Source organism: Bradyrhizobium sp. AZCC 2176, from assembly GCF_036924645.1.
Taxonomy (GTDB): Bacteria; Pseudomonadota; Alphaproteobacteria; order Rhizobiales; family Xanthobacteraceae; genus Bradyrhizobium.
On sequence record NZ_JAZHRX010000001.1, the window covers coordinates 3,608,646 to 3,831,880 of the forward strand.

Here is a 223,235-nt window from a genome sequence, read left to right on the forward strand (position 1 = left end):
CCCGATCATCGGCAGGTTCAGCACGAGCAGCATCAGATTGCCGATATACATGCTGGCGACGATGCCCCAGAACAGGCCCGGGTTCTGCGTGATCATCAGAGGTCCAGGCTGCAGCCCGTGAATGACGAAGGCGCCGAGCAGCAGCGCCATCACCACGTTCGGCGGAATGCCGAGCGTCATCAGCGGAATGAAGGCGCCGCCGGCGGCTGCGTTGTTGGCGGCTTCGGGTCCCGCCACGCCTTCGATCGCGCCGTTGCCGAAGCGCTCCGGTGTCTTGGACAACCGTTTCTCCAACGCATAGGACGCGAACGACGAGATCACCGCGCCGCCACCAGGCAGAATGCCGAGGAAAAATCCAAGGACCGTTCCGCGCGTCATCGGACCGGCGCTGGTTTTCCAGTCCTGCCTGCTTGGAAGCAGGTGCGTGATCTTGGTGTTGATGATGTCGCGCTTGATGACCTGCTCGGTGTTGAGCAGCACTTCGGCGATTCCGAACAGGCCCATCACCACGGGGACGAGGCCAATGCCGTCAATCAGCTCCACCCGGCCGAAAGTCAGGCGCGGCTGCGCGGTGATGCTGTCGAGCCCGACCACGCCGAGCACGACCCCGATGCAGGCCATCAACAGCGCCTTTGCCATCGAGCCCTGCGTCAGGAAGGTGAGGACCACAAGGCCGAGCACCATCAGGCTGAAATATTCGGCCGGTCCGAATGCAATCGCGACGCTGGCGAGCTTGGGCGCCACCAGCATCAGCGCGATCAGCGCGAAGGTGCCGGCGAAGAACGAGCCGAATGCGGAGATGCCGAGCGCAGGTCCTGCGCGGCCCTGCTTGGCCATCTGGTGGCCATCGATACAGGTGACGACGGACGCGGCCTCGCCGGGAATGTTGACCAGGATCGAAGTGGTCGAGCCGCCATACATCGAGCCGTAGTAGATGCCAGCCATCATGATGATGCCGGACTCCGGCGTGCCCGACAGCGTGATCGGCAATAGCAGCGACATCGCCGAGATCGGGCCGATGCCCGGCAACACGCCGACCAGCGTACCGATGAACACGCCGATGAAGCAGTAGATCAGGTTGATGGGTTGAAGGGCGACGCCGAAGCCATGGGCAACATTGACGAGTGTGTCCATGGTGCGATCAGCCGATTTCGAAAATGCCAGAGGGCAACTGGATCAGGAGCAGGCGTTTGAGGATCCACCACATCCCAAGCGGAACCAGCACTGCAATCGGGACGGCCAGCGGCCAGCGCACCGGATCGACCACGCGCAACAGCAGCAACATCAACGGAATGGAGGACAGCAGAAAGCCGAGCGGGTTGAGGGCGAACGAAAAAGCGACGAGGCAGACGATCACCAATAGCGGCTTGGTCCAGCGCGTGTTCACCCAACGCGAGCCAAAGGTCGGCCCGCCTTCGGTCAATGCGGCGATGATGATCGAGGCGGCGAACAGGCACATCAGGATGCCGGTATAGAACAACACGAAGCCGGAGCCGGGGTCGTTGATGGTGCCGAGCTTGAGCTTGAGTCCGGACCAGATCACGAAGCCGCCCAGCGCAAGCCCGATCAGCCCGCCCCACAGTTCGGAATTGTTGAGGCGGAATTTGACGTTGGTGTCGTTGCTCATGCGTCTCTCTCAGCCGTTCCCCGGACGCTGTGCAGCACCATCAGCGCGTTTACGCGCGTCTTGACGCGCTATGGTGATACGCTGCACAAGCCGGGGTCCATGGGTGTCCGGGCGCAGTGTTTGCGGATGCAGTGGGTCCCGGCTCTGCGGAGCAGCGTAAAGAACGCTGCACCGCGTCCGGGACACGGCCGAAACTAATTCGTCTTTTTCGCCAGCCCGAGCCTGTCGACCACCTTGCGCTCGGACTCGGTGACCTCGACGACGAACTTCTTGTAGTCCTCGGTGCTCTTGTAACTGGGCACCATGTCGAATTTGGCCAGCGTGGCGATCACGGCCGGATCTTCCAGGGCCTTCTTGAAGGCGTCGTGCAGCTTGGCGACGATCTTCGGGTCCATGCCCTTCGGACCGGCGATGCCGAACGGTGAATCATAGACCATGGGATAGCCGAGCTCCTTCAGCGTCGGAACATCGGGATAGTTCGGCGAGCGCGCCGAGGTCCACACCATCAGAAGCCTCAGCTTGCCGGCGTCGACCAGCGGCCGCCAGCCGGTCGAGTCCGCCTGCAGCATGGTATGCTGCCCCAGCACCGCGGCATTGGTTTCCGCACCGCCCTTGAACGGCACCTGGGTCAGCTTGATGCCGGCCATCGAGGCGATCTGCTCCATGCCGATATGCAGCGACGTACCGGCGCCCGGGGTGGCATAGGTCACCTTGCCGGGATTCTGCTTGGCGTAATCGACAACGTCCTTCCAGGTCTTGAACGGCGACTCGGTGCTGGTGGTGACGCCGAAGGTGTAGCCGGTGAGGTGGACGATATAGGTGAAGTCCTTGTCGGGATTCCACGAGACTTCCTGCATCAAGGGCAGGCGGAACACGGTGATCGGAATCTGGGCGATGGTATAGCCGTCGGGCTTGGCGCCTGCCGCCATGGTGGCAGGGCCGACGGTGCCGCTGCCACCGGCCTTGTTGTCGATGGCGATCGGCTGTCCGAGCACCTTGGAAGCGCTTTCGGCGAGCGCCCGCATCGAGATATCGGTCGAGCCGCCCGCGGGCCACGGGACGATCAGCGTGATCGGCTTGGTGGGATATTCCTGCGCGCCCGCGGCTGCCGATAGCAGCATGCCGATGGCAGCGACAGCGATCGTCAGGCGGCTGCGTCGAACCATATCAAATCCTCCCCGGCCTCCTTAATGGCGAGGCGCGTTTTTTCTTTACTGTGCCCGATCTTCCCTGAAATCGGCGTGGAAGAAAAGCTTATTGACCTGGAGCCGCTCGCGCCGCCTGGGCCGCAATCGGCTGGAAACGACATCTGCGACAATTGGTCTGCCACGGTCATCCCGAGGTGCGGAATTTGGCTGTCGCTGTGCCGGGGATGTTTGGGGCAGTACGGTATGGACCGGATGGGCCGGTTCCATGCGTTCGCAAACACTTGCCGTTACGCCGCGCGTCGCAGCGCAAACGCCCCGGTCTCGGTGGCCGGGCGCTTGCGATCAATCATGTCCGCCGTCAGCCGCGCACTGCCGCAGGCCAGCGTCCAGCCGAGCATGCCGTGGCCCGAGTTGATGAACAGCCCGTCGAGCGGCGACCAGCCGATGATCGGCCGGCTGTCGGGCGTCGTAGGGCGAAGCCCGCACCAGGGCTCGATGTTGCCGGCAACGTCGATGCCGAGCAGCTCGGTCGAAGCGCGGCGCAGGATATCGACGCGTGCGGCATCGAACGTGTTGTTGCTTTCGAGATCGGCGATGCCGGCGACCCTTATCGCCGTGCGGGCATCGCGTGCGAGTGGCGCGAATACCAGCTTGCGCTCCATATCCGTCACGCTGTGCCTGATAACGTGCGTATCGGGGGCCGGCGTCAGCGTGATGCTGTAACCCTTGAGTGGATAGATCGGCAGATAGAATCCGCATGCTCTGGCAAATGCGCTCGATGCCGCTCCCATACACAGAACGAAGCGGTCCGCCTGCACATGTCCGTTTCCGGTGTCGATGGCGACCAGGCGGCCGTCGGATCGCACCGGCCCGACAACGGGCGTATTGAGCAACCATTCGACGTTTCGCTGCCGTCTCAGGCGGAACGTAAGCCCCGCGCAGAATGCCGCGCAATCTCCGACCTGTTCGGAGGCTGTGAAGATGCCGCCCGCGAGTTCGCCGGCATCGAGTCTGAGTGCAGGCTCCAGCGCCAGGCATTCGGCCGGCGTCAACACCTGCTGGCTGTCCTCGCCAGTGATCACGCGCCGCGCGGCATCGAATGCTTTTCTGCTGCGGAACACCACAAGCTTGCCGGCGGTCTGCAGTCCGAACGACAGATGCAGGGTTTGCGTCAGCCGCGCCAGTTCGCTCCGGCTCAACGCAGCGAGCGCGAGCTGTGCTGCAATGGTCTCGCGCACCGCTGCCGGCCGGCAGGCGAGCAGGAATCGCGCGCCCCAGGAGATCAGGGCGGGATCGAGGCTGGCGCGGATGCGCATCGGCGAATCCGGCGATAGCAGCAGCGATGGCAGCTTCAGCAAGGTTGCCGGAGACGCCAGCGGCGCCACGAACGCGTAAGAAAGCTGGCCGCCGTTGGCGGCGCTGGCGTCTTTCGCGGTGGAAGCATGCCGGTCGACGATGATGACGTCGTGCCCGGCCTCGGCAAGGCACCATGCGGTCGTCAGTCCGATGACGCCGGCGCCCAGTACACAGATTTTCATCTCTAGGTCTCGCCTTGGGTGATCGCCCGATCTAAACGCGAGAGCCGACCTGGCGAAGGGTTATCGCGCGCCAGGCTAAGGGTTCCGGACGCGGCCATTGATGCCAAGTCTGCATGATGCAAAATTTGCATAACCTGCCCACGGCGTGGCAAGCTAATGAAGGCGTGACCTCATGGGCGAGCGCGGACCGGCTTATATGACAAGGCCAGGAATGATCGGGATCGTCGCGCTGGTGACGGCAGGGTGTAGCGATGCAAAGCTTGCATTGGCCAGCCTGCCGGCCGCTCCGCTACGTATTCCGGCATGGGCCTTCACATTTCGTATCGAGAACCAGCGCCGGTTGGCGTCCACGGCCATGTGCCGCCCCGAGGCGGGCTTTGCGGCCGCGCGTCGTCCGCGGCCTGCATCAAGGCGGGGAGTGTGATGGAGCTTCGCTGGCTTCAAGATTTCCTGATGGTGGCCGAGACCGGCAATTTTACGCGCGCCGCCGAGAAACGAAACACATCTCAGGCGGCGTTCAGCCGCCGCATCAAGTCACTGGAGGCCTGGCTCGGCTTCGACCTGATCGACCGCAGTGTCTACCCGACGCAGCTCACGCCGCAAGGCGAGCGTTTCCGCGAGCATGCCGGCGAGTTGCTGCGGCAGATGCTCGACAGTCGCGGCGAGCTTGGCGGCAAGCCGCTTGGCCGCAACGAACATATCCGCATCGCCCTGCCGTTCGCGATGGCCACTGCACGGCTGCCGCATTGGTGGCAGGCCTGGTCACAGGAGCGGCGGTTGAGTTGCTCGGTGGTGGTGGGCAACATCCACGATCTCGTCACCTCGCTGGTGTCAGACAATGTGGACCTGATGATCTGCTATCACCACGCCCAGCAGCCGATCCATCTCGATCCGGATCTTTACGAGTCTGTGACGCTCGGTACAGAATTCCTGCGGCCCTATGCCAGCGAAGCGCTGGTGGCCAAGGGTGGTGCATCGCTGCCTGGCCGGGCGGCGCATCCGGTCCCCCTCTTGATGTATTCGCCCGGTGTCTATTTCGCCCGGTTGGTCGATCTCATCCTGGAGAATGCCCCCATTTCCGGCGTGCGGGTCATCGAAAGCGACATGTCCGACGTCCTCTGCGGGATGGCGCTGAGCGGCCGCGGCGTGGCTTGGTTAACGGAGGGCACCGTCGCGGCTTCGGGCCGGAAGCGGCTGACCCCGATTGGCGGCGACAAATGGGCGCTGCCTTTGTCTTTAGTCGCATTCAGGGGTCGAATGCATGATGGTCAACGGGCACTAAATCTGTTTTGGTCCGAATTGTGCAGGCATAGTGTCGGGCACGCCGGGGGCGGTCTTGCAAGAACAGGTTCGAGACTGCCGGCCAAACGGCCCGGCAAGTTGCTGAGTTAGGGTGGATGAGCAATCATCTGAAACCTTTTGAGGGAGAAGTTACGTGAAACACCGTCAGATTATCGGCTGCCTGGTCGCGGGTGCGTTGTGCACCACCCCGGCAATGGCGCAGGAACTCACCGGGACGCTGAAGAACATCAAGGACACCGGCGCCATCACGCTCGGATTCCGCGACTCGTCCATTCCGTTCTCCTATCTCGACGACAACCAGAAGCCCGTCGGCTACGCCATGGACATCTGCTACAAGATCGTCGATACCGTGAAAAAGGAGCTCAAGCTCGACAAGCTTGAGGTCAAGCTCAATCCGGTGACGTCGTCGACCCGTATCCCGCTGCTCGCCAACGGCACCATCGATCTCGAATGCGGCTCGACCACCAACAACACCGAACGTCAGAAGCAGATTTCCTACACCAACACCCACTTCCTGACCGCGAGCCGCTACGTCACCAAGAAGGCGAGCAAGATCAATTCGATCGACGACCTCAAGGGCAAGTCGGTGGTCTCCACCGCCGGCACCACCAACATCAAGCAGCTCACCGAAGCCAACGCTGCGCGCAGCCTCAACATCAACATCATCCCGGCCAAGGATCACGCCGAGGCATTCCTGATGGTCGAGACCGACCGCGCGGTGGCCTTTGTGATGGACGACATCCTGCTGGCGAGCCTGATCGCCGGCTCGAAAGCGCCGGGCGACTATGTCATCTCCAAGGACGCGTTCTCCAAGCCCGAGCCTTACGGCATTATGCTGCGCAAGGACGATCCGGCCTTCAAGAAGGTGGTCGACGCCGCGACCGCGGCGCTCTACACCGGCGGCGAGGGCCAGAAGATCTACGACAAATGGTTCACGCAGAAAATTCCGCCCAAGGGGCTGAACCTCAACGTGCCGATCAGCTCCGAGCTCAAGAACGAGTTCGCCAAGCCCTCGGACTCGCCGGATCCGGACTCGTATAAGTAGACCCACATCGTGAGGCGCCGCGCCATGCGCGGCACCTCCAGCAATAGCGGCGAAGCCGTTATGCAAGGGTGAGGGGCAATAGCTGGTCCGGCCATTTTTCAAGCGGAGAATGGCCGGACTTTTGCATAAGTGTCGTGACGGATAAGCGTTAGTGATACACAGGCGTTAGTGACCAAGAGATTTTCGGCACTTTCGGGCGGTGCAGCGTGAACTACAACTGGAATTGGCACATCTTCTTCGAGCCGAACCCGACCGGGGCCGGCACCTATCTCGACATGCTGGTGTCGGGACTGCTGCTGACTATCAAGACGGCGCTGCTGGCCTGGATCATCGCGCTGATCTTCGGCACGATCATCGGCATCCTCCGCTCGTTGCCGTCGAAGACGGCATCCTGGATCGGCTTTGGCTACGTCGAATTCTTCCGCAACATGCCGCTCTTGGTGCAGCTATTTCTCTGGTTCTTCGTGCTGCCGGAACTGCTGCCGCGTGGCGCGGGGTTGTGGCTAAAACAGCTTCCCAATGCGCCGTTCTGGACGGCGGCGATCGGGGTCGGCCTGTTCATGTCGGCGCGCGTCGCCGTCCAGCTTGCCGCCGGCATTGCCTCGCTGCCGCGCGGGCAGAAGCAGGCGGCAACGGCGCTTGGGCTGACGACAGGACAAGGCTATCGCTACGTGCTGCTGCCAATCGCGTTCCGCATCATCCTGCCGCCGCTCACGTCCGAATTCCTCAACACCATCAAGAATACCTCGGTCGCGATCACCATCGGCCTGATCGAACTGACCGGCCAGGCGCGGGCGATGCAGGAATTCTCGTTTCAGGTGTTCGAGGCTTTCACCGCCGCAACCGTGATGTATCTCGCGATCAACATCATCGTCGTCACCGGCATGCGCTTCCTCGAACGCAGCCTGGCGATCCCCGGCTACATTGCGGGGAAATGACCATGTTTGACAATCTCGATTTCGACGTCATCCGCCGCTCGCTGCCGTATCTCTTCCTCGACGGCATGAGCTTCACGCTGATGCTGACGGGACTCTCCGCGCTGGGTGGCCTGGTCTTCGGCACGCTGATTGCGCTGATGCGGCTGTCAAGCTACCGGCTGCTCGGCCGTATCGCCGGGTTCTATGTCGACTTCATGCGTTCGCTGCCGCTGGTGCTGGTGATCTTCTGGTTCTATTTCCTGGTCCCCTATATCGGGCAATGGTTGACCGGCGCGTCGCGGCCCATTCGGGTCGGCGCGTTCACTTCGTCGCTGGTCACCTTCATCATGTTCGAAGCGGCGTATTTCTCCGAGATCATGCGCGCTGGCATCCAGTCGATCTCGAGGGGGCAGCCGGCGGCCGCAAGCGCGCTCGGCCTGACCTACAGCCAGTCCATGCGCTACATCGTGCTGCCGCAGGCGTTCCGGAATATGCTGCCGGTGCTGCTGACGCAGACCATCGTGCTGTTCCAGGACACCTCATTGGTCTATGTGCTGTCGATCCCGGATTTCCTCGGCGCCGCCAGCAAGGTGGCCCAGCGCGACGGGCGGCTGGTCGAGATGTACCTGTTCGCGGCCGCGGTCTATTTCGCGATTTCCTGTTTCGCGTCCTACGGCGTTCGGCGCCTGCAGGCACGCATTGCCATTGTACGGTAGCGAGCATGATCCGGAAAAGTGGAAACCGGTTTTCCTCGGGACAAACGCCAAGCGTTTGCCCGGAGATCATGCTCAAAAGGAAGAGTTCATGATCGAAATCAGCCACGTCAATAAATGGTATGGGCCGAGCTTCCAGGTGCTGAAGGACTGCAGCACCAGCGTCGCCAAGGGCGAGGTCGTGGTGGTTTGCGGCCCGTCGGGTTCGGGAAAGTCGACGCTGATCAAATGCGTCAACGCGCTGGAGCCGTTTCAAGAGGGCCAGATCATCCTCGACGGTATCAAGGTCAACGATCCCAAGACCGATTTGCCAAAACTGCGCGCCCGCGTCGGCATGGTGTTCCAGCATTTCGAACTGTTTCCGCATTTGCGCATCATCGAGAATCTGTGCCTGGCGCAGGAGAAGGTGCTGGGCCGCTCGCATGACGAGGCGATGGCCAAGGGCGAGAAATTGCTCGAGCGCGTTGGGTTGACCGTGCATGCGAAGAAATATCCGGCGGAACTGTCCGGCGGGCAGCAGCAGCGCGTCGCGATCGCGCGCGCACTGGCGATGGACCCGATCGCGATGCTGTTCGACGAGCCGACTTCGGCGCTCGATCCCGAAATGATCAGCGAGGTGCTCGACGTCATGGTCGATCTCGCCCACGAGGGTATGACCATGATGGTCGTTACTCACGAAATGGGCTTTGCCAGCAAGGTCGCCAATCGCGTGATCTTCATGGACAAGGGCGAGATCGTCGAGGACGCGCTGAAGACCGATTTCTTCGGCAGCCCGCGCAGCGAGCGCGCGCAGAAGTTCTTGTCGAAGATTCTGTCGCATTAGGCCCCGCCGTCGTTCCGGGGCGCCTCGCAGAGGCGAACCCGGAATCTCGAGATTCTCCGGTGCGCAATTGCGCACCATAGTTCGATACTTTGCATCGCCCCGGAATGACGTGGCGAGAGTTCCTCGCCATTACAAATAACCCATAAGATCAACCACCGACATCGCTACCTCCAGGAGACTCTGCTTTGGAACAGATCGCTTACGTCAATGGTTCGTTCGTGCCACTTTCAGAGGCGAAGATCTCAATCCTCGACCGCGGCTTCCTGTTTGCCGACGGCATCTATGAGGTCGCGGCCGTGCTCGAGGGCAAGCTGATCGATAACGCCTCGCATCTGGCGCGGTTGGAGCGCTCGGTCGGCGAGATCGAACTGGCGCTGCCGGAAACGACGGCGCGCATCCAGGAAATCCAGCAGGAGCTCGTCAAGCGCAACAATCTCGTCAACGGCATGGTTTATCTGGAAGTGACGCGCGGTGCCGACACCGGACGCGATTTTGCGTTCCCCAAGGGCGTCAAGCCGACGCTGATCATGTTCACTTCGACCAAGGACATCATCAACGCGCCGTCGGCCAAGACCGGCATCAAGGTGATCACGGTGCCCGACCTGCGCTGGGCGAGGCGCGACATCAAGAGCGTGGCGCTGCTGGCGCAGGTGCTGGCCAAGCAGGCTGCCGCAGCGGCCGGCGCCGGTGAGGCCTGGATGATCGAGGACGGCAAGGTGACCGAGGGCGGCTCGTCATCATGCTTCATCCTGACCCAGGATGACGTCATCGTGACGCGGGAGAACGGCAGCGAGATCCTGCCCGGCTGCACCCGCAAGGCCGTGGTCGCGCTGGCCGAAGAGCGCCAGCTTCGCGTCGAGGAGCGGGCATTTTCCGTCGAGGAGGCGCTCGCCGCCAAGGAAGCCTTCGTCACCAGCGCCAGCGTTTTCGTGCAGGCTGTGGTGTCGATCGACGGCAAGAACGTCGCCGACGGCAAGCCCGGTCCGATGACCAATCGCCTGCGCGAGATCTATGTCGAGTTCGCCAAGGCGACGGCGCTGTAGTACCCCAAGATGTCGTCGCCCGGCTTGAGCCGGGCGACCCGGTATTCCAGAGACGAATTTGCTTGAACGGAGATGCCGCGCCGTACCGGATGCCCCGCTTGAAGCGGGCATGACAGCGGAGGATTGCTGAGGCTTATGCCACCGCCGCTTTCGCCTTCACCGGATGTACCGCGCGAAAAGCGATCGCCAGCCGGTTCCAGGCATTGATGGCCCCGATCAGCATGGTCAGATTGACCGTCTCCGTCTCCGAGAAGTGGGCGCGCACGTCTGCGTAGAGATCGTCAGGCGCGTGGGTTTCGGCGATCAGCGTCAATGCCTCGGTCCATGCCAAGGCGGCCCGTTCGCGGTCAGTGTACAGCGGCGATTCGTGCCAGGCGTTCAACAGATACAGCCGCTGCTCGGTCTCACCCTGCTTGCGGGCGTCCTGGGTGTGCATGTTGATGCAATAAGCGCAGCCGTTGATCTGCGAGGCGCGCGTCTTCACCAGTTCGATCAGCGACTTTTCGAGGCCGGAGGCGACGATCTGGGCCTCCAGCGCGACGAGTGCCTTGATGGTGTCAGGCGCGGCCTGGTAGTAGTTCATCCGGGGCTTCATGTAATTCTCCTCTTACGTTTTCAATTTGAGGCCGAATGTCAGCGTATCCTGAGCTGAACGATAGTTACCATCTGGATCGATATTGCCAGATACAATAAAGTGATCCGACGCAACGGGGGAGGCGGCGGATGTTATCGCGCAAGTCGGTGTCGACAGGCCACTGTGCGCCGCCGCTGGTTGCGATGCTCGCATGGGTCTTGCTGAGCGTCCCACTGTCCGCGGCCCAATTCGGCCCACGGCCGAATGCGCCGTTGTCGGTGGAAAAGCTTTCGCGGATCGACAATTTTCTCAACGATCAGGTCGCGCAAAGTGAAATTCCGGGTGCCGTGGTCTTGATTCAGCGCCGCGGCAAACCGGTGTATTTCAAATGGTTCGGCAAGCGTGACGTCGATGCCGGCATCGACATGACGCTGGATACGATCTTTCCGCTGCATTCGCTCACCAAAACCGTGACCAGCTTTGCCGCGATGATGCTGATCGATCGTGGCGCGATCAAACTCGACGATCCCGTCAGCAAATACATTCCCTCTTTCGCCGGCATGAAGGTCGGTGTCGAGCGCAAGGATGAGTCCGGCATGGCCGTGCTCGATCTCGTGCCGTTGCGCCGGCCGGTAACGATCGAAGACCTGCTGCTGCATGCGTCGGGGATTACCTATGGTTTCTACGGGCCGCGGGGGCCGGTGAAGGCAGCGTATGACGGGATCTATCTCGGCGATTTCGACAATGCCGAATTTGCCGAGCGGATCGCAAAACTGCCGCTGGCAGAGCAGCCGCGCACGCTGTGGGATTACGGGCATTCCATCGATGTGCTCGGCCGCGTCATCGAAGTCGTCTCCGGCCAATCGCTGTACCAGTTCGAAAAGACGGAACTGTTCGACCCCCTGGGCATGACGACGACCAGGTTTTTCCTGACCGATCCGGCCGAGCGGTCGCGCTATGCGCAACCGCTGCGCAAGGATCGCCATACCGAGCGCAATTCGCTCGATGTCACCCGTTGGGAATCGGGCGGTGGGGGATTGGTCTCGACGGTCGCCGATCTTGCGCGCTTTGGGCAGATGCTGCTGAACGGCGGCGCGCTCGACGGCAGGACTTATCTCGCTCCCAAAACATTCGCGGACATGACGACCGATCACATCGGTCCGGGTTCGGGCGTCGAACGCAATTACTTCTATTTCCCGGGCGACGGTTTTGGGTTCGGCTATGGCTTCGGCGTCCGCACCGATCCTGGCAATGCGATGCCGCCGCCGCCGGGTTCGCCCGGCGAAATCAAATGGGACGGTGCCACCGGCGCCTATCTGGTGGTCGACCACGCGCAGGACATGTTCTTCGTCGTGCTGGAAAACGCGCCATCAGGCCGGCAGCATGTGCAGGTGAACGTCAAAAAACTGATTTACGACGCGTTCGAGAAATGACTGGGCGCAGGCTCGATGGGAAGTAACGAGATGCTGCGCAAGACCGATCGGAGCGACCGGATCGTCAAGGTGAGGGGGCGCATCGTCGCGCTGGACCGTGCCCGCACATTCATCACGCTGTTGGTCCTGATCCATCATTCCGTGGTCAACTATACCCATTTCGGCAGCGGCGACAAAATGCGCTGGCTGGGGTTCGACCTCGTCGTGCTGTTCAACGACAGTTTCTTCATGGCCTGCATGTTCCTGATCTCGGGCCTGTTCGTTCACGACAGCCTGATCCGCAGGGGGGCGGCGGACTTTCTGCGCAACCGTGCATGGCGGCTCGGCATCCCCTTTCTGATTTCGATCCTCTTTCTGATGCCGATTGCGTATTATCCGACCTTCCTGCGCTATCATCTGCCCGGCACCACTGATTTCAACTTCATTCATTTCTGGTGGCGCACGCTGACGGTTGGTCCCTGGCCGTCGGGTCCGGCATGGTTCTTGTGGGTGCTGCTGGCGTTCGACATCCTCGCCGCAGTTCTGCTGGCGCGGGCGCCGCGGATGCTGAAGATGTCCGGCCTGCTGGTCTTTTCGCTCCGCGACCGGCCGTGGACAGCGTTTACGGCCTTCCTCGTCGTTTCGGTCGTCATCTACGTGCCGATGCGGCTGGTCTTTGGCGATGCAAGCTGGCTGGAGCCCGGCGGCTATCCGCTGCCGATCCAGACCAGCCGGATTTTGCTCTATGGCGGCTATTTTCTGACCGGTGTCGGCATCGGCGCGGTCAGCCTTCGCTCCGGAATCCTGAGCGGGGAGGGGGCGCTGGCGCAGCGCTGGCCGCTCTGGCTTGCCCTTGCGTCGTTGTTCTACGGCGCGATTCTGCTGCTGGTCTATGCTCACCACAACTGGATTGCGGATGTCGATTCGCCGCCGCTATCCTGGCAGGCCGGCTATGGCCTTGCCTTTGCGCTGTTCAGCGCCGCGATGACGTTCACTGTGCTGTCCGTGTCGCTGGCCTTCGCCTCATCGCGCATGAAGCTGCTCGATGCCATGCGGCCATCTGCCTATGGCATCTTTCTCACGCACTATATCTTCATCATCTGGCTGCAATACGCGGTCTACGACTATTCATGGCCGGCCTTCGTCAAGTTCGCTTTCGTTTTCGGCGGCACGCTGGCGCTGAGCTGGGCGGTCACGTGGTTGCTGCGGAAAATTCCGATGGTGGCGCGGATGATCTAGAATGGATCCGTGCATCTGATGGGATTGGATCATGCAAGTTCGGCATAAAGGGGAAACGTCTGGCCGCGCTGTTCGTGCTTGCAACGGCCACGTTGCTTTCCGGCATGCCCGCCTTTGCCGCCTATCCGGACCGCGTCATCAGGATCATCGTTCCGCTTGCGCCGGGCGGCTTACCCAGTGCTGGTGCCCGTACCCGTCCTTGTTTCTGAGGACGTCAAACCTTCTCCCTTACAAACCTGTTCCGCAGCGTGCCGATCCCGGTGATGTCGATCTCGACGACGTCGCCAGCTTTCAGATTGGGCGAGGCGCCGTCGGTGCCCATCCAGATCACGTCGCCCGGCGACAGCGTGAAATACCTGGTGAGCTCGACGAGGAACGGCACGATGCCGAAGATCATGTCGTTGGTGCGGAAGCGGCCGGTCTCCTCGCCGTTGACCCGGATCACGGTTTCCATCTTGTCGAGATCGACTGATGTTTCGATCCACGGCCCCATCGGCTTGAAGGTGTCGGCGTTCTTGGAACGCCACAGGCTGCGGTCGGCTTTTTGCCAGCTGCGCTCGCTGACGTCGTTGCCGATGGTGTAGCCGAACACGCAATCCATCGCGTTGGCTTCGGTGAGGTGCTTTGCCCGCTTGCCGATCACGACCACGAGTTCGCCCTCGTAGTGAATCTTCTCGGTCGCGGTCGCCGGAATCACCACGTCCTCGTCGTGCGCGATCAGCGCGTTCTGGGCGCGATAGCCGATCTCGGGGCGATCGGGCACGTTGGGCACCGTGCCGGCCTTGTCGGCGGCCTCTTTCAGATGCTTGAGATAATTCAGTCCGACGCAATAGAAGGTGCGCGGGATCAGCGGCAGCTCGACCTTGACATCGTTCAGCGCATGCGACTGCGGCCCGCGCTGCCATTCGCCGAACGGATCGCCGTCGACGGCGATCACGCGCTCGCCCTCGACAATGCCCCAGGACGTTTTGCCGGCGGCGGTGAATTTCAACCAACGCATGTGGTTTCCTCTTATTCGGCCGCGGCCTGCGGGCTGGTTTTCCAGGCGCCGGCAGCAGGCCGCGCCAAGCCGAGATTCTCGCGCAGCGTCTTGCCGGCGTAATCCTTGTGAAACAGACCGCGGCGCTGCAATTCCGGCACGATGTGCTGGACGAAATCGGCATAGGAGCCCGGCACGATGGTAGCTGCGATGACAAAGCCGTCGCAGCCGCGCTCGACGAACATCTCCTCGAGCTTGTCCGCGATCTCTTTCGGGCCGCCGACGATCGCGTCCTGCACCTGGCCGCGGCCGGAGAAGGTGACGAAGTCTCGCGCGCTGGGATTGGTCTTGCCTGAATTCTTGAGCACGCCGTCGCGGATCCCCAGGATACCCTGCATGCTCTTGAGCTCTTCTGTTGTCAGCGGCTCGTCGAGCGGTTTTGACGCGAAGTCGTAGTTCAGGGCCTCCGCGAGCAGCGACAGCGCGTCGATCTGCAGCGGCAACTTGTTGATGACAGCCATCTTGTCCTCGGCCTCGGCCTTGGTTGCGCCGCAGACGGGCGTGGTGAGGTTGCAGAGGAACATCTGGTCGGGATCGCGGCCGGCTTTCGCCGCTTCGTTGCGGACCGCTGCATAGCCCTCCTTGGCAGCGGCCACGTTGCGCGCGGCGGTGAAGATCACCTCGCCCCATCGCCCCGCAAAGCGCTGGCCGCGGCCGGACGCGCCGGCCTGAATGATAACGGGATGGCCCTGCGCCGAGCGCGGCACGGTGAACGGACCGCGCGACTTGAAGAATTGGCCCTTGTGGTCGAGCCGCTTCACCTTGGACGGATCGGCGAAGCGGCCGCTCTTCTTGTCCATGATCAGCGAGCCGTCTTCCCAGGTGTCCCAATGGCCGAGCACGACTTCCATGAACTCGTCGGCGCGATCGTAGCGAAAGTCGTGTTCGAGATGGGCATCCTTGCCCATGTTGTGGGCCTCGCCGTCATTGAGCGAGGTGACGACATTCCAGCCTGCGCGTCCGCCGGACATCAGATCGAGAGTGGCGAAGCGGCGTGCGACGTCGAACGGCTCGTAGTAGGTGGTCGAGCAGGTCGACCCCAACCCGAGCTTTTCGGTGACCATGCCCATCGTGGTCAGCACGATCAGCGGGTCCATCTTCACGCAGCGGATGCCGTATTCGACGGTATGGGCGTGGTCGTTGCCATAGCGGTCCGGCATCGCCAGGCGGTCGTCGAAGAAGGCCATGTGAAACTTGCCGGCTTCGAGAATCCGGGCGATCTCCTGGTAGTAGTCGGCCGACATCGAATCGTCGCGCGATTCCGGATGCCGCCACGAACTCGGCAGATTGGTGCAGTTCTGCGCCTGCAGGAATCCCACCAGCGCCATTTGCCGCGTCATGCCGTTCTCCTTGTGGGCGTGGATTCGATTTCATTTCAGGTCGAGGTCAGTGGCGAGCTTGTAGTCGGTGGCGAGCGCCTTCAATTTGTCCCAGGTGGCGTCCTCGACCTCGATGCCGTCGCGCCGGCGCTGTTGTTCGCGGATGTGCTCGATCTCGCCGGGGTAGAACACGCCGGGCGAACCTTCGGACGGCGGCGTCGATTTCAAATAGCGCGCGAACTCGCCGACCTCCTTCTCGAAATCCTTCAGGGGACGGAAGGCGGCGACGTTGAACACCGCCATGAAGCATCCGTCGTTGTGACGGCCGGTCGGCTCGACGCCAAAGCCTAAGCCCGTGAGCAGGCCGCACAGCACCTCGACCATGGCGGCGAGGCCGCTTCCCTTGTAGCCCTCGCTGCCGCCTAGCGGCAGCAGCGCGCCGCCCTTGCGATACTGCGTGGGATCGGTGGTGTGCCGTCCTTCCGCGTCGATGATCCACCCCTGCGGGATCTGTTCGCCACGTGCGACCGAGAGCGCGATCTTGCCGGCCGCGACCGCCGAGGTCGCCATATCCAGATAGAACGGCGCCTCGAGATCCGATGGCACCGCGATCGAGATCGGATTGGTGCCGAGCCTCGCCTCGCGGCCGCCGAACGGAGCGACGTGTTTCGGCGAGCGGCCGGAATCGGCGGTGGCAATGCCGATCATGCCCGCCCGCATCGCCATCAGCGGGTAGGCGGCGAGCCGCCCGACATGGCTCTGCCGGAACACCGTGCAGGCGGCGACGTTAGCTGTTTTCGCCTTTTCGATCGTCAGTGCCATCGCCTTGGCATTGACGTGGAAGCCAAAACCCCAATGACCGTCGATCACCGTCGTAGTTGGCGATTCCTGGACGATGGTCCATTTGGCGCCGGGCACGATATGGCCGGCCTTGATGCGGTCGATATAGGTCGGGATCGCGATCACGCCGTGCGAGTCATGGCCGGCAAGGTTGGCGTTGACGCAGCCGACCGCTACCGCATCGGCTTCCTCCTCCGACGCGCCGGCGGCCTTGAGCAGCGCCGCGCCGATGCGCGTGAGACGGTCGGCCTGGACCATCGGCATGGGAATTTCCTCTACCTTCTGATGCCCGCGCGACCGGCGGGTCTTGCTTGGTGTCGGCATGCTCTCAAAGCGGCGGCGGCAGGGCAAGCGTGGAAATATCCTGTTAGCCATGCCGCCGGCACGGTCCTCGACGGCCCGGAATTTCATCCTGCAAAATTCGAAAATGCCTTCGGCAGGCCCGCATCGCGGCCGGTGCATGCCGGCGGTATGGCTGACAAATCGTGAAATGAACCGTAGTTCTCCTGTGCGTCGCTGGCCGTTGGTCCGACATTTACTCTGAATCGCAACTCCCGGTCGCCAATAACGGGCATTTAGGCCTCCTGCACGCATAAAATCCGCAAGGGGGCAGCCCGGCGCTGCCGGCAGGGAGCTTGGGGACGGTGAAGACCGATATCGCGCGCACGTTTGCGGCGTTGAATGCCACCAACGAAGCGATTCTGTATGCCAAATCACCCGACGAACTGTACGCAAAGGTCTGCGAAGCCGCGTTCTCGGTCGGCGACTTCCTGGCTGTGGCGGTCTTCCTGCTGGAGCCGGAGACCAACCTCCTGCGCTTCGCCGCCGGCTGTGGCGATGACGTTCCCAGGCTGCGCAGTATCGACATCTCCATCCTGGCCGGTACGCCCGAGGGATCTGGGGTTGCCGGGCAAGCCTTCCGTGACCAGCGAATATGCGTCAGTAACGATTTTCTGAACGACCAGCGTTCGCTGGCTTGGCGCGAGGGCGCCAAGGCCAACCAGGTAGGCGCGGCGGCGGCGCTGCCGCTGATCTGCAACGGCGAAAGGGTCGGCGTGCTGCTCGTTTCGCGACGTGAGGCGCATTCGATCGACGAGCGGCTCGTCTCGATGCTGGAGCGCGTGTCGGCCAACGTTTCATTTGCGCTCGACAATTTCGAACATGAGGCCGCGCGCAAGAACGGCGAGCGCGTGATGCGGCGGTTGAACCGGATGTTCGGCGCCATCAGCGCAACCAACGAAGCCATTCTGCGTGCCAAGACTGAACAGGATCTCTATCAGCGCGTTTGCGATGCGGCGGTATATAGCGGAAAATCCGCAGCTACGGTGGTCCTGCTGGCGGAGCTGGACTCGATCTGGTTGAAGCCGGTCGCAGGCACCGGCGCAATCGTCGAACAGATCATGCGGGCGCCGTTCTCGATCGACGCCGGCAATCCGTATGGAACGGGCGTCTGCGGCAGGGCATTCCGAACGCAGCAGCCGGCCATCAATAACGATATCCTCAACTCGACCCAGGGGCAGCCCTGGCATCAGGCCGCCCGCGAGACCGGCGTCACCGCCTGCGTGGCTGCTCCGCTGATCAAGGCCGACGAGAGCGTCGGCGTGTTGCTGTTCTTTGTTGGAAAGCTATGGGCGGAGGATGAAGAGATCGTCGCTCTGATGGCGCGGATCGCGGAGAACGTCTCGTTCGCGCTCGACAATTTCGATCGCGCCGGCGAAAAGGCCAGAGCCGACGCCCAGAAGGAACGGCTGACGCGCATGCTGGCGGCGCTCAGTGCGACCAACGAGGCGATCGTTCGCGCGACGTCGCGGACGGAGCTGTTCGAACTTGTGTGCGAAGCCGCCGCGAAGGGCGGCCGGTTCAACTCGACCAGCATTCTTCTGGCCCGATCGGACAGCGATTACACCGACCTGGTGGCCGTGGCGGGACCGACGGCCGAGAACATGCGCCGGGTGAAGGTATCGACCAACGCCGACCATCCGGAAGGACGCGGGCTGTGCGGCAACGCTTTCCGCTCCAGCCGAGCCTGCATCGCCAACGATTTGCGCGCTGACCCGCGTGGGTCGGCGTTTCAGCAATTCATCCACAGCGACGGCGCCATGTCGGGCGCGGCATTTCCGCTGCTGGTTTGCGGCCGGGCAGTTGGGGTCATGTTCTTCATTTCCTCCGAGAGGAATACCTTCACGCCCGAATTCGCCGAATTGCTGCAGCGGCTCACCGAGAACGTGTCGTTTGCGATCGCGACCTTCGATCGGGCCGACGAGAAGGCGAGAACCGAAAGCCAGAAGGAGCGCCTGACGCGGATGTTCGCGGCGCTGAGCGCAACCAACGAAGCCATCATGCGGGCCAAATCACGCAATGAACTTTTCGATCTGGTATGCGATGCCGCTGCGAACGGCGGCAGGTTTACCTCCACCACCATCGCATTGGCCGATTCCGGCAGCGACCTGCTCCGGATCGTCGCTGCCGCGGGCCCGGCTGCCGAGACGACGCGGCACGTCAGGTTGTCGGTGGATGAAGCCCGTCCCGAGGGCCGTGGGCTCAGCGGAACGGCATTCCGAACCCGGCGGCCCTGCATCACCAACGACTATGTGACCGACCAGCGCGTCGCCGCCTTCCAGGGCATCGTTGGTAGCTACGGGGCTCAGTCGGGCGCTGCCTTTCCTCTGCTGGTTCGCGGCGAGCCGGTCGGCGTCATGATTTACATGTCCCTGGACAAGGACACCTTCACCTCAGAGTTTTCGGAACTGCTGCAACGACTGGCCGACAATGTGTCGTTCGCGCTGGAGAATTTCGACCGCGCCGACGACAAGGCGCGGACCGAAGTCCAGAAAGAGCGCCTGACGCGCATGCTGGCGGCGCTGAGCTCAACCAACGAAGCGATCATCCGCGCCTGCTCTCGGGCCGAACTGTTCGAACTGGTGTGCGAAGCGGCGGCGAACGGCGGCAAGTTTACCTTGACCTCCATCGCGCTGATAAAGCCCGACAGCGAATATCTCGACGTCGTGGCTGCCGCCGGCCCGACCGCCTCGAGCGCGCGCCGGGCAACGATATCGAGCAGCGAGGCGCAGCCGGAGGGACGTGGGCTCTGTGGTTCGGCGATACGTTCGCAGCAGGCCTGCATCATCAACGATTACCTTGGTGATCCGCGCGCCGAGGCGTTTCACGCCACCGCGCGCAGCGATGGCACGAATTCCGGCGCTTCATTCCCCCTGTGGGTGCAGGGCCAGGTCGTCGGCGTGATGTCTTTCATGTCGCTCGAAAAGGACACGTTCACGCCCGAGTTCGCCGAACTGCTTCAGCGGCTCGTCGACAATGTGTCCTTTGCGCTGGAGAATTTCGGCCGTGCGGACGAAAAGACCAAGGCCGACGAGCGGATCGAATATCTGGCGTCGCATGACAGCCTGACCAACCTGCCGAACCGGGAAATGTTCAACGGCATGCTTCGCCGCGCGATCGATGCGGCCGCGCGCTACCAGCGGCAGTTCGCGCTGCTGTTCATCGATCTCGACAGGTTCAAGGTCATCAACGACTCGCTTGGACATGACGCGGGCGACATGCTGCTGGTGGAGATCGCCGGCCGGCTGCGCCGCGCGCTGCGTTCGAGCGATGTCGTGGCGCGGCTCGGCGGCGACGAGTTCGTGGTCATTCTGGAGGAGACCGCCGAGCGCCGCGAGGTCGAGCGTGTTTCCGGCGAGCTTCTCTCCGTGCTGAGCCAGCCGCTGCAGCTCAGCGGGCACGAATGCCACACCACCGCCTCGATCGGGATCGCGATGTATCCGTCCGACGGCACCGACATGCAGACGCTGACCAAGAACGCCGACATGGCGATGTATCTCGCCAAGGAAGACGGCAAGAACGGCTTCCGATTCTTTACCAAGGAGATCAAGACGCAGTCGATCGAGCGCCTGACGCTGGAGAGCGCCTTGCGCCGCGCGCTGGAGCGCGACCAGTTCTCGCTGCACTACCAGCCCAAGATCGACATGGCGAGCGGCCAGATCACCGGCGTCGAAGCGCTGCTGCGTTGGAATCATCCCGACCTCGGCACCGTATCGCCGGCGCAGTTCATCCCGCTGGCCGAGGAGACCGGACTGATCGTTCCGATCGGCCGCTGGGTGCTCAAGGAAGCCTGTGCGCAGAACATGGCCTGGCAGCGCCGCGGCCTGCGGCCGGTGACGATGGCGGTCAACCTGTCGCCGCGGCAATTTGCCGATCCGCATCTGCTGCACGATGTCGACGAGGCGCTGCTAGCAAGCGGCATGTCGCCGGTGCTGCTGCAGCTCGAAGTCACCGAAAGCATGGTGATGCGGAATGTGTCGCGCGCGATCAAGATACTCGACGCGATCCAGGCCCGCGGCATTCGCCTTGCGATCGACGATTTCGGTACCGGCTATTCGTCGATGTCGCTGATGAAGCAGTTCCCGATCGATACCATCAAGATCGATCGCTCCTTCGTTCGCGATTTGCCCGTCGATTCCGAGGACCAGGCCATTGCGCAGGCAATCATCAGCATGGGCAAGGCGCTTGGCATGACCGTCATCGCGGAGGGCGTCGAGACCGTGGAGCAGGAAACCTTCCTGCGCAACCACGCTTGCGACGAGATGCAGGGCTTTCTGTTCTCCAGGCCGTTGCCCGCCAAGCAAATGGCCGATCTGCTGCGCGCCGAACCGCGGCTCACCTCGCCGCCATTGCAGCCGGAACCCGGCTCAGGGTTGAAAGGCGCCATCGTCTGACGGCTGCGGATGCAGCTCGCGGACCGCCGGATCCGGAATTTCAGTCTTGCGGGGAAAGTCGTAAGGCCAGGGCAGGGACGTCTGCCCGGCGAAGGTCTTGAGGAAGACTTCCGCGCCTGCCGCATACGTCGCCTGATCGGGAAGTCCGAGCTCGGCGCACCATTCCGCCGGCAGGGATTGCGGCGTATTGCGCAACTCCATCGCCGGTCCCCACCACCACGCCGGGGCAGGTGATCGTTCGCCTTCGGGAACGGCATGCCAGCGAACGTATTCGCGGATCATGCGTTCAAATTGCAGTTGCGCCGCCGGATGCATTCAATCTCCTGACATCAGATGATATCCGCATCCGCGCGCCGCGCAAAGCGCGCCAGCCGGGCTACTGCCGGCCATGCTGCCAATGCGAGGTTACATCGGCACCGGACTTGTTGAGGTGGACATGCTGATCGACGTGGTCGACCCAGGACACCGGAATGAAGTGATGGTGCTCCCCGTCGGGCGAACTCTGCTTGGTCAGCTTGATCTTGTCGGTTCCTTCCATATGGTCGACCTTTCCGACCGTCTTCTTGTCCGACGAGATGACGTCCATGTGTTCCTTGATCTGTGCGCTAACAGCCATGTTTCATATCCTCAATTAATTGGAAACATGAAACGCGCCGCCGTTGAAATGGTTGCCAAGATGGTTGTCGCGGCTATTTCTCCTCTGCTGCAGTCGAGGTCGCCGGACCTTCGCCCATGATCAGGAGAACGGCGTCTTCATCCTTGGCACCGTCCCAATGCACCTGCTTGCCGAAATGCGTGACGAAACTGCCGGCCGGCATCGGCGTCGTGTTGGCCGGATCGAATTTCGGTCCCGAGCCAACCCACCACGTGCCCTGCAATACGACGATGTAGCGGTCGTTGGGATGGAAGTGCGGTCGGCTGAAATGATTGCCTTTGGTCCACTTGTTGTAGACCATGTAGAAGCCAGGCTTGGCCGGATCGCCGACGACAACAGCGCTTTGCGCGCCGGCTGCATTGACAGGGCCCCAGGGAATCTGGTCGGGCAGTTTGTAGATGACCGCGGCCGGATTGAGTTCCGCAGCAGCGCCGATCCCCGTCATCGTCGTGAGCGCGAGCAGCGTCATGAGGGATCGCCAGGGCCGTCTTGCAACCTGCTTTGCCACCTTCATGGATTCCTCCGTCGATCGCTCGTGGGCCGGAGCCCCTCCCTTGGGTTGCTGACATGCTAAACGGTCCTGTTCTTGCGGGACAATGCACCGCAATGCATGCGTGACCGGCGGCTGCGACACGCACGAGGCGTATGACGCAACTGCAGCATGAAAAACGGATTTACGCCGCGCGTCGCGGTGATAGGTTGCCGCCAACTAAAAGCAGCCATGGGAGGGCTACGTTCATGAAGCGTTTGTCGATACTTGCGGCCGGTTTGCTTGTCGGCGCCGCCGCACTTCAATTTTCCAGCGTGGCATCCGGTCAGAGCGATGGCTGGGTGACGCTCGTCGACGGCACCAGGATGGGCGACTGGACCGAGGTCGGCAAAGCCAATTGGGCGATGAAGGACGGCGCGCTGGTCGCGGACAAGATCACCGAGGGCAAGGACCCCTCCTATCTCGTCAGCAAGGAGTCCTACAAGGATTTCCAGATCAAGGCGGAGTTCTGGGCCGACGATGACGCCAACAGCGGCATCTTCATTCGCTGCGACCAGTCGGCCAAGATCGACGCCAAGATCTGCTACGAGGTCAACATTTTCGACAAGCGGCCGGATCCGACCTACGGCACCGGCGCGATCGTCGATGTGGCCAAGGTCGATCCGATGCCGAAAGTGGGCGGCAAATGGAATACCTACGAGATCACGGCCAAGGGCCCGCATCTCGTCGTCATGCTGAACGGCCAGAAAACGGTCGACGTCCAGGATTCAAAACACGCCAGCGGCCCGTTCGCGTTGCAATACGGATCGGGCGTGATCAAGTGGCGCAAGGTGCAGATCAAGCCGCTGTAGGTCGCTGAGCGCTCTCCTGCGAGGTTGCCCGCGTCACCCGCGAGCCGGTGTACCCGTCTTCAGCGGATGAGCCTTCCTGTGCCACGCCCAGGCGGTCCGGATGATCGTCGCCAAGTCCGAATGGGCGGGGCGGAAGTTCAATGTCGCGCGTGCGGCGGAGGGATCGGCGACGAGATAGGTCGGATCGCCTGATCGCCGCGGCTTGACGACGTGCGGGACTTCGCGGCCGGTCTCGGCCGCGATCGCGGCGAGGATTTCGCGCACCGAAAAGCCGTTGCCGGTGCCGAGATTGAACGCGCCGCCTGAATGTCCGTCGAGCAGCAGCTTGAGCGCCAGCACGTGGGCCGCTGCAAGATCGGTGACGTGAATGTAGTCGCGGATCGCCGTTCCGTCGGGCGTGTCGTAATCGTCGCCAAACACGGCGAAGTCAGGCACATGCCCCTGCAGCGCCATCATGGCGCGCGGGATGAGATGTGTCTCTACGTCACGCAGTTCGCCGATGCCGCCGGCGGGATCGGCGCCCGCGGCGTTGAAGTAGCGCAGCGCAAACGAGCCGAAGCCATAGGCTGCGCGATAGTCCGCCAGCACGCGCTCGATCATCCATTTCGAGGCACCATAGGGGTTGATCGGCGCGCACGGGTAGTCCTCGCGCAGCGCCTTGCTGTCGGCATTGCCATAGACGGCGCCGGTCGACGAAAACACCAGGCGATGGCAGCCGGCCTCGCGCATGGCTGCCAGCAGCGACAGCGTGCCGGCGAGATTGTTGACGTAATATTTCTGCGGATCGGCAACTGATTCGCCGACCAGGCTCGAGGCGGCGAAATGCATGACGGCCACGATGTCATGCTCGGCAAAGGTCCGTGCCAGCGTGGCCTTGTCGGCGATGTCGCCGACCACCAGCGCGCCCGCCGCGAAGCCGCGGTGGCCGGTCGAAAGGTTGTCGTAGGTGATGGGCTGATAGCCCGCCGTCTCCAACGCCCTGCAGCAGTGCGAGCCGATATAGCCGGCGCCGCCGGTGACGAGAATGGCTGGACGGCTGCTCATTGGTTCTGTGTCCCGCTGATGTCGGTCGAGCGGCTTCTGTTCAGCAACAGATAGAGCGCGCGCGGATTGGTGGTCAGATAGCGCCAGAACAGGCGGCGCGGCTCCAGCCAGATGCGCCACGCCCATTCGAGGCCGGCATGCTGCATCCACAGCGGCGCGCGGACGCGGCTACCCGAAAGGAAGTTGAACAGCCCGCCTGACGTCTTGATGACGCCGACCTTGGAAAGGGCGGGTGCATACTCCTCGACGAAAGCCTGTTCATAGGGAACGCCGAGCGCGACCCAGAGATAATCGGGCGCCAGCGCGTTGATTTCGGCGACCTTGGCACGCAGGGCCTCGCCCCGCAGAAAGCCGTGGCAGCGGCCGACGATCTTGAGGTCAGGATATTGCTTGCGAACGCTGGCGACTGCGGCGGCGTTCTCCGCCTCGTCCGCGCCCAGAATGTAGAAGGTCAGCCCGGCCGCTTGCGCCTTGCGGGCAACGGCGTGAAACAGGTCGGTGGTCGCGACGCGCTCGGGCAGCGGTGTCTTTGATTTGAACCGCGACACGGTCACCAGCGGTTGGCCGTCGGCATTGATCAGGTCGGCGGCGCGAAACAGCCGGTCGGTCATCGGTTCGGTCGAGCAGCGCGCCAGCACTTCGCCATTGGCCGAGGTCAGATAAAGCGGACGATTGACGCGGCGTTGCGGGAACACCATGTCGATCATGAAGTTCGCGGTCTGCTCGAGATCGAGCACGGCGAGCCGTAGCCCGCCCAATGTGATGCGGGGTATGCTTGCCGTGGCGGCTCGCCCGACGGGATTTGCGCGACGCTCACGCATATTGCTTGTCTCGCTGCGGGCTTGCGGCCGTCGGGTTGACTTCGCTGAGGACAACACCGACCAGCTTGTGCTCGTCCCCGCCGAGGGCTGCGATGATGTCTTCCATGCTATCGTTGATGTCGAGATGCACCGGGAGAATCGCAACGAGCCCCCCGGCGATATCGAGCAGTTTGCGGCCGGTCGGGCTCCAGGGCATCGCCGGCCCGTCGAGAATCACGAGGTCATAGCCGCCGGCGGAACGAGCCTGTGCAATCGCCTTTCGGATGGCATCACCGGCTTTCGCCTCAGTGACATTGGCGGCCGGCAGGATCGAAATTCCGTTGGCAGTCGGGATCGCGCGGGCGGCCTTGGCGGCGATGCCGAGCCAGCCGAAGCGGCTGGGCTCGCTCTTGGCCAAGTGGCTTACCTTGTCCGACAACGCGCGTTGCTCGAGGTCGGCATCGATCAGCAGCACCTTGGCGCCGTCACGCGCCGCGGCGAGCGCAATGTTCAGCGCGGCGATGCTGCGGTCCTGATCTGCTCGGGCGCCGATCACGGCCATCACGGGGGTGTCCGCGCCGGCGCGTCTGGCTAGCGCCGCGCGCATCTCGCGCAGGGTATTGAGGACGGTCATCAGCGGAAAGCCCGCACGCAGCGTTGGCCAGCCCAGCCGCGTGACGTCAGAGGTGCTATCCGTTGCGAGGATGCTGCCGAGCGTGCGTATCACGTCGGTTTCCTGCAGCCGCGTGATCAGCGGCTTTTCGATCAGGCTGACCGCAGGTTGCGGCTGAGGTGGAGCGGCAGCAGGCGGTTGCCTGGCCGCTTCGGGAGCAGCTGGCTCCTTCGGAGTTTCTGCCGGTGCTTTATCCCGTGGCTGAACAGGGTTCGTGCCCGACACCAAATGGTTGGCTGCAACGAACCAGCCGGCGGCCGCGAGCCCGCCAAAGACAAAGCCGATCATCGCAAGCAGGCTCATGGCCGGCGGGAAGGTCCGCCGCTGCGGCACGGTGGCCTCGCCGATGACGCGGGCGTTCGAGGTGTTCAGGCTTTCCTGCTCCTCGGTTTCGCGCGATCGCTTCAGGAACGACTGATAGACGTCGCGGCTTGCCTCCACCTCGCGTTCGAGTTCGCGCAGACGCACCGAGGCCTGGCTCATCTGGACGCTCTGGCGCTTCTGGGTTTCCAGCGCCTTGCCGAGCGAGGCTTCATAGTCGCGGGCCCTGACCAGGTCGTTCTTCGCGGCCTGTGCGAAGCGCTCGACCTCTTCGTTGATCGCGCGGCGCAGATCCTGCACCTGCTGTTCCATCTGGCGCAGCGCCGGATGACGCGGTCCCAGTTCGCTGTGCAATTCCGCCTGGCGCTTGCGTGCTTCGGCATATTGCGCGCGCAGATTGGCGATGGTCTGCGACTGCAGCGCCTCAGGGATGGCGCCGGCATCGCTTGACGCCTTGCGGCTGGCTTCGATCTGGTCGAGTTTGGCCTGCGCGTCGAGCGTTAGCGCCCGAGCGGCAGCAAGCCGCTGGTTGCTGGCGGAGAGCTGCTGGTCGCTGATCAGCGTGTCCTGGGTGCCGACGAAATTATTCTGCGCCTTGTAGACTGCGAGCGTGTTCTCGGCGTTGCGAAGCCGTTCCTGCAATTCCTTCAACCGGCCGGAAAGGTCGGTGGTTGCGCGCCGCGCGGCGGCAGCCTGCGACTGCTTGGATTCGGCGAGATAAGCCTTCGAGATCGCGTTGGCGAGCATCGCCGCCTTGGCCGGCTCATACGACCAGACGTCGATATCGACGATGAAGGTGCGGTCGGTCTTCTTGACGTTGATGTGACGATTGAGCGCTTCCAGCGCGCCCATCTGGATCTGCTTCTGCTGCTCGGCGGTGGGCCGCATCTCGATCCCGAACAGGCCGAGCAGCGATCCCAGAATGCCCTTCGAATCGCCGCCGCCGAACTCCGGATCCTTCTCCAGATGGGTGTCGCGGATCACCTGCAGCAGCACATTGTTCGAGGTGATCACGCGCGCCTGGCTCTCCACCACCATCGCGAGGCCGGACATATCCTGGGCGCGCGGCGTCAGTTCGCGATCGACCAACTGCAGTTCGCGGGGATCGACATAGAGCTGGGCGGAGGCGGTGTATTTCGGCGTCAGGCTCTTGCCGATCGCAACCGCGACGCAGGCGAAGATCAACGCCGCCGAGACGATCGCGACCTTCCGTTGCCACAGGAGCTGGGTCAGATCGAGCACGCTGAAGCCCGCCGGCGCGGCTGTCGCCGCGGGGCCGGCCTCGGGCTTTGCCCGGTCCATCGGCTGGTCATAGATAAGCATCGACCCCAGCTTTCATTCGAACTGCCGCACGCATCGGCTGAGGGGTTACTCTTCGGGTCACGCCACGGGCGCTGAAAAAAAGCGCTGAACAAACGCAACAGGGAAAATTAACCATACTCACCAAGGGACTATTCCCCGAATTGGCAAACAAAGCGTTTAAGCGCGGGCGCATCGCATCGCCTCCGCCATGGTCAGGGCCGGAATATTCCGCTTCGCGGCCGCTCGAAGCGCATGCGCCAGCAAAGCGGGCGAACAGCCATAGGGGCTCGGCCGGTCGGTGACGTCGTGGCCGTAGAAAATTAACCATCCATTATTGATCTGCGCTTCGTCGAACGCGCGGTCGATTCCGTCGCAATCCATCTCGCGATCGATCAGCGGAATGGCGCGCAGGAACTGCAAATCGACGCTGCCGGCGTTGACGCCCTGCACGATGCTGCGGCAGGTCTGGAATTCCTTCCTGAGCTGATGTTTCCGGGCGTAGGAGCCGTATCCGAACGGATAGGCAAAACTGTCGACCTGTATCGAGGGATCGAGGGCGCGAAGGTAAGCGCGGTTGTGGATGATTTCCCGGCGCATCGCCGCCTCGCCGAGGTCGCAGGCGCGCTGATGCGAGAACGTGTGGCAGCCGATCTCGTGACCCCTGCGGTGAAGCGAGACCACGTCATCGGCATTGCCCGCCACCCAGTCCGGCGCGTCGGCGCCGACCAGGCTGCCCGAGACATAGAACGTCCCCCGCGCGCCATGTGCTTCGAGCATTCCGGCGCCGGTCGTCACCGCGCTCTTCGGCAGATCGTCGAAGGTGAAGCTGACCATCGGCGTGCTGTTGCGCAGCCGGAACAGATCGACGCGTAGATGCATCGCCAGCCGGTGGCCGACCTTCGCCCTTGCCTCTGACAACATCGCGTTCATCGTCTCAACGCTTTCGCAGGATCACGTGGTAGTCGCCATGCCGCACGTCGGCGCGGCCGGGCAGGAAGAAGTTCATCACGCGCGCGGTGGCATCGACGAGGGCCGCGAACGCGGGCATGCGCAGCCGCATCTCCGGATAGCGCGGGCTCTCATATTGCTTGCGGTAGATCATCTGCAGGCCGTGCCGCTCGGCGAACGCATCGAGGTTCGAAAGCGTGACCAGCGGGTGAAACAGCGTCGGGAACGGCGCGTGCCCGGGCAGGCCGGCTTTCTTGTCGCCGCGGACGTGGCGGTAGAACCAGACATGGAACCAGTGCGGCGAATACTTGGTGACGACGCCGGACAGCGACCTCGGATTGGGCGCGCCGATCAGGATCATGCCATTGGGCTTCAGCGCTTCGCAGAAGTTCAGCAGGGCTGCTTCGACATCGGGCACGTGCTCGATCACGTTGTAGCAGATCACGAGATCGAAGCTGTTGGGCTGGAAGCGATGGGTCTGGATGTCGCCGAGGATCGCTTCCTGCGCATAGTCGTTGTTGCGGATCTGGTCCTCGTCGATGTCGACCACGGTGACGTGGGCGCGATGCAGCACCTTGAGCGGCAGGAAGCTGGTCGAGCCGCCGCCGGCTTCGTAAATCGAGAGTTCGCCCTCAGGCAGTCTCGCTTCGAGAATGCCGTGAACCGTCAGCAAGCTCTGCCGCGCCTCGCCATGTGCCAGCGCGAGCAGGGCCTGCGGATGTTGCATCGGCTCGACTGCCGCCTGCGTGCGGCCGATCGTGACTGCCTTGTTCATCGGCTTCATCCATTCTGACGTGGGGGTTGCCTTGTTCATTCTAATTTCCCCAATCGACGCGCTGAAAAGCATCGATCAATGCCCGGTCTTCCCGGTGAATCGAAGGATCGAACGGCACGCGGTTGGTGCGCTGGTATTTCCAGTTGCTGCCGATCTCGCGGAAGTGCCGAAACGAAAAGTTCCTGGTGCAGAAATAAGACGCCCACCAGGAGAAAATCGAATGGACATGCCATTGCGCATGCGTGGGGCATCGGGCGGGAACCACCGTCCATTTCGGCAGGCACTCATTCGCGTCGCGCCGCATCACAAGTCTCGAGCGCTCGTATTTCGGCGGCATGAGGATCGAGAAGTCGGCGTGCCGATGCGGGGCTTTGCTCGCGCTGTCGCGCACGCCCTCATCGATGCCGATGATCCATCGTCCGCGATACCGGACGAGGCCCGTCCATGATTGTTCTGCGGCTTCGAACGCCGATTGTCCCGTCTTTGACAGGACCAATTCGTCGATGTCGGAGTTCATGACGCTTCGGGCATGCCGCAGGAAGCGCCATCTTGCGTGCTCCCAGGCTCCCAACTGGCAGAAATCGGAATCCCAGTGGTCCCAGCTATTGGCGCCCTGCGGGCCGTATTTGAAAGGCCACTCCATCACGGCCGAGCATTGGATGCCCGGGACCGACCGGAGCGCGGCGCTCAACGCGGCGCCGTCATAGGCGCTGGAGCCGTTGTCATAGATGACGACGGCATCCGCGCCGTGAATGTCCCGGTTGAACCTCACCCAATCGAGGATCCATTCGATCGGATTGTCCTTCGACATCGTGAAGATGACGCGGCGGTCGCGGAACATTTCCGATTCGTTCGGCGACACCGAAAACGTGAAGCTTCCCAGTTCGCCCAATGCCTGGATCGGGCCGGTATTCTCGGGACTGTCCAGCCACAGTTGGGCGTGGCGGTCGAGGTGTCTTGTCCGTGCCTTGCGGGTCCCGGCGCCGCTGATGAAGTTCGTGGTCGCAACGTCGCGCGCGAGGTTGAAGAATGGCGGTGCAAACAGGGCAACCCTCGATTTGCTCACCTGTACCGCGTCGTAGAACAGCGTATTGTTGTCGAAGTCCCGTTCGAAATTCTCGCCCCGAAATTCCGGCGGGCGCGTCGCCTCGCGCCGCTTGTCGGTGAAGTCCGATAGCGAAACAGAATTGGTTCGACAGATGACATGTCGATTGTCGGCCGCAACGAGCTGGTTCTTGCTGGCTAGCCGCATCATGGTTCTCTTGTCGACATGCTGGGTAGTCCCGTGGACGGGGCGGTGATGGATGGCGCCGGAAGATTGCGCCGCGCGGCATAGGCGATCACGGCCTTGCGCAAACCGGCGATGTCGAAGGCGAGAGCTGCGGCGAGGTAGACGACGCAGCCGGTCACGGCCAGCACGCCAAACGAGACGATGCTGATCGGAAGCAGCGGCTTTGCGAATGTCAGCACCAGCGCCATGATCGCCGTCGCCGCGACAATGCGCATGACCTGGAATGCGTTGAAGGGAAGCGGAAAGGCCCTGCGCGTGAGGTACCAGCCGAAGCCCGCGCCGCATGCTTCCACGATGACGAGGCTCGAGGCCGCGCCGGCCAGGCCAAATCGGGCGAGCAGGACGGGCATGACCAGCAGGTTGGCGATCAGCATCGCGATGCTCTGTGTCGTCATCATGAACGGCGTCTTGGCGAGATGAAAACTCGCGTGGATGTAGGATTGGGAAATCGACTGAAACAGCCAGGCAAAGGCCAGGATCGGCATGATCTGCGCCGCGGTTTCCCTGAACTCGCTGCCGAGGATCACGCCTGCAATATAGCTGCTCGTCAATGCCACGCCGGCGACGGCCGGCAGGACGGCGGCCAGCAAAATTTCGAGGCTGAATTCCAGATGCGGCCGCGCCTCGGAGGCGCCGCCGGTGGCATACGCGCGCACTGCCAGCGGGATCGTCGCCGATGCAATGCTCACCGCCGGAATCAGGATGATTTGCCGGACGAGATCGGCGGACGCGCCGTACTGGCCGGCCGCGTGGTCGCCCATGAAATGAAACACCAGCATCCGGTCGAGCGCAGCGTGGATCGCAAAGACGATGCCCGACAGCGTGATCGGAATGCCGAAGCCCGCGAATATCCGCAGGTCGGCAACCTTCGGTCCGGCGACGGGGGATCGCAGGACCGTGCTCGCAAACAGCATCGTCGTGACGAAGTAGGTGACGGTCACCATCGCTAGCTGGCACAGTCCGCCGCCGCCGAGTACCGCCGCGGCCAGACACAGCATGAACGCCAGGCAGGCGCGAATGATCGACGCAGACATGAACGCGAACGATTGCAACCGTGCCTTGAGCAGCTCCTGTCCCAGTTCAAACAGGCCGAGCCCCAGCGCGAAGAAGATCGCTGCGAGATTTCGCTCCAGCGACACCGACGTCGTCAGCGTGGCAACGAGAAGTGCGATCGGCGCGGCGAGGGCGGAGATGAGATAGGCGACGAAAATGGTCTTCCTGACGTCGACCGCGCCGCCTTCCGACTGGAAACGCAGGGCAGAGACGCGCACCCAGGTGAACAGTAGCGCCGAGACGATGCCTGCGGTACTCAGACCGACGACGTAGACGCCATATTCTTCGGGTGAGAGCAGCCGCGTGAATACGATCGCGCTCAGCAGGCCGATCGCGGCCGATACGACGCTCGCAACCGAATAATGGAACGTTTGGCTGAGCACTATACTTTCGGCCTCTGAAGCGCGGAACGTCGCTTCGGCAATGGGTTCAGGGTTAACGAGACGACACTATTCATCTCAACAATCCGCCGGAGGCTCGCCGTTGTCAGGCGCAGAACTTCCGCGATGCCCATGGAGCAAGATCGGTGCCGAACCGGCGAACTGCGTTTTGCGGTGCGTCGGCGTGGTTAACTTGCCGTGTTTTCCCACGTATCTCCAGGCTAGAGCGCCGCGGCCCCGCGAGCCGGCAATTTCCGATACATCCGCTCCGTCCACGGTGTCCGCATTTGCGACAGGCCGACGCCGATCCGGCGCTGCGGTAACCATGGCGAACGCGCCATTGGTGCGTGTGCCGGTGCTGGACTCGATATTGCAAAGCCCATCGCCGTAATCGTCGACCGCGTCGACGAATGGATTGCTGATGTTACATTTTCGACGAAAACCCCTTTCGCAAGAAGCGGGCTGCACACCTCCCGTTCGTTTTGATACAGCCACCCTGTCCGGCCTGTATCCTTTTGCGACGGCGACCGCTCATTGTCGCGACGGCTTCTTGCTCTCGGCCGTCTTTGTCAGAAAGCATGCGAGGGCAAGCGATGTTTCGAACTGATCCGAGGCGGCGCAAAAAGAAGGGTGTGAAGCGGCTGGTGCTGTTTCTGGCAGCCTTTGTGCTCACCGTGCTGCTGCTCGCTCACGTCGACAGCAATGCCGCCTCGCGCGCCGTCTCTACCCAAGCGAGGTTCGCGGGCGCCTTCGTCAATTGGGGTCCGATAGGTCGCGAGCATACGCTGCGGGCGTGGGAGAAATGGCTGAAGCAGAAGCCGTCCTCGGTATTGGGAGTCGACTTCTATGGCCAATCCACCTGGGAGGATTTCTCCAAACTGAGCTGGGTCCCGGGCGTTTGGAAGAAGCTCAATCCGGCGCGCAACATGGTCTGGTCGATGCCGCTGACCATGAAAGGGACGCCGCTCGCCGACGTGGCCGATGGACTCCACGATGCCGAATTCGAAGCCGCCGCCCGGGCGATTTCGGAAGCGCATCCGCGGGCGATCATTCGGCTCGGCTGGGAGATGAATCTGTCTGAAATGGCGTGGTTCGCCAAAGGGCATGAAGCCGAGTACATCACGGCGTTCCGGCGCGTCGTGGAAATATTCAGGCGTCACTCCACTACCTTCAAGTTCGATTGGTGCCCGGGCTGGGGGCCGCAGGAGATGCCGGCGGACGCGAGCTATCCCGGCGACGACGTCGTCGATTACATCGGCCTCGACGTCTACGACTTCAAGCATGAAGGTTCTGCGGAAGAGCGCTGGAGCACCTTCTACGTCAAGGCGCCATTCGGCCTGGAATGGCACCGCGAATTTGCGCATCTGCACGGCAAGCGGATGAGCTATCCCGAATGGGGGGTGGGCAATGCCGGCGACAACCCGTTCTTTATTCAGCAGATGCATGGCTGGTTCATGAAGAACGAAGGCCGCATTGCCTACGCCGCTTATTTCGACGTCGACGGCGCGTGGCCGACCCAGATCGACAACGGCCGGTTTCCGAGTTCACAGCGATTGTTCCGCAAGCTGTTCGGCCGCTGATCCCACGCGCTGATCTTGGGTCAGCGTTCGTTCAGCGCGGATTAACCCCGTCCATTAACCGTCGTCCGAGTTCGCTGCTTCACGTTTCGCCGCCGGACCGGATATTGCAACGCTGCGCGCGTTACGTTCGCAGCGGCCGGATCAACCCTGGAACGAACGCCCTTATCGAGACGGAAATGTCCCGGATTACGCCGGCCATCCCGTTTCGGGACGATGAGACATATTCGTGAACGACCTGAGCGTCATGGCAGAGTTTTCGACCAGCGATCGCCGGATGGACGGGCCTGATCCGTCGGCCAGAGCTCTGCGCGCGCTGGTCGCGGTGTCGCCGGCGCTCGACCCTGCGATTGAAACCGTCGTCTGCATTCCCTGTTTTCGTCGGCCCCAGTACCTGCGCCGGACATTGGACTCGCTGGCAGCTCAGCGCACCAGCCGCCGCTTCGCCGTCGTCATGGTGGAGAACGATGCGTCGAAGAGCGAGAGCGTTCCGGTTGCCACCGAGTACCTCGCGTCGGGGAAATTCGCAGGGCTATGCGTGATCGAGCCGCGGCAGGGCAATTGCTATGCGATCAACGCCGCCTTTGAGACCGCGCTGCGGATGTTTCCGGCCGCAACCAGCTTGCTGATGATCGACGATGACGAAATTGCGTCGCCGGACTGGCTGGAGCAGATGGTGAGGACGGCAGACGCGAGCGGCGCCGAGATCGTCGGCGGTCCGGTATTCCCCGAGTTCGACGACGCGCGGAAGCGCGGCTTGCGGCGCCACCCCGCGTTCGCGCCGGCCTACGACGCCTCGGGCCCGGTGCCGGTGATCTATGGCTGCGGCAACTGCCTGATCCGGCGCTCGGTGTTTGAGCGGCTGGGCATGCCGGCGTTCGACCTCCGTTTCAATTATCTTGGCGGTGGGGATACCGATTTCTTCTACCGTTGCATGAGGCTCGGCCTGCGCTTTCATTGGGTGGCCGAAGCCGTGATCTCGGAGACCGTGCCGCAGAGCCGCACCAGCCTGAAATGGCTTGTCATGCGCGGCCTGCGGATCGGCGCGATCAACTATCACGTCCAGCGCAAGGCAACGCCGACGCTCCGGCTGCGGGCGAAGCTGACAGTCAAGCTGCTGGCCGCCTTGCCGTTGTCGCTGATCTACGCGGTGTGCGCCATCCTGACCGAGCGTGAGCGCACCATTGCCATGCATCCCGTGACGGTTGCGATCGGCAGCGCGCTGGCGGCGCTCGGTCTCGAACCGCAGCCCTACAAGGCGTCGAAGTTCGTCTCATGAGCCAACTCGTCGACGCATCCGAAATCCGTAAGCTGGCCGCCGGGATCGAGCGCCAGCAGGTGATGGATATCGTCCGCGGCGCGACGTTTATCGGAACGCTGCTGCTGGGCTGGATATCGCTGCATCCGTTCGTCAGTCTCGGCGATTTGCAGATCGGCGACGTCGGCACCGGAAACGAACTGGCGACCTATGCCGTGTTCGGCGCCCTGAGCGTGCTGACGGTTGCGCTCGCCATGCGAAATGACGCGCGGGGGCTGGCGACATTGTTGTCGCCGGCGTTTGTCCTGTTCGGCGCCTGGGTGCTGGTAACCGTCGTGTTGTCGTTCGATCCGGGCACATCGATCAAGCGTCTTTCGCTGACGATCTGCGTTGTCGCAGTGACCGCCACCCTTATGCTGCTGCCGAAGTCGCAGCAGGAATTGATGCACTGGTTCACGATCTCGGCGCTCGCATTGCTGGCGGTCTGCTATCTCGGAATATTGCTGGCCCCCGATCTTTCGGTTCACCTGGCGAGCGATCCGCAGGAGCCTGGCCTCGCCGGCAATTGGCGCGGCGCGTTCGGCCACAAGAACCAGGCCGCGGCCATCATGGTGATGGTGCTGTTTCTCGGCGTCTACATCATCCGCTCCGGCCTCTGGATATCCGGTGCCGCGATCATCGCGCTTGCCTCGCTGTTCCTCTTGTTTTCGGCCGGAAAGAGCTCGCTGACCCTGTGCCTTGCGGTGCTGTTGCTGACGTCGGCAACGTCAGTCATCCGCGCGTTCTGGCTTCGCGCGATCATATTGCTGACGCCATTGGTGTTGCTGAACCTGCTGAGCGTCGGCACCGTGATGTCGGAGGGCCTTGCCGGGATTTCCAAGCTGCTGCCGTTCGATTCGACCTTCACCGGCCGCACCGATATCTGGGCGTTTGCGCTGCAGTCGCTCCATGCGCGATTGCTCACCGGCTACGGCTTTGCGTCCTTTTGGGGCAGCAGCGCCATTCAAAATCTGCCGGAGGGCAAGGAGTGGGCCGGCTTCGCCGCGCACAGCCACAATGGCTATCTCGACACGGCGCTAGGCATGGGCCTGCCTGGGCTTGTCTTGCTCGTCCTGGCATTGGTGATCGTACCCTTGCGAAATTTTCAGCGGGCGGACGAGGGCGGCAACAACGGTCCGCTCGCCATGATGCTGCTGCGGATCTGGCTATTCGGTCTCTATCTGTCGGCGATGGAAAGCTTCTTCCTCGACCGTTCCGATCCGCTGTGGTTCACGTTCCTGATGGCGGTATTCGGCCTGCACTATCTCGCGCGGTTCCGGGCGCGCACCTGAGGCTCAGAGCTGCGCCCGTACCGCTTCGGCGACGTCTTTCCACCAGCCATCGAAATCGAACGGCAAGTGTACCGGCGGCCGTTTGACCACGGCGGCGATCCGGTCGGCAAAGGCCTCGTTGTCCGAGCCGCGCGCGACCAGCACGACGGCGCCGCGGCTGATCAATTCCTTGAAACGCGGATGATGGTCGAATTCCTCCGGCAAAACGGGGCCGGCGACGATCAGCGGACGGCCGGATTGCACGCAGGTGAGAATGCTGGAACGCCGCGCGGTGAGCCCCTCATCTAGCGGATAGCAGAATGCGTCGATCTCGCTGAACAGGCCGAACACCTCGTGATCGGAGGCGACGAAGCCGGAGACGATCACGTCCTCGGCGATGTCGAGTTCTCTGGCGCGGGCATGAAATTCCTGCTCGACCTTGTCGACGCCGCGAATGAACGAGCCGATATACACGAGCAGCGGCTTGAGCCCGCGCTGCTTCAGAATGGCGCCGATCTCGAGCAGCGCATTGGGCTGCTTGCCCGGATAGATCGATCCGAAATGACCGATCAGCAGCCGCCCGTCGCCTTTCGCGGCGATGAGCCGATGCCGCAACTTCGAATCTTCGATTCCCACCGGCGCCTCGATGTTCGGCGGCAGCGGCGCCAGCACGCTCTTTCTGGCGGTCCAGCCGAGCAGCGGGTCGCTGGCCAGCTCGCGCCGCACCAGCGGCGAGAACATGACGATGGTATCGGCCAGCAGCAGCGCCGGCATGTAGGTGATGCGGCGCAGCCAATGCAGCCCGCGCCATTCATGCTGGATCAGCACGACCTTGCGCCGGCGCAGCTTGGCGATCGCCATCGCCGCGAGCGGCGCGAACATCACGCGCTTCCAGGCCACGATCGGGAAGTTGCAAACCACGCTTTGCGCCGAGCCGACCACGCGCCAGATCTCGGAAAGCGAGCCTTCGCTGCGGATCAGGGTTAACGTCGCGCTGGTTCCAGGCTCGAGCTTTTCGATCGTCTCCTGCAACAGGCGCGTGAACTGGCCGACGCCGCAATGCATTTGCGGTCCCGCGCCGAGAAACAGCGCCCGATATCGGGTTTCTCCAGTCATCGTGCGGCGGCGGGTTTCCAGGAACTGTCGGCGTTAGCCATACATGCCAGACATTAGCTTCCGGTAAGCGGCGGCGTTCGCCCGGCACCGTTCTTGCCAATCCGACCATGAAGACCGTCCGGCCGTCTCATAACGGGACATCGGGCGGTAATGCAATTGGCGGCAAGCCTCGATTTCGGGACAGCCCGAACGGGCAAGCGGCCTGGGCAACGGAAAGTCAGCAGGAGCGCGGACGATGACCGGCAAGATCTTCAGCAAATGGGATGAGACCCATTCCGAGCTTTGGAGCCACCAGCCGATCCGGCTCGAACACGAGATGCACAAATCGCCGGCGTTTTCGATGGACGAGCTCGCCCAACTGATCGAGAGCTACCCGCGCGAGCATTACAGTCTGGTCAAAACGGGCGCCAAAGGATCCAGCCGCGTCTGGCGCGAGGGTGATATCGGCAACCTCTCCGGCCGGCAGGTAATCGAAGCGATTTCCCGCGGCGGGCTCTGGCTCAACATGCGCGACGTCGGCGCGGTCGACAGCCGCTACCGCAAGCTGATCGACCGGATGTTCGAGGAGATCGCGGCCAGGGTTCCGGGCTTCGTAGTGCCGAACCACCAGGCCGGCATTCTGATCTCCTCGCCGGACGCGCAGGTCTATTATCACGCCGATCTGCCGGGGCAGGGCCTGATCCAGATCGCGGGCCGCAAGCGGGTCTACGTCTATCCAAACACTGCGCCGTTCATCAGGCCGCAACACCTCGAGGACATCGCGCTGTTCGACGTCGAGGTCGATCTGCCTTACGCGCCCTGGTACGACGCGCATGCGCAGGTGTTCGACCTCGAACCCGGCCAGATGCTGAACTGGCCGCTGAATGCGCCGCATCGCGTCGAGAATCTCGGCACCGTCAACATCTCGATGACGGTATCCTACGGCAACGACGATATCCGTCGCGCCCAGATCATCCACCTCGCCAACGGCCTGCTGCGTCATCGCTTCGGTTATACGCCGAAGACCAGCAATCTGCGCGGGCCGTCTTTCTTCGCCAAGAAGGTGCTGCAGAAGCTCGTGCGCGACAGCAAATGGGTCAAGCGCGAGCGCAACGCCCGTCGCGCGATCGATTTCCGCCTCGACGCCACTGAGCCCGGCAGAATCGTCGATCTGCCCAAGGCGGCATAAGTCGCAACGCCGATGACGGTTCTGACGACCAGTGCGGGGCAAAAGGCGGCGCGGTCAACGCGCCGCGCGGCCGGATTCCATGTCGAGCTCGTGCGCGACTGGCAGCAGGCCGTCGCGCGCTGGCATGACATCAGCCCGTCGACGCCGTTCCAGCATCCGCAATGGTATGACGCCTGGTACGCGGCCTTCGCCGGCGCTAAAGGTATCGAGCCGCTGATTGCTGTTGTCACTGACACATCGACCGGCGAACCGGCGGTGCTGCTTCCGCTGATCCGCCGCCGGCAGAACAACATCGTCATCGTCGAATTCGCCGATCTCGATCTGACCGACTACAACGCGCCCGTCCTCGGTCCCGCGGCGCCGCGCGATGCCAAAGCGGCGCGCGCCCTGTGGCGCAGCCTGTTGTCGGCGCTGCGCCAAATGCCCGAGAAGGCCGATCTCATCCGTCTTCGCAAGGTGCCTGTCGAACTCGATGGCAAGCCGAACCCGCTGGCGCTGCTCGACGCTGCCGGTACGTGCTCGCTCAATGGCAACCTCGTCGCAACCGGCGAGGATTACGACGCCTGGCGCTACACGCTGGAAAAGACCGTGCGCAAGGAGCTGGAGCGGAGCTGGCGCGTGTTCACGCGCGATCCGGCGGCGTCGTTTGCGATCATCACCGATGCCAACGAGGCGTTGCGGATTCTCTCGGCCACCGAGGTGCAGCAGGGCACGCGGATGCAGAGCCTCGGGCTGAACTACATTCTCAATGACGAAACCTGCGCGGCGTTCTATCGCAACCTGGTTCGCGACGGCGTTGGCAACGGCTACGCGCTGGTCTCGGCGCTTACGGTCGATGATGAGGTCGTGGCGACGCTGCTCGGCGTCAGGACCGGCTCACGCTACGTGATGATCCGCATCAGCAATGCCGGCGAGAAATGGTCGAACTGTTCGCCGGGCCGGCTGATCATCGAGCGCACCATGGCGGCCCTGCACAGCGAGGGCGTTCGCGAGTTCGATTTCTCTGTCGGCAATTACGCCTACAAGCGCCGTTTCGGCGTGACGCGGCTGCCGCTGATCGACATCAGCGCCGCCTTGAGCTGGCGCGGATGGCCCTTTGCATTGCGCGATCGCGCCGCGCGCGAATTGCGCAACTATCCCCGGCTCGACGCCCGGCTGAAGCGCGCACTCGGTAAGCCGCCATCACGCGAAGAGAATTGACACATTGTTGCCGCACGGGAACAAGCGTGCAAATTTGCAACACATGCCAGGATTGTGCGGCTGTTCTTCCTGTGTTCACGAGAGTTGATGATCGCCTTTGCGGCAGCGGCGTATGGTCGGCGTCAGGTCAGGGGGCCACCGGTGAATGCTTTCTTGAAAGCTTTCTTGGGGAGAGCCGACATGCCAGCCTATATCCATCAGCACGATATCGAACCAGCCTTCGTCATCTGTCCGAGTTGCGTCGGACAGCCGATGTTTGTGCGCGACGTCGAGCCGCATTGGAGCATGGCGAGGATCGACTTCACCTATGAATGCGCCGACTGCGGCGCGGAAGTCCGCCAGACCATCGTGAAGCCGGAATTGCAGCATTAGGTGATGGACCCGTGGGGTGGGCAAAGGCGCGTTTGCGCCGTGCCCACCATGTTTTCGCAAGTCGAAGTAAGATGGTGGGCACGCGGAGCCTGTCATCGGGCGCGCATTCGCGCGACCCGGTGGCCTTGCCTACCGTGCGCAGCATCAAACCTGCCGCACTACGCCGGGCTGGCCTGGATTGCATTCCAGCGCGTCGCGATCCCATTTTGCTGCGATCGCCGCGGCTTCATAGGTGCTTTGCAGGAAGTCGAGCAGCACCTTGTCCGGATCGTCAGCCGTGCGTACGGCGTCATAGGGCAGGATGAACTCGCCGACTGCTTCGCCGAAGAACGCTGCTTCCGGCTGCACCTTCGCCGCGCGAAAACCGGGCGGTTCGGGATAGGCATAGGAATAGAATGCGGGATAATCGATAGCGCCGCCGCCTGGCCAGAAGCCCGCGCTGCTCACTTCATGCGAATAGGCTTCGCTGGCAACCGCGTCGGGCAGATTGGGCACGCCGCCAGGATGGCGCGGCGCACGGCGTCCCGAGAAACGCGTCACCGCGAGATCGAAGCTGCCCCAGAAGAAATGCACCGGACTCGCCTTGCCGAGAAAGCCGGTGCGGAATTGCTTGAAGATGCGGTCGCAGTTGACCAGGATTTGCAGCAGACGTCGGATGGCCTCGGGGTCGTAGGAGGCATGCGCCGTGTCCAGCGAGAACCGCACCGGATCAGGCAGTTCATTCGGCATCTCGTCGATGGCAACGGCAATGCCGAGCTCGGCAAGCGCGGCCATCGTGGCGGCGTAGAAGCTGGCGACGGAGTGACCCGGCAGCGCGAAGTGCCGCTCCGTGCCGTCGCTGGTCGAGATGTGTAAGCGATGGTCGATGAAATCGAAGTCGATCTGGAAGTTTCTCGTGCCGTCGGGCACCGGCGACGTTGTCAATCCGTGAGGCGTGACATAGAGCGCCACATGCCAGGAATGATTGAGCCAGGGGGACTTCGCCAGCCGGATCTTGCCGACGATCTGGGTCCAGAGCTGAACCGTCGCATAGGTGTCACGCCACGCCGCGGTCGGCAATTCCGGCCATGCCGCTTGCAAGCTGTTGCTCATGTCAAAACCTTGCGCGTGCCAACCGGGAAAGCAAAACGCATATCACGAGTTCAAGGGGCCTCTAAAAACCGCGGCTCACGATTTCGTGCATTCTGGGCAGCGCCGCTGTCCGCGCGAGGCGCGGTAGAGGCTTCTGCACCACCAGCGCCGCGCCAATACCTGCAGCGGCCGGCGCGTCAGTTGAACGATAAAGAGAATTTCCACCATAGCTCGATCCATCGTCCCCTGAAAAACGAGATAGGGCGGCATTCCCGAATGAGAATGCCGCCCACATCGCATCAGCCATGCAGCTTGTTCGCGGTCTCCGCGATCACGCGTCCTTGATAGCGCGCGCCGGCGAGTTCGTTTTCGCTCGGCTGGCGGCTGCCGTCGCCGCCGGTGATGGTGGTGGCGCCGTAGGGCGCGCCGCCGGTCACTTCGTCGAGCTTCATCTGGCCGGCAAAGCCATAGTTCAGGCCGACGATGGTCATGCCGAAATGCAGCAGGTTGGCAATGATCGAGAACAGCGTAGTTTCCTGCCCGCCGTGCTGGGTCGCCGTTGATGTAAAGGCGCCGCCGACCTTGCCGTGCAGCGCACCCTTGGCCCAGAGGCCGCCGGCCTGATCGAGGAAATTGGCCATTTGCGACGCCATCCGGCCAAAGCGCGTGCCGGTACCGATGACGATCGCGTCGTAATTGGCGAGGTCTTCGATCTTGGCGATAGGGGCTGCCTGGTCGAGCTTGTAGTACGACGCTTTTGCGACTGCTTCGGGTACCAGCTCCGGCACGCGCTTGATATCGACGGTGGCGCCGGCCTTGCGTGCGCCTTCAGCGACGGCATTCGCCATCGCCTCGATGTGACCGTAGGCGGAATAATAGAGCACGAGTACTTTGGCCATGATGGCTTCCTTTGAGTTTGAAGTGGGTTCTTCGAGATAAAAAGCGGTCGTCATGCCCGGGCTTGTCCCGGCCATGACGGGGGAAGGGGGCGGCGTTGCCGTTACGCCGCGTCGACCAGCACCAGTTCGGAATCTTCCAGCGCGGTAATCGTCAGCTTCGCCTCGTTGCGGATCGCAGCGCCGTCGCGGGCATTGACGCGCACGCCGTTGACCTCGACGCTGCCGGCCGCCGGCACCAGATAGAGGTGCCGCGCCTTCTGTGCCTCGTATTCCGCGCTCTCGCCGGCCTTCAGCGTGGTGGCGAGCACGCGCGCATCGGCGCGGATCGGCAGCGCGTCCTTGTCGCCGTCCATGCCGCTCGCAATCGTCACGAGCTTGCCGGAGCGATCCGACTTCGGAAACGGTTTCGCGCCCCAGGTCGGCTGGCCGCCCGTCGTCGTCGGCACGATCCAGATCTGGAAGATCTTGGTCTTCGCGTTTTCCAGATTGTACTCGGAGTGACGGATGCCGCTTCCGGCGCTCATCACCTGCACGTCGCCGGCTTCCGTCCGGCCCTTGTTGCCGAGCGAGTCCTGGTGCGTGATCGCGCCTTCGCGGACATAGGTGATGATTTCCATGTTGGCATGGGGATGAGCGGGAAAGCCGGTGTTCGGCGCGATCTCGTCATCGTTCCACACCCGCAGCGCGCCGTGGCCCATATTGTCAGGATCGTAATGGCCGCCGAATGAGAAGTGATGTTTTGCTTTCAGCCAGCCGTGATCGGCGCTGCCGAGTTTTGCAAAAGGTCTGAGTTCGATCATGGGATATTCCTTCTTTTGAAAGCTTTTTTGAATGAGGAGGCCGGCCGCGCACGGCCGGCCTCGCTGGATTGAGTTAGGCGCCGAAGCCGCCATCGACGTTCAGCACCGTGCCGGTCACGAACGAGGCTTCGGGACTCGCGAGGAACAGCACGCCGGCTGCGATTTCTTCCGGCTTGCCGAAGCGCTGCAGCGCGTGCTGCTTGCGCTGGAGGTCGGCGAAGTCGCGGTCGTCGTCCGGGTTCATGTCGGTGTCGATCGATCCCGGCTGCAGCACGTTGACGGTGATGCCGCGCGGCCCGAGGTCGCGCGCCGCGCCCTTGGTGTAACCGACGACCGCGGCCTTGGTGGCGGCATAATCGGCAAGGCCGGGGAACGAGGCGCGGGTTGCGATATCGGAACCGATCGTGACGATTCGGCCGCCTTCGCCCATCAGCTTCGCCGCCGCGCGGATCGCGGCAATGACGCCGTGAACATTGACAGCGTCCTGCCGGGCCAATGCCGCTGTATCGGCGTTGGGATCGTCGACCGCGCCGCCGACGGCAACGCCGGCATTGTTGACGAGGATGTCGAGCCGGCCGAAATCCTTGGCGACGTTCTTCACCAGCTGGTCGACGTCGACGGAGGACGCCTGATCGGCCTTGTAAGCGCGGGCGTTGATGCCCTTGGCCTTCAACTCGGCGACGACGGCTTCCGCCTTATCGGGGGATGCCACGTAGCTGATCGCGACGTTGGCGCCTTCTCCCGCAAGGGCGCGGGCAGAGGCCGCGCCGATGCCGCGCGAACCGCCGGTGACGAGCGCTACCTTGCCTGAGAGCTTCTTGGTCATGGGATTTCTCCGTTGCTTGAATTCCGATGGCCACTGGATATGCCGTCCGGCGTGGTATAGAAATAGAAACTATTGAAACTCATTGTTTCCAAAATTAGCCTTGGAGGCAGCCCGAATGTCAAAGCTCCCGGATTTCGAGGCGCTCGCGATTTTCGCGAAAGTCGTGGAGTTACGGTCGTTTGCGGCGGCCGCGACCGAACTGGCACTGTCCAAGGCCACGGTGTCCAAGGCGGTCAGCCGACTCGAGCAGCGGCTGGGCGCGCGGCTGTTCAATCGCACCTCGCGGCGGCTGGCGCTGACCGATGCCGGGCAGAGGCTCGCCGAGCGCGCCGCGCGCCTGCTGGCCGATGGCGAGGACGCCGAGAACGAAGCGTTGTCGCAATCGATGGCGCCGCGCGGGCTGGTGCGGCTCGCGGTGCCGATGACGTTCGGGGTCAAAGCCGTGGCGCCGATCTTGCCGGAGTTTCTTAGCGCTTACCCGGAGGTCTCGATCGATCTTCATTTGAGCGACGCAACGGTGGACCTGATCGGCGAGGGTTTTGATGCCGGCTTGCGCATCGCGCGGCTGCCGGACTCTTCGCTGATCGCGCGGCGGCTGTGCGCGATGCCGCGCTACACCGTGGCGGCGCCATCCTATCTAAAGCGCCAGGGCAGGCCGACGCATCCGATGCATCTCGCCCGGCACAAGTGCTTCGGCTACGCCTATCTCTCCACACCCGGCGTCTGGCACTACACCAACGCGGCCGGCGAGCAGGCCAGCGTGCGGCCTGCGGGCCAGCTCCGCGTCAACAATGGCGAGGCGCTGCTGCCGTCGGTCATTGCCGGGCTCGGCATCGCCGACCTGCCGGACTTCATCATCGGCGACGCGATCGCCTCCGGCGACGTGGAGGTGATCCTGAAAGGCTGGCACCAGCCGGAAGGCGCCGTGCATCTGGTAACGCCGCCCGGCGGACCGCGGCCTGCGCGGGTCGAAGTGCTGGCGGAGTTCTTGGCGAAGCAGTTTTCGAAGGCGAAGAAGCGGTGAGGTCTTGTAGGGTGGGCAAAGCGAAGCGTGCCCACCGATGACGCGCACGGACGGAAATTCGCTCAACGCACGCGATGAGCGCCAAGGCCGAAGAATGGTGGGCACGCTGCGCTTTGCCACCCTACCGTTTGAGGCTAGGCTGCCCCCAAACAATCAAAACAAAAGCACCGGGGAGAAACTACCAATGAACCGCCGCGAACTCCTGAAAGCCGCCGCCGCACTGCCGCTTGCGCAAACCGCGCTCTCCAACGCCGCGTTCGCTCAAAGTCCATACCCCTCGCGCAACATCACCATGATCGTGCCGTTTCCGCCCGGCGGCCAGGCCGATCTGGCGGCGCGTCCGATTGCCCAGGCGCTGGAGCGGATTCTCGGCAAGCCCGTGATTGTCGATAACCGCGCCGGTGGTGGCGGTGGATCGGTCGGCAATGCGGCGGCGGCGCGCGCCGAGCCCGACGGCCATACGCTGCTAATGACGCTGTCCTCGCTCGCCGTGCTGCCGGAAGCCGACCGGCTGTTCGACCGCCCGGTGGCGTATGAGGTCTCGCAGTTCGCGCCGATCGCACGCGTGCTCGCCGATCCGACGCTCTTGGCAGTGCCGGCTTCGGCGCCGTGGAAGACGCTGCAGGAATTCGTCGACGATGCGAAGAAGCGTCCCGGGCAAATTCCCTACGGCTCGTCCGGTCCCTACGGCACGCTGCATGTGGCGATGGAAATGTTCGCGGCGAGCGCCGGCATCAAACTGTTGCACGTTCCGTTTCGCGGCGCCGGGCCGGCGCTGACCGCGCTGTTGAGCGGCACCGTACAGGCGATGGCATCCGCACCGGGTACGCTGAAGCAGCAGGTCGATGACGGCAAGATGCGCGTGCTTGCCAACTGGGGCGCCGAACGCGTCAAGAGTTTCCCCGATCTGCCGACCTTCAGAGAGCTCGGCTACAGGGACGTCGAGTTCTACATCTGGGCCGGACTGTTCGCGCAGGTAGCCTTGCCGGCGCCTATCATGACGCAGTTGCGTGAAGCGATGGCGCAAGCGGTGAAGGCGCCGGAGGTGGTCAAGACTTTCGAAACCGCCGGAAGCCCGGTCGCCTATCAGGACGCCCCCGAGTTTGCGAAGTTCGTTGCGGAAGACAGCGCGCGGCTGGTCGCGGCGGTGAAGAAGATCGGCAAGGTGGAGTAGCGGAACCCGCTTCACGTTTTTTTGTTCGCACTAACGTCGCGTGGCCGCATTCACTCGGCAGGCTGAACGCTGCCGCCGCGCGGAGTTCCGCGCCAACTCGAAGATCGAAAGAAAGGACTTGATCCATGCAAACGCAACGGATTGTCCTGGGCCTTGCCGTTGCGATCGCCGGCATTGGCGCTGTCGTCCCCGCATCTGCCCAGGAATATCGCGGAACCTGGGAACAGCAGATGGCCTGCACCCCCGACGTCTGGCGGCTCTGCGGCGACCAGATCCCCGATGTCAATCGGATCGTGGCCTGCTTGCGGCAGAACACGCCGCAGCTCTCCAGTGGTTGCCGCGCGGTATTCGAATCGCAGGCCAATGCACAGCAGCAGCGTGTGCCGCAGCAGACGGTGCCTCGTTCGCGCACGCCGCAACAAGTGCAGCCGCAGGCCGTGCGGCCCCAGCCGCGACCGTTCTATGAGGAAGACGAATAGGCCGGCGCTTCAGGCACGCGCCTGTGCTCGCAGACGTCGACCCATTCGGCCGACGTCAGTTCCGCCATGCGCGCGGGCGTGATTTTCACCGCGCTGTGAGTCGAGCCCGCGGCCGGCACCACGATGTCGAATGCCTTCAGCGATACGTCGCAATAGACCGGCAGCGGCGTCTTCAATCCGAACGGACAGACGCCGCCGACTTCGTGTCCGGTGATCTCGGCGACTTCCTCGAGGCCGAGCATCTTGGGCTTGCCCCCGAACAGCGTCTTGACCTTCTTGTTGTCCATCCGCGACGTGCCGGCGGCCACGATCAGCACCACGCGCTCGCCGATCCGCAAGCTCAGCGTTTTTGCAATCCGCGCCGGCTCGACGCCGTAGGCTTCGGCGGCCAACGCGACAGTGGCGGAACTGATCTGGGATTCGATCACGGCGATATCGGGCGCCTTTTCTGCGAAGAAGGCGCGGACGGACTCAAGACTCATTTCAGGACCTTTGGGCAGACACCAGGGCGGGAAGCTCGGCGAGACTGTGGATGCGGTGATCGGGCGCGACGCCAAGTTCATCCATCTGGGTGCGCAACGCCCAAAACATCGTCAATGGCGGCAGCGTCTCGCTTTCGAGGCAGGCCAGCGCCATCGCTTCCGGTGTCACCCGCTCGATCCAGGCGACGTTGAGCCCGAACGCCTTGGCGCCGCAGGCGTCCCACGGATTGGCTGATATAAATAGCACTTCGGCGGGCGGCACGTGCAGCACCTCCTCGATCAGCATGTAGGCTTCGGGGCTGGGCTTGAAAATCTTTTTGGCATCGACGCTGATGACCGCATCGAGCACGCGGTCGAGCCCGCTGTTGCGCACCAGGGCGTCCAGCATGTCAGGGCTGCCGTTGGACAGGATCGCGAGTTTCCGATCTTTCACCGCCGAAAGCGTCGCCAGCGCATCCGGATAGAGTTCGAGATGCAGATATTTGTCGATGATGCGCGCGAAAGCATCGTCGTCATATTGCAGCCCGAGGCTGCCAAGCGTGTACGCCAGCGAGTCGCGCGTCACTTCGGAGAAATCCCGATAGTGCCGCATCAGCGAGCGCAGCCAGGTGTATTCGAGTTGCTTGATGCGCCAGACCTGGGTGATGATTTCGCCGTAGCCGGGGAACGCGTCCTCGGTGACATCGGCCACCGACTGAATGTCGTAAAGCGTGCCATAGGCGTCGAAGACAATTGCTTTGATGGTCACCGAGCGTACCCTTTGTTCTGGCCTACTCTTTGTAGCCGATCGTCGCGTCGAGAAACTCATGCAGCGCCACGGCCGCTTGATCCGCCGCCGATTGGTTGAATTCGAAATGATGACCCGAGGTTTCCATCGGGGTCTTCAGGCTCGGCGCGTCGAATGCGTGATAGGCGTCGGGATACACGACGAGTTTGATCGGAATGTCGCGGTCCTTCCGGCGCGATATCCCCCAGCCGTCGCGTCCGGCCACCATGTTGCGGCACTCTTCCGCCGAATTCAAATCGTCGCGTTCGCCGATCAGGATCAGCGTGGGGACGGTCAGGTCGCCCTTCAATCCTGCGCAAGGCGGGTAGAACGCAACCGCGGCGTGGAATTTGTCCGCCGAGCCTTGCTCGATCGCGCCGCGTTCGACTGCGGCGAGAACCGACAGGCCGCCCCGCGAGAATCCGACGGCGGCAATGCGCGCGGGATCGATCGACGGATGCTGCGCCAGAAATTTCAGGGCCCGGTAGGCGTCGAAGTTGAAATCCTTGGAAGCGCTGTCGCGGCAGTTTTTGACGCCCCGCGGACCAAAGCTATCGACCGAGAGCGTTGCATAGCTCCAGGACGCGATCCGCTTGCCCCAACGTTCGTCGATGTGCCGCCAGTTTCCGTTGCAGCCATGCAGCAGGATGACTGCAGGCGAGGGACCCGTGCCGAGCGGACGTCTCAGATACCCCTGCAGTGGATGCGAACTCGCCAGCGGCGTTTCGAGTTCAACGGTGGTGCCGCCGGACTGAGATCGAGCCATCGGACATCCGAGCGCATGTCCGATCAAGAATGCACTTGTGAAGACAGCGATTTTGGCGAGCTTCATCACGCACCACTATCTTCGCTCTACGGCCCGCCGCCCCGGCGAAGCTAACTTATATACCCAAAATCTTCCGCGCGTTGGCCTTCAATACTTTGGGCCGGATCTCCTCGCGGATGTCGAGTTTTGCAAAATCCGCCAGCCAGCGGTCCGGCGTGATCACCGGCCAGTCCGAGCCGAACAGCATCTTGTCCTGCAAAATCGAGTTGATGTAGCGCACCAGGATCGGCGGAAAATATTTCGGCGACCAGCCGGAGAGGTCGATATAGACGTTCGGCTTGTGGGTTGCGACCGATAGCGCCTCTTCCTGCCAGGGGAAGGAGGGATGCGCGAGGATAATCTTCAGGTCGGGGAAATCCGCGGCGACATCGTCCATATACATCGGGTTGGAATATTTCAGCCGCATCCCCATGCCGCCGGGCATGCCCGAGCCGACGCCGGTTTGGCCGGTATGAAACAGCGCGATTGCGCCGCCGTCATTGATCGCTTCATAGAGCGGATAGGCCATGCGGTCGTTGGCATAGAAACCCTGCATGGTCGGGTGGAATTTGAAGCCGCGGACGCCGTATTCCTCCATCAGCTTCTTTGCCTCGCGCACGCCGAGCTTGCCCTTGTGCGGATCGATCGAGACGAAGGGGATCAGGACGTCGAGATTGTCGGACGCCACTTCCAGCATTTCGTAATTGTTGTAGCGGCGGAAACCGGTCTCGCGTTCGGCATCGACCGGGAAGATCACGGCCGCAATGTTCTTGGAGCGGTAATAGGCCGCGGTTTCCGGCACGGTCGGCGGATGCTTGTGCGGCGATTTGAAATATTCCGCCATGCGCTCCTGGAAGTCGTCATAGCCGTCGTCGCCATGCAGGCCGCAGGGCTCTTCGGCGTGGGTGTGGATGTCGATCGCGACCACTTTCTCGATATCGGGCAGCTTGAGCTTGGGCATCTGAGGTTTCCCACCGGCTTGATTTTTGGGTCTGGAAAATTGATTATACTATATAACGAATTCCGCAAGGCGGCAGAAACAAAAGGCGGAAAATAAGGGAGTGGACATGGCGCAGGCCGAGGCTTTCGAAACCGATTTCTGGAAAGACGCCAATCTGCGCAAGGTCTGGGACGACATCGTCCCCGGCGAGCCGCGCAAGACCATCCCGTACACGCTGACGAAAGAGGCGATCGAACTGTACTGCAAATCGGTCGGCGAGGATCACCCGATCTATTTCGATGAAGCCTATGCCAAGACCACCCGCTATGGCGGGCTGATCGCGCCGCCCTCGATCCACATCCTCCTGATGTTCTCCTGCACGCCGGCCGACGACTGGATGCGCTCGCCCGGCACCGTCAATGCCGGACAGTCCTGGAGCTACAACATTCCGGCGCGGCCCAACGACGTCATCACCTTGCAGGCCCGCGCGCTCGACAAGTTCATCAAGCGCGAGCGGCTGTTCGTGGTGCACGACAATGTCTTCTTCAACCAGAAGGGCGAGGTAATCTGTTCCGGCCGCGGCTGGACGATTCGGCCAATGTGAGAGGAGAGCGATCCATGACGACCACGTTCGACAATCTCTCCGCCGGTGACGTCATCGACGGCCCGAAATTCGCGGTCTCACGCGAATCTATCCGCCTGTTCTGCGATGCCTCGCTCGACTACAACCCGCTGCATCTCGACGACGACTATATGAAGGGCAATTTCGGCAAGACCAATTTCGGCGGCATCATCATGCACGGCATGAACAATTTCGGGTTGATCTCCCGAATGATCACCGATTGGGCCTGCCCCGCCGGCGCGGTCCACCGGCGGTTGGAGACGCGGTGGGTCAAGCCGGTCCGGCCCGGCGATACCATCCAGCCCACAGGGATCATCAAAGCCAAGCAGACGACTAAAAAATCCCGCTGGGTTTTGATCGATGTGGTGGTGAAGAACCAGCTTGCGGAAAAGGTCGCGACCGGCGAGGCCCTGGTCGAATTCCCGCGCGACCTGTTTTGCCAGTGATTCCGATGAGTTCTGCGAAAGCGATGGCTGACAGCGAGCAGCTATCAATCGACCCGGCGTTAGGTCCGGAACGGGACAGATGGGCCCGAAAACGGGCCCATTCCGATTGACATCCGGTCCCGCCATGGCTTAGAAACCGCCCAATCCCGGGCGGTAGGCCGCTTTCGGGATAAATCCCATTTTGCCACTTTCGGGTAGCTCAGGTTCGGCCTTCAACACGGCCTTTCAAAGCATCAGGATTGTCCCATGAAGGTCCGTAACTCATTGAAATCGCTGCGTGGTCGCCACCGCAACAATCGTCTGGTCCGCCGCAAGGGCCGGGTTTACGTGATCAACAAGGTGCAGCGCCGCTTCAAGGCCCGCCAGGGTTAAGCCCCAAGGCGCCTAGCCGGCTTTTCTTGCTCGTTTCACAGGTCTTTGACGACGTGCCGCTTTGCGGCGCGATTTTGCGCGTCTAGACTTGGTCCATGGTTTTGAGATTCCCGGGCGCCCGTAACTGCCGGATCGTGGTGACAGCCGCTGTAATGACAGCCGTGCCGGTGACCGCTTTTGCCCAAAGCAACATCCAGGTCGTTCCGCCGCCGAAAGCCGAAAAGAAATTGCCGGAAGCGCCGAGCAAGCTTCCCAAGGTCGGGGCCGATCGTACCCGCGGGCTGGATTTCCTGTTCGGCGCGCTGAAGGCCGCCCCCGACGAAGCCAGCGCCAAGCATGTCGAGGCGCGGATCTGGGCGCTGTGGATGCAGACCCCGAGCGACACGGCTGCGCTGTTGATGCTGCGCGCCAAGGCCGCCATGGATGCACAGAAGGTCGACGTCGCGCTGAAACTGCTCGATGCCGTCATCAAGCTGCGTCCCGACTATGTCGAGGCATGGAACCGGCGCGCGACGCTGCACTACCTGAAGAACGACTACACCCACTCGCTGGAGGACATCCGGCAGGTGCTGATCCGCGAGCCCCGGCACTTCGGTGCGCTGGCCGGGCTCGGCATGATCATGCAGGAAATCGGCGACGAAAAGCGGGCGCTCGAGGCGTTCCGCAAGGCACTTGCCGTCAATCCGCATCTCGAGAAGGTGCCGGAACTGGTCAAGACGCTGACGGAAAAGGTCGAAGGCCGCGATATCTGATACGAGCACGATCCGGACCCGAAGGGCCGCGTTAGCGCAAAGTGGACACCGGTTTTCCCGAGGCAAATGAGAAGCATTTGTCCGAGATCATGCTCGATCAAAAAAGATCCCGATTAACCTTCCCTACGACTTACTTCAGGCAGGAACGCCGCGCCGCCCACGGGCTATTGTCGGCTGACTGCGTGACAAGGAGCGAGCCATGAAATCATTGCTGCTGGCCGGCGCGATGATTGTCGCAACCGGAACCTGCGCTTTGGCGCAAGGTGGCTGTGGGGTGGTCGGCAACCGCGCCACCGCGAAATGCGAGATTGTCACGAGCAATCCCGTTATCAACGCTCAGGTCGGCGGAGACATCTGGTTCGGAACCGGACCCTACCGGTCGCTTGACGACGCCAAGCTGGCCCGTTCGAACATCCCGCAATGCCCTGCAGTAGAAGCACCGCCCGCACAGACGCCGGATGACGAGAACAAATCCAACTAGAGCAGCGTTTTCGAGCCGTTTCGCGTCAGGAAAACGCGTTGATCCCTGAGCGCCTTAGTGGACGGCGTTGCTGCCGCGCGCCATGCCGTCGAGACCTACCGCTGCATAGAACTGCGCCAGTTCCGCCTCAAGCTGCTCGTTGACCCGCAACAACGCCTTGAGGGCGCCGCGGATGTCGCCATTGCAACTCGCTACGATCTGATCGATGGCGGCTTCGCTTGCGTCGGAAATCATGGGGCATCCTCCGATGATACGCTGGAACAATTTGTAGTGAGCGCCCTTGTTCCTGTGGATGTTGGGTACAATGCAGGCGCCCGGCTACCCCCTAATCAGGCACGCGCACACATGGCGAAAGTGTCAGCGCCACTGTACAAATTTGCCGATGACAGCAGTATGACCCCGCTATCCACAGGTTCGCGGCCCTGTGGACAGTCCCGAAACCCGCAACCGATCCGGGCCGTAGCTCGCCGGTGCAGAAAACAGGCCGGAAACTCTCGATGGCGGTAGTGATTGTGGTGGCGGCGCTGGCGGTGCTGGCGCTGGTCACGCAAATTGGCGTTTTTCTCAGCGAACGCGCGCATCCGGCCCAGGGCAGGATCGTCGAGGTGGCCGGCGGAGCCCTCCACATCCTCGATATCGGGCCGCGCGATGCGGCCGGCCCGCCGATCGTGATGCTGCATGGCGCGAGTTCCAATCTCGAGGTGATGAGGCGGCCGGTCGGGGAACGGCTGGCCAGAAAGCACCGCGTGATCCTGATCGACCGTCCCGGGCATGGCTGGAGCACCCGCCTCCGGCTGGAGGATTCGACGCCCGAAATTCAGGGCCGGATGATCGGGGAGGCGTTGGCAAGGCTGGGCGTCGGCCGGGCGATCTTCGTGGTACATTCCTGGGCGGGCGCCCTCGGCCTGCGCATGGCGCTGGATGAGCCGCAAACTGTGGCCGGCCTCGTGATGCTGGCGCCGGTCGCCTATCCTTGGCCGGGCGGCGTCGGGCGATACAACAAGATCATCGCGACGCCGGTGATCGGCCCGCTGCTCGCCTATACAATCACGCTGCCGCTCGGCCATTTGCTGGCCGAACGCGGCGCGCGCGTCGTCTTCCTGCCGCAGACCATGCCGGACGACTTTGTCAGGGACACTGCGACGCCGCTGCTGCTGCGGCCGCGCGAATTTATCGCCAATGCGCGTGACTTCGTGACGTTAAAGGCGGCAGTGGCCGAGCAAGCGCCACGCTATGCCGAGATCACGGCGCCGATCACGATCATCACGGGCGATGAATCCGACAAGACAGTCTCGACCCGCATCCATTCCCGACCGCTCGCTGCCGCTGCGCCGAATGCAAGGCTGATCGTGCTGCCCGGCATCGGCCACATGATTCAGCAAGCGGCGCCCGATCTCGCGATCGCAGAAGTGGAGGCGATGATGGGCGCGATGACGCCGAGGGCGGCAGCGGCGGCCGATTGACGGGTACGGGAGCCCCGGGATCTATCGACCCGCTTCTTCTCGCGATCAGGAGCGACGGTGACGCGCCGCACGTGGCCTGACGGCTCCGGATGAGGTACGATCGGTGCGCGCGGGATTCCGCTGCTCGTCCCGCCAGGGATGAAGCCTAAGAGTTGCGATATCGGGCAGCCGACCTTCGAGGGAGAGCGCCATGTACGCCGCCATTCGTCAGGGCAAGGCCAAGCCCGGCAAGGCCGAAGAACTCACACGCAGGATCAAGGAAGGCGCTATACCCGTCATCAGCGGGGTCGACGGATTCATGGGCTATTACGTGGTCTATGCACCCGACGACACCGTGATCGCGATCAGCCTGTTCAACAACTTTGCGGCCGCCGAAGAATCCAACAAGCGCGCGCTCGCATGGATCGAGCACGATCTGGCGCCGCTGTTGACCGGGCCGGCGACCGCGATGGCGGGCCCGGTGATCGTGCATACGCTGGCTTGATGCGGCGAGCGCTGGAGCCCTCTGAAATCAGAGCAGGGCTGCATCCCTTCACCCTCTCCCTCCAGGAGAGGGTGAAGAAACGCCGCTCTCACTTCTGCTTGCCGTCCTTGTCGAACGAGGAGACGTAGGCCCAGAGATCGTTGGACTCTTTCTCGTTCTTGATGCCGGCGAACACCATCTTGGTGCCGGGAATCTTGCCCTTGGGGTCCTTGATGTATTCGAGGAACACGTCCTTGTTCCACGTAATACCGGAATTCTTGTTAGCGTCGGAATAGGAATAGCCGTCGACCGTGCCGGACTTGCGGCCGTCGAGCCCGTTCAGCACCGGGCCGACCTTGTTCTTGGCGCCTTCGCCGATCGCGTGGCAGGCCAGACATTTGTTGAACGAGGTCTTGCCGGCGGCAGCATCCTGCGCCAGCGCGCCCGATGCCGTGGCCAGTGAGGTAACGACAACCAGCGCGCTCAAAGTCGATATTTTCATGTGGTGCTCTTTGTTTCTTCCCAAGGAGAGGCGGATTTCTTGTGGCAGGCTCGCCTGGATTGGACAAGCCACGAAACTTTGACAGGTTTCACCATTGCCGACTTGTCCCAGAGAGAACTGAAGGTTGGCAATCCAACCTTCGGATGGCCTACCCAAACCTTGGCAGACGTGCTTGATTTGCCACTACAAATCGTTATTCCGCGAGGCTTGAAGGAAGCGGCTTGGAGGGACACGGATGGCCATCATGATGCCGGCTGCCGATCAGGCGGTTCTCAACCGTCGCGGCGAAATCGTGACGGCCTTGCGCGCGATCGTGCCGGGCGAGGGCGTGATCGACAGCGCAGCCGAGATGCTGGCCTATGAGTCCGATGGTCTCACCGCCTATCGGCAGCCGCCGATGGTCGTGGTGCTGCCCGACACCACCGAGCAGGTCGCGCAGGTCCTGAAATACTGCTTTGAGCAGGGCATCAAGGTGGTGCCGCGCGGCTCCGGCACATCGCTGTCCGGCGGCGCACTGCCGCTGACCGACGGCGTGCTCTTGGGGCTCGGCAAGTTCAAGCGCATCCGCGAGATCGATTTCGACAACCGCGTGGTGGTGACTGAACCCGGCGTCACCAACCTTGCCATCAGCCAGGCGGTGGCGCATGCCGGCTTCTATTACGCGCCGGACCCGTCGTCGCAGATCGCCTGCTCGATCGGCGGCAATGTCGCGGAGAATTCCGGCGGGGTGCATTGCCTGAAATACGGCATGACCACCAACAACGTGCTGGGCTGCGAGATCGTGCTGATGTCCGGCGAGATCCTGCGGATCGGCGGCAAGGCGGCGGAGAACTCAGGCTACGACTTGATGGGGATCATCACGGGCTCGGAAGGGCTGCTCGGCGTCATCACCGAAATCACCGTACGGATCCTGCAGAAGCCGGAGACCGCCCGCGCCCTGATGGTGGGGTTTGCCGAGGTCGAAGCCGCCGGCGAATGCGTGGCTGACATCATCGGCGCCGGCATCATTCCGGGCGGCATGGAGATGATGGACAAGCCCGCGATCCACGCCGCCGAAGCCTTCGTGCATGCCGGCTATCCGCTCGATGTCGAGGCGCTTTTGATCATCGAACTGGACGGCCCGAGCGTGGAAGTCGACGAACTGATCAAGCGCGTTGAGGCGATCGCGCAAGCTTGCGGCTCGACGACCTGCCAGATTTCCACGTCGGAGGCCGAACGCAATTTGTTCTGGGCCGGGCGCAAGGCGGCATTCCCGGCGGTGGGCCGGATTTCGCCCGACTATCTCTGCATGGACGGCACCATTCCGCGCGGCGCGCTGCCGAAGGCGCTCGCCCGCATCCGCGATCTCTCGGCGAAATATAATCTGCGCGTCGCCAACGTGTTTCACGCGGGCGACGGCAATCTGCATCCCCTGATCCTCTACGATGCCAACCAGCCGGGCGAGATCGAGCGGGCAGAGGCCTTCGGTGCCGACATCCTGCGCGCCTGCGTCGAGCTTGGCGGCGTGCTCACCGGCGAGCATGGCGTCGGCATCGAGAAGCGCGACCTGATGCCGGAGATGTTTTCCGAGATCGACCTCAACCAGCAGCAGCGGCTGAAATGCGCCTTCGACGCACAGGGCCTGCTCAATCCCGGAAAAGTGTTTCCGATCCTGCACCGCTGCGCCGAACTCGGCCGCATGCATGTGCATCGCGGCAAGCTGGCGTTTCCGGATATTCCGAGATTTTGATGATGGCGCTTGCCAGTTTTTCAACCTTCATACCCCGCCACCGGGTCTCGCCTTTGGCGAGCCCGATAACAGGCTCCGGCGGGGTATCCAGTACGCCGCGCCGCCGAATTTCGTCCTCGGCTCCCGCGATTACTGGATCGTCCGCTCCAGTGCGCAATTGCGCACAAGGCGGACGATGACGCCAGAGTTCGGGTTTGAAAGCGTGGATACTCTCAGGGTACGTGATCCCAAGGACGTCGAAGAGGTGGTGCGCGCGGCGATCGCCGGCGAGCAGCCGCTCGAGACCATTGGCCATGGCACAAAGCGCGCGATCGGCCATCCGATGGCGACAAACGCGGTGCTGGACCTTTCGGCGCTCAACGCCGTCTCCTCCTACGAGCCGAACGAACTGATCATCACGGTGCAGGCCGGCGCGCCGCTCGCCGATGTGCAGTCGCTGATCGATTCCAAGAACCAGCAATTCGCCTTCGAGCCGATGGATGCGTCCGCACTGCTCGGCGTGTCGGGCAACGGCACTATCGGCGGCATGATCGGTGCGGGGCTGGCCGGTCCCCGCCGCATCAGGGCCGGCGGCGCACGCGATCATCTGCTCGGCGCGCATGCGGTGTCCGGCTTCGGTGACAGTTTCAAGACCGGCGGCAGGGTGGTGAAGAACGTCACCGGCTATGATCTCTGCAAGCTGCTGACGGGCTCGTGGGGCACGCTGGCGGTCATGACGGAAGTGACGCTGAAGGTGATGCCCAAACCCGAAAGCGAGCGCACGCTGATGCTCGCGGGGCTCGACGATGTCACCGCGAACCGGGCGATGACCGCAGCGCTTGGCTCGCCCTACGACGTCTCGGGCGCGGCGCACCTGCCCAATTCGGCGTTCCGGCCCGCAACCGGCGCGCTCGCGGGTTTGGCGGCGCAGGGGCGGGCAGTCACGCTGCTGCGGCTCGAAGGCATCGCGGTCTCGGTCGCGGATCGCGCCGGCTCGCTGGCCAAGACGCTTGCGCCATTCGGGTCCGTGCAAATGCTGCGGGACACAGCCTCGGCTGCGGCGTGGGGTGCCATCCGCGACGTCGAGCCGTTTGCGGCAGGCGGCGCGCTCGGCGCCTGGCCGGTGTGGCGGATCGTCTGTCCGCCGGCCGCAGGCGGTGCGCTCGGCCAGGCGCTGGCGCGCGATAGCGGGGGCGATGTGATCTATGATTGGGGCGGCGGCCTGATCTGGGCGGCATTGCCGCCCAAGCCGGACGCGCTGGCCGCCCTGGTTCGTCAGCGCGTCGAGGCGGCCGGCGGCCATGCGTCGCTGATCCGCGCATCCGAAGAGATCAGGCGAAATGTCGACGTCTTCCACCCGCAGGCCGGCGGCCTCGCCGCGTTGAGCCGGCGCGTGCGGCACAGCTTCGATCCCAACATCATCCTCAACCGCGGCCGGATGCTGCGGGGGCCTGCGACATGAAAACCGAATTCTCGCTCGTTCAACTGGCCGATCCTGACATCGCGGAAGCGGACAAGATCCTGCGCGCCTGCGTGCATTGCGGCTTCTGCACCGCGACCTGTCCGACCTATGTGCTGCTCGGCGACGAACTCGATAGCCCGCGCGGGCGGATCTATCTGATCAAGGAGATGCTGGAAAAGGACCGGCCGCCGACCGCGGAGGTGGTCAAGCATATCGACCGCTGCCTGTCCTGCCTCGCCTGCATGACCACCTGTCCGTCCGGCGTGCACTACATGCACCTGGTCGATCAGGCGCGGGTCCGGATCGAACGGGATTTTTCGAGGCCGGTGACGGAGCGGGCCTTGCGCGCGGTGCTGGCTTTCGTGCTGCCGCGGCCATACCTGTTTCGCGCCAGCATGATCATGGCGCGGTTCGCCCGGCCGTTTGCAGGCCTGTTGCCGGCGCCGAAGACGACCGCGACACCCGGCCTGTTGCGACGGATCAAGGCGATGCTGGCGCTCGCGCCGAAGGGCCTCCCGGCGCCGGGCCCCTCGGGCGGCAGCGTTTTTCCGGCCACGGGCGAGCGGCGCGGGCGGGTGGCGCTGCTGCAGGGCTGCGCCCAGCAGGTGCTGGCCCCGCGCATCAACCAGGCCGCCATCAGTCTCCTGACGCGCCATGGCATCGAGGTCGTCCTGGTCAGGGACGAGCAATGCTGCGGCGCGCTCACCCACCACCTCGGGCAGGACGGCGACGCGCTGGCGCGGGCGCGCGCCAACATCACGGTGTGGAAAAAGGAGGCGGAACAAGGCGGCCTCGACGCCATCCTGGTCACCGCTTCGGGCTGCGGCACGGTCATCAAGGACTATGGTTTCATGCTGCGCGAGGACCGCGATTTCGCACAAAGCGCGGCGCAGATTTCCGCGCTGGCAAAGGATATCACCGAGTATCTCGCAGGCCTCGCGCTCGCGCCGTCGCGCCAAAAAGGCGACGTCACAGTGGCATATCACTCGGCTTGTTCGCTGCAGCACGGACAGAAAATCACAGGGCTTCCGAAAGAATTGCTTTCCAAGAATGGATTCGTGGTGAAAGATGTGCCTGAGAGCCATTTGTGTTGCGGTTCGGCGGGGACCTACAACATTCTCCAGCCCGACATTGCGAGCAGGTTGCGCGATCGAAAGGTCGCCAACATTGCGACAGTCAAACCGGACATGATCGCTGCAGGCAATATTGGATGCATGGTTCAAATTGCCGGCGGTACGTCAGTTCCTGTAGTGCACACGATTGAGCTTCTCGATTGGGCGACAGGAGGTCCAAAGCCTGGATCGATCCCAGGACTGAATTGATCGATCGGCCTACGGGCGTGATCCGGAACGTCTGCCCCGCGTGTGGATGGCGGGATCAGCATCCGGTTTCCTTGGGACAAACGCAAAAGCGTTTGCCCGGAGATCGCGCCCGGACGAGGGATGGAGCGGGAGGGCACTTCGAAGAAGTGTCGTCCCGATCTGGCCCACGGACTATTCGAAGCGCTCGACGGACTTTGACAGCGACAACAGGAGGACCAGATGGCGAAGGCGAAGAAGAGCAAGAAGGGCAAGAAGGCTAAAAAGGCCAAGAAAGCCGTAGCGGCGAAGAAGAAGTCCGCAAAGAAGGCGTCGAAGAAGGCCGCGAAGAAATCGGCGAAAAAGGCTGCGAAGAAGGGCGCAAAGAAATCGGCCAAGAAGGCCGCCAAGAAGTCAAAGGCCGCCGCGCCGAAGAAAGCTGCAAAGAAGAGCCCGACGAAGAAAAGGAAGGCGGCCAAGCCCGCCGCTCCCAAGGCGGAGCCCGCAATGACGACGCCGGAGCCGGAACCCGCGCCCGCACCGGCGCCGAGCTGGGCTACCCCGGAGCCGTCCGCACCCTCATGGGGGTCGGGCTCGTCCAACGGCGGCGACCACAGCTAGACGGTCGACTGCCAGGAATAAATTTAAAGGCCGCAGCGTCCACCGCTGCGGCCTTTTTCGCGAGCTCCGTCCCGGCGTCGTGAGCGCTGTCCCGAGGCGGCCGGAGCCGTGCTTTCACGGGGAAATTGATTCGCAAAAGGGCGTTCGCTGGTATGTCGCCCATGCCGCTTTTTCCGGGTCCCAATACGGACCGCCAGCGCGAAAACCCCTAAAATTGTTGTGAGAATGCAACACACGCTGAGAAGATTTATCGAAACAGCCAGAACGCCTAAAAAGGCGGCACATGCTTGCCTTTTTTGCTTCACGATCGTGGCGCCGCAGACCACTCTGCAACCGCGTTAAGACATTTGGCCGCAGTTGGTTATCGCTTGCCCTGGGGGGCCGCCGGAGCTGGACTGTCAAGAAGGGTGATGGGGATTGTCATGAAGAAACTGGCTTTGTTAGCAACGGCGCTGGCAATGGTATCGGGTTCGGCTCTCGCTGCAGATATGCGGGTAAAGGCCGTCAAGGCGCCGCCGCCGCCGGCATTCGATCCCTGGGATATCGCCTTCGGCGCGGGTATCACCAACGATTACATCTTCCGCGGCATCACCCAGTCCAACCACAAGCCGTCGGTCAACGCCTATTTCGAGCCGCGCTACAACGTCACCAAGGACTTCCAGCTCTATGTCGGCCTCGGCGCGGCCAGCATCTCGTTCCCGAACCGCGCTGCGGCTGAAGTCGACGCCTACGGTGGCGCCCGCCTGACGGTCGGCCAGTTTGCCTTCGACGTCGGCGCCTGGGGCTATCTGTATCCGGGCGGCACCTGCCAATATGGCGCAGCCAACGCATTTAATGGTGGGACCACTGATGCCGCCGGCGTTCCGCTTAGCGCCGAATGTCTGCAGAACGCGCTAGTAAACAGCAACGTTCTGAAAAAGGACGTCAGCTTCTTCGAGGTCTACGGCAAGGTGAACTACACCTTCAACGACAACTTCTCGCTGGGCGGCAACGTCTACTATACGCCGAGCTTCCTCAACAGCGGCGCCGAGGGCACCTACGCCTCGATCGTCGGCAAGGCGATCGCGCCGACCTCCTGGTTCGGCTCCAGCGGCATCGGCATGTACGTGTCGGGTGAGTTCGGCCGCCAGTGGCTGGGCACCTCGGACTCGTTCTACGGCACCGCGCTGTTCCCGAACGGCATCAACTACGCTGATTACAACACCTGGAACGTCGGCGTCGGCTTCACCTACAAGGTGTTCACGCTGGACTTCCGCTATTCCGACACCAACCTGTCGAAGGGTGATTGCAACGCCTTCACCAGCGACTTCTCGGCTCGCGGCAACATCAACGGCACCAACCTCGGCACCTTCGTGACCCCGATCAATCCGTCGGGCGTCGGTTCGAACTGGTGCGGCGCGGCCGGTATCGTCAAGCTGTCGGCTGACCTGACCGCGATGACCAACCTGAAGTAAGATCTTCCTGTCGAAGACGAGGGGGCGGCAGAGCGATCTGCCGCCCCCTTTTCTTTTGGGTGGCGCGGATGAAACGGGATTGGCGGCACAGGCTGCAGAAAGCGATCTCCCGCAACGATCACCGCAGCGTGGTGGCGGGCGCTGTCGCTGGCCTCGGCGGCGCGATCGCCATCGGCGCCATGGAATTCTTCTCGTCCGTCGCGCACTACCCGCTCGCGGTGATCCCGTTCGCCACCTCGATCGTGCTGGTGATCGGATCGCCGGACGTCGAGCCGGCCCAGCCGCGCGCTTTGATCGGCGGGCACGTGATATCGGCGCTGGTTGGCCTCGCCGTGCTGAAGCTGACCGGGCCGCAGGCCTGGGCCGCGGCCGCCGCCGTCGGCCTTTCCATTCTGGCGATGTACGTGACCGGGACCTTTCACCCGCCGGCCGGCATCAACCCGCTGCTGGTGGTCTCAGGCAATCTGCCCTGGACGTTCCTGCTCGCGCCGGTGCTGGCCGGCGCGATGCTTTTGACTGCGTTCTCCTACCTCTGGCACCGCGGGGTGCGCCGCCAGCCCTGGCCGCGGCGCTGGCTGTAGATCCGTCGCTTCAAGACGGCGCGGCGACTTTGGCCGCCTCGCGCAATGCGAACTTATCGCCATCCCGGGTCAGCACGATGTTGCTCTGGTGGAACGCCTCCAGCGTCGAGCGGTGACCGATTGAGACAATGGTTGTGGCAGGCAATTTCGCCTGCAGCAGGCGATACAGCGCAGCCTCGGAAGGTTCATCGAGCGAGGCGGTCGCCTCATCGAGGAACAAATATTGCGGCGTGTGCAGCAACGCGCGGGCGAGCCCGAGGCGTTGCTGCTCACCGAGCGAGAGCGTCCGGTTCCAGTGCGCTTCCTCGTCCAGCCGCGACGCCAGTTTCGGCAGGCCGACTGCGGCCACCGCATCCCTGACCTGGTCGGCCGTGAAGGCCTCTGGCTCTGCGGGATAGACGATCGCCGCGTGCAGCGAGTCGATCGGGAAATACGGACGCTGTGGCAGCATCATCAGCTTGGCTCTTGGGGGGACCGCGATCGAACCGGTCCCGAACGGCCAGATCCCGGCAATGGCGCGGAACAAGGTCGATTTGCCAGACCCCGACGGACCCGTGATCAGGGTGCGCTCGTTACCGCGAAGGCTGAAATTGTCGGCGGAAACCAGCGGCGTTCCGTTCGGCAAGTGCACCAGCAGTTGGCGCAGGTCGATCTTGTTGCTGCCAATCGAGGCGACGACGTCGATGGTGCCGGGGCGGGTCGTCAGCGCCGCGGCGCTGGCAATCGCCTTCTCGAAGCCGTCGAGCCGCGCGACTACGGCGCGCCATTCCGCCAGCGTGCGGTAGATCGAGATAAAAAATGACAGCGCCCTTCGTACGCTGTCGAACGCGGATGCGGTCTGCTGCAAGCCGCCGAGCTGGATCTTGTTTGCGAAATACGCCGGCGCCACCAGAACGTAGGGAAAAATAATCGCGGCTTGGGTGTAGCTTGTGGTGAACGCCGTCACCCTTTTGGTCCGGCCCATGATGCCGTACCAGTTTTCGACGACGCGGGCGAAACGCTGCGACAGTCGCTCGCGTTCGGCGCTCTCGCCGCTCAGCAGCGCTATCTGTTCCGAGTTCTCGCGCACGCGAACGAGGTTAAAACGAAAATCGGCCTCGCGGCGCTGCTGGTTAAAATCGAGGTGGACCAGCGGCGAGCCAATCCATTGCGTCAGCGCCGTTCCAAGGACGGCATAGATCAGCGCGCCCCATACGAGATAACCTGGGATATCGAATTCCTTGCCGAAAACGTGCAGCGGCGCTGCTGCGGAGAGGCCCCACAGGATGATCACGAACGACGCCAGGGTCACGATTGAGCTTAGCAGGCCGATACCGATGCTCAGCGTTTGCTCGACGAACATTTTGACGTCGTCGCTGAGGCGTTGGTCCGGGTTGTCCGCGGCATCGCCGCTTAGCTGCATGCGGTAGTGATTTGCGTCGTGCAGCCACTCGCCCAGATATTTGGTGGTCATCCAGCGCCGCCAGCGGATCTGCAACCACTGATTGAGATAAAGCTGGTAGACGGCAAGCCCGACCGCGCAGAACGCCAGAACTGCAAAGATGCCGATTTCCGTAACGAAACTATCCCAGTTCCTGTCTTGAAGCGCATTGAAGAAGCGATTCTGCCACTGGTTGATCAGAACGTCGATCGCGACCAGCGAAAGTTCGATCGCAATCACCGCCGCCAGCAGTCCGCGGCCGGCCCATTTGTCTTCGGAGCGGAAATAGGGGGCGGAAATGCGCCACACCGTGGCGAGCGTCGAGCGAATATTTTTCACAGATTACCGTCTCCGGAAGGTGGGCTCCAACAGCCTGAAAAGATGGAGGAATTAGGGTCTACTACCGAGCTCACGGAATTGCCTGCCTGCGGCAGCTTGTCGCAGCCATTGCCGAGAGCCTAGCATGGTCGGAACGGCGAGGGGCGGCGGCGATCGAACTTCGCGAGGTTGTGAGCGTTGGCGATGCCAAGGCGGCTCAACCCCGCTTTTCCACGGTTGTTCCCGCGAATCGCTCAACTCATGCCCGGCCATCCAGGCTGGCGGGCGCGCCAATAACACGCGCCAATAACAAATGTCGGGAGAACCGCAATGTGGGATCAAATCTACAATCCGCTCGGCAACGCTGCGCTGTCGACGATCGCCGCTGCCGTGCCTGTCGTCACGCTGCTGGTGCTGATCGCCAGCGGCAAGGTCAAGGCGCATCTCGCGGCCATCATTGCGCTGATCGCCGCCAACATCATCACCATCGGCATCTTCACCATGCCAGCCAACATGTCGATCCGTGCCTCGCTGCTCGGCGTCGTGATCGGCTTCTTTCCGATCGGCTGGATCGTGCTCAACGTCATCTTTCTCTATCGCATCACGGTCGAGACCGGCCGGTTCGAGCTGCTGCAGCGGGCGATCGGCGGCGTCACCACCGATCGCCGCCTTCAGCTTCTCCTGATCGCGTTCGCCTTCGGCGCGTTCTTCGAAGGCGCATCGGGCTTCGGCACGCCGGTGGCGATCACCGGCGCGGTCCTGATCGGGCTCGGCTTCTCGCCGTTGGCGGCCTCCGGCCTTTCGCTGATCGCCAACACCGCACCTGTCGCCTATGGCGCGCTCGGCACGCCAATCCAGGGGCTGGCGTCGGTGACCGGCCTCGACCCCTATGTCCTCGGCGCCATGGTCGGGCGGCAATTGCCGTTCTTCTCGCTGATCGTGCCGTTCTGGCTGATCTGGGCGTTTGCGGGTTTTCGCGGCATGACCGCGGTCTGGCCGGCTATCCTGGTGACAGGCGTATCCTTCGCGGTCCCGCAATTCGTGATCTCGAACTACATCAATCCGTGGATCGTCGATATCGGGGCGTCGCTGCTCTCGATGGGCTGCCTGATCCTGTTCCTCAAGGTTTGGCAGCCCCGCGAGCTCTGGACCTCTCCGGCGTTGCGGGGGCGGGATGAATCGGCCGCGACCGTGAAGCCCGCCGCGCCGCTGGATACGGCGAAGCTCAGCCAGGCGCAGCTCTGGAGTGCGCTGCTGCCGTGGGTCATCGTCTGCGTCGTGATGCTGATCTGGGGCAGTGGCGCGTTCAAGAACTGGGCGAATTCGATCTTCGTCTGGAAGTATCAGGTGCCCGAGCTGCACAACATGATCAACAAGATGCCGCCGGTGGCCGCGAAGCCGACGCCCGAGGCCGCGCTGTTCGACTTCACCTATCTGTCCTTCACCGGGACGGGCATGCTGATCGCCGCGCTTGTTTCCGGTTTCCTGATGGGCTTCTCGCCGCTGAAGATGATCGGCGAATATGGCCGCACCATCAGACTGTGTGCGATCTCGCTGATCACGATCTCGGCGATGCTTGCCATCGGCACGCTGACGCGGCTCTCCGGCGTCGACGCCACGCTCGGCCTCGCCTTTGCCGCGACCGGCGTGCTCTATCCCTTCTTCGGCACGCTGCTCGGCTGGCTCGGCGTGGCGTTGACGGGATCGGATACGGCTTCCAACGTGCTGTTCGGCAATCTGCAAAAGATCACCTCCGAACAACTCGGCCTGTCGCCGGTGCTGATGGCCGCCGCCAATTCGTCCGGTGGCGTGATGGGCAAGATGATCGATGCGCAATCGATCGTCGTCGCCTCGACCGCGACCAACTGGTACGGCCACGAAGGCTCGATCCTGCGTTACGTCTTCCTGCATTCGATCGTGCTGGCCTGTCTTGTCGGCGTGCTGGTAACGCTGCAGGCCTACGTCTATCCGTTCACGATGATGGTTTTGAAATAGGGTTAGCTATCGAGGTAATGACCAAAATCCCCGCGGCAGTGCGCGTGGATATCCCATCGGCTGGGCACTTATGAATCGGATCGGATCGGATAGGCACGTCGTCCGTTCGGCTTGCGGCTGACTTGGCCGAATTCACGATCACTCTGGAAGGCCGGCTTTTCGCAGACTGCCGGTGAAGGTGGCGAAGTCTTCATCCCGGCGGAATGCTGCCAGGTCTGTCAGGTTCGAAATGCGCAAACCGGGTTTGTGTTTCAGAGCCAGTTCCACGCCCTTCTGTGCAGGTTCAAGCCGTTCAGCAAGCGCATTGCTCGCCGCATATACGCATATTGGCAGCAGGAAAGCCGGATAGTCACGCATGGCCGATTCGGCGCACGACGACGCCATGTCGTAGTCACCCGACAGAAAATGAGCATACGCGGCGGCTCCATGCATGCCTGAGGGGTCGAGTGGATTTAGGCGCATGGCGTGCGCGGCATGTTCAAGCGCCAGGTCCGGCTCGCCTCTCCATACCCTCAGCCACGCACTAAGTGTCCAAGCAGTGGCATAGTTCGGATTAACTGCCAGTCCCCGATCCATGAAAGCCGCCGCTGCGTCGAATTCGTGCGCTATGAAGGCGAGAGCATAGCCGCCCATACACAATGCGACCGGGTCGTCATTGCCCAAATGCACTGCTTTCCGAGCGAACCGCGTAGCTTCGGCGCTCTCCTGTACCTGCTCCATCATCCAACCGCGCGCCTTTCCCTGAACGTAGCACCATGCCGCCATGCCGTAGGCACAAGCCAATTTGGGATCGGCTTCGATCGCTTTGCAGTAAAGCTGGAGAGCCTCGCGATTTGCATCCTTCGACCCTCGATGATGCCTGGCTAGTCCGCGGAGGTAGTAGTCATAGGCTGCCAGATTTTCGGTTGGCTTACGGTTGGCCCGCTTGATATCCTCACGCTGCAGCTTGGGGGCGATTGCACCCACGACGCTCTCAGTGACGTGGTCCTGAAGATCAAAAACGTCTTGGAGTGCCCCCTCAAAACGGCCCGCCCAGAGATGTGCCCTGGTTTCCGCGTCGATAAGCTGACCCGCGATACGAATGCGGTTGCCCGCCTTGCGCACGCTACCTTCGAGGACGTAGCGCACACCAAGCTCTCGGCCGACTTGCTTTACATCGACCGTCCGGCCCCTGTAGGTGAAACTTGAGTTTCGTGCGATCACAAACAGCCAACGAAAGAGCGACAGCGCCATTGTAATATCTTCGACGATGCCGTCTGCTAAGTACTCCTGCTCTGGATCGGCACTTAGGTTCTGGAAGGGTAGCACCGCAATCGAAGGCTTGTCGGGATGTGGCAGCGTGGGTTTTCGTGGGACTGCCTCGTCCACGACTCTGAAAACCCGAACCGCGTGCTCAATATTTTTGAGATCTTGCTCGCCCATATCGACAAACTCAGCCCGAATCTTGCCTCGGACGTGATCGTAGGCGGAAGACGAGATGCAGATGCCGCCAGGTTCTGCTATGCTCTCGAGCCTCGCCGCAATGTTAACGCCGTCTCCAAAAATGTCATGGGGTTCGACGATCACGTCGCCGATATTGATGCCCACCCGAAAAGCGATGCGATTGTCTTCAAAGTCACCGATTGTAAGCTCCTTGATGCGGGCCTGGAACTGCACAGCAGCTCGAACCGCTTCGACCGCGCTCGGAAATTCCGCCAAGAATCCGTCGCCGGTGTTCTTCACGATGCGCCCGCCGTGTCCAGCAATTGCGGGCGCGACGCTATCGACGAGGAACGTTGTCAGTCTGGCGTGCGTAGCCTCTTCATCATTGTGCATAAGACGCGAATAGCCAGCCACGTCGGCGGCCAAAATCGCCGACAACCTGCGCTCGACTCGGACTGGTCGCTTGTGCACCATGGCCGCAATCCAACCCTCGATATATTGTACGACCGATCAGGCTATTTAGCCAACGTGCTTTAGGGACGGCTATCCAAGGCTGAGGTCGGCTTTTGGCGAGCCCGCCCCTAGCCAATCACGTCGTTGTCCAATAGAACGGCGCGCGGCGCGGTAGGTCCGGTATTTTTCGAGAGGTTGCATGTTTTCATTCGCACGCACGGCCCGGGCAGGCACGGCTTCGCTCTTGCTGATCGGGGCGGCCCTGACATTCACCCCGGCCTTCGCCGATGACGGCTTTCCGTTCGGAACGGAAATGCAGCTCGACGTGAACCGCCAGCCTGGCTCCAAGCGGATCCCCAATCTGGAGATCGGCGATGCCGGCGAAGTGGTGCTCGAACTCTGGTGCAAGGGCGGCAAGGGCCAGTTTTCGGTGGCGGGCAACACCGTGATCTTCGTGGCCGGCGCCATGCAGAACCGGCCCTGTCCGCCGGACCGCGCGCAGGCCGATGACGAGTTGATCGCAGCGCTGAGCGAAGCGGGCACCTGGAAGCGGCAGGGCGATTTCGTGTCGTTCGTCGGCGCGAAGACGCTGCGGTTTCGCATCAACACGAACTAGGCCTCGTGCGAAAAATGGCCGGGGATGAGCAAGTCTGAGATCAACATTGGGCCCGAAGACCCGAGGCAGGCGGACGTGCGGCGCATCCTCGCCGAATCAAGCGCGTACCTGCAGGCGCTCTATCCATCCGAAAGCAATCACCTCGTGGACGTCGATGCACTCGCAGCACCCGACGCGGTCTTTCTCGTCGCGCGCCGCAATGGAGAGCTTCTCGGATCGATTGCATTTCGGATCATCGCGCCCGGACATGCCGAAATAAAGCGCATGTTCGTGCGCGCTGAAGCCCGGGGCGCTGGATTAGGTCGACGCCTGCTTCATGCACTGGAAGATGCTGCGCGGCAAAAGCACATCAATCGCATCAGCCTGGAGACAGGCATAAGGCAGCCCGAGGCGATCGGGCTCTATCGCGCCGCCGGCTATCAGGACTGTCCGCCGTTCGGGAGCTACAATAACGATCCGCTCAGCCTGTTCATGACCAAGCGCCTGCAGCCCTGAGCGCGGTTAGGGCGTCGCAATCAATCCGCTGGCGGTGGCAATGACCCAGCGGCTGCCCCAGCGCACGATAGACTCCACGCGTCCGAGTCCGGGAATTGTGTCGCCGCGTGCGGCCATCCGAATTCCGTCAGGACCTTCGAGAACGGCGGTGCCGTCCCGAACATCGACAACCGTCCAGCCGGGAATCGTCGCCGGCTTCGTCTCCGGCGCCGCCACCAGGGGCTGCCGCATCGCGATTGCAGCGGCGGAAGGGCTCGCATTTGCCTGGGAGGCCGGGCTCGCAGCCGGGCGTGTCCCGCCCGGCAACAGGGCGGATGGCTTGGGAATACTTCCGACAATGGCGGGCGAATCGGACGCCGATGCCGCCTTTCGAGTGCCTTCGATCCTGCCGCTTGGTCGTGCTTCGGAAATTCGCGGCGAGGGCACTTCCTTCTGCGCGACTTCCACAAGACCGAGCTCGCTTGCGAACTGCGGCCAGTTCAGCCCGCCGGCCCATCCCAATCCAAAGCTTGCCACCAGCGCTGCAGCGACCAGCACCGCGGCGCGCGCCCGATCGCCAAATGGCTCCCGAACCACCAATACGTCGTCGCGATCGGGCTTGAGGAAGTTCCACAGGCCCGCGGGTTGCTCCGGCCGCTGGCCACCAACTACATTCCCCGACCAGATCTCAAAGGTACTCGGCTCGCGGTTTTGCATGGCGTGGCCCACGTTTTGGTGAACCGATGATGATCCGGGAAGCTGAATCGAATCTTAATAATCAAAGCCCGGCACCAGATCATTGGCGCTATACTGACAGCCCGACAGGTTCATGTCGGCTCTGCTTGGCAGTGGCGAAAAGGGAACGGGTAGCTAAAAGCTGCGTCGTGCCCGGCGCGAACCTGACGGTCGCAGGCCCTCCCACATTCCGGGGTTCCCCACAGGAGGATAGCGAGATGACCGAACGAATTTCGTTGGAGGGGAAGGTCGCGGTTGTGACTGGGGCAGGCCGCGGGCTGGGGCGGGCGTACGTCGAGCTTCTCGCCGAACGCGGCGCCCGGGTCGTGGTGAACGACCTGGGGACCAACGTATCGGGGTTCGGGAAGGACTCCCGGATAGCGGAAGAGGTGGCCGACCTCATTCGGTCACGCGGAGGCGAGGCAATCGCGAGTGACAGTGATGTTTCCACCCCTCAAGGCGGCAGTGACCTGATCGCGATGACCATCGAGCACTTCGGGAGAATCGACCTGCTCGTGAACAACGCTGGTATCTGCGGACGCCAGCCATTCGAGGATGCCACCCTTGATGATTTTGATCAGTATTGGCGCGTGCACCTCGGTGGGCCGGTCAACACGGTGAAGGCTGCCTGGCCGCAAATGGTCGCGCAGCGGCGTGGGAAGATCATCCTCACGACGTCAGTCGTCGGCCTGTTCGGCATGCGTGGCCAAGCCACCTATGCGGCGGCCAAGAGCGCACTGGTCGGATTGATGCGCATTCTTGCGATCGAAGGTGCAGAGCATGGCATTCTCGTGAACACCATTTCGCCAGTCGGGTACACGAGGATGCACCCGGCCGCGGGATCCCGCGTGTCTGAAGCAGATGGAAAAGCCACCACGCCTGTTGAGGCTGTTGCGCCAGCGATCGTCTGGCTGGCAAGCGACGGTTGTTCGGAGACGAACCGCATCTACAACGTGGAAGCCGGAGCAATCCAACGTATCGCTATCGTCATGGGACCTGGCTTCTACGATCCACATCTGACACCTGAGAGCATCGCCGAGAACTACGCAAAGGTCGAATCGATCGAGGGCTTCTCCGAGCCGGGTCCGTTCGAGCCCGGGTAACGGCGGTACTCGCTACAGACACCTGCAACTGGCTAAGAACCTCTAACTCAATGGATCATTGTGCACTGTGCCGCGGCGATCGGCAGCATCGCACGCGTCACATTCTTGTCGTTCATCGGCGCGGAGCCGCTTCGGTTTCGGATCAACACCAATTGGGACGCGACTCGTAGTAGACCGAGATAACTTCTCTGGTTCCGCCCCATTCGGACTTCGCCAAAGGCTCGAAGGTCGAATACCGGTCCGCCTGGTACCAATAATAAAGTTGAGAATGATCCTGGCCGAGAAGCGATATGGCCTGCCCGTGTGACGATTGCTTAACCGAAATGCGCATTAAAGTTGGCCGTCGTGAAAATGATCGGCGATACCGATGCCCGTGCTTATCGCGAGCGTGGCTTTTTTTATCACAGGCAAGGCCGCCTCGAGTTGTCGCTGGCCGACTACACCGCCGGAGCCAAGCTCTTTCCCGACAATGGAGATTTCCCAAACGGCCGCGGGGTAGTCCTTAGCGATCAAGGTAAATTCGACGAAGCAATCAGCCAGTTTGACGAGGCGATAAGGCTTGATCCGACAGCCGGCGTTTTCATGCTTGGAAGGGCGGAAGCCTATAATCGTTCGGATCGGCCGCAAAAGGCGCTGGAGGATTGCAACATGGCGCTAGCACTCGGGCATCTCACACGAAATGATACTTATCGACTTCGCGTCGGCGTTGGAACCGCGCATCTCAAGCTAAAGAACCACAAGGCCGCGATTGAAAGCCTGAATGCCGCTGTTGCGCTCAGTCCCAGCTCCACCACTGCGCAGAGGTATCGCGGACTCGCATTCGAGGCGACGGGCGAACTTGATCGTGCGTCTCACGACTATGAGGCTGTCCTGAAACTGAAACCCGACGACGACTTCGCTGCAAAGCGGTTGCAGAAGCTGCGCGCAAGATAAGCCTCCGGCACGGTTTCTTCGCGCGTCGAAAGCGCTCTACTTCCACACACTTCTGTCCGCATCCCAGCGCTGGCCCTTGAATTCCTTGGCCAGCGCCTCGACCGAGCCATTATCGTCTTTCGGTTCGCCGCCTTCTTCGTCGCCGGTGGATTCTTCCGACAGGTTCAGCTTGGGGCCCGTGCTTTCATCCGCGGTGGTGATCACCGGGCTCGAGATCCACAGCATCAGCCGGTCGGTTGCACCCGGTTTGTCCGGTGAGACCAGCGCGGTGACCTCGACGCTTTCGGTGAGTCCGAGCGCGGGATAGATCGGGCTCGGTCGCTTGAAGGTCAGTGTCAGTTTTCCGGTGTTGGCGTTCCATTCGGTGTCCGCCAGCTTGGCGGCCAGCGTTTTGGCCAGCACGCCCGACAGCGCGGAAGCGATCTTGTCCTTGTTGATCTTGTCGCCGTCGCGCCATTCGGCCGCCGCAAAGCGGATGGTGCGGTCCATCTCGACAGAGCCGCTGGTCCATCCCGCCGCGACCACGCCGGGCATTGATTTGGCCTTCGCAATCAGCGCCGCAGTGCGCTCCGGATCGGCGGTGAGGTTGATGGTCTGCTCGCCGGCGCGCAGCGCGTCGCAGGAGATCGAAAGGCTCGAGAGCCCAACCTCGACGGCCTCGCCCTTCAGGCTCTTGAGGAAATCCAGCGCGGCGTCGAGTTTGACCCGCACGCCGAACGCTTCCGGCGAAACCTCGGTAAAATCCTTCGGCGCCGGGGTGATGCCGTCGTCGCTGGTCTGGTTATCCAAAAATTCCTTCTCGCTGAGATCGGAATTGTCCGTCGAGGCCACCTCGGTGACGGTCTGGCCGATCGTGATCTGGCCGCGGAATTCGAAGGTGTCGCCGACCGGCTTGCGCAGCAATTTGACGACGACTGGCTGCTTTTCACCGAGGCTCTGCGTGGTGCCCGTCAGGTTCTGCCCGTTGAGGACAGCGAGATTGGCGACGAAGCGGTCCTTGCGGTCGGAGCCCTTCGCGGCGGGGTAGCAGACGTCGAGGGTAGCCGCGATGACGTTCTTGCCCTGGCGCGTCTCTTTCAGCACGACGTCGGCATTTCCGTCCATCAGGCCGTCGATCGCGGTGAAATACCGCGTCTCGATGGCGCCCGGCGCCGTCTTGGAAGGAAGTTTCATCTGAGCGAAAGCGAGGCTCGGGGAGGCCGTGACAAGACCGAGCAGGAGAAGGAAGCGCGCGCGCATTTGAAATTCCCTGAAACGATTGGAATCGGCAGGGGTCGTAAGTAGCAAACCCTGGCGGCGTTTTCGAGCCAGCACGTCCGGAACCGATCGGCTCGCTTCATTGCCAAAAAAGCCAAAAAAGAAGGCCGCCCGGAGGCGGCCTTCGATCTGTTTGCGTGGGGAACGTCGGGCCCTAGAAGCCCATGCCGCCCATTCCACCCATGCCGCCGCCACCGCCGGGCATCGCCGGCGCCGGTTCCCTCGGCAGTTCGGCGACCATGGCTTCGGTGGTCACCAGCAGGCCCGCGACCGACGAAGCGTCCTGCAGTGCAGTCCGCACCACCTTGGCCGGGTCGATGATGCCCTTGTCGACCATGTCGACATATTCCTCGGTCTGCGCGTCGAAGCCGAAGGTTTCGGACTTGTTCTCCAGGATCTTGCCGACCACGATCGAACCCTCGACACCGGCGTTCTCCGAGATCTGGCGAACCGGGGCTTCCAGCGCCTTCAGCACGATATTGATACCGGCCTGGACGTCGGAATTGTCGTTGTTGATGCGGCCGACGGCCTTCTTGGCGCGCAGCAGCGCCACGCCGCCGCCCGGCACGATGCCTTCCTGCACGGCCGCGCGGGTCGCGTTGAGGGCGTCCTCGACGCGGTCCTTCTTCTCCTTGACCTCGACCTCGGTCGCGCCGCCGACGCGGATCACGGCGACGCCGCCGGCAAGCTTGGCCAGCCGCTCCTGCAGCTTCTCACGGTCGTAGTCCGAGGTGGTTTCCTCGATCTGCGCCTTGATCTGCGTGACGCGGGCTTCGATGTCCTTCTTCTTGCCCGCCCCCTTGACGATCGTGGTGTTTTCCTTGTCGATCACCACCTTGCCGGCGCGGCCGAGCATGTTGATGGTGACGCTTTCGAGCTTCATGCCGAGCTCATCGGAGATGAGCTGACCGCCGGTCAGGATCGCGATGTCTTCCAGCATCGCCTTGCGGCGATCGCCGAAGCCGGGCGCCTTGACGGCGGCGACCTTCAAGCCGCCGCGCAGGCGGTTCACCACCAGCGTCGCCAGCGCCTCGCCCTCGACGTCCTCGGCGATGATCAGAAGCGGACGGCCGGACTGCACCACGGCTTCCAGCACCGGCAGCATCGACTGCAGGCCGGAGAGCTTCTTCTCGTGCAAGAGCACGAAGACGTCTTCCAGCTCGGCGGTCATCTTCTCGGCGTTGGTGATGAAGTAGGGCGACAGGTAGCCGCGGTCGAACTTCATGCCTTCGACGATGTCGACCTCGGTCTCGAGCGACTTGTTCTCCTCGACCGTGATCACGCCTTCATTGCCGACCTTCTGCATCGCCTGGGCGATCATCTTGCCGATGGCGGTGTCGCCGTTGGCCGAGATGGTGCCGACCTGGGCGACCTCGGAAGAGGCGGCGACCGGCTTGGCGCGCTTTTCGAGATCCTTGACAACCGCGTGGACCGCGATGTCGATGCCACGCTTCAGATCCATCGGGTTCATGCCGGCGGCAACCGACTTGGCGCCTTCGCGCACGATCGCCTGCGCCAGCACGGTCGCGGTGGTCGTGCCGTCGCCGGCGGTGTCGTTGGTCTTGGAGGCGACTTCGCGCAGCATCTGCGCGCCCATGTTCTCGAACTTGTCCTCGAGCTCGATTTCCTTGGCGACGGTGACGCCGTCCTTGGTGATGCGGGGTGCGCCAAAACTCTTCTCGATCACGACGTTGCGGCCCTTCGGACCGAGCGTCACCTTCACCGCATTGGCGAGAACATCGACGCCGCGCAGCATGCGCTCGCGGGCGTCGCCGGAAAATTTAACGTCTTTGGCAGCCATTTGGATATGCTCCTTGAAATTGGGATAATCAGCCGCTGCTCTTTCGTCATTGCCGGGCTTGACCCGGCAATCCATCGCCTTCGCGTCACTCTTCCGAAGAGGATGGATGCCCGGGTCAAGCCCGGGCATGACGACTGGTGTGCGGTGATGCAGGTTGGTCTCAGCTCAGCACGCCCATGATGTCGGACTCCTTCATGATCAGGAGTTCCTCACCGTCGAGCTTGACCTCGGTGCCCGACCATTTGCCGAACAGCACGCGGTCGCCGACCTTGAGGTCGATCGGAATCAGCTTGCCGGCCTCGTCGCGGCCGCCCGGGCCCACGGCGGTGACTTCGCCCTGCGACGGTTTTTCCTTGGCGCTGTCGGGAATGATGATACCGCCCTTGGTCTTCTCTTCGGCATCGATGCGCTTGACCACGACGCGGTCGTGCAGCGGACGGAATTTGGATTTAGCCATGACGTCTCCTCTTGAAGTTCCGTGGAAGGCGTGGTTTCAGGTCTGTGCCACGAAAATGGCTGGGAATGCCGGGTATTCGACGCCGCCCCGGGCGGGACAGCACGATCCTTAGCAATCTTCGTATTTGAGTGCTAAACGTGGGGCCGGGGAATATGGCTTGGCGCTGATCCTGTCAAGCAAACAAGGGGGTTAAGGCCTTCTTGAGGCCAATATAGGATGCTCCCACGGAAACCAGATCGGTGCAGCGGCGTAATTTTGACGGACGTCATTGCTCCGGCAGACTTTTTGCGGTTGGCTGCTTGACGGGAGCAGCCAGGAATTGCTCGGGGGAATGCGATGATCAGTTCACGTAATGCGCGTACGGTTGCCAATCTGGCGATCGCATCGGCGCTGACGGTCTTGCTGGCGGCGTGCAGCAGCATGAGCCTGCCGTCGCTGTCGTCCAGTCCGCCTCCCGACGCCGAGCCTGGCGTTGCGCCCGATATGCCGGCCACCATCCGCTCCGACGAGATCGTCGGCCGCTGGGGCCTCGCCTCGTTCCAGAATCCCAATGACCGGGCCCGGACCGAAAAGATGGCGCGCGACCAGTGCAAGCAGCCCTACGTGATCAGCGCCGGTCAGTCGGGCGGCGTGGTCATGCATCTGGCCGACCAGGCCACCCCGCAGGAACTGCGCCTCAAGGGCAGCCCGAGCGGCAAGAACTATATCGGCCCGGCAGGCCCGACCCCTGGCGAACAGGACCGCGAGATCGTCTCGTTCGACGGCCGCGTGCTGATCACCCGCTTCATCGACAAGGATGCCGCGGTCCGTTACGGCAACATGGTCTATGTCCGCTGCGCGCCGCGGGCGTGAGGCGGCCAAGGAATTCCGTCATTGCGAGGAGCGAAGCGACGAAGCAATCCATCGCGCCGCAAGCGGGGGAATGGATTGCTTCGCTTCGCTAGCAGTGACGGTCGTGGAAATAAAAAACGCCGGCGTCTCGCCGGCGTTTCTATTTAGTCAGCGTTAACCAGTCCGATCAATCGAACAGGGCGTCGATATCGTCCTGCGAGGCGTGGCCGGCGTCGCCGTCCAGCTTCGGGCCGTTGAGTAGCTTGGCGTCGCCTTCGCGGGTGTCGACGATCGGCGCGGCGTGAGCCTTGATCGCGTCGACGCCGCCCCAGATGTCCATCATCGTGTAGATGTGCTGCTCGATGAACTTCATCGTGGTCATCACCTTGCTGATGCGCTGGCCGGTGAGGTCCTGGAAGTTGCAGGCTTCGAAAATCGAGACGACGCGTTCCTGAATGTCCTCGCTGAGCAGCTTCTGCTGGTCGGGCGAGATGTTCTTGGACAGCGCGGTCGCCGCCTGATCGATCGCTTCGGTAGCCTCGAGGATCTGCTGGGTGGCCTGTTCGGTGCCGCCGACGACGGCGCCGAGCTCGCCATTGACCTTGGCCATTTCCTGGCCGTCAAAGCTCTTGCCGTGCAGGGTGGCGATTTCGCGCTTGGTGCGGTTGATGGCGTCGTGAATGAGATCGAGCTCGACCTTCAGCTTCGCGCACTGCTCGATCTGGGCGCGATAGGTTTCCAGCAACGCATGGGCATCGGCGGTCTCGCGTGCGATATCGGTGGCGACAGCCGAACCGTCACGGGCGTGGCCGAAGCCTGCCATCTGCGCACGGATCGCGCGCAGCTCGGCCATGATCTCACGATGCATCGGGCCGATCTCGCCGCCTTCGATGGCAGGCATGACAATTGGCGCGTCGCCCAGAATGGCTTGTTCGATACGAAAACGTTTGCGATTGACCGACATGAGTTTTTCCACCCCTTCACTTCACGTGTGTTTTAAACCGATGCGATTTAACGTGAGGTTCACGCCGGAACGCGTCGTGGTGGCGGTTTGCCCGCGGCCGCATACCAACGATTAACCATGAGGGATGCGCGTTCACGCAAAATAAACGCTACCGGACAAATCAGCGCGCGATTGTCGTCGTGGTGAATCGAAACGCCGTTTCCGTTTACCAAACCGATTAGGTTTTGATTTGTATTGATCGCGTGCAACGGCGTTTGTCGAGCCGCTGCCGCGAACCCGTAAATGACGAACAGTACAGAGTACGTCGATGTCCGGAAAAATCTCCCTTGCGCTCCTCGCGGGCGCGTCTTGCCTTTGCTTCGCCAGTGAGGCCAGTGCGATCGACGCCTCGCCAATGGCCGGCCCCGCCGTGATCTACGCAGGCCAGCCCGCACAACCCGCACCGGTGCGCATCGCCTCTGCCGAACGCTCCAACATGGGCGGCGGCTTCATCGAATTCCTGTTCGGCGACGCGCCGCAGGGCGGGCGCTATCAGCAAGCGCCGGCCTATCAGCCGCAGCCCGACTACGGATATGGCGGGCGGCGCGCGCTTTTGCCGCCGATGGATCCGCAGCAGTCGATGCGCCACGAGGAAGAGATGGTCGATCCGGCACAGCGTCCGCTCGATCCGAAATACGAAAAACAGGTGGTCGAGTATCACGGCAAGGAAAGCGCGGGCACCATCGTGATCGACACCCCGAACAAGTTCCTGTTCCTGGTGCAGGGTGACGGCAAGGCGCTGCGCTACGGCGTCGGCGTCGGCCGCCCCGGCTTCACCTGGTCGGGCGTCAAGACCGTCTCGGCGAAGAAGGAATGGCCGGCCTGGACGCCGCCGCCGGAAATGCTGGCGCGGCGTCCCGATCTGCCGCGGCACATGGAGGGCGGCCCGCAAAATCCGCTCGGCGCGCGCGCGATGTATCTGGGGTCATCGCTCTATCGCATCCACGGCTCCAACGAGCCCTGGACCATCGGCACCAACGTCTCCTCCGGCTGCATCCGGATGCGCAATGAGGACGTGATCGATCTCTACGGCCGCGTCGGCGTCGGCGCTAGGGTTATCGTGATCTGATTATCCAAGACGGCCGCGAAAACGGTGTCGTCCCTGCGAACGCAGGGACCCATAACCACAGGTCTACGTCGCTGAAGAAAGTCGTCGATCAAGGCCCAACAATTATGGCCGCGGAGTATGGGTCCCCGCGTTCGCAGGGACGACGGCAGAGTGGAATAAAAACGGCCGCCCGTTCAGGCGGCCGTTGTTGTTTTAGCTCTCGCGTGCCTCACGCGTAATCGCCACCGCCATCATCGCCGTCGAAGCCGTCGGCATCGTGATCCATGTCGTCCTCGTCATGCGAGGCCTGATCGAAGAAGCCCTGCCGCGAACCGGAATCATTGTCGTTGTTGTCGGCGCGCCGGCTTGACGAGCCGATGTCGTTGATGCCGGCATCGCGCGCCAGATCGCCGCCGGACTGGTCGCCCCACGGCCTGCGGTCTTCGATCCCGCCGCTGTGGCCGGCCGTGTCGCCGAAGCTTTGGTGGTTGCCGCCGCCGCCCATCATCGAACGGAGGCTGCCGGCGAGCAACGAGCCGCCCACCACGCCGACCGCGGCCGCTGCCGCGGTGCCGAGAAACGAACCGCCACCGCCGCCGAACGGCGGTTGCTGCGCGCCATAGGAGGGCTGCGCATAGGCCGGCTGATTATATTGGCCGGGCGCCTGGTTCTGCTGCAGGACCTGGCCGGTGTTCCACGCCGGACGGTTGCTCGCCATCTCGGGCGCGCGCACGTTGGGCACCGAACCATGCGACTGGTTCTGTCCGAAGATCGCGTCGCGCATCGAATCGAGGAAGCCGCCGGATTGACCCTGTTGACCCGCCGCTGCTTCCAATTCCTGGATACGCATGTCGGCGCGCTTCAGCGCCTCGTCCTGCACCAGCGTCGTTTGCACCAGCGCATAGACCGCGTTCGGCGCGTTGCGCAGGCCCTGCATGATCGCAGACATCGCCTCCGGATCGCGCTTGGCGCTTTCCAGCTTGGCGAGCCGGTCGAAAAGATCGTCAATCAGTTGGCGTTCTTGCGGTGTCATGGCCCTCTCCTTCGCGTCGAATCGAGACGCGTCAAAAAGATGTAGGGCGGGCTTTGTGTCGCAAGTAGTGGGCGGCCGAATTAAATTTTGGTATGCGACAAAACGCCGTGATTTCCTTAAGTCTTATCAACTCAATGTAACTTTGTTCGCCGCCAGCAATGTCGGGAATCGATCGCTTGCCAGGAACGCATGTTCCGCCTCGCGCTGGGTGGTGAGGGGATCGAGACCCCTGAGCGTTTCGTCGACAAACCCAGGATGGCACATCACCAGTCCGCCTTCCGGCAAGTCCTGAAGGAACTCACCCATCAGCACGGCGAAATCGGGCGCTTTCGAAAAATCATAGGCGCCGGCGAAGGCGGGATTGAACGGGATTTTCGCCGCAGCGGCGCGCTTGCGGAATTGCGCGCTGAGAACGTCGAGCACCAGCGCCTTGGGCGCGCCGAGCAGCTTGGCCAAGTGCTGGAGGCGCCCGCCCTGGCGGACCCACGCCGTAGGGGCTGCTTCCTTCACCGCGCGCAGGAAGGCGTCGCGCACCCCAGGGAAAAGTTGCGCGTGCTGGTGGCCGTCGACGAAATCGGGCGCGCGGCCGAACAGCTCCTTGAACGCCGCGAGCTGAGCCAAAACTTCGTCCTCGATCATGTCAGGGTCGAGCCGCCGCAACAGGCCCGCTCGCAGCAGATTCGAAAACGGCAGAAACAGGCCGCCGTCGGTGGGGCGGAAGTGCATCGTCAGCGGACGAAACGGCGCGGTCAGCGTCGCATGCAGGCCGATCGCGCAGCGTGGGCTGTTCGCTGCTGTATCCTGCAGTGCTGTGACCTCGGCGCGGCTAATCGCTGCGCCAACCACCATCACCGACGTTGCATTGAGACGGCCGCGGGAGATCAGATCGCGGATGGCGCGGTTGACGCCCTCGGCCAGCCCGTAGTCGTCGGCGCACAGCCAGATCCGGCGCAGCGCGGCGTCGTTCATTCGGCGGCGGTCCGTTCGCTGGCGGCGGTCTTGCCATCGGCGCGCTTTTCGGAATGCTCGGCGACGAAGTAGATCGGACGCGCCTTCAATTCGGAGAGGATCTTGCCGATATATTCGCCGACGATGCCGATCATGATGAGCTGCACGCCGCCGATCGTCATCAGGCCGATCATCAGCGAGGGATAGCCGGGGACCTGCTTGCCGGTGGTCCACACCTCCCAAAGAATGGTCAGGCCGAACAGGAAGGCGCTGATGGCCAGCAGCACGCCGAGCAGGCTTGCAAAGCGCAGCGGCGCCACCGAGAACGACGTCAGCCCCTCGATCGACAGGCCGATCAGCCGGCCCGGGCTGAACGTGGTGACACCGTGCGCGCGCGGCGCCGGCTCGTAATCGACGCGGATCTGGCGGAAGCCGATCCAGTTCGACAGGCCCTTGAAGAAGCGGTTGCGCTCGGGAAGCTGGCGCAGCGCCGTGGCCGCGCGCGGCGACAGCAGGCGGAAATCGCCGGCGTCCTCGGGGATCTTCTGCCGCGCGCCCCAGTTGATCAGCGCATAGAAGCCGTGCACCGCCTGGCGGCGCAGGAACGATTCATTGTCGCGGTGCGCCTTCGCCGTATAGACGACGTCGTAGCCGTCATCGATCCAGTGCGAGACCAGCTTTTCGACCAGATCAGGCGGATGCTGGCCGTCGCCGTCCATGAACAGCGTTGCGCCGCGGCGGGCATGGTCCAGCCCCGCCATCAGCGCGGCCTCCTTGCCGAAATTGCGCGACAGCGACACCACCTGGATGTCGAGCGCAACGGCGTCAAGCGTGCGCGCGATCGCCAGCGTATTGTCGGCGCTGCCGTCGTCGACATAGACCACTTCGCTTTCGAGGCCGTAGCGCGCCTTCAGCGTGCGGGCGAGGCCGACCAGCCGCGCGTGCAGCAAAGCGAGCCCTGCCGCCTCGTTGTACAGCGGCACGACAATCGACAGCCCTTGCGCCGCGGCGCTGGCTGCGGTCGTCGACAGGCGGGAAACGTCAGAGCCGAGCGTCATCGATCAGGTCCCAGATTATCCAACCGTATATGTTACCGGCCGCTAGCTGTCGCAACGATGAACGAAACGGCAGCCTTATTGCCGCAAGAACGCCTCGAGCCTGGCAAATAACGGGTTTTCCCGGTCGAGCACATAGTCGAGCGAGGCGATCGACACCGTGTCGGCGCCGTGCTCGCGCAGAAAACTGCCGAGCGCGTAAAGCTGCACCGGGGGGCAGTGCAGGGTGATCATGCCCGACGAGGTCGGCCCGCCGAACGGCGCCACCACACCAAAACGGTTATGCGCCTCCGCCAGCAACGCATCGTTGCAGCCGGCGAAGCGTGTTCGCACCTCGCGATATTTGCTGGCGCGCGCACGCGCGGCGATGTGGTCGAGGATGACGCGCGCGGTCTCGCGGGCGTCAGTCGACCAGTCGGCGTCGCGGGACGCCACGAGATTGGCCTGGCTGCGCAGGATCACGCCGTCATCCAGCACCTTGAGGCCGTTGGCAGCGAGCGTCGCGCCTGTGGTGGTGATGTCGACGATCATCTCGGCGGTGCCGACGGCGGGCGCGCCCTCGGTGGCGCCGGCGCTTTCGACGATACGGTAATCGACCACGCCGTGAGCGGCGAAGAAGTTGCGCGTCAAATTGATGTATTTGGTCGCGACCCGCATCCGCCGGTTATGCTTGGCGCGGAAACCGGTGGTGACGTCGTCGAGATCGGCCATGGTGCGGACGTCGATCCAGGCCTGCGGCACCGCGACCACGACATTGGCGCTGCCGAAGCCGAGATTGTCGATCAACAGCACGCGCCTGTCGGCGTCCGCGATGCTTTCGCGCAGCAGATCCTCGCCGGTGACGCCGAGATGCACCATGCCGCGCGCCAGTTGCGAGGCGATCTCGCTCGCCGAGAGATAGGCAATCTCGACATTGTCGAGGCCCGCAATGGTGCCGCGATAGTCGCGCGCGCCGCGCGGCTTCGCCAGCGATAGCCCCGCGCGCGTGAAAAACGCCTCGGCGTTTTCCTGCAGGCGTCCCTTGGAGGGAACGGCGAGGACGAAGGGGGCGGTCATGCGGCGCTCCCTTGCTTGCCGAGTTGCGTCAGGGCTTCGATCCAAACCGAAAAGCCGACCGCCGGGATCGGCGTCGGCGAACCGAGCTGCGTCATCAGGCCATCATAGCGCCCGCCCGCCACCAGCGGTTCGATGCCGTTGCCCAAGGTCTTTCCTGCGTCGTGCAGTTCGAATTCGAAGCCGGTGTAGTAATCGAGCCCGCGGCCGAACGAGGTGGAAAACCGCGTCAGCTTCGTGTCGATGCCGCGCGCGGCCATGAAGCCGATGCGGCTTTCGAGCTGGTCGATGGCGGCTCCGAGATCGAGCCTGGCGTCGGCGGCGAGTGCGCGCAGTTGCGCCACCGATTCATCCGGGTCGCCCGCGATCGCGAGGAAGCGCTTGATGATGTTGAGCGCATCGCGGGGCAGCGCGCCGCCTTTCAAGGTCGATTGTTCTAGGAAGCGGTCCGCGATTTCGGCGACCGTGCGGCCGCCGACATTGGTGGTGCCGGCGATCGACATCAGGTCGGTGACCAAGGCCAGCGCCGCCTTGCGGTCGGAGCCGGCAAGTGCAGCCAGCACACCTTCATATTCGTTGCGGCCGGGTGCGGTCGCAAGCGTCAGCCGCTCGATATCGTCGGTGAGGCTGACCTTGCGGTTGAAGTCCTTGATCAGCCGCCGGCGCCAGACCGGATAGAGATTAAGCGCATCGATCAGCGCGGTGAACAAGGCGACGTCGCCGGTGCGGACTTCGACATCCGTCAATCCGAACGCCGAGGTCGCTTCCAGCGCCAGCGCCAGCATTTCCGCATCAGCCGCAGCGCGGTCCTGTCGGCCGAAGGATTCGATGCCGGCCTGCAGGAATTCGCTCGGCTGGCCGCCGCGATAGCGGAACACCGGTCCGAGATAGCTGAAGCCCGCGGGCTTTCCGGCGCGCTTCGAGGCGAGATAGTCGCGCGCCACCGGAATGGTGAGGTCGGGGCGCAGGCAGAGTTCTTCGCCCGACGCGTCGGTCGTCAGGTAAAGGCTCTTGCGGATGTCCTCGCCGGAGAGGTCGAGGAATGGCTCTGCCGGCTGCAGGATGCCGGGGTGGGCCTGGATGTAGCCGCCTTGTGCAAACGACAATAGCAGCGCATCCGCCCAGGCGGCGGATCCGGCAGCACCTCTGACGGCAGCGGTCGCGGTCATTTCAGGTCCAAATACCCGGAAAAACCGGGGTTCCAGGGTTCGTTTGGGGTTCCGCCCGGAGGCCGGCGGCTCGTTGGCGCAGGCCTTACCATGGCCGAACCGCCGTTTCGACAGGGATTGGCGAAGTGGCTTAATGATTGGGAGCGTTAACGATTTTAAGACGGCTTGGCTAGCAGGAGCGTCGGACGCTGTAACCGCGTGGGTTTGATGGCAAAGATTGCTAAAATCTGTGGTCGCATCCATATTTGGGAAGAAAGGTGCTCGCCATGAATATGAATGTCTCGCTGACTGACGAACTTAGCGAGTTCGTCAAAGCCAAGGTTTCGAGTGGCCGCTACACCTCGGCAAGCGAGGTTGTGCGCGAGGCGCTGCGGATCATGGAGCAGACGGAAGAAGCCCGGCTGGCTTTCCTGCGGAATGCCTGGGCGGCAGGCCAGGCGAGCGGCGACGCAGGCGTGGCCGATTTTGCGAGCATCAAAGCACAAGGTCGGGCGCTGAAGGCGGCGGGCAAGTAGCTTGGGAGAGGTGCGCCTTTCCCGGCTCGCAGAGCGCGATCTCCTGGAAATCTGGATTCGCATCGCGGCGGACAAAGGTCCTGACACGGCTGACCATTGGATTGATCGTATTGAAGCGCGGTGCCGCCAATTGGCGGAATTTCCCGAGTCGGGACCGGCTCGCCCAGACATTGCGGACGATGCGCGGATGATGGTGATGGCGCGCTGGCTGGCGCTTTACGAAATCACGAAGGGCGGCGTCCGCATCATGCGCATCGTCGATGCCGCGCGCAATCTGGGCGAACTGGACCTGTCCGGCGAGTGAGCGCGTGGCGCTTCGTGTCGGAGCGGCGGCAACTCCTCGGCAGACACGGAGGCTCGAGTGCGGGCGCTATCCTTCGCCTGAACTCCGCCAGTCCCCCAGCGCCGCCTGCACCAGCGCCAGCACGGCGACGCCGGCGGTATCGGCGCGCAGGATGCGGGGGCCCAACGACAGCCGCAGCGTCCTCGGCTCCCGCAGCAGCATCGCCCGTTCTTCCCCGGCAAATCCACCCTCGGGGCCGATCACGACGTCGATCCCGTCGGTGGCGCTCAACCCCTGCTGCAGCGCCTCGATGGGATTGCCGATGTCGGCCGCCTCGTCGCAGAACACCATCAGGCGGCTGGTTTCGCGTTTTTCGAGAAAGCGATCGAGCGCAACGGGTTCAGCGACCGCGGCAAGGCTCAGGATGCCGCATTGTTCGGCGGCCTCGATGACATTGGCGCGCATCCGCTCAACGTTGACCCGCGAAACCCGGGTGTGCCGCGTCAACACCGGCTGCAGCCTGGATGCCCCCATCTCGACTGCCTTCTGCACCATGTAGTCGAGCCGCGCGTGCTTCAGCGGCGCAAAGACATAGGCGATGTCAGGCAGGCGATCTTGCGGCCGCGTCCGCGCGACGATCGTCAGGCCGTCGGGCCGCTTGCGGCCCTCGATCTCCGCCTGCCATTCGCCGTCGCGGCCGTTGAACACCAGGATGTTTTCGCCGGCCGAGAGCCGCAGCACGTTGCCGAGGTAATTGCTCTGGTTGCGCTCCAGCGCGATCTTCCCGCCCTCTTGCAAAGGGGCGTCGACGAACAGGCGAGGGGCGCGAAAGTCGAATTCGGGCATGGGAATGTTCCGTTTCCCGGCGCTTTTAGCCCAAAGCGCTAGAATCCGGAGCTATTTTTAGCTTTCGACGCGGCCCTACGCCGCGCTGCTGCCCCAATCAACGGGTTGTTAAGCGTCGGCAGGAATCGTAAAAAGCCCGTCGCAAATCTGCGTCGTTCGGAAGACGTTGGGGCTGCCTGACCTTGCCGGAGAACAAACCCTTGATGATCCGCCGCCTGATTGTGCCGCTGACCGCTGCCATCGTGACCGTTCACGCCGGGCATGTGTTTGCGCAAGGTGCGTTTCCGGCGCCATTGCCCAACCAGAGCGCGGCACCCTCGAATGCCTCGCCGTTTCCGCCGGTGAATGGCGCCGCGCCATCAGCCTCGGTCGGCGCGCCGTCGCCGTTCCCATCGCAAGGTGCCGCCCCGGTCTCCCGCGGATTCAGCGGGCCGCCGCCCCAGGCCAGTGGCTCGGCAGACGACTGCATGAAGGGTTTCGTTCCCTTGCGCGAGGAAGCCGAGCGGCGCGGCAAGATGATCAAGGCCGCGAGCGACCGCAAGGCGCCGCCGGACGAGGCCTGCAAGCTGATCGGCAATTTCGGCCAGGCCGAATTGAAGATGATCAAATATGTCGAGACCAACGCCGCCAAATGCGGAATTCCGCCGCAGATCGGCGACCAGCTCAAGAACGGCCACAAGAACACCGAGAAAATGCAGAAGCAGGTCTGTGCCGTCGCGCAGCAGGCGCAGACGCGCGGACCGGCCGGTCCGAGCCTGAGCGAAGTGCTCGGCTCCTCGGCGGCGCTCCCCGAAGCGCAGCCCGTCAAGAAGGGCGGCAGCACCTTCGATACGCTGAACGGCAACGTTCTCGCGCGATGATCGCGGTCCGATGAGCGACGCGACCGCCCGCGTTGCCGACGCCACCGGCAACTGGGTCGATACGCATGCGCCGTCCTGGTCGCGGCCCTATTTGCGGCTTTCCCGTTTCGACCGTCCGATCGGATCGTGGCTGTTGCTGATGCCGTGTTGGTGGTCGGCGGCGCTGGCCGCCGGCGTCGCACGTGACATTTCGCAATTGCCGCTCGTGATCGTGCTGTTCTTCATCGGCGCCTTTGTCATGCGCGGGGCGGGGTGCGCTTGGAACGACATCACCGACCGCGATCTCGACGCGCGCGTCGAGCGGACGCGGTCGCGGCCGCTTCCCGCCGGGCAGATCAGCGTGACACAGGCGTTTGCCTTCCTGGTCCTGCAGGCGCTGATCGGACTTCTGGTGCTGCTGCAGTTCAACCGTTTTGCGATCATGACCGGCATCGCCTCGCTTGTCATCGTCGCGGTCTATCCCTTCATGAAACGCATCACCTGGTGGCCGCAGGTCGTGCTGGGCCTCGCGTTCTCCTGGGGCGCGCTGATGGGGTTCGCCGTCACGCTCGGGCGGATCGATCTGACCGCGCTCGTGCTCTATGCCGGATCGATTGCCTGGGTGATCGGCTACGACACGATCTACGCCCATCAAGACACCGAGGACGACGCGCTGATCGGCATCAAGTCCACCGCACGCCTGTTCGGCGCGCGCACCCACCGAGCGCTTGCGGTGTTTTATTCGCTCGCGGTGATACTGATCGGCGCAGCGCTGGTGCTGGGCGGCGCGCGCTGGCCGGCATGGATCGGCCTGGCCGCGTTCGCCGCGCATCTCGTCTGGCAGATCAGGCGATTGGACATCAGCAATCCCGCCCTGTGCCTGCGCGTGTTCAAATCCAACCGCGATGCCGGGCTGCTGCTGTTTGCTGGGTTGCTCGCGGACGCAGTGATGCGTTTGGTCTCGTAGGGTGGGCAAAGGCGCGTTAGCGACGTGCCCACCGTCTATCATTGAGCACGCTTCGAAATGGTGGGCACGCTTCGCTTTTGCCCATCCTACGGACTGCGAACTGATTTGCGCTCTGCGCATGCGATGGACGCTGATGGCGCGCAAGACGTGCGGGCCGGAAGCGTACGGCGAAGTCGTGTGGTTCGGGCGCCGCGGTCCTGGCATTAAGTTAAGTCCCAGGAGAAGCGAAGCTTCTCGGGGGCGACGGAGGCAACAGAGCCGTTCTCCGCGCCGCGAGAAGGCGGACGCACACCTCGCCGTCATTCCGGGGCTCGCCAAGCGAGAACCCGGAATCCATCGAACGACAGAGCAAGTGGCGAAATGGATTCCGGGCCTGCGCCAAGTGGCGCATCCCGGAATGACGAACCGAAAAGGCGCATCCTCAGTGCGCAATTGCGCACCGGGGAATGACGACTCAATCCCGCGCGATGATCTCGCGCTCGTCCCGATGAACGGTCTCGGTATTGGTCAGGTTGCCGCGCCGGCGGCGCACCAGAAATTTCGGGCGGCGGGCGCGGATCGCGTTGTGGCGGCGGCGCCTGGCGGCCGGTTCGCTATGGTCATCCTCCGCCAATAGCGGCAGCGCGAAGATGTCGCTCCAGATTTGCCAGGCGGTGGCGATCTCGTCGTGGTCGGAGCTCACGCACAAGGGAATGTTCAGCGAGGGATCGCGATGGGCCAGCACCAGCATCTGCGCGTCGTCATCGAGACCACGCAGCGCGACGCCGAGAAAATCGCTGACGCGGACGTTGATCGCCATCCGCATGCCCTGGACGGCACGGTGCAGCACGACGCGTTCGCGATGAAGTTCGATTTTCCGCACGCCGCCGTCTGCGCGGGTGTCGTGCGCATGGAAGCTAAGCGGCAGAGAAAGAGGGTCGAGCCGCATGACACGGCTCGACCCGGCGGGATTGATCCCGCTTGTTGCTGTTTGATGCCTCACGGCTCTCATCTCCCCGCCGGGATTATGTTCCCGGTCGATACGCGAGACCTTAGCCGAGCGATTTCCGTTTCGCCTTAAAAAGCCTGGTTAAGGAGAGCTAACCTGCCCTGGATCTCGGAGCATGATTGACAAGACCTTGGCACGCATGATTGACGAGACCTTGCGACAATGCCGAAAATGTTTGGCATTGGGCGGCGCAAAATGCTTGAAATCCCTGTGAATCAGGCACATCTGGTGGGTCTGCCGATTTGCGCCCGAGCCCTTCAATTGTCAGGGATTTTGTTTGTGAACTCTTCACCATCCACGGCTTCGCCGCTTTCGCAGGCTCCCGCAACTTCCGACCTGTTCGACCAATCGGCGCTCTCGACGCTGGCGCAGCGGCTGGTCGAGGCCGCAAAGCGCGCGGGCGCGGACGCCGCAGATGCGGTTGCGGTGCGCGGCGTCTCGCAGGGCGTCGAAGTGCGTGAGGGCCGGGTCGAGGAATCCGAGCGTTCCGAAGGCGATGATGTCGGATTGCGCGTATTGGTCGGGCAACGTCAGGCCGTGGTCTCGACCAACGATATTTCCGGCGATGGCATCGCAAAGCTCGCCGAGCGGGCGGTCGCGATGGCCCGCGTCGCGCCTGATGACAAATATGTCGGCCTCGCCGATCCGTCGCTCTTGGCGCGCGAGTTCGCCGATCTCGACCTGCTCGACCGCGAAGTTCCCTCGATGTCCGAACTCGAACGCCGCGCCCGCGAGGCCGAAGCCGCAGGCATGGCGGTCAAGGGCGTTACCAAATCGGGCGGCGCGTCAGCCTCGAGCGGCATCGGCGGCATGGTGCTGGTCACCTCGACGGGTTTCCACGGCTCCTATTTGCGCTCCAGCCAGGGAATCTCGATGACCGCGATCTCCGGTGAGGGCACCGGCATGGAGCGCGACTACGATTTCACCTCGGCCCCCCACGCGTCCGATCTCGCTTCGCCCGAGAGCGTCGGCCGCAAGGCAGGCGAGCGGACCGTGGCGCGGTCCAATCCGCGCAAGGTCGAGACCTGCAAGGTGCCGGTCGTGTACGATCCCCGGGTGTCGGCATCGCTGGTCGGCCATCTCGTCGGCGCCATCAACGGCGCCTCGATCGCGCGCAAGACCAGCTTTTTGAAAGACCGGATGGGCGAGCAACTGTTTGCGAAGAACATCCGCATCATCGACGATCCCTTGCGGGTGCGCGGCCTGCGGTCGCAGACCTTCGACGCCGAGGGCGTCCAGGTAAAGAAGATCGCGCTCATCGACGAGGGGGTGCTGACCACGTGGCTGCTCGATTGCGCGACCGCGCGCGAACTCGGGCTGGTCACCACAGGGCATGCCCATCGCGGCGTCTCGTCGTCGCCGTCGCCGGGATCGTATAATCTGCATCTCGAACCCGGCGAGATGACGCCAAAGGAGCTGATCTCCGACATCAAGCAGGGTTTTTACGTCACCGACCTGATCGGCTCCGGCGTCAACGGCGTGACCGGCGATTACAGCCGCGGCGCCTCCGGCTTCTGGATCGAGAACGGCGAGATTACCTATCCGGTCAGCGAGGTGACGATCGCGGGCCATCTGCTGGCGATGTTCAAATCGCTGGTTCCGGCCAACGACCTGGAATTCCGCTACGGCGTCAACGCGCCGACGCTGCGCATCGAGGGCCTGACGCTTGGCGGACGCTGACACCGCCGACCGGATCTGGGCGCGCGATGCGGCGCTGTTGCGGGACACCGTGCGCGAAGCCGGCGCGCTGGCGTTGTCGCTGTTCCGCACCGAGCTGAAGAACTGGACCAAAGGCGCCTCGTCGCCGGTCTCCGAGGCCGACATCGCCGTCAACGACCTCGTCGAGCGGCGGCTGCGCGCGGCGACGCCGGATTATGGCTGGCTGTCGGAAGAAAGCGTCGACGATGACCGCCGTCTCGGCAAGGAGCTGGTCTGGATCGTCGACCCGATCGACGGCACCCGTGGCTATCTCGCCGGCCGTGAAGACTGGTGCGTCTGCGTGGCGCTGGTTAGGGGCTCGTCGCCGGTGCTGGGGGCGGTGTTCGCTCCCGCCAGCGACGAATTCTTCTTCGCGATACGCGGCCAAGGCACCACGCGCAACGGGAGGCCGGTGCGTGCAACCGCGGGAACGGAGCTCGATTTTTCCCGCATGGCCGGCCCGAAGCCACTGGTACAGCGGCTGACCTCGTCGCCGGATGAAATCACGCTGCATCCGCGGATCGGATCGCTGGCACTGCGGCTGTGCCGGGTCGCCGACGGCAGCCTCGATGCCGCTTTTGCAGGCGGTCAGAGCCGCGACTGGGATCTTGCCGCGGCGAATTTGATCGTGCAGGAAGCGAATGGTAGAATGACCGCGCTCTCGGGGGATGCGATTGAGTACAATCGCCGGGAAGTGGTGCACGGGGTGCTGGTGGCGGCGGGATACGATCGACATGCGCGCATTGTCGAGCATTTCCGAAATCGTCCGCTGCCCTGAATCGGTCGAAATCCGTGCCACAAATCATCCCGTCCACGCCGCGATAACAGCTATCGCTCTTGCTTGCCGGGCATCTCGTTAGGAAAGACATCATGCCAGATAGCGCCCAGCCGCAATTGCTTCATCTCGTCATCGGCGGCGAGCTGACCGATCTTGAACACACCACTTTCAAGGACCTCGACCAGGTCGACATCGTCGGCGTGTATCCCAATTACGCATCCGCTCACGCGGCCTGGAAGGCGAAGGCGCAGCAGACCGTGGACAACGCCCACATGCGCTATTTCGTGGTTCACCTCCACCGGCTGCTCGATCCAGGTCAAGACACGAAGTCCTCCAGTTAAGAAGTCCTGCAGTTGAAACGATTCCTTCGCGATTTGCTGCGCAGTAGCTGGATTCAGCGCGCGCTGGGGGTGCTTGCGGCCGAATATCTGCGGCTGGTCTGGCTGACCAACCGCTTCAGCTACGATCCGGCCGACGTCTATGACATCGTCGAGCCGGAGATGCCGGCGATCTTCGCGTTCTGGCATGGCCAGCATTTGATGACGCCGTTCATCAAGACCAAGGAGAGCTACCGCGCCAAGGTCCTGATTTCGCGGCATCGCGACGGCGAGTTCAACGCCATCGCCGCCGAGCGGCTCGGCATCGGAACCATCAGGGGTTCCGGCGATCATGGTGGGGCGTTTCACCGCAAGGGCGGCGTCGGCGCGTTCCGGGAAATGCTGCAGGCGCTCGAAGAAAAGTGGAACGTCGCTACCACCGCCGACGTGCCAAAACGGGCGCGGGTCGTGGGGCTGGGCATTATCATGCTGGCGCGGGAGTCCGGACGGCCGATCATGCCCTTTGCGATGGCGACCTCCAGGTTCATTCGGTTGAAGAACTGGGACTCTACCACAATCAATTTGCCATTCGGGCGCGGCGCCGTGGTAGGCATTGAACATGTATACGTGCCGCCGGATGCCGATGCCGAGACTATGGAAAAGTTGCGTCTTCAGGTAGAATCCTATCTGAACGAAGCGACCCGTCGTGCCTACAAGGCGGTCGGGCGTCCGGAGGCCGCTCTTGGCTAATTCGCTGCCGATGACGCTGCGCGTCTACCGGAAACTGTCGTCCGTGATGGTGCCGCTGTCGCCAGCGTTGATCAGCCGGCGGTTGAAGCTCGGCAAGGAAGACCCCGAGCGGGTCGGCGAGCGCCGCGGCCTGAGCGCCGATATCCGCCCCACCGGGCCGCTGGTGTGGATTCACGGTGCCAGCGTCGGCGAGGTGCTGGCGGCGGCGGCGCTGATCGAGCGGCTGCGCGCGCTCAATCTGCGCATCCTCCTGACCTCGGGCACGGTGACCTCGGCGGCGATCGTCGCCAAGCGGTTCCCCGCTGACGTCATCCACCAATATGTGCCCTATGATTCGCCGCGCTACGTCGCGCGGTTCCTCGATCACTGGCGGCCGTCGCTGGCGCTGTTCATCGAATCGGACCTGTGGCCGAACCTGATCCTGTCGAGCGCCGCACGGCGGCTGCCGATGGTGCTGATCAACGGACGGATGTCGCACCGCTCGTTTCCGCGCTGGCGCCGGGTTGCAGGGACCATTTCGGCGCTGCTCGGCAAGTTCGACGTCTGCCTGGCGCAGTCGCAGACCGATGCGGATCGCTTTGCGACGCTGGGCAGCCGCAATGTCATGGTCACGGGAAACCTCAAGCTCGACGTTCCTGCCCCGCCGGCCGATGCCAACAAGCTGGATATGCTGATGGCGATGACGCGCGGCCGTCCGGTGGTGGTCGCCGCCTCCACGCATCCCGGCGAAGAGGAAATCCTGACGGAAACCCACCGGACGCTCGCCGGCTATTTTCCAAAGCTGTTGACCGTGATCGTGCCGCGGCATCCCGATCGCGGCGAGGCCATCGCGCGGATGATCGCAGCTTCCGGCCTCAATCCGACCTTGCGCTCGCATGAGGACCTGCCCACCGCCACGACCGACATCTATGTCGCCGACACCATGGGCGAACTGGGCTTGTTCTACCGGCTGGCGCCGATCGTGTTCATGGGTGGATCGCTGGTCGAGCATGGCGGGCAGAACCCGATCGAGGCGATCAAGCTCGGTGCGTCGGTGGTCCACGGCCCCCACGTCTTCAATTTCACCGACGTCTACGAAGCCCTCGATTCCGCCGGCGGCGCGCGGCGGGCCGATACGCAGGAAATGCTGGTCAAGCAGTTCGGGCAGATGCTCGCCGATCCCAAGGCGCGTGAAGCGGTGCTCACCGCGTCCGAGCGCGTGGTCGGGCAGCTCGGCGGCGCGCTGGAGCGAACGCTCAGCGCGCTCGAGCCGTATTTGCTGCAGTTGCGGATCGAGATGGGAGCCGCCAATGCGTGAGCCGGGCTTCTGGCACGGCCCGGCCTCGCTCAACGCGGATCTCCTGAAACCGCTCGCCGCGCTCTATGGCGCCATCGCCGCAAAGCGCCTGCAGCGCAAGGGATTGAATGCCGGCATTCCGGTGTTCTGCGTCGGCAACTATCACGTCGGCGGCGCCGGCAAGACGCCGACCGTGCTGGCGCTGGCGAAGCTCATGCGCGACCTCGGCGAGACACCGGTCGTTCTCAGTCGCGGCTATGGCGGCGAATTGCGCGGGCCGGTCAGGGTCGATCCTGCCAGGCATGCGGCTTCCGATGTCGGCGACGAGCCTTTGATGCTGGCGGGCCACTTGCCGGCGGTGGTGTCGCGCAAGCGCGCGGACGGCGTGCCGCTGGCGCGATCGCAGGGCGCGACAGTGATCCTGATGGACGACGGCTTCCAGAATCCTTCGATCGTCAAGGACGCGTCCCTGATCGTGATCGACAGCGAGCGCGGCATCGGCAACGGGCAGGTGTTTCCCGCCGGCCCCCTGCGTGCGCCGCTGCGGCCGCAACTGGCGCGCACCGATGCACTCATCATCGTCGGCGACGGCTCCGCCGCTGCAGCGGTGGCGGCAGAGATCGCAGCTCAAGACAAGCCGGTATTGCGCGCGCGCCTGAAGCCGGATCAGGCCGTGGTGGCGGAGCTTCGCGGAAAGCGCGTGCTGGCATTCGCCGGCATCGGCGACCCCGCGCGATTTTTCAACACGCTGCGCGCCAGCGGCATCGACATCGTCGAGCAGCGGGCCTTCGCCGACCATCATCCGTATTCGCAAGCCGAAATCGAAGGCCTGATCACCGAGGGCCGGCGCGATGGGCTGACATTGGTGACGACGGAAAAGGATCTGGCGCGCTTGAGGGATTGGTCGCAGCAAATCGTGCCGTTCCCTGTGACGCTCGAATTCGACGACGCGGCGCTGCTGCGGAAATTCGTGGCCGATCGGCTGTTCAAGGCACGTGAAAGGAAAGAACCGTAGCCCCCGTTGGCTCCATCGGGCTACCAGGCAATCCTAACCCTGCGTCTTCAGCGCGCCGGGAAAGTGTCGCTGCAGCACGGCGGTCGGAACCGAATAGGCCTCCTGCAGATCGACGCTCCAGTATTTCAATTCGTCGAGCGGTATCCGCACGTCGGTGATGGCGCAGCGCACATAGGTCCCGGGCGAGATCACGCGGAAATCGCCATCCAGATATTGCACCTGCGCTTCGCCATGGCCCGAGGGACCGAATTTATTGAGCACCGTCAAACTCTCCGATCGGCCGCGCGCGGGCTGGCCTTAAATCTATTTTTCGGATTCGATCTATCATAAATAGGTCGTACTGTCCGCCCCGGAAACTGACCGACTTGTGATGATTTTGTGCCAATGCGCATGATAGCGTGAATTTTACCGTGCCCGCAGCGTCATACCGATCCGACAGAGACCGATGCGCCTGTTGTCAGCAACGCTATTTCTGACGCTCCTTGCTGCGGCCTGCACGGCCGGTGCCGCGCCATTGCCGGCCCCGCGCCAGGTCGATATCCCGGCGACCGGCCTGACCTTGCATGCCCAGCTCTATAAGCCTGAGGGTGACGGCCCGTTTCCCACCGTGATAGCGCTGCATGGCTGCGGTGGATTGGGCGGGCAGTCCGAGCCGGTGCTGCCGCGCTACCGTGACTGGGCGGAACAGCTATTGAAGACCGGCCATGCGGTGCTGTTGCCGGACAGTTACGGCTCGCGCGAGCTCGGCCCGCAATGCCGCGTCAAGGAGCGCCGCGTGCTGGCCCGCCGGGAACGGGTGGCTGACGTCAATGCATCGCGGCAATGGCTGTTGCAGCAACCCTGGGCCGCGCGCGACCGGATCAGCCTGATGGGATGGGCGAACGGCGCCAGCGCGGTGTTGTGGGCGGTGCGTCCGCAACTGGCGTCGCGCAGTGCTGGACCGGATTTTCGCTCGGCCATCGCATTCTATCCGGATTGTCGCATCTCCTCCGGCCTCGGCTGGAGCACGCGGGTGCCGACGCTGCTGCTGATCGGCGCGCAGGACGACGTCAGTTCGCCGTCAGCCTGCCGCCAGGTGGTGGAGGGTGCCCGCGGTCGCAGCGCGCTCGCGCAGATCATGGTCTATCCCGGCGCATCCCACGATTTCGACCGCGCCAATCTGCCGCTGCGGGCGATCGCAGGCTCCGACGCCGCATTGCCCGAACGCGGTCATATCGGCACCGATGCGGACGCACGCAAGGACGCGCAACGGCGCGTCACGGAATGGCTGGCGCGCTAGAACAGGCTACCCTGATCGACCGGCTTTGAAACGCGCTTCGGTGCCGCCGGCTTCGCCTCGCGCGGCGCGGCATTCGGCGGGCTCGGGGGCACTGGTGTTGCCTGAGGTCGATCAGCATCCGCAGTCGCGCCGACGCGGCCATCGGCGAATTCGATTGTCAGATGCGCATTCGGCCCGACAGAAGCTGCGGCATGCACGGCGTGGCCTTGCGCATCGCGCACGAGTGCAAAGCCGCGCGCGAGCACGCCGCGGTAGGACAGCGCCGACAACAATTGGCCGCTGTGGGCGACGCGCGCGTCAAGACGCTGCATGGCGGTGACCAGCGCGCGGCGGGCGCGCTCGGCCAGCCGCCGCGTGCGCTCGCAGTCACGCGCGATGGCGTTGCGCTGCGCCTGGGCGTTGGAAAGCTTTGAGGCCTTCAGCCTGATCTCGAGCCCGGCAAAGCGTTCGCGCCGGTGGCGCAGCAGCGCGCGGGCGGACAGCCGGATGCGTTCGCCCGACACCGTCAGGCGATGGTTGGCCTGCGCGACCTGTCCGCGCAAAACCTTCAGCGTCAGGCCGGCGCTGAGATGCGAAAAGCGGCGATGGTGGGCGTGCGTATTGGCCTTCAAGCCGCGGGGCAGGGCGGCGCCGAGATGATCCAGCCGCTGCCTGGGGATCGCGAGCAGTTCGCTCAAGCTGGGCAGCGCGCGGGCGGCGGCGCGCAGTTCATTGCGGCGGCTCTCCTGCCCGCGCTGCCAGCATACCATGGTGCGCCGCGCCAGGCTTTCGACCTCGACGAACAATTCGCTGCGGACGGGAACCGCCATTTCGGCCGCGGCCGTCGGTGTTGGGGCGCGCTTGTCGGCGGCGAAATCGATCAGCGTGATATCGGTCTCGTGGCCGACGGCCGAAATCAGCGGGATCATGCTGTCGGCTGCAGCGCGAACCACGATTTCCTCGTTGAACGACCACAGATCCTCCAGCGAGCCGCCGCCGCGCGCGACGATCAGGAGATCCGGCCGCGGAATCTTTCCGAGTTCGGGCAGCGCATTGAAGCCGCGGATGGCGGCGGCCACCTGTTCGGCCGAGCCTTCGCCCTGCACCTTCACCGGCCACACCAGCACCCGGCGGGGAAAGCGGTCCTGCAGCCGGTGCAGGATGTCTCTGATCACCGCGCCCGTCGGCGAGGTGACGACGCCGATCACCTCCGGCAGCCAGGGCAGCAATTGCTTGCGCGACTCGTCGAACAGGCCCTCAGCGGCGAGCTTCTTCTTGCGCTCCTCCATCAGCGCCATCAGCGCGCCGATGCCGGCGGGCTCCAGCGTCTCGATGACGATCTGGTATTTCGACGAGCCCGGATAGGTCGTGAGCTTGCCGGTGGCGATGACCTCGAGCCCTTCCTGCGGCTTGAACCGCATCCGGGCGTGGGCGAACTTCCAGATCACCGCCTCGATCTTGGCGCTCTCGTCCTTCAGCGCGAAATAGCAATGGCCCGAGGAGTGCGGCCCACGGAAACCGGAGATTTCACCGCGGACGCGGACATGCCCATAGGCGTCCTCCACCGTCCGCTTCAGGGCGGAGGACAGTTCCGAGACGGTGAATTCGGGCGCGTTGACGAGGTTTGGCGCGGCGGTCATTTCCAGTGATTCGGCTGAGTTATGCTTTTGCGCAAGGTAGGGACTTTTGGCGCTCATCGCCAATCCGAGGCTTGTCTATCCATATACTCTGTAGTACAGAGAACTCTGTAATATTAACTTGGATGAGTGGGAGGGCTGACGCTTGATCCACAATCTCACCTTTGCCGGCGCAATCCACGCCACGTTGGCGATGCTCTGTATTGCGGTTGGGCTGATCCAGTTTCTGCGCCCGAAGCGCGGCGCGGGCCATCGGGCGCGCGGCTATTTCTATGTTTATGCCATGCTGGTCACCGACGGGACGGCGATGCTGGTCTATCGGTTCAGCGGCCACCTGAACCTGTTCCATGTCGCCGCCATCATAAACCTGGTCTGCGTTGTACTGGCGATCGTTCCGCTGCTGCGCAGTCCGCGGCCGGCGAATTGGAGATTGACGCACTATTACCTCATCTCCTGGTCCTACGTGTCGCTGATGTCTGCAGCCGCGACAGAAATCACGGCGCGGCTGTTGCCGCTGACGACACGTGGGCAGATCGGGTCGGCGGCGTTTGTCTTGTCGATCGTCACGATGACGATCGCCTATATCCTGATCGGGAAGTATCGGCCGCCTGCTGAAGCGCCGTCGGCTTCGCCGAAGCTGGTCGAGCAGAGCGGAGTGCCGTCGTGATCGACAGCCAGCAGGCCAGTGCGGCGCTTGATGACATCAACGAGGTCGTCCGGCGCGTGCGCCAGTCGCAGATCTATCAGGTGTCGAGCCTCATCATCACCATATGGGGCGTAGTGGTGTTCGCAGCCTACATCGCCAACTACACCTGGCCGCGCCAGGGCTACGCGATCTGGACTATCGCCAATCTCGGCGGCCTCGCCATCTCGGTCGCAGTCGGATTCGTCATCAATCGGCGCTCCGGTGCCCGCAGTTTCCCTATCCGGTCGGTGATCACCTACCTGCTGATCGGTGTATTCGGCGCCTTTTGCTCGATCGTGCTCGGCCATTTCGGGCCGCGCCAGATGATCGTGTTCTGGGCCCTCTATGGCATGCTGTTCTATGCGATCGCCGGCCTGTGGTTCGGTTACGCATTCATCGTGATCGCGGTCTGCACCACCGCATTGACGTTAATCGGCTACTATTACATCGGGGCGGCATTCCTGTTGTGGATGGCGGTGGTGCACGGCGGCGGGCTTGTGCTCGGCGGCTTGTGGATGCGCCGGATCTGAAGCGATGGCCGAACTCGACGAGATCATCCACCAGCCGCTGCGGCTGCGCATCATGGCAGCGCTCAACGCATTGCCGACCGCGACCGGACTGGAATTCGCAAAGCTGAAGAAGCTCACCAGTGCCACCGACGGCAATCTCGGCGCCCATATCGAGACGCTGTCGAAGGCGGGCTACGTTGCGGTGGAGAAGGCCTTTGTCGGCAAGAAGCCGCAGACCACGGTGACCGCCACCGCGGCGGGACGGGCCGCTTTCGCCCGCCATGTCGCGATGCTGCAGGAAATCATTGCGGCACAGCCACTTGAATGAAACCGAGGAACCAGGGAGCCTGACATGCGGACCGCCATTGCCATCTTCGCCAACACGCCACCATGGGTTTTCGCCCTGCTGGCTCTGTTGATATGGCAGGGATGCACGGCACTGCGGCCGAGTTCGCAGCCGTTGCCGCGAATGCTGATCATGCCCGCGGTGTTTTTCCTGATGGGCCTTTCGCGGCTGGTGCTGGGTGGAAAATCGGTCGACTTGCTGCTGGTCTGGGTGGCCAGCGCGGCCGCGTTTTCGGCGTTGGCATTGTGCAGCGGGCCGCGGTCCGTGAGGGTAGACGGCGAAACCGGGCGTATCCTGCGCCCCGGCAGCGTGGTCCCTCTGGTCCGCAACCTCACAGTGTTCATGCTGCAATATGCCGTCGCGGTGGTAACGGCGATGAAGCTGGGAGCCTCTTGGGAGGTCGCCGCCGCCGGTCAGGCGGTGTCAGGTGCCTGTGCCGGCTATTTCCTGGGCTGGACCATCGCGTTATTGCACGCTTATCGAGCGCGCATCGCTGCGCCGGCCATGCCTTAGCCAATCTGTCTTTGCACGGGTGCCTGCGGAATGACGGCTGTTGATATCCCCTTGCAGGCGGCGGGAGATTCGTGCGACCGACTGGTTTCGGTTCCCACATCTGGCTCCTGTCATGAACATCCTCCTGCTCGGTTCCGGTGGCCGCGAACACGCTCTCGCATGGAAGATCGCCGCTTCCCCGCTGCTCACCAAGCTGTGGTGCGCGCCGGGCAACGCCGGGATCGCGCGAGAAGCCGAGTGCGTAGCGCTGGATGTCGCTGACCATCCGGCCGTGATCGATTTCTGCAAGCGCAACGCCGTCGATCTCGTGGTGGTCGGCCCGGAGACCCCGCTGGCGGCCGGGATCGTCGACGATCTCGCGCAAGCCGGCATCAAGGCGTTCGGACCGGGCAAGCAGGCGGCCCAGCTCGAGGGATCCAAGGGATTTACCAAGGCGCTCTGCACCGAGTTCAACATTCCGACCGGTGCCTATGGCCGCTTCACGACGGCTCATGACGCGCTGGCCTATGTGCGCAAGCAGGGCGCGCCGATCGTGGTCAAGGCGGATGGCCTGGCCGCCGGCAAGGGCGTTGTCGTCGCCAAAACGCTCGATGAAGCCGAAGCGGCCATCGCCATGATGTTTGACGGCGCGTTCGGTTCGGCCGGCACTGAAGTCGTGATCGAGGAATTTCTCGCAGGCCGCGAGATCAGCTTCTTCGCGCTGTGCGACGGTGAAACCGCGATCCCGCTGGCCTCCGCGCAGGACCACAAGCGCGTGTTCGATCACGACGAGGGGCCGAACACCGGCGGCATGGGCGCCTATTCGCCGACCCCGTTCGTGACGCCGGAAATTCACGACCAGATCATGGCGCGGATCATCCTGCCGACCGTTGCGGGCATGAAGGCGCGCGGCACACCGTTCTGCGGCGTGCTGTATGCCGGCGTGATGTTGACGGAGCAGGGGCCAAAACTGTTCGAATACAACGTCCGCTTCGGCGATCCCGAATGCCAGGTGCTGATGCTGCGGATGATGTCCGATATCGTGCCGGCGTTGCTGGCGGCCTGCGATGGCGAACTGAAGCATTTCGACCTGCGCTGGTTCCCCGAGCCCGCGCTGACGGTGGTGATGGCGGCGAAGGGGTATCCCGGCGACTACAAGAAGGGCACGCGCATCGAGGGCCTCGATGACGCCGGAAAGATCGAGGGCGTCGAAATTTTCCATGCCGGCACGGTGGCAAAGGATGGTGCCATCCTCGCCAATGGCGGCCGCGTGCTGAACGTTTGCGCCTCGGGCAAGACCGTGCTGGAGGCGCAGCAACGTGCCTACGCGGCCGTCGATCGCATCAAATGGCCGGACGGTTTCTGTCGCCGCGACATCGCTTGGCAGGCGGTGGAGCAGGAGAAGGCGACGGGCTGACGCAAAGTCGGCAACCGGGATCGACATCCGCAACGGCGAATGCGCCTTGCAGCGCGGTTTCGCTGCAGGCGGCTGCCAGCCGAGCGGACGCGGTCGTCAGAGCATGCTGCCGACGGCCTTCGTCATCTCATCTGCGGAAAAGGCGCGCAACGATTCGGTGCGAACATTGCCGAGCGCGCCGAGGCTCAGAGTGAGTGACAGGAAGGATAACTCGTCCGGCGCATCGACGATGGTCACAATGTCATATCGCCCCTGTGTCCAGAGTATTTCCTTCACGGTCACTCCGAACGTCTTCGCCATTGCCTTGAAGGCGTCCGCGCGCTTCGGCGACTCCTTGGCGTTGCGGATTCCCTGCTCCGTGAAATTCGCCAGTACGACGTAAGCTACCATGGCCGTCCTCCCGGTTAGGACCCTGCACAACGGGATGTGGCCGAGCCTGCCACAGCACCTGCGGCACTGCCACCTGCGGAATCGGAAAGGTCAGCGGGCGTGACTTATCCTGCCGTGTCCGCGAGGGAGCTATGCCGAAGAGCGCAAAGGCCGCGCGAAGCTGAGCTCGTGCCCATCGGGGTCGGTGAGATGAAAGTAGCGTTCCCCCCATTCGGCATCGCGGGGCGCGGTCGTGGGCTGGCACCCCGCCGCCAGCGCACGGTCGTAAATCGCATTGACATCGGCGACGTAGAAAATGACGCGTCCCCACCAGGACCAGCGCCGTTGATCAGGCTGGGCAATCAGGTTGAGATAGCCGGTTCCTGCCCGAAAGCTCGTAAACGAAGACACTTCGCCGCCGTACGAGATGTCAAACCCCAGTGAGCGGTAGAATTGGACGGCGCGTTTCATGTCGTGGGTGCCAAGTGTGATTGCGCTGATCCCTTCGATCATGACGGCACCTCCGGGTGATAAGATTGGCTGAACGATCAGGTGGGGGTCCCGTCGGCGACATTCCACAGCTCCCGCGGACAACGGCCGTGCTATATTGGGATATGGCAGATGGTCAGGTCGTACTGGTGACAACTCAACCCCTGGAAGGCGGTCCGCCTATCCGCTCGGTCTATTTTGTCGCCGAACAGGATCCGGAGAAGGCGACAGCAATTATTGCGGCTGTCATGGCTCCGAATGAGAAGGTTGAAGCGTGGGGCCGGCTTCCGGAGGTAGCAGTCAAAGCGCTTGGCCTGAAACATAGCGACTTCACGCACGGCTAGCCACGCACACCAAGAGCTCGTCATTCCTGACGACGCGCATGCGCGTCGATCGATGCTTCGCGTCGCCCCCAGGTGCGCAATTGCGCACCGAGAATGACGAGACCAGTCGTTACAGCAGATCGCCGCCCACCGCGCTCGCCGTCGTGCCATGCTCGCGGAACGCCTTGATGACGTTCTTGCCAATCTTCCACTTGTGCACCTCGTCCGGACCGTCGACCAGCCGCTGCGCGCGCACCTGCGTGTACCATTTGGCGAGTGGCGTATCCTGGCTGAAGCCGAGCGCGCCGTGGAGCTGGATCGCGGTGTCGATCACCTTGTGCACCATGTGCGCATGGAAGATTTTTGCGATCGAGTTTTCCTGCCGGATGTCGAGGCCCTTCTCGGCCTTGTAGGCGATGTGCAGCAGCATCAGGCGGCCGATATAGAGTTGCTCGGCACAGTCTGCGAGCATGAACTGGACGGCTTGCCGGTCGGCGAGCAACTGGCCGAAAGTCGAGCGCTTGGTGATGTGGGCGACCGCCATGTCGAGCGCGCGTTGCGCCTTGGCGACGTTGTGCATGCCATGGCGCAGCCGGCCATAGGCGAGGCGGTGCTGGCCCATCGCAAAACCGTTGCCTTCGCCGCCGACCAGATTGTCCGCCGGCACCTTCAGGTCCCTGATCTCGATCTCGGAGTGGCCGCCGTGGATCACATCGTCATGCGGTCCCTCGATCGCCATGTTGGCGACATTGCGCTTGATCTTGTAGCCGGGGTTCGGCAGCTCGACGAGGAAGGTTGAGTACTGCTTGTGCCGCGGTGCGTTCGGATCGGTCTTGGCCATGACAAGCGCCATGTCGGCGACGCTGGCCGAGGACGAAAACCACTTCTCGCCGTTGAGGATGTAGTTCTCGTTGCCGTCCTTCACGGCTGTCGTCTGCATGCCGGTGGCGTCGGCGCCGGCGGCTTTCTCCGTCATCGAGAAGCAGATGCGCTTGTCGCCGTTGAGCAGGGGTTTAAGGAACTTCTCCTTCTGATATTCAGTGCCGTGGGCAAGGATCGTCATCATCGAGGAATCGTCGGGCCCCTGCGTGTTCATCGACAGCGCGCCCAGCATGCTCTCGCCGAGCTCCATCTGCACCAGCGCGTTCGCCAGCGGACCGAGGCCCATGCCGCCATATTCCTTCGGCACCCACGGGCACCACAGGCCGCGCGCGCGGGCCTTGGCCCGCAGCGGGCCCAGCACGTCGGCGAGCGGCTTGGTGTCGAGTTCCTTCTCCGCGGGGATGCATTCGTCGTGCACCCATTGGCGGACTTTTTCGCGGATCGCCTTGGCTTCGGCCGGGATTTCGAAAAGGACTGTCGTCCAAGAAGGAGCGCCCATGCCCGATCTTGCCGATCTGTTTCCCGGATACGCGTCCGAATGGATCAATACTTCGTCGGGTCGCATCTTTGCCCGCGTTGGCGGCAAGGGACCGCCGCTATTGCTGCTGCACGGATTTTCCTCGACGCATGTGATGTGGCACCGGGTCGCGCCGCAACTGGCTGACAAGTTCACGCTGATCATCGCCGACCTGCCGGGCTATGGCTGGTCGGACATGCCTCGCAGCGACGACAACCACACGCCCTACACCAAGCGCGCGATGGCGAAGGTCATGGTGGAGGCGATGGAGCAACTCGGCCATGTGCATTTTGCGCTCGCCGGTCACGACCGCGGCGGGCGCGTTTCCTATCGGCTGGCGCTCGACCATCCCGGCCGGCTGTCGAAACTCGCGGTGCTCGATATCGCGCCGACCTATGATTACTGGGAGAAGTTGAACCGGCTCTCCGCGCTGAAGATCTACCATTGGGCGTTTCTGGCGCAGCCGTATCCGCTGCCGGAGACGCTGATCTCCGGCAACGGTGAATTTTTCCTCAGATACAAGATGGCGAGCCAGATAAAATCGAAGACGCTCGACGCCATCGATCCGCGCGCGCTGGAACATTATCTGGCGCCATTCCGCGATCCCGCCCGCGTGCACGCGATGTGCGAGGATTACCGCGCCGGCGCCTACGCCGACTACGAGATCGACAAGAAAGATTTCGATGCGGGCAGGAAGATCACGATCCCGATGCTGGCACTGTGGGGCGACGCCGGCGTTGCGAGCGCGGCCGCGACGCCACTCGATACCTGGAAGAAATGGGCGACCAATGTAAGCGGCGCGCCGGTGGATAGCGGACATTTTCTCACCGAAGAGAATCCGGATGCGACGGCGAAATTGTTGCGGGAGTTTTTTCTGGCGGTGTGACTTCGTAGGCCTGTCATCGCCTCACCTTGAAAAACTCCTTGAGCAACGTCGCCGCCTCGGTCTCGCCTACCGCCGAATAGACCTCCGGCACGTGGTGGCAGGTCGGCTGCGCAAAGAACCGCACCCCGGAATCCACCGCGCCGCCCTTCGGGTCGGCGGCGCCGTAATAGAGCCGCCGGATCCGGGCAAACGAGATCGCACCGGCGCACATCGTGCAAGGCTCCAGCGTGACGTAGAGGTCGCAATCGACCAGCCGCTCGGTGCCGATGGCCTCAGCCGCCTGCCGGATCGCGAGAATCTCGGCATGGGCGGTCGGATCGCGGTCGGTCAGGGTCCGGTTGCCGGCGGTGGCGATCACCTCGTAACCCCTGACGATCACGCATCCGATCGGAACTTCCCCGGCTTTTCCGGCGTTTTCGGCCGTTTTCAGCGCCAAATCCATGAAAGAAGGGACAGTCATGCCTCGTATCATCGGAAGAAACCTGCTATGAGACCCGCCTTCAGCAAACGCGGATACCGGTTTTGCGTGAGAATGCGCCTTGAGCAAAGTGCGCGCGCGTTATCGCTATGACAGCCCATCCGCTTCCTGATTGGCAATTCATCTGTATTCGAGAGATTATTCATGCCCCGCGATAGCGACAAAAACAACGATTCCCGCGGCCGGCGTGACCGTCCCGGCGCCGGCAAGGGCCGCGCCGGCAGCGGCAAGGGCCGCTCCGGGGCTGCCCGGGGTCCGGAGAAGAAGTTCGCCAAGCGCGGGTTTGCCGGCAAGGACGACGGCGAGCGGCGTCCCTATGCCGGCAAGTCCGACGGTACAAAATCGTTCGGCAAGAAGCCCTACGCCGGCAAGCGGGAGGGTGCTTCTTTCCGCCGCGACGATGACCGTCCGCCGCGCCGGAATTTTGGCGATGCGCCGCGCCCGCGCGGCGATCGGCCCTTCACCCGGGATCGTAGCAGCGACGCCGGTGATCGCCCGGACCGTGGACCGCGCAAGGATTTTCGCCCGCGCGATGATGGCGGCGGCGAGAAGCGCTCGTTCAAGCCGCGCGGCGATCGGTCGAATTTTAGCCGTGACGATCGCACCCCGCGCCGTGATCGCGACGATGCACGCCCGGCCGGACGTTTTTCCGACAGGAAATTTGGCGACAAGAAGCCCTATACCCCGCGAGAAGGGGGCGGCGAGAAGCGGCCCTATACGCCGCGCGGCGAAGGGTTTCGCAAAGACGGCGACCGTCCGCGTGGCGATCGTCCCTTCAGCGCCCGGCCGTCGCGCGATGGCGATCGCCCCCGTGGTGATCGGCCTGAGAGAAAATTTGGCGGTGACAAGAAGTTCTCGCGCGGCGCGCCGGACCGTGGCCCGCGCAAGAATTTCGGTGCCGATCGCGGTGACGCAAAACCATGGCAGAAGCGCGACGATCGCGGCGACCGCGACTCCCGTCCGTCGCGTGATGGCGCGCGGAGTTTTGACAAGCCGCGCTTTGACCGGGCCCGCGACGATCGCGGCGGCGACGAACGTCCGCGCTTTTCGCGTTCGCGCGAGGATCGTCCGAAATTCGACCGTCCCCGCCGGGATCGCGATGGCGACCCTGCGAGGCCGGCCGGCCGCACCGACTGGCAGGAGCATCCGCGCAGCGAAGGCGATCGACCGCGCCGCGACAATGAAGACGACAGCAGGATTTTTGCAAAGCGCCCCGCCTTCGGCGGCCGCGGTGCCTACCGCGAGCGCGCGCCGGATTTCGACAGGCGCGCCCCGCGTCCCGAGCCGAAGCCGAAAAAGGCCGGCGAGCGCATCGCCAAGGTGGTTTCCCGTGCCGGCCTCGCCTCGCGCCGCGATGCCGAGGAATGGATCACGCAGGGCCGCGTCACCGTCAACGGCCGCGTCATCAATTCGCCGGCGCTCGATGTCACCGCCAATGACGTGATCGCGGTCGACGGCAAGGTGCTGCCGCCACGCGAGCGCACGCGGCTGTTCATGTATCACAAGCCGCGCGGCCTGATGACGACGCATGCCGACCCCGAGGGGCGGCCGACCGTGTTCGATAATCTGCCGGAAGGATTGCCGCGGCTGATCTCGATCGGACGGCTCGACTTCAACACCGAGGGGCTGCTGCTGCTGACCAATGATGGCGGGCTGGCACGCGCGCTCGAACTGCCGGACACCGGCTGGCTGCGGCGCTACCGCGTCCGCGCCCACGGCGAGGTCACACAGGCGCAGCTCGATGAACTGAAAAAGGGCGTCGAGGTCGACGGCGTCAAATACGGCTCGATCGATGCGACGCTGGAGCGCGACCAGGGCGCCAATGTCTGGCTGGTGTTTGCGATCCGCGAAGGCAAGAACCGGGAGGTACGCAACGTCATGGCCCATCTCGGCCTCGAGGTGAACCGCCTGATCCGTGTCTCCTACGGCCCGTTCCAGCTCGGCGAGCTCGCCGAAGGCACGGTCGAGGAGGTCAAGACCCGCGTGCTGCGCGAGCAGCTCGGCGAAAAGATCGCGAGCCTTGCCGGTGCCGACTTCAACCGGCCGATGCCCGGTGAGAAATCCGAGGACGAAGACGATGCGCCGCGCGGCAAGAAACCGTTCAAGCCGGCGGGTAAGAGCGCGCTGATCGCCGACCGCAAGGGCCGCCGCGTGCTGGTACAGCGCACTGGCAGCGAGGAGGCCCGCGCCCGCAACGAGGATGAGGCCAACGGCTATGGCCCGCCCCGCCGCCCCAAGCGCGGCTATCACGGCAAGCGCGACCTGAAGCCGCAGGACGAGTAGTTGGGCGATGCGGGTCGTCGGTGGACGATTGAAGGGCCGTAATCTGGCCTCGCCCTCCTCGCAGGCGATCCGCCCGACGGCGGATCGGTTGCGCGAGTCCGTGTTCAACATCCTGATCCATGCCTATGACGACCCGATCGAAGGCGCGCGCGTGCTCGACCTGTTCGCCGGTACCGGCGCACTCGGCATCGAAGCGGTGTCGCGCGGCGCCGGCTTCACGCTGTTCGTCGACAACGGCGCCGAAGCGCGCGCGCTGTTGCGCAACAATGTCGAGGCGCTGGGGCTCGGCGGCGTGACAAAGGTCTACCGCCGCGACGCGACCAATCTCGGCCCGGCACATCCGGTCGAGCCATTCTCGCTGGTGTTCCTCGATCCGCCTTACGGCAAGGGGCTCGCGGAGAAGGCGCTGGCCTCGCTGCGCGATGGCGGTTGGCTGACGCCGGGGGCGCTGCTGGTGGTGGAAGAGGCAAAGGCGGCAGTGTTCGCAGCGCCCGAGGGCTTCGAGGAGTTGGAGCGGCGGGCGTATGACGATACGGAGTTTGTGTTTTTGCGGGCGGAGTGACGCTTTCTTACCCTGGCTTTAGTGGGGGAGTTCTATGCTTGACGAGTACGGCTATCGACGGCGGAAGCCAGCCGCAAGCCGTCAGTCAGAAATGAGCTGGCTCAAATAGTCCGGGGGCTTCCGGTGGGTCGGTCAATCTCTCCCGGAAACATGAGCCGTGGCACGTCCAAGCCTGCCATTTGCCATCAGCCGTTTCAACCGTGACACGGCACGGATCAGTCGCGGTTTTTTCAATTTCGCGACTGCAGAAGCAGCATGGTCCGAACATAACCGACATTTTTCGTCACTCACCAAGGGGGAACAAGAAGTAGCTTGCAGCTACCGCCGCCCAAACAGCTTCTCGATATCGCTCAACTTCAACTCCACATAAGTCGGTCGGCCATGATTGCACTGGCCGGAATTCGGCGTGTCTTCCATCTCGCGCAGAAGCGCGTTCATCTCTTCCGGCTTGAGGCGTCTTCCAGCGCGGACCGAGCCGTGGCAGGCCATCGTGGCCGCGGCATGCATCAGGCGGCGCTCCAGCGGCAGCGCCTCGTCCCATTCGGCCATGTGCTCGGCGAGATCGCGCAGCAAGCCGGCGGCATTCGCCTTGCCGAGCAGCGACGGCGTCTCGCGCACCGCCACCGCGCCGGGCCCGAAGGATTCGATCGAAAGGCCGAACGAGACGAGTTCGTCGGCGCGCGCAAGCAGTTTCTCCACCGTCGCTTCGTCGAGTTCGACGATCTCGGGGATCAGCAGGATCTGCCGCTGCACGCCGTTCTTGGCCAGCGATGCCTTCAGCCTCTCATAGACGATGCGCTCGTGCGCGGCATGCTGATCCACCACGATCAGACCGTCGCGGGTCTGTGACACGATATAGGTCTCGTGGATTTGCGTGCGCGCGGCGCCGAGCGGGCGGTCGAGCAGGTCGGCGGAGGGGTGCGCCTCGAAGCGCACATCGGCGGTCGGTGTGCCGACATCGAACGCGGCCTGTCCCGGTTCGGCGAGCGCAGATGCCACCGAGCCTTCGAACGAAGATGCAGGCCTGACGGGATGGGCCGGCGAACTCCGCCAGTCCCAGTTGGTCGGACGCGGCGCAAAGGATGGGCGGAACGCCGATAGCGCCGCGCCGTCGGTATTGGCGGCGGTTCGCCTGCCTTCGCGGGCAAGGCCGTCTTTCAATGCGTGCACGATCAGTGCGCGGACGAGGCCGGCGTTGCGAAACCGTACCTCGGTCTTGGCGGGATGCACATTGGCATCGACCTCCTGCGGCTCTGTCGTCACGAACAGCGCCACGACAGGATGACGGTCGCGCGGCAGATAATCGGAATAGGCCGCGCGCACAGCGCCGAGAATGAGTTTGTCGCGCACCGGGCGGCCGTTGACGAAGAGATATTGTCCGAGCGCGTTGGCGCGGGTCAGCGAGGGGGCTGCGGCAAAGCCCTCCACCACCACGCCTTCGCGCTCGGCGCGCACTTCGATGGCGCTGGAGCGGAAATCGCTGCCCAGGATGTCGCCGAGCCGCGTCAACCGGCCCGCCGCGCCCGGCAGCGCTGCGGCCCAGGTCACCGGCGCGCGCTCCTCGCCGGCCAGTGTGAAAGCGATATCGGGCCGCGCCATTGCCAGCCGCCGCACCACTTCGCGGATCGCTTCAGCCTCGGTGCGGTCGGTCTTGAGAAATTTCAGCCGGGCCGGCGTCGCATAAAAGAGATCGCTGACCTCGACGCGGGTGCCTTGCGACAGCGCCGCCGGCATGATCGCCGATTTCACGCCGCCTTCGACCGACAGCGACCAGGCGTGCGGCTCGCCGGCGTGGCGCGTGGTAATGCCGAGCTTCGCCACCGCGCCGATCGAGGGCAGCGCCTCGCCGCGAAAGCCCAGCGTGCGAATCCGCAGCAAATCCTCGTCGTCGAGCTTGGAGGTGGCGTGGCGGTCGACGGCGAGCGCAAGGTCGCCATGGGTCATGCCGCCGCCATCATCCGTGATGCCGATCCGCCGCCTGCCGCCGCCGTCGGTGAAAATGTCGACGCGGCTGGCGCCGGCATCGATGGCGTTTTCGACCAGTTCCTTGACTACGCTTGCGGGACGTTCGACCACCTCGCCGGCGGCGATGCGGTTGACGACCTGTTCGGGGAGCTGGCGGACGGGCATGCGGTCTCGGATCGATTCGAGGCTGGGTGGCGATTTTACGCGGCTACCGAGTCAAATGCATGTGTTCAAAATATTTTTACGGAACTTTCCGGACGCTGCGAAGGCGCCGAATATGCGGTCTGCGTATGGCCAAGGATTCGCAAAATGACCCAGAAATCCCTGCACGATCACCACATCGCGCGGCTTGCATGGCGGGCGCGCCGTTCGCGGATAACGACTGATCCGGCGATGAACATGTTCGGGTTTGCGAACGGTGCCTGATGAAGCCGAACTGTTCGTCGTCGACAAAACCTTGGAGAAATGGATGAAGCTAGTGAAAACCTCGGCGATCGCGGTTGCAATCTCGGCTCTGCTTGCCGGTCCGGTGCTGGCGCAAGGCGCCTCATCCGACACCCAGATCCGCGGCGGTGCAAAGGGCACGACCCAGATGCAGGGCGGCGGCGCGTCGGGCAGCATGGACGAGGACGCTACCGCGCCGGCGGGCGCCGGCAGCCAGAAGGCCGGCGCGAAGAGCGGGACGAAGGGCACCGTCGGAGCCGGCAGCGGCACGCCCAAGACGACCGGCGGGGCGACTACCCCTCCAGCGACCGGCCGATAGGCGCCGGGAGGACACCCGTCTCCTCCGCCGGGTTGCTCTCCAAACACAACTCCGGCCGCGATAGGCGGCCGGAGTTTTTTGTGTTTTAGCTGAAGGTCCGCGAACCGAAAGCCCGACTGGACGGCTCTATCGGGGGAGAACCGAGTGAAGTTCTCTCGCTGAATCAAAGGGAGCTGTTATGTTTTATCGCAAGAATTTGCCGGGCTGGGAACGGGCGATGCGGACGATCGGGGGCGTTGTGATGATTGCCTATGGGCTTTTCGGCATGCCCGGCACCATGGCCGGTTATCTGATCGCGGGCACTGGCGCGATTGCGATCGCAACCGGGTTTTTGGGCTTTTGTCCGATGTGCGCCATGGTCGGCCGAAGGCTGCCTTCGCCATGACCGCGCTGGCCGGCGCGAGGCGTTGCGACCCCTTGCTGATCGAGGCCGCACGCGGCGGCGACGCCGATGCGCTGGTCTCGCTGATCGCGATAGCCCAGCCCGACATCCGCCGCTATGCCGCGCGCAATTGCCGCGCGGCCGATATCGATGACGCGGTTCAGGAAACGCTGCTGCTGCTGTACCGGCGGGTCGGCACGCTGCGCGCGGTGACGTCGTTCTCGGCCTGGCTGTTCGCGGTGGCGCGCCGCGCCTGCCTTCGCCTGCTGCGCCGCGCGGCGGCAATGGCGGACGCTTCGGCCGACGATGCGGAAATGCGTCTGGCGCATCTCAGGCCCGAAGACATTCGCATCGACCTTTCCCGCGCCATCCAGTCGCTGCCCGATCACTACCGCGAGGTGATCCTGCTGCGCGATATCGAGGAATTGTCGATCGACGAGATCGCCGGCGTCCTTGGGCTGACGCGCGAGAGCGTCAAGGCGCGGATCCACCGCGCGCGATTGATGATCCGGGAATATCTGATCCGGGATTGAGGCGAGTGCGTTTTCAAGCGAAAGCCTCGGACTTGATCCGGGGTGAATACCGGTTCGCGTCAAGAAAACGTGTCAATCGAAAGATCGGCGGCAGCCCTCAATCGTCGAAAGGCGCGGTGTTGCGCTTCGCCTTGACGTCGCTGCGGCGTTTCTTGCCTTCCAGCCGCCGCTGCTTCGATCCGAAGGTCGGCTTCGTCGGCCGCCGCGGCGTCGGGCGGATCATGGCTTCGCGCAGCATTTCCAGCAGACGGTCGATGGCATCGGCCCGGTTGCGCTCCTGGGTGCGGAAGCGCTGGGCGTGGATCACGATCACGCCCTCCTTGGTCATGCGCTGCCCGGCAATCCGGTTCAGCCGCAGGGCCGCGTCCTCCGGCAGCGTGATCTTGCGCGTGTCGAAACGTAGCTGGGCTGCCGTGGCGAGCTTGTTGACGTTCTGCCCGCCGGGGCCGGAGGCGCGGACGAAGCCGATCTCGATGTCGTTGTCGTCGATCGTGAGGTCGCGGGAAACCCGCAGCATGGCGTTCACCGGTAGTCGTCATGCCCGGGTTTGTCCCGGGCATCCACGACTTATCAGCGTATAGAAAACGTGGATGGCCGGGACAAGCCCGGCCATGACGGCCGAGGGCGAGTGATCAGTTCGCCTTCGGCGGCGCCACCACCGGCTGGGCGGCGGCTTGCGGGGCGCGGCCGACGATGACGGTGAGCAGGCCCTGGCCCCAGAGCTGCTGGGCGACCTTTTTGGCGTCGTCGAGCGTCACGGCGTCGACGAGGGCGTTGCGCTTTTCGATGTAGTCGATCGGCAGCTTGTCGAGCTGGTACTGCAGCAGCGCCTGCGCGAGCTTGGAGGATGTATCGAGCGCCAGCATCTGCGAGCCCTTGAGGTAGGACTTGGCCTCGTCCAGCTCCTTCTGGGTCGGGCCTTCCTCGGCCATGCGGCGGACTTCCTTCTCGATCGCGTCGACGGTCTCCCCGGCGCGGTCGGCGCGGGTGCCGGTATTGCCGATGAACAGGGCGGATCGATCCATCCAGAGCAGCGATTCATAGACCGAATAGGCGAGGCCGCGCTTTTCGCGCACCTCCTTGTAGAGCCGCGACGACAATCCGCCGCCGCCGAGAATGTGGTTCACGACATAGGCAGCCATGAAATTCGGATCGTGCCGGCGAATGCCGGGGCCGCCGAACGTCACCACCGTCTGCGGCACGTCGAGCGGCACGAACGCGCGCTGCGGCGGCTTGGTGGCCTCGACCTCGGCGACCTGCGTCAGGCTGGCCTTGGCCTGCAATCCGCCGAACGTCTTGTCCAGGAGCTTGCCAAGCGTATCGGCATCGACATCGCCGACCACGGCAATGCGCAAGCTATCCTTGGCGACGACGCGGCGGACGTAATCCTTCATGTCGGCGACGTCGATCTTCGGCACGCTGTCGAGCGTGCCGTTGCCCTGCCTGCCATAGGGATGATCGCCGAACGCCACTTCAAGGAATTTGCGGCTCGCCAGCGAGGTCGGGTTGGTGGTGTCGCGACGCAGCCCGGAGAGCACCTGCGCGCGAATGCGCTCGACGTCGGAGGCGTCGAAACGCGGCGAGGTCAGCGCCATCTGCAGGAGGTCGAAGGCCTCGTCCTTGTTGTCCTTGAGCATGCGGAGCGAGCCGCGGAAGTAATCGCGGGTCGATGAGAAGCTCAGTTCGATGGCGCGGCGCTCGAGGCGCTCGTGGAAGGTCTTGGAATCGAGATCGCCGGAGCCCTCGTCGAGCAGGCTGGCGACCATGTTGCCGACGCCGGATTTACCTGATGGGTCCTGGGCGGCGCCGCCACCGAAGGCATATTCCATCGCGATCAGGGGCACGGTGGCGTCCTGCACGAACCAGGCTTCGATGCCTCCCGGCGAGACCAGCCGCTGGATCTTTGCTGCGGCGTGCGACGGCGTCGCCGCCAGCGTCAGCAGCACGGCGCCAGCGATCAGGCTGGATGCGAGGCGCTGCGCGCCGATCGAAAGACGGATCACGAGCGCTTCTCCTCGCGTTTCGGCGCGGCATCCTTGATCAGATAGCCGGTCACCGAGCGTTTTCTGTCGAGCCATTTCTGCGCGGCATCGCGGATTTGTTCGGATGTCACCGCGCGAATCCGGTCCGGCCAGCTCCTGATGTCGTCGATCGAAAGCCCCGTTGTCAGCGCGCCGCCATACCAGCGCGCCAGCGTGGCCTGATTGTCCTGCGCGTAGATCGCTTCTGCAATCAACTGGGTCTTGACCCGCTCGAGATCCTCGGCGCGGGCGGGGTTCTGGATCACCTCCGCGATCACGCCGTCGATCACCTGCTCGATCTGCGAAAACTCGACGCCGGGTTTTGGCGAAACCGAGATCGAGAACTGCGAGGGATCCAGCGAAGTGCCCTGGTAGCCGGCGCCGGCGCTGATTGCGAGCGGGCGGTCGATCACCAGCGCGCGATAGAGATAGGAATTGGAGCCGCCGCCCATCAATTGTGCGAGCACGTCGAGCGCGGGGCCTTCGCCGGCCCCAGCGGTGGTGGAGGAGGGGACGAGATAATAGCGCCGCAGGCTGGTCTGTTCGACGCGCGGATCGGACAGCGTCACCGTGCGCGGCGCCGCAGGCACCGGCTCCTGCGGACGGATGCGATGCGCTGATATCGCCGGCTGCGCCGGGATGCCGCTATAGGCCTTTTCCACCATCGGGCGGACTTCCTTGGCGTCGACGTCGCCCGCGATCACCAGGATCGCGTTGTTCGGCGCGTAGAAGCGCTTGTAGAACGCCAGCGCATCCTCGCGGTCGAGCTTCTCGATCTCCTGGCGCCAGCCGATCACCGGCCGGCCATAGGGATGGTTGAGATACAGCGCCGCCATGATCTGTTCGGTCAGCCGCGCGTCCGGGTTATTGGCGACACGCATGTTGAACTCTTCCAGCACGACGTCACGCTCGGGAAGTACATTCTCGTCCTTGAGAATGAGGCCGGTCATGCGATCGGCCTCGAACTCCATCATTTTCGCCAGTTGCTCGCGCGGCACGCGCTGGAAATAGCCGGTGTAGTCGAGCGAGGTGAAGGCGTTCTCGTTGCCGCCGATCCGCAGCACGGTCTGGGAGAATTCACCGGCGGGATGTTTGGCCGTCCCCTTGAACATCAGATGTTCGAGGAAGTGCGCCAGTCCCGATTTGCCCGGCGTCTCGTCGGCGGAGCCGACCTTGTACCAGATCATCTGCGTGACGACGGGCGTGCGGTGATCCGGGATCACAACCACTTGCAGGCCGTTGTCGAGGGTGAAATTGACAGGACGTTCCGACGTGACCGTCGTCTGGGCGAAGGCGCTGCCGGCGGAGAAACCGAACGTCGAGATGAGGGCTGCAACGAGAGAGGCGGTAAATCGGTGTGAGAGCATCATGACCTGTCTGGCGCTTATTCCGCTAAACCGGCCATCGGTCCTGCGACGCGCAAATGTTAGAAGTAACCCGGCAAAATCGTCCGGGATCAAGCTGCGGCAGAGTACACCGCGCCGGCGCCAACAATCGTCACGAAGGCGAGAGATCAGCTTAACTAATCGCCATACTTGCCCTTGGCCGGGTTGTATTCCTTGTTGAGCGATTCCCTCGGCCCGGTGCCATAGGCGTAGTTCGACGACGGCGTCTGGTAGCCGGGCGGCGGCTGGGTCAGGGATTCCCGCGTCGGCTCGCCCTTGAAGGGGGCCGTCTCGGACTTGCTGCCGCCGAACAAGCCGCTGAAGCCGCCGTTATAGCCGAGCTGCGACGGGCTCAGGATCGGATTGTTGTTCGAGGTACCGGGCTGTACCGGATCATTGTCCTTGCGCGCGGGCGCCGCGGTCTTGCCCACCGCGAGTTCGGCCGGCGTGAGGATGCGGGCCGCTTCGCGCGGGTCCTTGTTCTCCTTCTTGCGCGCCGCGGCAGCAGCCTTGCGGCGCTGCAGGTCGGGATCCTTCGGCCAGTTCGGCGCCGTCACTTCGGCCGAGGAACCGGCCGGCGGCGGCAAATCGAGCTTGGGAGGAACCACCAGCGGCGAGCGCTCGCGGTATTCGATGCCGCGGTTTTCCATGTTGGTGCCGCCGATGCCGCGCATGATGCCTTCGATGATCTTTTCCTCGAAGGTCTTGTCGTCTTCGTCCTCGTCATCCGCCGCGCGCACGGGGCCGGCGGCCATCACGAGGCCGATGCCGAGGGCAATGGCGGCGAACCGCAGGGCGCGGCTCAGCGAGCTGGTCTGCAGCATCCAGAAGCGGGCTTCGGTCTCGCGCATCGCGCTGTTCCCATTCACTATTTCTGCAACACGCAGGGGTCGGTCCAAGGGACGTAAAGGCTCCATACCGCAGAGGTTCGTATCGGCCGGGATCAGGGCGCTTTTGCGGCGGGTACCCCCAGGAACGAGTCATACAATAGGCCCGCTACCCCGGCAACAATGGCCACATCCGCGAGGTTAAACACGTACCAATTGAAGGTTTTTCCCCCGATCTCGATGTGGAACAAGGCGAAATCGACCACCGCGCCATACAGGAAGCGGTCGATGCCGTTGCCGACGGCGCCCCCGATGATTAGCCCGAGCCCCAGCGTCGCCAGGAGGGTGCTGGAGCGCGCCATCCAGATCCCCAGCACGATCACGGCAATCGCCTTGATCACCATCAGCGCGACTTGGGCGAGCTGGTTGTCGGTCTGGAACCAGCCAAAGCTGATCCCGACGTTCCAGGCCAGCACCAGATCGAAGAACGGCGTGACCCTGACGACCCCGCGCTGGGCAAGGTCGAACGCGTAGAGCAGCCAGAGCTTTGAGGCCTGATCGAAGACCACGCGTGACAATCGCGGCAATGGCGCCGGCGCGGAGGTGAGGGGGCACGAAGCGCTCCTTGCCGGACACTTATCTGGCCTTCTTTTTCTTCTTTTTGGCCTTGGTCGCCGGCGGCTTCCTTCCCGGCTTGGTGGTCGTCTTTTTCTTCTTTGCCCTCCTGGCCGCCGTCTTTGTAGCCGCCTTCTTAGCCCCCTTCGTCGCCGAAGAAGCTTTCTTGGATTTGGCAGCCTTCTTCGCCTTGGCTTTGCTGACTACGGATTTCTTGGTCGTGGCTTTCTTGGCTGCCTTCTTGGCTTTGGCCTTCCTGGCTTTGGCCTTTTTGGCATTGGGCTTCCTGGCTTCGGCTTCAACGGGTTTCTCGGCTTCGACAGCGTTCCTGGCCGCCACGACCTTGTTGGCTTTGGCCCGTCTCTTGGCTTGCTCGGCCTCCGAGTTTTCCAAAGTCTTTTTGGCCCTGACCTTCTTGTCGGGCTTGGCGGCCGTCACGTTTCCCGAACCGGCTTGCTCAGGCGTTTCCTTTAGCATCGGCGCTGGTTCTACGTGCTGCGTCTCGATCAATGCGACAGGCTTGGCGGGCACTTCAACTGCATGGGCGGGCTTGCGGCCTTCGGCAAGCGCCTTCCATTCGCGCAAGGCCTGTGCATCGCGCGGGGAGACGTCGGGATACTCGGCGTCTTCACCGACGGTCGGCAGGATCTTCCACGACCGGGCGCATTTGGTGCCCACGGCCTTTTCGACCACGACGGCAACTCCCGGAACGTCGGGGAGGGTGAACGCGCTGGCCGGCGCGTCGTCGTTGGTCGCCATTGCGTTCGAAGTGATGCAGACTTCGGCGAGGTCGACATCGAACAGCGTGTTGAAGATGTTCGTGTCCGACACATAGATCAAAGGCGAAGCTTCCAGCGACGAACCGATATTCTTGGCGGCGCGTTCGAGTTCGAGCGCACCGGTGACGACGCGCCTGACGTCGCGGATGGTTTCCCACTTCGCGGCAAGCGCATCGTCGCGGAATTGGTCAAAGCCTTCCGGGAACAACGTGAGATGCACCGAGGCTTCCGCGTCCGGCTTGTACATCCGCCACGCTTCTTCAGTCGTGAAGCTGAGCACCGGCGCCAGCCAGCGCAGGATCGCATCGCAGATGATGTCGATCGCGGTAAGCGCCGCCTTGCGCGTGACCGAGGACGGCGGATCGCAATACAGCGCGTCCTTGCGGATATCGAAATAGAACGCCGACAATTCGGTGTTCATGAACGCCGCAAGCGTCGCGACCACCGTCTTGTAGTCGAACTCGGCATAGGCCTGGCGCACGATAGAGGCGCGCTTCGCCAGCTCGTGCAACATCAAGCGTTCCAGCTCGGGCATGTCGGCATGGGCGACCGCATCGGCAGGACCGAAATGATGCAGCGTGCCGAGCATCCAGCGGATCGAGTTGCGCAGCTTGCGATAGGTTTCGATGGTGTTCTTGAGGATCTCCGGCCCGATGCGCTGGTCGTCGGCGTAGTCGGTGGCACAGACCCAGAGGCGGAGGATATCCGCGCCCGAATCCTTCATCACCTTCTGCGGCTCGACGGTGTTGCCGAGCGATTTCGACATCTTGCGGCCGTTCTCGTCGAGCGTGAAGCCGTGGGTGAGCACCACGTCATACGGTGCGCGGCCGCGGGTGCCGGCGCTTTCCAGCAGCGAGGAATGAAACCAGCCGCGATGCTGGTCGCTGCCTTCGAGATACATCACGGTATCCTCGCCGCCATCGATCTTGCGGACGATGTTGCCGAGATTGGGAAAGTTCTGACGATCCTCCAGCACGAAGGCGTGGGTCGAGCCGGAATCGAACCAGACGTCGCAGATATCGTCGACCTTTTTCCAGTCCTCGCCGGCGCGATCCCTGAGAAAACGCTCGCGCGCGCCGTCCATGTACCAGGCGTCGGCGCCTTCCTCCATGAAGGCTTCGACGATGCGCTGATTGACGATTTCGTCCTGCAGGATCTCGGCAGAGCCGTCGCCCTTCTCGCGCACGAACACGGCGATCGGCACACCCCAGGCGCGTTGGCGCGAGATCACCCAGTCGGGGCGGCCGGCGATCATCCCGTTGATGCGGTTCTGCCCCGCTGGCGGCACCCATTGCGTCACCGAGATCGCATGCAGCGCGCGGGCGCGCAGCGTGTCGCCGGGCTTCGCCTGGCCGTCAACGGCGATGTCCTTGTCCATCGCAATGAACCATTGCGGCGTGTTGCGGAAGATCACCGGCTTCTTCGAGCGCCAGGAATGCGGGTATTGATGCTTGAGCCGGCCGCGCGCCAAAAGCTTGCCGGCCTCGACCAGCGCCTTGATCACGGCCTCGTTGGCGTCGCCCTTCTCGCCCTTGTCGTTGATCACGCGTTTTCCGACAAAGCCCGGGGCGTGGTCCGTGAAGGCGCCGTTCTCATCGACGGTGTAGGGGATGGCGGTGTTGATGCCGCGCGGCTCCAGATCGCGCGCGTTCGCCATCCAGACGTCGAAGTCCTCGCGGCCGTGACCGGGCGCGGTATGCACGAAGCCGGTACCGGTGTCGTCGGTGACGTGGTCGCCGGGCAACAGCGGCACCGTGAATTCGTATCCTCCGCTGAAGCCTCGCAACGGATGGGCGCATTCGACCGCGTCGAACGTATCGGCCGGCAGGTCGCGCACCTTCTCGTAGGCGGTGACGCGCGCCTGCTTGAATACTTCTGCTGCGAGCGCATCGGCGAGGATCAGGAGATCGCCGGTCTTCGCCCAATTGTCAGCGGGCGCATCGGTGATCTTGTAGAGGCCGTAGGCGATCTTCGGCGAGAACGAGATGGCGCGGTTGCCGGGCAGCGTCCACGGCGTCGTAGTCCAGATCACCACGGACGCCTCGGCCAGCGCGCCATGCGCCGGCGAGGTGACCGGAAATTTCACCCACACCATGTCGGAGGTGTAGTCCTCGTATTCGACCTCGGCTTCGGCGAGCGCGGTCTTCTCGACCACGCTCCACATCACGGGCTTGGAGCCGCGATAGAGCGTACCGTTGGCGGCGAACTTCATCAGTTCGCGCGCGATCTGGGCTTCGGCCGGATAGCTCATGGTGGCGTAGGGATGATCCCAGTCGCCGATGATGCCGAGCCGCTTGAATTCCTCGCGCTGCACATTGAGCCAGTGCGTCGCGTAGGCGCGGCACTCCTTGCGGAACGCCACCATCGCGGTGGAGTCGCGGAAATCCGGCTTCGGCTTGCCCTTGGAGCGGTAGTTCTCTTCCTCGATCTTCCATTCGATCGGCAGGCCGTGGCAGTCCCAGCCCGGCACGTAGTTGGAATCGAAGCCGAGCATCTGCTGGCTCTTGGTGACGACGTCCTTGAGGATCTTGTTCAGGGCGTGGCCGATATGGATGTTGCCGTTGGCGTAGGGCGGGCCGTCATGCAGCACGAATTTGGCGCGGCCGCGGGCGTCCTCGCGCAGCTTTCCGTAGAGATCGATCTCGTTCCAGTATTTGAGGATTTCCGGCTCGCGCTGCGGCAGGCCGGCGCGCATCGGGAATTCCGTCTGCGGCAGGAACAGGGTTTTTGAATAGTCGGTGACGTCGGACTTTTGCGGATTTTGGGACATGCAGGCTCTGGTTTGGCTCGAAGACGGCGCGAGAGGCGCGGGGAATAGCGGGTGAACACGAAAATCCCGGTCTTGCGCCGAGCTGAACGCTCAGGCGGAAGCCGGGCCGCTAATGCTGATGGTGCGCCGCGCAAACATGGGGGCTTTCCATAGCAGCCAGAAAGGAGAAGCGCAAAGGCCGGGCAGGCGCGGTATCAGGTCCCACGGGGCCGAGCAGGGTTTCCAGCAACCGTCTGGCCTGCGGCAACGTCCCGGGTGACCACGCTGCCGGCGCCGATCACCGCGCCATCGCCGATGGTGACGCCGGGCAGGATGATGGCGCCGCCGCCGATCCAGACGTCGCTGCCGATCCGCACCGGCCGGCCAAATTCGAGGCCGGTCCGCCGCGTTTCCGCGTCGCGCGGGTGATCGGCGGCATAGATCTGCGTCGCCGGCCCGATCTGGGTGCGGTCGCCGATTGTCACCTCGACGACATCGAGGATGACGCAGTTGAAGTTGAGAAACACCTCGTCGCCGAGCCGGATGTTGTAGCCGTAGTCGCAAAAGAACGGCGGACGGATCACAGCGCCGGTGCCGACGTGTCCGAAATGGGCCGATAGCAGCGCGTGGCGCTCGGCTACGGACGCTGCGAGCGCCGCATTGTAGCGTGCGAGCCAGGCCTTGTTGGCGGCGGCATCCGCCTGCAGTTCGGGATCGCCGGGACGGTACAGCTCGCCCGCAAGCATTTTCTGCTTTTCTGTCTTGTTCAACCAATCGCTCCGAGCCTGGGAAAGGCGTCCGGCGCCGCGGCCAGTGCCGCGCGCGCCCTGGCGCTGTCGTCATCCATCTGACGTATCAACGCTTCGATGGTGTCGAATTTCAGCTCGTCGCGGATGAAACTGATGAAGGCGACGTCGAGCACGCTGCCATAGAGGTCGCCCTTGAAGTCGAACAGGAACACTTCGAGCAGCGGCGCGCCGTTGTCGAAGGTCGGGCGGCGGCCGAAGCTCGCGACCGCATCGAAGCGCTCCGCGCCGCGGCCGACCCGCACCGCATAGATGCCGTGCTTGAGGCTGCAATTCTTGTCGAGGCGGATATTGGCGGTGGGGTAGCCGAGATCGCGGCCGCGCTTCTCGCCATGCATCACCTCGCCGCTGACGAACCACGGCCCGCCCAGCATAGCGGTGGCTTCGTCGATCTGGCCCTCGGCCAGCGCCATGCGGATCGCGCTGGAGGATACCGGCCGCTCCTCGATATCGACATGGGCCTGGACGTCGACCTCGATGCCGAGCCGCGGCCCCTCGCTGACCAACAGGCTCGGTGAGCCGGAACGGCCCTTGCCGAAATGAAAGTCGTAACCGACCGCGATGCCGCTGACGCCGAGGCGTTCGATCAGGTCATGGTGAATGAAATCTTGCGCCGAGGTTCCGGCGCGGGCCTTGTCGAAGGTCATCACGACCGCGCCGTCAAGCCCGGTCCCGGCCAGCAGCCGCAGCTTGTTGGCCTCGTCGGAGAGGCGGAATTGCGGGCTGTTCGGGCTGAAAAAGCTGCGCGGGTGCGGCTCGAAAGTGACGGCGAAAGCCGGCTTGCCGTGGGCGCGGCCCATCCGCAGGGCGGCGTCGATCACGGCCCGGTGCCCGAGATGAACGCCATCGAAATTGCCCATGGCGACCACGGCCCCGCGGGGGATCTCGGCGGCCGGGGTGGTATCGCGGATAATGGTAAAACCAGTTGTCATTTCAGGGATTCTTCAGGGACTTTCAAAGATTCTTCATAGATTCTTGGGTCGGGGAACGCGGCCGGGACCGTGACGCGGCGCCCCCGTCGAAGTCAAGCGGGCTGGGTCGGGCCAAAACGGCTGCAATCCGGTGTCGCCCGGTTAACGGGCTGTTTAACGGCAGGTGCTAGACGTGGGGGGAGGACTGCGGGTCGCGCAGGCCTGTCGAATATTTGTGGCGTAAGCGTTGAGTGGGGGAAAAGATGGCGGTTGATTTGTCCATGCCGGTTCTGGTGGTTGATGACTACAGCACCATGATCCGCATCATCCGAAATCTTCTGAAGCAGCTCGGCTTCGACAACATCGACGACGCCAGCGACGGTTCGGCGGCGCTCAACAAGATGCGCGGCAAGAAATACGGGCTCGTGATCTCCGACTGGAACATGGAGCCGATGACCGGCTATGACCTGCTCAAGGAAGTCCGTGCCGACCCCAATCTGGCCACCACGCCCTTCATCATGATCACGGCGGAATCCAAGACCGAGAACGTGATCGCCGCCAAGAAGGCCGGCGTGAACAACTATATCGTCAAGCCGTTCAACGCGGCGACGCTGAAGACCAAGATCGAAGCGGTCTTCCCGGACATGGCGACGGCGTAAGGCGCCTGGTTTCCAGCTCGCTCCAATTCTCGGGCTGCCCGGCCCAATCCCGGGCATGCCCTCTCATGAGTCCACGCCCTACCAGGTCTTGCGTTTTCGGATGATGTAAGGCCCATTCCTACTTTGCATGGGGTTGTTTTCGCAATTTTGAGTCCGGTGCAGCGATGCACCTACCACCGCAGCTCGCGCATCAGCGCGCGGGGCGGATGGCCGAACAGCTCTTTCACCGAGGCCGGGTCGAGCTGATCGATGCCCTCGAATTCCTCGGAATGGATGCCGCGGGTGAGGAAAAGACAATCGATCCCGAAGCCGTGCGCGCCGGTGAGATCGGTGCGCACCGAATCTCCGATTGCCAGCACACGGTCGAGCGAAGTCGGCTGGCCGCGGCGTTCGGCAGCGAGCGCCATGGCGCGTTCATAGATCGGCCGGTGCGGCTTGCCGTAGAAGATCACCTCACCGCCCAACTCGCGATAGAGCTCGGCGATCGCGCCCGCGCAATAGATCAGCCGGTCGCCGCGTTCGACGACGATGTCGGGGTTGGCGCAAACCAGCGGCAGCTTGTGCTCGCGCGCCTGCAGCATCATCGCGCGGTAGTCTTCCGCCGATTCGGTTTCGTCGTCGAACAGGCCGGTGCAGACGATGTAGTCGGCCTGTTCCAGCGGCGCCGTCACGGCATCGAGTCCGCGATAAATCGACGAGTCGCGCTCCGGACCTAGCCAGAACATTTTCTTGCCGGGGTGATCGGCGACGAAGTGCCGGGTCAGGTCGCCGGAAGAGACGATCGCGTCGTAGGTTTCGTCGGCGACGCCGAGCTTCCGCAACTGGCGCTGCACGGAATCGGCCGGCCGCGGCGCGTTGGTGATCAGGATGACGGTGCCGCCGCGCTGGCGATAGGTATGCAGCGCCTCGCAGGCTTCGGGAAACGACTCGAGCCCGTTATGCACCACGCCCCAGATGTCGGAGAGGATGACTTCCACGCCGTCCACGAGGTCGCGTAGCCGCTCGACGAAACGCAATGAGGTCATGAGTTCGGAAGCCTGTTAGCCCGGTCCGGCGGCGCGTCGCGCCAGCGCGGCATTGCCGGTTGACCGCATCGCGGGCTCTGCGGCCGGGCCGGCGATGGGAACGGTGTTGCTGGAGCCATTGGGAGTGCCGGATTCCTTGTTCGCTGTCGCCCCGCCGGTAGCAGATGCCCCCTCGGGCCGCAACGGCCGCGGCGGCGCAAACAGGAAGCCTTGTCCAAACCGCACGTCATAGTCGAGCAGGTCCACCACCGCGCGCTCGCCCTCGATCTTTTCGGCGATCAGGTCGATGCCGAAGCGGCCGAGCAGGTCGGAAAGATCGGAAGGGTGGATGTCGGAAGTCGAGCTTTGCTTGGGATCGAGCAACAAAGCCGCCGGCACCTTGATGAAACGGACGCCGCGGTCGGCGAGGTCGCGCGGCTCGATCCGCAAGTCGGTGACGTGATCGATCGAGAAGCGGTAACCGCGCTGCGACAGTGCGGCGAGATTCTCGATTTCGGTCGGGCCGAGGTGGCGGAACGCCGCCTGCTTGAATTCGAGCACGAAGGACGGCGCCAGCGCCCGATTGGCCTCGAGGAAGTCGAGGCATTGCGCAAAATTGACGGAATTGCCGAGCGTCGCCGCCGAGACGTTGCAGAACACGCCGACGTCCTTGTTGCGCACCATCAGGCGGCGCAACACCTGGATACAGCGCAGCATCACCATGTGATCGATCTTGCCAATCAGCCCGCCGGCTTCCGCGGTGGGGATGAAATCGTCGGCGGCCAGTATCTGATCCTTGTCGTCGCGCAGCCGCGTCACCGCCTCGTAAAAGCGCACCTTGCGCTGCGGCAGCGTCACCATCGGCTGCAGGTAGATGTCGAGCCGGTTTTCCTCGACGGCGCTTTTCACCGCGGCGAGCAGTTGCTGATTGCGTGCGGGCGCGGCGGCTTCCGCGGCAATCAAGGTCTGCGCCGGCTTTGCAGCGGCAACCGGCGCGGGCCTGACGGCAGGCGCCGCCGGCTCGGGGGCGATCACCGGCTCTACCTGCGGTTCGGAATCATGCCTGTTTGCCGGGGCGGGGGGCGCGGCCGCCGCGCCCTGGGCCAGCAAGTCCTCGTGGCTGGCCACCGAGACGGCCAGTTGCTTGACCAGCCCGCCGAGCTCGTTGATCTCGCCGAGGACGGCCTGGATCCGGTCGGAGCTTGCCGAGTTCGCCGACACCACCCGGCCCTCGACGGCAGCGAGACGGCGGCCGAATTCGGCGACCTGGCGGGCGAGGTCGGCGGTGCCGCGGGAAAGATCGGCGATCTGGCCGCCGACGTCGGAGCGGTCGCGCAGCCGCATCGACACGGCGTTGTAGAGGATCAGGAAGGTCAGCGCGGTGAGCGCCACGATCGCGGATTCGGTGCCGTTGAAGCCGGCCACCGCATGCAGGACGAGGCCGAGGGAGGCTGCAACCAGCACCATGCAGATGGCGATGAAAATCGTCGAAATGCGAATCATGTCGCGCGCTACGCCCTCAGGTCGGAACTGTGTTCACCCGGGAAAACACGGAAGTTTCAGGCATGTTCCGGTTTGCGCTTCCCCAAGCGTAACAACCTTAGCATCAATGTTGATTCGCGGAGCTAGTGTTCTTTGCGCTCGGTCGGAATTGGCGTGCCGGCGATCACGCCCGGCTGCTACCCGCCGGCTTGGCGCCCCGGATGTCCGCGGTCGCATGGCGCTCGATCTCCGAGTTCAGCTCTGCCCCGAACAGCACGATCGTTGCCGATATCCACATCCACATCATCAGGCCAATCGCGGCGCCAAGCGAGCCGTAGGTCGCGTTGTAGTTGCCGAAATTGGAGAGATACCAGGACAGCGCGGCCGAGCCGGCGATCCAGAGCAGCGCCGCGGCCAGCGTCCCCGCACCCAGCCACTCCCACCGCGCCGCGGGCCGGTTGGGTCCAAACCGATAGAGCAGGCTCAGCGCCACGAGCAGGACAGCCAACAGCAACGGCCAACGCGCCAGGCCGAGGATAAGCCCACTCCCGGACGGCAGGCCGAGATGACTGAACAGCAGCGGAAACACCACGACTGCGCCGACCATCAGCAGCAGGGCCACGATCCCGCCGGTCGTGAAGGCGAGCGAAAGCAGGTTTAGTTTCAGAAAGTTGCGAGTTTCCCGCACTTCGTAGACGACATTGAGCGCGTCGATGATCGCTTTGACACCGGCGTTGGCGCTCCACAGCGCAAGGGCGAGGCCAAACAGAAACGTCCCGCCGAGCGCGGCGTTGCCCTTGGCGAGCACGCGGGCGATCTGGTCCTGCACGATCTGGAACGAACCTTCGGGCAGCATCAGCGCCAGCGTTTGCAGATTGGCGCCGATGGTTCTGGGGTCGGCGAACAGTCCGTAGGACGAGACCAGCGCCGTTATGGCCGGAAATATCGCGAGCAGTCCGAAGAACACCACGCCGGCCGCGGTGGCGAGCAAACGGTCGTCGTTCGCGCGTTCATAAACGCGCCACAGGATGCGTTTCCAGGCCGTCCAGGGAATTGCAATCCAATTGATCGCAGGCGGGCCCCCCGTTCGGGCACCCGGTTCCTGAGCCTGTTCGCGCGCGGGCGGGCCGGGTTGTGCGACCAATTTTTCGGAAGAACGTGCTTTTGCTCCGGGCTGAAAAAAATGCTGCGCGGCCAGGACGAGAATGGCGGTCGCCGCGATCAAGCGCAGATTGTTGTCGGGGCCGGATCGCGCGCGGCGCATCAGATGTCCGTTCGTCGCGCGTGCCACCGCCGTCGCGTTGCCGCCCAGCCCAGCAGGGTCGCCATCAGGATCAGGCCGGCCTGCATCTTCCTGTTGTCGTGCTCCGTCCGGGATCGCCGCCTGCGACGATCGCCGACTGGACGCGCCGACGGCGCCAACAAGACCGACGCGGCGGTGTCGCGTGCGGCTTCAAGCTGGTCCGGCTGAAGCGGATTGGCCTTGATCGCCACGCGAAGGCGGCTGGTGAGCGAGGGAAAATTCGGCGATGGCCGTCTCAGTCTGGCCGCGGCCAGCCCGGCGCAGATCGCGGCGATCACGAGCAGCAACGCGCCAATGGCGCCGAACGCCCAGAACTGTCCGTACTGGATTTCGATCCAGCGAAACAGCGCAATGGCGCCGACGAGGCAGGCGGCAATGAGGAAGACGCCGGCTGCGCCGAGCAGCCCGGCGGCGATAGCATAGGACGTGATGGTCCCGCTCGCCTGGTTCGTCCGGTCGCGCAGGTACGATCGCGTCGCCAGCTTGATCTGGTTGAGCTTCAGTCCGATCCCGGCGCGCAGCAGGTCGCTCGAAGGCGCGAGCATCTCTGCAATACCTCCTCCGGCGGGGACACGATCGGTTCCGCCGGAGAATGAACGCCGCTTGGTTTTGAATGTTCCTGCGGCGGCTCAGGCCGTCGCGCGGATCACCTTGGCGACCTTTTCGATGATCTCGCCGATCTGGTCTTCGGTGATGATCAAAGGCGGGGTCAGCACCAGCGTGTCGCCGGCAACCCGCAGCATCAGATCATGGTCGTGGAAGGCGCTGTTGAGCCCGGCGAAGCCGCGCTTGCCCGGTGCCTCGGCGACCGGCGCGAGATCGATACCGGCGGTCAGGCCGACGGTGCGGATATCGACGACGCCGGCTTCCTTGCGCAGCGACATCACGGCGTCGGCGAATTTCGGCTCGAGCTTGTTGGCGCGCTCGAACAGCTTTTCGTCGCGATAGATGTCGAGGGTGGCAAGACCCGCCGCGCAGGCCAACGGATGGGCCGAGTAGGTGTAGCCGTGGGCCAGTTCCACGGCGTATTCCGGGCCGCTCATGAAAGCGTCATGGATGGTGTCGCGCACCAGCACGCCGCCCAGCGGCGCAGCGCCATTGGTGATGCCCTTGGCGAAGGTCAGCATGTCCGGCACCACGCCATAGCGCTCGGCGGCAAAGGCGAAGCCGAGCCGGCCATAGCCGGTGATGACCTCGTCGAAGATCAGGAGGATGCCGTGCTTCTGGGTGATCTCGCGCAGCCGCTGGAGATAGCCCTTCGGCGCCGGCAGCACGCCGGTCGATCCCGCCATCGGCTCGACCATCACGGCAGCGACGGTGTTGGCGCCGTGCAGGTTGACGATGCGTTCGAGCTCATCGGCGAAATGCGCGCCATAGTCCGGTTCGCCCTTGCTGAAGGCCTGCTTCTCGCGGTCATAGGTCGCCGGCAGATGATCGACGCCCGTCAGGAGCGAACCGAACAGCTTCCGGTTGCCGACGATGCCGCCGACGGAAGTGCCGCCGAAGCCGACGCCGTGATAGCCGCGTTCGCGGCCGATCAGGCGGATGCGGCTGCCCTGGCCGTTGATCTGGTGATAGGCGAGCGCGATCTTGAGCGCGGTATCGGCCGCCTCCGAGCCGGAGTTGCAGAAGAACACGTGGTCGAGGCCTGTGGGCGCCAGCTCCGCGATGCGGCTCGCAAGTTCGAAGGCCTGCGGGATGCCGAACTGGAACGGCGGCGCATAGTCCAGCGCCTCGGCCTGCTTGGCGATCGCCGACGAAATCTGGGTGCGGCCATGGCCGGCATTGGTGCACCACATGCCCGAGGCGCCGTCGATGATCTTGCGGCCGTCGACGGTGAAATAATGCATGTCCTTGGCGCCGGCGAGCAGCCGCGGGTTCTTCTTGAACGCCCGGTTCGCGGTGAACGGCATCCAATGCGCGGCGAGGTCGTTCGGCACGTTGACGGAGTTGGGACGGGGGCGCTTGTCCAGCATGGGCGGCCTCTTTTCTGTTTGGGGCGATGGGCTATTGCCAAACTATCAGTTTCGTCCCTGAACGGGAACGCCGGCACGCCGTGATATTTCCGCGCAATATGCCGGATCAAAGATCGGCGGCAGCGATCCAGAATACTTCGCCCTCGGAATCCTCGGTATCGAGCCAGAGCAGCGGCAGTTGTGGATAGGCGGCCTCGAGTTGCGGGCGGCAGCGGCCGATCTCGCATAACAGCCCGCCCTGCGGCGTCAGGTGCGCTTCTGCCTCGTCCACGATGCGGCGGACGATGTCGATCCCGTCCGCGCCGCCGTCGAAGGCGAGTTTCGGCTCGGCGCGGCATTCGCGCGGCAGATCGGCCATGCCCTGTGCGTCCACATAGGGCGGATTGGAAATGATGAGGTCGTAACGTTTGCCGCCCAGCGGCTTGAACAGATCGCCGCGGTACAGCGTGAGGCGATCCTCCAGACCGTAATCCCGGACATTGCGCGCGGCGACTTCGAGCGCATCCTTTGAAATATCCACCGCGTCGATTTCGGCATTCGGAAAATTCCGGCTGGCCAGAATGGCAAGGCAGCCCGAGCCGGTGCAAAGGTCGAGCACGCTTTCGACCGCGCCTGCGTCCGAGATCAGCGAGCCGGCCTCCGCGTCGCCGTCGCCGCCGAAATGCTGCTCCAGCAATTCGCCGATGAACGAGCGCGGCACGATGGTGCGCTCGTCGACATAGAACGGCAAGCCGCGCATGTAGATCTTGTTGACGAGGTAGGCGGTGGGTTTTCGCGTCGTGACGCGCCGCGCGATCAGATCGAGGATCTTGTTGCCTTCGGCTGTCGTGACGCGCGCGGTGGCGAAGGCCTCGAACTGGTCAGGGTGCAGATGCAACGCTTCGCAGACCAGGAAGGCGGCTTCCGCAAGCGGATCGGTGGTACCGTGCGCGAATACCAGATCGGCTTCAACGAAGCGGCTGACGGCGTAGCGGACAAAATCCAGCAGCGTCTGCAATTCGCCTGCAGCGACCTTGGGGAGTTTCGACGGGGTGGCACCGCGCTTCGGCGCGGGTTTTGCGCGTTTGGCCATCAGGGTTTGGTCCAGCGCGCGGCGGCGGCATCATCATCGTCGCGCGCCTCGACCCAACTCGGGCCTTTTTCGCTTTCCTCGCGCTTCCAGAACGGCGCGTTGGTCTTGAGGTAGTCCATCAGAAATTCCGCCGCTTCGAAGGCTGCCTGGCGATGCGGCGACGCCGTCACCACCAGCACGATGTTCTCGCCCGGCGCGATGCGGCCGAACCGGTGAACGATGGTGAGGCCCTGCAACGGCCAGCGCGACAGCGCCTCGTCGGCGTGGCGCCCGATCTCGGCCTCGGCCATCCCTGGATAATGCTCGAGCGTCAGCGCGGCGATCGGCTCGCCGTTCTCGCTGCCGCGGCAGATGCCGCTGAACGAGACGACGGCGCCGATGTCGGTGCGGCCCTTGGTCAGCGCCGCGATTTCCTGCGCGGCGTCGAAGTCGGCTTGCTGGATACGGATGGTCGCGGTGACGGACATGGATAGGGTTAGCCGCCGGTCATCGGCGGAAAGAATGCAATCTCGCGCGCGCCTGATATCACCGCGTCCGGCTTGACATGGGCGTGGTCGATGGCGGCGCGGATCACCTTCGGCTTTTCGAAGGCGTAGGCATAGGCCTCGCCGCGGCTGGAGAGCCAGCCGATCAAATCGTTCACGGTGCGCACATCGGCCGGCGGCTCGACTGTTTCCTCCGCGATGCCGACCCGCTCACGTACCCAGGCGAAATATTTCACCTTCATCCCTCATCCTCCTTGATGAGGTGATGGATGCCGGCGCGGAAATAATCCCAGCCGGTGTAAATCGTGAAGATCGCCGACATCCACAGCAGGCCGATTCCGATCAGGGTGGTCTGGGGCAGAATCTGCTCACCCGCCTCGCCGGCGATCAGGAAGCCGATCGCGACCAATTGGATGGTGGTCTTCCATTTCGCGAGCTTGGTCACGGGCACACTGACCCGCAGCGCCGCCAGATATTCCCTTAAGCCGGAGACCAGGATTTCGCGGCACAGGATCACGATGGCAGCCCACAACGTCCAGCCATGGATGCTGCTATCCGCTGCCAGCATCAGGAGGCAGGACGCCACCAGGAGCTTGTCGGCGATCGGATCGAGCATCCGGCCGAAGGCAGATTGCTGATCCCAGATTCGCGCATAGTAACCATCGAGGTAGTCGGTCACCGCGGCAGCGATAAAGACGGCCAGGGCTACCCAGCGCAGCCAGAGCGGGCCGTCCAGGATGGACTGGGCGAAAACGCAGCCGACCACTACCGGAATGGCGGCAATGCGGGCGTAGGTCAGGATATTCGGCAGGGACAGGGTTTTGGCCTGTCCCCTGGTTGTTGCGATGTTCATCCGTCTTACCAATACCGCTGGAGCGTGAAGGTCAACCGTGCGGACCTAGATCATCTGTCGCAGGCGACATCCAAATGACACGCGCCTTTCGACTCGAAGTCCCCTTAACCCGGCTGCGCATGGAAAAACTCGAAAATCTTGCGCGCGCTTTCGGCGCTAACGCCTGGAACCTTGCCGAGGTCCGCGATCGAGGCCCGCTCGATCTCCTTCAGCGTTCCGAAGTGATGCAGCAAGGCACGTTTGCGTGACGGCCCGATGCCCGGGATCTCCTGCAGTCCGGCTTCCCTGATGTCCTTTTTCCGCAATTTGCGGTGCGAGCCGATCACGAAGCGATGCGCCTCGTCGCGCAGCCGCTGGATGAAATACAGCACGGGGTCGCGCGGTTCGAGCTTGATGGCTTCGCGGTCCGGCATGAACAGGGTTTCGCGCCCGGCATCGCGGTCCGGGCCTTTGGCCACGGCCATGAGCGACACCTGGGTAAGTCCCAGACCCTCGAAAATCTCCCTGACGGCGTTGAGCTGGCCGCGACCGCCGTCGATGATGACGAGGTCGGGCCATTGCGGAAACGAATCATCGTCGGCCTTCGCCTTGACGGCGTCGTCCTCCGGCGGTTTCAGGAGCCGCTTGAAGCGCCGTTCCAGCACCTCGCGCATCATCGCGTAGTCGTCGCCGGGCGTCAGTCCCTCGGACTTGATGTTGAACTTGCGGTACTGGTTTTTGATAAACCCATCCGGTCCCGCCACGATCATCGCGCCGACGGCGTTGGTACCCTGGATGTGGCTGTTGTCGTAGACCTCGATGCGCTTCGGCACCTGCGGCAGTGCGAGCGTGGTCGCCATCCCTTCCAGCAGCCTGCTCTGCGTCGCCGTATCGGCAAGCTTGCGGCCAAGCGCCTCGCGCGCGTTGGTCAGCGCATGCGTGACTAATTCCTTTTTCTCGCCGCGCTTCGGCACCGAGACTTCGACTTTGTAGCCGGCCTTCACGCAAAGCGCGTCGGCAAGCAGTGCTGATTCCTCGATCTCATGCGACAGCAGGATGAGTTTCGGTGGCGGCTTGTCGTCGTAGAATTGCGCGAGGAACGAGGCCAGCACCTCCTCCGGCGTGAAGGATTTTTCAGCGCGCGGGAAGTAGGCGCGGTTGCCCCAGTTCTGGCCGGTGCGGAAGAAGAACACCTCCACGCAGGAATAGCCGCCCTCCTGATGGATCGCGAACACGTCGGCTTCTTCCACGGTGCGCGGATTGATGCCCTGCTGCGACTGGATCGCCGACAGCGCGGCGAGGCGGTCGCGGTAGAGCGCTGCGGTCTCGAATTCCAGCTCGTTGGACGCCTTCTCCATCTCGCCGGCGAGCAACTCCTTCACGGCGTGGCTGCGGCCGGACAGGAAATCGTTCGCTTCGCGCACCAGTTCGGAATAGCCGGGAAAGTCGATCTCGCGGGTGCAGGGGCCCGAGCAGCGGCGGATCTGGTACAGCAGGCACGGCCGGGTGCGACTTTCGAAAAAGCCGTCGGTGCAGGAGCGGATCAGAAAGGCGCGCTGCAGTGCCGTAATGGTGCGGTTGACGGCGCCGGCGGAAGCGAACGGCCCGAAATATCGTCCGGGCCTGGTTTGCGCGCCGCGATGTTTGAGGATCTGCGGCGCCCAATGGTCGCCAGTGATCAGGATATAGGGAAACGACTTGTCGTCGCGCAGTTGCACGTTGAAGCGCGGCCTGAGCTGCTTGATCAGGTTGGCTTCCAGCAGCAGCGCTTCGGTCTCGGTCGTGGTGGAGACGATCTCGACCGTCACGGTCGCCGCGATCATCCGCAGGATGCGGGCGGGCAGGGGCGCGTTGACGCGGGCGTAGGACGACAGCCGCTTGCGGACGTTCTTCGCCTTGCCGACATAGAGCACGTCGCTCGCGGCATTGAGCATGCGGTAGACGCCGGGAGATGTCGGTGCCAGCCGCACCGCGTTTTCGATCGCGGCATGGCCGACCGACAGCGGGCCTTCGGCAATCGCCTCGGCGGGCTCCTCAGGGACTTCCGGCAGGCGCGCCTCGTCGTCCTCGTCGGCGGCTGAGGTCGCGGGATCGACGTCGTCGGCGGCGATCAGGTCCTGCGGCGGTAGCTCCGGCTGGGAACCCCGTCGCGCCTTGCGCGGGGGCTGCGGTTGGTCGGTAGAATCGTGATCCATGGGCCCAAATTTAAGCGCTGCAGGCCAGCATCGCCAGCGCTCGCGGCGCTCTTGGCCGGGAAGGCGCCGGTAACGCTCCATTAAGAACGATGAGCGGGCGGTAACCCGGCTTAACAACGCTTTAACTTAAAACTCTCGATAAATCTTACTGGAAAAAAGCTGGAGTTCCGTAACCAAACCGGTGTCTCGCCCGGCGTGGTCGCGGCCGTTGCGTGGAGTTGCGTGATGAGCAGGGTTGTGTTGGGCGCAGTCGCGTTGATCGCGGCAGGCTGGACCATGTCGGCGCGGGCGGCCGATCTCTACGGATCGCGCGCACCCTATACCGTCAACCAGCCGCTCAACGCCTATAGCTGGGCCGGCCCCTATCTCGGCGGCAACCTCGGCTATGCCTGGGGTTCGGTCGCCAACAATCCGACCAAGCCGTCCGGTTTCGTGGGTGGTGTCCAGGCCGGCTACAACTGGCAGAACGGCGCCTGGGTGTTCGGTCTCGAAGGCGACCTCCAGGCGACCGGCGCCGAAGAAACCTTTGCGCCGTGGAAATTTTCCAATCCCTGGTTCGGCACGGTTCGCGGCCGCGCCGGTTTTGCGATCAACAACATCCTGTTCTTCGGCACGGGCGGTCTTGCCTTCGGCGAATTGCGCGCCACCACCTTCGGCGTGTCGGAGTCCCATACCAATGCGGGCTGGACGCTCGGCGCCGGCGCCGAGATGGGCTTCGCCCCGAACTGGAGCGCCAAGATCGAATATCTCTATGTCGATCTGGCCAACAGCAACTTCGTCATTACAGGCGCGTCGAACGGCTACCGGTTTGGTCTGATACGGGCCGGCTTGAACTATCGCTTCTGAGAACAAAGAAACTGTCGGCTACCACCTCCCGGCGGCAGTAAGTCGCCGGGATTTTTTTGCCCTCAGGCCGGGGTTACGCGCGGGCGCCGCGCGCCTCAACGCTCTGGGCGGCGACGCCGTGCCCAGCACAATCTTCGCAGCAGGAATCCAGCCCGCTTCGATCGCGGGCTTCAGCTCACGATGAAATCACCAGGTTGACCGCCTTGGGGCCTTTGCCCTTCTTGTCCGGTTCGACCTCGAACGTAATGCGCTGTCCTTCTGTCAGATCCTTCAATCCGGCCCGCTCGACGGCGGTGATGTGCACGAACACATCGCGGCCGCCATCATCGGGCTTGATGAAGCCGTAGCCGCGTTCTCCATTGAAGAACTTGACTGTTCCAGTCATGGCCATCGGGAAACTCCTCCCCCGTATTGCTCTGCCGCTACGCGCACCTCGCGTATCAGCCGACCGGACATTCGCTGCCGGAAGCTTGGCCACCTGAGCCGACCGGGTTCACGCCACCGACCGACCTGGATTTTATTAGGCCTTGATCACTCCGCCGCAACCATTCGCGGAAGCGGAACGTAAAGCCAGTCCCAACGGCCTGAGCATAATACGGTTTCGCGCAAATTGCCTACGGCGATTCGCACTTTTCACCGGCCGCGCCGCACCCCTCAAGGCTTCGGCGTCTCCAGCCTGAACCGGCCGGCCCCGCCCTGGCCGAGCGGTTTTTCGAGTTCGGGCAGAATCGTCTTCAATTCACCTGCCAGCGTCCACGGCGGATTGACGATCAGGAGCCCGGTGGAGGCGAGGGGGCCGCCCGGCGCCTGCGGCGCAACGGAAAATTCGAGCCGCAGACATTTCCCGGCCGGCTTGCTGGTGGCGGCAGCGCCCGCGACGAGGCGCGCCAGCGTGTCGGTGGCGCGCCGGCTCTTCACCGGATACCAGATCAGATAGCTGCCGGTCGGCCACTTCGCGTAGGCTTCGGCGAATCCGTCCGCCAGCCGCTCGAATTCGTCCTTTTGCTCGAACGAGGGATCGATCAGCACCAGGCCGCGCCGCTCATTGGGGGGAACGAAGGCCGGCAACGCCGTCCAGCCGTCGAGATCGACCACCCGCGCCTGGCTGTCGCGGCGCAGCGCATCGATCAATTGCCTGCGTGCGCCAGACTCGATTTCGCAGGCCGTGAGACGGTCCTGCGGCCGCAGCAGCGCGCGGGCGATCAGGGGCGATCCGGGATAGGCCTCAAGCTTGCCCGGCGCGTTGAATGCCCTGATGATATCGAGATAGGGGGTCACCAGCGGCAGCGTATTTTCCGAAAACCGCGCCTGCAGCACCCGCGCGATGCCGGTCAGCCATTCGCCGCCACGGCGCGCCTCCTCGCCGGTGAGATCGTAACGTCCGGCACCGGCATGGGTGTCGATGACGCGAAACGGGGCCGGCTTTTCCTGCAGATAGGTCAGCATGCGCACCAGCACGATGTGCTTGATGACATCGGCAAAGCCGCCGGCGTGAAAGGCGTGTCGGTAATTCATGGCAGTCGGCTGACCCATTGGAGAAGACCTAGCGTCTTCTACGCGTCACGGCCGGGCTTGTCCCGCTTCGCAAACGCCCCCCGCAGCAGCGCTGAAGGCCCGACGCAGCTTTGGCCTAGGGGGTCCCGGCCATCCACGTACCTTGCAGACGACAATAAAGCCGTGGATGACCGGGAACGCAGACAACGCTGGGCAGTCTGCGCAGGGCTGATCGCCATGCCTTGGCATGGCGGAGCAAAGAGGGTCTGTCTTCAGCCGCCCCGCACCGGCGGCATCACCACCTCGTCACGCCGGCAGGCGCGGCGGTCGATTTCGTCGCAGGCGCGGAATTGCATGTCCTTGCTCAGGCAGACCCGCACCTCGCTCAGCCGCCGGCTCGAGCAGGTCACCGAAATCGCCGAACTGCTCAGGCCCGGATTAATCTTGATGAAGGCCTCTTCGAGATCGCCCGGAGCGATGGTCTTCTGCTCCGACAATTGCAGGAATTCCTCGGGGATCTTCACCGCCGCGCGCGCCTTGCGGACGCTCTCGAAATAGGCTCGCGCGCCAAGGCCCGAACAGGTGCCGTGCTTGTCCCACTCGTTGAAGATCAGGCCGGGCGCCGGCATCAGGTCCAGCATCGAAGTCATGATGTTGCGATCGAGCCGCGGCGAGGGGCGCTGGCAATATTCGGGAAAACCGCGCTCATATTGCGGCCACAGGCCGTGGACCACGAAGGAATAGGGCCGTTCGCACTGGGCCTGTGAGCGCCCGCTATTGCCGCGCTCGGCCGCCGCCTCGCAGAACGAGGGCGACCAGGAAAGGGCAAGGACGTAAAAATCGAATTCGCCAGGGGCGTTCTGCCGGCGGTCCTGCGCGGACGCCATCCCGACGGAAACGATAACAAGCGCCAGCGAAATCAGCAGCCGCGAAATGGTGACGGATCGGTACATCGAAAGCCCCTCTACTCGACTACCGGGAGCCTAGCAGGGAACCGGAACATTTCAAGAACAAAATTAAATTTATCTCGGACGCCAGCCCCGGGGGCCGTTTAATCGGCGCGAATTGGGCGAATCAGGGCTTGGCGGCCCGGCAGCCGGGGCTGTAGGCCCAGTTGCGGTCAAGCCCGGTCACGCACCATTCGACGCCCTGGCCGAAGCCGGCAAAGCCGCCATCCTCGATGATCGAGTAGTGCACGGTGCGCATCTTGCCGTCGCTCAGCATCACGTCACCGCTGCAGTAGCGGCGCGGAATATTGTCGGACTGCCATGGCCGGAACGCGGTCTCGTGGATCCGGCCGAAAGCGGTAATCGTCAGCACCGAATTCCAGAACTTGCCTTCCTTTTCCTGGAATTGATATGCGATCGTCGCCAGCGCCCGCTCGCATTCGGCAACGCGGCCGTCATACTTCGGGCCGAACAGCCCGAAATTCAGCTCCAACGGGTTGGCGGCCTGGGCGGCAGGGCTGGCGGCCAGCAGGGCGAGCGCCGCCGCCATCGCGCCAAGTACTCTGGAGCCGAGTGCTCGGGAGCCGAGTGCTCGGGAGCCGAGTGCTCTGGGGCCGAGTGCTCTCATGGAGGTGAATAGGTTGCGCATGGGGAATCCGCCGGTAAGCCAACACGCGAGACGGTGCCGCGAAGCCCTGACGAGGTCAAGTGCAGCGCGGCAACACCTGACGGCCAAGTCCGCCTCGTGCTGCAACCATTCTTTTCACGGCGGCCGGCGCACACTATGGTGGGCTCCGAGCGAAATGGAGTCTGCGATGCGAAGAATTGTGGCCGCGTGCCTGATTGCCATGGGCGGAATGCTGGCGGCGGCGCCGGCGCAGGCGCAGTGGTGGGACATCGACACGGTGCCGCCGTTCAAGGGCAATGACACCGGCGGCATCATCGCCTATCCGCTGGCGATGCAGGCCGATGCCCGTCAGCTCGCCGTCGATCACTGCGCCCGCTATGGCAAGGTGGTGAAATTCCTTGGCGTGCAGCCCAATTACGGCGGCTACGTTTCCTTTGCCTGCCGCTGGGTGCCCTATGGCGCCGCTGAACGGCCGCTGCGCACGCTTTACTGAGCGCGACCGCTACCTGGATTTTCAGCCGGACATGTTTTTGCCACGCGAAGCGTTCACTTCGCGTGCGCGCACTATCGTGGAAGAATTCTGGGGGCACACGCATGAGACGACTGCTTCTTGTGTCTTGTTCAGCCGTTGGTCTATTTGCTCTCCTGCCGGTAAACGGCGCGGTCGCCGTGGAGCTGCCGGTGCGCAAGGCCGGCCTGTGGGAGATGAAGGTGCTGAGCACAGGCGCGCCGGCGCCTGAGATGACGATGCAGCAATGCACCGACGAGGCCACCGACAAGGACATGAGCACCGCGTTCTCGCCGATGGCCAAGGAGATGTGCTCGAAGCAGGATATCCAGAAGACGGCGGCGGGCTATGTCACCGATTCCGTCTGCGGCATCGCCGGCATGACGATCAAGTCGCATGCCGAGATCACCGGCGACTTCAATTCCGCCTACACCGTGAAATCGACCTCACGCAGCGAGGGTGGTCCGGCCGGTGGGGGGCGCGACAACACCACGACGATCGAGGCCAAATGGCTTGGCGCCTGCAAGAGCGATCAGAAGCCCGGCGACACCATGATGCCCGGCGGCATGAAGATGAACATCAAGGACATGGAAAAGCTGAAGTCCATGATGCCGAAACAGCCGGGGAAGTAACGGAGGCCGCAGAATTTGTCGCGGTGAATTGTCGTCTCTGCGAACGCAGGGACCCATACGACGTGCCCTAATTTTTGAGGGCCGCTGTTCAACGGCTTTGTTCAACAACCAAGCCCTGTGGTTATGGATTCCTGCGTTCGCAGGGACGACTACGCCCCGTCTATCTTGCCTACACCGGCACCCTTACCGCCGCGCGCAGGCCGCCCATCGGGCTGTCGCCGAGGGTGATGTCGCCGCCATGCGAGCGGGCGATATCGCGGGCGATGGCCAGCCCTAAGCCAGTGCCGCCTTCGTCCTGGTTGCGGGCATCGTCAAGCCGCAGGAACGGCTTGAATACTTCCTCGCGCATGTTGGCGGGAATGCCCGGCCCGTCGTCGTCGACGGTCACCGTCAGATAGCGGTGATCGCGGTGACCGATGATGGCGACGGTGTTGGCGTGGCGCGCCGCGTTCGAGACGAGGTTGGCGATGCAGCGCTTGAACGAGGCCGGCTTCACCGTCACCACGGGCAGGCCGTGGAACGTCACCGTCGCGATATGGCCGTTGCGCTCGGCGTCGCTGCGCAATTCCTCCAGCGCCTTCGCCATGTCGGTCGGCTGCGCGATCTCGCCGCTGTCGCCGCGCGCAAAGGCGAGATAGGCCTCCAGCATGCCGGACATTTCGTCCACATCCTTGCGCATGCCGTCGACTTCGGGGCTGTCGCCGATCAGGGCGAGTTCGAGCTTGAAGCGGGTCAGGATGGTGCGCAGATCGTGGCTGACGCCGGCCAGCATCGCGGTGCGCTGCTCGATCGCGCGCTCGATGCGGGCCTTCATTTCCAGGAACGCCTGCGCAGCGCGCCGCACCTCCCGCGCGCCGCGCGGGCGGAAGTTCGGCACCTCGCGGCCCTTGCCGAAACTTTCGGCGGCGTCCGCCAGCCGCAGGATCGGCCTGATCTGGTTGCGCAGGAACAACACTGCGACGATCAAGAGGATCGAGGAGGTGCCCAGCATCCAGAAGATGAAGATCTCCGAATTCGAGGCGTAGGCGGCGCTGCGCTGCGCGAACACACGCATCACCGCATCGTCGAGCTGAATGCGGATTTCAACCAGATTGGACTTGCCGACAGTATCGATCCAGAACGGGCGGCGGATCTGGCGGCCGATCTGCGCCGACAGCGTCTGGTCGAGCAGCGAGAAGAACGGTTTTGGCCCGGGCTGCGGCATGTCGCCGATGGGGAGAAAATCCACCACGAGCTGCAGCCGCTGCCCGACGCGGCGCAATTGCGCGCGTTCCTTGTCCTGCGGATAGAACTTGTAGACGTCGATCAGGCTGGCGATGTCCTGCACCACGGCGGCCGACAGGCGCCGCGTCACCGTGTTCCAGTGCCGCTCCATGAACACGAACGCCACGACCGTTTGCAGGATCACCATCGGCACGATCATGATCAGCAGCGCGCGGGCGTAGAGGCCGGTCGGCATCCAGCCCTTGAACGCGTTGCCCATCCAGCCATTGGCCCTGGAGACGCGTTGCGACGCATTGCGGATGAACGTCAGGCCGGTGTCGAGCGTACTCATGCGTTGGCTCAGGGCGACGCGACCAGGCGATAGCCGATGCCGCGCACCGCCTGCAGGAACAGCGGATTGGCGGGATCGCGTTCGATCTTGCGCCGCAGGCGGTTGATCTGCACGTCGACCGCGCGCTCGTTCACCGTACCGCCGCCGGTCAGCGCCGCGCGCGGCACGGTCTCGCCGGGGCTGGCGGACAGAATGCGCAGCATTTCGCGCTCGCGATCGGTCAGGTGAATGATCTCCTCGCCCTGGCGCAGTTCGCCGCGATCGAGATGAAAAACGTAAGGGCCGAACGCGATCTGCTCCAGCGCTTCCACCGGCGGCGGCGCGGAGCGTTTGAGGATATTGCCGATTCGCAAGACCAGCTCGCGTGGCTCGAACGGTTTTGCGACATAGTCGTCGGCGCCGATCTGCAGGCCCTCGATCCGCGCCTCCGCTTCATGGCGCGCCGTCAGCATGATGATCGGCACCGAGGACGAGGTGCGAATGAACCGGGCCAGATCGAAGCCGGTTTCGCCGGGCATCATGACGTCGAGGATCAGGAGATCGAAATGCAGACCGAGCAGCTTTGCGCGCGCGTCGTTCGCGCTTGAGGCGGTGGTGACGCGATAACCCTCGCCGGACAGAAACCGCGACAGCAGATCGCGGATACGGCGGTCGTCGTCGACCAGCAGCAGATGCGGGGCGTCGTCGGCCAGTTGCCGCGACGCGCGCGCGGTGGCTGCAGCGATAGTTGCTCCTTGCGCCACGGTCACTCCCTTGGCTTCTTGCTACCGGTCCCGAAGATCGCCGCCAACACCTTGTCGGGGTCGTCGCGATCGATCATCGCGCGCAGGAACTGGCTGATAGCAGCGACGCCTTCCGGATTGATCTCCCGGAGCGCGCGGGTGATGCGATCGGTCTGCAGTCCTGCGAGCTTTGCCACCAAGGCTTCGCCCTTGGGGGTGGCGTAAAGAAGGCGCTGCCGGCGGTCGTTGTTGCCGGTCTTCTGGATGATGTAGCCCTCATCGAGCAACTGCTTGAGCACCCGGCCGAGCGACTGCTTGGTGATCCGCAAGACGTCCAGGAGGTCGGCGACCTTGAGGCCGGGATAGCGGTAGACAAAATGCATCACGCGGTGATGGGCGCGGCCGAACCCGAACGCCTCGAGTTCATGGTCGGCATCGCCCACGAAATCGCGATAGGCGAAGAACAACAGTTCGATAATGTCCCAGCGCATTTCGCCGGCCCGTGCGGGTGAAGCGCCCTCGGCCCCCTGCGAATCGAGGGATGCCGGAGACTTTGAGAAATTTATGTCAGTCATGTTGACATATCTTGGGTTCAATGTTACAAAACTGCCGGCCACGACGAAACTTTAAGTCGTTTCGAACTTGGCGACGTGTCAGGCAGCCGGAAAAAGCCAGCGATGGCGGCAACGGTCGCAAATGAATTACCGTGCGATTGTCGAGCGGCATTTCGGCAAACATACTGGACTTCGGCATCCCGCAAAAGCATGTCGTCAACCGACATGACGGCGATGGAAGCCGGCCGCAAGGCTGGTGGTGGTGAAGTCCAGACCTTTTGAGCCAGCAGGTCAGGACGGGCCGGCCCCGGGAATCGCGCCGATACCGGCAGCGGGAAGCCAGGGCAGGAAGCAAGGGCAGGAAGCAAGGGAATGAGTTTGAAATTCGAAATCCACCCTGCGGCGAATCCGACGCCCGAGCAGGAGCGCACGGCAAAGCTCGCCGACCCGGGCTTCGGCCGGATTTTCACCGATCACATGGCGATCGTTCGCTACAACCAGGCGAAGGGCTGGCATGGCGCGCGGGTCGAATCCCGCGCGAATTTCCCGCTCGACCCGGCCGCAGCCGTCCTGCACTACGCGCAGGAGATTTTCGAAGGCCTCAAGGCCTACAAGCGCGACAACGGCGTGAACCTGTTCCGCCCCGATGCCAATGCAAGGCGCTTTAGAAGTTCGGCTGAGCGCATGGCCATGGCGCCGCTGCCCGAGGACGTGTTCATCGAAGCGGTCGAGCAGCTCGTGCGGATCGACAGCGCCTGGATTCCGGGCGGCGAGGGCAGTCTCTATTTGCGGCCCTTCATGATCGCGAGCGAGGTCTTCCTCGGCGTGAAGCCGTCGGCGGAATACATCTTCGCCGTTATCGCCTCGCCCGTCGGCTCCTATTTCAAGGGCGGACCTGCGCCGGTGTCGATCTGGGTGTCGGAGAATTACACGCGCGCCGCGATCGGCGGCACCGGCGCCGTCAAATGCGGCGGCAATTACGCCGCGAGCCTGCGCGCGCAGGCCGAGGCCATCGAGCACGGCTGCGATCAGGTCGTTTTCCTCGATGCGGTCGAGCGCCGCTACATCGAGGAACTCGGCGGCATGAACGTCTTCTTCGTGTTCGACGACGGTTCGCTCTCGACGCCGCCGCTCGGCACCATCCTGCCGGGCATCACCCGCGATTCGATCATCGCGCTCGCCAAGGATGCCGGCACGCCCGTGCGCGAGGAGCTCTATACGATCGATCAGTGGCGCGCGGATGCCGCCAGCGGAAAGCTGAAAGAGGCGTTCGCCTGCGGTACGGCGGCCGTCATCTCACCGATCGGCAAGGTGTGTTCGGCGAGCGGCGATTTTCAGATCTCTGGCGGCGCGGCCGGCCCCGTCGCCATGGGCCTGCGCAAGAAGCTGGTCGACATCCAGTACGGTCGGGCGGCCGACCCGCACGATTGGATCAGAAAGGTCCTGTGACCGGCGGCGGAATTATCCCGCCGCTTCCGTAGATAGATCGCTTGAGCGCTGGGTGCGCGCGGCTCGTTGAGCCGCGCGAGGGCTGATGCGCGGCCAATTGAAGCAGTGTCCATCCGGGAGAGAGACCATGGGAGTTTCGTTCGACAAGATCGATGGCGTCATCTGGTACGATGGGAAGCTGGTGCCGTGGGCCGATGCCAGCGTGCACATTCTCACCCATGGCCTGCACTACGCGAGCTGCGTGTTCGAGGGCGAGCGTGCCTATGGCGGCAGGGTCTTCAAGAGCACGGCGCATTCCGAACGGCTGAAGAACTCGGCCAATATTCTCGATTTCGAGATTCCCTGGTCGGTCGCCGAGATCGATGCCGCCAAGCAGCTCGTGATCGACAGGAACAATTTGCCGGATGCTTATCTGCGCCCGATCGCCTGGCGCGGTTCGGAGATGATGGGTGTCTCGGCGCCGACCAACACCATCCATCTCGCCATCGCCGCCTGGAACTGGCCGAGCTATTTCGATCCGGTCGAGAAGCTGAAGGGCATCCGGATCGGCATGGCCGAATACCGACGGCCGGATCCGGTGACCAGCCCGGCGATGGCGAAGGCGTCCGGCCTCTACATGATCTGCACCATCTCCAAGCATAAGGCCGAGCGCGCAGGCTATGCCGACGCCATGATGCTGGACTGGCAGGGGCGGGTCGCCGAGTGCACGGGCGCCAACATCTTCTTCATCAAGGACGGCAAGATCCACACGCCGATAGCCGACTGTTTTCTCGCCGGCATCACCCGCGCCACCGCCATCGACCTCGCCAGGCGGCGCGGCATCGAGGTGATCGAGCGCCGCATCATGCCGGAGGAACTCGATGACTTCTCCGAGTGCTTCATCACCGGCACGGCGGCCGAACTGACGCCGGTGTCCGAAATTGCGAATTGGAAGTTCACGCCCGGCAAAATCTCCGAGCAGTTGATGGCGGACTACACCGCCGAAGTGCAGCCCAAGGGCAAGGCCGCGGCGGCGTAGGAACCGCTGACCCCGATCGCAATTCTCCGTCATGCCCGGGCTTGTCCCGGGCATGCACGTCTTGGCGGCAAGGAAGTCGTGGAGGGCCGGTCAAGCCCGGCCATGACGAATTCAGGCACTAAGTAGGCAAGAGCCACGCTTGCCGGGTCCGGCGAGCGCTGTTAGGACCGCTGCATGCGTGACAACACCCAAAAATCCAAAAAACCCCAGAAACTCCGCGCCCGCCTGCCGCGCGGGCTGGAAGATCGTGGCCCGGCGGCGATTGCCGCCACGCGCCAGATGGTCGAGAAAATCCGCGAAGTCTACGAGCGCTACGGATTCGAGCCGGTCGAAACCCCGGCGATGGAGTTCACCGACGCGCTCGGAAAGTTCCTGCCCGACCAGGACCGGCCGAACGAGGGCGTGTTCTCGTTCCAGGACGACGACGAGCAATGGATCTCGCTGCGCTACGATTTGACCGCTCCGCTGGCGCGTTACGTGGCGGAAAATTTCGACGCGCTGCCGAAGCCGTATCGCAGCTATCGCGTCGGCTACGTCTACCGCAACGAAAAGCCCGGCCCCGGCCGCTTCCGCCAGTTCATGCAGTTCGACGCCGACACGGTGGGCTCGGCTTCACCTGCGGCCGACGCCGAGATGTGCATGATGGCGGCGGATACGATGGAAGCGCTCGGTATTCCTCGCGGCAACTACGTGGTGAAGGTGAATAACCGCAAGGTGCTCGATGGGGTGCTGGAGGCGATTGGACTTGGCGGTGAGGAGAATGCCGCACGCAGGCTTACGGTGTTGCGGGCCATTGATAAGCTGGACAAGTTTCCGGTCGAGGAAGTCGAAAAGCTACTTGGTACGGGTAGATGGGATGGCGGCGAAGAAGGAAAAGGCGATTTTACCAAAGGCGCCGGACTCGACGGCATCGGAATTTCGCGCGTTATAAATTTCACGGGCTGGAAGGGTGATCCCTCCGGAGCACGAAGCAAGACGGGATCGAACGAAGTAACGATCGCGAATTTCGAAGAAGTAGTCGAAGAAAATGCGTTGGGCCAGGAAGGCGTGGCGGAACTGAGAATTATCAAGGAACTCATTGCAGCGGCAGGTTACGATGATGGCCGCATCAGCATCGACCCCTCCGTCGTCCGCGGCCTCGAATACTACACCGGCCCCGTCTACGAGGTTGAACTCACGCTCGAAACCAGGGACGAAAAGGGCCGCCCCGTGCGCTTCGGCTCGGTCGGCGGCGGTGGCCGCTACGACGGCCTCGTCTCGCGCTTCCGCGGCGAGCCGGTGCCGGCGACGGGATTTTCCATTGGCGTGTCGCGGCTGCAGGCCGCGCTGACGATGCTCGGCAAGCTCGACACGCGGCCGGACTTCGGGCCGGTCGTGGTCACCGTGTTCGACCGCGACCGCGTCGCCGATTATCAGAAAATGGTCGCAGAGCTGCGCAATGCGAACATCCGCGCGGAGCTCTATCTCGGCAATCCCAAGAACATGGGCAACCAGCTCAAATATGCCGACCGCCGGAATAGCCCTTGCGTCATCATCCAGGGTTCGGATGAAAAGGCGCGCGGCGAAATTCAGATCAAGGACCTGATCGAGGGCGCGAAAGCCGCCGCCGCGATCGCCTCCAATCAGGAATGGCGCGAGACCCGTCCGGCGCAGTTTTCCTGCGCCGAGGGCGAGATCGTCACCAAAGTGCGCGAAGTCTTGGCGCGCCATGACGTGAAGTGGGGTAATTGATTCCGTCATACGCGGGCTTGACCCGCGTATCCATCTTCAAAATGATGGATTGCCGGGCTCAGACAAGCTTACGTAGTCTGCGCAGGCAGACTACTATGCCCGGCAATGACGATCTGAGTGAACAAGAACAAAGGGAGCAATACCAATGCCTGAGATCACCGTGAGCATGGCCGCCGGCCGCACCGACGAACAGAAGGCCGGCATGATGCGCGACATCACCCAGGCGCTGGTCAAGAACCTCGGCGTCGATGCCGATGCTGTGGTGATCCAGATCAACGAAGCGCCGCTGGCCCACAAGATGAAGGGCGGCAAGACCTTTGTGGAGCGCGCGGCGGCGAAGAAGTAACGTGGCCTCTTTTCCTTCTCCCCTTGTGGGAGAAGGTGGCGCGGACGAAGTCCGCGACGGATGAGGGGTTCTTTCCGCGGAGACAGACCCCTCACCCGTCCGCGATGCTTCGCATCGCGTCCACCCTCTCCCACAAGGGGAGAGGGGAAGAAAGCAATCCATGGACGCACGCGACTTCATCAAAATCGGCATGAGCGCCGAGCGGACGCTGGTCGTGCCGGCCGATCGCACGGTTGGGCATTTCGTGCCCGGCATGCCGATGGTCTATGCGACCCCGATGATGATCCTGGAAATGGAGATGGCCTCCAGCGACGCCGTCAGGCGCTATCTTCAGCCCGGCTGGATCACCGTTGGGACTGAGGTCGATATCGCCATCTCGGCGCGTCGCTGGTTGGGGCTACGGTGCGTGTCACGGGAGAAGTCACAGCAGTAGAGCGCCGCGTGATCCGCTTCGAGGTCGAGGCTTTTGAAGGCGAGCGCAAGATCGGCGACGGCCGCCACGCCCGCGGCCTCGTCAATGCCGAGAGTTTCACCAAGCGGCTGGGTGCGAAGTAACCGCTTGCTCGGAGCCGTAGGGTGGGCAAGGACGCGAAGCGTCGTGCCCACCATGCAGCACCGTGCTCGCAATGGTGGGCACGCTGCGCTTTGCCCACCCTACGGATTCTCGATTACTTCGCCAGTTCCTTCGAGCGCTTCGTTGCCGCGGCGATCGCGCGGATCATCAGCGGCTGCAGTCCGTCCTGGGCCATCAACACTTCCAGCGCAGCCGCCGTGGTGCCGCCGGGCGAGGTGACGTTCTGGCGCAGCGTGGCGGACGCAAGGTCCGACCGATGCAGCAGTTCGCCGGAGCCGGCGACGGTTTCGCGCGCGAGCTTGGTGGCGAGATCCGCCGGCAGGCCGGCCTCGATGCCGGCGCGTGCGAGTTCTTCGGCGAGCAGGAACACATAGGCCGGGCCGGAGCCGGACACGGCGGTCACCGCATCCATCAGGCTTTCGTCGTCGACCCATTCGACCGATCCGGTGGCGCGCAACAGCGCATCGGCCGTGGCGCGTTGCGCGGCGCTGACATTCTTTGCTGGTGCAGCAACCGTGATGCCGCGGCCGATCGCGGCCGGCGTGTTCGGCATGGCGCGAACCACCATGCCGCCGCAGACTTCTTCCAGCGCCGCAATTGTCGTACCCGCCATGATCGAGACGACCAGCGTGTTCGGTCCGACGAGCTTCTTCAGCGCCGGCCCCGCCTCGCGGAACATCTGCGGCTTCACCGCCACGACCAGCGTATCGGCCGTGCCGGCGTCCTGTGGGTTGAGGCGAATGCCGTTGGCGGCGAGCGCGCTGATCTCGGGGGAGGGCTGCGGCTCGATCACCACGACGCGCTTGGCGTCGAGACCGCCGGCCAGCCATCCGGTCAGCATCGCGCCACCCATCTTGCCGGCGCCGGCCAGTGCGATAATGCCGGGGAGGTTTTGAAGTGCGTTGTTGTTGCTCACCGAAGCCACCATACGCTTGCTGTCGTCCCTGCCGAGTGCGCGATTGCGCACGGGCGCAGGGACCCATAACCACAGCCGTTTTTAGTGAAGCGCGAGAAGAGCTACAAGCAGTTTGCTTGAGCCTCGGAGGTCACGGAGTATGGGTCCCTGCGCCCGTGCGCAATTGCGCACTAGGCAGGGACGACATCGAGTTCGTGGAGACGGCGGAAACCTCTACGCCTCGCCCTCGGTATCGAACATCGCCGCGCTCATCGCGTCCGGCGCGCTCTTTCCTGCCCAGACCACGAACTGGAACGCCGGATAATAGCGCTCGCAGGCGTGGATGGCGCCGGCCAGCATTACCTCGCATTGCGCGGCCGAAGCGGTCAGCCCGCCCGGCAACACCAGCGCCTGCCGGTACATGATCATGCCGGTGTGGGTCCAGATGTCGAAATGGCCGACCCATAATTGCTCGTTGATCGCCGCGATCAGCCGCTGCACTTCCGCGCGGCGCGCAGGCGGAATCTTCATGTCGAAGGCGGAGGCCAAATGCAGCGCCTCGATCTCCGCCATCCAGGTGAAGGAGAGGTGGTAGTCGATCCAGTTCCCCTTGGAGACGATGGTGACTTCGTCTTCGCCGGAGCGCTCGAACGCCCAGTTGTTTTCGGCGGCAATGTCCTCGACCGCCGCGAGCGGGTTGTTCCGGGAATCGATAATGCCTTCGAGGAGGGACATGCCGTCTCGACCTTATTTTTGAATTCTTCTGATACGCACGCGAGGAACGGGACGCGTTGAACTGATGCGGCGCCGCCGACTGCAATCCCCCGATCGGTTATCATCCCGGGGCCTGCCGACGCTCAAGTGATGTGATTTGCGGAATCCGCGCAACTGACCCCTGAATCCGTCCACAGGCCAAAGCGGTGTCGTCCACAGCAGATCGCGGTCACAGCTATTAATTTGAGAACAAACCGGAATCGGATTCGAGCGCCGCGGAGTCGGACGGCCGGAGAAATCGGGCCGGCTCGCCACAATGGTTAATTTTTTCTTAGCGCGCTATATGTGCCCTTCGCGAGGTATAGCTGGAGGCGGCCGCCTTACTCCGGCTTGAGGCCGCCGGTGCGGACCACCTTGCCCCATTTCTCGGTTTCGTCGGCGATCAGTCTGCCGAAATCGGCCGGTGAGCCTGGCATCGGATCGCCGCCGATCGCGGCAAGCTTTGCCTTCATGCCGGGATCGGCGATGGCTGCGTTGATTTCCTTGTTGAGCTTGTCGACGATCTCGGTCGGCGTGTTTTTCGGCGCGGCGAAGCCGTACCACTGGCTCGCTTCATAGCCCGACACGACATCGCCCACGGTCGCAATCTCCGGCAGCTCCGCCATGCGCGCGGCTGTGGTCACCGCGAGCGCGCGCAGCTTGCCGGTCTTGATGTGATCGGCGGTGCCGGGCGCGGCCGCAAACAGGATCTGCACTTGGCCGCCGAGCAGATCCGTCAGCGCCGGGCCCTGGCCGCGATAGGGGACATGCACCATGTCGACACCGGTCATCATCTTGAACAGCTCGCCCGCCATGTGCGGCGCGCTGCCGCTCCCCGCAGAGGCCATGTTGACCTTGCCGGGATTGGCTTTGGCGTAAGCGATCAATTCGGCCAGCGTCTGCGCGGGCACCGAGGGGTGGACCAGCACCACCATCGGCACGCGAATGACGCCGGCGACCGGCGCGATATCGCGGACGAAATTGAAACTGAGCTTTTCGTAGAGCGAGGCGTTCACCGCATTCGGGACCGTTGCCAGCAGCAGCGTATATCCGTCGGGCGCCGCGTTCACGACCGCCTCGGTGCCGATATTGCCGCCGGCGCCGGTGCGGTTCTCGACGACGAAGGGCTGCCCGAGATGATCGGCCAGCCACTGGCCGATCAGACGCGCGGTGATATCGACGCCGCCGCCGGCGGCGAAGCCGGCGACGATTTTCGTCGGCCGCGTCGGATAATCGAGCGCGGATGAAAGGCGCGGCAAGGCGGGCGTAGCGATGAGTGCGCCGGCAAGTTTGAGGAAATTCCGGCGAAGAAGAAGTTTCATATCGAGTGCCCCCCGTTGGCAGCAAGCCTATCCCAAATGCGGCGATCCGAGTAAGGGCCCTCAGCGGATCGCGGGTGCGCGCCCTGTCCCGGCGGCATGGGGACATGCCTTTTCCCCATGCCAAAGGTGCTTGCTGACGCCCCGGCGTTGGTCATATTCTTGCGCCAGGTCGTCCATTCCGGGCGGCCGATGTTCTCAGGGCGGGGTGAAAATCCCCACCGGCGGTAAGGGTGACGTAGCCCAAGCCCGCGAGCGCCTTCTTTTCTCCCGAGAAGAAGGGTCAGCAGATTCGGTGCGATTCCGAAGCCGACGGTTACAGTCCGGATGAAAGAGAACGGTTTGCGGCGGTCTTCGCGCGTTTGCGCGTGGGCTGACGTCGTTCCGTATGCCCTGATTCTGGTCCTGAAAGAGGAAAGCCATGAATCAGATGTTGCAAGAGCCTGAAGTCCAATCCCCACCCCAGATATCCGAAACCAGTCACGTCCCTGACGTGCCCGAGCGGCCGCCGGCGCCGGTGCATCCGCGTTTCGTCAAGCCGCAGCGCATAGCCTTCGTGCAGTCGTCCTGGCACCGCGACGTGGTCGAGGAATGCCGCATCGCGTTCCTCGAAGAGATCGAGGCGCGCCATATCACGCGCGCGCAGGTCGATCTGTTCGAGGTGCCGGGTTCGTTCGAGATACCCCTGCATGCACAACTGCTCGCCAAGACGCGGCGCTACACCGCGATCGTGGCCGCCGGCCTCGTCGTCGATGGCGGCATCTACCGCCATGAATTCGTCGCCGACACCGTGATCAAGGCGCTGATGGACGTGCAACTCAAGACCGAGGTGCCGGTATTCTCCGCGGTGCTGACGCCACAGCAATTCCACGAGAGCGCCGTGCATCACGAATTCTTCCGCAAGCATTTCGTCATCAAGGGCATCGAGGTCGCGGAAGCCTGCGCCAACACGCTGCATAGCCTGGAACGGCTGCGCGGCCAGGTGGCGGCGGGGATCGCGGGGTAGGCGTTCGTCGCGAAGCAATCCATCGACCAGCAAGACAGATGGATTGCTTCGTCACTTCGTTCCCTTGCGCAAACGCTTCGCGTTTCTCGCAGCCAATGACGAATGCAGCCTTGATTGGAGTCACGGATGGTCAAAACCGAACAAGTATCTTCCGATTGGCTCGGCCTGTCCGGCCGCGTCTGCGTGGTGACAGGGGGCGGTGGAGGTATCGGCCGCACCACTGCTCTCGGTTTCGCCAAGGCCGGCGCCCGTGTCGCCGCCATCGACCTCGATGAGCGTGGCCTCGAGGTCACGCGCGCCGAGCTCGGTAAGCTCGGTGCCGATCACGTCGTTGCCCGTTGCGATACCTCGAGCGTCGAAAGCGTCACTGCGGCATCCGCGACGATCGAAAAATCGCTGGGACCGTGCGAGGTGCTGGTCAACACCGCTGCGGTGCTGCGGCCCGGCGCGCTCGACAGCCTGTCGCTTGCGGAATGGAACGCTGTCCTCGCCGTCAACCTGACCGGCTATTTCGTCTGTGCGCAGGTTTTCGGCCGGCAGATGCGTACGCTTGGCCGCGGCAGCCTGGTTCACGTGGCGTCCATTGCCGGCAGCAATGCGCAGGGGCAGAGCGGCGCCTACAGCGTCAGCAAGGCCGGCGTGATCATGCTGTCGCGGCAACTCGCCAATGAATGGGGACCGCACGGCATCCGCAGCAATGTCGTCAGTCCCGGCATGGTGATCACGCCGATGAGCCAGGCCTTTTACGATACGCCCGGCGTCACCGAGCGGCGCTCCGCCATGGTGCCGATGCGGCGGGTCGGCATGCCGCAGGACATGGCCGATGCCATCCTGTTTCTGGCGAGCGACCGCGCGTCATACATCAACGGTGATGAGATCATGGTCGACGGCGGCTACGCCAATATGCTGATGAATTTGGTGCCGCGGCCGGGATTTGAGTGAGGCGCCCGCAGGGTGGGCAAAGGCGCACTTGCGCCGTGCCCACCATCTATCCCAAAGCGTTATCGTGAATGGTGGGCACGCTTCGCTTTGCCCACCCTACAAAGCCAACTCAGTCGAACAGACTCGACACCGATTCTTCCGACGCGGTGCGGCTGATCGCTTCCGCGATCAGCGGCGCGATCGACAGCGTGCGGATATTGGCGGCCTTGTTGACCGCTTCCGTCGGCAGGATCGAGTCGGTGATGACGAGCTCTTTCAGCTTCGACGAGGCGATGCGGGCGGCAGCGCCGCCCGAGAGCACGCCGTGGCTGATATAGGCGTAGACTTCCTTGGCGCCGTTGGCGATCAGGGCGTCGGCCGCGTTCACCAGCGTGCCGCCGGAATCCACGATGTCGTCGATCAGGATGCAGGTATGGCCGGCGCAGTCGCCGATCACGTTCATCACCTCGGACTCGCCGGCGCGCTCGCGGCGCTTGTCGATGATGGCGAGCGGCGTGTTGATGCGCTTGGCAAGCCCGCGCGCGCGCACCACGCCGCCGACGTCGGGCGACACCACCATGACGTTCGACAAATCGAAGCGTTCCTTGATGTCGCGCACCATGACCGGCGAGGCGTAGAGATTGTCGGTCGGAATATCGAAGAAGCCCTGGATCTGGCCGGCGTGCAGGTCGAGGGTCATCACACGGTCGACCCCGGCGCGGGTGATCAGATTGGCCACCAGCTTCGCCGAAATCGGCGAGCGCGAACCGACCTTGCGGTCCTGCCGGGCGTAGCCGAAATAGGGGATCACGGCCGTGATGCGGCGCGCGGACGCCCGGCGCAGCGCATCGGTGATGATCAGGAGTTCCATCAGGTGGTCGTTAGCCGGAAACGACGTCGACTGGATAATGTAGACGTCGGAGCCGCGGACGTTTTCCTGGATTTCGACGAAGATTTCCATGTCCGCGAACCGGCGGACAGTGGCCTTGGTCGGCGCCAGATGCAGCCAATTGGCGATTTCCAGGGCCAGCGCCGGATTGGAATTGCCGGCGACCAGCTTGATTGAGCCGTTCTTGGCCGCCATTGACGCTTCTCCTCGCGCCTTGCTGGATACGACGTTCAGCATATCGAGAAACCCTCGGGAACCGGCGCGTTTTGATGAGCGAGGAGATATCAGGCGGGTGGCTTGGCTGGCAACCCGTTGACGTCGTTTTCCCGGTCAAAAATCGGCCAATGCGTGACCTTACGGGGCCCTCTATTGGGCGCCGAAACCGAGCGCCGTGACGCCGGCTGCATCCTGGGCGCGTACCGTGTCATCCGCACTCGCGACCGCGGGGCCGCGGCGCTCCGGGGCTGGGGCCGGCGCAGCATCCGGGGTTCCGTTGATCATGCCCGACAGGCCGCTGAGGCCGGCCTGCGCGATTTTCCGCAACACGAGGTCGTCGGCCGCCGTCCAGGCGTCGCGCCCGGCCTTGCCGGCCGCTTCTTCGCCGGAGAGCCGCAGCGCACGCTGCTGGCTGTTATCATAGACGTCCCAGACCCAGGCGATCACGGTCTTGCCGCGCACCACCTGCGCCGAGAGATAGCTGCGCACGCGGTAGGAAGCCCCGCCTTCGCGCGAGACGATCGATAAATTTCGCAGCTTCGATTCGCTGTCGAGTACGCTGACCATCCGGTCAAACACCTGCGGCGGCGGACCGTCGATCGATTCGAACGCCACGGTGGGACCGCTACCCGTCGAAGCCATCGCGTACGAGCCGCTGCCCGTTGCGCCGTTGCCGGCGCAGCCGCCAAGCGCCGCGGCGGCGACAAGCAGCGCCGCGGCGATCATCGCGCGCGGGGCATTCAGGCACGAAGCTATCAAGGTGTCCCTCATTGCTCCCTGCGATATCGTTAAAATGTGTTAAGGTCTAGGGCAGCGGGTGCACCGGCCCGCCAAAAAGATTGCGTTGAGCTCGCCCCCGTCCACCTTGTTGTTGCCAGAATTCTTCAACTCCGCAGGATGATCCATGCGAGCGTTTGTTCTCGGCGGCGTTGGCGCGATCGCCGACCATGTCCGCCCTGTTCAAGGCCGGACGCGGGGCAAGGTGGTGGTTGCGCGTGAAGTAACTACTCGCCCGCCAGCGCGATCGCGTGGACGTGGCGGCCGTAGTCCGGCTCTTTCCGGTGCACCGAGCGGCGGTAGCTGTAGAAGCGCTCGTCGGAATAGGTGTCGATGCCGATGTCGTCGATCATCAGCACGCCGGCATTCTCCAGCCGCATCCGGATGAAGCCGGCGAGATCGAACATCGCATGGCCGGATCGCACCGAGGGAATGAAGAACACGCCATTCTTGGCGTCGGCATCCAGAAAACGTTCGACGAATTCGCTGCCGACTTCATAGGAATGCTGGCGGATCAGCGGGCCGATGGCGGCGACGATGCCGGAGCGGTCGGCGCCGAGTTTCTCCATCGCCTCGATGGTCGATTCCAGCACGCCCGTCAGCGCGCCCTTCCAGCCGGCATGCGCCGCGCCGATCACGCGCGCGCTGGCATCGGCGAACAGGATCGGGCCGCAATCCGCGGCGGTGACGCCGATGGCGATGCCTTCGGTACTTGTGACGAGCGCGTCGGCGCGCGGCTTGTCGCCCTGCCATGGTCCGGTCGCCACCACGACGTCGGGCGAATGGATCTGGTGCGCGCTGAGCAAGCGCTCGGGGGCGACGCCGATCTGCTCGGCCATCCGGCGGCGATTTTCCGCGACATTGGCCGGATCGTCGTTGGAGCCGAGGCCGCCATTCAAGCCTTCATATATTCCGCTGGATATCCCGCCCTCGCGGGTGAAGAAGGCGTGGCGCAGTCCGGGAATGGCTGCGAGCAACGACGATCCGAACGTCATGCTGTTTCATCTCCGGGCGCCGACGGTTCGTCGCTGAGGCCCGCGACCGCGGTGAGATTGGGCTCGGTGACCGCAAGCACTTTGAACATCGATCCCATGCCGCCGCGGCCGCTGTCGGTCAGCCGCTTCAGCGCGGCGGAAATATCGGCGGAAACTTCCGCAGTGGTTTTTCCCATCAGCGTGACGGCCCGGGTCTCGATGCCGAGCCGCTTGAGAAACTCGCCCTGCGTCACCGGGCCATGAACGCGCGCGCCGACGTCTTCCGCCGCGCGCGCCAATGCCTGGAAATCGACATGGGCGGTGACGTCGGCCTGACCGGGATTCTTCAGGGGATCGGCGAAGCTGTGGCGGGCGATCGCCTGGAAGGTGTCGCCGGCGTCGCTGCGCAGATGGCCGTAATCGATGATCAGCGCCGCGCCGTCCTGGTCGCGAACCCGCGCCGCGATCTTCATCATCTCGTTGTCCGGCCGCCATTCGAACACGGCGCCCACTGGGGCCGCGCGCACCAGGGGCGGCAGCAACACCTCGAAGCGCGGCATCGGCTCGTCCGAGGCTGCGAATACCAGGTTGCCATTGGCGTCGAGGTTGACGACGCGCTCGTGCCAGCCGGTCTCGCGCTTGACCACCTGATGGATCGGCAGCACGTCGAAATATTCGTTGGCGAGAATGACCGCGGGGCCCTCGGGCACGTCGTCGATGCTGTCATGCCAGGTGATGTTGCGCGCGCCGGACAGCATCGCTTGCTGTTTTTCGCGCAGCACCGGGTTGATCTCGACGAGGTGGATCTGGAGCGATTGATAGAGCGGCGGCAGCACCCGGACCGCGCGGAGTGCGTCCGCCATCATGGTGCCGCGACCGGGGCCGAGTTCGACCAGCCGCAGCGTCGGCGGTGATCCGATCGCCTTCCACACCGAAGCCGTCCACAGTCCGAGCAACTCGCCGAACATCTGGCTGACCTCGGGTGCGGTGGTGAAATCACCCTCACGGCCCAATGGATCGCGCGACACGTAATAGCCGTGCTCGGGATGCATCAGGCACAATTCCATGTACCGCCAGACCGGCATCGGTCCTGACGATCGGATCAGCTTGCGGATCTCCGACTGCAACGGCGAGTATTCGGTCACGGCCTGCCTTAAATCGACTTCTGTATATGCTCCGACGCCTTGCGGCGCCATGCCATCATCATCAGGATGGCCCCAACAACGATCATGGGTACGGACAAAAGCATACCCATGGTCAGCCCGCCCCACAAAAATCCGAGCTGCGGGTCCGGTTCACGAAAGAATTCGCTGGTAATGCGCGCCAGCGCGTAGACAGTGATGAAGCTGCCGAGGATCAGGCCAGGCCGCTTCAACGCACCCATCCGGACCATGACCGCCAGGATTGCAAACAGCAGGATGCCCTCGAGCGCCGCTTCGTAGAGCTGGCTGGGGTGGCGGAAAAGTTGAGACGGGTCATCGGGAAAGACCATTCTCCAGGGCACGCTGGCATCCGCCTCACGCCCCCACAACTCGCCTTTGATGAAGTTGGCGAGCCGTCCGAGGAATATTCCGATTGGAGCGACTGCGGTCGTGATGTCGCCAAGCGACAGGATGGAGATATTGTTCTTGAGCGCAAACAGCATCACCGCGGCGACGCAGCCGAGAAAGCCGCCGTGGAAGGACATGCCGCCTTCCCATAATTTGAGAATGGCGGCCGGGTGCTGGCTGAAGAAGGCGGGGTTGTAGAACAACACGTAGCCGGTGCGGCCGCCGACGATGATGCCGAGGGTGACCCAGAGGATGAAGTCGTCGAGCTGCACAGGCGCGATCGGCGCCGGCCCGCCCCACAATTTCTCGCTTCTGATCAGCGCGCGCGCATATATCCATCCGAGCACGATGCCGCCGATATAGGCCAGCGCATACCATCGGATCGCGAACGGTCCGATCGAGATGGCGACGGGATCGATTGCCGGAAAGGTGATGGTGAGAAATTGCATCCGGTGCGATGCCTACGGTACGAGGTTGCGGCGATAGAGCGCCAGCAGCCGCTCCCAATGTCGTTCGGCGGCGTCGCGGTGGTAGACCGGGCGCTTCGGGAAGGCAAAACCGTGATGGGTGCCGGGATAGATTTCGACCTCGTTGTTCGATCCCTTCATGCCGGCCGCCACCTTGTCGATAATCTCCTGCGGCGCATAGATGTCGGTCTCGGCGCAGGCGAAATAGAGTTCGGCCCTGGTCTTCGACGCGGCCAGATGCGGGCTGTCGGGCTGGTCGGTCGCGAGATGCGTACCGTAAATTGATGCCGCCGCCTTCACACGATCCGGAAAATGCGTCGCCGCGTTGACCGCGTAGCGGCCGCTCATGCAGTAGCCGACGGTGCCGACGATCTTCGTGTTCGCCGCTTCTTGCGTCTCGGCATAGGCGAGCAGCGCCTTGGTGTCTTCCATCACCATGGGAATGTTGATGGAGTTCATGAAACCGAACATCCGCTTGCGCTCGGGCGCTTCCGGGTCCGGCGGGATCGGTCCGAGCTCCATGACGCCCGAGCGGTAATACATATTCGGCAGCATCACGTAATAGCCCGAGGTGCCGAGCCGCCGCGCCATGTCGCGCAGTTCTTCACGGATCGCCGGTGCGTCCATGTAGAAGATGATGACCGGAAAGGGCCCGCCGCGTTCGGGATGGGTGATGAAGGTCGTGGTCTTGCCGTCCTTGGTCGCAATATCGATCTGCTGGTCGATCATGGGCGCTTCTTCTTGCTTTGTGATTATGATGTCTGGCTGGGGCGTTCGATACGATTGCAAGGAAAGGCGAGCATGACAAGGCGAACCGCCTTGAACGGCGCACTTGAACCTTGCCCTTGAACCTTGCCTATGGGATCGCCATTGTCTTGCCGGTGACGATCAATTTGCAGCGACCGGAGCGTTTTCAGATGACCCAGACCAGCAATCGGTTTTTCGACGAGATCGGCCGTTTGATGAACGACGCTGCCGGCGCTGCCCAGGGCGTCAAGCGCGAGGTCGATACGGTCATGCGCAACCAGGCCGAACGCATCCTGCGCGATCTCGATCTCGTCAAGCGCGAGGAGTTCGACGCGGTCAAGGACATGGCCCGCCTGGCGCGCGAGGAGAACGAGGCGCTCAAGGGCCGGATCGCGGCGCTGGAAGCCAAGCTCGGCATTTCGCCGGCCGCGCCGGATGCCGGCGCGGTCTAGACCGACGGGCAGGGGTCTTACCCTCCCCTGGAGGGGGAGGTCGACGCGACCAAAGGGAGCGGCGGGGTGGGGGAAGGTCTCTCCCCTCGAAAAGTGCCCGAGTTGAGAGATCACCCTACCCCGTCTCGCATCTTGCGATGCGAGCCGACCCTCCCCTTCCAGGGGAGGGTGCCAAAATGGCAGAAAAATCCCTTCATTTCCTTGTCATTTCGCCCCTTTGGGGCTAAAAGCCCGCCACGTCCGCAGCCCCCGCACCCCTGGAGGCTTGCTGTGGGACGCCAACGGGCCGCGATGCGGCCTTTAACTTTTTAGAAAACAAGGACTTAACACGATGGCGACCGTCAAGGAATTGAAGGCGACCGCGCGTCCGCAGAGCGGCAAGGGGGCCGCCCGGGCAGAGCGTCGCGCCGGGAGAGTGCCCGGAGTGATCTACGGCAACAACCAGCCCCCCGTGACCATTTCGGTCGATGACAAGGAACTGCGCCAGCGCATCCTGGCCGGCCGGTTCCTGACCACGCTGTTCGACATCGACCTCGAGGGCAAGAAGCACCGCGTGATTCCGCGCGACTTCCACCTCGATCCGGTGAAGGACTTCCCGCTCCATGTCGACTTCCTGCGGCTCGGCGAAGGCGCGACCATTCGCGTCAGCGTCCCCCTGCATGTCGTGAACGGCGAAACCTCGCCCGGCGTCAAGCGCGGCGGCACCGTCAATATCGTCACCCACACCATCGATCTCGAATGCTCGGTCGAAAACATTCCGCAGTACATCGACGCGGATGTCGGCGCGCTGGAAATCAGCCACTCGCTGCATCTGTCCGAGATCAAGCTGCCGGCCGGCGTGAAGGCGCTGTCGCGTGAGGACGCGACGCTGGTGACCATCGTGCCGCCGTCCGGTTACGCCGAAGAACAGAAAGCTGCTGCTGCGGCTGCCGCTGCAGGAGGCACGGCTGCTCCGGCGGCGGGTGCCGCTGCGGCGCCGGCTGCTGCCCCTGCGGCGGGTGCTGCGGCTCCGGCGGCGGGTGCGAAAGCGCCGGCCGCCGGCGACAAGAAGAAGTAAACAGCGGCAGGATGCCGCGTCATGCGCCTGTTTGTCGGTCTCGGTAACCCCGGTTCGAAATACGCGAACAACCGGCACAATATCGGGTTCATGGCCGTCGATGAAATTGCGCGGCGTCACGGTTTTGGACCGTGGCGCCGCCGTTTTCAGGGCGAGGCTTCCGATGGCACGCTCGATGGTGAAAAGGTCGTTCTGCTTCGGCCGACCACCTACATGAACGAGTCCGGGCGTGCGGTTCAGGAAGCCGCGAACTTCTTCAAGTTGTCCGCCGGCGAGATCACCGTGTTTCAGGACGAACTCGAACTGCCGGCGGCGAAAGTCCGCGTCAAGATCGGCGGCGGCATCGCCGGTCACAACGGGCTGCGCTCGATCTCCTCGCATATCGGCAACGACTACCGCCGGGTGCGGCTCGGGATCGGTCATCCCGGCATCAAGGAGCTGGTGCACGGCCATGTGCTGTCGGATTTTGCCAAGAGCGATCGCCCCTGGGTGGAAGCCTTGTGCGCGGCGGTCGCCGAGAATGCTGGTTTGCTGGCGGCGGGTAAGGATTCGACGTTCCAGAACAAGGTGCATCTGGCGCTGCAGGCCAAGGGAATTTTCGACAAGGAAGATGACGGGAAGCAGGGCTGACTTCTCGTGCTAGCGCTCCGCCGTCATGCCCGGCCAAAAGCGCGAAGCGCGTCTTCGCGCAGATGTGCCGGGCATCCACGTCTTCCTTGCCAAACGCGAAACAAGACGTGGAAGGCCGGGACAAGCCCGGCCATGACGAAGAGAAATCGTTGAGGACGAAATGGGATTCAAATGCGGTATCGTCGGCCTGCCCAATGTCGGCAAGTCGACGCTGTTCAACGCCCTGACCGAGACGGCCGCGGCGCAGGCGGCGAATTATCCGTTCTGCACCATCGAGCCGAATGTCGGCGAGGTCGCCGTGCCTGATCCCAGGCTCGACAAGCTGTCTGCCATCGCAGGCTCCGCGCAGATCATCCCGACGCGGCTGACCTTCGTCGATATCGCGGGGCTCGTCCGCGGCGCCTCGAAGGGCGAAGGCCTCGGCAACCAGTTCCTCGCCACCATCCGCGAGGTCGACGCGGTCGCGCATGTGGTGCGGTGTTTCGAAGATTCCGACATCACCCATGTCGAGGGCAAGATCGCGCCCTTGGCCGATATCGAAACCATCGAAACCGAACTGATGCTCGCCGACCTCGACAGCCTGGAAAAGCGCGTCGACAACCTGGCCAAGAAGGCCAAGGGCAACGACAAGGACGCCAAGGAGGCGCTCGATCTCGTCAACCGCGCATTGGTGTTGCTGCGCGACGGCAAGCCGGCGCGGTTTCTCGAGCGAAAGCCGGAGGAAGAGCGCGCGTTCAATATGCTGGGCCTGCTGACGTCGAAGCCGGTGCTCTATGTCTGCAACGTCGAGGAAGGTTCCGCCAAGGATGGCAATGGCTTTTCCAAGCAGGTGTTCGAGCGCGCCAAGGAGGAAGGCGCGGTCGCGGTGGTGATTTCGGCCAAGATCGAATCCGAGATCGCGACGCTGTCACGCGAGGAGCGCGCCGATTTTCTCGAGACGCTCGGTCTCGAAGAGGCCGGCCTCGACCGCCTGATTCGCGCCGGCTACCAGTTGCTCGACCTGATCACCTATTTCACCGTGGGCCCGAAGGAGGCCCGCGCCTGGACCATCCATCGCGGCACCAAGGCGCCCGCGGCGGCCGGCGTGATCCATACCGATTTCGAAAAGGGATTTATCCGGGCCGAGACCATCGCCTATGCCGATTACGTCGCACTGAACGGCGAAGCCGGCGCCCGCGACGCCGGCAAGCTCAGGCTGGAAGGCAAGGAATATGTCGTCGCCGACGGCGACGTGATGCATTTCAGGTTCAATAACTGAGAAATTGGCGCCGCGGATGCGGACCCGCTCGGGTGGGCAAAGGCGCATCGCGCCGTGCCCACCATCTTTCCTGACGCGAGCGAAATGGTGGGCACGCTACGCTTTTGCCCACCCTACAATTCCCGCGTGATCACCGCATCCCGCCCTGATCGCGGATCGCGCCGAGGTGCTCGTTGACACGGAAGACGATCAGGATGAATTCCGCGGCGATGCGCGAAAACACCACACCGACCACGACGCCGGCGATCGAGGCCAACAGTAGGACAAATCCATAGAAGGGGCTGATTGCCATGATGGACAGGCTCGACAAAATGCCGGCGATACCGAATAGCACGATCAAACCGATGACCAGCCAGTAGAAAGTCTTGATGATCGTGGGCGTGATGAAGCGGTCCCACTGAAACAGATCCTGAAAATCGAGCATCGATGGTTCTCCGGCGAGTCAAAAACCTGGTCCCAGATGGCACAGGGCTAGACCCGAAAACTGCTTCGGGCAAGTCAGGGGCGAGCGCCGTCACCGGTACTCGCCCGTAGCGAACGAGCCATGCGGGTGGACGGGTTGAGATTGCTGCAAATAACGGCCACATTCAGGCTTCCTCACCGCAATCCTCAATCCAAATCCCCGATCGATGACAACGCTGACCTTCGAAGACTTCACGCCAGGCCATTTCGGCAGGTTCGGACCGCGCCACGTCACGCGCGAGGAGATTCTGGCCTTTGCCGCCGAATTCGACCCGCAGCCGATGCATCTGGACGAGGCCGCCGCCAACGCGTCGATGCTGAAGGGGCTGTCCGGTTCGGGCTGGCATCTCGGCTCGATCATGATGCGGATGCTGTTTGACGGCTTTATCGGCCGCACCGCCTCGCTCGGTTCACCCGGCGTCAACGAGATGCGCTGGCTGGCACCGCTGCGGCCGGGGGACGACCTGATGCTGGATGTCGACGTCGCGGAGGCCAGGATTTCGAACAGCCGTCCCGAAACCGGCATCGTGACCTTCAAGGGCACGATCAGGAACGCGACCGGCGTGGTGCTGTGCGAGATGGAGTCGCCGATCATCGTGCGCCGGCGCGCCGAGGCGGGAGCGGAATAGCGATGCGTTTCTTCGAGGACATCGAGATCGGCGCGCAGCGTGAGTTTGGCTCGTTCACCTTCACCGCCGACGACATCAAGAAGTTTGCCACGCAGTTCGATCCGCAGCGCTTCCACCTCGATGAGGAGGAGGGCCGCAAATCGCTGTTCGGGGGACTGGCTGCATCGGGCTGGCACGTCGCCGCGGTCTGCATGAAGCTCCTGGTCGCCGACGGCAAGCGTTTGACGGCGGAGGCTGTCGCGCGCGGCGAGCAGGTTGCGGTGTGGGGACCCTCGCCGGGCTTTCGTGAGCTGCGCTGGATCAAGCCGGTACTGGCCGGCGACACCATCCGCTTTTCCAACCAGGTCGAAACCAAGCGCACCTCGGAGAAGCGCCCCGAATGGGGCATCCTGCAGGCCCGCAATACCGGCACCAACCAGCGTGGCGAGGTGGTGTTCTCGTTCCTCGCGACCGCCTTCGTGCCGCGGCTGAAGGCGGGTTCCTGATCACTCCCAACATGGTTAGCGAACTGTCCCGTTAGGTCATTGTAATCCATGACTCCACGGAACGGATTTTTTGCTAACGCATTTTGAACTTTCTGCCTGCCAAATGCGTCTCAGGGGAAGTACCGAGGGGATGACGATGGCAGATCGCAGCAGCCTGAAATTCGTCGGCTTTATTTTCGCAACCGTCACGATGGCCGTGATGCTGACCGCCACAATGGTGGTGAAAAGCTACGCCGACGGCGTCTACACGATCGAGGACACCGCGTTCGTCCGCCAGTAGTTGCGGGTCGGATAGCCAAGATTTGATAGCCAAGATCTGATAGCCATGAGCGCTGAAGAAGTTCAGCGGCTCCAGATCAGCGTCATTGCCACGACCGCAAGCGTCAGCAGTCCGACGAAACGGATCACGATCGTGCCCATGCTGTGCGACGATTGCCGCAGCGGCAGTGAATTCATGTTGTCTGGCTGAACGTTTTGCATCGCCGGTGTGTCCCCAAAAGGTGCCTGCCGCCACGTGACGACATCCGTCTTTGGACGCGACCGTGCTTATAAAGTTCAGATCGAACCCTGCCAAACGAAACCGCCGCGCTTCCATACGGAACGCGGCGGAGTGTTAGATTTTTGCAACGATCGGGATCAGGCGTTGCGCAGGCCGTCGGCGGCACGCTTCCACTGCGTGACGTTGTCGGCGATCATGCGCGTCGACTTCATCGCAGCCTGGCTGAGCTGGGCATAACCCGAGATCTCGCGCTGGACGCGCTGGCCTTCGGCATGCAGCAGGTCGCGGAGGCTTTCGAGTTCGGAAATCAGCTTCTCGATTTCCGCAAGCGAGGTGCCGGCGACGCGCTGGATCAGCGAATTGACGTTGTTGACGGTGGCTTCCGCGTTCGGATCGAGCGGCGCGGTGTCCGGAGCCACTGCGGGGCGGCGCAGATAGGCGATGTCGTTGCGAACGAAATCGCGGATGCCGGCCTCGACTTCGGATACGGCGGCGAGATCGTTGTCGACCTCCGGGGTTTCATCAATCTGTTCGGGGCGAATGGTGGCGTTCATCGGCTATTCCTCTGTTTCGCTTTCAGGCGAGCGCGGACGTCCCCCGCACGACGAAGTGGAGCCTTCCCATCTGCGCTGCCGATTTTGGCCGCATCTGGGCCAATCTGCGGCAATGCTGGATCATTCTCGGGGGCGGCGCCTTCGGGCCGGAAAACGCATCAAATTGGGACGATTCCTGCCCCTTACCAGCTACGTTTAAACCCCGCGCTGAGGCTCTTGCTGGCGGCGCCGGACGGCGTTTCGCCGATCGAGCCGGAAATGGTGACGCCGTCGAACAGCTTCTGCTCGGCGCCGACCTTGCGCAGCCACTTGTCGTCGGAAGTCGACAGGGTCTGGCCGGCGATCAGGCTGGTGCCGGTGTCGGCGATACTGAGCCTCGCCGACTGGTCGGTCTCATAGCTGCGCGCCGGATGGCTGACGATGCCGGGCACCGGCACGATGCCCTGCTGGATCAAATTGTAGTCGTTCTTCAGGGTCACCGAATACTGCTCGCTGAGCGGTAGCGATTTGCTCAAGGAGGTGCCGAGCCTGCTCTGCTCAGATCCGGGATCGACGCGGGCCTCGACCGCGGTCTTGTCCCAAATCGAGGCAACGCCGGGGGCGGTGATCGCCGCCCAGGCGGTGCCGGACGATTGCGGCAGGCTGCCGCCATTGGCGAGTTTTTCCGAGAGCAGTTCGGATGTCGTCGCCGTGCCCTGCCGTGCGACCGTCATGTCGGCGCCGATGCGCGTATCCCAGAACGGCGAGATGGATTGCCTGACCGACACCGCCGAGGTGCCGTTCGCCCTTTCATTGGCGGACCACGCGGCATCCACGCTGGCAGCGGCTTTCGACGCGCCGCTTCCCTTTAGCGTCGGACCGGTCACGGTCGACGCGTCGACATCAAGCAGGCTCCAGTCGAGCTTGCTGACGTCGATGTCCTTCATGATGTCGACGTCGTTGACGCTGGGAGCCGCCTCGGACTCTTCCGCCGCAGGCATGTCCGGATCTTCATCCGTCGGCGGCGTCTGTGCCGCTGCTGCCATCATCGAAGCCATGCCGATGCCGGCCGCCAGCATTGGCAGCCGCGCCCAGCCAAATCGCATTTTGGGAATCATTGCCCGCCCGCATTCCAAGTCGCGCCCAGAATGCGTTCGCTCTGTTGCGAAATTATGGCGCGGACAATCTTGCTCACATCAAGCGAACGTCATGGCCGGGCACAGCGCGTCACAGCGCCAGATGACCCGGCCATCCACGCTCCCTTGGGGCTGGCGAAGGAAGGCGTGGACGCCCGGACGCGAAGATGCGATTTGCGCACCCGGGCATGACGATTGGATAGATTGGCGTGAGCTACACCGCCATCCGCGGCAGGTGGATCGGATAGCCCACCGTCTGCTCAACCAGATCGAAGGTATCGACCAGCACGCGGAAGTTGGTGAGGCGGCCGGCCCTGAACTGGGCGAAATGGGCGATCCGCAGGCTGATCGGCTTGTTCGAATCCAGCGCCGTCAGCGAATAGCGCATCATCGAGGCGGCCGAATCCACGCCCAGCATGATCGATTCGCGGTCGAAGCGGTGGACGCGGAAATTGTCCGCGATCTGCCTGATCACCTCGATCACGGCCGCCTTGCCACGGCGGGAGCCGAAGAACGGATACATGTCGATCGGTCCATAGATCGCCCAGTCGACGTCCTCGTCGAGCAGGGCTTCGAGATCGGCGGGCTGGCGTTCATTGATCGCGCGATGCAACGCGCGCGAAAAACGCCAGAGACTATGCTCTGTCATTTTGGGTTGGTCCTTGAAAACTGGAATTGCAAACAGCGATCACGCCCTAATGAGCGTCATCATCGACGCCGGGCTGAAATGCTGCATTTCACTGTTGCACCCAGAAATAGAGCAGTTCGGCCAAAACACAATTGCCGTTTTTGCATTGCACAAATGCGGCGGTTTCGGCCGTTTTCCGGTCACTCAACGGTCGTGGCGGGGCACCGGCTCGCGCTCGATGGCGATCTCGGCGTCGCGAATGGCGATGATGCCGAACAGCAGGGCGCCGCCGATGCCGCCGATCGCGGCCCCCAACGGCATGAAGGTGAAGAACACCAGCATGCCGCTATAGCCTCCAAAACTCGAGGTTTTGAAGATTTGCACCCAGGCGAGGCCGGTCCCGATGCCCAGTGTCGCGCCTCCCAGCACCCCCAACGCCAACCCAAGCAAAGCCAGCAACGCGATCTTCATATGCTTTTCGTGTCCGGAAACGGCCTTGTGGTGTGTCACGGCCAGCACGATGAGGTTCAATGTGTGGGAGAATATCTGGACGTCATTCCGGGTTCGATGCTTCGCATCGCCCCGGAATGACGAACCCGCTAGATCGGGTCCGGCCGCCTGCCGGTCAGGATCGCGGCGACATCGCGTTCGAGCAGTTGCTGGACCAGGTCGAAGGTGTCGATGATTTCCCTGATATGGCTGATCTTGCCGTTGCGCAGCGTGTAGAAGCCGGCGATGTCGAACTGCACCATGCGCTGATTGATGGTTTTCCGGAAGAACACACGGATAAACGCGGCCGCCTTGTCGCCTTCGACCACCAGGATCGGCACCTCGCAGCGCAGTTCGGAATAGCGGGCGCGCACCGCATCCCACATCTCGCGCAGTTCGGCCTTGCCGCGGCGATGGCCCATATGGGGCAGGATATCGATTGGGGCGTTGGCGAGAGACTCGACGTCGTCGGTGCAGCGCTCCAGCGCGGCTTCGACGTTGCCGGAATACAGCACATTGAGGAAATCCAGGACGTGCTGACGATTTGATCCCTCGGTCATTCGCCCACCTTGCCTGTGCTCGACCCGGCTCTTGCGGCCGGCCCCATTGTGAACGGAGCGGCAGAGGTAATCCGCAAGAAGACTCACATTATGTGACACGGTGGTTTCCAAAAGGTTCATCGCCGCGACATGCGGCCGGCGACGGAACGATCTCGCCGCAGCCGGCGTTGGCTCTTTCCGTTGATAACGGAGATGATGATGACGAAACCCGTTCCGCCGGTCCCGCAAGACAACCAGAGCCACAAGGGTCCCGGCAGCGCGCCCAACGTTCCCCTCGACACCACCAAGGGCCATCGCCACGACGAGAAGAACAACATCCGCGAACAGGCCGAGCACGGCAATCTGACGCAGAACACGAGTAACCGGCGCTCGGGGTGAGGCGGCGGCGCCGCATTCTCGCTGTCGTCCCTGCCTCTGTGCGCAATTGCGCACTAGGCAGGAACGACGCGGAGTGTTACGCGCGCGCTCGCTCTGCATTTCAAACAGCAGCAAATCTCCCGCGGCGCCACGCGCCCGAGGATTTGCAATTTCGTTTCGCCCTCGAAAAGCGAGAGGGCGCAGGGAAAGCCGGGTGCCCTCAGCACCCGCGATCGTGCGCACAAAATGCACACGGGTGACCGCAAGGTGCGCCGGAACACCCGGCCTTCCCTGCGCAATGGTGTTACGGCTTATAGCGCGCTCTTCCCGGCGACGAATTCCTCTTGCCACCGTCGCTGACGGATTGGCGATCCGCCGAAGCCCGGTTGGGCCCGACAAATCTCCATCAGCTTGACACCAGCCACGGGTGCCAGAACCACACGCCTTTGCCGTCCGCGGCTTCCTCCACCAAAACGCCTCGACCGGCTCATGTGCTGCCGGCCAAAATTCTGGCGAAGGCGTTTAAGCGCCGTCCGTCTGCGCGCCGGCCGATCGCTCACAAGCCGAAGCCCGCCCTGCGACCCCTTGCGCGCCCGACGCTGCCGCGTCCATCGCATCCCGCACCCAACGTCCGTGACGATCGCGATACGCCCCTCTCATGGGTGCGGGATGCGCGGAGTTGTAAGGGTGATTTGGGGTAACGGCGAAGGGGAATATTTTTGCCGGGAGCAATGGACCAAGCCCATGCGTGATTTGCCCCGCAGGCAACGCGACCGGTAGTGGTGCTCACGCACGAATGCCGGAGCGGTTCGGGCGAAGTGCCGGGTGAGGGGTTTTCGCCGTGCGCTCTCGTGCTTCAGGCAGTGTGATGTCAATCACGGCATAGCTCCCCGATTGATCATTCTGCCGCGCATCACCGTCCTCGCCGAGGACGCGCAGGAATCGCCGCCATGAACGCGGATAGCCGCTGACGCGATTTCCGGAGCGACAGGACCGTCTTGCTCCGCCAGTTCAAATCCCGAGTGCGCTCTGATAGGCGAAAAGCGCCGGCGCGCCGCCGGTGTGCAGGAAGATGACATCCTCGTCGTTGCGCCAGCGGCCCTGGCGGATCAGGGCGATCAGGCCTGCGAGGCCCTTGCCCGAATAGACGGGATCGAGTGGTAGCGCCTCGAGTTGGCCGGCGAGGCGGATCGCTTCGATGGTGGCTTCGTGCGGGACGCCGTAGGCAGGGCCCGCATGCCCCGCGACGACTTCCACGCTTGCTTCGTCGAACGGAATATCGAGCAGATCGGACGCTTCGCGCGCAAACGTCGCGACATCGGCGCGCACCCGCGCGGGCTCGGCGTCGATATCGATCCCGACGATTCCTGCGTTCGGCATGGCCACGGCGACACCGGCGATAAGGCCGGCCTGCGTACCGGCGCTGCCGGTGCAGTGCACGATCGCGGCCGGTGCAAAACCCAATCGCGCGGCCTGCGGTTCGATCTCCGCAATCGTCGTGGCGTAGGCCACGGCGCCCAGGGCATTTGAGACGCCGTAGGGCACGAAGTACGGCTTGTGGCCGTTCGCCCGGAGATCGTCGACCAGCGCGCGAATGGCGGCATTGCGGTCACCGGTCCACGGCACGTCATGGAGTTGCGCGCCGAACAGCCGATTGAGAAACGCGTTGCCCGAGGTCTTGTATTCCGGCGTCGGCGGTTCGAGGCGGCCGTGGTAGACGGCGAGATGGCAGGCGAGGCCGAGCTTGGCCGCCACCGCCGCAACCTGCCGCTGGCTGTTCGATTGCACGACGCCGCCGGAGACGATCGTATCGGCGCCGCTCGAAACGGCTTCATGCAGGACGTAGTCGAGCTTGCGCAGCTTGTTGCCGCCAAAACCGAGCCCTGTCGCATCCTCGCGCTTGACCCACAGCCGCGGCCCGCCGAGATGCGCCGTCAGCCGCTTCATCGGCTCGAGCGGGGTCGGCAGGCTGGCCAAGCCTAAGCGAGGAAAGACGGCGAGCCGGTCGGACAATGGCCTGCGATTGATTTGCATCGTTCTGTCCGTCTGACTAGCGGGTAGTATTTCTAACTATGACCGACGGTCGCGATTGTAGCGCCATCGACGATAGCTGCATTATTCAAGCGAACGCTGGAGGTTTCCTCGTGGCTCTAACCGGCCGGTCGAGGTGGGCAGCGCACGTCTGCTCTGCCCGCCTAACTCAGACGTCCACTTGTCCGCTATGGCAACCGCATCGTCCACTTCGATCCCCATATAACGGACGGTGCACTCAATTCGGTATGTCCAAGCAAGAGCTGTAGCCGACATTGGAATAGATGGGCAATCACGGCGCTCGTTTTGGTCCGATCAGCTCGAACTGAAGCTTCTGCTCGTCACTCAGTGACGTATAGAACTCTTCCAGCGTGTCGCTCACCAGATTGATGGCTTGTTGCATGGTGCCGAGCCGACCATCCACCGCGGCGAGCCGAGCGGGTGGCGTGATCGCATCTTTCGGCTGACATTCATAGCTCAGCATCTCGACAGCTCTGGCGCCGGCGCGCTGCAGCCGTTCAAGCGCGTCGCGCTGGGCATCGTTCGGATGTAGACTGGCCTCGATCTCGCCAGCCGACCATCGCAACGCGGCTGGCAGGGGCGCTTCGCAGCCCTGGGCCGACGCCTTCATGGGCCCGTTTGCAGACGCTGTCTTGAGCTGATCATCGGCGAGTGCGTTGAGCCGTGCTTTCTGCTCGTCATTCAACAGATCATAAAGTTCCCCCAGCGGCGGCTCGAGGGATATTACTGCACTGAGCATCGCCGCAGTGCGCTGCTGCATCAGGGCCAATCGGGCCGGCGCCGTTGATGCGGGCTGCGTCGGACAAGATGCCTGAATGATCTGGGCGGCCGACTTCGACGCGTCGGCAAGACGGTCCAGCGCGGCCCGCTGCGTCTCGGTCGGCTGAATCGCCCGCTGAATCTGATCAATGGCGAGAGCGGCAATTTCGCGGCCGGAATCACCGCAGAGCTGCTGCAGCGGTGGGATCCTTCGCTCGGTTCGGCCGGAAGAGCCCGGTGCCATATAAGCCGCCAGTTCTTCACTGCCGTAAGGCCCAAAAATTCCGGCATAGATGTCGGGGTAGCCGTAGTCCCAGAAGCCCATGCCATCGCCGAAGATGGCATAACCATAAATATCATTGTAGGCGAACGGCCAGAACAGCGGCCCAACCCAGCCATATCCGCCATGGCCATGCGACCACCACCCGTCTGCAGTGCTACGGTCACCATGCCAGTGCGCAAGTGCGGCAGTCGTGGCGATCTGCCTGCGTGCCGCAGGGTCAGTGAATAGTTTGCCAACAACCAACTCGTCCTCGCCGGAGGGCTGGTTCGTTGCGGACGGGATACTTTGTGACGGGATACTTTGTGACGGGATACGTTGCAAAGCGACGGGAGCGTTTCTGATCCGGTGGGCGTGCACGCGCCGGCGATGCGTGGTGCCGCCATGAAACAGCCCTGGCGCAAACAAGCGGGTGAATGCGAATTTCACGCTGCCTAGTGGGCTATGCCCGCGCCCTTTCGCAGTGGCGGCACTCGACAGCGCGGTCACCAGTACGACAGCGATTACTGTAATGCCGAACTTCGACATGGCACCTCCCGTGCCAAGCCTTGGCCGCATCACCTATGACGCCGCACAGGACCGAAAGTTCCCTGCAAGCGATTGCGCAGACCAAGGCATCGCGCTTAAAAAGCGGCAGCAATCGCGTCGCTTTCACAAGACCCGAGTGGCGCACACAGTCTGCAGAAGTCGGCCTAAGACCCGGTGGGGGCTAATCTCGGACATGGCGGGTGTACGGTCGTTGATCGACTACCTCTTCTTCCACCCGCCGCGATGTCCCGGCGCGCCGCCGCTGGATCGCGGCGCGGGGCCGAACTCCGGGCCGGACTGGCGCGAGTCGGTGGGTTGAAAGATTTTGCTGCCGCTGCCGGGCGAGGGTTTGCGCGACGTGGTGCGGTCGGGACGGTAGGGCAGGGACTCCGGGCCGTGCATTTCGTCGAGATGGGGTTTGTGGACCTTTGAAGCGCTACCGCCGCTGGCCTTGATCGCCGAAGAAACGCTCTTCTTCTTCATCGCGCTGACTGGCAAATTCGCCGCTTCGCCGTATTTCTTCTTGCCGGCATAGGCGCCGGCCTTGCCTTGTACGGCGCGCTGCTTCGCCGTCGGATCGTCGACGACGGCCATTTCGGTGGCGCGGAGGCGTTTGACTTCGTCGCGGAGGCGGGCGGCTTCCTCGAAATTCAGGTCGGCGGCGGCTTCGCGCATGCGGGTTTCGAGATCGTTCAGCACGGCCTCGAAATTGTGGCCGATCGAGATGACGTCGTCGGCCATGCCGCCGTCGCCGATCTCGACCAGCACGTGGTCGCGCTCGTAGACGGAGTTGAGGATGTCGCCGATCGATTTCTTCACGCTCTCCGGCGTGATGCCATTGATGGTGTTGTATTCGACCTGCTTCTCGCGGCGGCGGTTGGTTTCGGCGATGGCGCGCTCCATCGAGCCGGTCATCTGGTCGGCGTAGAGGATCACCTTGCCGTCGACGTTGCGCGCGGCGCGGCCGATGGTCTGGATCAGCGAGGTCTCGCTGCGCAGAAAGCCTTCCTTGTCGGCGTCGAGGATCGCGACCAGCGCGCATTCGGGAATGTCGAGGCCCTCGCGCAACAGGTTGATGCCGACCAGCGCGTCGAACGCGCCGAGGCGCAAGTCTCTGATGATCTCGATGCGCTCGATCGTGTCGATATCGCTGTGCATGTAGCGGACGCGAATGCCCTGCTCGTGCAGGTATTCGGTCAGGTCTTCCGCCATCCGCTTTGTCAGCACCGTGATCAGCGAGCGATAGCCGGCTGCCGCGGTGGCGCGGACTTCGCCGACGAGGTCGTCGACCTGTGTGCGCGCCGGGCGGATGTGCACGGGAGGATCGATCAGGCCGGTGGGACGGATCACCTGCTCGACGAACACGCCGCCGCTTTCGTTCAGCTCCCAGCCGCTCGGTGTCGCCGACACCGCGATCGATTGCGGGCGCATCATGTCCCATTCCTCGAACCGCAGCGGACGGTTGTCCATGCAGGAGGGCAGGCGGAAACCGTATTCGGCGAGCGTCGCCTTGCGGCGGAAGTCGCCGCGGAACATGCCGCCGATCTGCGGTACGGTGACGTGGCTTTCGTCGGCGAACACCAGCGCGTTGTCGGGCACGTATTCGAACAGCGTCGGCGGCGGCTCGCCGGGGCGGCGTCCGGTGAGATAACGCGAATAGTTTTCGATGCCGGCGCAGCTTCCCGTCGCTTCCATCATTTCGAGGTCGAAGGTGGTGCGCTGCTCCAGCCGCTGCGCTTCCAGCAGGCGGCCCTGATTGTTGAGTTCGTCCAGCCGCAGCTTCAGCTCCGACTTGATCGACTTGATCGCCTGCACCAGCGTCGGGCGCGGCGTCACATAGTGCGAGTTGGCGTAGATCTTGATGAATTCGAGATCGTCCTGCTTGTGGCCGGTGAGCGGATCGAACTCCTCGATATTTTCAACGGTGTCGCCGAACAGGTTCACGCGCCAGGCGCGGTCTTCATAGTGCGCCGGGAAGATGTCGATGACGTCGCCGCGAACGCGAAACGTGCCGCGGGTAAAGTCGGCCTGGGTGCGCTTGTATTGCAGCGCGACGAGGTCGGCGATCAATTGCCGCTGGTCGATGCGCTCGCCTTTCTTCAGCGCAAAGGTCATCGCGGTATAGGTCTCGACCGAGCCGATACCGTAGATGCAGGAGACAGAGGCGACGATGATGACGTCGTCGCGCTCGAGCAGCGCGCGCGTCGCCGAGTGGCGCATGCGGTCGATCTGCTCGTTGATCGACGAATCTTTTTCGATGTAGGTGTCCGTTCGAGGCACATAAGCCTCAGGCTGGTAGTAGTCGTAGTAACTGACAAAGTACTCGACCGCATTGTCGGGGAAGAAATTCTTGAACTCGCCATAGAGCTGGGCGGCCAGCGTCTTGTTCGGTGCGAGGATCAGGGCAGGCCTTTGAGTGGCCTCGATCACCTTGGCCATGGTGTAGGTCTTGCCTGAGCCGGTGACGCCGAGCAGCACCTGGGTGCGGTCGTTGCGGTTGATGCCTTCGACCAGTTCGGCGATCGCGGTCGGCTGGTCGCCCTTCGGCTCGTATTCGGATTTGATGACGAAGCGCACGCCGCCTTCGGATTTTTCGGGGCGCGGCGGCCGGTGCGGCGTCCAGACCTTGAGCGAGCCACCTTCGCCACGAAATTCGGGGCGGCCGTCGCGGATCAGATTCTCCAGCGCGTCGGCGGTCGCCTTGACGCCAAGCGCTTCCATCTTGTTGCGCGGTGGGCGGGCCAGCGCCTCGTCATCGTCTTCCGCCGTCGGCAGGCCGAGCTGGCGCGCGAGTTCGGGGTCGAGCGTCGGGATGGTCGCCGAGGTGCCGTAATTGGCTTGCGGGGCTTCTTCGAGGCCTTGTTGGAGTCCTTGGCTCGACGCATCGCGTTTGGCGACGTCGTCGCTGGTTCCCTTGGTCGAAGCGCGCGCGCGATGTGCCGCGGCCTCGCCGCCGGCGCGGCGGTCCCACGAATTGTCCGGCGGCGGCTGCAGCCCGGTGCCCGAGCCCATGCCGGCATCGCCGCGGTTGATCGCGGGGTTGAGCAGTTCGGCGAGCGCCGGCCCGATCGGCTGCACGTCCGGCCGATGTGCCTTGGATTTCGGGTTTTTGCCGGATTTTTTGGGGGTGTCGGGTTTCTTCGCCATCCGGCGAATATGGGGCGAGTCAGCCAGCGAGAAAAGGGTAAACGGCTTCGCGCACGATGCTGCAGGTCGTCATGTCAGCAGATGTCAGCAAGCCGATTCGGAACCGTCACGCCTTTACGCCGTCACCGGCGCCGTGGCGGCCTTGACGATATCGAGATGGATCCCGCCGCAGCGGGTGCATCGCATGGTCCAGTATTCGACGCCGGCGCGGCCGGGAATGATGCGCAGCACCGCGAGCGCGGCGCTGCAATCCGGACAGCTCGAGAGCAGCGGCGTCGCCTGCAGGGTCTGTTCGGGCATGGGCAGCGAGAGCCGGCCGGCCAGCGCGTGGCCGCCAGTTCCGCAGGCGGCGCCTACGGATTCGCGAACCGCGGCTTGAAGCGGTCGATATGGGCTTTCGCGTCCGCGATCGCCGCTTCCGGATTCGACCACGCGAAACCGACTTCGAGCGTCGGAAACGCCATCCCATCGATCACCACCGGCGCCTGGTCGGCCCGTTGAATCCTGGCGTGCCATAGCCCTCTCCCTGCTTCGAACGACTGAATTTCAAAGCCGCCATAGATCATGGCCTGTCCCCCGGGTTTGCCCATGGGGCGAGAACAGCATGGGTCGGACAGGGCAAATGTGAACGGGTTCACATGTGATGAAATTTTGCAGGTTGCGTTCCCCGGATGCGACGCAGCGCGCCGCCCTTGCGGCGTGGTGCGCCGCTGTTCCGGAGTCCATCGATCGGGGCGAGAGGGTCGTGGGTTCCGGCTCTGCGTCGCAGCACTGCGTGCCGCGCCGCGTCCGGGACACGAGAGCTTCTCACCCCCGCGCGCGAATATGATCCGCCAGCACCACGGCGTCGTCGCCGACGCCGGACAGGAACGAGGAATTCATCTTCGACAGCCATTGCAGGCCGAGGAAATACAGCCCCGGCACCGCCGAGATGCCGTTGCGGTGAATCGCGTCGCCGCGCTCGTCCAGCACGGGGACATCGATCCAGCTAAAATCGACGCCGTAGCCGGTGGCCCAGATCACCGCGGAGATGCCTTCCGCGGCGAGGTCGAGGCGCGTGAGCGGCGCGGTGACGCAAGGCGGGTTGGCAAGTGTGTTGTGGGCGTCGGGGTCCTCCGGCAATTCCAGGCGGCGACGTTTCGCATAGGCATCCACGGTGTCGAGAAAGGTTGAGTAGACGAGGTCGCCGTCGGAAAGGTTTTCTGCAAGGCCGGGCGCAATCTCGATCACGCCATGACGCGCCGCCTCGAGGCGCCCCACCAGGATCATGCCGGCGGCGGCGAAGTTGCGGAAGTCGATGGTGCGGCCGCCATAGGCCCCCGAAATGACGGGGCCCAATCGTGCCGACCCGCGCTCCTCCGGCGTCATCCGATCGAGCCGCATGTCGGCGAGCCACCAGATCAGGTCGCGGCCGCGGTAGCGGCGCGGCAGGCGGCGGTGCCGTCCGACCGAGAGAAAGACGCGGCGGCCGGCCTGCAACAATTCCTCGGCAATCTGCGCGCCCGACGCGCCGGCGCCGGCGACCAGCACCGCACCCGGCGGAAGCTGTTCGGGATTTTTGTAGCCGGACGCGTGGACCTGGAATACCGGATGATCGCGCAACAGGTCCGGGATGACATCGCGCTGATAGGGGCCGGTGGCGACGACGACATTGTCGGCGGCGATCGTGCCGCCTTCGGTCTCGGCGATGAAACCGTCACCGTCACGCTGCGACAGCCGCGTCACCGCGACGCCGCAGCGGATCGGCGGGCTGACGAATTCGGCATAGGCCTCGATGAATTTGATGATGTCGTCGGTGCTTGAAAACGCATCCGGATCGCTGTGCGGAAACGCAAAGTCCGGCAGCCGCACCGACCAGTTCGGAAACTGGAATTTCAGCCCGTCCCAGCGTTCGCTGCGCCAGCGTTCGGCGATCCGATGACGCTCGAGCACGAGGTGCGAAAGCCCGCGCTGCTTCAGCCGGTGACTCATCACGAGGCCAGCCTGGCCGCCGCCGATCACGAGCGTTTCGATCTTTTCATCCGGCATGTCGCTGGCCCCTGCGGCGTGTGGCGGGCTCTGTCGCCGCGCGGATCATCCAGCGCCGAAAGGCAGCGAAATCGCGCTGCCCGGTGCTGAAGCCCCGATAGACCAGATACCAGCGCATGCCTTTCGGCACGCTTAACGCAAACGGCGCGACCAGCCGGCCGGCAGCGAGGTCGTCGTCGATATAGGGGCGGATGCCCATGGCGATGCCGAGGCCGTCGACCGCGGCCTGCAGCGCCTGGCCGTAATGGTCGAACTCCGGTCCGCGTGCAGTGATTCGGGCTGTGCCGGCCGCGTCGAGCCATGACGGCCAGTCGTCGGGCGAATGCGCCACCCGCAGCAGCGTCGGCCCCTTCAGGTCGGTCGGGCGTTTAAGCTGATTAGCAAGGCGCGGCGCGCACACCGGCAGCAGGTCGGCGGCGAATAACGGTTCGGCGATCAGGCCCGGCCATTCGCCGTCGCCGAGCTTGATGCCGCAGCTCCAGTCCTCGCCGAACGGCACCGCGGCGCCGCCGGTGGTGATGCGGACGTCGATATCCGGCTCCTGCTTGCGGAAGTCCGCCAGCCGCGGGATCAGCCATTTCATCGCAAAGGTGGGACCGACGCCGATGGTCAGCACGCGCACGCTTGCAGGCGCGGTGACCTGCGCGGTCAGGCTCGCCAGCGCGTCGAAGATCGGGGTCAGCCCGCTCTGATAGGCGCGGCCGGCCGCCGTGGTGACGAGGCGGTTGGCCTTGCGCTCGAACAACGCCACGCCGAGCCGTTCTTCCAGCAGGTGCACCATCCGGCTGACCGCGGCCGCGGAGACGTTGAGCTCGACGCCGGCGGCGGCAAAGCTGCCGGCCCTGGCGGCGGCCTCGAATGCCTTGATCCCGTTGAGAAAGAGCAGCCGCCGCACATAACCCTCAGGAAAACTGATGCCAGGGCAAGATAACTCAGTTTGCGCACCCGTCACAAGCTGAGGCAGAAATATGATTGTGGAGATTGCCAATGACGCCCCTGATGATCGCAGCCCTCGGTGCGTTGATGGTCGCGACAGCGTTCCTGTCGGGCCTGTTCGGCATGGCCGGCGGGATGATCCTGATCGGCGTGCTGTTGATGCTGATGCCGCTGCCCACCGCGATGGTGCTGCATGCGATCACGCAGATGGCCTCGAACGGCTGGCGTGCCTTTCTGTGGCGGGCGCATATCCGCTGGCGGCCGGTGTTCGTCTATCTGATCGGCTGCGCGCTGGCGCTCGGGGTGTGGTCGATCGCCCGCTACGTGCCGGACAAGCCCATCGCATTGCTGTTGCTCGGGGCGACGCCGTTCATGGCGCGGCTGATGCCGAAGAACCTCAAGCCCAATCCGGACAGCATCTGGCAGGGCTCGTCCTACGGCTTCATCTGCATGGGCCTGATGCTGATGACCGGCGTCTCCGGTCCGTTGATGGACACGTTCTTTCTCGGCGGCAATTTCGGCCGCCGCGAGGTGGTCGCCACCAAGGCGACCTGCCAGGTCGCGAGCCATCTCACAAAGCTGATCTATTTCGGCGGCATCATCGACCAGGCGGCGACGCTCGATCCGGTGCTGGCGGCGGTCGCCATCGCCGCCTCGATGCTCGGCACCACGCTGGCGCGGCGCATCCTGGAGGCGATGAGCGACGCGCAATTCCGCACCTGGGCGAACCTGTTGATCACGACGGTCGCGGGCTACTACATCCTTTACGGCGGCTGGCTGTTGTTCACGCGCACCAGCGCGATGGCGTTCTGAGTTGAACCGCTTCTGGCGGAGGCGCTGATGACTGCGACAACGGACGCACTGGTGCTTGATCTCGTCGAATGGATCGGCCGCGAGCCACGGCTTTATTCCGAGGTGATCGAGACGTGGCGCACCTCATGCCCGCGCCTGACCATCTGGGAGGACGCGGTGGATCGCGGCTATGTCGCGCGGCAGCCGGGCGCGAAGGTTGCGATCACCGAAAGCGGCGCCAAATTCCTGCGCGAACACGGTCGCGGCGCCTGAGGTGCCATCACATTCGCGCGCGTGGGGGCGGGCGCCGATTGACTTGCGCTGGCGATCCGCCCAAATTCATGCAGCCGCATCTTTCTTGCGAAAACAACAATTTTAGCGCACTGCAGGATCGCCCCATGATCGACCTTCACTACTGGACCACGCCGAACGGCCACAAGATCACGATGTTCCTCGAGGAGACCGGGCTTCCCTACAAGGTCTTCCCGGTCAACATCGGCAAGGGCGAGCAGTTCAAGCCGGAGTTTCTGGCGATCGCGCCCAACAACCGTATTCCCGCGATGGTCGATCATGCGCCGAAGGGCGGCGGAAAGCCGATCTCGATCTTCGAGTCGGGTGCGATGCTGCTGTATCTCGCCGAGAAGACCGGAAAGTTTTTGCCGTCTGATCTCTACGGCCGCTATGATGCGATCCAGTGGACGTTCTGGCAGATGGGCGGGCTCGGGCCGATGGCCGGGCAGAACCATCACTTCAGAAATTACGCGGTAGAAAAAATCAAATACGCCATCGACCGCTATGTGAACGAGACCAACCGGCTCTACGGCGTGCTCAACAAGCGCCTCTCGAACCGCGAGTTCATCGCCGGCGACTATTCGATCGCCGACATGGCAAGCTATCCCTGGATCGTGCCCTACAAGAATCAGGACCAGAACATCGACGACTTCCCGCATCTGAAGCGCTGGCTCGAAACCATCCGCGCCCGGCCGGCGACGGAGCGTGCCTATGCCAAGGCCAAGGAGGTCAATCCGAATTTCGGTCAGCCCGTCAACCGCACCGAGGAGGAGCGCCGGATCCTGTTCGGCCAGACCGCGGCGGTGGTGCGCTAGCCGCGTCCGCTAACGGCAAACCCATCCGCGATGCGCGGGCTTGGCCCGCGTTATCCATCGCCCCGCCACCATGGGATTGAAGGATTCGCCCGTTCAATCCGGATATCTATCCCAAAGACGCATAGGCAATATCGGCGAATCGCAGCGAGAATTGCGGCCTGAACGTTCAACTTTTGCCGGCCCCCGGCGTTGTCAGACCGCAGGACTCACTGTTTCGGAGACGATAGTGGATACCACACTGAAGTTGAAGCCACGTCCAACCAACGTGGCGTTGATCGCCTGGCAGTTCACCGGGCAGCCGCTGCACGAATGGCCGAGCTGGGTACAATCCGGTTGCTCGCTGCAACGAAGCGAGGACGGGCACCTCGAGCTTCGGCATGAAAGGCAAAGCGGGACACAGATCGTGTATCTCGGTGAATGGCTGGTGCGCGATCTCGATGGCGGCGTCTGCTTCTATACCGATGCCGAGTTGCGCAAAGAGTTCGACATCGCATCTGGAGCGTGACGACTTTCTTCGAATCGTCATCACGCTCTGTCTCTTTGATTCGAGCCTGATCTCCGCGCAAATGCGTTTCCGCATTTGTCGCGAGGGAAAACCGGTAGCCACTTTTCCGGATCATGCTGTGTCAGTGAAGCTGCTCACACAAATCGAAAAATAAACCGCTGGCACCGCACTCCGATTGGTCACAATCTGCGGGTGGGTTTTGCTGACTGAACCCTTTTGAGGGGTATCGATCGGATTTTCCTGAACCTTATTGACCTGACATCGCGACACGCCGGTACCCCTCTTCTCCCAACATCCGATTGGAGGAAGTGATGGCAACGCAAGTGAATGTCCAGCCTGGCCATGGCAAAGCCGGCCGCCAACCGACCCGGCAATTTCTGGATTCGCTTTCTGGGCACGACGATCCCGGAATGTTCGGGCGAATGTTTCCGAACCTCGAACCGCTCGCCGTCGACGACGCGCCGCTGAAGGAACTTGCCGATGCGATGAAGGACGCTGATCCGGGCGGTGCGACCGGCAACAACACCAAAATCCCCGCAGGATTCACTTATCTCGGACAGTTCGTCGATCACGACATCACGCTCGATCTCACCTCGTTCGGCGACAAGGAAGCCGATCCGACCGCGGTCGAGAATTTCCGCACACCGGCGCTCGATCTCGACAGTGTCTACGGTCTCGGGCCTGACGGCAGCCGGCAGCTTTACGCGCGCAATCCCGGCGATACCGACGGCAAGACGCCCGGTCCGAAACTCCTGATCGGCAAGACCATCAGCGTTGACGATATAACCATCACGCCGCGTAACGATCTGCCGCGCAATCCGGAAGGCTTCGCGCTGATCGGCGATCATCGTAATGACGAAAACCTCGTCGTTGCGCAAACCCACCTGGCGATGCTGAAGTTTCACAACAAGGTCTGTGACCATCTCGCGGCGTCCGGGGTGCCGACGGGCGAGATATTTGCGCAGGCGCGCCAGATGGTGACCTGGCATTACCAGTGGATGGTGCTGCATGACTTCGTGGAGCGCATCACCGAGAAAGGGATCGTCGCCAGGATCCTCGATCAGGGCCGCCGCTTCTACCGCTTCAAGAAGACGCCCTACATGCCGGTCGAGTTCTCCGCGGCGGCGTACCGGTTCGGCCACAGCATGGTACGCGAGGTCTACAGCCACAATCGCAAGTTCACGCCGGGCGGCGGCATTCCGGCCACGCTCGACCTGCTGTTCAAGTTCACCGGCCTGTCGGGCGGAATCATCGGCGACCTCGCGCCCGATCCGGTGCAGCCGCCGCTGCCGATTCCGGTGCTTTCAAGCAACTGGATCATCGATTGGCGCCGCTACCATGAAGTGCTGGCGGCCAATCCGCCCAATGTGCGGCTCAATCCCTCGCGCAAGATCGATCCGTTCCTGATACCGCAACTGCACGATCTGCCGGGCGGCGGCGGCAGCCTGCCGTTCCGCAACCTGAAGCGCGGCGTTATGCTCGGCCTGCCGTCCGGACAGGACGTCGCCAAGGCGATGAAGATCAAGAATCCGCTCACGTCCGCCGAGATCGCCACGGGACCTGACGGCATGGTGGCCCAGCAGCACGGCCTCCATGAGCACACGCCGCTCTGGTACTACATCCTGAAGGAGGCAGAGCAACGCGGCGGTGGCGAAAAGCTGGGACCGGTGGGCGCCACAATCGTGGCCGAAGTATTTGTCGGCCTCGTGCACGGCGACCATCAGTCCTTCCTGTGGCTGAAGGGCAAGAACTGGAAGCCGACACTGCCCTCGAAGACGCCTGGCGATTTCACCATGGCCGATCTGCTGAGATTTGTCGGCGACATCAGCCCGATCGACGGCATCTCGACGGTCTAGGCCGTTTCGCCGCCTTCGCGTGTCTGTGATGATCCTGCGATTGCGCGGCGGAAAAGCTGCGCAACCGCAGGCGTCAGGCGAAAGCTGTCGGCTTCGCACGGGCAGCGCCATCACGGCTTTACATACGCCCAGCCCTGCTCCTGCAACTCCATCACACGCACGACTCCGGATTTCACGATCTTTGCCTCTGACATCAGCGGAATTTCCTTGCTTTCCGCCCTGCTCATATTGTCGCGCGTATTGGCGCAGGCCTGGAACGAGATCGATGGGTTGCTCTCCGAGATCGTCTTGATCCTCGCCTTGACCGGCGAAGTGTCGTCACGCAGCATATGCAGGCCCGGGCCGAAAGTGACGATGTCGATTGCCACGCTCTCACCGCGATCCTTGTAATACTGCACAACATTCGTTGCATTGTTGAGCGCGAGATTCATCATCGCGGGCTCGTTCGAATTCACCTGCAGGATCAGGCGGTGCGGCTTCTTGTCGGCAACGGCCGCGATACGTTTCAACCCTTGCGCAGGTGCGGCCGCTTGCTTCTTCACCAGCGTCGCTTGATTCTTTTCCTGCGCCGGCGCTGATGGCGGAGCCATAACGAGCAGCGCTATGACGCCGGCCATCACTCTGACAACATTTTCAATCCTTCTCATGACGCATCTCCCGTGGTTGTTCGATGACCTCAGTTGCGTGGACCGGCTACCGTGTGTGGCCATCTGCACACCGTGGCGAGACGCTCTCGCGCGACTTTCAGTCCGCCGAGCGAGAAATGTCCTTCCTGGGCCGCGCCGCCTCGCCTCACGACACGAATGGCAAGCTCTCCTTGCTCGGGAAGGGACTGCAGCAAGCGTACGACGTCGCCGGTAAACGCTACGCCGGTCCCGGACAACGGCGGGGCTCCCGCAAGCTGCACGGGCCGATTGTCATCGATGCGGTAAGAAATGGCATAGTCCTTCCCATTGCGGGAGAAGGCCGGTCCCGAGACGATCAGTTCAGTGCCGGCGCGGCAGCGAATCGAGAGTTGCATCGGATAATCATTTGAGCCGCCCTGAGAAGGCGTGGTGGCGGTGATAATCGGCGTATAGTCCACGGGCGACGTGGTCTCGCTGATAATCCAATTGTCGGTCCCGGGAACCGGCCGGGCCGGCGCAACATTACGTAGCAGACTGTCCAAACATTCCAGCCTCTCTTCGCGCTCCAACTGCGAGCAAGCGCGAAGATCCGCCAGCGGGTCAGTCGGGCCTTGCGCGAGTGCGATCCCGCTGACGACTTCGAACGCGACGGCGAGAGCGAGCGCTTTCATCGCGACACCTGTGCCGCGCGCGCCTGACGATCCAGCCACTCCTGCGCCGCCCCAAACCGGGCGAGGCTGGGGACTGTCGCGGCGAGATTGATCGACTTCCATTTCGGGTCGAAGCCCGGCCCCTGCAGCTTGTCGATGCGGGAAAACAGGGCATCAACGAAGCGGGCGACGCGCTGATAGCGGTTTGTCCCTGGCGGCCAATTGAAGGCGACCAGAACGGTCGGCACCGCAATCGTCGGAATACGTTCGCCCTGCTTGATCAGACCGGGGTATTCGCCCGCCTCCAACATCGCGGGAAGATAGTAATCCTCGAATTTGCTTTCGTATTTGACGGGGAGGAACTTGAAGCCGGGATCCCAGCGCCCGCGCACGAAGGCGTCAACCGGCTTCGACGTGATGAAAACGACGGCCGCCATCTCGCCTTTGCGCATCTGCTCCAGCGCGACCTGATGGGGAATGAAAGTGTTTTCGGAATTGATGCCGAGACGGCTGAAGATCAGCGGTCCTGAATAGGCGGCAGCCGTTCCCTGGGTGTTGAAATTCACTTTCTTGCCGGCGAGATCCTGCAGACTCTGGATTTCCGGCCGAACAAAGATATGCAGCTCCGAGGGAAAGAGATTAAGCAGATACGTGATGCGGCGCTGGATCTCCGGTACCTGTATCTTGTACTCTTCGAGCGCGTCGGAATTGATGATCGCCGTATCGACCCCGCGTAAATAGAGCAGCGAGTTCAGGTTCTCGGTGGCGCCGCGGGTGACGATTGGCAGGACATGCAAATTCGGCCCGTCGTCGACGACGCGGGCCATTTCTGCCGCGAGGCGAAGGGGCGCGCCCTCAAGCAAGCCGCCTGCGAGGCCGACCGTCCACGCGTTCATCCTCTCCTTTTCAGAGGTCTGCGTTGGGGCGCGTTGGGCCTTGCGGGCGCTCTGTGTTTGTGCATCCAAAGCGGCAGGCTGAAGCACCAGAATGATCGGCGTCAACGCGGCGAGCGCGAGCCAAATGCTCGATCTGGAAATCATGTTCATCTCAATATCCTCTTCGTATCAAGTTCGGCCTTCCAGCCGCCGCTATCGTCCCGCGTGGCTTTTTGTCCGAGTATCAAAACGTCATTCCCTCACTGATCCAGCCGCTCCAATCGATCCTTCGCATCCTGAATTCCGCCGGCATGAGCCTTCGCATAGAACTCGCGCGCCTTCATCGCATCGCCGCGCGTACCATATGTTCCCCATGTGGAAAGAATGGCGGGATCATACGTCTCTGCGAGCGAGAAGCTCGCCCGTGCACTACCCGTTTCGGCAGCACGCTCGAGCACTATCCGCGCCGCCCCGATATTTCCCTGACCGAGCAGCGTGCGGGCGCGCGCGATTAACCTCGTCGCCTCCGGGCTCCCCTGCGCGTCTACGACCGGCGGCTGCTCCGTCGGGGCCACCTCAATCACGTGGGCCGCCCTGGAAAGGCTGCTGTTCGGCGCGGGTTCAGGGGAAGCACGCACAGCCGTCGTGCGCCGCGCGGATTCGATTTCTCGTGCCATCGCCTCGGTTCGGTCGCGCTCTTGCTGCAGAGATTGTCGCAGGTCTGTCATGGCGCGTTCCGTCGCCTGCTTGAGCTGACCCATTTCTTCGCCGGCCTTGCGCAGTTGCGCTGTTTGCATCTCGTTTTCACGCTTCGCCATGACGAGTTCGCCCGTCAGCGCGGCACTGCGGGCGCGTTCCTCATCGAGCGCTTGACGATGTTTTGCGGCGCTCGCTGTCAGCTCCTGTCGCGCAGCTTCGGCTTCCTGCACGAGCGCAGCTGTCTTCTGCTGTTTCTGTTTGACGGATCGTGCGTTGTCCGCGGCTGCCGCCTGCTTGAGCTGCCCCATTTCCTCGCTGGCCTTGCGCAGTTGCGCTGTTTGCATCTCGTTTTCGCGCTTCGCTGTGGCGAGTTCGTCCGTCAGCGCGGCGTTGCGCGTGCGTTCCTCATCGAGCGCTTGACGATGTTTTGCCGCGCTCGCGGTCAGATCCTGTCGCGCAGCCGCAGCCTCCTGCGCGAGCGCAACCGTCTTCTGCCGTTCCTGTTCTAACGATTGTGCGCTGTCCGCGGCTGCCGCCTGCTTGAGCTGCCCGATTTCCTCACCCGCCTTGCGCAGTTGCGCCGCCTGCGTCTTGATCTCGCGCTGGGCTGCCGCAAGCTCGCTCCACAGTCCGGCGCGCCGTGCGCGTTCCTCGTCGAGCGTTTGACGATGTTTCGCCATGCTGGCGATGAGTTCCTGTCGCGCCGCCGCGGCCTCGCGTGCGATGGCAGCCGTCTTCTGCCGTTCCCGTTCGAGCGATTCTGCGGCCTCTGCGACCGCCGCCTGCTTGAGCTGCTCCGCTTCTTCGCTCGCCTTGCGCAATTGCGCCGCTTGCATCTCGTTTTCGCGCTGGGCTGTGGCGAGTTCGCTCTTCAGCGCGACACTGCGCGTGCGTTCTTCGTCGAGCGCTTCACGGAGTGTCGCCGCGAGTGTGGTCAGCTCCTGTCGCGCCGCCGCGGCTTCCGTCAGGGCTTCAGCCTTCTGCTCCTGCGATCGTGCGCTGTCCGCTGCTTCGTCTCTCGCCACGCGCAATTGTTGAGCCTGCACCTCGTTTTCGCGTCGCGCGGTGGCGAGTTCGCTCTTCAGCGCGTCGCTGCGTGCACGTTCTACGTCGAGCGCTTGACGGCTTTCCGCCGTGCTAGTGGTCGACACTTGTCGCGCAGCGGCGGTCTCCTGAGCCAGCGCCACCGTTTTCCGCCACTCCTGTTCGAGCGATTCTGCGCGGTTCGCAGCCGCAGTCTGCAGCTGCACATCAGGTCCCTCGATGGCTCGCGGAGTGCCGTGCGCCCCTGGGTCCTCCTTGACCCACACAGCCTTCGTCCCCGCCACCACTTCCGCTTGACCAGGCACGTCTTGCTGCCGAAGCGCCAATGAATAGGTCGTCCGCGGGTCCTCACTGAGCAACGGGGTCTCTTGCCCGAAGCCGAAATAAAGGCGTGTGAGCACCGCCGCGATGAGCGTGATCCAGCAGGCCGTGATCAGCCGCGGGGCGCGCGGCGATGACGGCCAGGGCTGGGAGGAGGTGTGCGTTTCATCGTGCTCCGGGTATTTGTCGCCCGGCATTGGACGCCAATGCGTCGGCGTGATCTTGCTTGGCTCACCATTTTCAGTGATCCACTGACCTACCTGAGCCGACCAGTGAGCAACGTCATAGGTCCCCGTCGGATCATGCTCCAGGATGACGGCTTTTCCATCTCTCGGTGCGGTCTCGATCGCATGGCGCATTGCAATGAACGCCTCTTCTAACGGTATAGTCTTCCGAGGTACTATCGGGTCGTCGTCTGAATTGGCGATCTTCTGAATTTCGCTAATAAACCCAAGCGTATTCGACCTCGGCAAGGATACAACTCTCCTTCGGGGGTACAGCCAAAGAGCTGACCTACTCCTTTGGATACAGCCCAAAGGATGCCTGAAGACCGTTGAGGCGTGTGGATCACCAGTACTGAGCGAACGGTCGTGAGATGCCTCAACCTCTACGACGTAGAATGCTGCCTGCCCCACGAGCAACGTCGTTTGACAGCGAAGCGTGAATGGATTGCGTTCGCCTTTGCGTCCTCGTTACGGGGAAAAGTCTTTGCCTGCACTTCCTGCAATGACAGCGCTTGCGTGGATGCCGCTGCTCGCGCAAGATGTCGTCCATGCCCCTCAAACTCTACGAACTCGTCGGCACCGATCCATCGCGCCCGTTCAGCCCGTTCTGCTGGCGGACGCGGATGGCGCTGGCGCATAAGGGGCTGTCGGCGGAAACGATCCCATGGTGCTTCACCGAGAAGAGCGCGATCGCGCCGCACGGTTCGGAAAAAGTGCCGGTGCTGCTCGACGGCGATCACGCGGTTGTCGATTCCTGGACGATTGCCAATTATCTCGAAGACAAATATCCGGACCGGCCGTCGCTATTCGGCGGCGAGGGCGGCCGCGCCGTGGGACGGATGCTGAACTGGTGGGGCGACGGGGTGATCGGCGGCATGTTTCCGCTCATCATCGCCGACATCCCGCTCAACCTGAAGCCGGAGGACGCGGCCTATTTCCGCAAGTCGCGCGAGGCGCGTTTCGGCAAGCCGCTGGAAGAGATCATGGCCAGCCGTGACAAGGCGGTCGAAGGTTTTCGAAAAAGCCTCGACCCGCTGCGGCTGACGTTGCGGACGCAGCGCTTCCTCGGCGGCAGCGTGCCGAATTATGCGGACTATATCGTGTTCGGCGCGTTCCAGTGGGCGCGGGTGGTCAGCCCGTTCAAGCTGCTGATGGAAGACGATCCGGTTTATGCCTGGCGTGAGCGGCTGTTCGATGCGTTCGACGGGCTGGCGCGCAAGTCGCCGGGCTATCACGGCTAGCACAGGCGGCTGACGCTCCATCCACGCGAGCGCCATGCGACAAGCCGGCAGCCACGATCACGGCTGCGGGCCGGACAAGTTCATTTCACGCTCGGCCCGGAAAACATTGCTGTGCAGGTTTGCAATCCATTGCCGTCCGCTCGACGTGACATTGAGATAGCGTATCGCCGTCTGGATCTGCGGCGCGACGTTGTTCCAATAGAACTGCGGATACTTGTAAACAACGTCTGCCGGCGTCTCGTAGCCGAGCGTTTTGTTCATGCCGACTTCCTCGAATTCGTAGAACAGGGCATTCGCTTTTTTCAGGTAATTGGGGTCGCCGAGTTGCCCGATGAGGTCGGCCGCGCGCAGCAACAGGCCCTCTTCTTCGATCAGCTCGTCGTTCGACGATGAATCAACATAGGGAAATCGCGTATACTCGATTGCCCTGGCGATCCGGCTCGCATCGACTTCTTCGGCGGTGTCGAGCCGCTCGAAGACGAACAGCTTCGAGCGGTCCACGTGGTAGGGTCCCAGCGCAGCATCGGACGAACCTCGTGCCAGGCGAACGGTACGGCCGCTGAGATCTGCGACATAGGAATCCCCGTCATCTCCCTGGACAATTCCGCGAACGTATCCGATGTCGTGGGTGAGGCACGCCACGATGAAATTGGCGTAATCGTCTGGCGTGGTTGGCCGCAGCATCCCTTGGCCCATCAGGATGTCGTGGCCGGCCAGGGTCACGAGCATGGTGTGTTCGATGTTGTGATACAGGGCGTCGCTGTTGCCGATGCATTCCAATGTGAGCCTGGCGGCGTAGGGAAGAAATTCAGCCAGCCGGGCCTGGGAGGAGCCAAACCTGCTTCGGGTATCCGAAGCCAGAAACGACCCCAAGGCTTGCGCCACCAGTTCCGGGATTGTGATCATCTGAACACCGCGTCATTTGTGCGACGTTGGCGCCGGCATGATAGCACATCGCCTTTCTTTCCGATGGCTTATGTCTGCTCGCGCCACCAGAAAGCGTGGCCCGGCGCCTGCGTCCGCGGCGGCGCTCAAAGCGTCCGGCGATCGGTCGTGAGCCGGGCATTCTCTGACGCCCTCCCATCCGGATGCCCGGCCAGGAGGCTTTGCTTCGCGCCCGGGAATGGAAGGCGTTCGCTGACGCAAATCAGCAGGCAATGATTGCGGGCGCGTCGGCCCTATCGCCGAGGCTGTAAATTAGTTCTATCCGATAACGATGTTAGCTGTGACGTAAATCGAAGGCGTAAGCTTGTCCCCTAGTTGGCCGTTAGGGGAGACGCGTCATGACTGACCTTGAAGCCAAATTGGAGCGGTTTGAGACTCTCGCTGCCGAATGCGAATTGATCGGCAAGTTGACGACGGATGGGGCCAAGCGCGAGCTGTACCTGCGCCTCGGGCTGCATTACCGCGAACTGGCTGACGACATGCGGACGCTGATTGCGACCAAAGACGCCGCATAGCGCTTAGACCCCGGATGGCTGAGGCGGAAGCCCTGGGGCGCGCGTGATTTCATCGTGGGGGCCCGGACGGCAATCTGCTGCTATTCGCCGGTCCCGCGGAGTAACGACGACCGCTCGCGCAACATCTGCAGCACCGCGCCAAGGTCGGGCAGCACGGCCGCGCATTTCGCGCGCGTCTCGTCGGTCGGCGGCGCCATGTCCGGCACCATGATCGTGATCGCGCCGGCGGCGTGGGAGGCGGTCACGCCGTGATTTGAATCTTCCACCGCGATGCAGACTTGCGGCGCGAGGCCAAGGCGTGTCGCCGCGAGGAGATAGAGGTCCGGGCTTGGCTTGCTGCGCGCGACGTCGTCGCAGGTCAAGATGGTTTCGAACCGCCCGCGGATTCCAGCCAGTGTCAGGTGCGCTTCCGCGGTGCGCCGCGACGAGGAGGTCACGATCGCCATCGGGCAATCGGCGGCAGCAAGCTCGTCGAGCAGTTCCAGCGTGCCGGGCTTGAGCGGCAAACCAGCCTCCATGAACTGATCGCGATTGGCGAGGAAGGCGCGGTTGATCTCGGCGAGCGGAAAGTTGTTCCCGTAGCGATCGAGCAGCATGGCCTCGCAAGCCGGTCCGGGAAGGCCGACCATGGCGTGGCAGAGCGCAACGGCGTCATCGGCATAGCCACCCGCATTGAGCGCCGCGACCAGGCTGTCGAAATAAACCCGCTCGGTGTCGAGCAACGTTCCGTCCATGTCGAGCAGGACGGCGCTGACATTCCATTTCTCGTTCACGTCACGCCTGCGCGCTGTTCCGCGAGTTTGCGCAAACAATCCGGGCACAGACAATCGCGGCCGTCCACCGGCATCGGCAGCCGGAACGCCTCGTCGCTACACCAGCAGCGCCCGGACAGGCTGCAGCCGAATTCGGTTCCGCAAGTAGCGCAGGCGAGGCGGCGCGTGGGTTGATTTTCCAAACGATTTGTCATCAACGATGGCCGCATCCTGACGCGGAATTAATCCCGGGTTCATGCTGAAGCGCGTTATACTCTGTCGCCAGTATACGCCCGCGAAACATCCAAGGGAAATCCGATGGCCCGCGATTCGCAAGCCGGCCTTGTTGCGCTCAATCGCTTCGGACTGGGCGCGCGCGGCGGAGCCTCCGGCGATTTTCTCAATGCCGCATCCGATCCGCGCGGTTTCGTCAAGCAAGAACTCGGCCGTCCCAATGGCGTGCTGCTCGAAGTGCCGGGACTGCAGTCGACGCCGGCGCTCGGCAAGGCCGTGTTCGACTATCAGTTCGAGATCCAGCAGGCCCGCGATGCCGCCGCCAAGTCGGCGCCGGCGCCCGCCACCGAGGGGCAACCGCCGGCGGATGCGAAGGCGCAGCGGCGGAACCTTTCGCTCAACAGCATCGCCATGGATATGGCGCCCAGAGAACCGTCAAAGGAACAGCCGGCGAAGTCTGCGGAAAATCCCAACGCGGCCATGGCGCCCACTGAAGCGATGCGGCCGAACACGCCGAAGCCGCTGCCCGCACCGCTCAACATCATCCAAAAGACCTTTCGCGCCGAGGCGTTGGCGCGGCTGCAACGGGCCGTGATGGCCGATTGCGGATTCGTCGAACGTCTGGTGGTGTTCTGGTCCAATCACTTCTGCATCTCGGCCAACAAGGGCGGGCCGGCGCGGATGTGGGCCGGTTCATTCGAGCGCGAGGCGATCCGGCCGCACGTGCTCGGGCGTTTCGGCGACATGCTCAAGGCGGTCGAGCAGCATCCGGCGATGCTGTTCTTTCTCGACAACCAGCAATCGCTGGGCCCGGATTCGCGCGCCGGCAAAAACCGCAACCGGGGACTGATCGAAAACCTCGCCCGCGAAATCCTCGAGCTGCATACGCTCGGCGTCGGCGGTGGCTATACGCAGGAGGATGTGACGGCGCTGGCGAACATCATCACGGGCTGGACCTATGCGGGCAGACTAGGCCAATTGGGGGCGCCCGGCAGCTTCGTGTTCAACGCCAACGCGCATCAGCCGGGCGCGCAGCGGGTGATGGGAAAAATCTACGATGCCGCAGGCGTCACGCAGGGCGAGGCGGTGCTGGCAGATATTGCGCGGCATCGATCGACCGCGAAATTCATCGCCGGCAAATTCGCGCGGCACTTCGTGGCCGACGATCCGCCGCCGGCATTGGTGGCGCGGCTTGCCGACGTGTTCACGCGGACCGACGGCGATCTCAAGGCGCTGGCGACGGCGCTGGTGGATTCCGACGAGGCCTGGAAGGCGCCGCTTTCCAAGATGCGCTCGCCTTACGAATTCCTGGTCGCGTCCGGCCGGTTGCTGGCGCAGATCCCGAATGATCCCGGCCGCTATCTTACCGGCCTCAACGCGCTGGGCCAGCCGCTGTGGGCGCCCGCCGGGCCGAACGGTTTTCCCGACGGCAACGCGGCCTGGGCGGCGCCGGAAGGCATCAAGCTGCGGCTCGATATTTCAGCGCAGATTGCCTCCCGGCTCGCCGACGGCGTGGATCCGCGCGACCTGCTCGAACTCGTTGCCGCGGATGCGGCATCGTCGGAGACGCGGCGGACCATCGAGCGCGCGGAATCGCGGCAGCAGGCGCTGGCGCTATTGTTGATGTCGCCGGAATTCCAGAGGAGATGACGTCCATGGAAACGACAATGGATTGCTGCGAAGGCTTGAGATCGTCGGCGATTTCGCGGCGTGGCGCGCTGCTCGGCGGCGCCTCCTTTGCGGCATGGGCCTATTTGCCGAAATTCGCGCGCGCTGCCGACGGCCGCGATCCGCGGCTGGTGGTTGTCATCCTGCGCGGCGCGCTGGACGGGCTCGCCACCGTCGCGCCGATCGGCGATCCTGACTATGCCGGCCTGCATGGATCGATCGCGCTCGCGTTGAGCGGGCCAAACGCGGCGCTGCCGCTCGACAATTTCTTTTCGCTGCATCCGGCGATGCCGGAATTTGCGCGGATGTATCGCGAGAAGAAGGCGGCCGTGATTCATGCGGTGGCGACGTCGTACCGCGACCGTTCGCATTTCGACGGGCAGGATGTGCTCGAAAGCGGCTTTGCAGGACCCGGCCGGGTGCAGTCCGGCTGGCTCAACCGCGCGCTGGAAGGCCTGCCGAAAGGCGAACGGGTGACGAGCGGACTTGCGGTCGGCCCGACCACGCCGCTGGTGCTGCGCGGCACAGCGCCGACCGTCGGCTGGGCGCCGGTCGCGCTGCCGCAGGCGGCGGAAGATACCGCGATGCGGCTGCTCGAACTGTATCAACACCGTGATCCCGCCCTGGCGAGCGCGTTGAAGCAGGGTCTTGCACTCGACAAGGCCGCGCAAGGCGACGACATGAAGCCAAAGCCCGGCACCAACGGCGCCGGCGCGATGCGGCTGGTGGCGCGCGGCGCCGCCAAGTTGATGGCCGCCGACGACGGTCCGCGGATCGGCGCGCTCGCCTTCGACGGCTGGGACACCCATGCCAACGAAGGCGGCCCGGTGGGCCGGCTGGCGCAGTTGCTCGGCGGCCTCGACGGCGCGCTGGCGGAATTCGAAACCGGGTTAGGTGCGCGCTGGCGCGACACCGTGATCGTGGTCGCCACCGAATTCGGCCGCACCGCGCGCATCAACGGCACACAGGGCACCGATCACGGCACCGGCACCATCGCGCTGCTCGCCGGCGGCGCGGTGAAAGGCGGCCGCGTGATTGCGGACTGGCCGGGGCTGAAGCCCGCCAATCTCTATCAGGGCCGCGATCTCGCGCCGACCACCGATCTGCGCGCGGTGATGAAGGGCGTGCTGAAGGACCAGTTCGGGCTGGCCGAGCGCGTGCTGGCGGAGAATGTGTTTCCGGACAGCGGCGCGGTGAAGCCGATGCAGGGATTGGTGGGGTAGGGATCTAGCCCATCCACGGTGTCGTCCCGGCCTTGAGCCGGGACCCATAAACACCAGTGGGAATTGTTGGAAGGTGCTGGAGCTCAGCGCGGCGTAACCGCAAGCATTTGTGGTTATGGGTCCCTGCGTTCGCAGGGACGGCACCGAACAAGAACTCACTTCGTAATCTGATCCACCTCCGCCATCTCCTCCGTGCTCAAGCTCCAGCCGATCGCCTTCACGTTCTGCTCGACCTGTTCGACACGCGTCGCGCCGGCGATGACGCTGGCGACTTGCGAGCGGGAGGCGAGCCAGGAGAAGGCGAGTTCGAGCATGGTGTGGCCGCGGGCTTGCGCGAATGCCTGCAGCTTTTCGACGATGTCCTCGTTACGCGCCGTGACGTAGCGGTCCTTCAAGGCGGGCGCCTTGGCGAAGCGGGTGTCGTCGGGGACGGCGGCGCCGCGCTTGTACTTGCCGGTGAGGAGCCCGCTCGCCAGCGGGAAGAACGGCAATAGCCCGAGCTTGTATTCCGTTGCTGCGGGCAGCAGATCCTTTTCGATGCCGCGCACTACGAGGCTGTATTCGTCCTGGCAGGAGACGAAACGGTTGACGTTCATCTGCCGCGCCAGCATTTCGGCCTCGGCGATGCGCCACGCCGGAAAATTCGAATTGCCGATGTAGCGGACCTTGCCCTGGCGGACGAGATCGTCGAGCGCGCGGAGCGTCTCTTCCATCGGCGTCAGCGGATCGTAGTCGTGCTGCTGGTAGAGATCGATGTAGTCGGTCTTCAGCCGCGTCAGGCTGGCCTCGACCGCGGACACGATGTAGCGGCGCGAGGCGCCCTGCTTGGTGCCGTCGGTTGCCATCGGCTTGGCATATTTCGTCGCCAGCACGATGTCCTTGCGGCGGTCGCCGAGCACGGTGCCCAGCACGGTCTCGGAGCCGCCCATGCCGGCATAGATGTCGGCGGTGTCGAACAGGGTGATGCCAAGGTCAATCGCCTTGTGGATGACCTTGCGCGAGGTCTCCAGATCGGTGCGCTGGCCGAAATTGTTGCAGCCGAGGCCGACGGCGGAAACACGCAGGCCGGAGCCGCCGAGGTTGCGAATTTGCATGGATCGATCCTGTGGGAAGCATGCGGGGAGGAGCAGCATTGTGGCCCGCACGGCTTGGCGCCGCAAGCAGCGGTTCTATCGACCATAACGCTTGGCAGCTATGCGGCACAAAAAGATGCGGCCCCGGTCAGACGCGGCGACTGACGGGGGCCGCTTGGGGCGCGTGATCTGAGACGGGGGGCCTGATCAGACGCAGGCCGAGCCTAGCGACGCTATGTTACGCCGCCGTGACATCAGGACTTATCCACAGGCGGCCTGACGGGCGCCTTCACGAAAGCGTGTCAGAACAGCCTGCGGTAAACGACGAAGCCGGATCGCTCCGCCACCTTGTCGTAAAGCTGCATCGCGGTGTGGTTGGTCTCGTGCGTCTGCCAGTAGACGCGGGAACACCCCGCGCGCTTCGCCTGTTCGTACACGCCATTGATCAAGGCGCGGCCGACGCCCTTGCCGCGCGCCGCCGCGCGCGTGAACAGGTCCTGCAGATAGCAGTTCGGCTCGATCATGGTCGTCGAGCGGTGAAACAAATAATGCGTCAGCCCGAGCAGTTCGCCGCCGCTCTCGGCGACCAGCGCATGCACCGGCTCGTAGGCGTCAAAGAAGCGCGCCCATGTCATCGCGGTGATCTCGGGCTCCAGTGCGGTCGCGCCCGAGCGGCCGTAGAAGGCGTTGTAGCCGTCCCACAGCGGAAGCCATTGCACGTAGTCCTGACGGGTGACGAAGCGGATGGTGAGGTCGCCGGACATCAAGCGATTCCGTTTTGCTGGGCGGTGACGCGTCGAAGACGCGCATGCGGGATGTCCGTTCAATACTACAGGCAGGGCGGGAGGGGATCAATGTCGCAAGCGCGCTCGCATGCCGCCGTTACTCCGCGGCGCCGAGGTGGCGGGCAAAGCTGCGATAGCTGCCGCGCAGCGCGCGATAGTAGTCGGCGCTGCCGGGATCGTCGGTGTGGCGGACGAGGTCGGTGACCGGCGTATAGCTCAGCATGCGGCCGCCATCCGGCAGCGCGGTGCAAATGAACCGCAGCACCTGGCCGTCGGCGAGATCGATGTTGATCGGCGTGGAATCGCCGGTCCGGATCATTTCGGTGCGCTTGGCGATGAACGCGCTCAACTCGTCCTCGGGCAGTTGCCAGGCGCCGGTGTCGCGGCCGTGATACATCAGCGCGATGAAAGGCGGCTTGCTGTCGGCCTGCTCGTCGGACAGCTTGAAGTAATCGCGGAACGCACGGTTGATGAACTCGGCGCGGGTATCGGAATCGAGCAGCACGATGCCGATATCGACCTGATCGAGCGCGGCCGACAGGCGTTCCGCCGTGGCATGATGCTTCTTCTCCCACGCGAACGCATCGACCCATTTCTTCCGCAGCAGGCCGGTGATCAGCGCGGTGCCGCCGGCGGTCCCCGCCAGCAGCAGCATGCGCGCCAGGTCCGACATGTCGTAACCGGGCGCGGCGCGGTGGTTGAGGAAGAACAGCGCGGAAGACGCCACCGCAATCACGGCGCTGACCATGCCGGAGGTGATGCCGTTGACGGAAGCGGCAAAGGCGACGATGCAGACGAAAAGCGGCGCGGGATTGGGGACAGGAACGAAATGCCGGTCGACCAGGAAGGCGATCAGCGCCGTCGCTATCGTGAGAGCAGGACCGGAGATTGCGCGCCAGTTTAACTGCATGCCCGTTCTCGCCACTTGCCGGCAATAAGACGCAAGCATGCCTGATTGTTGCGATTATGCACGCCTTTCTGCCGCCAATCTTAAGAGAGCGTTGCGGAGATGCGGCAGGCTTTCGCATTTTTGAAATCAAATGATATTCGAATGCCCGAGAACCGGGTTAAGAGACCCGAGGGTTGAGCCCGCACGACATTTTGCAAAGAGGACATCGATGCCCACTGTTTCTCCGACGTTGCTGCCGATCCTGATGCTGTTCGCCTCCAACGTCTTCATGACTTTTGCCTGGTACGGCCATCTGAAATTCAAGGAAAGCCCGCTGCCGATGGTCGTGCTGGCGAGTTGGGGCATCGCCTTCGTCGAATACTGGCTGGCGGTGCCGGCCAACCGCTGGGGCAGCGCGGTCTATTCGGCGGCGCAGCTCAAGACCATGCAGGAGGTGATCACGCTGGTGGTGTTCGCCGGCTTCTCGGTGCTCTATCTGAAGGAGCCGCTCGGGTGGAACCACGCGCTCGGTTTTCTCTTCATCGCGATCGGCGCGTTTCTGATTTTTCACAAATGGGCGTGAGGCTCTTGGTATTTGGTATTCGAAAAATGGCTCTCGAACAGGGTTGCAGCCTGTCTGCCACCAATCATTTTTGATTTCGTCGGAGGATGTTGATAGCTTCCCTACTTGAGTTCATCTCAGTTGCCCGCCACGCCATCTTCGGAAGCCGGCTTACAGATCGCCCGCATCATGCACCAACCGCACTCTGCTTTGTCCGTCGCTCGTCCATTGATCGCAGCGCTCGCGCTGGCGTTTGCCGCGGCTGTGGCGCACACCGCGCCAGTGGCCGATGTACACACGCTGGCGCAGCAGGAGCAGCAGCCGCTGCTCGACACGCTGCGTGACCTCGTCAACATCGAATCCGGCAGCAAGGACATCGAGGGCCTGAACCAGATCGCCGACCGCGTTGCCGGCCAGCTCAAGCAGCTCGGCGGCGCCGTGGAAGTCCTGCAGCCCACCGAGATCTACCGCCTGGACGACACGCCCGAGAAGGTGGGCCCGGCCGTGCAGGCCGTCTTCAAGGGTACGGGCAGCCGGAAGATCATGCTGATCGCGCACATGGACACGGTGTACCTCAAGGGCATGCTGAAAGATCAACCGTTCCGCGTCGATGGCGACAAGGCCTACGGCCTGGGCATTGCCGACGACAAGCAGGGCATCGCCACCATCATCCACACGGTAGCGCTGCTGCAGAAGCTGAACTTCAGGGAATACGGCACGCTCACGGTGCTCATCAATGGCGACGAGGAAATCAGCTCGCCCGGCTGGCGCAGCACCATCACGCGTCTGGCCGCGGAGCAGGATGCGGCGTTCTCGTTCGAAGGCGGCGGTATCGATGGCGCGCTGCGCCTGGCTACCAGCGGCATCGGCTCGGCCTATCTCACGGTGCAGGGCAAGGCGTCGCATGCGGGCTCCCGGCCCGAAGGCGGGGTAAATGCGCTGTACGAGCTGTCGCACCAGATCCTGCAGATGAAGGACTTGTCCAGGCCCGAGCAGGGCCTGAAGCTGAACTGGACCGTCTCCAAGGCCGGCACCAACCGCAACGTGATCCCCGCCGAAGCCACAGCGCAGGCCGATGCGCGCGCGCTTAAAGTCGCGGATTTCGACGGGCTCGAGAAAGCCCTGCAGGACAAGATCAAGAGCCGGCTGCTGCCCGACTCCAGGGTGGACGTGAAATTCGAGCTGCGCCGCCCGCCGCTCGAAGCCAATGACGCATCGCGCCGCGTGGCCAACTACGGCAAGACGATCTATCGGGAACTGGGCATGTCGCTCAACGTGGCCGAGAAAGCCACCGGCGGCGGCACCGATGCGGCGTTTGCCGCCCTCAAGACGAAGGGGGCTGTGGTGGAAGGCATGGGCCTGTCGAGCTACGGCGCGCACTCCAACGATGCCGAGTACGTCAAGATCGACACCATCGTGCCGCGCCTGTATCTGGCCACGCGCATGATCATGGACCTGTCCACCGGCAAGCTGAACTAGGCCGGCCGGCGTGGATCACTTCGCGGCCGGCGCCACCCGCAATATCCGCCCGTTCGAACTGTCCGTGAGCAGCCACAGCGCGCCGTCCGGGCCCTGGCGGACGTCCCTGATACGCTCGTGAAGGTTCTGCAGCAGGCGTTCTTCCGACGTCACTGCGTTGCCGTTCAGCGTCAGCCGCACCAGCATCGCGCCGCGCAACGCGCCGGTGAACAGGCTGCCGTTCCATTTCGGAAACAGCTTTCCGGTATAAAAGGCCATGCCCGACGGCGCGATCGACGGCACCCAGTATTTGAGCGGCTGCTCCATTCCGCTCTTGGCCGTCGCGTCGTGAATCTTGGCGCCGGAGTAATCGATGCCGTAGCCGATCACCGGCCAGCCGTAATTCTTGCCCTTGCCGATCAGATTGACCTCGTCGCCGCCGCGCGGGCCGTGCTCGATTTCCCAGAGCTCGCCGGAGGCCGGATTGATCGCCAGCGCCTGCACGTTGCGGTGCCCGTAGCTCCAGATCTCTGGCTTCGCGTCAGTGCGGCCCGCGAACGGATTGCCTGATGGCACCGAACCGTCGGGCGCGATCCGGATCAGTTTGCCGAGATGGTTGCCGAGATTCTGCGCCTGGTCGCGGTAAGTGAAATGATCGCCCAGCGCCACGAACAGATTGCCGTCCTCGGCCTGCGCGATGCGGCAACCGTAATGATTGCCTGATGACAGCGGTCCTTGCTGGCGGAAAATGATTTTGAGGTCGTCGAGGCGGCCGTTACTGTCATTGAGTTGTGCACGGGCGACCGTGGTGCGCCCGCCACCGTCGGTTCGTTCGGCAAAGCAGAAATAGATGGTTTTGTTCTGCGCAAAGGATTTGTCGACGATGACATCGAGCAGGCCGCCTTGGCCGGACGCCCACACCTCGGGAACGCCCTTCAGCGGCGGCGAGATCTGTCCTTCAGCCGTAACGATGCGCATGCGGCCCGGCCGCTCGGTCACCAGCATCTTGCCGTCGGGCAGGAACGCCAACGCCCATGGATTAGCGAGGCCTCTGGCGATGGTCCGGACCTCGAGTTCGCCCGCCGACGAGTCGAACGCCGGCTGTTCGCCGCGCGTGCCGGTGGCGATGAGGAACGAGACTGCAAGCAGGATCGCTACCGCCAGGGCGGCGGTCACAAGGCCGACAGGTGTTTTCATCCTGGTCGTCCAGTCGCGATGCCGATCATCGCGCGTTCGCTAATGATGCAAACAAAAAGCCGCAGCCATTACGGAATGGGCATCGCGACGGTAGCCTTGATCGACAGCACCGTCAGGGTGACCATGAGGCAAAGCGATAGCGTGCCGATCGCGAGCGAGGTGGCGATGGCACCAAGCAATCGGGAAGAAGCGACAGGCGCGCGGTTACTCTCGAAGCCGGCCGTGCCGGGTGACCGTACCATAACCTAAATCCTTGTAACGCGGGACGAATCACCCGCGACTCACTCGACGTCAGGAAAATCTTGCAACGATCACCGGCAACATTGCGGCGACCAGAGGCTGAAAATGGCGGAATCACGGCAGAGGTTAATATTATGCCCGCTATTGTTAACTTTTGGCGGCGTTCTCGCGTGAAAGTGAGCGGGCAGGCCGCGGGCGCCGCGGCGGTTATGCGCCGGCGGCGATGTCGGCCTGGTCTTCGACCTCCGCCTCCGGCCGCCAGTCCATGGTCACGAAACCGGGGGTCTGCTCGACCCGCCGCAGCCAGGCGCGGATGGCCGGGAAGGTTGCCAGGTCGTAGTCGCAGCGGTCGGCGACATGGGTGTAGCCGTACAGCGCGATATCGGCGACCGTCAGTTGTCCCGCGGCAAAATAGGCGCAGCTCTTGAGATGGTTTTCCATCACCTGAAGCGCCGCGTAGCCGCGCTCCATCCAGTCCTCCAGCGCATGCGTCTGCAGATCGCGGCCACCCTTGACCAGCGACAGCCAGAAATAGGCGGCGCCGATATTGGGCTCGAGCGCATGCTGCTCGAAGAACATCCATTGCAGCGCTTCGGCGCGTTCGATCCGCGACTCCGGGGCCAGCGAGGTGCCGCCGCAGACATACCAGAGGATGGCGTTGGACTCGGCGAGATAGCGTCCCTCGGCAACTTCCAGCAGCGGAACCTGTCCGCTGGGGTTCTTCTCCAGAAAATCCGGCGTGCGGCTTTCGCCTCGGAGAATGTCGACCTCGATTGCTTGATAGGGGGCGTTGAGCAGCGCCAGCGCAAGGCGGACCTTGTAGCTGTTGCCGGAGCGCTGCATCGAATAGAGCTTGTACATCGTCGTTGGGTTCACTCAGGGATCGAAGGGCGCACGCGGTAGGCGCACTGCGGAAAGCTCTCGCGCCGCAACGCGGCTAAACAATGATGCCGATACGAACACGTCGCAAGACCCGCTGAATGGAAAAAGTCGAAAACCTCTACTGCACTGCACGCGCGCAGAATAATTCCATCAACACGCTGGAACAACAAAGATCACGCTTGCGCGACGCGGCTCGCACCAGGCGCATGGCTGGCACGGTCGAGGGCCGCGCGCCGCAATACGAGCACATAGAAGGCCAGCTCCACGAGCAGCCCCAAGGGTATGTAGCTGACGCCCGCGACACTGCGCGACAACAGCGGCACGATCCAGGCTGCAGCGAGCTGGCTGATCTCGAAATCGCGAAAGCCGTTGTTCAGCCCGTGCCGCGCGAAGAATGCGATTGCGACCGCGAGCACCACGAGGTCGTAGTCGAGCACATAGGGGGTTGCGAGCAGGCTGCCCAGCGCCAGCGCCGTGGCCTTGAGTTCAAAGGCGGCATCGCTGTGCCACAGCCAGGCGAGGCTGGCGGCGAGCAAGGCGAACAACGAGGCCTGCGCCGCATAGGCTATCGGCACGTTCGCGCCCCATGCGCGGGCGGCCGAGAAGATCGACTGGATTTTCTGCCAGCCCGTGCCGCCCTGTTCGAGCACGACCGTCTGCGTGAAATTCATGGAATCGGCAAAGGCATGCCAGATGCCGCTGCCGAGCATCGCGAAGCTGACCACGACCAGCGCGACGACAGTGGCGGCCGCGGCGCCGATGGTGCGCCAGCGCCCGCCCGCCAGAAGCGCGATCGGAATCAGCACGCCGAGTTGCGGCTTGTAGGCGAGCAGGCCGATTAGCGCGCCGGCAAGCCATGGCCGCCGGTCGAGCCAGTGCAGCGCGCCGCCGAGCAGGGCTGCGGTGAGAAATCCATTCTGGCCATGGCCGACATTGACGAGCACGGCGGGGAAGGCGGCGGCGACCAGCAATGTTTCCTGACGCGGCAGGATGGCGCGGATCGTTGCGAGGTAGGCGGCAAAACTGGCGACCAGCCAGAGCGCAAGTCCCCCGGCATAGGGAAGGGCGGCGACGAGAACGGCGATCGCAAAGAAGAACGGCGGATAGTGCCAGCCATAGAACGGCACGTCGCGGCCATCGAACAACGCCTTCTCTGCCGCATGCTGGAGCGCGGGCGCATAGGCGTCCGCGGCGCGGCCCTGCCAGGTCAGCGATCCTGCCGCATAGACGTTCGAAAAATCGGTGCCGATCGGTTGGCCCGTGCGGTCAATGAGGCCGTCGGAGACAGCGATCCAGGCGGCGAAGATCAGGACCGACAAGGCGATCAGGATCAGGCAATAGGCGCGCATGCGCGAAGCCGTCAGCCATGCGCCGGATCGCAGATCTTGCCAGATATGAGTCATTTCACCGCGGAACTTTAGGAATATTTCGCCGTATTGCTCCGACCGTACCGAGCGCGCTTTAACGTTCCCTAAAGTTGGCCGTTTTTCCCGCCAAGCTTCTTGCGATGCAGCGCGCAGCGCCCTAGGGTGCGGCGTTCCCATCAAAAAGAGTCGTGAATTCTTGAGGTCACGACGTTTGCCAGGAGATGATGATGCCCTTCCTGTCCGCCTCGCTTGCCCGTGTGAAGCCGTCCGCGACGATCGCGGTCACGGATAAAGCGCGCGCGCTGAAAGCGGCGGGCCGCAACGTCATCGGCCTCGGCGCCGGCGAGCCGGACTTCGACACGCCCGCCAACATCAAACTGGCGGCGATCCGCGCCATCGAGGCCGGCAAGACCAAGTACACCGACGTCGGCGGCATTCCCGAGCTGAAGGAAGCGATATCAGCCAAGTTCCAGCGCGAGAACGGCCTGACCTACAAGCCGAACCAGATCATCGTCGGCACCGGCGGCAAGCAGGTGCTCTACAACGCGCTGATGGCGACGCTTAACCCCGGCGACGAGGTCATCATCCCGGCGCCGTACTGGGTCAGCTATCCGGAAATGGTGGCGCTCGCCGGCGGGGAGTCCGTGCCGGTGGTGTGCCCGGCGTCGAGCGGCTTCAAGCTACGGCCTGAAGATCTGGAAAAGGCGATCACAGCGAAAACCAAGTGGATCATTCTCTGTTCTCCGTCGAACCCGACCGGCGCCGCCTACACGCGCACCGAGCTGAAGGCGATCACCGACGTGCTGGTGAAGCACCCGCATGTCTGGGTGATGACCGACGACATGTACGAGCACCTGGTCTATGACGACTTCCAGTTCGCAACGCCTGCGCAGGTCGAGCCGAAACTGTACGAGCGCACGCTGACGGTGAACGGCGTGTCAAAAGCCTATTGCATGACCGGCTGGCGCATCGGCTATGCCGGCGGCCCCGCCGACCTGATCAAGGCGATGTCGACGATCCAGTCGCAGTCGACCTCGAACCCGTCGTCGATCGCGCAGTGGGCTTCGGTCGAAGCGCTGAACGGTCCGCAGGACTTCATCCCCGTGCACAACAAGGTGTTCAAGGAGCGGCGTGACCTCGTGGTCTCGATGCTGAACCAGGCCAAGGGCATCGAATGCCCGCGGCCCGAGGGCGCCTTCTATGTCTATCCGTCCTGCGCCGGCACCATCGGCAAGACCTCGCCATCCGGCAAGGTGATTGCCAACGACGAAGACTTCGTCACGGAACTGCTGGAGAGCGAGGGTGTCGCCGTCGTGCAGGGCTCCGCGTTCGGACTGGGACCGGCGTTCCGGATTTCCTACGCGACCAAAACCAGTGATCTCGAAGACGCCTGCAAGCGCATCCAGCGCTTTTGCGGCAATTTGAGATAGAGCATTTTCAAGCGAGGCGGCATTCCGACTCGCGTCAAGAAAACGCGTCAGAAAAATGACGTGCCAATCACAACAGGTCGTGATCGACTGATGTTTTGACGACTTCTTGAGGAAGCGCCATGTTTTCGACACGGCGCTTCCATCCTGTCCGCTCCGCTAAATTTGTTCATCAACATGCGGAGACTGGGACACATGCGACTCCTGACATTGACACTCGCGACGCTTTCGCTGCTCGCGCCGATCGCAAGCGCTGACGCGGCGCCGCCGGTGGTTCGCGCCGGCATCCTGCAATGCCAGGGCGGCCAGAATGTCGGCTTCGTGGTCGGCTCGGTGGCGAACCTGGAATGCGTGTTCCGCAGCGAAGGCCGCCGTCCCGAACCTTACATCGCCAAGGTGCAGCGCATCGGCCTCGATCTCGGGGTTACCGAGCAGACCCAGTTGTCCTGGGCGGTCAATGCGCCGAGCAGCCGGCTCGGGCGCGGCGAACTCGCCGGCAGCTATGGCGGCGTCGGCGCCAACGCGTCGATCGGCGTCGGCGGCGGCGGCAATTTTCTGATTGGGGGCCCCGCCAACGCCTACGCGCTGCAGCCGATCAGCCTGCAGGGACAGACCGGGCTGAACGTCGCCGCCGGCATTGCCGGCCTCGAGCTGCAGCCGTTCAATGGCTACGCTCCGCGCCGGCACACCCATCGCCGCCACCGTCATCGCGGCTAACGACACGCCAAGGAAAAGGCCCGCGCAAGCGGGCCTTTTTTCGTTTGAGCTCGTCATTCCGGGGCGCGCGAAGCGCGAACTATGGTGCGCAATTGCGCATCTCGAGATCATTTCACTAGATCGAGATTCTCGGGCATGCAATTGAATGCCCTAGTTCGATGCTGCGCATCGCCCCGGAATGACGGCTAAGCCGGTGAATTCTGGCACGCCCCCAGATGTTGTGGCATAGAACGGCGAGCGCCGCGGGCACGGCGCTGTTCTTGATTCTTTGCTCGCATCACAGTTTTTCAGCCGGAGATTTCTTCATGCGTCGTCCTCTCATCCTTGGCTTTGCCGCGCTCGCCATGCTGACCTCCTCAATCGGCGGCGTCCCTGCGCAGCAGGTGCAGCGTGTGCAGGTCGGCGTGCTGGAGTGCCGCGGCGGCGCCAGCGTCGGCTTCATCGTCGGTTCCGTCACCAATCTCGGCTGCGTGCTGCGCGCCGACGGCATGCCGGAAGACCGCTACATCGCCACCATCCGCAAAGTCGGACTCGATCTCGGCATCACCCAGGAATCAGCGTTGGCCTGGGGCGTGTTCGCGCCGGTGGCCCGCCTCGGGCCGGGCGGCCTGTCCGGCGACTATGTCGGCGCGCAGGGCAGCGCGACGCTCGGCCTCGGTGTCGGCGGCAATGTGCTGGTCGGCGGCTCCGCCAATTCGATCGCATTGCAGCCCTTGAGCGTGCAGGGCCAGGTTGGCGTCAGCATTGCTGCCGGATTGGAAAGTCTGGAACTCCGGCCGGGGCGTTAATTCTCTCCCTCTAAGAGCAAGCTTCGCTTGTCTCGACCCCGCGAAAGAGCGGGGAGAGGGAGCAAGCGTCGCTTCGCCTTCAAGAACTCGGGCTCTCCAGCAGCACGGGCTCTGCTTCGCTCCCATTGTTTCGAGAGAGCAAGAGCGCACCGCACCTCGCACCGCAGCGACGTTTTTCCTGCTTGCCAAAATCGCGGGACGGGCGGACCATCAGTGCCGCCGACCCAATCACGGGCCGAGCTCCAAACAAGGAGGCGGCAATGGGACAAGACGTCAGAAGTCCCCGAGGTCCACGGTGCATCGCACTGGTGGGCCCTTTCCAGAGCGGTAAAACCACACTGTTGGAGGCAATATTGGCGCGAACGGGCGCCATTAAAAATGCCGGCAGCGTTGATGCCGGAACTTCCGTCGGCGATGCCAGCGCCGAGGCGCGCCATCACAAGATGGGCGTAGGCCTTAGCGCCGCCACCACCACCTTCATGGGCGACAGCTACACCTTTATCGATTGTCCCGGCTCGATCGAGTTCGCGCATGACATGCGCGCCGCGCTGCCCGCGGCCGATGCCGCGGTCGTGGTCTGCGAGGCGGACGAAAAAAAGCTGCCGCAACTGCAGATCATCCTGCGCGAGCTGGAAGATTTGGGAATTCCGCGTTTTCTGTTTCTGAACAAGATCGATCGCGCCAACAAGCGCATCCGCGAGACGCTGGCGACCTTGCAGCCGGCATCGCGCGTACCGCTGGTGTTGCGGCAGATCCCGATCTGGAACGGCGACTTGATCGAAGGTTTTGTCGATCTCGCGCTGGAGCGGGCCTTCGTCTACCGCGAGCACAAGCCGTCGGAAGTCATTGCGCTGGAAGGTGGCGATCTCGACCGCGAGAAGGAAGCGCGCTTCTCGATGCTGGAAAAGCTCGCCGACCACGACGACGCGCTGATGGAGCAGTTGCTGGAAGACATCCAGCCGCCGCGCGACGCGGTGTTCGACGATCTCGCCCGCGAGTTGCGCGAAGGCCTGATCTGCCCGGTGCTGCTGGGCGCAGCCGCGCGCGAGAACGGCGTGCTGCGGCTGATGAAGGCGCTGCGGCATGAATCGCCCGGCGTTGCCGAGACGGCGAAGCGCCTCGGCGTATCGTCGCAGAAGGAAGCGCTGGCCTATGTGTTCAAGACGCTGCACCTGCAGCACGGCGGCAAGCTGTCGCTGACGCGGCTGCTGTCCGGCCGCCTCGATGACGGCGCGACGCTGCAATCCTCTTCCGGCGAAGCCGGGCGGGTTTCCGGCATCCTCGCCGTGAGCGGTGCGCACGACACCAAGCGGGCCGCGGCCGAGGCCGGCGAGACGATCGCGCTCGGCAAGCTCGACGCGATCAAGACCGGCGATACGCTGTCCGGCGGCAAGACCGCGCCGGCGGCGCTGGTGCAGATCGCGCCGACGCCACCGGTGCTGGCGATGTCGCTGGCGGCGACCGACCGCAAGGACGACGTCAAGCTCGGGCAGGCGCTGCTGCGGCTGAACGAGGAGGATCCGTCGCTGACGATGATCCAGAACCAGCAGACCCACGACATCGTGCTGTGGGGGCAGGGCGAGATGCATCTGCGCGTCGCGCTCGAGCGCCTGCGGGATCGTTTTGGCGTCAACGTCAAATCGCAGCCGCCGGCGATCGGCTATCAGGAGACCATCCGCAAATCGATCACCCAGCGTGGCCGCCACAAGAAGCAGTCCGGCGGCCATGGCCAGTTCGGCGACGTGGTGCTGGAGATCAAGCCGATGCCGCGCGGCTCGGGCTTCGCATTCGACGAAAAAGTCGTCGGCGGCGCGGTGCCGCGCAACTATATCGGCGCGGTGGAGGAGGGCGTGGTCGACGGCCTCCTGAGGGGCCCGCTCGGCTTCCCCGTCATCGACGTGCAGGTGACGCTGATCGACGGCTCCTACCACAGCGTCGATTCCTCCGATCTTGCCTTCCGCACCGCGGCGCGGATCGGCATGAGCGAGGCGCTGCCGCAGTGCCAGCCGGTGCTGCTGGAGCCGATCCACATGGTGGAGATCGTCTGTCCGACCGAAGCGACGGCGAAGATCAACGCCATCCTGTCGGCGCGGCGCGGCCAGATCCTGGGTTTTGACACCCGCGAGAACTGGCCGGGCTGGGACTGCGTCCGCGCCACCATGCCGGAGGCGGAGATCGGCGACCTGATCGTGGAATTGCGCTCGGCCACCGCCGGCGCCGGCAGCTTCACGCGGGCGTTCGACCGCATGGCCGAAGTCACCGGCCGCGCCGCCGACCAGATCATCGCCGCGCATCGCGTCGCGGCGTAATTAGCGGCGGGATCGCCGCGGCCTTGGCCAGCCGCGGCGGCCAGCCTTTGGCTTGACACGCCTCCAGGGAAGATAAATTGATCGTCGTGGCCGGGCTCATCCCCGGCCATCGACGTCTTGAGGAGGTTGTTGCCGTGCCTAAACCCCCCGCCGCCTGCCTGATCGGATGGCCGGCCGCGCATTCGCGCTCGCCGTTGATCCATCATTACTGGCTGCGGACGCTCGGCATCGCGGGCGGCTACGTCATCGAAGCCGTGCCGCCGGACGAGTTTCAGGATTTCGTGTTTCGGCTGTCGCTGCGCGGTTTCGTCGGTGCCAACGTCACCATTCCGCACAAGGAGCGCGCGCTTGCGCTGTCGAAGCCCGACGAGCGCGCCCGCGCGGTCGGCGCGGCCAATACGCTGTGGTTCGCCGACGGCGAACTGTGCTCGACCAATACCGACGTCGAAGGTTTTATCAACAATCTCGACGCCTGTGCCGATGGATGGGACGCATGCGAGGACGCGCTGGTGCTGGGCGCCGGCGGCTCATCGCGCGCCGTTCTGTTTGGTCTGCTCGACCGCGGCATCAAGCGGGTGCATCTCGCCAACCGTACCATGGAGCGCGCCAGTGCGCTGGCGAATCAATTCGGGGCGAGCGTTGTCCCCGTGGCGTGGGATGCGCTCGGCGATCTCCTGCCGCGCGCCGGGCTACTGGTGAATACGACTTCACTCGGCATGAAGGCTCAGCCGCCGCTCGAGCTCGATGTCGGGCTGTTGCCGTCGCACGCGGTCGTAGCCGATCTCGTTTACGTGCCGCTCGACACGCCATTGCTGACGGCTTCGCGCGCGCGCGGGCTGAAGACCGCCGACGGGCTCGGCATGCTGCTGCACCAGGCGGTGCGCGGCTTCGAATTGTGGTTCGGCCGGCGCCCTGAGGTGACGGCGGAACTTCGTGCGCTGGTCGAAGCCGATCTCACAAATACATGATCGGCTGATCGCGGAAACTTGAGCCGGAATTTTCGGGAAATGCCGGGGTCAATGGCTACGTCAGTGCAGCCACCGGAGACTCCAGCATGTCCGTCAGCCACCTTCAGCTCGTTCGCTTGCTTGCCGCCGTCGCGATGGTGGCAGGCTCCACGCTTTACGCGATCGCCCAGCAGCCGCCCACGCCGACGCGCGTTCGCGGCACCGTCGAGGCCGTCGACGGCGACGTGCTTGCCGTCAAGTCGCGCGGCGGCGAGGACGTCAGGCTGCATATGACCGGCGACATCAACATCGTCGGTATCAACAAGATCGCGCTGTCCGACATCAAGGTCGGTTCCTTCATCGGCACCACCACGGTGCCGGGACCGGACGGCAGCCAGAACGCGGTGGAGGTGCATGTGTTTCCGGAAGCCATGCGCGGCACCGGCGAGGGCTCGCGGCCCTATGACCTGCGTCCCAACTCCACCATGACCAACGCCACGGTGGCGGAGTCCGTGATCGGCAATGACGGTCACACCCTGATGATCAAATACCGGGGCGGGGAGAAGAAAGTCGTGGTCTCCCCGGAGACGCCGGTCGTGACCTACGTTCCCGCCGACAAGAGCGACCTCAAGCCCGGCGCCAAGGTGATCGCCTTCATGAAGAAGCTGCCGGACGGCTCGCTCGAGACCAGCCGGGTCAGCGTCGGCCGCGACGGGCTGACCCCGCCGATGTGAAGTGGCCGCCTGGAATAGCAACCCCCGTGCGGGGTTTGCGTTGAGTTGGGCGCCAAAAACACCTCGGGAGGAATACCATGCTGAAATCTTCTTCATGGCCGCGCGGGTTTGCGGCCTCGCTGGGCCTTGTCGCGCTGTTGGCAACAGAGGCCTGGGCGCAGCAAATGCCGACGGTGCGGATTCGCGGCACCATCGAGGCCGTCGACGGGCCCATGCTGTCGATCAAGTCGCGCGAGGGCACCGACCTGAAAGTGCGCGTCACCGACAATGTCGCGGTGTTCGGCGTGGCCAAGACCGAATTGTCGGACATCAAGGAAGGCTCCTATATCGGCGTCACCGGAATGCCGGAGCCGGACGGCACCCAGAAGGCGGTCGCCGTGCATATCTTCCCGGAGAACCAGCGCGGCGCGGCCGAAGGTTTCCGGCCCTGGGACCAGCGGCCGAACTCCACCATGACCAACGCCACCGTCGCCCAGACGGTCAAGGGCACCGACGGCCAGAACATCCTGGTCAAGTACAAGGACGGTGAAAAGAAAGTCGTGGTGCCGGAGGGTACGCCGATCGTCACCTTTGTCGCCGGCGACAAGTCCGAACTGAAGCCGGGCGCGAAGATCATCATCTTCGGCGCGGTGAAGAAGGACGACGGCACGCTCGAAGCCAACCGCGTCAACGTCGGCCGCGACGGCATCACACCGCCGATGTGATCGTCCTCAAATCTCTCAATTGGTCGTCCCCGCCTGGTGCGCAGTTGCGCACGGGCGCGGGGACCCATAACCACAATTGTTCATTGTGAAGGGGAGCTGTCTACCACATCGCTAAGCCGAAGGGCCGCGGCGTATGGGTCCCGGCGTTCGCCGGGACGACGAGAGACTAAGCCGCCGCCTCAAACCGCCAGCACGTTATCGTCGATCTCGGCAATGGTGTTGACGCCGCACAATCCCATCGTGGTGAGCATTTCCTTGGCGAGGATGTCGAGCGCCTTGGTGACGCCGGCTTCGCCGCCGGCGCCGAGGCCATAGGCATAGGCGCGGCCGATCATGCAGGATTTGGCGCCGAGCGCGAGCGCCCGCACCACGTCCATGCCGGTGCGGATGCCACCGTCGAACATGATCTCCATTTTCGAGCCGACGGTGTCGACGATTTCAGGCAGCACCTCGATCGACGACGGCGCGCCGTCGAGTTGCCGGCCGCCATGGTTGGAGACGACAATGGCCTGTGCGCCGGTCTTGGCCGCGATCTCGGCGTCCTCGACGTCGAGAATGCCTTTCAGGATCAGCTTGCCCGGCCAGATCGAGCGGATCCAGTCGATGTCCTTCCAGTTCAGCGAGGTGTCGAACTGCGACGCCGTCCACTCAGAAAGCTTCGTGAGGTCCTCGGTGCCTTTGACATGGCCGACGATGTTGCCGAAGGTGCGGCGCTTGCCGCGCAGCACGCCGGCGACCCAAGACGGCTTGCTGGCAAAGTCGAGCAGTTTCGACAGCGACCATTCCGGCGGCACCGTCATGCCGTTCTTGATGTCCTGATGGCGCTGGCCGATCACCTGCAAATCGACGGTCAATACCAGCGCCGAGCATTTGGCCGCGATCGCGCGCTCGATCAGCGCCTTGATGAAGCCGCGGTCCTTCATCACGTAGAGCTGGAACCAGAACGGCTTGTCGACGGCGGCTGCGATATCCTCGATGGAGCAGATCGACATCGTGCTCTGGGTGAAGGGAATGCCGGCGGCCTGTGCGGCGCGGCAGGCGTGGATCTCGCCGTCGCCATGCTGCATGCCGAGCAGGCCTACGGGCGCGAGGATCAAGGGCATCGCGGCGGGCTCGCCGAGGATCGTGGTGGAGAGATCGCGCTTGGAGACGTCGACCAGGACGCGCTGGCGAAACTTGATCTGCTGAAGATCCTCGGAATTGGCGCGCAGCGTGTCCTCGGTATAGGAGCCGCGGTCGGCGTAGTCGAAGAAGGCCTTGGGAACGCGCCGCTTGTGCAACTGGCGCAGATCTTCGATGCAGGTGATGTGCTTCATGGACGCCCGGCCCTTCTTGAACTTCTTCGCTGCGTTGTCATCTAGCATGGTTGGATGGCCAGCCAAATCGCATCTCGCGGCACCAATCCGAGTGGAGGGAAATCCATGACCGGACCGCGCACCGTTTCCAATCCCGACGCCGGCGACAAGAAATTCTCCCGAGATCGCGAGGAAAAGCGCCGGCTCGACGACGCCCTGGAGGAGGGGCTGGAAGAAACCTTTCCGGCATCCGACCCGGTCAATGTCACCCAGCCAGCGCCCTCGAAGGGGGACAGCCACGTCAAGCGGGGCGGCGGGCGATCCTGATCCAGGCCAGACATTTGGGTATAAATTACAATAATAACATATACTTATATGTTGATCGGGGCCGCTTCCGGCCGTAATGATTCATCATATTTTTTGAAGCCATTTTAGCGGCTGAGGGATTATAACCGCGGCACGCTACGATGGTGGGCGTTCGGGGATTCGTGGCCTTGCATGGCCTTGAAGAAGACCTGGAATGGCTGGGGGTCACATGAGCCGCAAATATTTCGGTACCGACGGAATTCGGGGCCGCGCCAATGGTCTGATCACGCCGGAGCTCGCGCTCAAGGTGGGGCAGGCTGCCGGCCTGGTGTTTCAGCGCGGCGATCATCGCCACCGCGTCGTCATCGGCAAGGACACCCGCCTCTCCGGCTACATGATCGAATACGCCATGGTGGCCGGCTTTACCTCGGTCGGCATGGATGTGCTGCTGCTCGGCCCGATGCCGACGCCGGCGGTCGCGATGCTGACCAAGTCGATGCGTGCCGATCTCGGCGTGATGATTTCAGCTTCGCACAATCTGTTCGAGGACAACGGCATCAAGCTGTTCGGCCCGCAGGGCTTCAAATTGTCCGACGACGTCGAAAAGCAGATCGAGCAGCTGCTCGACGAGCCGATCGACCGTCGTCTCGCGCAGAGCGCCAGCCTCGGGCGCGCCCGCCGTATCGACGGCGTGCATGACCGCTACATCGAATTCGCCAAGCGCACGCTGCCGCGCGAGCTCTCACTCGACGGCCTGCGCGTCGTGATCGATTGCGCGCACGGCGCGGCCTACAAGGTGGTGCCGGAGGCGCTGTGGGAACTGGGCGCCGACGTGATTGCGATCGGCGTCGAACCCGACGGATTCAACATCAACAAGGAATGCGGCTCGACTTCGCCGGAAGCGCTGGCGAAAAAGGTGCGCGAGATGCGCGCCGACATCGGCATCGCGCTCGACGGCGACGCCGATCGCGTCATCCTGGTCGATGAGCGCGGCCATGTGGTCGACGGCGACCAGTTGCTCGCCGTGATCGCGCAAAGCTGGAAGGAAGACGGCCGTCTCGCCAAGCCCGGCATCGTCGCCACCGTGATGTCCAATCTCGGCCTCGAGCGTTTTCTCGAAGGACAGGGGCTCGGCATGGTGCGCACGCCGGTCGGCGACCGCTACGTGCTCGAGCAGATGCTGACGCAGGGCTACAATCTCGGCGGCGAGCCGTCTGGCCATATCATCCTCTCCGACTACGCCACCACGGGCGACGGCTTCGTCGCCGCGCTGCAGGTGCTGGCCGTGGTGCAGAAGCTGCGGCGTCCGGTGTCGGAAGTGTGCCATCGCTTCGATCCGCTGCCGCAGATTCTGAAGAACGTGCGCTACCGCTCCGGCAAGCCGCTCGACCATGCCGAGGTGAAATCGGCGATCATGGACGGCGAGAATCGCCTTAACGGCCACGGCCGGCTGCTGGTCCGCTCGTCCGGCACCGAGCCCGTGATCCGCGTGATGGGCGAGGGCGACGACCGCATCCTGGTCGAGGACGTCGTCGATCAGATCGTCAATGCGCTCGGCCACGCCGCGGCGGCATAAGCGCGTTTTGTTTTGACGGCACAGGAGCGCTGATCGGTGGTGCGGCAACGCATCGCAGCCATAAGCTATTGATGATGGTCGCGACGATGGCCCGGTCGTAGAAGACAGGCATTGCCTGTCCGCGAATCCTTTTTCGGGAATGCGCTCTTGAACAAGCCCGTCATCGTCTCAGAGGAAGCGTCGACCGCACCGGTCGTCGTGCAGGATGCGGCCCCAAGCCTCGCCGCCAAGGCGGCCGCGGCCGGGCCGGCCTATGTCGTGCTGGCCGGGATCAGCTTCTCGCATTTCCTCAACGACACCATGCAGTCGCTGATCGCCTCGGTCTATCCGATCCTGAAAGACGCTTACGCGCTGGACTACGGGCAGATCGGCATGATCACGCTGGCGTTCCAGTTCACCGCGTCACTGCTGCAGCCCGTGGTCGGGCATTTCACCGACAAGAAGGCGCAACCGTTCTCGCTCGCGATTGGCATGGGCTTCACCTTCTTCGGACTGCTGCTCCTGAGCGTCGCGCATCTCTATCCCATCATCCTGATCGCGGCCGCCCTGGTAGGCCTCGGTTCGGCGGTGTTCCATCCGGAATCGGCGCGGATCGCGCGTCTCGCCTCGGGCGGGCGTTACGGTTTTGCGCAATCGGTGTTTCAGCTCGGCGGCAGTTTCGGTACGTCGATGGGGCCGGTGCTGGCGGCGCTGATCGTGGTGCCGTTCGGCCAGCCGAGCATTGCCTGGTTTTCATCGATCGCGTTTCTGGCGATCGTGATCCTGTGGCGGATCGGCGTCTGGTACAAGCCGCAGATCGTGACGAAGAAGTCGGTTGCGGTGGAACGTCATCCGGACCTGCCGGATTCCCGGCGCGTCAGGATCGCGCTCGCGGTGCTGGTCGCGCTGCTGTTCTCGAAGCAGCTCTACGTGTCGAGCCTGTCGAGCTATTACATCTTCTATTTGATCGACAAGTTTCAAGTGTCGACGCAGACAGCCCAGCTCTACCTCTTCATTTTTCTTGCCGCCAACGCGGCGGGTGCATTCTTCGGCGGCCCGCTCGGCGACCGCTTCGGCCGCAAATACATCATCTGGTTTTCGATCCTTGGGGCGCTGCCGTTCACGCTGGCGCTGCCCTATGCCGGCCTTGCTGCGAGCGCCGTGCTGACGGTGTTCATCGGCCTCATCCTCTCGTCGGCGACGTCGTCGATCATTGTGTTCGCGCAGGAACTGATGCCGCACCGCTTCGGGATGATCTCGGGCGTGTTCTTCGGCGTCGCCTTCGGCATCGGCGGACTTGGTGCAGCCGTGCTTGGCAAGCTCGCCGACCACACCGGGATCGCCTTCGTCTATCACCTCTGCGCGTTCTTGCCCGCGCTCGGCCTGCTCGCGGTGTTCCTGCCGAAGATGCCAATGCACGCGCGCTGAGCGCGCCGAAGTTCTCTGGGGTAGGGGTGTGTCGATCACGTCAACAAAATCGTAACGGCGGCGGCGATCGGATTTCAATACGCCGTTAGGATGTGTGGCGTTTCGCCGTTTCTCGTGTTCGCAAAATGCATCGTGACGCGCGTCCCGCAAACAGCGCGAGGAAAAAGTCAGAGATTGTCAACCTTAATAATTAGGGTTAAGCGCCGCTTAAGCATTTAATGCCATCGTCCGTCCGTGAGTTTTTGAAGTGAGGATTTTTCGCAGTCAGCCTCACCGGACAAAAGGACGAAGCCCATGCGTAGCGTTAAGTCATTCATTGCCGCCGGTGCGGCCACTTTGTTGTCCCAGGCGGCGTTTGCTGCCGACATGGCGATCGCGCCTCCTCCATACGCGCCGGCCCCGGTGGTCGAAGACTTCGGCGGCTGGTATCTGCGCGGCGATATCGGCATGACCAATCAGAGCGCGAAGAAGATCGACAGCTTGACTGCGCAGACCTTCCCCACCACCACGGTGGGTCTCGGCTTCGACAGCTCGACGCTGTTCGACCTTGGTATCGGCTATCGCTTCAACAACTGGTTCCGTGCGGACGTGATCGGCCAGTATCGCGGTCGCGCCAACCTCCACGGCTCGGACAACGTTTTCCTCGGGCCCGATGACGTCGGAGCCAACAACTACAGCGGCAGCAAGTCCGAGTGGGTTGTCATGGCGAATGCCTATGTCGACCTCGGCACCTGGTGGTGCATCACGCCGTTCGTCGGCGCCGGTGTCGGTGGGTCGTACAACAAGCTCAGCGGCTTCCGCGACGACGGCGTTCGCTATACCGCCGGCACCCTGACCAACAGCGTTACCTACTTCGCCGACAACGGGAAGTGGAATTTCGCCTGGGCGGCCCATGCCGGTCTCGCCTACAGGGTCAATCCGGCGTTTACCGTCGAACTCGCCTACAGCTATATGAATCTTGGCGATGCCGCGCCCGGCAACTACCGCGCGTTCGACAACAGCATCTCGGGTGCGACGTCGATCAAGATCAAGGACATCACCTCGCATGACGTCAAGCTCGGCGTGCGCTGGGATCTCACCAGCCCGCAGGTTTACGCGCCGCCGCTGATGCGCAAAGGTTAATTGCGACTTCCATTCGTTAACGGTTGCGAAGCGGCGCGGGAGTTTCCCGCGCCGCTTTGCTTTGGGCATGCGACGCGGATGCAGCGGCTGACGAAAAATGCTCGCCGATTTTCCGACAAGAAATCGCCAATTGGATGCCGCGAGAACGATTGGTTAAGGTTAACAGGCGATGATCAACGCAAGTTCAGAGTGTCGGATGGAGCGTTGCGATGCGTCGATTCTTGCTGGTGGCGGTGGTGTGCGGAGCGGCGAGTGTCGCCCAGGCGGCCGATATGCCGGACCTGCCGTTTCTCCGCGGCAGCTTCAGCGAGGGCCTGAGCACCAGCACTGTAAACTGGGAAGGCGGCTACATCGGTGGACATGCTGCCTATGGCACTTCCAACATGAATTTTGCGAATTCGACGAGGACCATGGCGGCGCGCCTCTTGGACGGCACGGAGATGGAGAGCGTCCAGCGAATATCGGAGTGGCCGATCATGGGAAAAGTTTCGGCCCACGGAGAGGGGTTCGGCGGATTCGTCGGCTACAACTTCCAATGGACCGACGTCGTCGTGGGCGTTGAATTGAATTACACGCACGGCAAGTTTGGGGGTTCGCAGACCGGCAGGATGTCGCGGATCTTCGCGCTTCCTTCCGGGTACACGGTTGGCGCGACCTATGAAGGGGCAGCGCAGATGAATATTTCCGACATGGGAACGCTTCGGGTCCGCGGCGGCTATGCGTATGGCTCGTTCCTCCCTTATATGTTTGCCGGCATAGCGCTGGGGCAAGCCGACATTATACGTAGCGCGCGTGTTTACGGAACTCAGGTCAATCCGGCCGCCGCGCCGGGATTCCAGAACATACCATTCGATGTCAGCGCGACCGACGGCCAGTACAGCCATTTGATCTACGGCTATTCGTTCGGTCTCGGCACCGAAGTGATGCTGATGGCGGGCCTGTTCATGCGCGCGGAATGGGAATACGTGCGCTTTGCCTCTTCGGTCGACACCAGCATCAACACGGTCCGCGCCGGTCTCGGCTACAAATTCTGATCTCGCCGCGGCAAGCGCCGCTCCGGCGCCGTTGACAGATTTGCCGCCGCCTGTTGCAGTGTCGCCGTAACGAGGGCGGCGCATGAGGGTCTACGGCGATACCAATTCCGGCAATTGCCTGAAGGTGAAGTGGGTGTGCGATTATCTCGCGCTGCCCTACACCTGGATAGCGGTCGATACGCTCAAGGGCCAGTCGCGCACCGCGGAGTTTCTCAAGCTCAATGGCGCCGGCGAGGTGCCGGCGGTCGAGCTCGACGACGGCCGCACGCTGGCGCAGTCCAACGCCATCATCCGTTATCTCGCACGTGGCTCGCACCTCATCCCGCAGGACGCGTACGCGGAAGGGAAGATGGACGAGTGGCTGTTCTGGGAACAGTACAGCCACGAGCCTTATGTCGCCGTCTGCCGCTTCCAGATGTTCTATCTGAAGAAGCCGGTTTCCGACCTCGATCCCGACAAGGTCAAACGCGGCTATGCGGCGCTGGCGCGGATGGAGCACCAGCTTGCCACCACGCCATTTCTGGTCGGCGACGCCGTCACGCTCGCCGACATTTCGTTGCTGGCCTATACGCGCGTGGCGCATGAAGGCGGCTTTCATCTCGACGGCTACGCCGCCGTTCGCCGCTGGATCGGCGCGACCGAGAAATACCTCGGCCTGCCGCCGGCGCGCTGACTTCATCGGAAATCGTCATGCCTGCCGTCTCAGAGGTCACCATCCGCCGCGCCCGCCGTGAGGACGTCACGCCGATCGTCGCCATGCTGGCGGACGATCCGCTCGGCGGCGGTCGTGAACAAATCGAGGACCCGCTGCCGCAATGCTATTTCGTGGCGTTCGAGCAGCTCGCACGCGATCCGAACATTCAGCTCGTCGTCGCCGAGGACAGCGATGGCGCTGTGGTCGGCTGCCTGCAACTCTGCATCCTGCCGGGGCTGAGTTCGCAGGGCGCCTCGCGCGGCCTGATCGAGGATGTCCGCGTCGCCAAACACTGCCGCAGCCGCGGCATCGGCGAACAGATGGTGCAATGGGCGGTTGCTGAAGCGCGGGCGAAGCGATGCAAACTGGTCGAACTTCTGACCCATCACACCCGCGTCGATGCGCAACGATTTTACGAGCGGCTCGGATTTGCGCGCAGCCATGTCGGCATGACCTTGCGGTTTTGATGGCCATGGCGTTTTCGAGCGAAACCTGTCCCGCAGAGAAAGCGCATCGGAATGAAGGTCAGCCGACTGCGGTTGAGGCGTATTTGCGATGAATGCCTGAGGTAGTCGTCACTCCACGATCCGGTTAACAACCGATAAACTACGCGTGCGTCCGTGATTTTACGGACCGGAACGTCTCCGCTATGCCGACGTCTCCCATGGGGGCTTGGGCAGCTTGGGGATTTCCGATGAAAAGATATTCGATTGTCCGGATCGGAAGCGAATATGTCGTGCAGGCGGGAAAGACCAGCATTCTGAAGGTTTCGAGCCGGCGGGTGGCGGCCAAGCTGGTCACCGATGCGGCCGAACTCCTGCAGCAGGAGCCGGCTCCCTCCGTGGACGAGCTCCCATCAATCGGGCGTGAAGCTCCCGAAGTTCCTTGACGATCGGGCGCGATTCCCTTAATGACCGCGGCGGGACACCTCCCCCCAACGGGAGGCTTACTATCTGGAAGGATAGATCATGACTGTAGCGAAGCCCGCTTCGCGGCCGAACGTGCCGCATTTTTCTTCCGGCCCCTGCGCCAAGCGCCCCGGCTGGAATCCCCAAAATCTCAAGGACGCCGCCCTCGGCCGCTCGCATCGTGCGAAGGTCGGCAAGGCCAAGCTCAAGCTCGCGATCGAACTGACGCGCGAAGTGCTTGAAGTGCCCGCCGATTACAAGATCGGCATCGTGCCGGCGTCCGATACCGGTGCGGTCGAAATGGCGCTGTGGTCGCTGCTCGGTGCGCGCCCCGTCACCACCATCGCCTGGGAATCCTTCGGCGAGGGCTGGGTCAGCGACATCGTCAAGGAATTGAAGCTCAAGGACGTCACCAAGCTGCATGCCGGCTATGGCGATCTTCCCGATCTATCCAAGGTCGATCAGGCGTCCGACATCGTCTTCACCTGGAACGGCACGACCTCGGGCGTACGTGTGCCGAACGCCGACTGGATCAGCGCGACCCGCGAAGGCCTCACGATCTGCGACGCGACATCGGCCGCCTTCGCGCAGCCGCTCGATTTTGCCAAGCTCGATGTGGTGACGTTCTCCTGGCAGAAGGCGCTGGGCGGCGAGGCCGCGCATGGCATGCTGATCCTCTCGCCGCGCGCAGTGGAGCGGCTCGAGACCTACAAGCCGGCCTGGCCGCTGCCGAAGATTTTCCGTCTGACCAAGGGCGGCAAGCTCAACCAGGGCATCTTCGAAGGCGAGACCATCAACACGCCCTCGATGCTGTGCGTCGAGGATTATCTCGATGCGCTGAACTGGGCGAAATCGATCGGCGGCCTGAAAGCCCTGATCGCACGCGCCGACGCCAACACCAAGGTGCTTTCGGACTGGAAGGCGAAGACGCCGTGGATCGATTTCCTGGCAAAGGATGCATCGATCCGTTCCAACACGTCAGTGTGCCTGAAGTTCACAGATCCCGCGATCACCTCGCTGACGGCGGATGCGCAGGCTGAATTCTCCAAGAAGCTGGTCGCTTTGGTGGAGAAGGAAGCCGCCGGTTACGACTTCGCCTATTACCGCGATGCGCCGGCGGGCTTGCGGATCTGGTGCGGCGCCACCGTGGAAGCCGCCGACGTCGCGCTGTTGACGCAGTGGATCGACTGGGCGTTCGCCGAGACCAGGGCCGCGCTGCCGAAGGCGGCCTGATCGTCACCCTCCCCTGGAGGGGGAGGGCCGACGCACCCGAAGGGTGCGTCGGGGTGGGGTGATCTCTCCGCACCCGACGCACGCAGAGTTCGCATCGACAGTTTCATCCCACCCCGGCGCTGCGCGCCGACCCTCCCCTCCGGGGGAGGATGAAGGAAACATTCCAATGTCCAAACCCAAAGTTCTCATTTCCGACGCGCTTTCTCCCGCCGCCGTGCAGATCTTCAGGGATCGTGGCGTCGAGGTCGACTTCCAGCCCAATCTCGGCAAGGACAAGGACAAGCTCGCCGAGATCATCGGCAATTACGACGGTCTTGCGATCCGCTCCGCTACGAAAGCCACCGCCAAGATCATCGACAAGGCCAAGAACCTGAAGGTGATCGGCCGCGCCGGCATCGGCGTCGACAATGTCGAGATCCCGGCGGCTACCGCCAAGGGCATCATCGTGATGAACACGCCGTTCGGCAATTCGATCACGACCGCCGAACATGCCATTACCTTGATGCTGGCGCTGGCGCGTGAAATTCCGCAGGCCGACGCCTCGACCCAGGCCGGCAAGTGGGAGAAGAACCGCTTCATGGGCGTCGAGATCACCGGCAAGACGCTGGGCGTGGTCGGTTGCGGCAATATCGGCTCGATCGTCGCCGACCGCGCGCTCGGCCTGAAAATGAAGGTGGTGGCGTTCGATCCGTTCCTGTCGCCGGAGCGCGCCAAGGATATCGGCGTCGAGAAGGTCGAGCTCGACGAACTGCTGAGGCGCGCCGATTTCATCACGCTGCACACGCCGCTGACCGAGAAGACAAAGAACATCATCGACGCGGCGGCGCTCGCCAAGATGAAGAAGGGCGTGCGCATCGTCAACTGCGCGCGCGGCGGCCTGGTCGACGAGCAGGCGTTGCTCGATGCGCTGAACTCCAAGCACGTCGCGGGCGCCGCCTTCGACGTGTTCGTCGAGGAGCCCGCCACCAAGAACGTGCTGTTCGGCCATCCCAACGTGATCTGCACGCCGCATCTCGGCGCCTCCACCACGGAAGCGCAGGAGAACGTCGCGCTGCAGGTCGCCGAGCAGATGTCGGATTATCTCCTGACCGGCGCGATCTCGAACGCGGTGAATTTTCCATCGATCACCGCGGAAGAGGCGCCGAAGCTGAAGCCGTTCATCGAGCTCGCCGAAAAGCTCGGCTCGTTCGCAGGTCAGCTCACCGAGAGCGGGATTTTGAAGGTCCAGATCACCTATGAGGGACACGTCGCCGAGATGAAGATCAAGGCGATCACGTCGGCGGTGCTGTCGGGCCTGCTGCGGCCGATGCTGGGCGAAGTCAACGTGGTCTCCGCGCCGGTCGTTGCGAAAGAGCGCGGCATGGTGGTGGACGAGATCGTGCGCGCGGCGCAGAGCGATTATGAAAGCCTGATCACCGTGACCGTCACCACCGAACGGCAGGAACGCTCGGTGTCCGGCACCGTCTATCACGACGGCAAGCCGCGGCTGGTCGACATCAAGGGCATCCGGGTCGACGCCGAGTTCGGCAAGTCGATGATCTACGTCACCAACGAGGACAAGCCCGGCTTCATCGGCAGCTTCGCCGGCTTGCTCGGCGACGCCAAGATCAACATCGCCACCTTCCATCTCGGCCGCGTCAAGCAGGGCGGCGATGCCATCGCGCTGGTCGAGATCGACGGCCCCGTGCCGCCAGATGTGCTGGCCAAGGTACAGAAGCTGCCTCAGGTGAAGCAGGCCAAGGCGCTGGCGTTCTAAGCGACGCCGTCTTCGAGGCGCTTTCGGCAGAGGAAGGTGCCTTATGCTTTCGCCGCGTCACGTCGCGGCGAAAGCACGTGGAAATCCCGATCGAACCAGTTTCTCCCTCGCTGCGTCTCATGACCGGGAGTGGTGGGCGTAGTTGCGCGTTGCCATCAGGCGAGCGGTTCAGGAGGGTATCCATGCGATTGATTACGAACTGCTTTTTAACGACGAGCCTCGTCGTGTTCACGGTGCTTGCCGCCGGCGAGACGTGGGCGGTTGACGTGGCCGCCAGCTCGGCGGTCGATGCCGTCACCGTCTATCCCGACGGCGCCAGCGTCACGCGGATCGTCTCGCTCGATCTGCCGGCGGGCGAGAATTCGGCCGTTCTGAAGGATTTTCCGCTCACGCTGGATCCGTCATCGCTCCGGGTCGAGGGCGAGGCGGGCGCGAAACTCACGATCGGCGCGATCGACGCAAAGCCGCCGCGCGCGGCGCCGCCGGTCAATCTGCCCGAGCTCGACAAGCACATCGAGGCGCTGAAGGACGAACGCGCCAATCTGCAGGGCGCGATCGATGCGGCGACTGCCCGGCGCAAATTTGCCGAGCGCTTTGCGGATACCTCGCCGGCCGGAATCGGCGACAAGGGCGAGGCGCGGCCGATTGCCGAATGGCGTGCGGCTTTTGCCGTGGTCGGCGAGGAAATCGCCAGCGCCGACACTGCCATTCGCGATGCCGTGCGCAAGCAGCGCGAACTCGACCGCCAAATCGCGCGCCTCGAACAGGACCGGGCGCAGAAGCCGCCAAGCAAGCTGGAAGTTAAGATCGAACTCGCCGCCGCGGCCGCGACCAAAGCGACATTGCGGGTCACCTATGCCGTGCGCAACGCGCGCTGGATACCGCTCTACGATGCCCGCCTCGACACCGGCGCCAAGGACCGCAAGCCCGCGCTCGAGCTGGTGCGCCGCGCCGAAATCACCCAGGCCACCGGCGAGGACTGGTCCAACGTCGCGCTCAGCGTCTCGACCGTGCGCACCGCGCGCGGCGGCAGCGCACCCGATCTCAATTCGCTGATTGTGCAATATCCGCAACCGCCGCGTCCTGCCCAGTCGGCCAGCGGCGGCTTGATGGATAATGCGAAGCCGTTGCTGCGCGCAGCGCCGGCGCCCCAGGTGGCGGAGGCGCTCTCCGGGAGGGCCGACGAGCAACAGGCCACGGCTGATGTCAGCGGCTTCCAGGTAGTGTTCAAAATTCCGGGCCGCGTCAGCCTCAGTGCGAGCGAAGGCGCCAAGAGCCTGCGTGTTTCCACTGCCACCATCGCCCCCGATATCGCGGTCCGCGCGGCGCCGGTGCTGAATCCGACGGCGTTCCTCGAAGCGAGCTTCAAGCAGAACGAGGACGCGCCGCTGTTGCCGGGCCGGGTAGCGATCTACCGCGACGGCGCCTTCGTCGGCCGCGGGCAGATGGCCGCCGCCAACAAGGACGAGACCGTGCGGCTCGGCTTCGGCGCCGACGACAAGGTCAAGATCGAACGCGCCGTTCTCAAGCGCAACGAGGGATCGGCCGGCCTGATCGTGACGACGTCGAAGACCGACGAGCGCGCGTTCAAGACCAATGTGCGCAACGGCCATGATTTCCCGATCCGGATCGCGATCGAGGATCAGTTGCCGGTCAGCGAGAACGAGGAAATCCAGGTCGAAATGCTGTCGTCCACGACGCCGCCGACCGCGAGCAACCTCCGCGACAAACGCGGCGTGCTGGAATGGGCGTTCGAGGCCAAGGCGGGCGAGGTCAGGGACATCAACTTCGCTTGGCGAATCCGCTGGCCCAAGGACAAGGGCGTCGTGATGGTACCGGCGGGCTAGCAGCGGCGAGGCTACAGGTGACGCACAGTCGGCTCTCCCTCTCCCCGTTCTTCACGGGGAGAGGGAGCTAACCGGCGTCACTTCGCCTTCAGAAACTCCCCGACTTCCAGCAGCACGAACTCGTTGTCGTCCGCCTTGTTGGGATCGCGGCTCGAGGAGAACGGCAGGTTGTTGTCGTTGCCGACGATGATATGGGTGTCGTCGACGCGGTCGACGTTCTCGATGGTGAAGAACGGGAAGGTCAGCACGCCGTCGTTGAGCGGCTTGCGGGCCTTCTTGTCGGGATCCTTGATCTTCATCAGATCGATATAGGCGATCTTGCGCACCGGCTTGCCGACATTGGCCTCGGAGAGCTCGACCTTGTAGACGCGCTTGAATTTTGCAAGGTCCGGAAAGCAGTTCTCGCCACGCTGGCCGGCCGCGCAGGCCTTGTCGGCGGTGCCTTCGCCATTGTCGCGCTCGATGATCAGGCCGCTTGACGCGTCGATCATGTTGAAGTCGCCGATGGCGTGGCCGTTCTGCTCGAACACATAGTGCCAGTAGCGGCCGGTGAATTTTTCGGTGGCAACATCAAATTCGAGGATTCGGGAGGCTTCCTTGCCATCGACCTTTTCAAAATCCTTCTTCTCGGCGTCCCACAGCGGGCCTTCCAGCAGGCCGTACAGGAACTTGCCGTCCTTCGAGGCGGCAAAGCCTTCATAGCCCTTGGAGCGGCGCAGATTGACCGTGGTGTAGCTGGCGCCAGGTGCGCCCGGCGACTGCACCGACCAATGGTCGGGCGAGCGCACCGGCTTGCCGTCGGCAGGGGTTTCGAAGACGGCCAAGATCTTGCCCATCCTGTCGGCCTTCAGCACGTAGGGGCCGAACTCGTCGCCGATCCAGAAGGTGTCGCCGATGATCTGAAAACCTTCGGTGTCGAAGTCGGCGCCGGTGAGATAACGTTTTGCGGTGTCCTCATGCAGGATGCGGAACGGCACCTTCCTGTCGAGATCGTGCAGGAAGATGGTTTCCTGCCGCTCGATCTTGCCGCTCGCCCAGTCGATCTTGTGGCGGTTGAGATACAGCATCGAATCCGCCGAGTTGTAGCGCGAGCCCATGCCATTGTCGGTGAGCACCCAGAACGAACCGTCCGCCATCATCTTGATGCCGGAATGGCCCTGCAGCGGCTGGCCCTTGAACGGCAGCGACACACCGGTGGGGCGCTCGTAGGATTTTCCCATCACGGTGCCGACGGCGTCGACGCGGCGGCCAGTGGTGTACTTGCCCGCGGTCTTGAGATCGTCAGGCGCGTCCGTGGGCGCGTCGATGAAGGTCTGCGCCGGCAGCACGGCGTGCCCCTTCAGCGTGACGGGAAACTCGCCTTCGCCCTGCGCAAATGCAGCACTGGCCAGAAAGACGGACGCGACGGAGCAGAGCAATGACACGCGCATGGCGGATCTCCTGTGAATGACGATGCGGAGTGTCTTGCGGAGCGGCCGTTACAATTGGCTGACAGTTTTGTGAAAAGCCTGTAACGCCGTTGGATAAGCCTTGCGGCGTTATGCCGTCATAGCGTTTCCCAGCGAAGTGGGCCCCGGTTCGCGTCAAGAAAACGCGTCAAAACAAAAACCTAGAGCCCGGTTCTGATTCAATCAGAAGCGGGCTCTAGGGCGGGCCTGCCGGCCGCATGGTTTGCGGCAGCAGGAACGGCACGCCTTGATCGGTATAGTCGATCGTGACGTCGACCTCGAAAATCCGGCGGATGGTCTCGGCCGTGATCGCGTCAGCGCGGCCACCGTCGACGGCGAGCCGGCCGCGGTGCAGCAGCACGATCCGGTCGGCGAAGCGCATCGCCAGATTAAGGTCGTGCAGCACGGCGATCACGGCCGTGCCGTTCTGGGCGCGCCGCCGCGCCGTTTCCACCAGGTCGATCTGGTGGCGCATGTCGAGGCTGGAGGTCGGCTCGTCCAGCAGCAGAAGCCCCGGGCCGTGCTGCTCTTCGCCGCAGGCGAGTTGCACCAGCACGCGGGCAAAATGCGCGCGCTGCTGCTCGCCGCCGGATAGCGTCGGCAATTGCCGGTGAACGAAATGCGCGAGATCGACCTCGCCGAGCGCCGCATCGACCAGCCGCTGCGCGGCGGCGCGGCCGCTATCGCCCGCGCCCATATGGACGATTTCCTCGACCGTGAACGGGAAGGTGACGTTGACATGCTGCGACAGCATCGCGCGGTGATGGGCGAGAAGGCGCGGCGCGTAGCGGTGGATGTCGCGCTGTTTCAGCCTGATCTGGCCGCGCGTCGGGCGGAGATCGCCGGACAGCATCCGCAGCAGCGTCGATTTGCCGGCGCCGTTGGGGCCGACGATCGCGACCATCTCGCCGGCTTTGATGCGCAGATCGATCGCATCGACCAGCGTGGCGCCGCCGACCACCATCGAGATCGCTTGCGCCTCGAGGATGGCGCTCATAGCGAAACCAGCCCGCGTTGGCGGAGCAGCATCCCTAAGAAGAACGGCGCGCCGATCGCCGCGGTCAGGATGCCGATCGGCATTTCAGCAGGCGCAACGATGGTGCGGGCCAGCGTGTCGGCGCCCACCAGCAGCACCGCACCCAATAGCATCGATGCAGGCAGCAGCAGCCGGTGCGCCGGCCCGATTACCAGCCGCAACAGATGCGGCACCACGATGCCGACAAAGCCGACCACACCGCAGACCGAAACCGCTACCCCCGTCATCGCCGACACCAGCACGATCGAAATCCGCTTCAGCCGTTCGACGTCAACACCGCTGTGGAACGCCTCGGCCTCGCCGAGCACCAGGACATCGAGCCCGCGCGCGATCGAGACGCAGGCGATCGCAGCCAAGCCCAGCACCGGCGCCAGCGTGGCGAGCTTGGGCCAGGTCGCGCCGCTCAGCGAGCCCAGCATCCAGAACGTGATGTCGCGCAACTGGCGATCATCGGCGATAAACACGAGTAACCCGACGCCGGCATTGGCGATGGCGGCAATCGCAATGCCGGCCAGCAGGAAAATCGCGATCGACGTCCGCCCCGAGCGGCTCGCGATCGAATAGAGGATGATTGTCGTCACCAGCGAGCCTGCGAAGGCCGCGATCGGCAGCAACTGATGCTGCATGAAGCGGAGGCTCTGGCCGATCTGGCTGTCGGTGAACACGATCGCGGCCGCTGCTGCCAGCGCGCCGCCGGAGGAAACGCCGACCAGCGCGGGGTCGGCCAGTGGGTTGCGAAACAGCCCCTGCATGATGGCGCCCGATGCGGCGAGCAGGGCGCCGACCATCGCCGCCGCCGCGATCCGCGGAATCCGGATCGACCACAGCACGAGCTGGTCGCGCGCAAGCGTCGGACCCGCTGCAGCGTCGCCCCACAAGCCGAGCGCGGCCGGCAGCCGCGTCAGCGGAATGCCGGCGGCGCCCATCGTGAGCGCAACCAGCGCCGCGCCGGCAAGTGTGGCGAGCAGACAGATGAGGGTCAGCGAAGCGGGAGGGCGCAACGCGTATCTACTGCGGCGCTTCGCATGTTGCGTGCTGTCGGAGAGAGTGGTCACAGCCGGCAGTTTGCGGTGAGTGCCGCCGGCTTGAACTTCTCTGCCTGCGGCGCCAACGCCGGATAGAGCTTGACCGAGAGATCGCGCGCGGCGGCCGCCGTGCGCGGCCCGAAGCCAAGCAGATAGAGGCCTTCCATGGACATGAAGGCCTTGTTGGCCGCGACCGGGGTCAGCGCGAAGGCGGGATGGACATATACGGCTTCCGCTTCCACCGAGTCCTTGCCGCGCTGGATCGAGAGCACCACGTCGGGCTTTGCCGCGACGATCGCCTCGTCGTTGATGATCTTGTAGCCATCATAGCCGTCGATCGCGTTGACGCCGCCGGCAAGCGCGATGATCTCGTTCGCAGCGGTGTTTTTTCCGGCGGCCATCGCCCGACCGTTCAACAGCGACATCACGAACATCACGCGCGCCGGCTTCGTCACCTTGGCGCGCAGCTCGCGCAGTTGCGCCAGGTCGTCCGCTACCGCCGCGGTCAGGCATTCGGCCCGCTTGTCCGCGCCCATGGCGTGACCGACCAGCTTGATCTTGTCGATCACGCCCGCTTCCGAAAAGGTTTCGGGCACCAGCACCAGCGGCACCTTGGCCGCCTCCAGCACGTCCATGGTTTCTTTCGGCCCGGATCCCTGCACTGCCAGCACCAGCGAGGGATTGAGCCCAAGAACGCCCTCAGCCGAAAGCTGGCGCATATAGCCGACGTTCGGTTTGTCACGCAGCGCTGCGGGCGGATAGAAGCTGGTGGAGTCCACGCCGGCCAGCCTGTCCTCGAAACCGAGCGCGTAGAGGATCTCCGTGATCGCACCGCCGATCGAGACGATCCGCGCGGGATCGCTGATCGTGACGTCGCGGTTTCGGGCATCATGCACGGTAATGCCCGCAGCGACCGCGACACGGCCGAGCAGGAAACAGCCCGCGATGGCCGACAGTGCGAGCGTGCGACATAATGTCATTGCCGGTTCACCTGGTTAGGTTCTCCTGGTCGGGTTCACTTGGTCAGGATCAGCTTGTTCTGCGACGTCAGCCGCAGGCGATAGTTATCTTCGCCATGCGCGATGATGATTTCGCGCTCCGCCGCAAACAGCTCGCGGCTGTCGATCCGGCCGCCGTTCATGGTGAGAAGGCGCGTCGCAGACGACGGCTTTTCGGCATGCTTTCCGGCGCCTCCGACATTGTCTCCTGAAGGTGCCGCCATAATTGCTGCTGTGTCCCCAATGTTCCCGACTAGCTGCTTGTATAATTTGATCGACGCGCAATCCAACTGCTGCACTTTACAATCGATATAAAGTGCACTCTGGCATTATTGACCGGTTCCGCAACGCGGCGTAACCAAGATGAACGCGATACGAGCGGGGGTGCCCGGTCGCGAAAATTGGTAGCCAGCAAGCAGCCGCGCATCACCGCGGCGCCCGCCAGCCAGACCCAAGAGACAGAACAACAGGTTGGGGCAGTATGGCTTTCGGGGCTAGGCATTCGCGCGCCTTGGTTTTGGGCGCGTCGGCATTTTCGTTCGCATTGATGTCGGCAAGCGCAGCGTTCACGCAGGCGCTCGAAGCGGAGGCCGTCACGCGCTCTCCCGAGCAGAAGAAACAGAAGCAGGCGAAGCGCCAGCAAGCCAAGCCGCAGCAGGATGCGCAGGCAACGGCGCCGGCGATGAATGCGCGGGCGCAGATTGGGGCCGGGCCGGTTCAGTCTCTCGATACGATCACAGTGGCGGCCTCGAAGACCGAGGAACGCGCGATCGACGCGCTGGCGCCGGTCAGCGTGGTGACGCTCGAGCAGATCCAGGGGCTGCAGCCGAATCGGCTGTCCGATATTTTCTACAACGTGCCAGGTGTTTCGTTCCAGGAGCGCGGCGACGATCCCTCGACCGTCATCAACATCCGCGGCCTGCAGGATTTCGGCCGCGTCGCGGTCGTGGTCGACGGCGCGCGGCAGAACTACCAGCGCACCGGCCACAATGCCAACGGCTCGTTCTTTCTTGATCCCGAGCTGGTCGGCGGCGTCGACGTGGTGCGCGGGCCGACCGCGAACATCTACGGCTCCGGCGCGATCGGCGGCGTGGTCTCGTTCCGCACCAAGG

At 63.5% G+C, this 223,235-nt stretch carries 227 protein-coding genes, 3 pseudogenes and 1 riboswitch (2 of these 231 cut by a window edge); of the genes and pseudogenes, 111 read left to right on the top strand and 119 right to left on the bottom strand.

Annotated elements, in window-relative coordinates; all coding sequences use genetic code 11:
- The 4 genes from V1288_RS16750 to V1288_RS16765 form a co-directional block, all read right to left on the bottom strand.
- Positions 1-1,134 carry the 5' portion of a tripartite tricarboxylate transporter permease gene (locus V1288_RS16750; RefSeq protein ID WP_334358080.1) on the bottom strand. The gene continues 375 nt to the left of window position 1, outside the view, so only the first 1,134 of its 1,509 coding nucleotides appear in the window; the start codon lies at positions 1,132-1,134; its stop codon lies off the left edge, out of view.
- Positions 1,135-1,141: 7 nt separating this feature from the next.
- Positions 1,142-1,627, bottom strand: coding sequence for a tripartite tricarboxylate transporter TctB family protein (locus V1288_RS16755; RefSeq protein ID WP_334358081.1), 486 nt, complete (start codon positions 1,625-1,627; stop codon positions 1,142-1,144).
- Positions 1,628-1,821: 194 nt separating this feature from the next.
- Positions 1,822-2,793, bottom strand: coding sequence for a Bug family tripartite tricarboxylate transporter substrate binding protein (locus V1288_RS16760; protein WP_334358082.1), 972 nt, complete (start codon positions 2,791-2,793; stop codon positions 1,822-1,824).
- Between the two features lie 269 nt (positions 2,794-3,062).
- The gene (locus V1288_RS16765) at positions 3,063-4,313 is read right to left on the bottom strand and encodes an FAD-dependent oxidoreductase (RefSeq protein ID WP_334358083.1); all 1,251 of its coding nucleotides are present in this window, start codon (positions 4,311-4,313) and stop codon (positions 3,063-3,065) included.
- Positions 4,314-4,766: 453 nt separating this feature from the next.
- Between V1288_RS16765 and V1288_RS16770 the strand changes: the two genes are divergently transcribed.
- The 6 genes from V1288_RS16770 (at position 4,767) to V1288_RS16795 (ending at position 10,156) form a co-directional block, all read left to right on the top strand.
- Positions 4,767-5,705 carry a LysR family transcriptional regulator gene (locus V1288_RS16770; protein ID WP_442893960.1) on the top strand — a complete coding sequence of 313 codons (939 nt, stop codon included), beginning with the start codon at positions 4,767-4,769 and terminating at the stop codon, positions 5,703-5,705.
- Positions 5,706-5,808: 103 nt separating this feature from the next.
- Positions 5,809-6,660: an amino acid ABC transporter substrate-binding protein gene (locus tag V1288_RS16775; RefSeq protein WP_334361330.1), complete on the top strand. Its 852-nt coding sequence runs from the start codon at positions 5,809-5,811 to the stop codon at positions 6,658-6,660.
- Positions 6,661-6,866: 206 nt separating this feature from the next.
- On the top strand, positions 6,867-7,598 hold the full coding sequence (locus V1288_RS16780) for an amino acid ABC transporter permease (RefSeq protein WP_334358085.1): 732 nt from the start codon (positions 6,867-6,869) through the stop codon (positions 7,596-7,598).
- Positions 7,599-7,600: 2 nt separating this feature from the next.
- The gene (locus tag V1288_RS16785; RefSeq protein ID WP_334358086.1) at positions 7,601-8,293 is read left to right on the top strand and encodes an amino acid ABC transporter permease; all 693 of its coding nucleotides are present in this window, start codon (positions 7,601-7,603) and stop codon (positions 8,291-8,293) included.
- Positions 8,294-8,381: 88 nt separating this feature from the next.
- Positions 8,382-9,113: an amino acid ABC transporter ATP-binding protein gene (locus V1288_RS16790; RefSeq protein WP_334358087.1), complete on the top strand. Its 732-nt coding sequence runs from the start codon at positions 8,382-8,384 to the stop codon at positions 9,111-9,113.
- 185 nt (positions 9,114-9,298) lie between these two features.
- Positions 9,299-10,156: a D-amino-acid transaminase gene (locus tag V1288_RS16795; RefSeq protein WP_334358088.1), complete on the top strand. Its 858-nt coding sequence runs from the start codon at positions 9,299-9,301 to the stop codon at positions 10,154-10,156.
- A 133-nt stretch (positions 10,157-10,289) separates the two neighbouring features.
- Here V1288_RS16795 and V1288_RS16800 read toward each other — a convergent pair whose 3' ends face one another.
- Positions 10,290-10,751 carry a carboxymuconolactone decarboxylase family protein gene (locus V1288_RS16800; RefSeq protein WP_334358089.1) on the bottom strand — a complete coding sequence of 154 codons (462 nt, stop codon included), beginning with the start codon at positions 10,749-10,751 and terminating at the stop codon, positions 10,290-10,292.
- A 128-nt stretch (positions 10,752-10,879) separates the two neighbouring features.
- Here V1288_RS16800 and V1288_RS16805 point away from each other — a divergent pair, with 128 nt between their 5' ends.
- Both V1288_RS16805 and V1288_RS16810 read left to right on the top strand, forming a co-directional pair.
- Positions 10,880-12,163: a serine hydrolase domain-containing protein gene (locus V1288_RS16805; RefSeq protein WP_334358090.1), complete on the top strand. Its 1,284-nt coding sequence runs from the start codon at positions 10,880-10,882 to the stop codon at positions 12,161-12,163.
- 30 nt (positions 12,164-12,193) lie between these two features.
- Positions 12,194-13,381 (top strand): acyltransferase, encoded by a 1,188-nt coding sequence (locus V1288_RS16810; protein WP_334358091.1) that lies wholly within the window; start codon positions 12,194-12,196, stop codon positions 13,379-13,381.
- A 214-nt stretch (positions 13,382-13,595) separates the two neighbouring features.
- Here the strand turns inward: V1288_RS16810 and V1288_RS16815 are convergent, their stop codons facing one another.
- The 4 genes from V1288_RS16815 to V1288_RS16830 form a co-directional block, all read right to left on the bottom strand.
- Complete coding sequence (locus V1288_RS16815; RefSeq protein WP_334358092.1) at positions 13,596-14,381, bottom strand: fumarylacetoacetate hydrolase family protein; 786 nt, start codon at positions 14,379-14,381, stop codon at positions 13,596-13,598.
- A gap of 11 nt (positions 14,382-14,392) precedes the next feature.
- Positions 14,393-15,760, bottom strand: coding sequence for an LLM class flavin-dependent oxidoreductase (locus V1288_RS16820; protein ID WP_334358093.1), 1,368 nt, complete (start codon positions 15,758-15,760; stop codon positions 14,393-14,395).
- 30 nt (positions 15,761-15,790) lie between these two features.
- The gene (locus tag V1288_RS16825) at positions 15,791-16,843 is read right to left on the bottom strand and encodes an Ldh family oxidoreductase (RefSeq protein WP_334358094.1); all 1,053 of its coding nucleotides are present in this window, start codon (positions 16,841-16,843) and stop codon (positions 15,791-15,793) included.
- A 143-nt stretch (positions 16,844-16,986) separates the two neighbouring features.
- Complete coding sequence (locus V1288_RS16830) at positions 16,987-17,154, bottom strand: hypothetical protein (RefSeq protein WP_334358095.1); 168 nt, start codon at positions 17,152-17,154, stop codon at positions 16,987-16,989.
- A gap of 69 nt (positions 17,155-17,223) precedes the next feature.
- Between V1288_RS16830 and V1288_RS16835 the strand changes: the two genes are divergently transcribed.
- The gene (locus tag V1288_RS16835) at positions 17,224-21,312 is read left to right on the top strand and encodes a sensor domain-containing phosphodiesterase (protein ID WP_334358096.1); all 4,089 of its coding nucleotides are present in this window, start codon (positions 17,224-17,226) and stop codon (positions 21,310-21,312) included.
- Here V1288_RS16835 and V1288_RS16840 read toward each other — a convergent pair.
- From V1288_RS16840 to V1288_RS16850, 3 genes are all read right to left on the bottom strand, one after another.
- Positions 21,286-21,627: a hypothetical protein gene (locus V1288_RS16840; protein WP_334358097.1), complete on the bottom strand. Its 342-nt coding sequence runs from the start codon at positions 21,625-21,627 to the stop codon at positions 21,286-21,288. The two genes, V1288_RS16835 and V1288_RS16840, sit on opposite strands and share 27 nt — an antisense overlap.
- A gap of 61 nt (positions 21,628-21,688) precedes the next feature.
- Entirely contained in the window at positions 21,689-21,928 is a 240-nt protein-coding gene (locus V1288_RS16845; protein ID WP_334358098.1) for a DUF2171 domain-containing protein, read from the bottom strand.
- A gap of 73 nt (positions 21,929-22,001) precedes the next feature.
- Entirely contained in the window at positions 22,002-22,481 is a 480-nt protein-coding gene (locus tag V1288_RS16850; RefSeq protein WP_334358099.1) for a cupin domain-containing protein, read from the bottom strand.
- A 224-nt stretch (positions 22,482-22,705) separates the two neighbouring features.
- Between V1288_RS16850 and V1288_RS16855 the strand changes: the two genes are divergently transcribed.
- The gene (locus tag V1288_RS16855) at positions 22,706-23,308 is read left to right on the top strand and encodes a 3-keto-disaccharide hydrolase (protein ID WP_334358100.1); all 603 of its coding nucleotides are present in this window, start codon (positions 22,706-22,708) and stop codon (positions 23,306-23,308) included.
- A 33-nt stretch (positions 23,309-23,341) separates the two neighbouring features.
- On the opposite strand, the gene galE is transcribed toward V1288_RS16855, so the two are convergent.
- The 7 genes from galE to V1288_RS16890 form a co-directional block, all read right to left on the bottom strand.
- Positions 23,342-24,352 (bottom strand): UDP-glucose 4-epimerase GalE, encoded by a 1,011-nt coding sequence (galE, locus tag V1288_RS16860; protein WP_334358101.1) that lies wholly within the window; start codon positions 24,350-24,352, stop codon positions 23,342-23,344.
- Positions 24,349-25,173 (bottom strand): WecB/TagA/CpsF family glycosyltransferase, encoded by an 825-nt coding sequence (locus tag V1288_RS16865; RefSeq protein WP_334358102.1) that lies wholly within the window; start codon positions 25,171-25,173, stop codon positions 24,349-24,351. The genes galE and V1288_RS16865 overlap by 4 nt, the downstream gene beginning before the upstream one ends.
- On the bottom strand, positions 25,166-27,469 hold the full coding sequence (locus V1288_RS16870; protein ID WP_334358103.1) for an exopolysaccharide transport family protein: 2,304 nt from the start codon (positions 27,467-27,469) through the stop codon (positions 25,166-25,168). The genes V1288_RS16865 and V1288_RS16870 overlap by 8 nt, the downstream gene beginning before the upstream one ends.
- A 156-nt stretch (positions 27,470-27,625) precedes the next feature.
- Positions 27,626-28,369 carry a polysaccharide deacetylase family protein gene (locus V1288_RS16875; protein WP_334358104.1) on the bottom strand — a complete coding sequence of 248 codons (744 nt, stop codon included), beginning with the start codon at positions 28,367-28,369 and terminating at the stop codon, positions 27,626-27,628.
- Between the two features lie 13 nt (positions 28,370-28,382).
- The gene (locus V1288_RS16880; protein ID WP_442894028.1) at positions 28,383-29,171 is read right to left on the bottom strand and encodes a class I SAM-dependent methyltransferase; all 789 of its coding nucleotides are present in this window, start codon (positions 29,169-29,171) and stop codon (positions 28,383-28,385) included.
- A 40-nt stretch (positions 29,172-29,211) separates the two neighbouring features.
- A complete protein-coding gene (locus tag V1288_RS16885; protein WP_334358106.1) occupies positions 29,212-30,423 on the bottom strand; it encodes a hypothetical protein in 1,212 nt (403 codons plus the stop codon).
- On the bottom strand, positions 30,423-31,898 hold the full coding sequence (locus V1288_RS16890) for a lipopolysaccharide biosynthesis protein (protein ID WP_334358107.1): 1,476 nt from the start codon (positions 31,896-31,898) through the stop codon (positions 30,423-30,425). Before V1288_RS16890 ends, V1288_RS16885 begins: the two co-directional genes overlap by 1 nt.
- Positions 31,899-32,488: 590 nt before the next feature.
- Between V1288_RS16890 and V1288_RS16895 the strand changes: the two genes are divergently transcribed.
- The 3 genes from V1288_RS16895 (at position 32,489) to V1288_RS16905 (ending at position 36,061) form a co-directional block, all read left to right on the top strand.
- Positions 32,489-33,475, top strand: a complete 987-nt coding sequence (locus tag V1288_RS16895) for a glycoside hydrolase family 26 protein (protein WP_334358108.1) — start codon at positions 32,489-32,491, stop codon at positions 33,473-33,475.
- A gap of 274 nt (positions 33,476-33,749) precedes the next feature.
- The gene (locus V1288_RS16900) at positions 33,750-34,751 is read left to right on the top strand and encodes a glycosyltransferase family 2 protein (protein ID WP_334361331.1); all 1,002 of its coding nucleotides are present in this window, start codon (positions 33,750-33,752) and stop codon (positions 34,749-34,751) included.
- Complete coding sequence (locus tag V1288_RS16905) at positions 34,748-36,061, top strand: O-antigen ligase family protein (RefSeq protein WP_334358109.1); 1,314 nt, start codon at positions 34,748-34,750, stop codon at positions 36,059-36,061. The genes V1288_RS16900 and V1288_RS16905 overlap by 4 nt, the downstream gene beginning before the upstream one ends.
- 3 nt (positions 36,062-36,064) lie before the next feature.
- On the opposite strand, the gene V1288_RS16910 is transcribed toward V1288_RS16905, so the two are convergent.
- Positions 36,065-37,156: a glycosyltransferase gene (locus V1288_RS16910; protein ID WP_334358110.1), complete on the bottom strand. Its 1,092-nt coding sequence runs from the start codon at positions 37,154-37,156 to the stop codon at positions 36,065-36,067.
- A 235-nt stretch (positions 37,157-37,391) separates the two neighbouring features.
- Between V1288_RS16910 and V1288_RS16915 the strand changes: the two genes are divergently transcribed.
- From V1288_RS16915 to V1288_RS16925, 3 genes are all read left to right on the top strand, one after another.
- Positions 37,392-38,324, top strand: coding sequence for a cupin-like domain-containing protein (locus tag V1288_RS16915; protein WP_334358111.1), 933 nt, complete (start codon positions 37,392-37,394; stop codon positions 38,322-38,324).
- 12 nt (positions 38,325-38,336) lie between these two features.
- Positions 38,337-39,524 (top strand): GNAT family N-acetyltransferase, encoded by a 1,188-nt coding sequence (locus V1288_RS16920; RefSeq protein ID WP_334358112.1) that lies wholly within the window; start codon positions 38,337-38,339, stop codon positions 39,522-39,524.
- A gap of 180 nt (positions 39,525-39,704) precedes the next feature.
- Positions 39,705-39,896, top strand: a complete 192-nt coding sequence (locus tag V1288_RS16925) for a hypothetical protein (RefSeq protein WP_334358113.1) — start codon at positions 39,705-39,707, stop codon at positions 39,894-39,896.
- 144 nt (positions 39,897-40,040) lie between these two features.
- Here V1288_RS16925 and V1288_RS16930 read toward each other — a convergent pair whose 3' ends face one another.
- From V1288_RS16930 to V1288_RS16950, 5 genes are all read right to left on the bottom strand, one after another.
- Positions 40,041-40,988: a DUF5996 family protein gene (locus V1288_RS16930; protein WP_334358114.1), complete on the bottom strand. Its 948-nt coding sequence runs from the start codon at positions 40,986-40,988 to the stop codon at positions 40,041-40,043.
- 61 nt (positions 40,989-41,049) lie between these two features.
- Positions 41,050-41,274: a hypothetical protein gene (locus V1288_RS16935; RefSeq protein ID WP_334358115.1), complete on the bottom strand. Its 225-nt coding sequence runs from the start codon at positions 41,272-41,274 to the stop codon at positions 41,050-41,052.
- Complete coding sequence (wrbA, locus tag V1288_RS16940; RefSeq protein WP_334358116.1) at positions 41,267-41,866, bottom strand: NAD(P)H:quinone oxidoreductase; 600 nt, start codon at positions 41,864-41,866, stop codon at positions 41,267-41,269. The genes V1288_RS16935 and wrbA overlap by 8 nt, the downstream gene beginning before the upstream one ends.
- A gap of 101 nt (positions 41,867-41,967) precedes the next feature.
- Positions 41,968-42,666 (bottom strand): pirin family protein, encoded by a 699-nt coding sequence (locus tag V1288_RS16945; protein ID WP_334358117.1) that lies wholly within the window; start codon positions 42,664-42,666, stop codon positions 41,968-41,970.
- Positions 42,667-42,739: 73 nt separating this feature from the next.
- Positions 42,740-43,492 carry an SDR family NAD(P)-dependent oxidoreductase gene (locus V1288_RS16950; RefSeq protein WP_334358118.1) on the bottom strand — a complete coding sequence of 251 codons (753 nt, stop codon included), beginning with the start codon at positions 43,490-43,492 and terminating at the stop codon, positions 42,740-42,742.
- A gap of 115 nt (positions 43,493-43,607) precedes the next feature.
- Between V1288_RS16950 and V1288_RS16955 the strand changes: the two genes are divergently transcribed.
- The 3 genes from V1288_RS16955 (at position 43,608) to V1288_RS16965 (ending at position 46,169) form a co-directional block, all read left to right on the top strand.
- Positions 43,608-44,516, top strand: a complete 909-nt coding sequence (locus V1288_RS16955; RefSeq protein WP_334358119.1) for a LysR family transcriptional regulator — start codon at positions 43,608-43,610, stop codon at positions 44,514-44,516.
- 184 nt (positions 44,517-44,700) lie between these two features.
- Positions 44,701-45,690 carry a tripartite tricarboxylate transporter substrate binding protein gene (locus V1288_RS16960; RefSeq protein ID WP_334358120.1) on the top strand — a complete coding sequence of 330 codons (990 nt, stop codon included), beginning with the start codon at positions 44,701-44,703 and terminating at the stop codon, positions 45,688-45,690.
- Between the two features lie 125 nt (positions 45,691-45,815).
- Complete coding sequence (locus tag V1288_RS16965; RefSeq protein WP_334358121.1) at positions 45,816-46,169, top strand: hypothetical protein; 354 nt, start codon at positions 45,816-45,818, stop codon at positions 46,167-46,169.
- Here the strand turns inward: V1288_RS16965 and V1288_RS16970 are convergent.
- The 4 genes from V1288_RS16970 to V1288_RS16985 all read right to left on the bottom strand — a co-directional run bounded on the left by V1288_RS16970 (position 46,151) and on the right by V1288_RS16985 (position 49,183).
- Complete coding sequence (locus V1288_RS16970) at positions 46,151-46,651, bottom strand: YbaK/EbsC family protein (RefSeq protein WP_334358122.1); 501 nt, start codon at positions 46,649-46,651, stop codon at positions 46,151-46,153. The two genes, V1288_RS16965 and V1288_RS16970, sit on opposite strands and share 19 nt — an antisense overlap.
- A gap of 1 nt (position 46,652) precedes the next feature.
- A complete protein-coding gene (locus tag V1288_RS16975; RefSeq protein ID WP_334358123.1) occupies positions 46,653-47,399 on the bottom strand; it encodes a haloacid dehalogenase type II in 747 nt (248 codons plus the stop codon).
- A gap of 22 nt (positions 47,400-47,421) precedes the next feature.
- Positions 47,422-48,183: a dienelactone hydrolase family protein gene (locus V1288_RS16980; RefSeq protein ID WP_334358124.1), complete on the bottom strand. Its 762-nt coding sequence runs from the start codon at positions 48,181-48,183 to the stop codon at positions 47,422-47,424.
- 115 nt (positions 48,184-48,298) lie between these two features.
- A complete protein-coding gene (locus V1288_RS16985; protein WP_057851959.1) occupies positions 48,299-49,183 on the bottom strand; it encodes an amidohydrolase family protein in 885 nt (294 codons plus the stop codon).
- Between the two features lie 106 nt (positions 49,184-49,289).
- Here V1288_RS16985 and V1288_RS16990 point away from each other — a divergent pair, with 106 nt between their 5' ends.
- From V1288_RS16990 to V1288_RS17010, 5 genes are all read left to right on the top strand, one after another.
- Complete coding sequence (locus V1288_RS16990; RefSeq protein ID WP_334358125.1) at positions 49,290-49,766, top strand: MaoC family dehydratase; 477 nt, start codon at positions 49,290-49,292, stop codon at positions 49,764-49,766.
- Positions 49,767-49,780: 14 nt separating this feature from the next.
- On the top strand, positions 49,781-50,230 hold the full coding sequence (locus tag V1288_RS16995; protein WP_334358126.1) for a MaoC family dehydratase: 450 nt from the start codon (positions 49,781-49,783) through the stop codon (positions 50,228-50,230).
- Between the two features lie 246 nt (positions 50,231-50,476).
- Positions 50,477-50,602, top strand: coding sequence for a type B 50S ribosomal protein L36 (gene ykgO / locus V1288_RS17000; RefSeq protein ID WP_002718645.1), 126 nt, complete (start codon positions 50,477-50,479; stop codon positions 50,600-50,602).
- Positions 50,603-50,754: 152 nt separating this feature from the next.
- The gene (locus V1288_RS17005) at positions 50,755-51,354 is read left to right on the top strand and encodes a tetratricopeptide repeat protein (RefSeq protein WP_442894029.1); all 600 of its coding nucleotides are present in this window, start codon (positions 50,755-50,757) and stop codon (positions 51,352-51,354) included.
- 199 nt (positions 51,355-51,553) lie between these two features.
- Positions 51,554-51,835, top strand: a complete 282-nt coding sequence (locus V1288_RS17010; RefSeq protein ID WP_334358128.1) for a hypothetical protein — start codon at positions 51,554-51,556, stop codon at positions 51,833-51,835.
- A 54-nt stretch (positions 51,836-51,889) separates the two neighbouring features.
- Here V1288_RS17010 and V1288_RS17015 read toward each other — a convergent pair whose 3' ends face one another.
- Positions 51,890-52,069 (bottom strand): hypothetical protein, encoded by a 180-nt coding sequence (locus tag V1288_RS17015; protein ID WP_212417885.1) that lies wholly within the window; start codon positions 52,067-52,069, stop codon positions 51,890-51,892.
- Between the two features lie 263 nt (positions 52,070-52,332).
- On the opposite strand from V1288_RS17015, the gene V1288_RS17020 reads away from it, so the two are divergent.
- Both V1288_RS17020 and V1288_RS17025 read left to right on the top strand, forming a co-directional pair.
- Positions 52,333-53,298, top strand: a complete 966-nt coding sequence (locus V1288_RS17020; RefSeq protein ID WP_334358129.1) for an alpha/beta fold hydrolase — start codon at positions 52,333-52,335, stop codon at positions 53,296-53,298.
- A 190-nt stretch (positions 53,299-53,488) separates the two neighbouring features.
- Positions 53,489-53,782, top strand: a complete 294-nt coding sequence (locus V1288_RS17025) for an antibiotic biosynthesis monooxygenase (RefSeq protein ID WP_057851952.1) — start codon at positions 53,489-53,491, stop codon at positions 53,780-53,782.
- An 88-nt stretch (positions 53,783-53,870) separates the two neighbouring features.
- Here V1288_RS17025 and cycA read toward each other — a convergent pair whose 3' ends face one another.
- The gene (gene cycA, locus V1288_RS17030; protein ID WP_334358130.1) at positions 53,871-54,263 is read right to left on the bottom strand and encodes a cytochrome c-550 CycA; all 393 of its coding nucleotides are present in this window, start codon (positions 54,261-54,263) and stop codon (positions 53,871-53,873) included.
- 235 nt (positions 54,264-54,498) lie between these two features.
- On the opposite strand from cycA, the gene V1288_RS17035 reads away from it, so the two are divergent.
- The 6 genes from V1288_RS17035 (at position 54,499) to V1288_RS17060 (ending at position 61,387) form a co-directional block, all read left to right on the top strand.
- Positions 54,499-55,992, top strand: a complete 1,494-nt coding sequence (locus V1288_RS17035) for an FAD-linked oxidase C-terminal domain-containing protein (protein ID WP_334358131.1) — start codon at positions 54,499-54,501, stop codon at positions 55,990-55,992.
- Positions 55,993-56,194: 202 nt separating this feature from the next.
- Positions 56,195-57,433, top strand: coding sequence for an FAD-binding protein (locus V1288_RS17040; protein WP_334358132.1), 1,239 nt, complete (start codon positions 56,195-56,197; stop codon positions 57,431-57,433).
- Positions 57,430-58,755, top strand: a complete 1,326-nt coding sequence (gene glcF, locus V1288_RS17045) for a glycolate oxidase subunit GlcF (protein WP_334358133.1) — start codon at positions 57,430-57,432, stop codon at positions 58,753-58,755. Before V1288_RS17040 ends, glcF begins: the two co-directional genes overlap by 4 nt.
- Before the next feature lie 219 nt (positions 58,756-58,974).
- The gene (locus V1288_RS17050; protein ID WP_334358134.1) at positions 58,975-59,352 is read left to right on the top strand and encodes a histone; all 378 of its coding nucleotides are present in this window, start codon (positions 58,975-58,977) and stop codon (positions 59,350-59,352) included.
- A gap of 422 nt (positions 59,353-59,774) precedes the next feature.
- Positions 59,775-60,806 (top strand): TorF family putative porin, encoded by a 1,032-nt coding sequence (locus tag V1288_RS17055; RefSeq protein WP_334358135.1) that lies wholly within the window; start codon positions 59,775-59,777, stop codon positions 60,804-60,806.
- A 68-nt stretch (positions 60,807-60,874) separates the two neighbouring features.
- Positions 60,875-61,387 carry an HPP family protein gene (locus V1288_RS17060; RefSeq protein ID WP_334358136.1) on the top strand — a complete coding sequence of 171 codons (513 nt, stop codon included), beginning with the start codon at positions 60,875-60,877 and terminating at the stop codon, positions 61,385-61,387.
- A 10-nt stretch (positions 61,388-61,397) separates the two neighbouring features.
- Here the strand turns inward: V1288_RS17060 and V1288_RS17065 are convergent, their stop codons facing one another.
- Entirely contained in the window at positions 61,398-63,146 is a 1,749-nt protein-coding gene (locus V1288_RS17065; RefSeq protein ID WP_334358137.1) for an ABC transporter ATP-binding protein/permease, read from the bottom strand.
- A 309-nt stretch (positions 63,147-63,455) separates the two neighbouring features.
- On the opposite strand from V1288_RS17065, the gene V1288_RS17070 reads away from it, so the two are divergent.
- Complete coding sequence (locus V1288_RS17070; RefSeq protein WP_334358138.1) at positions 63,456-65,120, top strand: L-lactate permease; 1,665 nt, start codon at positions 63,456-63,458, stop codon at positions 65,118-65,120.
- A gap of 138 nt (positions 65,121-65,258) precedes the next feature.
- On the opposite strand, the gene V1288_RS17075 is transcribed toward V1288_RS17070, so the two are convergent.
- Complete coding sequence (locus V1288_RS17075) at positions 65,259-67,016, bottom strand: adenylate/guanylate cyclase domain-containing protein (RefSeq protein ID WP_334358139.1); 1,758 nt, start codon at positions 67,014-67,016, stop codon at positions 65,259-65,261.
- A gap of 178 nt (positions 67,017-67,194) precedes the next feature.
- Between V1288_RS17075 and V1288_RS17080 the strand changes: the two genes are divergently transcribed.
- Together V1288_RS17080 and V1288_RS17085 are read left to right on the top strand one after the other, a co-directional pair.
- Complete coding sequence (locus V1288_RS17080) at positions 67,195-67,611, top strand: META domain-containing protein (protein WP_334358140.1); 417 nt, start codon at positions 67,195-67,197, stop codon at positions 67,609-67,611.
- A 24-nt stretch (positions 67,612-67,635) separates the two neighbouring features.
- Positions 67,636-68,106: a GNAT family N-acetyltransferase gene (locus V1288_RS17085; protein ID WP_334358141.1), complete on the top strand. Its 471-nt coding sequence runs from the start codon at positions 67,636-67,638 to the stop codon at positions 68,104-68,106.
- Positions 68,107-68,112: 6 nt separating this feature from the next.
- On the opposite strand, the gene V1288_RS17090 is transcribed toward V1288_RS17085, so the two are convergent.
- Positions 68,113-68,802 (bottom strand): hypothetical protein, encoded by a 690-nt coding sequence (locus V1288_RS17090; protein WP_334358142.1) that lies wholly within the window; start codon positions 68,800-68,802, stop codon positions 68,113-68,115.
- Between the two features lie 236 nt (positions 68,803-69,038).
- On the opposite strand from V1288_RS17090, the gene V1288_RS17095 reads away from it, so the two are divergent.
- Together V1288_RS17095 and V1288_RS17100 are read left to right on the top strand one after the other, a co-directional pair.
- The gene (locus tag V1288_RS17095; protein WP_334358143.1) at positions 69,039-69,923 is read left to right on the top strand and encodes an SDR family NAD(P)-dependent oxidoreductase; all 885 of its coding nucleotides are present in this window, start codon (positions 69,039-69,041) and stop codon (positions 69,921-69,923) included.
- A gap of 351 nt (positions 69,924-70,274) precedes the next feature.
- Complete coding sequence (locus V1288_RS17100; RefSeq protein ID WP_334361332.1) at positions 70,275-70,856, top strand: tetratricopeptide repeat protein; 582 nt, start codon at positions 70,275-70,277, stop codon at positions 70,854-70,856.
- A gap of 36 nt (positions 70,857-70,892) precedes the next feature.
- Here V1288_RS17100 and V1288_RS17105 read toward each other — a convergent pair whose 3' ends face one another.
- From V1288_RS17105 to V1288_RS17115, 3 genes are all read right to left on the bottom strand, one after another.
- Positions 70,893-72,095, bottom strand: coding sequence for a hypothetical protein (locus tag V1288_RS17105; protein WP_334358144.1), 1,203 nt, complete (start codon positions 72,093-72,095; stop codon positions 70,893-70,895).
- A gap of 172 nt (positions 72,096-72,267) precedes the next feature.
- Positions 72,268-73,914, bottom strand: a complete 1,647-nt coding sequence (groL, locus tag V1288_RS17110; protein WP_334358145.1) for a chaperonin GroEL — start codon at positions 73,912-73,914, stop codon at positions 72,268-72,270.
- A 160-nt stretch (positions 73,915-74,074) separates the two neighbouring features.
- Entirely contained in the window at positions 74,075-74,371 is a 297-nt protein-coding gene (locus tag V1288_RS17115) for a co-chaperone GroES (protein ID WP_057853021.1), read from the bottom strand.
- 336 nt (positions 74,372-74,707) lie between these two features.
- Between V1288_RS17115 and V1288_RS17120 the strand changes: the two genes are divergently transcribed.
- Positions 74,708-75,223 (top strand): hypothetical protein, encoded by a 516-nt coding sequence (locus V1288_RS17120; protein WP_334358146.1) that lies wholly within the window; start codon positions 74,708-74,710, stop codon positions 75,221-75,223.
- Positions 75,224-75,389: 166 nt separating this feature from the next.
- Here V1288_RS17120 and V1288_RS17125 read toward each other — a convergent pair whose 3' ends face one another.
- On the bottom strand, positions 75,390-76,166 hold the full coding sequence (locus tag V1288_RS17125) for a protein phosphatase CheZ (protein WP_334358147.1): 777 nt from the start codon (positions 76,164-76,166) through the stop codon (positions 75,390-75,392).
- Positions 76,167-76,473: 307 nt separating this feature from the next.
- Between V1288_RS17125 and V1288_RS17130 the strand changes: the two genes are divergently transcribed.
- Complete coding sequence (locus V1288_RS17130) at positions 76,474-77,274, top strand: L,D-transpeptidase (protein ID WP_334358148.1); 801 nt, start codon at positions 76,474-76,476, stop codon at positions 77,272-77,274.
- A gap of 208 nt (positions 77,275-77,482) precedes the next feature.
- On the opposite strand, the gene V1288_RS17135 is transcribed toward V1288_RS17130, so the two are convergent.
- The 5 genes from V1288_RS17135 to V1288_RS17155 form a co-directional block, all read right to left on the bottom strand.
- Positions 77,483-78,286 carry a DUF2076 domain-containing protein gene (locus V1288_RS17135; protein WP_334358149.1) on the bottom strand — a complete coding sequence of 268 codons (804 nt, stop codon included), beginning with the start codon at positions 78,284-78,286 and terminating at the stop codon, positions 77,483-77,485.
- A gap of 126 nt (positions 78,287-78,412) precedes the next feature.
- On the bottom strand, positions 78,413-79,255 hold the full coding sequence (locus V1288_RS17140) for a ChbG/HpnK family deacetylase (RefSeq protein WP_334358150.1): 843 nt from the start codon (positions 79,253-79,255) through the stop codon (positions 78,413-78,415).
- Entirely contained in the window at positions 79,252-80,292 is a 1,041-nt protein-coding gene (locus V1288_RS17145) for a glycosyltransferase family 2 protein (protein WP_334358151.1), read from the bottom strand. Before V1288_RS17145 ends, V1288_RS17140 begins: the two co-directional genes overlap by 4 nt.
- Before the next feature lie 75 nt (positions 80,293-80,367).
- The gene (hisG, locus tag V1288_RS17150; protein ID WP_334358152.1) at positions 80,368-81,345 is read right to left on the bottom strand and encodes an ATP phosphoribosyltransferase; all 978 of its coding nucleotides are present in this window, start codon (positions 81,343-81,345) and stop codon (positions 80,368-80,370) included.
- Positions 81,342-82,511, bottom strand: a complete 1,170-nt coding sequence (locus V1288_RS17155; RefSeq protein WP_334358153.1) for an ATP phosphoribosyltransferase regulatory subunit — start codon at positions 82,509-82,511, stop codon at positions 81,342-81,344. Before V1288_RS17155 ends, hisG begins: the two co-directional genes overlap by 4 nt.
- A 266-nt stretch (positions 82,512-82,777) precedes the next feature.
- Between V1288_RS17155 and V1288_RS17160 the strand changes: the two genes are divergently transcribed.
- Together V1288_RS17160 and V1288_RS17165 are read left to right on the top strand one after the other, a co-directional pair.
- A complete protein-coding gene (locus V1288_RS17160; RefSeq protein WP_334358154.1) occupies positions 82,778-83,026 on the top strand; it encodes a type II toxin-antitoxin system ParD family antitoxin in 249 nt (82 codons plus the stop codon).
- A gap of 10 nt (positions 83,027-83,036) precedes the next feature.
- The gene (locus V1288_RS17165; RefSeq protein ID WP_334361333.1) at positions 83,037-83,330 is read left to right on the top strand and encodes a type II toxin-antitoxin system RelE/ParE family toxin; all 294 of its coding nucleotides are present in this window, start codon (positions 83,037-83,039) and stop codon (positions 83,328-83,330) included.
- 66 nt (positions 83,331-83,396) lie between these two features.
- On the opposite strand, the gene V1288_RS17170 is transcribed toward V1288_RS17165, so the two are convergent.
- Positions 83,397-84,155 (bottom strand): 16S rRNA (uracil(1498)-N(3))-methyltransferase, encoded by a 759-nt coding sequence (locus V1288_RS17170; RefSeq protein WP_334358155.1) that lies wholly within the window; start codon positions 84,153-84,155, stop codon positions 83,397-83,399.
- 203 nt (positions 84,156-84,358) lie between these two features.
- On the opposite strand from V1288_RS17170, the gene V1288_RS17175 reads away from it, so the two are divergent.
- The gene (locus V1288_RS17175) at positions 84,359-85,015 is read left to right on the top strand and encodes a hypothetical protein (RefSeq protein ID WP_334358156.1); all 657 of its coding nucleotides are present in this window, start codon (positions 84,359-84,361) and stop codon (positions 85,013-85,015) included.
- Positions 85,016-85,025: 10 nt separating this feature from the next.
- Positions 85,026-85,961 carry a 4-hydroxybenzoate octaprenyltransferase gene (ubiA, locus tag V1288_RS17180; protein ID WP_334358157.1) on the top strand — a complete coding sequence of 312 codons (936 nt, stop codon included), beginning with the start codon at positions 85,026-85,028 and terminating at the stop codon, positions 85,959-85,961.
- A 454-nt stretch (positions 85,962-86,415) separates the two neighbouring features.
- Here the strand turns inward: ubiA and V1288_RS17185 are convergent, their stop codons facing one another.
- Positions 86,416-86,943 (bottom strand): DUF6101 family protein, encoded by a 528-nt coding sequence (locus tag V1288_RS17185; protein WP_334358158.1) that lies wholly within the window; start codon positions 86,941-86,943, stop codon positions 86,416-86,418.
- Positions 86,944-87,228: 285 nt separating this feature from the next.
- Between V1288_RS17185 and V1288_RS17190 the strand changes: the two genes are divergently transcribed.
- The 6 genes from V1288_RS17190 (at position 87,229) to lpxK (ending at position 92,783) form a co-directional block, all read left to right on the top strand.
- Positions 87,229-88,629 (top strand): TldD/PmbA family protein, encoded by a 1,401-nt coding sequence (locus tag V1288_RS17190; RefSeq protein WP_334358159.1) that lies wholly within the window; start codon positions 87,229-87,231, stop codon positions 88,627-88,629.
- Entirely contained in the window at positions 88,616-89,425 is an 810-nt protein-coding gene (locus V1288_RS17195) for a 3'(2'),5'-bisphosphate nucleotidase CysQ (RefSeq protein WP_334358160.1), read from the top strand. Before V1288_RS17190 ends, V1288_RS17195 begins: the two co-directional genes overlap by 14 nt.
- Positions 89,426-89,517: 92 nt before the next feature.
- Positions 89,518-89,766, top strand: coding sequence for a DUF4170 domain-containing protein (locus V1288_RS17200; protein WP_334358161.1), 249 nt, complete (start codon positions 89,518-89,520; stop codon positions 89,764-89,766).
- 12 nt (positions 89,767-89,778) lie between these two features.
- Positions 89,779-90,492 carry a lysophospholipid acyltransferase family protein gene (locus V1288_RS17205; RefSeq protein ID WP_334358162.1) on the top strand — a complete coding sequence of 238 codons (714 nt, stop codon included), beginning with the start codon at positions 89,779-89,781 and terminating at the stop codon, positions 90,490-90,492.
- The gene (locus tag V1288_RS17210) at positions 90,485-91,789 is read left to right on the top strand and encodes a 3-deoxy-D-manno-octulosonic acid transferase (protein ID WP_334358163.1); all 1,305 of its coding nucleotides are present in this window, start codon (positions 90,485-90,487) and stop codon (positions 91,787-91,789) included. The genes V1288_RS17205 and V1288_RS17210 overlap by 8 nt, the downstream gene beginning before the upstream one ends.
- Complete coding sequence (gene lpxK, locus V1288_RS17215) at positions 91,782-92,783, top strand: tetraacyldisaccharide 4'-kinase (RefSeq protein ID WP_334358164.1); 1,002 nt, start codon at positions 91,782-91,784, stop codon at positions 92,781-92,783. Before V1288_RS17210 ends, lpxK begins: the two co-directional genes overlap by 8 nt.
- Before the next feature lie 33 nt (positions 92,784-92,816).
- Here the strand turns inward: lpxK and V1288_RS17220 are convergent, their stop codons facing one another.
- A complete protein-coding gene (locus V1288_RS17220; protein ID WP_108520004.1) occupies positions 92,817-93,044 on the bottom strand; it encodes a DUF2093 domain-containing protein in 228 nt (75 codons plus the stop codon).
- A 184-nt stretch (positions 93,045-93,228) separates the two neighbouring features.
- On the opposite strand from V1288_RS17220, the gene V1288_RS17225 reads away from it, so the two are divergent.
- Positions 93,229-94,062: a dienelactone hydrolase family protein gene (locus V1288_RS17225; RefSeq protein ID WP_334358165.1), complete on the top strand. Its 834-nt coding sequence runs from the start codon at positions 93,229-93,231 to the stop codon at positions 94,060-94,062.
- Here the strand turns inward: V1288_RS17225 and xseA are convergent.
- Positions 94,059-95,681, bottom strand: coding sequence for an exodeoxyribonuclease VII large subunit (gene xseA / locus V1288_RS17230; protein WP_334361334.1), 1,623 nt, complete (start codon positions 95,679-95,681; stop codon positions 94,059-94,061). The two genes, V1288_RS17225 and xseA, sit on opposite strands and share 4 nt — an antisense overlap.
- A 142-nt stretch (positions 95,682-95,823) precedes the next feature.
- On the opposite strand from xseA, the gene V1288_RS17235 reads away from it, so the two are divergent.
- The 5 genes from V1288_RS17235 (at position 95,824) to purD (ending at position 99,127) form a co-directional block, all read left to right on the top strand.
- Positions 95,824-96,345 carry a DUF2306 domain-containing protein gene (locus V1288_RS17235; protein ID WP_334358166.1) on the top strand — a complete coding sequence of 174 codons (522 nt, stop codon included), beginning with the start codon at positions 95,824-95,826 and terminating at the stop codon, positions 96,343-96,345.
- Positions 96,342-96,893 carry a hypothetical protein gene (locus V1288_RS17240; RefSeq protein WP_334358167.1) on the top strand — a complete coding sequence of 184 codons (552 nt, stop codon included), beginning with the start codon at positions 96,342-96,344 and terminating at the stop codon, positions 96,891-96,893. Before V1288_RS17235 ends, V1288_RS17240 begins: the two co-directional genes overlap by 4 nt.
- A 4-nt stretch (positions 96,894-96,897) precedes the next feature.
- Positions 96,898-97,200 (top strand): transcriptional regulator, encoded by a 303-nt coding sequence (locus V1288_RS17245; RefSeq protein ID WP_334358168.1) that lies wholly within the window; start codon positions 96,898-96,900, stop codon positions 97,198-97,200.
- A 24-nt stretch (positions 97,201-97,224) separates the two neighbouring features.
- Entirely contained in the window at positions 97,225-97,731 is a 507-nt protein-coding gene (locus V1288_RS17250) for a DUF6622 family protein (RefSeq protein WP_334358169.1), read from the top strand.
- A 112-nt stretch (positions 97,732-97,843) separates the two neighbouring features.
- Positions 97,844-99,127 carry a phosphoribosylamine--glycine ligase gene (gene purD, locus V1288_RS17255; RefSeq protein WP_334358170.1) on the top strand — a complete coding sequence of 428 codons (1,284 nt, stop codon included), beginning with the start codon at positions 97,844-97,846 and terminating at the stop codon, positions 99,125-99,127.
- 96 nt (positions 99,128-99,223) lie between these two features.
- Here purD and V1288_RS17260 read toward each other — a convergent pair whose 3' ends face one another.
- Positions 99,224-99,517 carry a GYD domain-containing protein gene (locus V1288_RS17260; RefSeq protein WP_334358171.1) on the bottom strand — a complete coding sequence of 98 codons (294 nt, stop codon included), beginning with the start codon at positions 99,515-99,517 and terminating at the stop codon, positions 99,224-99,226.
- Between the two features lie 129 nt (positions 99,518-99,646).
- On the bottom strand, positions 99,647-100,009 hold the full coding sequence (locus tag V1288_RS17265; protein WP_334358172.1) for a VOC family protein: 363 nt from the start codon (positions 100,007-100,009) through the stop codon (positions 99,647-99,649).
- Between the two features lie 86 nt (positions 100,010-100,095).
- Here V1288_RS17265 and V1288_RS17270 point away from each other — a divergent pair, with 86 nt between their 5' ends.
- On the top strand, positions 100,096-100,329 hold the full coding sequence (locus V1288_RS17270; protein ID WP_334358173.1) for a hypothetical protein: 234 nt from the start codon (positions 100,096-100,098) through the stop codon (positions 100,327-100,329).
- 109 nt (positions 100,330-100,438) lie between these two features.
- Here V1288_RS17270 and V1288_RS17275 read toward each other — a convergent pair whose 3' ends face one another.
- Positions 100,439-101,689 carry an acyl-CoA dehydrogenase family protein gene (locus V1288_RS17275; protein WP_334358174.1) on the bottom strand — a complete coding sequence of 417 codons (1,251 nt, stop codon included), beginning with the start codon at positions 101,687-101,689 and terminating at the stop codon, positions 100,439-100,441.
- On the opposite strand from V1288_RS17275, the gene V1288_RS17280 reads away from it, so the two are divergent.
- On the top strand, positions 101,688-102,593 hold the full coding sequence (locus tag V1288_RS17280; protein ID WP_334358175.1) for an alpha/beta fold hydrolase: 906 nt from the start codon (positions 101,688-101,690) through the stop codon (positions 102,591-102,593). The two genes, V1288_RS17275 and V1288_RS17280, sit on opposite strands and share 2 nt — an antisense overlap.
- A 13-nt stretch (positions 102,594-102,606) precedes the next feature.
- Here the strand turns inward: V1288_RS17280 and V1288_RS17285 are convergent, their stop codons facing one another.
- Complete coding sequence (locus V1288_RS17285) at positions 102,607-103,053, bottom strand: nucleoside deaminase (RefSeq protein WP_247517706.1); 447 nt, start codon at positions 103,051-103,053, stop codon at positions 102,607-102,609.
- A 162-nt stretch (positions 103,054-103,215) separates the two neighbouring features.
- Here V1288_RS17285 and V1288_RS17290 point away from each other — a divergent pair, with 162 nt between their 5' ends.
- Both V1288_RS17290 and rsmD read left to right on the top strand, forming a co-directional pair.
- Entirely contained in the window at positions 103,216-105,354 is a 2,139-nt protein-coding gene (locus V1288_RS17290) for a pseudouridine synthase (protein ID WP_334358176.1), read from the top strand.
- 7 nt (positions 105,355-105,361) lie between these two features.
- Positions 105,362-105,916 carry a 16S rRNA (guanine(966)-N(2))-methyltransferase RsmD gene (rsmD, locus tag V1288_RS17295; RefSeq protein ID WP_334358177.1) on the top strand — a complete coding sequence of 185 codons (555 nt, stop codon included), beginning with the start codon at positions 105,362-105,364 and terminating at the stop codon, positions 105,914-105,916.
- Positions 105,917-106,234: 318 nt separating this feature from the next.
- Here the strand turns inward: rsmD and mutL are convergent, their stop codons facing one another.
- Complete coding sequence (mutL, locus tag V1288_RS17300; protein ID WP_334358178.1) at positions 106,235-108,046, bottom strand: DNA mismatch repair endonuclease MutL; 1,812 nt, start codon at positions 108,044-108,046, stop codon at positions 106,235-106,237.
- A 304-nt stretch (positions 108,047-108,350) separates the two neighbouring features.
- Between mutL and V1288_RS17305 the strand changes: the two genes are divergently transcribed.
- From V1288_RS17305 to V1288_RS17315, 3 genes are all read left to right on the top strand, one after another.
- Positions 108,351-108,644, top strand: coding sequence for a hypothetical protein (locus tag V1288_RS17305; protein ID WP_334358179.1), 294 nt, complete (start codon positions 108,351-108,353; stop codon positions 108,642-108,644).
- A gap of 178 nt (positions 108,645-108,822) precedes the next feature.
- The gene (locus V1288_RS17310; protein WP_334358180.1) at positions 108,823-109,029 is read left to right on the top strand and encodes a YgaP family membrane protein; all 207 of its coding nucleotides are present in this window, start codon (positions 108,823-108,825) and stop codon (positions 109,027-109,029) included.
- The gene (locus V1288_RS17315; RefSeq protein ID WP_334358181.1) at positions 109,026-109,559 is read left to right on the top strand and encodes an RNA polymerase sigma factor; all 534 of its coding nucleotides are present in this window, start codon (positions 109,026-109,028) and stop codon (positions 109,557-109,559) included. The genes V1288_RS17310 and V1288_RS17315 overlap by 4 nt, the downstream gene beginning before the upstream one ends.
- A 97-nt stretch (positions 109,560-109,656) precedes the next feature.
- On the opposite strand, the gene arfB is transcribed toward V1288_RS17315, so the two are convergent.
- From arfB to V1288_RS17355, 8 genes and pseudogenes are all read right to left on the bottom strand, one after another.
- Positions 109,657-110,076: an alternative ribosome rescue aminoacyl-tRNA hydrolase ArfB gene (arfB, locus tag V1288_RS17320; RefSeq protein WP_334358182.1), complete on the bottom strand. Its 420-nt coding sequence runs from the start codon at positions 110,074-110,076 to the stop codon at positions 109,657-109,659.
- A 115-nt stretch (positions 110,077-110,191) separates the two neighbouring features.
- Positions 110,192-111,562, bottom strand: a complete 1,371-nt coding sequence (locus tag V1288_RS17325) for a M16 family metallopeptidase (RefSeq protein ID WP_442893961.1) — start codon at positions 111,560-111,562, stop codon at positions 110,192-110,194.
- A complete protein-coding gene (locus V1288_RS17330; RefSeq protein ID WP_334361335.1) occupies positions 111,559-112,947 on the bottom strand; it encodes a M16 family metallopeptidase in 1,389 nt (462 codons plus the stop codon). The genes V1288_RS17325 and V1288_RS17330 overlap by 4 nt, the downstream gene beginning before the upstream one ends.
- Positions 112,948-113,102: 155 nt before the next feature.
- On the bottom strand, positions 113,103-113,816 hold the full coding sequence (locus V1288_RS17335; protein ID WP_334358184.1) for a hypothetical protein: 714 nt from the start codon (positions 113,814-113,816) through the stop codon (positions 113,103-113,105).
- Positions 113,817-113,908: 92 nt separating this feature from the next.
- A pseudogene (gene lspA / locus V1288_RS17340) lies at positions 113,909-114,407 on the bottom strand (signal peptidase II).
- Positions 114,408-114,971: 564 nt separating this feature from the next.
- Positions 114,972-117,956: pseudogene (gene ileS, locus V1288_RS17345) on the bottom strand (isoleucine--tRNA ligase); the annotation flags it as partial.
- Between the two features lie 194 nt (positions 117,957-118,150).
- Positions 118,151-118,705: a sugar O-acetyltransferase gene (locus V1288_RS17350; RefSeq protein WP_334358185.1), complete on the bottom strand. Its 555-nt coding sequence runs from the start codon at positions 118,703-118,705 to the stop codon at positions 118,151-118,153.
- Positions 118,702-119,673, bottom strand: a complete 972-nt coding sequence (locus V1288_RS17355) for a bifunctional riboflavin kinase/FAD synthetase (protein ID WP_334358186.1) — start codon at positions 119,671-119,673, stop codon at positions 118,702-118,704. Before V1288_RS17355 ends, V1288_RS17350 begins: the two co-directional genes overlap by 4 nt.
- 242 nt (positions 119,674-119,915) lie before the next feature.
- On the opposite strand from V1288_RS17355, the gene V1288_RS17360 reads away from it, so the two are divergent.
- Positions 119,916-120,311 (top strand): response regulator, encoded by a 396-nt coding sequence (locus tag V1288_RS17360; RefSeq protein WP_057835874.1) that lies wholly within the window; start codon positions 119,916-119,918, stop codon positions 120,309-120,311.
- A 170-nt stretch (positions 120,312-120,481) separates the two neighbouring features.
- Here the strand turns inward: V1288_RS17360 and V1288_RS17365 are convergent, their stop codons facing one another.
- The 10 genes from V1288_RS17365 to uvrC all read right to left on the bottom strand — a co-directional run bounded on the left by V1288_RS17365 (position 120,482) and on the right by uvrC (position 130,660).
- A complete protein-coding gene (locus tag V1288_RS17365; protein WP_334358187.1) occupies positions 120,482-121,336 on the bottom strand; it encodes a TIGR01459 family HAD-type hydrolase in 855 nt (284 codons plus the stop codon).
- Positions 121,337-121,351: 15 nt separating this feature from the next.
- Entirely contained in the window at positions 121,352-122,818 is a 1,467-nt protein-coding gene (locus V1288_RS17370) for an EAL domain-containing protein (RefSeq protein ID WP_334358188.1), read from the bottom strand.
- Between the two features lie 163 nt (positions 122,819-122,981).
- Entirely contained in the window at positions 122,982-124,061 is a 1,080-nt protein-coding gene (locus V1288_RS17375) for a YihY/virulence factor BrkB family protein (RefSeq protein WP_334358189.1), read from the bottom strand.
- On the bottom strand, positions 124,061-124,645 hold the full coding sequence (locus tag V1288_RS17380) for a phage holin family protein (RefSeq protein ID WP_334358190.1): 585 nt from the start codon (positions 124,643-124,645) through the stop codon (positions 124,061-124,063). Before V1288_RS17380 ends, V1288_RS17375 begins: the two co-directional genes overlap by 1 nt.
- 84 nt (positions 124,646-124,729) lie before the next feature.
- Positions 124,730-126,076 carry an aspartate aminotransferase family protein gene (locus tag V1288_RS17385; protein ID WP_334358191.1) on the bottom strand — a complete coding sequence of 449 codons (1,347 nt, stop codon included), beginning with the start codon at positions 126,074-126,076 and terminating at the stop codon, positions 124,730-124,732.
- A gap of 106 nt (positions 126,077-126,182) precedes the next feature.
- On the bottom strand, positions 126,183-127,148 hold the full coding sequence (gene prmB, locus V1288_RS17390; RefSeq protein ID WP_334358192.1) for a 50S ribosomal protein L3 N(5)-glutamine methyltransferase: 966 nt from the start codon (positions 127,146-127,148) through the stop codon (positions 126,183-126,185).
- On the bottom strand, positions 127,148-127,615 hold the full coding sequence (locus V1288_RS17395; RefSeq protein ID WP_334358193.1) for a molybdenum cofactor biosynthesis protein MoaE: 468 nt from the start codon (positions 127,613-127,615) through the stop codon (positions 127,148-127,150). Before V1288_RS17395 ends, prmB begins: the two co-directional genes overlap by 1 nt.
- Before the next feature lie 8 nt (positions 127,616-127,623).
- Entirely contained in the window at positions 127,624-127,875 is a 252-nt protein-coding gene (gene moaD, locus V1288_RS17400) for a molybdopterin converting factor subunit 1 (RefSeq protein ID WP_334358194.1), read from the bottom strand.
- Positions 127,872-128,486, bottom strand: a complete 615-nt coding sequence (gene pgsA, locus V1288_RS17405; RefSeq protein WP_334358195.1) for a CDP-diacylglycerol--glycerol-3-phosphate 3-phosphatidyltransferase — start codon at positions 128,484-128,486, stop codon at positions 127,872-127,874. Before pgsA ends, moaD begins: the two co-directional genes overlap by 4 nt.
- A gap of 104 nt (positions 128,487-128,590) precedes the next feature.
- Positions 128,591-130,660, bottom strand: a complete 2,070-nt coding sequence (gene uvrC, locus V1288_RS17410) for an excinuclease ABC subunit UvrC (RefSeq protein WP_334358196.1) — start codon at positions 130,658-130,660, stop codon at positions 128,591-128,593.
- 225 nt (positions 130,661-130,885) lie between these two features.
- Between uvrC and V1288_RS17415 the strand changes: the two genes are divergently transcribed.
- Positions 130,886-131,506 (top strand): outer membrane protein, encoded by a 621-nt coding sequence (locus V1288_RS17415; RefSeq protein WP_334358197.1) that lies wholly within the window; start codon positions 130,886-130,888, stop codon positions 131,504-131,506.
- A 175-nt stretch (positions 131,507-131,681) separates the two neighbouring features.
- On the opposite strand, the gene V1288_RS17420 is transcribed toward V1288_RS17415, so the two are convergent.
- The 4 genes from V1288_RS17420 to V1288_RS17435 all read right to left on the bottom strand — a co-directional run bounded on the left by V1288_RS17420 (position 131,682) and on the right by V1288_RS17435 (position 134,497).
- Positions 131,682-131,897 carry a cold-shock protein gene (locus tag V1288_RS17420; protein WP_028350729.1) on the bottom strand — a complete coding sequence of 72 codons (216 nt, stop codon included), beginning with the start codon at positions 131,895-131,897 and terminating at the stop codon, positions 131,682-131,684.
- Positions 131,898-132,160: 263 nt separating this feature from the next.
- Positions 132,161-133,021, bottom strand: coding sequence for a 23S rRNA (adenine(2030)-N(6))-methyltransferase RlmJ (locus V1288_RS17425; RefSeq protein WP_334358198.1), 861 nt, complete (start codon positions 133,019-133,021; stop codon positions 132,161-132,163).
- A 251-nt stretch (positions 133,022-133,272) separates the two neighbouring features.
- Positions 133,273-133,887 carry a ribonuclease T2 family protein gene (locus tag V1288_RS17430; protein ID WP_442894030.1) on the bottom strand — a complete coding sequence of 205 codons (615 nt, stop codon included), beginning with the start codon at positions 133,885-133,887 and terminating at the stop codon, positions 133,273-133,275.
- 187 nt (positions 133,888-134,074) lie between these two features.
- Positions 134,075-134,497, bottom strand: a complete 423-nt coding sequence (locus V1288_RS17435; protein WP_334361336.1) for a hypothetical protein — start codon at positions 134,495-134,497, stop codon at positions 134,075-134,077.
- 265 nt (positions 134,498-134,762) lie between these two features.
- On the opposite strand from V1288_RS17435, the gene V1288_RS17440 reads away from it, so the two are divergent.
- Both V1288_RS17440 and V1288_RS17445 read left to right on the top strand, forming a co-directional pair.
- Complete coding sequence (locus V1288_RS17440; RefSeq protein WP_334358200.1) at positions 134,763-135,068, top strand: hypothetical protein; 306 nt, start codon at positions 134,763-134,765, stop codon at positions 135,066-135,068.
- A 101-nt stretch (positions 135,069-135,169) separates the two neighbouring features.
- Positions 135,170-135,715, top strand: a complete 546-nt coding sequence (locus V1288_RS17445; protein WP_334358201.1) for a DUF3617 domain-containing protein — start codon at positions 135,170-135,172, stop codon at positions 135,713-135,715.
- Between the two features lie 169 nt (positions 135,716-135,884).
- Here the strand turns inward: V1288_RS17445 and V1288_RS17450 are convergent, their stop codons facing one another.
- From V1288_RS17450 to V1288_RS17460, 3 genes are read right to left on the bottom strand one after another with little or no spacing between them, the layout of a single operon-like run.
- Complete coding sequence (locus V1288_RS17450) at positions 135,885-137,270, bottom strand: ATP-binding protein (RefSeq protein ID WP_334358202.1); 1,386 nt, start codon at positions 137,268-137,270, stop codon at positions 135,885-135,887.
- Positions 137,271-137,278: 8 nt separating this feature from the next.
- On the bottom strand, positions 137,279-138,013 hold the full coding sequence (locus V1288_RS17455) for a response regulator transcription factor (protein WP_334358203.1): 735 nt from the start codon (positions 138,011-138,013) through the stop codon (positions 137,279-137,281).
- Between the two features lie 2 nt (positions 138,014-138,015).
- Complete coding sequence (locus V1288_RS17460; RefSeq protein ID WP_334358204.1) at positions 138,016-138,567, bottom strand: MarR family winged helix-turn-helix transcriptional regulator; 552 nt, start codon at positions 138,565-138,567, stop codon at positions 138,016-138,018.
- Between the two features lie 351 nt (positions 138,568-138,918).
- On the opposite strand from V1288_RS17460, the gene V1288_RS17465 reads away from it, so the two are divergent.
- The 5 genes and pseudogenes from V1288_RS17465 to V1288_RS17485 all read left to right on the top strand — a co-directional run bounded on the left by V1288_RS17465 (position 138,919) and on the right by V1288_RS17485 (position 143,645).
- Complete coding sequence (locus tag V1288_RS17465; RefSeq protein WP_334358205.1) at positions 138,919-139,995, top strand: branched-chain amino acid aminotransferase; 1,077 nt, start codon at positions 138,919-138,921, stop codon at positions 139,993-139,995.
- 127 nt (positions 139,996-140,122) lie between these two features.
- The gene (locus tag V1288_RS17470) at positions 140,123-141,013 is read left to right on the top strand and encodes a branched-chain amino acid aminotransferase (protein WP_334358206.1); all 891 of its coding nucleotides are present in this window, start codon (positions 140,123-140,125) and stop codon (positions 141,011-141,013) included.
- A gap of 279 nt (positions 141,014-141,292) precedes the next feature.
- Positions 141,293-142,744 (top strand): histidine--tRNA ligase, encoded by a 1,452-nt coding sequence (gene hisS / locus V1288_RS17475; RefSeq protein ID WP_442894031.1) that lies wholly within the window; start codon positions 141,293-141,295, stop codon positions 142,742-142,744.
- Positions 142,745-142,889: 145 nt separating this feature from the next.
- The gene (locus V1288_RS17480; protein ID WP_334358208.1) at positions 142,890-143,090 is read left to right on the top strand and encodes a tautomerase family protein; all 201 of its coding nucleotides are present in this window, start codon (positions 142,890-142,892) and stop codon (positions 143,088-143,090) included.
- 160 nt (positions 143,091-143,250) lie between these two features.
- Positions 143,251-143,645 (top strand): annotated as a pseudogene (locus tag V1288_RS17485) (thioesterase family protein).
- Between the two features lie 113 nt (positions 143,646-143,758).
- On the opposite strand, the gene proC reads toward V1288_RS17485, so the two are convergent.
- The 3 genes from proC to V1288_RS17500 all read right to left on the bottom strand — a co-directional run bounded on the left by proC (position 143,759) and on the right by V1288_RS17500 (position 146,634).
- A complete protein-coding gene (gene proC / locus V1288_RS17490) occupies positions 143,759-144,592 on the bottom strand; it encodes a pyrroline-5-carboxylate reductase (protein WP_334361337.1) in 834 nt (277 codons plus the stop codon).
- 201 nt (positions 144,593-144,793) lie between these two features.
- Complete coding sequence (locus V1288_RS17495) at positions 144,794-145,294, bottom strand: YbjN domain-containing protein (RefSeq protein ID WP_334358209.1); 501 nt, start codon at positions 145,292-145,294, stop codon at positions 144,794-144,796.
- Positions 145,295-145,653: 359 nt separating this feature from the next.
- A complete protein-coding gene (locus tag V1288_RS17500; protein WP_334358210.1) occupies positions 145,654-146,634 on the bottom strand; it encodes a Bug family tripartite tricarboxylate transporter substrate binding protein in 981 nt (326 codons plus the stop codon).
- Positions 146,635-146,821: 187 nt separating this feature from the next.
- A riboswitch (FMN riboswitch) is annotated at positions 146,822-146,974 on the top strand.
- A 78-nt stretch (positions 146,975-147,052) separates the two neighbouring features.
- Between V1288_RS17500 and V1288_RS17505 the strand changes: the two genes are divergently transcribed.
- Together V1288_RS17505 and V1288_RS17510 are read left to right on the top strand one after the other, a co-directional pair.
- The gene (locus V1288_RS17505; RefSeq protein WP_334358211.1) at positions 147,053-147,637 is read left to right on the top strand and encodes a 6,7-dimethyl-8-ribityllumazine synthase; all 585 of its coding nucleotides are present in this window, start codon (positions 147,053-147,055) and stop codon (positions 147,635-147,637) included.
- 126 nt (positions 147,638-147,763) lie between these two features.
- Positions 147,764-148,579, top strand: coding sequence for an SDR family NAD(P)-dependent oxidoreductase (locus V1288_RS17510; protein ID WP_334358212.1), 816 nt, complete (start codon positions 147,764-147,766; stop codon positions 148,577-148,579).
- A 109-nt stretch (positions 148,580-148,688) separates the two neighbouring features.
- On the opposite strand, the gene V1288_RS17515 is transcribed toward V1288_RS17510, so the two are convergent.
- From V1288_RS17515 to V1288_RS17540, 6 genes are all read right to left on the bottom strand, one after another.
- The gene (locus V1288_RS17515; RefSeq protein ID WP_334358213.1) at positions 148,689-149,642 is read right to left on the bottom strand and encodes a ribose-phosphate pyrophosphokinase; all 954 of its coding nucleotides are present in this window, start codon (positions 149,640-149,642) and stop codon (positions 148,689-148,691) included.
- Positions 149,643-149,813: 171 nt separating this feature from the next.
- The gene (locus V1288_RS17520; RefSeq protein WP_442893962.1) at positions 149,814-150,389 is read right to left on the bottom strand and encodes a hypothetical protein; all 576 of its coding nucleotides are present in this window, start codon (positions 150,387-150,389) and stop codon (positions 149,814-149,816) included.
- 278 nt (positions 150,390-150,667) lie between these two features.
- On the bottom strand, positions 150,668-151,435 hold the full coding sequence (pgeF, locus tag V1288_RS17525) for a peptidoglycan editing factor PgeF (RefSeq protein WP_334358215.1): 768 nt from the start codon (positions 151,433-151,435) through the stop codon (positions 150,668-150,670).
- Entirely contained in the window at positions 151,432-152,559 is a 1,128-nt protein-coding gene (locus V1288_RS17530; protein WP_334358216.1) for a class I SAM-dependent methyltransferase, read from the bottom strand. Before V1288_RS17530 ends, pgeF begins: the two co-directional genes overlap by 4 nt.
- A gap of 8 nt (positions 152,560-152,567) precedes the next feature.
- A complete protein-coding gene (gene lgt / locus V1288_RS17535; protein WP_334358217.1) occupies positions 152,568-153,413 on the bottom strand; it encodes a prolipoprotein diacylglyceryl transferase in 846 nt (281 codons plus the stop codon).
- A 12-nt stretch (positions 153,414-153,425) separates the two neighbouring features.
- Positions 153,426-154,160, bottom strand: coding sequence for a dienelactone hydrolase family protein (locus tag V1288_RS17540; RefSeq protein ID WP_334358218.1), 735 nt, complete (start codon positions 154,158-154,160; stop codon positions 153,426-153,428).
- Positions 154,161-154,348: 188 nt separating this feature from the next.
- On the opposite strand from V1288_RS17540, the gene V1288_RS17545 reads away from it, so the two are divergent.
- The 4 genes from V1288_RS17545 (at position 154,349) to ychF (ending at position 157,575) form a co-directional block, all read left to right on the top strand.
- On the top strand, positions 154,349-154,630 hold the full coding sequence (locus tag V1288_RS17545) for an accessory factor UbiK family protein (protein WP_334358219.1): 282 nt from the start codon (positions 154,349-154,351) through the stop codon (positions 154,628-154,630).
- Positions 154,631-154,961: 331 nt separating this feature from the next.
- A complete protein-coding gene (locus tag V1288_RS17550) occupies positions 154,962-155,687 on the top strand; it encodes a 50S ribosomal protein L25/general stress protein Ctc (protein ID WP_334358220.1) in 726 nt (241 codons plus the stop codon).
- 21 nt (positions 155,688-155,708) lie between these two features.
- Positions 155,709-156,317, top strand: coding sequence for an aminoacyl-tRNA hydrolase (pth, locus tag V1288_RS17555; RefSeq protein WP_334358221.1), 609 nt, complete (start codon positions 155,709-155,711; stop codon positions 156,315-156,317).
- A gap of 160 nt (positions 156,318-156,477) precedes the next feature.
- Positions 156,478-157,575 (top strand): redox-regulated ATPase YchF, encoded by a 1,098-nt coding sequence (gene ychF / locus V1288_RS17560; protein WP_334358222.1) that lies wholly within the window; start codon positions 156,478-156,480, stop codon positions 157,573-157,575.
- 130 nt (positions 157,576-157,705) lie between these two features.
- On the opposite strand, the gene V1288_RS17565 is transcribed toward ychF, so the two are convergent.
- Positions 157,706-157,999 (bottom strand): DUF4282 domain-containing protein, encoded by a 294-nt coding sequence (locus V1288_RS17565; RefSeq protein WP_334358223.1) that lies wholly within the window; start codon positions 157,997-157,999, stop codon positions 157,706-157,708.
- 205 nt (positions 158,000-158,204) lie between these two features.
- Between V1288_RS17565 and V1288_RS17570 the strand changes: the two genes are divergently transcribed.
- From V1288_RS17570 to V1288_RS17580, 3 genes are all read left to right on the top strand, one after another.
- Complete coding sequence (locus V1288_RS17570) at positions 158,205-158,666, top strand: MaoC family dehydratase (RefSeq protein WP_334358224.1); 462 nt, start codon at positions 158,205-158,207, stop codon at positions 158,664-158,666.
- 2 nt (positions 158,667-158,668) lie between these two features.
- Positions 158,669-159,151, top strand: a complete 483-nt coding sequence (locus tag V1288_RS17575; protein WP_334358225.1) for a MaoC family dehydratase — start codon at positions 158,669-158,671, stop codon at positions 159,149-159,151.
- Between the two features lie 136 nt (positions 159,152-159,287).
- Positions 159,288-159,431 (top strand): hypothetical protein, encoded by a 144-nt coding sequence (locus tag V1288_RS17580; protein ID WP_334358226.1) that lies wholly within the window; start codon positions 159,288-159,290, stop codon positions 159,429-159,431.
- Between the two features lie 62 nt (positions 159,432-159,493).
- Here the strand turns inward: V1288_RS17580 and V1288_RS17585 are convergent, their stop codons facing one another.
- The 6 genes from V1288_RS17585 to V1288_RS17610 form a co-directional block, all read right to left on the bottom strand.
- Complete coding sequence (locus V1288_RS17585; protein WP_334358227.1) at positions 159,494-159,631, bottom strand: hypothetical protein; 138 nt, start codon at positions 159,629-159,631, stop codon at positions 159,494-159,496.
- A 156-nt stretch (positions 159,632-159,787) separates the two neighbouring features.
- Positions 159,788-160,204, bottom strand: coding sequence for a hypothetical protein (locus V1288_RS17590; protein ID WP_334358228.1), 417 nt, complete (start codon positions 160,202-160,204; stop codon positions 159,788-159,790).
- A gap of 182 nt (positions 160,205-160,386) precedes the next feature.
- Positions 160,387-161,289, bottom strand: coding sequence for a hypothetical protein (locus V1288_RS17595; RefSeq protein ID WP_334358229.1), 903 nt, complete (start codon positions 161,287-161,289; stop codon positions 160,387-160,389).
- Positions 161,290-161,533: 244 nt separating this feature from the next.
- Positions 161,534-161,968 (bottom strand): nuclear transport factor 2 family protein, encoded by a 435-nt coding sequence (locus V1288_RS17600; protein WP_334358230.1) that lies wholly within the window; start codon positions 161,966-161,968, stop codon positions 161,534-161,536.
- A 183-nt stretch (positions 161,969-162,151) separates the two neighbouring features.
- Complete coding sequence (locus V1288_RS17605; RefSeq protein WP_334358231.1) at positions 162,152-162,418, bottom strand: hypothetical protein; 267 nt, start codon at positions 162,416-162,418, stop codon at positions 162,152-162,154.
- Positions 162,419-162,546: 128 nt separating this feature from the next.
- On the bottom strand, positions 162,547-162,996 hold the full coding sequence (locus V1288_RS17610) for a nuclear transport factor 2 family protein (RefSeq protein WP_334358232.1): 450 nt from the start codon (positions 162,994-162,996) through the stop codon (positions 162,547-162,549).
- Between the two features lie 198 nt (positions 162,997-163,194).
- On the opposite strand from V1288_RS17610, the gene V1288_RS17615 reads away from it, so the two are divergent.
- Complete coding sequence (locus V1288_RS17615) at positions 163,195-163,374, top strand: hypothetical protein (protein WP_334358233.1); 180 nt, start codon at positions 163,195-163,197, stop codon at positions 163,372-163,374.
- A gap of 990 nt (positions 163,375-164,364) precedes the next feature.
- Here V1288_RS17615 and V1288_RS17620 read toward each other — a convergent pair.
- The 7 genes from V1288_RS17620 to V1288_RS17650 form a co-directional block, all read right to left on the bottom strand.
- The gene (locus V1288_RS17620; RefSeq protein WP_334358234.1) at positions 164,365-165,387 is read right to left on the bottom strand and encodes a D-cysteine desulfhydrase family protein; all 1,023 of its coding nucleotides are present in this window, start codon (positions 165,385-165,387) and stop codon (positions 164,365-164,367) included.
- 289 nt (positions 165,388-165,676) lie between these two features.
- Entirely contained in the window at positions 165,677-166,972 is a 1,296-nt protein-coding gene (locus tag V1288_RS17625; RefSeq protein WP_334358235.1) for a Spy/CpxP family protein refolding chaperone, read from the bottom strand.
- 219 nt (positions 166,973-167,191) lie between these two features.
- Positions 167,192-170,119: an excinuclease ABC subunit UvrB gene (gene uvrB / locus V1288_RS17630; RefSeq protein ID WP_334358236.1), complete on the bottom strand. Its 2,928-nt coding sequence runs from the start codon at positions 170,117-170,119 to the stop codon at positions 167,192-167,194.
- Positions 170,120-170,233: 114 nt separating this feature from the next.
- Positions 170,234-170,419, bottom strand: coding sequence for a hypothetical protein (locus tag V1288_RS17635; protein WP_334358237.1), 186 nt, complete (start codon positions 170,417-170,419; stop codon positions 170,234-170,236).
- A gap of 53 nt (positions 170,420-170,472) precedes the next feature.
- Positions 170,473-170,709 carry a hypothetical protein gene (locus V1288_RS17640; RefSeq protein ID WP_334358238.1) on the bottom strand — a complete coding sequence of 79 codons (237 nt, stop codon included), beginning with the start codon at positions 170,707-170,709 and terminating at the stop codon, positions 170,473-170,475.
- A gap of 217 nt (positions 170,710-170,926) precedes the next feature.
- Complete coding sequence (locus V1288_RS17645; protein WP_334358239.1) at positions 170,927-172,147, bottom strand: NAD(P)-binding domain-containing protein; 1,221 nt, start codon at positions 172,145-172,147, stop codon at positions 170,927-170,929.
- Positions 172,137-173,042 (bottom strand): LysR substrate-binding domain-containing protein, encoded by a 906-nt coding sequence (locus tag V1288_RS17650; RefSeq protein ID WP_334358240.1) that lies wholly within the window; start codon positions 173,040-173,042, stop codon positions 172,137-172,139. Before V1288_RS17650 ends, V1288_RS17645 begins: the two co-directional genes overlap by 11 nt.
- 92 nt (positions 173,043-173,134) lie before the next feature.
- On the opposite strand from V1288_RS17650, the gene V1288_RS17655 reads away from it, so the two are divergent.
- From V1288_RS17655 to V1288_RS17675, 5 genes are all read left to right on the top strand, one after another.
- The gene (locus V1288_RS17655; RefSeq protein WP_334358241.1) at positions 173,135-173,896 is read left to right on the top strand and encodes a sulfite exporter TauE/SafE family protein; all 762 of its coding nucleotides are present in this window, start codon (positions 173,135-173,137) and stop codon (positions 173,894-173,896) included.
- Between the two features lie 27 nt (positions 173,897-173,923).
- Entirely contained in the window at positions 173,924-174,148 is a 225-nt protein-coding gene (locus V1288_RS17660) for a hypothetical protein (RefSeq protein WP_334358242.1), read from the top strand.
- A 125-nt stretch (positions 174,149-174,273) separates the two neighbouring features.
- Complete coding sequence (locus V1288_RS17665) at positions 174,274-174,981, top strand: glutathione binding-like protein (protein WP_334358243.1); 708 nt, start codon at positions 174,274-174,276, stop codon at positions 174,979-174,981.
- 40 nt (positions 174,982-175,021) lie between these two features.
- A complete protein-coding gene (locus V1288_RS17670; RefSeq protein ID WP_334358244.1) occupies positions 175,022-175,486 on the top strand; it encodes a hypothetical protein in 465 nt (154 codons plus the stop codon).
- 311 nt (positions 175,487-175,797) lie between these two features.
- The gene (locus tag V1288_RS17675) at positions 175,798-177,342 is read left to right on the top strand and encodes a peroxidase family protein (protein WP_334358245.1); all 1,545 of its coding nucleotides are present in this window, start codon (positions 175,798-175,800) and stop codon (positions 177,340-177,342) included.
- A 110-nt stretch (positions 177,343-177,452) separates the two neighbouring features.
- Here V1288_RS17675 and V1288_RS17680 read toward each other — a convergent pair whose 3' ends face one another.
- The 4 genes from V1288_RS17680 to V1288_RS17695 all read right to left on the bottom strand — a co-directional run bounded on the left by V1288_RS17680 (position 177,453) and on the right by V1288_RS17695 (position 181,916).
- Positions 177,453-177,989 carry a DsrE family protein gene (locus tag V1288_RS17680; RefSeq protein WP_334358246.1) on the bottom strand — a complete coding sequence of 179 codons (537 nt, stop codon included), beginning with the start codon at positions 177,987-177,989 and terminating at the stop codon, positions 177,453-177,455.
- A 29-nt stretch (positions 177,990-178,018) separates the two neighbouring features.
- Positions 178,019-178,639, bottom strand: coding sequence for a hypothetical protein (locus tag V1288_RS17685; protein WP_334358247.1), 621 nt, complete (start codon positions 178,637-178,639; stop codon positions 178,019-178,021).
- Positions 178,636-179,658 carry a TAXI family TRAP transporter solute-binding subunit gene (locus tag V1288_RS17690; RefSeq protein ID WP_442894032.1) on the bottom strand — a complete coding sequence of 341 codons (1,023 nt, stop codon included), beginning with the start codon at positions 179,656-179,658 and terminating at the stop codon, positions 178,636-178,638. Before V1288_RS17690 ends, V1288_RS17685 begins: the two co-directional genes overlap by 4 nt.
- 95 nt (positions 179,659-179,753) lie before the next feature.
- Positions 179,754-181,916, bottom strand: coding sequence for a hypothetical protein (locus V1288_RS17695; RefSeq protein ID WP_334358249.1), 2,163 nt, complete (start codon positions 181,914-181,916; stop codon positions 179,754-179,756).
- A 413-nt stretch (positions 181,917-182,329) separates the two neighbouring features.
- Between V1288_RS17695 and V1288_RS17700 the strand changes: the two genes are divergently transcribed.
- Entirely contained in the window at positions 182,330-183,022 is a 693-nt protein-coding gene (locus tag V1288_RS17700) for a glutathione S-transferase family protein (RefSeq protein WP_334358250.1), read from the top strand.
- 57 nt (positions 183,023-183,079) lie between these two features.
- On the opposite strand, the gene V1288_RS17705 is transcribed toward V1288_RS17700, so the two are convergent.
- A complete protein-coding gene (locus V1288_RS17705; protein ID WP_334358251.1) occupies positions 183,080-183,928 on the bottom strand; it encodes a metal-dependent phosphohydrolase in 849 nt (282 codons plus the stop codon).
- Between the two features lie 377 nt (positions 183,929-184,305).
- Here V1288_RS17705 and V1288_RS17710 point away from each other — a divergent pair, with 377 nt between their 5' ends.
- The gene (locus V1288_RS17710; RefSeq protein WP_334358252.1) at positions 184,306-184,482 is read left to right on the top strand and encodes a hypothetical protein; all 177 of its coding nucleotides are present in this window, start codon (positions 184,306-184,308) and stop codon (positions 184,480-184,482) included.
- A gap of 80 nt (positions 184,483-184,562) precedes the next feature.
- Here V1288_RS17710 and V1288_RS17715 read toward each other — a convergent pair whose 3' ends face one another.
- Positions 184,563-185,255 carry an HAD family hydrolase gene (locus V1288_RS17715; RefSeq protein ID WP_334358253.1) on the bottom strand — a complete coding sequence of 231 codons (693 nt, stop codon included), beginning with the start codon at positions 185,253-185,255 and terminating at the stop codon, positions 184,563-184,565.
- A 297-nt stretch (positions 185,256-185,552) separates the two neighbouring features.
- Between V1288_RS17715 and V1288_RS17725 the strand changes: the two genes are divergently transcribed.
- Both V1288_RS17725 and V1288_RS17730 read left to right on the top strand, forming a co-directional pair.
- A complete protein-coding gene (locus tag V1288_RS17725; RefSeq protein WP_334358254.1) occupies positions 185,553-187,118 on the top strand; it encodes a DUF1800 domain-containing protein in 1,566 nt (521 codons plus the stop codon).
- Between the two features lie 5 nt (positions 187,119-187,123).
- On the top strand, positions 187,124-188,359 hold the full coding sequence (locus tag V1288_RS17730; RefSeq protein WP_442893963.1) for a DUF1501 domain-containing protein: 1,236 nt from the start codon (positions 187,124-187,126) through the stop codon (positions 188,357-188,359).
- A 155-nt stretch (positions 188,360-188,514) separates the two neighbouring features.
- On the opposite strand, the gene V1288_RS17735 is transcribed toward V1288_RS17730, so the two are convergent.
- The 3 genes from V1288_RS17735 to V1288_RS17745 form a co-directional block, all read right to left on the bottom strand.
- Positions 188,515-189,453, bottom strand: a complete 939-nt coding sequence (locus V1288_RS17735) for an aldo/keto reductase (protein ID WP_334358256.1) — start codon at positions 189,451-189,453, stop codon at positions 188,515-188,517.
- Between the two features lie 281 nt (positions 189,454-189,734).
- Entirely contained in the window at positions 189,735-190,196 is a 462-nt protein-coding gene (locus V1288_RS17740; protein ID WP_334358257.1) for a GNAT family N-acetyltransferase, read from the bottom strand.
- Between the two features lie 118 nt (positions 190,197-190,314).
- Positions 190,315-191,127, bottom strand: coding sequence for a PAS-domain containing protein (locus tag V1288_RS17745; protein WP_334358258.1), 813 nt, complete (start codon positions 191,125-191,127; stop codon positions 190,315-190,317).
- Positions 191,128-191,335: 208 nt separating this feature from the next.
- Between V1288_RS17745 and V1288_RS17750 the strand changes: the two genes are divergently transcribed.
- A complete protein-coding gene (locus V1288_RS17750) occupies positions 191,336-191,689 on the top strand; it encodes a DMT family protein (protein WP_334358259.1) in 354 nt (117 codons plus the stop codon).
- Between the two features lie 168 nt (positions 191,690-191,857).
- Entirely contained in the window at positions 191,858-193,147 is a 1,290-nt protein-coding gene (locus V1288_RS17755) for a M20/M25/M40 family metallo-hydrolase (RefSeq protein WP_334361339.1), read from the top strand.
- A gap of 15 nt (positions 193,148-193,162) precedes the next feature.
- Here V1288_RS17755 and V1288_RS17760 read toward each other — a convergent pair whose 3' ends face one another.
- The 4 genes from V1288_RS17760 to V1288_RS17775 all read right to left on the bottom strand — a co-directional run bounded on the left by V1288_RS17760 (position 193,163) and on the right by V1288_RS17775 (position 196,848).
- A complete protein-coding gene (locus tag V1288_RS17760; RefSeq protein ID WP_334358260.1) occupies positions 193,163-194,323 on the bottom strand; it encodes a PQQ-dependent sugar dehydrogenase in 1,161 nt (386 codons plus the stop codon).
- 68 nt (positions 194,324-194,391) lie between these two features.
- Positions 194,392-194,565, bottom strand: a complete 174-nt coding sequence (locus tag V1288_RS17765) for a hypothetical protein (protein ID WP_334358261.1) — start codon at positions 194,563-194,565, stop codon at positions 194,392-194,394.
- A gap of 205 nt (positions 194,566-194,770) precedes the next feature.
- Entirely contained in the window at positions 194,771-195,424 is a 654-nt protein-coding gene (locus V1288_RS17770) for a glutathione S-transferase family protein (protein WP_334361340.1), read from the bottom strand.
- 194 nt (positions 195,425-195,618) lie between these two features.
- Positions 195,619-196,848 (bottom strand): glycosyltransferase family 87 protein, encoded by a 1,230-nt coding sequence (locus tag V1288_RS17775; protein ID WP_334358262.1) that lies wholly within the window; start codon positions 196,846-196,848, stop codon positions 195,619-195,621.
- A 191-nt stretch (positions 196,849-197,039) separates the two neighbouring features.
- Between V1288_RS17775 and V1288_RS17780 the strand changes: the two genes are divergently transcribed.
- From V1288_RS17780 to V1288_RS17810, 7 genes are all read left to right on the top strand, one after another.
- Positions 197,040-198,242, top strand: coding sequence for a pyridoxal phosphate-dependent aminotransferase (locus V1288_RS17780; protein WP_334358263.1), 1,203 nt, complete (start codon positions 197,040-197,042; stop codon positions 198,240-198,242).
- Positions 198,243-198,434: 192 nt separating this feature from the next.
- Positions 198,435-198,956, top strand: coding sequence for a DUF992 domain-containing protein (locus V1288_RS17785; RefSeq protein ID WP_334358264.1), 522 nt, complete (start codon positions 198,435-198,437; stop codon positions 198,954-198,956).
- A gap of 344 nt (positions 198,957-199,300) precedes the next feature.
- Positions 199,301-199,744, top strand: a complete 444-nt coding sequence (locus tag V1288_RS17790) for a DUF992 domain-containing protein (protein WP_334361341.1) — start codon at positions 199,301-199,303, stop codon at positions 199,742-199,744.
- A gap of 260 nt (positions 199,745-200,004) precedes the next feature.
- The gene (locus V1288_RS17795) at positions 200,005-202,053 is read left to right on the top strand and encodes an elongation factor G (RefSeq protein WP_334358265.1); all 2,049 of its coding nucleotides are present in this window, start codon (positions 200,005-200,007) and stop codon (positions 202,051-202,053) included.
- A gap of 134 nt (positions 202,054-202,187) precedes the next feature.
- The gene (locus tag V1288_RS17800) at positions 202,188-203,021 is read left to right on the top strand and encodes a shikimate dehydrogenase (RefSeq protein ID WP_334358266.1); all 834 of its coding nucleotides are present in this window, start codon (positions 202,188-202,190) and stop codon (positions 203,019-203,021) included.
- A gap of 134 nt (positions 203,022-203,155) precedes the next feature.
- On the top strand, positions 203,156-203,734 hold the full coding sequence (locus V1288_RS17805; protein ID WP_334361342.1) for a hypothetical protein: 579 nt from the start codon (positions 203,156-203,158) through the stop codon (positions 203,732-203,734).
- Positions 203,735-203,811: 77 nt separating this feature from the next.
- Positions 203,812-204,438 (top strand): hypothetical protein, encoded by a 627-nt coding sequence (locus V1288_RS17810; protein WP_334358267.1) that lies wholly within the window; start codon positions 203,812-203,814, stop codon positions 204,436-204,438.
- A 179-nt stretch (positions 204,439-204,617) separates the two neighbouring features.
- Here V1288_RS17810 and V1288_RS17815 read toward each other — a convergent pair whose 3' ends face one another.
- Complete coding sequence (locus tag V1288_RS17815; protein WP_334361343.1) at positions 204,618-205,754, bottom strand: alpha-hydroxy acid oxidase; 1,137 nt, start codon at positions 205,752-205,754, stop codon at positions 204,618-204,620.
- Between the two features lie 105 nt (positions 205,755-205,859).
- Between V1288_RS17815 and V1288_RS17820 the strand changes: the two genes are divergently transcribed.
- The 11 genes from V1288_RS17820 (at position 205,860) to V1288_RS17870 (ending at position 217,616) form a co-directional block, all read left to right on the top strand.
- The gene (locus tag V1288_RS17820) at positions 205,860-206,060 is read left to right on the top strand and encodes a hypothetical protein (RefSeq protein WP_334358268.1); all 201 of its coding nucleotides are present in this window, start codon (positions 205,860-205,862) and stop codon (positions 206,058-206,060) included.
- Positions 206,061-206,268: 208 nt separating this feature from the next.
- Positions 206,269-207,615 carry a phosphoglucosamine mutase gene (gene glmM / locus V1288_RS17825; protein WP_334361344.1) on the top strand — a complete coding sequence of 449 codons (1,347 nt, stop codon included), beginning with the start codon at positions 206,269-206,271 and terminating at the stop codon, positions 207,613-207,615.
- A 147-nt stretch (positions 207,616-207,762) separates the two neighbouring features.
- The gene (locus V1288_RS17830; protein WP_334358269.1) at positions 207,763-209,022 is read left to right on the top strand and encodes an MFS transporter; all 1,260 of its coding nucleotides are present in this window, start codon (positions 207,763-207,765) and stop codon (positions 209,020-209,022) included.
- Between the two features lie 294 nt (positions 209,023-209,316).
- On the top strand, positions 209,317-210,144 hold the full coding sequence (locus V1288_RS17835) for an outer membrane protein (RefSeq protein WP_334358270.1): 828 nt from the start codon (positions 209,317-209,319) through the stop codon (positions 210,142-210,144).
- Positions 210,145-210,353: 209 nt separating this feature from the next.
- Complete coding sequence (locus V1288_RS17840; RefSeq protein WP_334358271.1) at positions 210,354-211,178, top strand: outer membrane protein; 825 nt, start codon at positions 210,354-210,356, stop codon at positions 211,176-211,178.
- 82 nt (positions 211,179-211,260) lie between these two features.
- The gene (locus V1288_RS17845; protein WP_334358272.1) at positions 211,261-211,851 is read left to right on the top strand and encodes a glutathione S-transferase family protein; all 591 of its coding nucleotides are present in this window, start codon (positions 211,261-211,263) and stop codon (positions 211,849-211,851) included.
- Positions 211,852-211,868: 17 nt separating this feature from the next.
- A complete protein-coding gene (locus V1288_RS17850; protein ID WP_334358273.1) occupies positions 211,869-212,339 on the top strand; it encodes a GNAT family N-acetyltransferase in 471 nt (156 codons plus the stop codon).
- Between the two features lie 227 nt (positions 212,340-212,566).
- Positions 212,567-212,761: a hypothetical protein gene (locus tag V1288_RS17855; RefSeq protein ID WP_334358274.1), complete on the top strand. Its 195-nt coding sequence runs from the start codon at positions 212,567-212,569 to the stop codon at positions 212,759-212,761.
- Between the two features lie 79 nt (positions 212,762-212,840).
- Positions 212,841-214,013, top strand: coding sequence for a phosphoserine transaminase (locus V1288_RS17860; protein ID WP_334358275.1), 1,173 nt, complete (start codon positions 212,841-212,843; stop codon positions 214,011-214,013).
- A gap of 166 nt (positions 214,014-214,179) precedes the next feature.
- Positions 214,180-215,769 (top strand): phosphoglycerate dehydrogenase, encoded by a 1,590-nt coding sequence (serA, locus tag V1288_RS17865; protein ID WP_334358276.1) that lies wholly within the window; start codon positions 214,180-214,182, stop codon positions 215,767-215,769.
- A 182-nt stretch (positions 215,770-215,951) separates the two neighbouring features.
- On the top strand, positions 215,952-217,616 hold the full coding sequence (locus V1288_RS17870; protein ID WP_334358277.1) for a mucoidy inhibitor MuiA family protein: 1,665 nt from the start codon (positions 215,952-215,954) through the stop codon (positions 217,614-217,616).
- Positions 217,617-217,693: 77 nt separating this feature from the next.
- Here the strand turns inward: V1288_RS17870 and V1288_RS17875 are convergent, their stop codons facing one another.
- The 5 genes from V1288_RS17875 to V1288_RS17895 form a co-directional block, all read right to left on the bottom strand.
- Complete coding sequence (locus V1288_RS17875) at positions 217,694-219,046, bottom strand: esterase-like activity of phytase family protein (protein ID WP_334358278.1); 1,353 nt, start codon at positions 219,044-219,046, stop codon at positions 217,694-217,696.
- Positions 219,047-219,260: 214 nt separating this feature from the next.
- A complete protein-coding gene (locus V1288_RS17880) occupies positions 219,261-220,061 on the bottom strand; it encodes a heme ABC transporter ATP-binding protein (RefSeq protein WP_334358279.1) in 801 nt (266 codons plus the stop codon).
- Positions 220,058-221,101 (bottom strand): FecCD family ABC transporter permease, encoded by a 1,044-nt coding sequence (locus tag V1288_RS17885; protein WP_334358280.1) that lies wholly within the window; start codon positions 221,099-221,101, stop codon positions 220,058-220,060. The genes V1288_RS17880 and V1288_RS17885 overlap by 4 nt, the downstream gene beginning before the upstream one ends.
- A 50-nt stretch (positions 221,102-221,151) precedes the next feature.
- On the bottom strand, positions 221,152-222,105 hold the full coding sequence (locus V1288_RS17890) for a heme/hemin ABC transporter substrate-binding protein (RefSeq protein ID WP_334358281.1): 954 nt from the start codon (positions 222,103-222,105) through the stop codon (positions 221,152-221,154).
- Positions 222,106-222,140: 35 nt separating this feature from the next.
- Positions 222,141-222,347 carry a hemin uptake protein HemP gene (locus V1288_RS17895; RefSeq protein ID WP_334358282.1) on the bottom strand — a complete coding sequence of 69 codons (207 nt, stop codon included), beginning with the start codon at positions 222,345-222,347 and terminating at the stop codon, positions 222,141-222,143.
- 323 nt (positions 222,348-222,670) lie between these two features.
- On the opposite strand from V1288_RS17895, the gene V1288_RS17900 reads away from it, so the two are divergent.
- A protein-coding gene (locus tag V1288_RS17900; RefSeq protein WP_442893964.1) for a TonB-dependent hemoglobin/transferrin/lactoferrin family receptor crosses the window boundary here: on the top strand, positions 222,671-223,235 show its 5' end (the start). The gene runs 1,733 nt beyond the window's last position; only the first 565 of its 2,298 coding nucleotides appear in the window; the start codon lies at positions 222,671-222,673; its stop codon lies beyond the right edge, outside the window.

Coding starts and splice junctions, on each gene's coding strand:
- V1288_RS16755 (WP_334358081.1), bottom strand. CDS start 1,627: ATGAGCAACGACACCAACGTCAAATTCCGCCTCAACAATTCCGAACTG.
- V1288_RS16760 (WP_334358082.1), bottom strand. CDS start 2,793: ATGGTTCGACGCAGCCGCCTGACGATCGCTGTCGCTGCCATCGGCATG.
- V1288_RS16765 (WP_334358083.1), bottom strand. CDS start 4,313: ATGAAAATCTGTGTACTGGGCGCCGGCGTCATCGGACTGACGACCGCA.
- V1288_RS16770 (WP_442893960.1), top strand. CDS start 4,767: ATGGTGGCCGAGACCGGCAATTTTACGCGCGCCGCCGAGAAACGAAAC.
- V1288_RS16775 (WP_334361330.1), top strand. CDS start 5,809: ATGGCGCAGGAACTCACCGGGACGCTGAAGAACATCAAGGACACCGGC.
- V1288_RS16785 (WP_334358086.1), top strand. CDS start 7,601: ATGTTTGACAATCTCGATTTCGACGTCATCCGCCGCTCGCTGCCGTAT.
- V1288_RS16790 (WP_334358087.1), top strand. CDS start 8,382: ATGATCGAAATCAGCCACGTCAATAAATGGTATGGGCCGAGCTTCCAG.
- V1288_RS16800 (WP_334358089.1), bottom strand. CDS start 10,751: ATGAAGCCCCGGATGAACTACTACCAGGCCGCGCCTGACACCATCAAG.
- V1288_RS16805 (WP_334358090.1), top strand. CDS start 10,880: ATGTTATCGCGCAAGTCGGTGTCGACAGGCCACTGTGCGCCGCCGCTG.
- V1288_RS16810 (WP_334358091.1), top strand. CDS start 12,194: ATGCTGCGCAAGACCGATCGGAGCGACCGGATCGTCAAGGTGAGGGGG.
- V1288_RS16815 (WP_334358092.1), bottom strand. CDS start 14,381: ATGCGTTGGTTGAAATTCACCGCCGCCGGCAAAACGTCCTGGGGCATT.
- V1288_RS16820 (WP_334358093.1), bottom strand. CDS start 15,760: ATGACGCGGCAAATGGCGCTGGTGGGATTCCTGCAGGCGCAGAACTGC.
- V1288_RS16825 (WP_334358094.1), bottom strand. CDS start 16,843: ATGCCGATGGTCCAGGCCGACCGTCTCACGCGCATCGGCGCGGCGCTG.
- V1288_RS16830 (WP_334358095.1), bottom strand. CDS start 17,154: ATGCCCGTTATTGGCGACCGGGAGTTGCGATTCAGAGTAAATGTCGGA.
- V1288_RS16840 (WP_334358097.1), bottom strand. CDS start 21,627: ATGCATCCGGCGGCGCAACTGCAATTTGAACGCATGATCCGCGAATAC.
- V1288_RS16845 (WP_334358098.1), bottom strand. CDS start 21,928: ATGGCTGTTAGCGCACAGATCAAGGAACACATGGACGTCATCTCGTCG.
- V1288_RS16850 (WP_334358099.1), bottom strand. CDS start 22,481: ATGAAGGTGGCAAAGCAGGTTGCAAGACGGCCCTGGCGATCCCTCATG.
- V1288_RS16855 (WP_334358100.1), top strand. CDS start 22,706: ATGAAGCGTTTGTCGATACTTGCGGCCGGTTTGCTTGTCGGCGCCGCC.
- galE (WP_334358101.1), bottom strand. CDS start 24,352: ATGAGCAGCCGTCCAGCCATTCTCGTCACCGGCGGCGCCGGCTATATC.
- V1288_RS16865 (WP_334358102.1), bottom strand. CDS start 25,173: ATGCGTGAGCGTCGCGCAAATCCCGTCGGGCGAGCCGCCACGGCAAGC.
- V1288_RS16870 (WP_334358103.1), bottom strand. CDS start 27,469: ATGCTTATCTATGACCAGCCGATGGACCGGGCAAAGCCCGAGGCCGGC.
- V1288_RS16875 (WP_334358104.1), bottom strand. CDS start 28,369: ATGTTGTCAGAGGCAAGGGCGAAGGTCGGCCACCGGCTGGCGATGCAT.
- V1288_RS16880 (WP_442894028.1), bottom strand. CDS start 29,171: ATGAACAAGGCAGTCACGATCGGCCGCACGCAGGCGGCAGTCGAGCCG.
- V1288_RS16885 (WP_334358106.1), bottom strand. CDS start 30,423: ATGCGGCTAGCCAGCAAGAACCAGCTCGTTGCGGCCGACAATCGACAT.
- V1288_RS16895 (WP_334358108.1), top strand. CDS start 32,489: ATGTTTCGAACTGATCCGAGGCGGCGCAAAAAGAAGGGTGTGAAGCGG.
- V1288_RS16900 (WP_334361331.1), top strand. CDS start 33,750: ATGGACGGGCCTGATCCGTCGGCCAGAGCTCTGCGCGCGCTGGTCGCG.
- V1288_RS16905 (WP_334358109.1), top strand. CDS start 34,748: ATGAGCCAACTCGTCGACGCATCCGAAATCCGTAAGCTGGCCGCCGGG.
- V1288_RS16910 (WP_334358110.1), bottom strand. CDS start 37,156: ATGACTGGAGAAACCCGATATCGGGCGCTGTTTCTCGGCGCGGGACCG.
- V1288_RS16915 (WP_334358111.1), top strand. CDS start 37,392: ATGACCGGCAAGATCTTCAGCAAATGGGATGAGACCCATTCCGAGCTT.
- V1288_RS16920 (WP_334358112.1), top strand. CDS start 38,337: ATGACGGTTCTGACGACCAGTGCGGGGCAAAAGGCGGCGCGGTCAACG.
- V1288_RS16925 (WP_334358113.1), top strand. CDS start 39,705: ATGCCAGCCTATATCCATCAGCACGATATCGAACCAGCCTTCGTCATC.
- V1288_RS16930 (WP_334358114.1), bottom strand. CDS start 40,988: ATGAGCAACAGCTTGCAAGCGGCATGGCCGGAATTGCCGACCGCGGCG.
- V1288_RS16935 (WP_334358115.1), bottom strand. CDS start 41,274: ATGGCTGATGCGATGTGGGCGGCATTCTCATTCGGGAATGCCGCCCTA.
- wrbA (WP_334358116.1), bottom strand. CDS start 41,866: ATGGCCAAAGTACTCGTGCTCTATTATTCCGCCTACGGTCACATCGAG.
- V1288_RS16945 (WP_334358117.1), bottom strand. CDS start 42,666: ATGATCGAACTCAGACCTTTTGCAAAACTCGGCAGCGCCGATCACGGC.
- V1288_RS16950 (WP_334358118.1), bottom strand. CDS start 43,492: ATGACCAAGAAGCTCTCAGGCAAGGTAGCGCTCGTCACCGGCGGTTCG.
- V1288_RS16955 (WP_334358119.1), top strand. CDS start 43,608: ATGTCAAAGCTCCCGGATTTCGAGGCGCTCGCGATTTTCGCGAAAGTC.
- V1288_RS16960 (WP_334358120.1), top strand. CDS start 44,701: ATGAACCGCCGCGAACTCCTGAAAGCCGCCGCCGCACTGCCGCTTGCG.
- V1288_RS16965 (WP_334358121.1), top strand. CDS start 45,816: ATGCAAACGCAACGGATTGTCCTGGGCCTTGCCGTTGCGATCGCCGGC.
- V1288_RS16970 (WP_334358122.1), bottom strand. CDS start 46,651: ATGAGTCTTGAGTCCGTCCGCGCCTTCTTCGCAGAAAAGGCGCCCGAT.
- V1288_RS16980 (WP_334358124.1), bottom strand. CDS start 48,183: ATGGCTCGATCTCAGTCCGGCGGCACCACCGTTGAACTCGAAACGCCG.
- V1288_RS16985 (WP_057851959.1), bottom strand. CDS start 49,183: ATGCCCAAGCTCAAGCTGCCCGATATCGAGAAAGTGGTCGCGATCGAC.
- V1288_RS16990 (WP_334358125.1), top strand. CDS start 49,290: ATGGCGCAGGCCGAGGCTTTCGAAACCGATTTCTGGAAAGACGCCAAT.
- V1288_RS16995 (WP_334358126.1), top strand. CDS start 49,781: ATGACGACCACGTTCGACAATCTCTCCGCCGGTGACGTCATCGACGGC.
- ykgO (WP_002718645.1), top strand. CDS start 50,477: ATGAAGGTCCGTAACTCATTGAAATCGCTGCGTGGTCGCCACCGCAAC.
- V1288_RS17005 (WP_442894029.1), top strand. CDS start 50,755: ATGACAGCCGTGCCGGTGACCGCTTTTGCCCAAAGCAACATCCAGGTC.
- V1288_RS17010 (WP_334358128.1), top strand. CDS start 51,554: ATGAAATCATTGCTGCTGGCCGGCGCGATGATTGTCGCAACCGGAACC.
- V1288_RS17015 (WP_212417885.1), bottom strand. CDS start 52,069: ATGATTTCCGACGCAAGCGAAGCCGCCATCGATCAGATCGTAGCGAGT.
- V1288_RS17020 (WP_334358129.1), top strand. CDS start 52,333: ATGGCGGTAGTGATTGTGGTGGCGGCGCTGGCGGTGCTGGCGCTGGTC.
- V1288_RS17025 (WP_057851952.1), top strand. CDS start 53,489: ATGTACGCCGCCATTCGTCAGGGCAAGGCCAAGCCCGGCAAGGCCGAA.
- cycA (WP_334358130.1), bottom strand. CDS start 54,263: ATGAAAATATCGACTTTGAGCGCGCTGGTTGTCGTTACCTCACTGGCC.
- V1288_RS17035 (WP_334358131.1), top strand. CDS start 54,499: ATGGCCATCATGATGCCGGCTGCCGATCAGGCGGTTCTCAACCGTCGC.
- glcF (WP_334358133.1), top strand. CDS start 57,430: ATGAAAACCGAATTCTCGCTCGTTCAACTGGCCGATCCTGACATCGCG.
- V1288_RS17050 (WP_334358134.1), top strand. CDS start 58,975: ATGGCGAAGGCGAAGAAGAGCAAGAAGGGCAAGAAGGCTAAAAAGGCC.
- V1288_RS17055 (WP_334358135.1), top strand. CDS start 59,775: ATGAAGAAACTGGCTTTGTTAGCAACGGCGCTGGCAATGGTATCGGGT.
- V1288_RS17060 (WP_334358136.1), top strand. CDS start 60,875: ATGAAACGGGATTGGCGGCACAGGCTGCAGAAAGCGATCTCCCGCAAC.
- V1288_RS17070 (WP_334358138.1), top strand. CDS start 63,456: ATGTGGGATCAAATCTACAATCCGCTCGGCAACGCTGCGCTGTCGACG.
- V1288_RS17075 (WP_334358139.1), bottom strand. CDS start 67,016: ATGGTGCACAAGCGACCAGTCCGAGTCGAGCGCAGGTTGTCGGCGATT.
- V1288_RS17080 (WP_334358140.1), top strand. CDS start 67,195: ATGTTTTCATTCGCACGCACGGCCCGGGCAGGCACGGCTTCGCTCTTG.
- V1288_RS17085 (WP_334358141.1), top strand. CDS start 67,636: ATGAGCAAGTCTGAGATCAACATTGGGCCCGAAGACCCGAGGCAGGCG.
- V1288_RS17090 (WP_334358142.1), bottom strand. CDS start 68,802: ATGCAAAACCGCGAGCCGAGTACCTTTGAGATCTGGTCGGGGAATGTA.
- V1288_RS17095 (WP_334358143.1), top strand. CDS start 69,039: ATGACCGAACGAATTTCGTTGGAGGGGAAGGTCGCGGTTGTGACTGGG.
- V1288_RS17100 (WP_334361332.1), top strand. CDS start 70,275: ATGATCGGCGATACCGATGCCCGTGCTTATCGCGAGCGTGGCTTTTTT.
- V1288_RS17105 (WP_334358144.1), bottom strand. CDS start 72,095: ATGCGCGCGCGCTTCCTTCTCCTGCTCGGTCTTGTCACGGCCTCCCCG.
- groL (WP_334358145.1), bottom strand. CDS start 73,914: ATGGCTGCCAAAGACGTTAAATTTTCCGGCGACGCCCGCGAGCGCATG.
- V1288_RS17115 (WP_057853021.1), bottom strand. CDS start 74,371: ATGGCTAAATCCAAATTCCGTCCGCTGCACGACCGCGTCGTGGTCAAG.
- V1288_RS17120 (WP_334358146.1), top strand. CDS start 74,708: ATGATCAGTTCACGTAATGCGCGTACGGTTGCCAATCTGGCGATCGCA.
- V1288_RS17125 (WP_334358147.1), bottom strand. CDS start 76,166: ATGTCGGTCAATCGCAAACGTTTTCGTATCGAACAAGCCATTCTGGGC.
- V1288_RS17130 (WP_334358148.1), top strand. CDS start 76,474: ATGTCCGGAAAAATCTCCCTTGCGCTCCTCGCGGGCGCGTCTTGCCTT.
- V1288_RS17135 (WP_334358149.1), bottom strand. CDS start 78,286: ATGACACCGCAAGAACGCCAACTGATTGACGATCTTTTCGACCGGCTC.
- V1288_RS17140 (WP_334358150.1), bottom strand. CDS start 79,255: ATGAACGACGCCGCGCTGCGCCGGATCTGGCTGTGCGCCGACGACTAC.
- V1288_RS17145 (WP_334358151.1), bottom strand. CDS start 80,292: ATGACGCTCGGCTCTGACGTTTCCCGCCTGTCGACGACCGCAGCCAGC.
- hisG (WP_334358152.1), bottom strand. CDS start 81,345: ATGACCGCCCCCTTCGTCCTCGCCGTTCCCTCCAAGGGACGCCTGCAG.
- V1288_RS17155 (WP_334358153.1), bottom strand. CDS start 82,511: ATGACCGCGACCGCTGCCGTCAGAGGTGCTGCCGGATCCGCCGCCTGG.
- V1288_RS17160 (WP_334358154.1), top strand. CDS start 82,778: ATGAATATGAATGTCTCGCTGACTGACGAACTTAGCGAGTTCGTCAAA.
- V1288_RS17170 (WP_334358155.1), bottom strand. CDS start 84,155: ATGCCCGAATTCGACTTTCGCGCCCCTCGCCTGTTCGTCGACGCCCCT.
- V1288_RS17175 (WP_334358156.1), top strand. CDS start 84,359: ATGATCCGCCGCCTGATTGTGCCGCTGACCGCTGCCATCGTGACCGTT.
- ubiA (WP_334358157.1), top strand. CDS start 85,026: ATGAGCGACGCGACCGCCCGCGTTGCCGACGCCACCGGCAACTGGGTC.
- V1288_RS17200 (WP_334358161.1), top strand. CDS start 89,518: ATGCCAGATAGCGCCCAGCCGCAATTGCTTCATCTCGTCATCGGCGGC.
- lpxK (WP_334358164.1), top strand. CDS start 91,782: ATGCGTGAGCCGGGCTTCTGGCACGGCCCGGCCTCGCTCAACGCGGAT.
- V1288_RS17225 (WP_334358165.1), top strand. CDS start 93,229: ATGCGCCTGTTGTCAGCAACGCTATTTCTGACGCTCCTTGCTGCGGCC.
- xseA (WP_334361334.1), bottom strand. CDS start 95,681: ATGACCGCCGCGCCAAACCTCGTCAACGCGCCCGAATTCACCGTCTCG.
- V1288_RS17245 (WP_334358168.1), top strand. CDS start 96,898: ATGGCCGAACTCGACGAGATCATCCACCAGCCGCTGCGGCTGCGCATC.
- V1288_RS17250 (WP_334358169.1), top strand. CDS start 97,225: ATGCGGACCGCCATTGCCATCTTCGCCAACACGCCACCATGGGTTTTC.
- purD (WP_334358170.1), top strand. CDS start 97,844: ATGAACATCCTCCTGCTCGGTTCCGGTGGCCGCGAACACGCTCTCGCA.
- V1288_RS17260 (WP_334358171.1), bottom strand. CDS start 99,517: ATGGTAGCTTACGTCGTACTGGCGAATTTCACGGAGCAGGGAATCCGC.
- V1288_RS17265 (WP_334358172.1), bottom strand. CDS start 100,009: ATGATCGAAGGGATCAGCGCAATCACACTTGGCACCCACGACATGAAA.
- V1288_RS17280 (WP_334358175.1), top strand. CDS start 101,688: ATGCCCGATCTTGCCGATCTGTTTCCCGGATACGCGTCCGAATGGATC.
- V1288_RS17275 (WP_334358174.1), bottom strand. CDS start 101,689: ATGGGCGCTCCTTCTTGGACGACAGTCCTTTTCGAAATCCCGGCCGAA.
- V1288_RS17285 (WP_247517706.1), bottom strand. CDS start 103,053: ATGACTGTCCCTTCTTTCATGGATTTGGCGCTGAAAACGGCCGAAAAC.
- V1288_RS17290 (WP_334358176.1), top strand. CDS start 103,216: ATGCCCCGCGATAGCGACAAAAACAACGATTCCCGCGGCCGGCGTGAC.
- rsmD (WP_334358177.1), top strand. CDS start 105,362: ATGCGGGTCGTCGGTGGACGATTGAAGGGCCGTAATCTGGCCTCGCCC.
- mutL (WP_334358178.1), bottom strand. CDS start 108,046: ATGCCCGTCCGCCAGCTCCCCGAACAGGTCGTCAACCGCATCGCCGCC.
- V1288_RS17305 (WP_334358179.1), top strand. CDS start 108,351: ATGAAGCTAGTGAAAACCTCGGCGATCGCGGTTGCAATCTCGGCTCTG.
- V1288_RS17310 (WP_334358180.1), top strand. CDS start 108,823: ATGTTTTATCGCAAGAATTTGCCGGGCTGGGAACGGGCGATGCGGACG.
- V1288_RS17315 (WP_334358181.1), top strand. CDS start 109,026: ATGACCGCGCTGGCCGGCGCGAGGCGTTGCGACCCCTTGCTGATCGAG.
- arfB (WP_334358182.1), bottom strand. CDS start 110,076: ATGCTGCGGGTTTCCCGCGACCTCACGATCGACGACAACGACATCGAG.
- V1288_RS17330 (WP_334361335.1), bottom strand. CDS start 112,947: ATGCTCTCACACCGATTTACCGCCTCTCTCGTTGCAGCCCTCATCTCG.
- V1288_RS17335 (WP_334358184.1), bottom strand. CDS start 113,816: ATGCGCGAGACCGAAGCCCGCTTCTGGATGCTGCAGACCAGCTCGCTG.
- V1288_RS17355 (WP_334358186.1), bottom strand. CDS start 119,673: ATGACAACTGGTTTTACCATTATCCGCGATACCACCCCGGCCGCCGAG.
- V1288_RS17360 (WP_057835874.1), top strand. CDS start 119,916: ATGGCGGTTGATTTGTCCATGCCGGTTCTGGTGGTTGATGACTACAGC.
- V1288_RS17365 (WP_334358187.1), bottom strand. CDS start 121,336: ATGACCTCATTGCGTTTCGTCGAGCGGCTACGCGACCTCGTGGACGGC.
- V1288_RS17370 (WP_334358188.1), bottom strand. CDS start 122,818: ATGATTCGCATTTCGACGATTTTCATCGCCATCTGCATGGTGCTGGTT.
- V1288_RS17375 (WP_334358189.1), bottom strand. CDS start 124,061: ATGCGCCGCGCGCGATCCGGCCCCGACAACAATCTGCGCTTGATCGCG.
- V1288_RS17380 (WP_334358190.1), bottom strand. CDS start 124,645: ATGCTCGCGCCTTCGAGCGACCTGCTGCGCGCCGGGATCGGACTGAAG.
- V1288_RS17385 (WP_334358191.1), bottom strand. CDS start 126,076: ATGCTGGACAAGCGCCCCCGTCCCAACTCCGTCAACGTGCCGAACGAC.
- prmB (WP_334358192.1), bottom strand. CDS start 127,148: ATGGCCAAACGCGCAAAACCCGCGCCGAAGCGCGGTGCCACCCCGTCG.
- V1288_RS17395 (WP_334358193.1), bottom strand. CDS start 127,615: ATGTCCGTCACCGCGACCATCCGTATCCAGCAAGCCGACTTCGACGCC.
- moaD (WP_334358194.1), bottom strand. CDS start 127,875: ATGAAGGTGAAATATTTCGCCTGGGTACGTGAGCGGGTCGGCATCGCG.
- pgsA (WP_334358195.1), bottom strand. CDS start 128,486: ATGAACATCGCAACAACCAGGGGACAGGCCAAAACCCTGTCCCTGCCG.
- uvrC (WP_334358196.1), bottom strand. CDS start 130,660: ATGGATCACGATTCTACCGACCAACCGCAGCCCCCGCGCAAGGCGCGA.
- V1288_RS17415 (WP_334358197.1), top strand. CDS start 130,886: ATGAGCAGGGTTGTGTTGGGCGCAGTCGCGTTGATCGCGGCAGGCTGG.
- V1288_RS17420 (WP_028350729.1), bottom strand. CDS start 131,897: ATGGCCATGACTGGAACAGTCAAGTTCTTCAATGGAGAACGCGGCTAC.
- V1288_RS17425 (WP_334358198.1), bottom strand. CDS start 133,021: ATGAATTACCGACACGCCTTTCACGCCGGCGGCTTTGCCGATGTCATC.
- V1288_RS17430 (WP_442894030.1), bottom strand. CDS start 133,887: ATGGCGTCCGCGCAGGACCGCCGGCAGAACGCCCCTGGCGAATTCGAT.
- V1288_RS17435 (WP_334361336.1), bottom strand. CDS start 134,497: ATGGCGGCGGCGCTCGCCCTGCTGGCCGCCAGCCCTGCCGCCCAGGCC.
- V1288_RS17440 (WP_334358200.1), top strand. CDS start 134,763: ATGCGAAGAATTGTGGCCGCGTGCCTGATTGCCATGGGCGGAATGCTG.
- V1288_RS17445 (WP_334358201.1), top strand. CDS start 135,170: ATGAGACGACTGCTTCTTGTGTCTTGTTCAGCCGTTGGTCTATTTGCT.
- V1288_RS17450 (WP_334358202.1), bottom strand. CDS start 137,270: ATGAGTACGCTCGACACCGGCCTGACGTTCATCCGCAATGCGTCGCAA.
- V1288_RS17460 (WP_334358204.1), bottom strand. CDS start 138,567: ATGACTGACATAAATTTCTCAAAGTCTCCGGCATCCCTCGATTCGCAG.
- V1288_RS17465 (WP_334358205.1), top strand. CDS start 138,919: ATGAGTTTGAAATTCGAAATCCACCCTGCGGCGAATCCGACGCCCGAG.
- V1288_RS17470 (WP_334358206.1), top strand. CDS start 140,123: ATGGGAGTTTCGTTCGACAAGATCGATGGCGTCATCTGGTACGATGGG.
- hisS (WP_442894031.1), top strand. CDS start 141,293: ATGGTCGAGAAAATCCGCGAAGTCTACGAGCGCTACGGATTCGAGCCG.
- V1288_RS17480 (WP_334358208.1), top strand. CDS start 142,890: ATGCCTGAGATCACCGTGAGCATGGCCGCCGGCCGCACCGACGAACAG.
- proC (WP_334361337.1), bottom strand. CDS start 144,592: ATGGTGGCTTCGGTGAGCAACAACAACGCACTTCAAAACCTCCCCGGC.
- V1288_RS17495 (WP_334358209.1), bottom strand. CDS start 145,294: ATGTCCCTCCTCGAAGGCATTATCGATTCCCGGAACAACCCGCTCGCG.
- V1288_RS17500 (WP_334358210.1), bottom strand. CDS start 146,634: ATGAAACTTCTTCTTCGCCGGAATTTCCTCAAACTTGCCGGCGCACTC.
- V1288_RS17505 (WP_334358211.1), top strand. CDS start 147,053: ATGAATCAGATGTTGCAAGAGCCTGAAGTCCAATCCCCACCCCAGATA.
- V1288_RS17510 (WP_334358212.1), top strand. CDS start 147,764: ATGGTCAAAACCGAACAAGTATCTTCCGATTGGCTCGGCCTGTCCGGC.
- V1288_RS17515 (WP_334358213.1), bottom strand. CDS start 149,642: ATGGCGGCCAAGAACGGCTCAATCAAGCTGGTCGCCGGCAATTCCAAT.
- V1288_RS17520 (WP_442893962.1), bottom strand. CDS start 150,389: ATGATCGCCGCGGCGCTGCTTGTCGCCGCCGCGGCGCTTGGCGGCTGC.
- pgeF (WP_334358215.1), bottom strand. CDS start 151,435: ATGACGTTCGGATCGTCGTTGCTCGCAGCCATTCCCGGACTGCGCCAC.
- lgt (WP_334358217.1), bottom strand. CDS start 153,413: ATGCAATTTCTCACCATCACCTTTCCGGCAATCGATCCCGTCGCCATC.
- V1288_RS17540 (WP_334358218.1), bottom strand. CDS start 154,160: ATGATCGACCAGCAGATCGATATTGCGACCAAGGACGGCAAGACCACG.
- V1288_RS17545 (WP_334358219.1), top strand. CDS start 154,349: ATGACCCAGACCAGCAATCGGTTTTTCGACGAGATCGGCCGTTTGATG.
- V1288_RS17550 (WP_334358220.1), top strand. CDS start 154,962: ATGGCGACCGTCAAGGAATTGAAGGCGACCGCGCGTCCGCAGAGCGGC.
- pth (WP_334358221.1), top strand. CDS start 155,709: ATGCGCCTGTTTGTCGGTCTCGGTAACCCCGGTTCGAAATACGCGAAC.
- ychF (WP_334358222.1), top strand. CDS start 156,478: ATGGGATTCAAATGCGGTATCGTCGGCCTGCCCAATGTCGGCAAGTCG.
- V1288_RS17565 (WP_334358223.1), bottom strand. CDS start 157,999: ATGCTCGATTTTCAGGATCTGTTTCAGTGGGACCGCTTCATCACGCCC.
- V1288_RS17570 (WP_334358224.1), top strand. CDS start 158,205: ATGACAACGCTGACCTTCGAAGACTTCACGCCAGGCCATTTCGGCAGG.
- V1288_RS17575 (WP_334358225.1), top strand. CDS start 158,669: ATGCGTTTCTTCGAGGACATCGAGATCGGCGCGCAGCGTGAGTTTGGC.
- V1288_RS17580 (WP_334358226.1), top strand. CDS start 159,288: ATGGCAGATCGCAGCAGCCTGAAATTCGTCGGCTTTATTTTCGCAACC.
- V1288_RS17585 (WP_334358227.1), bottom strand. CDS start 159,631: ATGCAAAACGTTCAGCCAGACAACATGAATTCACTGCCGCTGCGGCAA.
- V1288_RS17590 (WP_334358228.1), bottom strand. CDS start 160,204: ATGAACGCCACCATTCGCCCCGAACAGATTGATGAAACCCCGGAGGTC.
- V1288_RS17595 (WP_334358229.1), bottom strand. CDS start 161,289: ATGCGATTTGGCTGGGCGCGGCTGCCAATGCTGGCGGCCGGCATCGGC.
- V1288_RS17600 (WP_334358230.1), bottom strand. CDS start 161,968: ATGACAGAGCATAGTCTCTGGCGTTTTTCGCGCGCGTTGCATCGCGCG.
- V1288_RS17605 (WP_334358231.1), bottom strand. CDS start 162,418: ATGAAGATCGCGTTGCTGGCTTTGCTTGGGTTGGCGTTGGGGGTGCTG.
- V1288_RS17610 (WP_334358232.1), bottom strand. CDS start 162,996: ATGACCGAGGGATCAAATCGTCAGCACGTCCTGGATTTCCTCAATGTG.
- V1288_RS17615 (WP_334358233.1), top strand. CDS start 163,195: ATGACGAAACCCGTTCCGCCGGTCCCGCAAGACAACCAGAGCCACAAG.
- V1288_RS17620 (WP_334358234.1), bottom strand. CDS start 165,387: ATGCAAATCAATCGCAGGCCATTGTCCGACCGGCTCGCCGTCTTTCCT.
- V1288_RS17625 (WP_334358235.1), bottom strand. CDS start 166,972: ATGTCGAAGTTCGGCATTACAGTAATCGCTGTCGTACTGGTGACCGCG.
- uvrB (WP_334358236.1), bottom strand. CDS start 170,119: ATGGCGAAGAAACCCGACACCCCCAAAAAATCCGGCAAAAACCCGAAA.
- V1288_RS17635 (WP_334358237.1), bottom strand. CDS start 170,419: ATGCCCGAACAGACCCTGCAGGCGACGCCGCTGCTCTCGAGCTGTCCG.
- V1288_RS17640 (WP_334358238.1), bottom strand. CDS start 170,709: ATGGGCAAACCCGGGGGACAGGCCATGATCTATGGCGGCTTTGAAATT.
- V1288_RS17645 (WP_334358239.1), bottom strand. CDS start 172,147: ATGCCGGATGAAAAGATCGAAACGCTCGTGATCGGCGGCGGCCAGGCT.
- V1288_RS17655 (WP_334358241.1), top strand. CDS start 173,135: ATGACGCCCCTGATGATCGCAGCCCTCGGTGCGTTGATGGTCGCGACA.
- V1288_RS17660 (WP_334358242.1), top strand. CDS start 173,924: ATGACTGCGACAACGGACGCACTGGTGCTTGATCTCGTCGAATGGATC.
- V1288_RS17665 (WP_334358243.1), top strand. CDS start 174,274: ATGATCGACCTTCACTACTGGACCACGCCGAACGGCCACAAGATCACG.
- V1288_RS17675 (WP_334358245.1), top strand. CDS start 175,798: ATGGCAACGCAAGTGAATGTCCAGCCTGGCCATGGCAAAGCCGGCCGC.
- V1288_RS17680 (WP_334358246.1), bottom strand. CDS start 177,989: ATGAGAAGGATTGAAAATGTTGTCAGAGTGATGGCCGGCGTCATAGCG.
- V1288_RS17685 (WP_334358247.1), bottom strand. CDS start 178,639: ATGAAAGCGCTCGCTCTCGCCGTCGCGTTCGAAGTCGTCAGCGGGATC.
- V1288_RS17690 (WP_442894032.1), bottom strand. CDS start 179,658: ATGATTTCCAGATCGAGCATTTGGCTCGCGCTCGCCGCGTTGACGCCG.
- V1288_RS17695 (WP_334358249.1), bottom strand. CDS start 181,916: ATGCGCCATGCGATCGAGACCGCACCGAGAGATGGAAAAGCCGTCATC.
- V1288_RS17700 (WP_334358250.1), top strand. CDS start 182,330: ATGCCCCTCAAACTCTACGAACTCGTCGGCACCGATCCATCGCGCCCG.
- V1288_RS17705 (WP_334358251.1), bottom strand. CDS start 183,928: ATGATCACAATCCCGGAACTGGTGGCGCAAGCCTTGGGGTCGTTTCTG.
- V1288_RS17710 (WP_334358252.1), top strand. CDS start 184,306: ATGACTGACCTTGAAGCCAAATTGGAGCGGTTTGAGACTCTCGCTGCC.
- V1288_RS17725 (WP_334358254.1), top strand. CDS start 185,553: ATGGCCCGCGATTCGCAAGCCGGCCTTGTTGCGCTCAATCGCTTCGGA.
- V1288_RS17730 (WP_442893963.1), top strand. CDS start 187,124: ATGGAAACGACAATGGATTGCTGCGAAGGCTTGAGATCGTCGGCGATT.
- V1288_RS17735 (WP_334358256.1), bottom strand. CDS start 189,453: ATGCAAATTCGCAACCTCGGCGGCTCCGGCCTGCGTGTTTCCGCCGTC.
- V1288_RS17740 (WP_334358257.1), bottom strand. CDS start 190,196: ATGTCCGGCGACCTCACCATCCGCTTCGTCACCCGTCAGGACTACGTG.
- V1288_RS17745 (WP_334358258.1), bottom strand. CDS start 191,127: ATGCAGTTAAACTGGCGCGCAATCTCCGGTCCTGCTCTCACGATAGCG.
- V1288_RS17750 (WP_334358259.1), top strand. CDS start 191,336: ATGCCCACTGTTTCTCCGACGTTGCTGCCGATCCTGATGCTGTTCGCC.
- V1288_RS17755 (WP_334361339.1), top strand. CDS start 191,858: ATGCACCAACCGCACTCTGCTTTGTCCGTCGCTCGTCCATTGATCGCA.
- V1288_RS17760 (WP_334358260.1), bottom strand. CDS start 194,323: ATGAAAACACCTGTCGGCCTTGTGACCGCCGCCCTGGCGGTAGCGATC.
- V1288_RS17765 (WP_334358261.1), bottom strand. CDS start 194,565: ATGGTACGGTCACCCGGCACGGCCGGCTTCGAGAGTAACCGCGCGCCT.
- V1288_RS17770 (WP_334361340.1), bottom strand. CDS start 195,424: ATGTACAAGCTCTATTCGATGCAGCGCTCCGGCAACAGCTACAAGGTC.
- V1288_RS17775 (WP_334358262.1), bottom strand. CDS start 196,848: ATGACTCATATCTGGCAAGATCTGCGATCCGGCGCATGGCTGACGGCT.
- V1288_RS17780 (WP_334358263.1), top strand. CDS start 197,040: ATGCCCTTCCTGTCCGCCTCGCTTGCCCGTGTGAAGCCGTCCGCGACG.
- V1288_RS17785 (WP_334358264.1), top strand. CDS start 198,435: ATGCGACTCCTGACATTGACACTCGCGACGCTTTCGCTGCTCGCGCCG.
- V1288_RS17790 (WP_334361341.1), top strand. CDS start 199,301: ATGCTGACCTCCTCAATCGGCGGCGTCCCTGCGCAGCAGGTGCAGCGT.
- V1288_RS17795 (WP_334358265.1), top strand. CDS start 200,005: ATGGGACAAGACGTCAGAAGTCCCCGAGGTCCACGGTGCATCGCACTG.
- V1288_RS17805 (WP_334361342.1), top strand. CDS start 203,156: ATGGTGGCAGGCTCCACGCTTTACGCGATCGCCCAGCAGCCGCCCACG.
- V1288_RS17810 (WP_334358267.1), top strand. CDS start 203,812: ATGCTGAAATCTTCTTCATGGCCGCGCGGGTTTGCGGCCTCGCTGGGC.
- V1288_RS17815 (WP_334361343.1), bottom strand. CDS start 205,754: ATGAAGCACATCACCTGCATCGAAGATCTGCGCCAGTTGCACAAGCGG.
- V1288_RS17820 (WP_334358268.1), top strand. CDS start 205,860: ATGACCGGACCGCGCACCGTTTCCAATCCCGACGCCGGCGACAAGAAA.
- glmM (WP_334361344.1), top strand. CDS start 206,269: ATGAGCCGCAAATATTTCGGTACCGACGGAATTCGGGGCCGCGCCAAT.
- V1288_RS17835 (WP_334358270.1), top strand. CDS start 209,317: ATGCGTAGCGTTAAGTCATTCATTGCCGCCGGTGCGGCCACTTTGTTG.
- V1288_RS17840 (WP_334358271.1), top strand. CDS start 210,354: ATGCGTCGATTCTTGCTGGTGGCGGTGGTGTGCGGAGCGGCGAGTGTC.
- V1288_RS17845 (WP_334358272.1), top strand. CDS start 211,261: ATGAGGGTCTACGGCGATACCAATTCCGGCAATTGCCTGAAGGTGAAG.
- V1288_RS17850 (WP_334358273.1), top strand. CDS start 211,869: ATGCCTGCCGTCTCAGAGGTCACCATCCGCCGCGCCCGCCGTGAGGAC.
- V1288_RS17855 (WP_334358274.1), top strand. CDS start 212,567: ATGAAAAGATATTCGATTGTCCGGATCGGAAGCGAATATGTCGTGCAG.
- V1288_RS17860 (WP_334358275.1), top strand. CDS start 212,841: ATGACTGTAGCGAAGCCCGCTTCGCGGCCGAACGTGCCGCATTTTTCT.
- serA (WP_334358276.1), top strand. CDS start 214,180: ATGTCCAAACCCAAAGTTCTCATTTCCGACGCGCTTTCTCCCGCCGCC.
- V1288_RS17870 (WP_334358277.1), top strand. CDS start 215,952: ATGCGATTGATTACGAACTGCTTTTTAACGACGAGCCTCGTCGTGTTC.
- V1288_RS17875 (WP_334358278.1), bottom strand. CDS start 219,046: ATGCGCGTGTCATTGCTCTGCTCCGTCGCGTCCGTCTTTCTGGCCAGT.
- V1288_RS17880 (WP_334358279.1), bottom strand. CDS start 220,061: ATGAGCGCCATCCTCGAGGCGCAAGCGATCTCGATGGTGGTCGGCGGC.
- V1288_RS17890 (WP_334358281.1), bottom strand. CDS start 222,105: ATGACATTATGTCGCACGCTCGCACTGTCGGCCATCGCGGGCTGTTTC.
- V1288_RS17895 (WP_334358282.1), bottom strand. CDS start 222,347: ATGGCGGCACCTTCAGGAGACAATGTCGGAGGCGCCGGAAAGCATGCC.